Consider the following 225,653-nt stretch of genomic DNA (forward strand, 5'->3'; position numbering starts at 1 on the left):
CCCCCCCCCCCCCCCCCCCCCCCCCCCCCCGGACACCCCCCCCCCCCCCCGCCCCCCCCCCCCCCCCCCCCCCCCCCCCCCCCCCCCCCCCCCCCCGGCCGCTCCGTTTCCGCGGCCGTGGGCGAAAGGCGGCTCGCGCCGGGTCACACCGGGGTCTTCGAGCCCGCTCCGCCGGGCTCCGCCGGGATCCAGGGGGCCGGCGGCGCCGCGGCCTCCTCGGGGCCGGGTTCGTCCATCTCCGCGCGCCAGCCGCCGCGTTCGGCGTTCCCGTAGCTGCTGACCGTGATCGCCTTGATCTGCCGGGTGTTGTGGAAGTACAGCACGACCAGCTGCCGCTTGGACCCCTCGTCGTAGAAGTCCGCCGTGACCCTTCCGCGGGCCCCGTCGCCGAACGCCTCGACCCAGTTCTCGGCGGTGGCCCTGGCCTGCGCCGTTCCCGCCCGGTCCCCGGCGAGGAAGGTGAGTTCGCCCGGGTCCTCGTCGGCGATCCTCCCGACCACCTCCTGGACGATGTCCAGCGTCTGCGGGCTCGGGTAGCCGACGACGGCCAGCGGCCGGTAGGTCCCGTGGCCGCTCGTGCGGCCGATGGGGGTCTCGTCCACCGGCGAGCAGCCCGTCAGCAGGGCGAGGCTCACGACGGCACCGAGGTGTGGCGGAGCGGCCGCCCAGCCCTTCCTCATCGGTTCCCCCTGGTCAGCCGGTGTTCACCGGAGCGCGTTCTCATGGCGTGACGGTAGCCGCGCTGGCCTGCGGCTCCGGCGGCGGGGTCACCGGCCGGTCCGGTGGTGAGGCATGATCGGGGGATGTCTGAACGCATCATTGCCGCCTGTGACGGGGCCTCCAAGGGAAATCCCGGACCGGCCGGATGGGCCTGGGTCATCGCGGACTCCCAGGGGCACCCCCAGCGCTGGGAAGCCGGCCCGCTCGGCCGTGCCACCAACAACGTCGGCGAACTCACCGCGCTCCAGCGACTGCTGGAAGCGATCCTGCCCGGCAAGGCGGTGGAGATCCGCATGGACTCCCAGTACGCCATGAAGGCGGTGACGCAGTGGCTCCCCGGATGGAAGCGCAACGGGTGGAAGACCTCCGGCGGCAAGCCCGTCGCCAACCGCGAGCTGGTCGAGGAGATCGACCGGCTGCTGACCGACCGCGACGTGACCTTCCTCTACGTTCCCGCCCACCGCGAGGACGGCGACCACCTGAACGCGATCGCGGACCAGGCCGCCAGCGACGCCGCGGTCAGCCAGCAGCCCGCGGGCACCGCCCTGGGCGGGACGGACTTCCCCGTCCCGGCACCCGCGACCGGAGCCCCGGCCCGGGCACGGACCGCCAGGACCGGCGCACCGGCCTCCGCGGCCCGGGCCAAGAGCGGCGCGCCGCGCCCCCTCAAGGCCAAGTTCCCCGGAACCTGCCCGTGCGGACGGCCCTACGCGGCGGGCGAGATGATCGCCAAGCACGGGAAGCGCTGGGGCCACGAGGCCTGCGCCACCGCCGCACAGGACGACGGCAACACGGCCTGACCGGCGCACCGTCGGCCCCGTACCGACCGGGTCCGCACGCACCGGGCGCGCACCTGCCGGGCATCCTGTCCTGATGGACACTCAGCAGCAGACCCACGTCCCGGACACGGCGGGCCCGATGGTGGTGTGCGGAGACGACGGACTGGCCCGCAGGCTCGCGGCCGAGCTCGTCGAGGTGTACGGCGAGCGGGTGACGCTCGTGGTACCGCCCGCCGCCGACCGGCCGCTCGCCGTGGGCCGGACGGCGTGGCGGGGGCTCTTCGGACGGGTCCCGCCCGCGAGAGCGCCCCGGGGACCGGCCGGCGACCGGCCGCCGGAGGCACCGCGGATCGTGCGGGCGGCCGAACCCGACGAGGACGTGCTGGCCGCCGCGGGCACCGCGGGTGCCGCCGCCCTCGCGCTGGTCTACGAGGACGACGACAGGAACGTACGGGCCGCCCTGGTGGCCAGGCGCCTCAACCCCAGGCTGCGGCTGGTGATCCGGCTCTACAACCGCAAGCTCGGCCAGCACCTGGAGGAACTCCTGGACCAGGCGGCGATCATCGCCGGGCCGGACGCCGGCCCCCGCGCGACGGATTCCGCCACCACCGTGCTGTCCGACGCGGACACCGCCGCCCCCGCCCTCGCCGCCAGCGCCGTCGCGGGCACCAGCAAGGTGATCCAGGCGGACGGCCTGTTGCTGCGCGCGGTCGAACGCACGCCGCCGGGCCCGGGGGAGGTGGCCGACCCGGGCCTGTGCACCCTGGCCCTGCTGTCCGCGACCACCAACGACCCGGCCGGCAGCGAGAGCTCCGTCCTGGGCGGCGAACGCGGACTGCGGCTCCTGCCCGACGACCGCGCGGTGGCCGCCGCCACGGGACGCGCCACCGTGGCCCTGGAAGCCGTCTCGTACACCGGCCGCGGCCGGACGGCGCCCCGGCTGAGCGCCGCCTCCCTCCCGGTCGCCTCCCTCTTCTCCCGCAGGCTGCGCTGGTCCCTCGCCGGCATCACGGCGGCCGTCGCCGCGCTCGCCGTCGGCTCCTGGATCACCACGGGGGACCACCCGCTGCACGCCGCCTACATCACCCTGCTCGACATCTTCGCGATCAACGACCCGGCGGTGGGCGACCCGACGGTCCGCCAGGTCTTCCAGATCCTCTCCGGCTTCGTCGGCCTGCTCCTGCTGCCCGTCCTGGTCGCGGCGGCGATGGAGGCCCTCGGAGCCTTCCGCACGGCCACCGCCCTGCGCCGCCCCCCGCGCGGCCTGTCCGGGCACGTGGTGCTCCTCGGACTCGGCAAGATCGGGACCCGGGTGCTGGCGCGGCTGCGGGAACTGGGCATCCCCGTCGTGTGCGTGGAATCCGACCCGCAGGCCCGCGGCCTCGCCCTGGCCCGCCGGCTGCGCGTCCCCGTCGTCCTCGGAGACGTCACCGACGAGGGCGTCCTGGAAGCCGCCCGCGTCCACCGGGCCCACGCCCTGCTGGCCCTGACCAGCTCCGACACCACCAACCTCGAAGCCGCCCTCTACGCCCGCGGGGTCAAACCCGACCTGCGGGCCGTGCTGCGCCTGTACGAGGACGACTTCGCCACCGCCGTGTACCGCACGCTGCGCACCGCCCACCCGTCCGCGCTCACCCGCAGCCGCAGCGTCACCCACCTCGCCGCGCCCGCCTTCGCCGGGGCGATGATGGGCCGGCAGATCCTCGGTGCGATACCGGTCGAGCGGCGGGTGCTCCTCTTCGCCGCCCTCGACGTGGCGGGCCACCCCCGGCTCGAAGGCCTGACGGTCACCGAGTCCTTCCGCCCCGGCGCCTGGCGGGTCATCGCCCTCGACACCACCTCCCCGGGAGAGCGCCGCCCCGACCTCGGCTCCGCCCCGCGCGACGGCTCGGCCCCCGGACCGGGCCTGGTGTGGGACCTCCACCCCGGCTACGTACTCAGGCCCGAGGACCGCGTCGTGCTGGCCGCCACCCGCCGGGGCCTGGCCGAACTCCTCGGCCGTACCGGCGCGCCCGCCCCGGGGCCCTGACCCGCGGCCGCGGACGGGCAGGGGCGCCGCGTCCCCGACGCGGCGCCCCCTCACACGGTGCCCGCGGCGGCGGGCCCGGGTGTCAGCAGGTCATGTAGCCGATCCCGAAGTCGCTGACGTTCCCGTTCGCGTAGAAGTTGAAGTCGATCCGCTTGCCCTTGGGTCCGACGCGCGGGCCGGTCGTCTCGCCGCCGCCGTGGTGGTAGGCGATCACGTAGGGACAGCGGCCGTCGGCCTTGTCGTCCTGGATCCAGCCGGAGACGTTGCGCCCGTCGCAGGTCTGGGCCCAGCCGTGCCCCTCGCTGCGGCTGACGCTGCGGCTGATGCAGTTCTGGGTCCCGGTCCCCCCGGTGGTGTCCGTCGTACCGGCGGAGGCCGGCAGCGCGGTGCCGAGCGCGATGGCGGCGGAAGCCAGGGCCGTGGCGACCAAACGCTTCTTCATGGTTCGGGTTCTCCCTTGTTTCCGGTCACGTACGAGTGCGGTCACAGGTACGCAGGTCCGTACCTGCCGGGGAGATGTCTACGGCAGCGGGAGGCCCCGCGGGGCTGTCAACCGGGCCCCTGAGCTGGGAGTGTCCCGTTCCGCCCGGGTCAACGGCGCGGGCGGAGTTCTTGTGCGGGCGGCGGTCCGCACGCAATGACCTGATTGGCACCGGACACGTGCACCGTGCATCAGTACCGTTCTCCCGTGCCCTCCCTCAACGTCACGTTCACCGAGCACGAGCTCGCCCTCCTGCGGCTGGCCGCCGCCGACCGCGGCCAGTCACTCGCCCGGTTCGTCCGCGGCTCCGCACTCGCCGAGGCCTGGGAACACCAGCTGAGATCCGCCTACCGGGACATGCACGAGAACCTGTCCGGCCAGCGTGCGGCGCCCGCCGAACACGCCGCCTGCTTCGCGGTGATCGCCCAGGAGGGAACGCTGTGACGGAACTCCGCCGCGGTGACGTCATCGCCATCGGGGAGGAGGGCCGCGGCGGCCTGTGGGTCGTCGTGTCGAACGACACCCGCAACGCCCTGCTGGACACCGTCGTCGTCGCCCAGATCGGGACCGGCTCCGACACGTGGCCCACCGCGGTCCCCTTCGAAGCGGCCGACGACGGGATCCTCCCCGGGCACCTCCCCGACGGGGTCGGGGGCCACGTCCTGACGGACTTCCTCACCACCGTCCGGCCCGCCGCCCACTACGTGGAGACGGTGCAGCTGCGACTGAGCCCCGACGCACTCGAAGCGGTCAGTGCCGCCGTACGCCTGGCCGTGCCCTGACGCGGGCCGGTGCGGCCGCCGCGACCGTGGGGGCCGCGGCGGCCGGGGATCAGCGCGCGTTGCGCTCCGGCAGGTCCACCTCGGCCGGGGCGGCCGTCACGGCGGAGGCCGCGGGGGCGGAGGAGAAGCCGCGAGCGGTGGGCTGCGCGGGCTTCTTCCCGCAGAACGCGGCCTCCAGCGTGCCGCCGAGCTCGGTGTTCGCCACACCCCGGTTCGAGGTGTTGGCCATCGCGGTCAGGCTGCGCTTGCCGTCACGGGTGGCGAACGCGTACGTGTAGAAGCCCTGCACGGTACCGGTGTGCCCGTACACGGAGGTGCCGCAGGACAGGTCGTAGCGGCGCAGGCCGAGCCCGTAGAAGCGGGTGTTGGTCGCGTCCGTGGGGGTCATCGTCAGCATCGCGTCCAACTGCTGCGGCGCCAGGAGCTTGCCCGTCACCAGCGCGGACACGAACGTGTTGAGGTCCGCGGCGTTCGAGATCATCGCACCGGCCGACTGCGCCCAGGACACGGTCTGTTCGGTGGAGTCGACCAGCGGCGCGCCCGCCTCGTCGGGGGTGAGGTAGCCGTGGGCGTGCAGCCCCTTGATCTTCGTGCTCGGGTGGACGTACGAGGTGTTCTCCAGCTTGAGCGGCTTGATGATCCGGCGCTCGTACTCCTTCGCGACCGGACGCCCCGTGGCCTTCTCGATCAGCATGCCGACGACGACGAAGTTGGCGTTCGAGTACTTGTACGCCACCCCGGGCTCGGTGGTCCGCGGCTCGCTCAGCGAGAGCGTCACCAGGTCCTGGTAGCTGAACTCCTTGTTCCGGACGGCCTCGAAGCCGGGAACGGTCTTGTCGAACATGGCGTTCGTGTAGTCGGCCAGCCCGCTGCGGTGGGTCAGCAGGTGACGCACCGTGATCCGGTCGTCCGGCAGCAGCCCGGGCAGGTAGCGGTTGACCGGCGCGTCCAGCTCGATCTTCTTCTCGGCCACCAGCTGGAGCAGCACGACGGACGAGAAGGTCTTGGTGACGCTGCCGATCCGGAACCGGGCCCGGGTGTCCATCGGCGCGCCGGTGACGGTGTCGCGCACGCCCACCGTCTTGGTCTGGACGCCGCCGGCCCCGCCGATGCGGGCCATCGCGCCGGGCGCTCCGGCCGCGGTCGTCTTCTGCAACGCCTGGACCAGCGCCTCCAGATCGGGCGCGGGAAGCGCCGACGCGGCCCCCTGGGCCTCGGCCGAAACGGCCGGTGCGGCGTGGGCCGTGGTGGCCGGAGCCACACCGGCCACCACGGCCAGCAGGGCGGCGCTGATGGCCAGACGTCGGTTCATGGGCAGGTGCACGTTGTTCCCCAACTCGGTCGCTACCTCTTTCCGGGGTATCCCGGAGGCCGCCTGAGCGCGTGCGGGAGGGCACGGTCGGCGGCCTGGTCGACCAAGAGCTTACGGAAGATCATCAGTGCTCGGTGACGGCCCCCCGGCCCACCCCGCCGCCCGGCACCGCAGCCCTACTTCGGGTTGGTGACCTCGACCCAGGACTCCCACTTCCCGCTGACCGTGTGGTGCACCACGTACGGCCCGCCGGAGACGGCCGTGGCCTTGGCCAGTTCGCCGAGCACGTGCACGTCGACGGACACGCCGTTGATGTGACCGATCTCGTCGGCGAGCACCTCCCGCACGTATGCCTCGGGGTCGGTGCGCATCGCCTCCAGCCCCGCCTCGTCCGGGACGAGTTCGAAGACTTCCACCTCGCGCGTCTCGACGTCGACGATGCGCCGCACGTTCGCCATGGGCCAGGTCCTTTCGTGGGTGGCCACCAGCTTGCAGCGGCCGGGGGCCCCGGCCGCCCAACCAGGTCGTCCGCCCGGCCGAGGAGCCCTCGTTCGGCGCACGTCCCGCCGATCCCGCCCACGGGGCCGGCCGCTACGCTGTCGCCGTGGTGAACGACGAGGACCGCATACTCGCGGACGCGCTGGGGTCGGTGGGCGCCGTCGGCGGCGGCTCGGGAGGCCGTTTCGGTGCCAGGCTGGCCGCGCGGTACCTGCGCAAGGACGTCCACGAGGACGTTCTGACGCTGGACCTGCCCCTGGCCGAAGCCGAGCGGCACGTCGCCGCGACCCTGGCCCGCATCGGCCGCCTCCTGGACCCTCCGCCCCCGACCGGCCAGGCCGCCGGACCCGTGGTCAGGGCGCTCGTCGGCGGCGGGTTCGCGCAGATGAACCCGGTCCTGATCACCGTGACCCTGGCCGGGGCCGGCCCCCGCACCACCACGGCGTCCCTGCGCGGAGCGGCGAAGGAAGGCCTGATCAAGCAGCGCGCGGGGCAGAAGACCACCCGGTTCGTGGCCGGACTCCTGGCCCCGCGCGACCGCTGACCCCGCCCCGCGCGCCCGGACTCCGGGGCGGCGCACGCCGCGTGGGGCCTGTCAGGACGCGGCGCGCAGCCGGGCCGCCGCGGATTCAGCCTCCCGCACGACCCGGTCGGGATCCGCCCCGACGAGCCGGCCGCCGCTCTTGAGCACCCTGCCGTCCACGTACACCGAGTCGACGTTCTCGGGGCGGCCGTTGAACACGATCTGGTTCACCCAGTCGAAGCGCGGCGCGAAGTTGAGCGCGGCGGGTTCGATCACGACGACGTCGGCCCGTTTCCCGGGGGTCAGCGAACCGATCTCCCCGGCCATGCCGATCGCCTCGGCACCCCCGAGCGTGGCCATCCGCAGCACGTCGTGGACCTGGGGGAACACGGAAGCGCGCAGGGCCCGCGCCCGCTGGAGGCCGAGGGCCGTCTTCATCAGGGCGAAGAAGTCCGAGGTGTCGTTGGTGCCGCCGTCCTGGCCGAGCCCGGTCTTCACGCCGCGCCGCGCGAGCTCCGGCAGCCGCATGATGCCAGAGGCCAGGCGCATGTTGCTGAGCGGGCAGTGCGCCACCCGCACGTCGTGGGCGGCGAGCGCGTCCAGCTCCCCGTCGTCGAGGTGGATCGCGTGGTTCATCAGCAGCCGCGGACCGAGTGCCCCGATGTCGGAGAGGGTGCGCACGGGGTCGTCCGCCCGCTGCTCGTCGCGTTCCAGGACATGCGAGTTGAGCATCACGCCGAGGTCCTGGGCGATCTCCCAGTGGAGCCGGTTCAGTCCCTGGATGGCCCGCGCCGCGTGCGTGGCGACCTGTGCCGAGGCGAGCGGCAGCGGATCGATGAGCTCCCGCTTCGTCCGGGTGATCAGCGCCGCGTCCCGATCGGCCTGGAACATCGCGTAGGTGAAGCGCACCCCGGTGTCCGCGAGGGCCCGTACGTACTGCACCGTCGTGTCGTACGGGAGGGCGTCCACCCAGTCCACCAGCGTGGTGACACCCGACTGCACGGAGTCGAGCGCCCCGAGGCGGACGAAGCGGTACATGTCCTCCGGGGTGATCCGCGAGAAGGTCCCCCGGTTGCAGTCGGCCAGCCACCCGAAGAGGTCGCGGTCCGCGCAGCCGCCGCGCATGGACGACTGCCACAGGTGGGTGTGGACGTCGACGAACCCCGGCAGCACCAGCTTCCCCGAGGCGTCCACGGTCCGGGTGCCCGGCGGGGCCGGTAACCGCCGCCCCACGGCGGTGATGACGCCGTCCCGCATGAGGACGTCCGCGTGCCCGAGGCTCCCCAGGGGGCCGTCGCCGAGGGCGGGGTCCATGGTGAGGACGAGCGTGGCGTTCCGGAGCAACGTGCTCCGTGCCGAGGGCTCCGCGGGCCCGGGCCGCGGCCGCTCGGCACCGAGGAGGAACGGGGCGGCCGCGGCCGCGCCCAGGCCGGTCAGCACGCCCCGGCGGCCGAGCGCTCCGGGCCGGCGCGCGGTCAGTTCGGTCAGGTCGGTCGAGGCGGCGTCGGGACACTCGCTGTTGCGGTCCATGTCGTATTGCCTCCCAACGAACACGGGTGGGTTCGCATCCCGCGCGCCGGCGGAGCGCCGCACGGACGGCGGACGGGGGGCGCGGAGGATATGCGAATCGTCCGTCAGGAGAAGGCGCTTTCGATAGAGCCGCGTCAACACTTTGTGGAATTCCGGTCTTTCCGCGCCCCAGGCCCGCGCACGGCCGCTGTTAGCGTACGGACATGCGCGCTCCCATCGGACCCTTCGACCACGCCCGGCCCGCCCCCGACTGCCTCGACGAGCTGATCCTCCCGGTCGCCGAAGCCGTCCGCGAACTGGCCGGGGACCTCCCCGTCGAGGAGATCGTCTACGTCGACACCGACCCGGCGATCGCCGACACCGCGGCCTTCGTCACCCACTACGGGCAGGACCTGCTCGGCACGTCGGCGAACTGCGTCGTCGTCGCGGCCAAGCGGGGCGGGGAAACCACCCTGGCCGCCTGCCTGGTCCCCTCCGCCGCCCGGGTCGACGTGAACGGCGCCGTCCGCCGCCACCTCGGGGCCCGCAAGGTGTCCTTCGCCCCCATGGCGACCGCGGTGGAGCGCACGGGCATGGAGTACGGCGGGATCACCCCGCTCGGCCTGCCGGCGGACTGGCCGCTCCTGGTGGACCCGGCCGTCGCGGACCTGCCGTACGTCCTCGTCGGCAGCGGCCGCCGCCGCGGCAAGCTCATCGTCCCCGGCCCGCTCCTCGCGAGGCTCCCCGGCGCCGAACCCGTCGAAGGACTCGCCCTCGGTTAGGGGGTGCGCCAGGTCGGCATCCCGGCCGAGGGACGGCGGGCCATCACCTGGGCCAGGGCCCGGTGGATCTCCTCGGCATCCCGCCGGACCTGGCCCGGTACATCGCCCCGCTCCCGTATGAGCTGGTCGTAGATTGGCGCGTCGCTGCTGGTGCTGCTCACTTAGGACTTCGCTCCCCTGAAGCCGGCACCTTCGGCCGGGCGGCACAAGTGTAGGGGTGCGCCCTCCCGGCGGCGGAACGAAGACCGGCCTATCCGCGCAGCGGAGGGGTCGGCAGGGCCCTGCCGTCGAGGGCGAGCAGGGACAGCGCCACCAGGGAACCGGTCCACCCCAGCGGAGCCACCGCCGACGGCCGGCCGGAGCCGTTGACCGTTTCGGGCAGTTCACCGAGGGTGTTCCGCTTGGACAGCACCCAGCCGAGGAAGCCGTCCGCCTTCGCGCTCCGGCCGAGGCCCGACCAGGCGAGCGCGAAGAAGCTGGTGCTGGCCGTCCAGGCGTAGGCGCCCCAGCTGTGCCCGGGGCCGTTGCCCGGGGTGAGGCCCCCGTTGGGCAGCTTCAGGGCGCGCTCCGTCGAGTCGAGGGCGGCGGGAAGGCCGGCGGGCGCCGCGTTGAACGGGGGCGCCATGAAGGCCGCGGCGCTGTCACGGCCCTGCGGCGCGTCGAGGGTGCGCGGGTAGCCGAGCGGCGCGAAGTGCGCGGCGATCCCGGCCGACAGCCGCTTGGCGGCGGCGTTCCACCGGGCCGCGTCCTCCGTCTCGCCGAGCCGCCCGGCGAGGTCGGCGGAGGCGTTGAGCCCGGCCAGCAGCGGCGCCGCCGTACCGATGTTGACCGTGCCGGTGGGCAGCTCCCAGTAGTCCGGGGAGGCGGGCGGCAGGCCCCGCCCGTCGAGGGAGGCCGCCGAACGGTCTGCCGCCCTGCGGATCATCGGGTAGAGCTCCTGGAGCCGCGCGGCGCGGGTGTCCTGCGGGGCCTTCTGGTACCACTGCCAGACCGCCCACGGCACCCAGCCGTTGGCGTCGAGCTGCCACGTGCGGGCGTCGGGCGGTCCGGAGCCGTCGAGCTTCGTACGGGCCTCCCAGGTCCCGTCCGTACGCTGCGTCCTGGCGCTGTAGCGCAGGATCGCGAGGGCCTCGGCTTCGTGCCCGGTGTGCGCGAAGGCCGCCGCGGCGAAGCTGGAGTCGCGGGGCCACGCGTACTGCCAGGCGGGCGCCCAGGCCGCCGCGTACGCGCCGTTCGGCCGCAGCAGGGCGCGCATCGACAGCAGCGCACGCCGTCCCCGGGACAGGAAGTCATACTTTTCGTTCGGTGCGCCGCCCCGGCGCACCTGGGGGAGAGCCACGCCACGGCTCACCTCGTCGGCCCATCTCCCCGCGCACCCGCCCGGCTTAGGCTCCTCCCATGAGCACGCGCAACCTCGTACGCACCTGGGAGATCCTCCCCGACCGCGGACACGCCACCACCTGGGTCCGCCTCACCGAAGGGGGCCTCACGGCGCGGGGGCGGGCCGTCGGCCTGGACCCGGAGCCGTACTGGGTGACGTACGCACTGGAAACCGTCGACGACTACGTGACCTCGCGCCTGTCCGTCACCGTCGAGACGGCGGACGCCGTCCGGTCGCTGGACCTGCGCCACGACGCCGGCCGCTGGACGGCCGACGGCGTCCACCGCCCCGACCTCGACGGCGCGCTCGACTGCGACCTCGGCCTGTGCCCGCTGACCAACACCATGCCCGTCCTGCGCCACGCGCTGCACCGCCGCCCGGCCGGCCCGCCGCACACCTTCCTGATGGCCTGGGTGTCCGTCCCCGCCCTGGAGGTCGTCGCGAACCGGCAGACCTACACCCCGCTGGAATCCACCGGCCCCGGCGCGGTCGTCCGCTACGAGTCCGGTGACTTCCGCAGCGACATCACCTTCGACGACGACGGCCTGGTACTGCACTACCCGCGGCTCGCGACCGCCCTCACCCGCTGACGACGGCCCGGCGGCCCTCAGCGCCGCAGCGCCCCGCGCAGGGTGAGGCGGTGGTAGCGGTGCAGCCGGTACGTCTCCCAGACGGACAGGACCGTCACCGTGACCGGCGCCCCCATGACGAAGACCATCCGGACGCCGGGCGGCACCTGGTCGTAGGCGCCGGTGGTCAGGTCCAGGAGCGCCATCTCCCACACCAGTACGGTGGCGAGGACGGGCGGTACCAGCTCGTGGATGTCGGCGGTGCGGAAGACGTGGACGAGCGACAGCCCGATGCCGTACACGGCGAACCCGAGCGCCCACACGCACATCACCCCCAGCGCGATCTTGCCCGGGAGGCCGACGAAGTCGCGCATCGCCTGCGTCTCCGGCACCACCGAGAGCACGAACGTGAACATGGCGGCCATCAGCGCCAGTACGGCCCCGACCGACCGCAGGGCGCGCCGCAGGTACACGCGCCGTACCGGGCCCCGGGAGGCGGCCACGAAGACACCGACCACGACCGGGAGGGTGCAGACCAGTACGAGCACGCTGTGCCAGCTCTGCTCGAGGCGGTCACTGGCGAGGTTCCCGACGTCCGAGGCGCTGCTGACCGCCTTGTACGTGAGGGTCAGCACGACCCACGCGGCGGCGCCCAGCAGGGTCCGCCACAGCTGGAGCTTGCGCACCAGGGGGTCGGGGACGAGGTCGGGGCGGGAGGGCCGGAACACCCGCTGGGCGGCGTAGAAGGGGTTGAAGACGAACCGGACCAGCTTCTGGCGCCGCGTCAGCACCCGGGGCCGCTGCACGGGCGGGTACCCGTAGGGGTGGCCACCGGGCCCGTACGGGTATCCCTGCGGAGGCACCGGCCCGTACGGGTACCCCTGTGGCGGGGCGGACGCGTACGGGTACCCCTGGGGCGGGACGGGCGGGTACGGATACCCCTGGGGAGGCGGCGGCACCGGTGCGCGGCCGGGCCACGGCGCGCGGCCCCCGGGTCCCTCCGGGGGGCCGTGATGTTCGCCGCCCGTGTACATGCTCATGCTGCCCCACCCTTGTCGTACCGTCCTGCCGAGCCTCCGCATGCTACTCGTGACCGTGCCCGCCCTCCGGCCGAGGACGGCCGGAGGGCGGGCACAGGGGCGGTACTACCAGTAGATGACGACGAAGCCGTCGCCGCCGGGACGGCCGTCGGTCCCGGCCACTCCGGCCGGTCCGCCGGCCCCGCCGCCCCCGCCGACCGCGGCACCCGGGGGAAGTTCGACGATGCCGTCGGCGGTCCCGCCGCCGGCGCCGACGGTGGTACCCGGGCCGCCGGTGCGGTTCACGCCGCCCGTGGAGCACGAGCCGGTGCCGCCGGCGCCGGTCGTACCCGGAGCGCCGTCGACGGCCGAGCCGCCGACACCGCCGCCGCCCGCGCCGCCACCCGTGGAGGTGAGGAGCACGGTGTTGTCGCCGGACCGGGTCAGCGTCGTGGACGTACCGGCGCTGCCGGCCGTGCCGTTGACGCCGGGGCCGGCCGGGGCACCGGCGGCGCCTCCGCCACCGTTGGTGCCGCCCTCGCCGACGTCAACGCCGTAGTCGGTCAGCGGCTTGACCTGGACGACGCACCAGGTGAAGCCGCCGCCACCGCCGCCGCCACCGGTCCCGCCGCTGCCCGTGAGCGGGGCGCCGGCCCCGCCGCCACCGCCGCCGCCACCGCCGCCCGCACCCCAGGCCTGGACGAACACCGAAGTGACGCCGGCCGGCGGGGTGAAGGTGTTGTCGGACGTGAACTGCCGCAGCCCGTGCGGGACCGCGAGCTTCTTCTTGTCCTTGTCCTGCCGCTGGTCCTTGTCCTTGGGCGGGTTCTGCTTGCCCGGGGCGGACGGTCCCGCGTTCTGGCCCGACGGTTCGGGACCGTCGGCCGACGCGGCCGGCGCGAACGCGACCAGCTGGCCGGTGAGCGCCGCTGCCGCGGCCAGGGAGGCGAGCAGGACCCGGGAACGCACTCGGGGCCGAGCCGTCGTCGCCTTCAGATGGTTCAGGTTCATGACTTCCTTCCCCACAGCGGCCGGGGGCCGCCACGGGTGTGCGAGGGACGGGTACGTGGACTGCGCGCCTCCCGTGAACCGGGTGCCGCTCCACGCGCCGCTCATCCGACCGCCCCGCACACCGTCGCGGACGGCGGCGGGGCCGGTGCGCTGGACCGGTCAGGTGAGAAGTTCAGCTGACCGGCTCATCCGGAACGGGTGGTTTGCCGTGACGGGCCGGGATCGTCAGGCGTTGTGACGCCATGGACGATTTCATGGTGAAGATCCCGGCCGACTGGCTCTCCCGGGTGTTCCTCTCGCTGCGCCGCGGTACCTCCGACGACGCCCAGGCCTTGGCCGCCGAGCTCCAGCCGTTCACCGAGAAGCCGGGGCAGCGCGTGCCGGTTCCCCGGAGCACGGTGCTGCGCACCGAGCTGGCCCTCCAGGGGGAACTGCGGCTGGTGGAGGAGGACGCGCGGCGCAAGGAGCTGTCCGAACAGGCCAGGTACCTGGTCAACACCCGCCTGAACCCCTAGGGCCTGTCGTTAAACTCCCGTCTGCCCCGCGACGCCTGGCACGCGCTCTCGCCGCACCGGGCGAAAGCCAAGTACGTCCAGTACGCGGGCTTCCGCCCGGCGCACCGAGAGCACGCACCAGACGCCGCAGGGCCGCCCTCCGGGCGACGACGGGAGTTTGACGACAGGCCCTAGGCCGGCCCGACCCGCCCGGCTTCAGGCCAGGCGGGCCACCAGGCGGGAGCGCATCTCTCCCGCCGCTCTGCGGACCTCCTCGGTCTGCCGGTCGTCGTCCAGCATGCCGAGGAGGACCATCAGGGCCCGGGCCTCGTCCCCGCTGATCAGCTTCAGGCGCGGCTCGGTCACACCGTCGAGCAGCACGTCCAGCAGTTCGTCCATGCCCGGAACAACGGCGTACGGCCCCGCACGTCACACCGGAACCATCGGCCCCGCTACTCGGCGCGCGTGCGCAGGGTCACCGCCAGCCGGGCGGGCCGGCCGGGCGTGCTCACGAGCGGGCGGGCGAGGCGCGCCGTCTCCACGCACACGAACTGCCGGTAGCCGTCGTCCGTGAGGTCCTCCATCGAGTGCGAGAGCTCCGGGCCGGGATTCCAGACCACCACGTCGCTCTGGTGGCGGTGGTGCACCTCGATGGTGCGCCGCAGCCCCTCGTCGTGGACCAGGGACAGGTCGTCCGGCCGGGTGTAGACCCGCTCCACGCGGCCGACGGGCCGCAGCTCCTTCTCCGCCGTGCCCTCCGCGTGGACGAGGTTGTCGGTGTACCGCTGTCCCAGGTCGCGGAGGCCCACCGCGTCGATGTCACCGACGTGGAGGTAGGTGTGCAGGGCCGCGGTGGTCTCGTAGTCGCCGTGCGCCTCCAGCTCGATGTCACAGGTCTCGCCGAGCACGATCCGGGCGAGGAGCGTGAACTCGTGCGGCCACAGCGCCCGGGTCTCCTCGGACGCCACGAGCTTGAGCGTCAGCCGTACCTCCTGCGCGGACTCCTCGTACGCGTCGAGCTCCCACTCGGTGGTCCGCGCGAACCCGTGGGAGGGGCTGCCGGCCGGCCCGAACCACGGCCAGCAGATCGGTACTCCGCCGCGGACCGCCTTTCCCACGGTCCACGCGGTGTTCTCGCTGAGCCACAGCCCCGGCTCCGCCCCGGTGGGCTGCCAGCCGACGACCTGCGCGCCCTGGAGGGTGACGGCGGCGCGCACGCGGGGGTGGTCGACGACGACCAGGCGGAGCTCTCCGATCCGGCGCAGGCTGACGGAGGGCGCCAGCTGTTCGGCGACGGGGAGGGCGAGGAGGTTCTCGTTCATACCGTGACTCTTCAGAACGGAAGCCCGATCAGTCAAACCGGCGCCTCCCCGCCCCCGCGGGGGTGGCGGTCCGGCCGGACCGCCACCCTCCGCCCCTTCAGCGCCGCCGGCGTTCGGGAGCGGGCCCCACGGCCCTGAGCTCCTCGTCCACCGCGTCGAGTTCGTCCCGGCGGTCCGTCAGCGCCAGCTGCTCCCGGTAGTCGGTCAACGCCCTCGCGAGCAGTTCCTCCCGTCCGGCCTCCAGCGCGCACATGCGGCGCGCGGCGGACACGGCCTCGCCCCTGAGGGCCAGCGCTATGCCGGGCCGGTCCGCGAACTCCTGCCGGCTGTACTCGTACAACGCCTCCACCAGCCGGGGCAGATACGCGAGCGGGCTCACCTGGACGAGCACGCGATAGGCGGCGACCTCCTGACGTACGGGCAGTGCCCCCGATCCGAGGAGGGCCACCCGGGCCCGGAGTACCGCGTCGTGGTTGATGTGCGCCGTGTGATTCATGAGGGAGATTCTGAAAGCCGCACAGGTACCCAAACAAGGGCAATCGCCTGTGCCGTTCGTCCTACGAAAATGCCGTCTGACCTGTCATGATGGAAACGTCTTCACCCCTGTGCCCCTTTCGGACGACCTGTCAGAGCCCTTCCGTCCGGCGGCCGGTGCGCCCGCGATGTGACGAGATGCCATTGGGGGCGTTCGGGTGGAAGGGGATCCCCCGCGCAACCGCGTGCGGAGAGTGATGAGTCATGACGTTCAGTGACGACCTTCGGGAGGTTCCATGAACACCGCACCGACGTACGCACTCTCGTCCCGGACGCCCGAGTGGGCGCTCGACCCCTACCGCTTCCCCGGCCTGCCCGACCTGGACACCGACGAAGCCACCGACGAGGACCCCGGCCGCCCCGCCGACCGCGCCGCCCCGGCCCGCCCCCACGCACCGCACGGGCCCGCGCGCTGAGCCAACTCCCGCGCACGCACCCCGAACGCCGAACCGCCCGCCCGCGCCACCGTGGGAAACGGCGGGCGCGGTGCGGGCGGTTCGGTGGCGGTGCAGGGGGTCGGAAGGGCCGGCTAGACCTCGACCGCCGTCTTGTCCTTCTTCTCCTCAGCCGCCGGTTCGACGGCCGGCTGGGCCGCCGGGGGCTTGAGCGCGGTGTACATCACCGAACCCTGCTTGTGCTCCTTCTCGACGAGCCCCTTCTTGGCGAGGCCCTCCAGGGTGTTGCGCACCACCTGGGTGGAGGTGGTCCGGCCGCCCGCGGCGAGCTCGGCGGACACCTCGCTCACCATGCGGGGCTCCGCGGCGCCGGTCAGGAAGGCCAGGACGAGCTCGCGCAGCGGCGGCTCGGCGGGCTTGACCGGCTTGGCGGGCGCCGGTTCGGCAGCCTTCTCGACCGCCGGGGCTGCGGCCTTCTCCGCCGCTGCCGGAGCGGCCTTGGCGGCGGTGGCCGGGGCGGCCTTCGTCGCGGCGGCCTTGGGCTTCGTCACCGGGGTGGCCTTGGCCGGGGCCGCGGCGGCCTTCGGCTTCGTAGCGGTGGCCGTGGCGCCGGAGGCCTTCCTGGCCGCGGGCGCCGCCTTCTTGGCGCGGGTCGCCGTACCCGGCGCCTTCTTCGCCTGGCGGGGCTTGGGGACGGCCCGGGACAGCGGGGCCTCCTCGGGGAGGGGAAGCGGTGCCCGGCCCCCGACCGCCGGAGCGCCGCCCGCGACCCCGCCCGGAGGCACGGCGCCCTGCACTCCGGTGAGCCAGTCCTCGTCGGCCTTCAGTTGCTTCAGCCGTGCGTCGAGCTCCGCGATCCGGGCGGAGACGTCCTCCTGCTCCTTGCGGTTGGTCTCGAGATCAGCGGCGAAACGCTCCGCGTACAGGCTGTGGATGGGCGTGGTGTCGGACTCGTCTGCCATGTCGGCTCGCTCTCCTGTGAGACCTGGTGTGTTGCTGCCGGATGGTACTCACCTCAGGGCGGCCGTAGTTGGCTCACGACGAGATCCGCACCGATCGGGCTGCGGCAACGCGACTTCCGGGCAGGGAAAGACACCGACCGGCCGCTTCGGCCCAGATCGGGCAGGGGGGTGAAGGCCACGGGGGAGATGGTGCCCCCATGGCCTTCACCTGTCGCGCACGCCGCGGGGGGTTTGCGGGGTGTACACCTGGCGCGACATGAAGAGAAACGATCCGCCACGCCTGTGGTCACGGGGTCACCCCGACCAGTTCCACCCGTGTCCGCGCGCCGGGGGCACTCGGCGCACGGCGCGGCGTACCGGGATCCCGGGGGCCGGTGGTTCTAACCTCGGCGCATGGCTGAGACGTTCGACCACACTCCGCAGGTATGGACCGCAGGACGCCTGCGCGAAGCCCTCGCAGACCTGCCCGACGAAACGCCGATCCACATCGGGGTCGCGGACGGGCCCGGAGATTTCGAAGGATACGGCGAGTACGTCCTGGTGGACGCCGAGCCGGTCGAGATGGACATCAACGGCGTGGAGGGGGTGCCCCAGGTGCAGTTCACCCTCTTCGCCGACGCGAGGGCCGGCGCCTACTACCTCGACGTCGACTGAACCCACCACCGCCGGGGCCCGCCCCGGCGGCAACCACCCCCGCCCGCCCGGCGCCCGTTCGCGGCACCGGGTCGGGCAAGATGCACGTGTGGACACGACGCACCCGGAACCGATGCCGCCGACCGAGCTGACGGAGCTGACGGACCGGGCACGGGCGCTCGCCGCCCGCGGCGGCCGCCGGATCCTGGGGATCGCCGGACCCCCGGGCGCCGGAAAGTCCACCCTCGCCGAGCGGCTGGCCACCGCCCTCGGACCGGCACTCGCCACGGTCGTGCCGATGGACGGCTTCCACCTCGCCGGCGCCGAACTGGCCCGCCTGGGCCTGGCCGACCGCAAGGGAGCACCCGACACCTTCGACGCGTCCGGGTACGTCGCCCTGCTGCGCCGCCTGCGCGAAGCCGACGGCACCACGGTCTACGCCCCCGCCTTCGACCGCACCATCGAGGAACCGGTCGCCGGGAGCATCCCCGTCGCCCCGGCCGTCCCCCTGGTGATCACCGAGGGGAACTACCTGCTGCACGACGCGGGGCAGTGGGCCCGGATCCGGCCCCTCCTCGACGAGGCGTGGTACCTCGCCCCCGACGACGCCCTGCGCGTCGACCGGCTGGTCGACCGGCACGTGCGCCACGGCAAGACCCCCGCCCGCGCCCGGGACTGGGTGGCCCGCTCGGACGAGGCCAACGCCCGGCTCGTCGCCGCCGGCCGGGAGCGGGCCGACCTCGTCCTCGACCTGGGCTGACCGCCGTACGGCCGCGGGTGCGACCATGGACGGGATCCTCCTCGGACGACGAACGAACGGGACGGCCGACACCGTGAACGACAACGCGGGATCCTCCCCGCCCCCGCACGGCCGGCCGCCCGCGCGGCGGGTCGCCCTCGCCACCGACCGGTCGGGCAGCGCCCACGACACCGAACTGCCCGTGCTGGTCGCGGCCCTGCGGGCGCGGGGGATCGACGCGACGGCCGCCGGCTGGGACGACACCGGCTTCGACTGGGCCGCCCAGGACGCCGTGATCATCCGTTCCACCTGGGAGTACACCGAGAGGCTGCCGGAGTTCCTGGCCTGGGCCGACCGCGTGGACGCGGTGACCTCCCTGCACAACCCCGCCCGGGTGGTGCGCTGGAACAGCGACAAGAGGTACCTCAGGGAACTCGCCGCCCTCGGGGTGCCGACCGTACCGACCCGCTTCATCGCGCCCGGCGACGAAGTCGACCTGCCCGGGCACGGTGACGTCGTCGTCAAACCCTCGGTGTCGGCGGGCGCCCGCAACAGCGCCCGCTACACCCCCGGGCAGCGCGACGCCGCCAGGGCGCACGTACGCGCCCTCCAGGCGGCCGGCGAAACGGCCATGGTCCAGCCGTACATGGACCGGATCGCCGACGGCGAACGCGCCCTGGTGTTCCTGGACGGGCGGTTCAGCCACGCCCTGCGCAAGGGGCCGGTACTCACGGACACCGGCCGGGTCGACAACACCCGCACACCGCACCCGGACCTGACCGCGCACGAACCCGACGCGGCCGAACGGGACGTGGCCGAGGCCGCCCTCGCCGCGGCGGCCGCCGCGGCGGGCGTTCCCCGCGTCTACGCCCGGGTCGACCTCGTGCGGGCCGCCGACGGCAACCCGGTGGTGATGGAACTGGAACTGATCGAACCCGACCTCTTCCTCACCTCCGCCCCGGGTGGAGTGGAACGCTTCGCGGACGCCGTCGCCCGGCTGGTGGGAGCACCCGGCGCGCCCTGACGGCCGGTGCGCGCCCCGACGCCGCTACACCCCCTTACGGCCGGTACACCCTCAGCTGGGAGACCTCGTACGACATCTCCGTGGCCGAGGGGTCCGGAGCCGGGTGGTACCTCCCCGCGCAGACCGACAGGTTGACGATGAGGTAGGCCCGCCAACTGCGCCCCACCCCCCTGCCGTCGCCGAAGACGCGGGCGCCGTTGACCCACCAGACGACCGAGTTCCGCCCGAACTCGACCTTCAGGTCCACCCACCCGCCGGGCCGCACCGACGGGTCGCGGTGGTAGCGGTGCCCCTCCCGGACGTGGTTGGACAGCTCCAGCAGGTCCGGGTTGTCGGGGTGGTACTCGAAGACGTCGATCTCCTGGCCGCCGTCCCGCCAGGTCCAGATCGCGGGCCAGGCCCCCCGTTCCACGGGCAGTTTCACCCGGGCTTCCAGCACGTCGCCGGTGCGCACCATGAAGCCCTCGTCGCTGCCCTCGGTGGTGAGCAGTCCGCTGTCCCAGTTGCCGTCGGGGCGCAGCGTCGCCCTGAAGACGCCGCTGCGGCTGTAGGCGGGGTCGGCCGTGAGGTGGTCGAGCTTGTTGTCGCGCGGGTTGACGGGGCCTCCGTCGGGATACGCCCACGAGCGTCCGGCGACCCACTGGGCGGGAGAGGCGAAGTCGGCGGTGAAGACGGGGGCGCGGCGCGGTGTGAAGACCGACGCTCCGCCGCCGCCCGCCGTGGGAACGAGGCGGCGCATCAGGCGCCGCAGCCATCCGGGCATGTCCGAGTCCATGGGTCATATCTGCCCACCGGGCACCAAATCACCCGCGGTTCTCACGGAAAGTGATGGGGTGAATGCGTTCGGGTACCTGGGCGGGTCCGGTGAGAAGTCCTGCCGGACGGGGCGTTGCCGGTGTGCGGGGGAGTGGGCGAAGATCGGTGCGAGGCTTTTCATCCGTGGGAGGGGTACCCGTGTCCGTGTCCGACGTGAAGACCGAACTCGACGCGCTGATGCGGACGTTCCTCGGCGCGTTCACCACCGTCGGCGGCGTCCGGCCGCGGCTCGACGCGGTCCGGGAGGTGTTCATCCCGCAGGGGATGATCATCAAGAACGTGGACGCGGGGGACGGGCCCGTGGTCTACGACCTCGACGGGTTCATCGGGCCGCGGGAGAAGATCCTCACCGACGGAACGCTCACGGAGTTCCGGGAATGGGAGGTCGCCGAGCGGACCGAAATCTTCCAGTCGATCGCGCACCGGTTCAGCGAGTACCGCAAGTCCGGCTTCCTCGACGGGGAATGGTTCGAGGGCTCCGGCCGCAAGACCACCCAGTTCGTCCGCACGCCCGCCGGCTGGAGGATGAGCTCGATGGCCTGGGACGACGTCTGACCCGGCCGTGGCCATGGGCGGCCGCGCGCAGTCAGGCTCCGGGGCTTTGGTGACGGACGGTGGGGTGGGTCATGGGACTGGTCGAGGGGCTCTGGAAAGCCGGGGAAATGCCGCTGTGCGACGGCCTGTACCGGCCGGACGACACGGGCTTGGAGTTGCACGTCGACGGCCCGGGGGCGTACCACCCGGATGCCGGGCAGCTGATTCCCTTTCGTATCGGAGGGCCGTTCGACGTGGCCCAGGCCCTTGAGGAGCACAACACCGATGAGGTGAACACCAACTTCGAGGGCCGCCCGCTGCCGGACGGATCAGGATGGATGTCCGGCGGGGGTGGCGGGATGGGCAACATCGGTTACCTCGCCCGTCTCAACGCCGACGCGTCGTTGCGGTGGGTCGCCGTCATGTTCGTTTCCAACCCGTTCGTCAGCGTGCGCTACGAGGGCATGCGTGCCACCTTCACCAACGACTGGGGGAACCTGCTGATCCTCGACCTCGCGACCCCCGCTCTCGGCTGACCACCCGCGCCCGCCAGGGCAGGTCGCCCTTTCACGGCCATCGGCCGGGCGTCGCGACCCGGTGGACCTTTCCGGTCACGGCACTAGCGTCCGTTGAGCCAGCCGCAGACCCAGTAGTTCTGCTCGGCGTCGCGCTCGATGATCCACTGGTAGAGGACGTCGCCCGCCGGCTGCCCGGTTTCCAGGTCGCGCCGGGTGACCTTCGCCTCCACGCTGAGCTGGTCCACGAACGGCGGGATCTCGTACGGCAGGAGCGTCCAGCGGTCCACGAAGTGGTCGTTGAGGACGAACCCGAGCAGCGTGGACCGCAGCCGCGGGCAGGTGCCCCGGCGCAGCTCGGTCATGTTCTGGTCCTGCAGCCCGTTCATGTAGACCTCGAAGACCCGGTCGATGGCGGCGCGGTCCATGGGGGTGCGCAGGGACGGGGCCGGGCGCGACGGGGTGCGGGTCGGGGTGGGCGGCGGGGGTGAGGACGCGGGGGTTTCGGGTGTGCGCACCGGAGCCGGGGAGGACGGGCCGGTCGAGGGGGTGGGGCTCGCGGGCGCCGAAGCGCCCTTCCCGCGGGCGTCCGTGCCGGTGGCACCTGAGCCGGTGCCGCCGGAGGAGTCCGGCCACAGGATCCACGCGGGGACGGCGATGACGGCGGCGGTCACGAGCGACGTCAGCGCGCCGAGGCGGTACGTCCGCCCGCGGTCGGGCTGCCGGGCGTCGGGCGCGTGGGCGTCGGGCCGGCGCCCGCCCGCCCACGGCTCCCGCGCGGGTTCCCCGTACGCGGGGTCGTCGTGGCCGGCGCCGTCCGTCAGCCGCTCCGTGGGCGGTACGGGAGGACCGGGCGGCGGCGCGGAGAGCGGTGTGAGCGGCTGCGCGTCGCGGGCGAGTCCGGCGAGCAGTCCGTGGGCGGCCTCGGCGGACAGCCGCCGCGCGGGGTCCTTGTGGAGGAGGCCGGCCAGGAGCGGGGCCAGCGGCCCGGCGTGTACGGCGGGGGCGGGTTCCTCGGTGGCGACGGCGACGAGGACGGCCCCGGCCGTGCTGCCGGGGAACGGAGGGCTGCCCTCCACGGCGTTGAACAGCGTCGCGCCCAGCGACCACAGGTCGGACTCGGCGGTCGCCGGGAGTCCGCGCACCTGCTCGGGGGCCATGAAAGCCGGGGTCCCCATGAGCGCGCCCGACCGGGTCAGGGTCGCGTCGCCCTCGACCACGGCGATCCCGAAGTCGGTCAGGACCACCCGCTCGCCTTCGAGCAGCACGTTGGAGGGCTTGATGTCGCGGTGGGTGATGCCGACGCGGTGCGCGGCGCGTACGGCGGCCAGGACCTGGAGGCCCACGTGGGCGACCTGGTCCGGCGGCAACGGTCCCCGTGCGGCGATCAGATCGCCCAGGGAGGGGCCGTGGACCAGTTCCATGACGATCCACGGACGTCCGTCGTCGCTGGTGATCCGGTCGTGGACGGTGATGACGCCGTGGTGCTTGAGCCGCGCGGCGGCGCGCGCCTCGCGGTCGAGCCGGGCTATCCAGGAGTCCCGGGCGTCGCCGTCGAGGTCCTCGGGGAGGCGGAGTTCCTTGACGGCCACTTCCCGGTCGAGCTGTACGTCGTGGGCGCGCCAGACCGTACCCATGCCGCCCCGGCCGAGTAACCCGGAAAGCCGGTACCGCCCGGCCAGCACCCGCCCCAGATCCTCCGTCACGACACGGAACCTAGCCCATCGGCCCGGCGTACGAAACGGCGGGCGCCCCCGGCGGGCCGTTCTTCCCGTCGGGGGCGGCCCGGCCCGGCGCGCGGCCGGGGGCGGGTCAGGTGCCGGATCAGGCGGCGGCGGAGCGGGACCGGCTGGAGTCGCTGCACAGGGCCCAGATGACGAAGCAGGCGAGGGCGATGGAGATGATCGCCCAGACCGGGGTGTAGGGCAGCCACATGAAGTTGATGATGATGCTGATGGCCGCCAGCACCACGCCCGTCGCGCGGGCCCAGAGCGCGTGCTTGAGCAGTCCGGCGCCGACCACCACGAGGACGATGCCGAGGATCAGGTGGATCCAGCCCCAGGCCGTGACGTTGAACTTGAAGACGTAGTCGCCCAGTCTCGTGTAGACGTCGTCCTCGGCGATGCCGGCGATGCCCTTGATGATGCCGAGGACGCCGTCCACCAGGAGGAGGACGCCGGCGAACATGGTGCCGCCCGACGCCCATGCGCTCCGGCTGTCGTACACGTCCCGGCCGCGCGGAGCGCCGACGGGAGGGGTGGAAGGCGATTGCTGTGCCACGAGAAGCTCCTTCATGCGGCGGAGCGCCCGAACGGGACGCACCACCAGCCTCCAAGGCGCAGCGGACTCCTGACACCCGGCCGCGTCCGTTCGGGTGACGCGGCCCGTGACCGGTTGTGGGTGGCCGTCTCACTCTCTGAGTACGGCAGGGGGAACTTCAACATTTTGTTTAAGCTGAGCGCCGCTCTTCATCGCGTCCCCAGGAGTCCTTGCATGTCCACGCCCCAGCAGCCGGGTTACGGCCACTCCCAGCAGCCCTACGGCCAGCAGTTCCCGCCCCCGCCGAAGCCGGGCATGAGCACCGGGAAGAAGGTCGCCCTCGGCTGCGGCATCCCCACCGTCCTCGGTCTCCTCCTGCTCGGCGGGTGCGCCGTGCTGGTGGGCGAGGCGGCCGAGGAGGTCGGCAAGGAGCTGGACAAGAGCTACGACTCCGCCTCGGTCGCCCCCGACGCCCAGGGCAAGCCCGGCGACACCTCCACGGCCGGCAAGGACCCGGACATCACCCAGGACGTGAAGGTCACCAGCTGCAAGGTGCAGACGGGCGAGTACGACATCAAGGAACTGGACGTCGCGGTCGACTACGTCAACAGCGGTGACCGCCGGTACACCTACCTCGTCGAGGGCGAGATCCTCGTCAACGGCCAGAAGAAGGCCGACCTGACCTCGCTGGGCCAGAACCTCGCGCCGGGCCAGAAGTACACCGACGACACGGCCGGCGTGCTCGGCTACGAGGTCGCCCGGTCCGCGAAGGCGTCCGACAAGATCGAGTGCAAGATCCTCAAGGTGTCCCGCAACTCCTACTGAGTTTCCCCGCCTTCCCCCTTCGAGGCCCCCGCCGGCAGCCGGCGGGGGCCTTCGTCGTCGTGAGCCGCGTCTCACCCGGGCAGTGCCGCTTGTATGTGCAACGAGTTGCATAGAAAGATTCGGGGCATGGCCCTTGAGCACGCGATCCTCGTCTCCCTGCTGGAGCAGCCGGGCTCCGGCTACGAGCTGGCCCGTCGCTTCGACCGGTCCATCGGCTACTTCTGGACCGCGACCCACCAGCAGATCTACCGCGTGCTCAAGCGCATGGAGGGCGACGGCTGGCTCGACGTCCGCGAGGTGCCCCAGCAGGGCAGGCCGGACAAGAAGGAGTACTCCGTGGCCGACGCCGGCCGGAGCGCCCTCTCCGCCTGGCTGTGCGAGCCGATCCAGCCCGACACCGTCCGCCACGAGCTCGCGGTGAAGATCCGCGGCGCGGCCTTCGACGACCCGGCCGCCCTGATCCGCGAGGTGGAACGGCACCACCGGGCGCACGCCGACCGGCTCACGCACTACCTCGCCGGCGAGCGGCGCGACTTCACCGGCCCGGAAGCCCCCGAGGGCACCGACCCCGGCCGCGAGCTCCAGCACGTCGTGCTCCGCGGCGGCATCGCCTACGAGCGGATGCAGCTCGCCTGGCTGGAGGACGTACTGGCCACGCTCCACCGGCTCGCCGAGCACTGAGCCGCCCGCGCGTCCCCACCCCGACCCCCGACCCGAAAGGCGCACACCGATGACCGACCCGCTGCTGTTCAACCCGCACACCTACGACCCCGCGCACTTCGACCCCGAGACCCGCCGGCTGCTGCGCGCCACCGTGGACTGGTTCGAGGACCGCGGCAAGCGCCGGCTGATCGAGGACTACCGCTCCCGTGCCTGGCTCGCCGACTTCCTCGCCTTCTCCGCGAAGGAGGGCCTCTTCGCGGCCTTCCTGACCCCGGCGTCCGCCGCGGGACCGCAGGAGACGGACAAGCGCTGGGACACCGCGCGGATCGCCGCCCTCAACGAGATCTTCGGCTTCTACGGCCTGGACTACTGGTACGCCTGGCAGGTGACCATCCTCGGTCTCGGCCCGGTCTGGCAGAGCGACAACGCCGCCGCCCGCGGCCGCGCCGCCGAACTCCTCGCCGAGGGCGAGGTGTTCGCCTTCGGCCTGTCCGAGAAGACCCACGGCGCCGACATCTACTCCACCGACATGCTGCTGACCCCGGACGGCGACGGAGGCTTCCGCGCCACCGGCTCCAAGTACTACATCGGCAACGGCAACGCCGCCGGACTCGTCTCCGTCTTCGGCCGCCGCACCGACGTGGAGGGCGCCGACGGCTACGTGTTCTTCGCCGCCGACAGCCGCCACCCGGCGTACCGGCTCGTGAAGAACGTCGTCGACTCCTCCAAGTACGTCAGCGAGTTCCGCCTGGAGGACTACCCGGTCGGCGCCGATGACGTCCTGCACACCGGCCGCGCGGCCTTCGACGCCGCCCTCAACACCGTCAACGTCGGCAAGTTCAACCTCTGCACGGCCTCGATCGGCATCTGCGAGCACGCGATGTACGAGGCCGTCACCCACGCGCAGAACCGCGTCCTGTACGGCCGTCCCGTCACCGCCTTCCCGCACGTGCGCCGGGAGCTGGCCGACGCCTACGTCCGCCTCGTCGGGATGAAGCTGTTCAGCGACCGGGCCGTCGACTACTTCCGCTCCGCCGGCCCCGACGACCGCCGCTACCTGCTGTTCAACCCGATGACCAAGATGAAGGTGACCACCGAGGGCGAGAAGGTCATCGACCTCATGTGGGACGTCATCGCGGCCAAGGGCTTCGAGAAGGACACCTACTTCGCCCAGGCGGCCGTCGAGATCCGCGGCCTGCCGAAGCTGGAGGGCACGGTCCACGTCAACCTCGCCCTGATCCTCAAGTTCATGCGCAACCACCTGCTGGAGCCGGCCGAGTACGCGCCCGTCCCGACCCGCCTCGACGCGGCCGACGACGACTTCCTCTTCCGCCAGGGCCCCGCCCGCGGCCTCGGCTCCGTACGCTTCCACGACTGGCGCCCCGCCTTCGACGCGTACGCCGCGCTGCCCAACGTCGCCCGATTCCGCGAGCAGGCCGACGCGCTGTGCGAGTTCGTCACGACCGCCGCCCCCGGCGAGGAGCAGAGCCGTGACCTCGACCTCCTCCTGGCCGTCGGCCAGCTCTTCGCGCTGGTCGTCCACGGCCAGCTGATCCTGGAGCAGGCCCGCCTGACGGACCTGGACGAGGACGTCCTCGACGAGCTTTTCGCCGTGCTCGTACGGGACTTCTCCGCGCACGCGGTCGAACTGCACGGCAAGGACTCCGCCACCGGGGAGCAGCAGACCTGGGCGCTCGGAGCGGTCCGCCGTCCGGTCGTCGACGCCGACCGCTCGGCCCGCGTCTGGGCGCGCGTCGAGGCGCTGTCCGGCGCCTACGAGATGAAGCCGTAGCACGGAACGGGCCCGGCTCCGTCGCGGGACGCGACGGGGCCGGGCCCTCCCGCACGCGTCAGGCCTGTTCGCCCTCCAGCCCCTCCAGGCTGTCCATGAACGAGCTGACGGAGAACACCGCGCGGCCGGGACCGGCCGGGCCGTAGCCGGGGGGCGAGCTCAGGCCGAACTCCTCCAGCGTCGCCCGGTACGTCTCCAGCAGCCGGATGTGGTACTCGAGCGGCGCGCCCAGCGGGTTGGCCTTGCCGAGCGGCGTCGTCGGTTCCGGGCACCAGGTGGTGAACCGCGGTACGACTCCGTGCGACATGAAGAACCGCAGCCCCTCGGCGGTCGAATCGATCGCCTCGCTCACCTTGGTGAAGCCGAAGGGTTCCGCCATCTCGATGCCCGCCACGAAGTTGGGGATCACGTTGCGGGCGCCGAACACCTCCGCGGAGTCCAGGATCCGGCGGTGCCACTCGTCGCGGCCGACGTAGCGCTCCTTGCCCGGGCAGTGCAGCTCGAAGAGCCGGCGGTCCCACACCTCGAAGTTCGGGTGGTAGATCCGGATGCCGTAGTCGTGGAAGCGCTGCACGTCGTCACGGGGCAGTGCCTGGGCGACGACCTTGCCGGTCCAGCGGCCGGGGAAGCGCTCCTCGATGGCCTTGGCGTAGTGGCCGTAGAAATCGGCCTCGTCGCGGCCGGCGACCTGGGAGGTGATCGAGCCGCCCGTGAGGGTGTAGGCCTTGGAGGCGCCCGCCGTGTCGTACCGGTCGATGATCTCCAGGGCCTCCAGCACCTCCTCGACCGGCTTGACGCCCGTGTAGGGGCGGCCGGCCGCCTTGTGCTGGCGCCAGTTGTGGTTGATGTCGCAGAACTGGCACTCCTCCTTGGCGCCGAAGTACTGGCACACCCGGAACACCGTCAGGTAGATGAGGTAGCCCCACTGGATGGTCGGCGCGACCTCCATCACCGACTTGCCGTTCGACAGCTTGTGCCGGTAGTACTCCGGCATCGGCGGCAGGCCGACGTCCGCGATCCGCGCGCCGTCCAGGTACAGGCCGAGCGTGCCGTCCTCGCCGCCCCGCACCACGTACGGGGAGTCCGGGTTGACCCGTACCGACACGACCGTGCGGCGCAGGTCGTACGGGCCGCCGGTGAGCACGACCTCCTCGGGTGGCCGGTTGAGCGCGGCCGCCCCGAGCTCCGGCAGGGTGCGGTGGTCGAAGGAGAAGATGAAGTACGACTTCGGCTTGACGTCGCCGCTGCCGCCGTCGGCGGTGCCGCTGAGCGCTGACTCGTCGAAAGCCATGCCGCCCCGCAGGAGGTCTTCCTTGATCACGGCTTCCCGGGGCACGTGGGGGAAACGGCCCATCAGGTCCTCGATCAGTGCGGTGCGGCTCGTGCCGTCCGCGTCGTGCGCGCCGTTCGCGTTTCGCTTCATTTCCGACTCCTTCGAGGTCGCGCGCCGGGGCGCGCGGAACTGACCGCGTGCTGTGTCCGTGCCGGTACGGGTCACTTCGTCCGGGCGTCCAGTGCCGGTGCCATCATCGCGAAGGCCCGTTCGGCCAGTGCGGCCGGGTCCTCGTCCCCGTCGCCGGAGCTCCACCGGTGCAGCACGGCGTCGAAGGCGGTCAGCGCCATTCCGGCGGCCAGCCGCGGGTAGAGATCGGCCTCGGGATCGAGCTCCAGGCGGCGCGCCAGTTCCACCGTCAGGCCGTCGCGCCATTCGGCCTGGCGCTCCAGGAAGCGGGCGAGCAGGGCCGGGGTGCGCAGGATCAGCCGCACCACCGGAAGCGCCCGGTCGGAGTGGTCGCCGCAGGCGCCGAGGGGGACCGAGACGGCGTGCCGCAGCGCCACCGACGGCAGCTCCCGCGGCGGACGCGCCGCGAGTTCCGCGGTGATGCCCGCGCCCATGTCGGCCAGGAACTGGACGACCACGTCCTCCTTGGACGCGAAATAGCGGAAGAACGTCCGCTTGGAGACGCCGGCCGTGGTGGCGATCTCGTCGATCGTGACCACGTCGAAACCCTTCAGGGCCAGCAACTGCAGTGCCGCTTCGGTCAGCTCGTTCGAGACGAGCAGGCGTTTGCGCTGGGCCATGGAGAGGTCGGGGCGGGAGGTCACCGGCTCATCGTACCCCCATGCCTCAGATGGCGTTCAGCAGCATTCTTGACACCAAGTGCCACATTCGACAATCTGTGCCGCATGACACCGCATCAGAGCTGGAGCGCCGAACGGATACCGGACCAGAGCGGCCGGGTCGCCGTCGTCACCGGAGCCAACAGCGGCCTGGGGCTGGCCACGGCACGGGCGCTCGCGAGCAGGGGCGGCCGCGTGATCCTCGCGGTCCGCGACCTGGAGAAGGGCCGCCGGGCCGCCGCCGAGATCACCGCCGGGCAGCCGGACGCCCGCCTGGAGGTCCTCCGCCTCGACCTCGCCGACCTGGAGTCGGTCCGCTCCTTCGCCCGCGAGGTACGCGCGGGCCGTCCCCGGCTGGACCTCCTCGTCAACAACGCCGGAGTGATGGCACCGCCCCGCACGCTCAGCGCCCAGGGCCACGAGATCCAGTTCGCCGCCAACCACCTGGGCCACTTCGCGCTCACCGGACTGCTGCTCGACCTGCTGTCCGCGGGCGACCGGCCCCGGGTGGTGACGGTCAGTTCGGCCAACCACCGGCGGGGCCGCCTGCACTTCGACGACCTCTCCGGCGAACGCGCCTACGCACCCATGAGGTTCTACAACCAGTCCAAATTCGCCAACGCCGTCTTCGGGCAGGAGCTCCACCGACGGCTCTCCGCCTCCGGCAGCCCGGTGCGCAGCGTGCTCGCACACCCCGGCTACGCCGCCACCAACCTGCAGACGAACGGCCCGGTCGGCCTGGTGAAGCTGCTGTTCGGCCGCGTCCTCGCCCCGCTCGCCCAGTCCCCGGACCGGGGCGCGCTGCCCCAGCTGTACGCGGCGACGGCCCCGGACGTGGAGGGCGGGCAGTTCATCGGGCCCGACGGCACGGCCGAGCTGCGCGGAGGCCCGACGCGGGTGGAGACGGCTCCGGCGGCGGCCGACGGGGAAACCGGCCGCAGGCTGTGGGAGCTGTCGGAACGGCTCACGGACGTGCGGTTCGCGTTCGCGACGCCCGGGTGATCCACCGGTTCACCCGGCCCGGTCCGGCCGCCTTGCCGGTGTCGATGGCGGTGCCGGTGCGGGGTGCGGTTCCGGCGGTGACCGGCGGGGCGGCTTCCGCCGGGGCGGGCTCCTCCGGAGTGGGGTGCGGCCGGCGGTGCCACCAGTGGTGGCGCCTCGGGTGGACCGCGCGGCCCATGCGGCGGCCGAGGATGAGGTAACCCAGCAGCGCTCCGCTGGTGTTGAGGATGACGTCGTCCACGTCGAACGCCCGGCCCGTGACCAGTGCCCCCTGGATGAGCTCGACGAGCGTCATCACGACGGAGGTCGCCAGCGCCACCCGGAGCAGCCCCCGGGCCTGCGGCAGCAGCACGGGCAGCAGCACCCCGAACGGGACGCCCAGCAGGAGGTTGCCGCCGAGCTGCTTGGCGGCGTCCTTGACGGACGCGCCGTCGAGGTAGGCGCGGATCGACGCGCCCGGGTGGACGTTGCTGTGCACGAGGTCGGCGGAGGCCGCCGACGGCTCCAGGGTGACGCGGGCCAGGGCGAGGCTGAACAGGACCGTTCCCGCGAAGGCGGCCAGCACCGCCAGGGCGCGCAGCACCGGGTGGACGGGCGGACGCGGCGGGGCCGGCGGAACCGACGGCCGCCGGCGCGGCCACGGCCGACTGCGGGGCTCGGCGGGGACCGCCGGGCGGGGCTCGGCGGGGGTCTTGGGATCGTCCATGGTCACTCCCTCGGGAACCGCTCGGATGCTGGCGGGCCGTGTACCCCGCCGCGGGGCGTCCACGCCCGCCCCGCGCCGACCGCTGCCGACGTACACGGGATGACCATGAACTGACGGGGCATCCGCTCCGCATGGAGACCCACGCGAACGACACCGCGCCGTCCCCCGGACCGGACGTACGGCGAAAGAAGCGCAGACGCCGGGCGGTACGGGCCGCCGTCGCCCTGGCGGCCGTCGCCGTCCTGCTCCTGGTCGCCGGCCGGCTCCTCCAACTCCCCGGCCTCGGCGACCTCTTCGGCACCCGCACCCACGACCGGACCGGCCCGGCCGTGCTCACCTCCCTGCGCGACATGAGCCGGCTGGAGGGCGCCGCGGGCGACTACCAGGTCGTGGTGGACCTGGAACACGACGCCCCCTTCCTCCCGGACGCGGTCCGCGGGACCCGCACCCTGTACGTCGGCGCCGGAACCGTCTCCGCCTACGTGGAACTGGGCGGACTCGACGAACGGGCCGTGACCGTCGACAAGGACCGGACCGGGGTCGTCCTGCGGCTGCCCCACGCCGCGCTCGGGACCCCGGCGCTGGATCCGGAGCGCTCGTACGCCGTCTCCAAACAGCGCGGCCTGCTGGACCGGCTGGGCGACCTGTTCTCGGACAACCCGGCGGGCGAACAGGCCGTGCAGAAGCTCGCCGTCCAGCGGATCGACGGGGCGGCCCGCGCGAGCGGGCTCACCCAGCGCGCCGAACGGAACACCACGGCGGTCCTGGAGGGCCTGCTGCGGTCGCTCGGCTTCGAACGGATCTCCGTCTCCTACGCGTGACCGCCGGGCGGCCGGGGGCTCAGCGCGCCCGGCCGGGCCCGCGCGGATCGACGGGGGTGAGGACCCCGAGCCGGTCCTCGACCGCCTGCGCCGCGTCCAGGCACAGGTCCTCCCGGAAGGCCCGCCCCACGATCTGCACCCCGCAGGGCAGCCCGTCCGTGATCCCGGTCGGCACGGCCACGGCGGGCACCCCCACGAAGCTGGTCACCGTGCACAGCCGCATCCCCGCCCCCACCCGGTCCCGGCCCGCCCCGTCGCGCGACTCCAGACCCGGCGCGACGGGCGGCTCGGTGAAGGACGGCCCGAGCAGCAGCGGGTGGGCGTCGAGGAACTCGGCCCAGGAGCGGCGGATGCTCATCCAGGTGCCCATCAGCCGCACGAGCTCCTCCGCGCTCGCGGGCGGCGTCCGCTCCATGGCCATCGCGATGTACCGGTCCCCGCCCGGGCCGAGCAGCGTGCGCACCGCGGGCCAGGACGGGGCGAACTCCGTCATGGTGATCCGGCCGTACGCCTCCAGCGCCTCTTCGAGCCGCGGTACGTCGGCCACCTCGCGCACGTCGTACCCGGCGTCCCGGAGCGCCCCGGCGGCGGCCCCGACGGCCGCGCGCACCGCCGGGTGCACGCCGAGCCCGCCGGGATCCGGCACCACGGCCACCTTGACCGGCCCCGGGAGGGGCTCCCCGTACGCCGGTACCGGCACGGCCCGCGGGTCGCGCGGATCGGTACCGGCCAGCACCTCGTAGGCCAGGCGCAGGTCGGCCACCCGGCGGGCCAGCGGGCCGTCGGTGACCAGCATCTGGGAGGCCGGCCCGGGGTCGTCGGGGCCGAGGACGCGGTGGTCCGCCGGGAAGCGCCCCGTGGTCGGCTTCAGCCCCGCCACGCCGCAGAACTGTGCCGGGACGCGGATCGAGCCGCCGGAGTCGTTGCCGAGGCCGAGCGCCGCCATGCCGGTGGCGACGGCCACGGCGTCACCCCCGCTGCTGCCGCCCGGGGTCAGGGCGGGGTCCCACGGGTTGACCGTGTCGCCGAACAGCTCGCTGCGGGTGTGCATCCCGGCCAGGATCAGCGTGGGTACGTTGGCGTGCCCGATCGGGACCGCCCCGGCGGCCCGCAGCCGGGCCACGGGCGGGGCGTCGGCCCGCGCCACCAGGTCGCGGAAGCGCGGGACCCCGAAGGTCGTCGGCACCCCTTCGACCGGGGTGCTCTCCTTCACCGTGAACGGCACCCCGGCGAGCGGCCCGAGCGCCTCGCCGGCGGCCCGGCGGCGGTCGGTGTCCGCCGCGGCCTCGCGGGCCCGGCCGGCCATGAGCTGGGTGACCGCGTTCACCGCGGGGTTCACCTCGGCGATGCGTTCCAGGTGGCTCTCGACCAGCTCCGCCGCCGAGACCTCCCCGCTCCGCACGGCCGCCGCCTGCCGGCCGGCCGGCATCCTCCACAGGGCGTCGGGCATGACCCGTACCGCCTTTCCCGTCTTCGTTCCGATGCGCTTGCATCGGTACTGTAGCGCGTCATCCGATGCGGGCGCATCGGATAAAGTGCGGGGAGACGGAAGCACACGCGCGCCACGACGGGGAGGGCGGCCGGCATGCCCAGGCAGGTGGACCACGAGGGCCGGCGCCGGCTCATCGCCGAAGCGGTCTGCCGCCTCGCCGACGAACGCGGCCTGGAAGGGGTGACCCTGCGTGATGTCGCCGCCCGCGCGCAGGTGTCGATGGGCGCCGTCCAACGGTGCTTCCGCACCAAGGACGAGATGCTCGTCTTCGCGCTCGGACACGTCGGCGAGCAGATCACCGGACGGGTGCGGGTTCGGCTGCTGCGGAGCCCCGCGCAATCGGCGGCCACCGCCCTGGGCGGAGCGGTCACCGAACTGTCCCTGCTGGGCGAGGAACACCGCGCGGAGGCCCGGGTCTGGCTCGCCTTCGTCGCGCAGGCGGCCGTCAGTCCGTCGCTGGCCGAGACGCTGAAGGCCAACTACGCCGCCCTCCAGGAGGCGTTCACCGGACTCGTCGCGGAAGTGGCCGGGGGGACCGGGGCGGCCGGGGCGCTCGACGCCCGCCGCGAGGCCCGCACGCTCCTGGCCCTCGCCGACGGGCTCACCACGCACGTCCTCGTCGGACACCTCACCCCGCAGGACGCCCAGGACGTCCTCCACGCCCACCTGTCCGCGCTGTGGGAACGCTGACGCCGACCCGTTCGGATGAATCCAGGGCTCACGGCCGTCACCGTGGGTAGTTCACCCGGCGAGGCATCCGTGCACCATGCACGGGCCGATCGTCCTGGCCGCCCCTGGAGGGCTCATGTCCGTTTCGCACCGCACCCACCGGCTCCTCACCACCGCAGCCGTCGCCCTGCTGCTCGGCGCGGGGCTCGTCGCCCCCGCGACGGCCCACGCGGCCACCACGGCCGCCCCGTCCGCGTCGGCGTCCCTCCGGGCGCCCGGGTTCAACGCCGGCGGTGTCTGGGACATCTACCAGACCAACGCGACGGTACGGGTCAACCTGTCGCAGGACGGCGGCGGAAACCTCTACGGAACCGTCTCCTCGGGGAACACGGTCGGGACGCTCGACGGCGGAGCCGTGAACGGCAACGACATCCACTTCACCGTGCGCTGGTCGCACGGCCCCGTCGGCCGCTACACGGGGACCCGGGGCGCGGACGGCCGTCTCTCCGGTCTCACCGTCGACCTGACCAACCCCAACAGCCAGGCCACCTGGTACACCCGCCGCACCTTCTGACGGCACCCCCGACCCGGTGCCACGCACCGGCGCGAACGCCGGTCCGGCCCCGCGCACTTCCCGTGCGCGGGGCCTCCCGCACGTCCGGCCGCCCCGCCGGGCGGCGCGACCTCACCCGGAGGGCCCACCCTGATGGTCCCTCGGGGCGGCACGCCCCAGGGTGGAGGCGGGACGCCTCCCGCCGCTGCCGGGCCGGGCGGCCTCCACAGCCGAGGGAGACCGCCGATGCGCCGCTACCCGCCGATCGCCGAGCACGGCCTGATCGGAGACCTCCAGACCTGCGCGCTCGTGTCCTCCGACGGCGTCCTGGACTGGTTCTGCTCGCCGCGCTTCGACTCGCCCAGCATCTTCGCCGGCCTCCTCGACCACGAGAGGGGCGGCCACTTCGCGATCACCGCCGACGCCCCCGACGTCACCACCCGCCAGCTCTACCTCGCCGACACCGCCGTCCTCATCACCCGCTTCCTCACCACGGACGGAGTCGGCGAGGTCATCGACTACATGCCCGTCGTGCGCGAACCCGTCGCCACCGACCGCCACCGGGTGGTGCGCGTCCTGCGCGCCGTACGCGGAACCGTGCGCTTCGCCCTGGAGTGCCGCCCGCGCTTCGACTACGGCCGCGCCCCCCACACCCTGGCCCTGGACGGCGCCACCGCCCGCTTCGAGGGCCCGGACGTCACCGCGTACCTCCAGAGCGTCGGCCCCGTACCGCTGGAGGCCGAGGGGAACGACGTACGCGCGGGCGTCACCCTGGCGGCCGGCGAGCGCGCCGCCGTCGTCCTCACGGTCCGCGACGCCCGCGGCCCCGCCCCGGACCCCCCGACCGAGGCCGCCATGATCGAGGAGTTCACCGGCGTGCGCCTCTTCTGGCACGGCTGGATCGGCCGGTGCACCTACCGAGGCCGCTGGCAGGAGATCGTCAACCGCTCCGCCATCACCCTCAAGCTCCTCACCTACGCGCCCACCGGCGCCCCCATCGCCGCCGCCACCCTCGGCCTGCCCGAGCAGGAGGGCGGCGAACGCAACTGGGACTACCGCTACACCTGGGTCCGGGACGCCTCCCTGTCCGTACGGGCCATGCGCGACCTCGGCTTCACGGAAGAGGCCGACGCCTTCCGCGCCTGGCTCGGCCAACGCCTCTACGACGGCGGCGCCCCCAACGGCGAACCCCTGCAGATCATGTACCGCGTCGACGGCGACCCGTACCTGCCCGAGGAGGTCCTCGGCCACCTGGAGGGCTGGCGCGGCTCCGCCCCGGTGCGCGTCGGCAACGGCGCCGCCTCCCAGCTGCAACTGGACATCTACGGCGAGGCCGTCTACGCCCTCGCCCAGGTCGACCACGCCACCCACGTGATCGGCTACGACGGCTGGAAGCTCTTCGCGGGCCTGCTGGACTGGCTCTGCGAGAACTGGGACCGCGCCGACGAGGGCATCTGGGAAACCCGGGGCGGCCGGCAGCACTTCACGTACAGCCGTCTCATGTGCTGGGTGGCCTTCGACCGCGGCATCCGCCAGGCCACGGCCAACGCCCGGCCGGCGGACCTGCCCCGCTGGACCGCCGCACGGGACGCGGTCCTGGAACAGATCATGACCCGCGGCTGGAGCGAGGAACGCGGGGCGTTCGTCCAGCACCACGACACCACCGTCCTGGACGCCTCCCTGCTGCTGATGCCCCTCGTCGGATTCGTCTCGCCGAAGGATCCCCGCTGGCTGTCCACGCTGGAGGCCATGGACGCCGAACTCGTCGCCGACAGCCTCGTCTACCGCTACGACCCGCGAGCCTCCCCCGACGGCCTGCGGGGCACCGAGGGCACCTTCTCCCTGTGCAGCTTCCTGTACGTCTACGCCCTCGCCCGCGCCGGACGGGCGGAACAGGCCCGCTACGCCTTCGACAAGATGCTCACCTACGGCAACCACGTCGGGCTGTTCGCCGAGGAGATCGGCCCCACGGGCGAGCAGCTCGGCAACTTCCCCCAGGCCTTCACCCACCTCGCCCTCATCACCGCCGCCCTCACCCTCGACGCCGAACTCGACGCGGCACCGGGCGCCGGCTGACCGGGCACCGCCCGGCGGTGCGCCGCCGGGCTCAGCCGGCCCGGTGGCCCCAGGCCGTGATCAGCCCGGGCGACAGGTCAGCGCAGCCGGGGGAGTCGAGGTAGCGGACCGCCGCGTCGATCCCCGCGTCGTCCACCAGCCCCGTCGCGGTCATGGCCGCCCGGGCCCGGTCCCAGGTGTCGGCCCAGAACCGGCTGATCGGGCTGCCGGGCACCAGCGGCGGGACCCGGACCTCCGCGGCCACGTCGGCCAGCCCGGCGGCGCGCAGCAGGTGCGGGTAGTGCGGGGTCCAGGACACGTCGGTGCCGATCGTCTCGCGCAGCCCCTGCCACATGGCCCGCATCGCCAGCGCGTACGGGGTCGTGGGCGCGGCCCCGCCCGTCACGTCGACGGCGTCCCCGAGGACCAGGACCCCACCGGGGACGAGCAGTCCGGCGAGGCGGGAGATCAGGCGCTCCCGCCCGGGCAGGTGCATCAGGACGAACCGGGCGTGGACCAGCCGGAACCGGCCGGGGTCGAACCCCGGGTCGAGGACGTCCGCCTCCAGGACACCGAGCCCGGGCTCGGGGCGGGCCGCCAGGAAACGGACGTCCCGGTCGACGGCCAGCACGCTCGAAACACGGGCCTCCCGCAGCAGCCGCCGCGCCACGCTGCCGGTGCCCGCCCCGAGTTCGAGGCACTCCCAGCCGGGCCCGGCCCCCAGCTCCCGCAGCCGGGCGAGGGTGACGTCGTCGTACGCGAGGGCGCCGAGGTCGATGCGTCCCTCCTCCCCGGCCCGCCCGGGCTGGAAGACCTCGCTGCCGTAGCGGCCGGGCGCGGCGGGCCCCGCAACCGCTGCGTCGTCGGCCGGGCCGGTTTCCGGCATGGCGCTCACCCCTCCTGGAGGTAGGCGGCGATCATGGCGACGTCGTTGGCGACGCTCAGGATCCCCTCCGGGTCGGTCGTGGGCGTGGCGGCCCCGGTGACGCCCGCGTAGAACACGTCGAAGCGGCCGTCGCCCCGCTCCAGGTACCCGGCGATCGTCATCGCGCCCACGCCCAGCCGGTTGTTGAGGGCGTCGAAGCCGACGGCGGCCCCGGTCTTGGCGAACACCTTGCCGCGGGCCGGGCAGTCCCGGCAGTTGGTCGCGAGCAGTCCGTCGACGCCGAGGACCGGCAGCGCCTCCCGGAAGCGGCGCGCCTGCGGTGTGCGCGTCCAGTAGGTCAGCATCTGGATGTCCGCCTGCGGTGTCGCCCGGTCGACGGGGTTCCCGCCCCGGCCGTCCAGGAGCTGCACCTGCTTCCGGTCCACGCCCGCCCCGTCGAGGAACCGGGCCAGGACCGGGAAGCCGTCCATGCACGCGTGACTGCCGGCGTCGACCGCCATCAGGCAGATCCCGAGGTTGGCGCCCAGGTTGTGGCTGACCTTGAGGATGAGCTCGGCGTAGTCCGCGTACGGCGGGGAGGTGTACAGGGCCACCCGCGGGCGTCCCTCGTACGTCCGGGGCAGCACGGCCACCGGGTTGGGGCCCGCCGGGTCGGCGGTGACCTCCACCCCGGCCCGCCCGAGCGCCTCGATCAGCGCGGTGCGCCCGAACGCCGCCGGGTCGGCGACGGGGGACACCCGCAGCACCGGGGCGGCGCCCACCGCGATCGTGCCGGACAGCTCGATCCGGGTGCCGTTCTCGGAGGCCGTCACGTTGACGGAGCCCGTCTGCCCCGCCGCCACCGTCTTGACCGTCGAGGTCACCCGGTACGGGGCGACCTTGGGCCGCCAGTCGAGCCGGGCGGGGGCGTCGGGCCGGTCCCCGGGGGTGGTCAGCAGGTCGATGAGGTTGTCGTTGACGATCATCGGGGTCGGCGTGGGATCGAGGACCGGGTCCGGCGCGAAGAGCCGGCTGTCGACGACCACGTCCCCGTCGACCCGGGTGATGCCCGAGCGCCGCACCTGCCGCGCGAGCTGGTCGATCCCGGCGAGGGGGTCCTCGGGGGTGAGCGTCGCGCCGGGGACGTCGTTGGCGTAGGTGTGGTCGAGGTCGGTGAACGCCACCGTGCCGTCGGGGCGGGTCCGGCCGCCCATCGTCAGATCGCCCTGGGCGACCAGGGCCAGGTTCCCGTCCAGGGTGGCGCCGTCGCGCTCGCCGACCGCGTAGACCGGCGTCTCGAAGCGGTGCCCGGCGCCGAGGGTGTGCCACGGCCCGGACACGCTGAACAGCTTCGCGGTGGACCCCGGGATGAACACCTGCCCCGGGAACGCGGAACGCACCACCCGGCCGTCCGGATCGACCTGGAGGAGACCCCACTGGGCGTGGCGGTACTCGGGCTTGCGCATGATCTCCGTGATGCGCGGGTCGAGCGGCGCCGCGTCCCCGGCCGGGGACGGCGAGGGTGAGGGGGTCGGGCCGTACGCGGCGCCCGAGGTCAGGGCGACGAGCAGCAGGGCCCCGAACGCGGCGGACACGCGCCGCCGCAGGGGACCGGAGCATCTTCCTCGCACCACAGCACACCCCGCTCGTCTCGACGGGATCCGGCCGCACCACCCGGCCGGCGTGGCCCGGGGTTCAGACCAGCGTGGCACGCCCGCCCCGCGGGCGCACGTCGCCGGGGGAGCGCCCGGCCGGGGGCCTGCTCAGCCCGCGCTCCGGCCCGTCAGCTGATCGCCGAGCGGGCTGCGGCGGTAGAGGACGTGACGTCCGTCGCGCGCCCGCGTGACGAGGCCGGTGGCGTACAGCACGCGCAGGTGCTGCGACACGGCACTCGGGGTGACCCCGAGGCGGCGGGCGGCCTCGACGGTCGGGAGCGGTTCTTCGAGGAGGCCGAGCAGCCGCGCCCGGGGTGCCCCCAGCAGGGAGGCGAGGGCGGGTGCGGCGACCACCGGCGCGGGCCCCCACAGCGTGGCCACCCCACGGCTGGGGTATGCCAGCGTCGGCGGTTCGTCCGGGCCGACCGGCGGCGCCGGCTTGTGGGCGAACACGGACGGTACGAGCAGCAGTCCGCGCCCCGCGGCCTTGACGTGGTGCCGGCTGATCATCTTGTCGACGTGCAGGACCCCGCCCTGCCAGCGCAGGTTCGGATGCATGTCGGCGAACAGCAACCGGGCACCTCCCAAGGCCAGTTGACGGGCCCGGTAGGTCATGTCGGCCTCCAGGACCAGCCGCATCTGCGGCCAGGCGGGCCTGACGGCGGCCTCCCAGTAACGGCGCAGCAGTGCGCAGAGCGCGTCGCGCAGTCCCACCACCGGGGCGTCCCGCGCGGCGAGGGCGGCGTGCAGCGGCGCGGGGAGCGGGTCGGGGGCGTGCGCGGCCAGCAGGTCGCGGCGCACCACGGCGGGGGAGGTGCGCCGGACGACGGCCAGTTCCTCCTCGAAGGACGCGTCGAAGCGCGTCGGCCGCGGCGTGAGGAAGTCGGGCAGGGTGCGCCGCACCGGCATCAGCGACATCAACAGCTCGGTGTCGGCCGCGCGGAGCCCGGCGGGTCCGCCCCCGTGCCCGCCGGCACCGCCGAGGACCGACCTGCGCCACGGCAGGTGCAGCGCGGACAGCCCCGGCTCGCGCAGCACCCGCAGGCTGAGCACGGTCTCGTACAGGGGAGAGAGGGCGAACCGGGTGTCCGCCAGATCCTCCACACCGAGTTCGAAAGTGATCATTAAGCTCCACGCTACATCCGTTGGCCGCCGGACACCGATGCCGTGGACTCTCCGCATGACACCCACGCCCCCCATGCGGAGCCCCCACGCCGGTCACGGGGCGGTGCACTGACGTGAACCGCCGGATGCTCCTGCTCCTGTCCCTCACCTGTGCCGTCGGCGTGGGCAACGTCTACTTCCCCCAGGCGATCGGCCCCCTCGTCGCCACCGGACTGGGAGCCCCGCCCGGCTCCGCGGCCCTGATCGTGACGGCCACGCAGATCGGCTACACCGCCGGGATCTTCCTCCTGGTGCCCCTCGGCGACCGGCTGCCGTACCGCCCCCTCCTCGTCACCCTGCTCGGACTCACCGGAGCGGGCCTCCTCGCCGCCGGCTGCGCCCCGGCCCTGCCGCCGCTCGTCGCCGCGAGCGCGCTCGTCGGCCTCACCACCGTCGCCGCCCAGCTCGTCGCCCCGCTGGCGGCCGGGCTGGTGGGCGACGACCACCGCGGAGCGGTCATGGGCACCCTGCTCAGCGGCTCGCTGGGCGGGATGCTGCTCGCCCGCACCTTCAGCGGGACCCTCGGCGAACGGCTGGGCTGGCGTGCCCCCTACCTGGCCGCCGCCGCCGTCGTCCTGCTCCTCGCCGCCGTCCTCGCCCGCGCCCTGCCGGTGACCGCCCCGCCCTCGCGCCGCCCCTACCCGGCGCTCCTGGCGGAGCCGCTGCGCCTGCTGCGCACCGAGCCGGAACTGCGCCGCTCCTGCCTCTACCAGGCCACCGTGTTCGGCGGCTTCTCGGCCGTCTGGACCTGCGTGGCCCTCCTGCTGACCGGCCCCGCCCACGGCCTGGACGCCCGGGCCGTGGGGCTGCTCGCCCTCGTCAACGCGGCCACGATGCTCTGCACCCCGTACGCCGGCCGGCTGGTCGACCGCAGGGGCTCCGACGCGGTGAACCTCGCCTGCCTGCTCGCCGTACTCGCCTCCGCCGCGGTCCTCGCCGCCGGTTCCCGGGGCGGAGCACCGGGCCTGGCCGCGCTGGTCACCGGCACGCTGCTGCTCGACGTCGCGATGCAGTCCGGCATGATCGCCAATCAGGCCCGCGTCTTCGCCCTGCGCCCCGACGCCCGCGGCAGGCTCAACACCGCCTACATGACCTGCGCCTACCTGGGCGGCAGCGCCGGCTCCTGGCTCGGCGTACGGGCCTACGGCCTGGCCGGGTGGGGTGCGGTGTGCGCGCTCGTCGCGGCCCTGGCCGCCCTCGCCCTCGTCCGGCACCTCACGCCGCCCCGCCGGCGCGGGACCCCGGCCGGGCCGTGCGGAACGCCGCAGGGAGCTCCCGCCCCCGGGTACGACGCCGGCGGACGGCCGGACGCGCCGGGCTCGCCCGCCCGGCCGGGACACGGCGGCGCGTAACCTGCCCGGGTGAAACGGATCCTCGTCACGGGCATCAGCGGAGCCGGGAAGACCACGATGGCGCGGGCGCTCGCCGCCCGGCTGGGGCTGCCCTTCCACGAGATGGACACCCTGAGGTACGCCGGCCCCGGCTGGGCACCCAACCCCGGCCTGCACGAGGAACTGGCCGCCATCGCGGCCGGCCCGCGGTGGGTCCTCGACTCCGTCGGCCCCGCGGGCGGACGCGATCCGCTGTGGACGCGCGCCGACACGGTGGTCTGGCTCGACTACCCGAGGTCCGTCGTCATGCCCCGCGTGCTGCGGAGGTCGGTGCGCCGGACCCTCACGCGCGAGCGGATCTTCGGCGGCAACGTGGAATCCCTGGCGGACTGGTTCACGGCCGACCATCCGGTGCGGTGGGCGTGGTCCCGGCACGCCGCGCGCCGCGCGGAGATCGACGGGCTCACCCGGGATCCGCGCTTCGCACCCCTGCGAACCCTCCGCTTCCGGGCGCCCCGGCATGCGGACCGGTGGCTGCGCACCCTCTGACGGGGGCTCACCCCCGCGAAGGCGGGCGGCGCCCACCGCCGACGGACAGCGGTGGGCGCCGCACGCGCGGACGTCAGTCGCCGCCCCCGCCACCCCCGCAGCCTCCGCCGCCCCCACAGGAGGAACCGCAGCCACCGCCACCGCCGCCGTCGCCCCAGGAGCGGGAACGCCGCCTGCGCGACGACCCCCCACCGCCCCCGCCACTGCGCTTCACCGCGATGAGCACCACGATGAGACCGATCACCACGAACAGCAGGATCTCCATCACGACCACCCCCCATGCCTGGGCCATCCGGCCCGTACCAGCGGCATCCCCCGTCCGGCCGGCCCCCAAATCCGACTTGAGGAACTCCAGAGCTTGGGAGGGCGGCCGGGGGCTCACTTCGCGCAGAGGGCGGTGTCGACGACCGCGTCCGCGTTCTTGAAGCCCGCTTCGGTGGGCGGCCAGTCGGCGGTGACGGCGATCGTCGCGGCGCGCCCGTCATCGGTGGCACCGGGGAACGTGTGGTAGCCCGGGGTGTCGCCGCCGTGCCCCCACATCAGGCCGCCGCAGCTCAGCGGGGTGCTCGTCACCCCCAGCCCGAACCGGACGCCGGTCCCCGCGGCGGAGGCGTCCGGCACCGGCACGGTGGTCCGCATCTGCGCGAGCTCCTCGGCGCGCAGGAGCTCGCCGCCGATCAGCGCGGAGAAGAACCGGTTCAGGTCGCCCGGCGTCGAGACCAGCTGGCCGGCCGCCCAGCCCCACGAGGGGTCCAGCTCGGTGATGTCCGCCAACGGAGCCCCGGGCTCCGCGGCGTGGTAGCCCCGCGGATGGGCTTCCCGTATGCCCCGCTCGCCGACGGCGGGGAAGTAGGTGTGGCGCAGCCCGATCCGGTCGATGACCCGGTCGGTGATCTGCTCGGCGAGCGGGCGGCCGGTGACCTTCTCGATGAGGAGGCCCGCGAGGACGTAGTTGGTGTTGCTGTACGACCAGCCGTCGCCCGGCGCGAACAGGGCCTTCCGGGCCAGCGCCACGTCGAGCAGGGCGCGGGGCTGGTAGTAGGTGTGCCGGCCCTTCCCGAAGACGTCGTCCAGCAGGGCGTCGGTGTAGTTGGGCAGCCCGCTGGTGTGCTGGAGGAGCTGCCGCACGGTGATGCCGCGGCCGTCGATCCCCTCGCCGCGCACCAGGCCCGGCAGGTACTCCTCGATGGGCGCGTCGAGCCGGACCTTGCCCTCGCCGACCAGTTGCAGGACGACCGTGGCCGTGAACGCCTTGGTGTTGCTGCCCGCCCGCACCTGCCCGTCCACCGGAACCTTCCCGCCCGTCCTCAGATCCCGGACGCCGGCGGTGTGGTTCCGGGTGCGTCCGTCCTTCCCGGTGACGGCGACCAGGGCGGCGGGGAACCGGTCATCGGCCACCACGCGTTCCATTGCCCCGCGCACCGCGTCGCGCGGCCCCCGCGGCTCCGTCGCGGTCGCGGGCAGCGCCCCGGTCAAGGTCAGGACGGCGGCCGTCACCGCCAGCGCGGCGACGGTGCGCCGCGGCCCTGAAGGGGATGCGGTGCGGGCGGTGCGGGGCTGCCGCGAGCGAGCGGACATGGGTGAACTCCTCATGTGCGTGGGCTGGTTGGACCGGCGGACCGGATGTGTCCAGCCTGCCCGGGCAAGATCGTCCGGACGAACCGGCCGGCCCGCCCATCCGGCGTGGGGGCAGCCCCCGGGCCCCTGGTCCCGTACCGGGGGCCCCGTAGGACCGTGGTCCCGGGCCGAAGGGCGCGCGCCGTACCGAGAGCCCCGTCCGGTGTGCCTACGCGTGTCGTGAGTAGGCGTACTCACGACCCGGGCGGCCCGGGTGCCGATGATGGGGACAGCCCACCGTCCGCACCGCCGCACCAGCGAGGCCACCGTGCTCAGCCGTATCGCCGACGCCCTCTTCCCCGCCTTCGGCAACCTCTCCGTGACCGCCGACCCCGACGGCATGCCGTCGCGGGGCGGCTGCGTCCTCGTCGCGAACCACACGTCCCTCAGCGACCCCGTCGTCGTCGCGGCCGCCCTGCGGCGGCTCGGGGCCGAGCCCGTGATCATGGCCGCCGCCGGCCTCTGGCGGATCCCCGTCCTCGGCGCCGCCCTCGCCCGCGAAGGGCACATCCCCGTCCATCGGGGCACCGCCCGCGCCGCGGAGGCGCTCGACCGGGCCGCGGAGGCGCTCGCCGAAGGACGTCACGTCCTGCTGTACGGAGAGGGCCGCCTGCCCGCCCGCCGCGACCCGGGCGAAGCCGCGCCGGGCCCGTTCCGCAGCGGCGCGGCCCGCCTCGCGCTGACCGCGGGCGTGCCCCTCGTCCCCGTCGGTCAGGCCGGCGCGCGCAGGCTCTGCTCCGGTGGCCCCGTCAAACAGCTCGCGGGCGCGCTCACCGCCCCCGCCCGCCGCCCGCGCCTCCACGTCCACGTGGGCGCGGCCGTCCGCCTGCCCGGCCAGGTCCCCGCGGCGAGCGCCGACGCCCACCGGGCCGTGACGCGGGCCTGGCGCACCGCCGTCGACGCCCTCGCCGTACCCGCCGCCCGCTGACGCGCACCGGGCCGGAGGGCGCCGCGCGGACCGCCCGTAGACGCCGGAGGGCGAGGCAGGGGCCCTCGTCCGGGGTTCCGGAGGGGGCCCGTACCTCGCCTGCGGGCGGTGGGGGTAGGGGGGAGGTGAGGGCTAGGTGATGTCGGCGGAGACGGACCGGGCCGCGTGTTCCTGGACCGCCGTCCGGAAGGCTTCCATGCAGGGGGTGCAGTAGCGTTCGCCGGCGGTCTCCGCCGTCGTGCTCCGGGTGGAGGCCGAGGGGGGTGCGTGGCGGCCGCACAGGGTCCCTGAAGGGGACTCCTTGGACAGGACGTGCCACAGGAGTTCACCGCGGCCGTCCGTGGAGTCCGCGCGCATTTCGTACATGAGGATGCCCTTCGCGCTCGCTGGGCGGGCGAGAGGTCGCCCGTCGTCCATGAGAGCCCGGTTCCGCCGCAAGGGCCACTCGGCCTCGGCCGCCCGGGGGAATCCGGGGCGGAGCAGGTTTGAACCCGGCCGGCCCGCTCCCGCGGCGTGACCGTGGGGGCGGCCCGGGGCCGATCCCGCATTCGGATGAAACGCGGGCAGCGGGACGGCCCGAGGTGGCCGTCGCGGGCGGGGCGTGGGCGAGGATGAGGGGCGGGCTGCCGAACGGGGCCGTTGCCCTGGCCCACCCCGAGGACGGGCAGCGTCCCGTCGCGGCAGCCCGTTCCCCGGGCGGGCCGCACCCGCACCCTCGCCCCCTCACCGTCCCCCATGTGTGCGGGTTGTGACGGCACGTCAAAGCAGTCCCGCCGGCCCGTCCGGCCGCGGGCCTCACTTCCCCTTCCCCGACCGGCCGTCCGGGTGTGTGGGGGCGGGCGCGGGAGTGGCGGCGATGCGTTCCAGGTCCGTCATCAGCGAGTCCAGCCACGAGGCGGCCGCGTAGTACAGACGGGGTGCGCCGGGCGGTTCCGCCGCGAAGCCCTCGAAGGCCGGGTCGCGCAGCGGGATCGGCGCGTACGGGGTGTCGCCGCCCGGGTCCAGGCGCGCCGAGACCAGCAGCATCCGCCCCGCCACCCGGTCGCCGAGCCCGGTGACCGCCGTCGCCGGCTCCCGGTCCAGCGGCGGGGCGACGACCCGTACGGGCGGTACGAGCAGCCGGTCGGCGCCCCACAAGGTGTGGTGGCCGGCCATCAGGGTCGCCTGCCAGTCCCGGCCGCCGGCCGCCGCCCCCAGCCCCTTCGGCTCGCTCAGGTACTGCGCGTACGCCGACTCCGCCAGGGCCAGCGCGTGGCGCAGCGACCGGTGCCCCGGCGCGGTGAGCACCGGCTCCCGCACCCCGCCCGCGGCGATCTGCGCGGTGGTGGCCACCACGATCTCCGCCGCGCCCCGCAGCAGCACCGCCACCGACCGCCGCAGCTCGTCCTGCGCGCCCCGGGGCCAGGCGAGCAGTCCGAACACGGCGCCGATGGCGCTGCCGGTCAGTACGTCCAGCAGCCGGAACTCGGCGAGCTGCCAGGTCGCGGGCGCCAGCTGGGCGAACACCAGGGCGACCACCAGTGTGAACATCGCCTGCGCCCAGCCCACGCCCTTGACGGGGCCCAGGGTGAACGCGACCAGCATCAGCGGCGGCAGCGCCCCCGCGTACACGGCGATGTCCGTCCCCACCAGCGCCAGCAGCCCGGCCGCGACGAGGGCGCCCGCCAGGGTCCCGATGAGCGCCGTCCGTACGGTCGACCGGGTCTCGGCCACCGTCGTCCGGGTCAGGGTCAGGGTCGCCAGCAGCACCCAGAATCCGTGCGGCAGCGTGTCGATCCCGGCGATCACCCGCGCCGCGGCCAGGGCCAGGCTGAGCCGTACCGCGTTCTGGAAGAGCACCGACCGCCGGCCGGCGTGCCCCGCCAGCCGGAACCACCACAGCTGCGGCGCCCGCATCCGCGCGTACCAGAACCGGCCCGGCGCGGCCCGCGAGGCGCCCGCCCGCCCGTCCACCGCGATCCCGGCGCCCGTCGACATCGCCAGGGCGGCGTCCGCGACCTCGATCACCGCCGCGTGCCGGCGCAGCAGCGCCGGGGAGGCGTCCTCGGCCGCGCCCGCGGCCAGTGCCGTACGGGCCCGCAGCAGGTCGGCGTGCGCGTCCCCGGCGGGCTCCCGGCCGCGGAGGCGGCCGGCCGTTTCCGCGGCCGCGTCCCGTACGGCCCGCAGCACGTCCAGCCCGGCGCTGCCCGGATGCGGGCCGCCGGGGGCAGGGGGGAGCAGCGTCAGACGGCTCAGGAGGGTACGGGTGGCCAGGCCGGTCTGGGCCAGGGCCCGGTCCCGTACGCCCGGCCCGGCGGGCCGCTCGGCCTCCGGCACCTGGGACGGCCGCAGCCGCGTCCCGGCCTCCTCCGCCGTCCGCGCCGCCGCGCCGGAGACCGCGTACGGCGGCCCGGCCAGTTCGTCGGCGCACCGCCGTACGGCGTCGGCGGCCCGTGCGGCCAGTTCCCGGTAGGGCACGGTCGGGGGATCGGGCAGCAGGAACGCCTCGGCCAGGACGAGCAGGGCGATGCCCACCGTCGCGCCCACCAGCCGTTCGCCGAGCGAGCCGGGATCGTAGGGCGGGAACGACGGCAGGATGTACATCAGTTGCAGTCCCGGCGCGGCACCCGCCGGCCGGGGGCCGCCCACGGCGGTGAAGGCCAGCGCGAAGCCGACCACCAGCATCCCGAGGGCCGCGCTCCAGGTCCGTACGGACAGGTAGGTGCCGATCGTGATCAGCACCCAGCAGGCGGGCAGGGTCCGCATCAGCACCGCGGCGCGCTGCCGCCCGGTTCCGGGGATGTGGGACAGACCGGCCAGCGCCACGGCGGCGAACAGCGCGTAGGTCGCGCCGGTGGCCGAGCCGAACCCGTAGAGGAGCAGGTAGAACCCGGCGCTCCCGGCGAGGGTCACCCGTACCGACCGCCGGGCCGCCGCCGCGTAGTCGGGGGGCAACCGTGCCCCGCGAAGGCCACCAGCCATGCCACCAGCATCGCCCCGCACCGGCGGACCGGCACGCGGGTGTGCCGGAGCCCGCTCCGTGCGCTATAGTGATCTTGTTCTCGCGGCCGCGATCGTCGGTGGTGGGACCGGCGTTGGTGGTCCAAGGAAAGACGTCCCACTTCCCGTGGGGAAATGCAGGTGCAAGGCCTGCCCAGCGCTCGATCACGAAGGCCCCGGCCTCCTCAGGGAGGCCGGGGCCTTCTGTCTGCCCGCGGCCGGTGCGCCGGCCGCCCCGGAGGGGGTTACGGGCGGGTGGCGGTGACCAGGTAGTAGTCCAGGACGCGTTCCTCCCAGGCGGCCAGGAAGTTCCGCGGCCAGGTGCCGGGCTTCCAGAGCCGGGACAGCCAGCGGTCCCAGCCGGGCCAGACGTGCGGGCCGATCGAGCGGGTCCGGACGTCGACGAGGCCGGAGCCGGTCAGGGCGTCGGCCAGCTGCGAGACGGGCCGGGCGATGTCCAGTCCGCTGGCGAACGAGTCCAGGAGGCCGGCGAGCCGGTCGGCCTGGGCGGGGGTGCCGTCGACGCTGAAGAAGCTGGCGACCGCCACCCGTCCGCCGGGGCGCAGGACGCGCGCCGTTTCGCGGGCGAAAGCGGACAGGTCCGGGAAGTGCTGGGCGGCCTCGACGCTGTACAGGCAGTCGAACTCCCCGTCGCCGAACGGCAGGTCCTCGGCGGCCCCGAGGGCGAAGCGCAGCCGGTCCGGCTCGGACGCCAGCAGCCGGGCGTTGGCGTCCCGGGCCCGCTGGAGCTGCTGGGGGTGGATGTCCACCCCGGTGATGCCCGCCGGCCGGTACTCCTCCAGGGCGAGCGCGCAGCCGAGGCCGAGTCCGCAGCCGATCTCCACGGCCCGGCCGTTCGCGGGGGCGGCGGCGTCCAGGACGTGCCGGTACAGGTCCTGTTCGCTGCGGATCCGGTCCCCCTCCGACAGGGGGCTTTCGAGGTCGACGGACTCCCAGTAGCCGAAGTTGATGAACCCTCCGGCGAACACGGGCACGGCACTGAGGTCGGCCGGCCCGTACGTCTCCCACACGGGGGGCCGTACGGCCGGACCGGACTGCTGCCGGGACTCACCTGTCAACGCCCCACCACCTCCGCGGACTCGGGGGACGGTCCGGTCCCCGGGGTGCCCAGTGTGGCCCGAGGAAGGCCCGCCGCGACAGACCGCCCCGACGGCGCGGCGTGTGCCGGGTCATGGTGGATCGCTCCTCGTGCCGACGGCCAAGCTCTGGAGTTGCTCAAGTGCGCTGGCGCGCGGGCCGTGCAGGGCATTTCCTTGGCGCAGGAAAGACCTGAGGCACCAAAGAACGGGGGTGGCGGTCGTGGGGCTCGTAGTGGTTCTGGTGGTCGTGGGCATCGTGATCGTCGTCGTCGCGGTGGGGGAGTCCAAGACGGGCGGCAAGGCGAGGCGCGACGGCTCCTCGGACGGTGGCGGCGGGTACGGCTGCGGCGGCGGCTCGTCCTGCGGCAGCGGCTCCTCCTGCGGTGGCGGTGGCGGCGACTGACCCGGCCCCGGGGAGAGCGAGATCGCGCCGTTCGTCCCCGGTGCCGCGCGCAGCCCCGGTGGGGTCGTGCGGAGCCCGGTGCCGGGTGGCCCTCTACCGCAGGGGCGGCCCGGCCCGGCCCCCTCGCTCCGCCGCGTGCGCATGATCGTCACAAGATCTTCATCCCCCGGGTCATCGCCGACGGGGGACGGGGTGCCGGAGCGGTGTGGGCGGTGGCCGGATCGAGTGGCGCTCTCCATACACCGTCGAGGGGCACGCCGTAGGGTGCCCACGTGAGTTTTTACGTGGTCATAGGATTCGGGGCCGCCGGAGCGGCCACTGCCCGACTGCTCGCGGAGCAGGGGCATTCGGTACGGGTCGTGACGAAGTCGGGCGGCCGCGATCCGGAGCCCGGCATTGAGCACGTCGTCTTCGACGCGACGGACAGCGCTCGGCTGACCGAGGCCGTGCGGGGCGCGGCGGCCCTCTTCAACTGTGCGGCTCCGCCCTACCACCGCTGGGTGGCGGAGCTGCCGGCGCTCGCGTCGTCGGCCTGTGCGGCGGCGGAGGCGACCGGGGCGGTCCTGGTGATGCTGGGCAACCTCTACGGCTACGGCCCGGTGGACGTCCCGATGACGGAGGCGCTGCCGCTCGCGGCGAGCGGTCCCAAGGGAGCGGTGCGCGCGGCCGCCTGGGAGGAAGCGCGGAAGCTCCACGCACAGGGCCGCATCCGCGCCGTCGAGGTACGGGCCTCGGACTTCTTCGGCCCCGGCGTCACCGACGGCGGCCACCTCGCCGCACGCGTCCTGCCGCCCCTGCTGCGCGGCAAGCCCGTCTCCACGCTCGGGGACCCCGACGCCCCGCACAGCTGGACCTACCTCCCCGACGTGGCCCGGGCCCTGGCCGAAGTGGCCGGCCAGGAGCGCGCCTGGGGCCGGGCCTGGCACGTCCCCACCGAACCCGCCCGGTCCGTACGGCAGATGACCGACCGCCTCGCCGCCGAAGCGGGCACCGCACCGGTCGCGGTGCGCACGGTCCCCGCTCCCGTACTCGCCCTCGGCTCCCTCTTCTCCCCGCTGCTGCGCGAACTGAAGGAGATCCGCTACCAGTTCACCCGGCCCTTCGTCGTCGACGCGAGCGCCTACGAAGCCGGGTTCACCGTCCGCGCCACCCCGCTCGACCAGCAGGTCAAGGCCACCGTGGACTGGTGGCGGGAGCGGTTGAACACCGCGGGACGGCGGCTGTGACCGCACCGGACTCTCCAGTGGCCCCGGCGGGAACGCGCCGCGACGACGTCGCGATCGTGGGGATGGCCTGCCGGTTCCCCGGGGCCCGCGACCTGAACCAGTACTGGCGGCTCCTGACGGCCCCGCAGGCACAGTTCTCCACCGTCCCGGACGCGCGGTGGCGCAGCGCCGCCTTCCTCAGCGACGACTTCCGCGACTCCTCCGCGACCTACGCGGACACCATGGCGCTGCTGCCGGACGTGGGCCACTTCGACGCGGCGCACTACGGCATCCCGCCCCGGCGGGCCAAGTCGATGGACCCCCAGCACCGGCTGCTGATCGACCTCGCGCGCGAGGCGGTCCAGGACGCCGGCTGGGAGGCCGACGGCTTCGACCGGGAGGAGACCTCGGTCATCACCTCGCTCACCGAGAGCGGATACCGCGAACTCAGCACCATGCAGATCCGGATGCGCCAGCTCGCCGGAGGCGAGTTCGGCGCGCGGGTGGACGACGCCCGGTGGGCGGACGCGGTCCGCGCGGTCGACGGACTGCACGGCACGTCCGTGGCCGGACTCCTGCTCAACATGGGCCCCAACACGATCAGTTCGGTCTTCGACCTGCACGGCGAGAGCTACGCCCTGGACGCCGCCTGCTCCGGCGGACTCATGGCGGTGGCCAACGCCGTGCACGCCCTGCGCGCCGGCCGCACCCGCATCGCGCTGGCGGGCGGCGCCCAACTCGTCCTCGCCCCCGACCTGCTGATCGGACTGAGCCGGATCGGGGCCATCTCGCGCACCGGCAGGTGCCTGCCCTTCGGTGCGGAGGCCGACGGCTTCGTCCTGGGAGAGGGCGCCGGGATCCTCGTACTGCGCCCCCTGTCCGACGCGCTGGCGGCCGGCGACCGGGTCTACGCCGTCATCCGCGGCGTGGGATCGGCCAACGACGGCACCGTGCAGGGCGGCATGCACCCCCAGGCCGCCGGCCAGCTGCGCGCACTGCGCCGCGCCTACCGCGACGCGGACCTGGCCCCGGGCTCGGTGGACTACCTGGAGGCGCACGGCACGGGAACCCGGGTCGGCGATCCGGTCGAGATCGGCGTCCTGCGCGAACTGCGCGGGGAACACGGCGCCCCCGCCTTCCTCGGCGCGGTGAAGGCGGTCGTCGGGCACTCCCTCAACGCCGCGGGGATGGCCGGCCTCATCAAGACGGTACTGGCGGTCCACCGGGGCGCGATACCTCCGCAGCCGGAGTTCGAGAGGGCCGACACCTCCGCGCTCGAAGCCGCCCGGCTGACGATCCCGACGGCGGTGACCCCGTGGCCGGAATCCGGTCAGCCCCGCCGGGCAGGTGTGAGCGCCTTCGGCTTCGGCGGTACCGGCGTCCACGTGGTGGTGGAGGAGTGCGCCGCGGGTCCCGCCCACCCCGCGGCGGACGGGGAGCCGCAGCTGCTGGTGCTCAGCGCCCGCGACCGGGCCGGGCTGGCCCGCTACGCACGCGACCTGGCGCAGACCATCGACCGCGACCGGCCGCCGCTGGCCGCGGTGGCCGGCACACTGGCCCGCCGGGCGCCGTTCGCGGAACGCCTGGCCCTGGTGGCGGACGACGCCGAGGACGCCGTCACCCGGCTCACCGAGGCGGCCGGGGCCGTCGAAGCGGGCCGCACCGGCGAACTCGGTCCGGGCAGCGCGGTCGGGACCGTACCGCCCGGCCGGCCCGCGGAGGCGGCCGTACCGGCACCGGGTTCGCAGCCGGCCGCCGCGCGGCGGACCGAGCTGGCCCGGCTCGCGGTACGCGCGGTCACCGGCGGCGGAATCCGTCCCGTGACGGAGCGGACGCCCCCGTGCACCCTGCCGCCGAGCCCGCTCGCCCCGCGCCGCCACTGGGTGGTCGACGAGTCGGCCCGCGAGGCGGAGCACCCGTCCGGAGGGACGCGGGCGTTCGTGGCCGCGCCGGGAGCAACGGCAGTGCCCGGCGCGCCGGAAGCCCACGACGAACCGGCACCGGCACCGGCGCCGCCGGCACCGGCGCCATCCGCACGATCGACGGCATCGGCCGCCTCCGCGGTGTTCGAAGCGGTCTCGCGGACAGGTGTCTTCCCGCTCTCCGACCTGCACGGGCGGATGGCGCTGACGACCGATCTCGGCTTCGACTCCCTCATGCTCCAGGAGCTGGAGGTCGTCCTCGGCAAGTGGGCGCCGGGCTTCGCCGGCGAGGAGGTGTTCTCGCCGGGACTCACCATCGACGGGCTGACCGCCCTGATCGCCCCCCACCTGACGCGGTTCCCCGATCCCGGCGCGGCCGTGCCCGACGGGCCGCGGGACGACTGGGGTCCGGCGACCGCGCGCGTGGACGACTTCCCGGAGGTGCGCCGCTTCGAGGAGCGCCTGAGCGCGATCACCGGCAGCGGCGCGGACTTCCCGTACTTCCGCGTCCACGAGGGCACCATCCGCGACACCACGGTGATCGGCGGCCGGCCGTACCTGTCCTTCGGCAGCTACAACTACCTGGGCCTCTCCGGCCACCCCGCGGTCAGCGGGGCCGCGCACCGGGCCGTGGACCGCTACGGGACCTCGGTCTCCGCGAGCCGGCCGCTCTCCGGCGAACGGGAGCTGACCGTACGGCTGGAGGGGGCGCTCGCCGCGTTCCTCGGCGTCGAGGACTGCCTGGCGCTGGTGAGCGGTCACGCCACCAACGTCACCGCCGTCGGGCACCTGGTGGGCGCGGGGGACCTGGTCATCCACGATGCGCTCGCCCACGACAGCATCCTCCAGGGCTGCGCGCTGTCGGGTGCGGCGAGGCGCCCGTTCGCCCACAACGACACGGCGCAGCTGGAACACATGCTGCGGGTCAACCGTTCCCGGTTCAGGCGGGTGCTGATCGCCGTCGAGGGCGCCTACAGCATGGACGGCGACCTCGTCGACCTGCCCGCCGTGATCGAGTTGAAGAAACGATACGGCGCTCTGCTGATGGTCGACGAGGCCCACAGCATCGGCACCGTCGGCGACCACGGCCGTGGCGTGGGCGAGTTCTTCGGCGTGGCCCGGACCGGCGTGGACCTCTGGATGGGCACCCTGTCGAAGGCCTTCGCGAGCTGCGGCGGATACCTCGGCGGCTCGGCCCGGATGGTGCGCTGGCTACGCCACACCCTGCCCGGCTTCGTCTACAGCGTCGGTCTGACCCCGGCCAACGCGGCGGCCGCACTGGCGGCGACCGAGCTGATCACCGCCGAACCGGAGCGGGTGCGTACGCTGCGGCGGAACGCGGAGCTCTTCCTCGGCCTGGCCGCCTCGGCCGGTCTGGACACGGGCTCCAGTGCCCACACCCCGATCGTGCCCGTCGTCCTCGGCGACTCGGCGCGCACCCTGCGCGTCTCGGACCGGCTGTACGAGCGGGGCGTCATCGCCGACCCGATCTTCCACCCGGCGGTGGAGGAGGACCTCGCACGCCTGCGGTTCTTCGTCACCAGCGACCACCGTGAGGACGACATCCGGCGGGCCGTCGCGATGCTGGCCGAGGAGGTGGCGGCCGCCGGGGGATGAGCGGGCCGCCTCAGAACAGGGTGCGCTCGATCCGGCTGAGCATCTCGGTCTTCCCGGACCCGCCGCCGTCGGCTGCCGGGCCCTGCCCTTCTCCGGTGCTGCCCATGCGCTGGGACAGCAGGTAGGCGATGACCTCGGCCTCCTGTTCCTGGACGTCGTCGTACGTCGCGCGCAGGAGCATGTCGCGGACCAGATCGGGGTCGAGGTTGGGGAAGAGGAGGCGGGAGCTCGCCTCGTCCAGCCAGCCGGCTCCGCGGTGGCAGCAGATGATGTGGCCCAGCTCGTGCAAGATGATGTGCTCCTGATGCGCGCTGGTCGTGTTGGCGTCGTAGAAGATGAGGTCTTCGTCGCGTGCGGCGACCCACATCCCGCACGGCTGCGACGCGGGCATCTGCATCGGGATCAGCGTGATGGGGCGGTCGCGGACCTCTCCGAGGTAGCGGCAGAGCTCGGCCACGTCGGCGCCGTCCGGCAGGCCGAGCTCGGCTATCCGCCGTGCGCCGTCCTTGCGGAGCTTCTTGAGCCGGCTGCGGCGGTCCTGGTCGGCCGGCCGGCCCTTCCCCGGCACCCTCACTCCGCTTCCGCGGGGCCCGAGGGTTCGGACGGATCGGTGACGGGCGGAAGGCCCTGCATCTGCCGGTACTGGTCCATGATGGCCGTGATGGCCTGGAGGTTCTCCTTCTTCATCCCCGCCGCCCGCATGGCCACGGAGCGGACGCCCGCCTGCCGCAGCGCCTCGATGGCGGCGACCTCGCTCAGCACCGACTCGGCGACCTCGTCGTCGAAGAAGTAGGCGACCGACACCCCGAAGAACCGGGCGAGGGCGGCCAGCAGGTCCGGCGAGGGGTTGGAGCGCTTGCCCGTCCGCAGCTGCGACAGGTACACGCCGCCGGCCTTGAGGTCGGGGTTGGCCCGCTTCAGCTCGTCGGCCACCTCGGCGTTGGTCCAGTGCTTGCCCTTGGGACGAACCGTCTTGAAGAGGTTGTCCAGACGCACTGCCAGCACGGGCCGGTCGTCAGTCTCGGACACTGCCCATCTCCCTTCCGTCACCTCCTCGGCATTGCTCTCAGCTATCTGTCAGTTTTGCAGATTAGCGGTCAGTTGACAATCTGGCCGCAGTCCGCCACCGTGGACCTCGCCGATAGCTGCCAGCTAACTTTGCTCACGGGGGTAGCCGAGTTGGTCGCCGGCACGTTCGGTCCGCTTCGGGCCGGCCCTCGGGGGATGGGGGCCGGCCCGGGCGGGTCACGTCACGGGGGGTTTCCACGGGGGAAGGGCCCGCCCGGGCCCGACGACGTCAGGCCCGGGCGGGACTCTCAGCTCGCCTTGCCCAGCTTGCGGTACACCGACGCGACCTGGGTGAGCCACGCGACCTCCGCGGAGAAGTTGTCCGTGTCCCGTGCGTCGAAGTCCCCGGCGTCCTGGTTGTCGACGGGGACGGTGCCCGAACGCTTGGCCTGTAGGGCGCGCTTGATCTGCGCCGCCTCCGTGAACGCCTGCCGGTGCTCCTCGCTCGCCCCGGCCCCCACGCCCTCGCCGCCGTCCCCGGCGGTGCGGTCGATGTAGGGCCGCAGGTCCCGCCACCCGTCGCGGATCTCGATGACGCGCCGGTGGAGGCGGTAGTTCAGGTCCGAGACCGAGGCCGAACCCGCGGGCTCCAGGACGATGTCCGGGGAGGACTCGTACAGGTCGCGCCAGAGCGGGTAGAGCGCCCGGTACGAACGGTAGCTGCGGGCCCACTCGACGAGCTTGGCCGTCGAGGCCTCCCAGGAGGAGATGGTCAGGCTCAGCGAGAGCGTGAAGATGCCCAGCGCGCTGAACACGTTGGACGCCAGCTGCCACGCGCCGATGTCGATCCCCGACGCGCCCGTGAGGATGTTGACCGTCCGGCACACGCAGTAGAGGAAGAGGATGACCGCGGCGACGGAGAGCATGCGCAGCGCCTGCCGCAGCGAGGCCTTCCCCGTCATGCGGGCGTAGGGCCCGCACTGGCGGAAGATGGTGACGCACGGAACCGCCTGGGAGACGATGAAGACCAGGAGGTAGGTGAGCACCAGCGGCTGTCCGCTGCCCGAGTTGAAGTCCTCCGCCGACCTGCCCGGGCCGTCGGCGACGAAGAAGAGCACGATCAGGAGCACGCTGAGGGCGACGCCGGTGATCAGCCAGTAGCGGGCCTTGCGCGCCGCCTCCTCGGTCTCGGTCGCCCAGCGCAGCAGGATGATCTGCGCGCTGACGCAGAACGCGACGGCGAACACGTGCATCAGCAGGATGGCGAGGTTGCCGACGCCCAGGAAGCTGCCGCCCCCCATGGCGACGGCGCCCATCGTGAAGGTGAGGCACTGCAGCAGCAGTGTGATCACCAGGGTGCGGTAGGCGCTGTCGCGCCAGCTGCGCCGCACCTGGCAGAGCCGGTAGAGGAGGGCGGCGTACGACGAGAGCGCCGCTATGACGAAACAGAGGGTTCTGGTGGTGTTCACGGCCTGATTCCCCGCCCGTGCCGCGCGTGCGGCTGACGGTCTATTCGGTGTCGGTGGTCTCGTCCAGGGGAACGGTCAGGCCGATTCCTTCGGCGGTCACGGCGATGGCGAAGTCGAAGTACGCGGACTCGTTCCGGACGCTGTCGTGGGTACGGCTGAAGACCTGGAACACCAGCAGCCCGACCAGCCCGCTCCACAGCACGATGCCGCGCTCGACGAGGTCGGAGAACGGCGCCTCCGGGACGCCGCCGAACAGTTCGACGGCCTCCGGCAGGAGCAGCGGGGGCCCGGGCACCGCGCGGCGCGGCGGGGTGAGCTCCCCGGCCTCCAGCGCCGCACGTACGATGCCGGCCAGCACCGCGGGGGTGCGCGACGCGGGCGGGACGGTGTCCTGCGGGGCGTGGTAGCCGGGTACGGGGGAGCCGTAGATCAGCGTGAACTCGGCCGAGTTGGCGAAGGACCAGGCGCGCAGGGCCCGCGTCACCGCGAGCAGCCGCGCGCCCGCCGGGGCGCCGGCGGCGCGGGCGGCCTCGTCGGCCGCCTCCATCGCGGCGGCGGAGTCGTCGTAGGCGTCGATGACCAGTGCGGTCAGCAGGTCGTCCCGGTGGGGGAAGACGGCTTCCACGTCGGCGAGGGCGAGACCGCTGTCACCGGCGACGGCGTCCAGTGACAGTCCTCCGGCGCCCAGTTTCACGAGGAGTTGGCGCGCGGTGGCCTTGATGGCGGCCGACGGCGTGGTGTTCTCAGCGGTAGCGCTTGTTCCGGAAACATCCATGGCCAAACCGTACCTGTCGGCTACCGCGCCCCCGGGTGCATTGGCCCGAGCGTTCCCGGAACCCGCTGTGATCCCGGCCATACCCCGATCGTTTCCGGAACAGGCCGAAAACCACCCGCAGTTGCGGTCCGCGGCGCCCGGACTCCCGGCCCCGCCGTCCCCGCTCCGGACCCGGGCGGCGGTGTTCGGCTTGCGTGCCGCCCGACCGCCTTCTATACCTGGACAAGCCCGTACCAAGCGGGCGCGAGCACCTGCGCGGGCCCCGCTCCCGGAGCCCGTCCGAGGGATGGGACATCCCGTGGCCCGAGCCGTGAACCCCACAGGCCCCGCCGCGGAACGCCGCCCCGGATCCGGGCGCTGGCTGATGCTCGCCGTGCTGTGCTCCAGCCTCCTCGTGGTGGCGATGGACGCCACCATCCTCAACGTCGCACTGCCGTCCCTCATCGACGACATGCACCCCACCGCCCTGCAACAACTGTGGATCATCGACATCTACGGCCTGGTCCTCGGCGGCCTGCTCGTGACGACCGGCGCGGTCGGCGACCGGTACGGGCGCAAACGCCTGTTCCTCATCGGCTTCGTCCTGTTCGGCCTGGCCTCGGTGATCGCCGCGACCGCCACCACCCCCGCCGTGCTCATCGCCGGACGCGTCCTGCTCGGCGTCGGCGGCGCGATGGTCATGCCCTCGACCCTGTCGCTGATCCGGAACATCTTCACCGACCCCCACGAGCGGACCCGCGCCATCGGCATCTGGGCCGCCGTCGCGGGCGCGGGCGCCGCCATCGGCCCGCTGGTCGGCGGGCTGCTCGTCGAGCGGTACGGCTGGTCCGCGGCCTTCTGGGTCAACGTCCCCGTCGTCGTGGCGACGGTCCTGGCCGGCATCCGGCTGCTGCCCGAGTACAAGGCACCCGGCACGCACGCCCTCGACCTGCCCAGCGCCCTGCTGTCCGTCGTCGGCATCGTCGCCCTCGCCTGGGGCGTCAAACACGTGGCCAAGGGCAGCCCCACCGTCACCGACCTGGCCGTCCTCGCCGCCGGACTGCTGGTGCTCGCCGCGTTCGCCCACCGCCAGCTGAGGCTGCCCGACCCGCTGCTCGACGTCCGGCTCTTCCGGAACCGGCCGTTCACCGCGGCGGCGCTCGTCACCCTCATGGCGATGCTCGCGGCCGGCGCCGCCCTGTTCCTCGTCTCCCTCTGGTTCCAGTACGTGCACGGCTACTCGCCCTTCCAGGCCGGCCTGCGCACCCTGCCCGTGGCCGTCGCCATGCTCGTCGGCTCCCTGCTCGCCCCGCGCCTCATGCAGCGCCTCGGCGTCCGGGCGGTGATGGGCGCCGGCCTGCTGGGTCTGCTGGCGGGCTTCCTCCTGCTGGCCCTGGCCCCCGTACCGACCCCGTACGGGTACGTCGCCGTCTTCCTGGCCGCTCTCGGCCTCGGCGACGGCCTCGCCGTCACCGTCGCCGCCGCCGTCCTGGTCTCCGCGGTCCCGGCCGACCGGGCCGGCCAGGCCGGGGCCGTCTCCGAGACCTCGTACGAACTCGGCGTCGGCCTCGGCGTGGCGCTCCTCGGCTCCCTCCACGCCGCCCGCTACGCCGCACACATGCCGGACACCGCCTCCCACCTGGCGCGCGAGTCGATCGGCGGGGCGAAGGAGGTCGCCGAGACGCTGCCGGGACCGGCCGGCGAACGGCTCCTCGCCGAGGCCCGTGCCGCCTTCGACAGCGCCCTCACCACGACCTCGTACGTGTCCGTCGGCATCGTGGCCGCCGTGACCGTACTGGTCCTGTGGATGGTGCCGCGCGGGTTCCGGGCCGGGGGGAGCGGACACTGACGGCGCCGACGGCCGTACCCGGGCCGCCGCCCGGCGTGCCGGTCAACCTCCGCCGGCCGCCGGAGCGTTCACCAGGGGCCGGCCAGGTGCCGGCGGGCGGCGTGCACGGCCTCGTAGGCGGTGCGACGGCCCATGAGGACGCACAGCGTGTACACCGCGTCGTCCATGGACCGCAGCGCGCCCGGATCGCCGGGCGCGGCGCTCAGGCGGGCCCGGCAGCCCTCCAGACGGGACAGGACCTCCTCCGCACGGGCCCGGCTCGGCGCGGGCCCCACCCGTACGCGGCCCCCCACGGGCCGTACGGTGCGCGCGGCCTCCATCGCGCGGCGCAGTGCCCGCTCCGCCGAGGCGGGCACCGGCTCCCCGTCCGCGCCCGCGACCAGGGCCGCGGCGACCTCCGCCACCGTGGCCCGGGCGAGTTCGGCGGCCACGAGCAGCACCTGCCGGGCGTCCCGGGCCGAACACGGGGTCGCTGCCATCACCATGCCCACGGCCCGCACCGCCGCCCCGGGCGGGGCGGGTGCGAGACCCGGCGCGCCGCCCGGGGCCGGGGAGGAACCCGGCGGATGGCCCTGGTCGCCAGGTGGTGTCATTGCGGGTTCCTTCATCTCACGAGCTGACGGCGGAGAGGTGCGGACGCCGTGAGTATGCAAGGCGGACCCGCCGCCCACGGGCACGGCACGCGGTGCGGGACCGGCGCGCTGCGCCCGGAGTGCCGGGCTCAGTGGCCGAGGGCGCGCTTGAGTTGGGCCTTGTCCATGGACGAGCGGCCCTTGATGTTGCGCTGTCTGGCCTCGTTGTAGAGCTGTTCCTTCGTCGGCCCCTGCGCGCCGCTGTGGGAGCGCAGTCCGCCGCGGCGGCCGGAGGAGATGTCCTGCGTCGAGGACCGGCTGGCGGTCTTGGACTCGCCCGCGCGGGCCCGTTCCTTGTTGACGGTGCGTGCGGCGATCTCCTTGGCGCGCTTCGGGCTCTCGCCGCGCTCCTCGGCGCTCTCCTTGATGTGCTCGTACTGGCGTTCACGCTTGGGGCTGGAACCGCGCGGCATGGTGCCTCCTCGGCTCGTGTGCGGTCTCGGATGCGTGGTGCGCCTACCCGGGCCCGTCCGGGCGCATGCGCGGACGGGCCCGGGGGAGCGGGCCTCAGGAGCCTCCGGAGCCTTCGTCGTAGGTTCCCGCCTGGACCTCCAGGGCGAGTTGCTGAAGCACCTCGATGGAGGAGACGTCCGTACGGCCCTCGTCGTGCGCCATCGCGAGGCTGGTGAAGGCCAGGCTGAAGCCGGACACCATCGTGTGCAGCGCCGGACCGAGCGCCTCGGCCACGATCGTGGCCACCTGCTGCGGGGTCGCGTCGGCCGGGACGCTGATCGAGGGGAGCATCTCGTTCAGGAGCTGGGTGGCGACCCCGGCCGTCGCGCCGGGAAGGTCGTCGGGCTCGCCGGCTTCGGCCGCCCGGCGGATGTCCTGGGCCTCGGTCAGGATGCCGATCACTCGCTTGAGCACTTCAGCGCGTTCCATCCCTGGAGGGTAGCCCCGGGAGGCCCGGGTAGGCGTGGAAGATGAACTACGTGAACACGGGCGCGGAGTACACCCGCGACGGCCGCTACCTGGCCGACCGGATCACGGCGGACGGCCGCGACGGCTTCCCGGTGGAAGCGGGCCGCTACCGGCTGGTGGTCAGCCGTGCCTGCCCGTGGGCGAGCCGGGCGGTGATCGTACGCAGGCTCCTCGGGCTGGAGCGGGTGCTCGGCATGGCCGTCGCCGGGCCCGTGCACGACGAGCGGAGCTGGGCCTTCGACCTCGACCCCGGCGGCCGGGACCCGGTGCTCGGCATCGAGCGCCTCCAGCAGGCCTTCCTCGCCCGCGACCCCGCCTACGACCGCGGGATCACGGTCCCGGCGATCGTGGACGTCACCACCGGCAAGGTGGTGACCAACGACTTCCCGCGGATCACGCTCGACCTGTCGCTGGAGTGGACGCCGTACCACCGCGACGGCGCCCCCGACCTCTATCCGGCCGCGCTGCGCCGGCGCATCGACGCGATCGACGAGGCGGTCTACGCCGACGTCAACAACGGGGTCTACCGGGCCGGGTTCGCGGGGACGCAGGCCTCGTACGTCCGCGCGTACGAGCGGCTCTTCGCCCGGCTCGACGCCCTCTCGCGGCTGCTGTCGGAGTCCCGCTACCTGGTCGGCGACACGATCACCGAGGCCGACGTCCGGCTGTTCACCACGCTCGTGCGCTTCGACGCCGTCTACCACGGGCACTTCAAGTGCAACCGGCGCAAGCTGAGCGAGATGCCGGTCCTGTGGGCGTACGCCCGTGACCTCTTCCAGACGCCCGGCTTCGGCGACACGGTCGACTTCGACCACATCAAACGGCACTACTACACCGTGCACGCCGACATCAATCCCACCGGCATCGTGCCCGCCGGCCCCGACCTGGCGGGCTGGCTGGTACCGCACGGCCGCGAGGCGCTCGGCGGCCGGCCGTTCGGCCGGGGCACACCGCCCGGGCCGGTGGCACCCGGGGAGGAGGTGCCGCCCGGCCACACGCCGTGGGCGGACGCCCCGGCGTAGCGGGGGCCGGCGAGCCGCTACATGTGGGGCTGGCCGTGGTAGCGGGCGAACCGCTCCAGGTAGTTGGGGTCCCCGCGGTACTTCTCCTCGTCGTACTCGGGCGCGTCCTTGATCTGCTCCTTGGTCCGGTCGACGTACACCTTCTCCTCGGCGGTGTCGATCCGGTGGATGGTGCCCGCCGGGAGCAGGACGTGCTTGGCGAAGATCCAGCCCCCGGTGTCGACGACGAGGTACGAGGCCCCGACGTCCTCGGAGTGCTTGTCGATCTTCCCGATGGAGCCGTCCGTGGCCTCGACCTTGTAGCCGGTCAGGTCGAGGCCCTTCTCGTGGCCGGCGTCCCGGCTGTAGCCCCAGATGCCTTGCTCGGTCATGGCGCTCGCCTCACTTCCCCTTCGTGTCCGGGGTGCCCTTCTCGTCCTGCGGGCCCACCCAGCGCTTGCGGCCCGAACCGGCGTCCGCCGTGGGGGACGGCCGGTCGAGGCGGCTCGCCTCGTCCGTGTCGGCGGCGGGGGTCCGCCCGTCCGGCCGCTCCTCGTCGCGGCGGCGGCCGCGCGGTGTGCCGTGGGAGTGGTGCCCGTCGTGGGGTGGGACGCCTCCGGCGCCGCCCTGGTCGTCCATGGCTGCTCCCTCCGGTTTCTCCCCCCGGATGTGCCCCGGCGTGCGGGCCTGCCTGTGGGGCGGCTGCCCCGGCCGCGGCCGGGCGAAACCCGGCGGTCCTCCGTTAGCGGATGCGACCCGCGGGTAGGCGCCCGCCACGGGGTGCGGCTCGGCCACCCAGGCTGCGACGGGGCCGCACCCCGGCTCGGGCGCCCGGCCGCACGCCGGGCCGGGCCTGGCGCGGCCTACGCGCGGACCGGGTAGTCCGTGTAGCCGCGGGCGTCGCCTCCGAAGAAGGTGGCCGGGTCCGGAGTGTTGTACGGGCCCTCGGTGCGCAGGCGGTCCGGGAGGTCGGGGTTCGCGAGGAAGAGGGCGCCGAAGGCGAGCACGTCCGCGGTGCCGTCCTCGATCAGGGTGAGCGCGCGGTGGTCGGTGGGGCCCTCGGTCGCGGGGTTCAGCACGAGCGGACCGGAGAACTGCTTGCGCAGGGCGAGCGTGATGTCGCGTGCCTCGGGGCCGTTCTCCAGTACGTGCAGGTAGGCCAGACCCAGCCCGTCGATCTCCTTGACCAGCGCCTCGTAGACGGGCTGCGGGTCGGGCTCCGCGATGTCGTTGTACGTGTTCCCGGGCGAGACGCGCAGTCCGGTGCGCTCGGCTCCGATCGCCGCGGCGACCGCCTTGACGACCTCGACGGCGAAGCGGACGCGGTTCTCGGGAGTGCCGCCCCACTCGTCGGTGCGCCGGTTCGAGCCCGGGGCCAGGAACTGGTGGATCAGGTAGCCGTTGGCACCGTGCAGCTCGACCCCGTCGAAGCCGGCTTCGACGGCGTTGCGGGCGGCCGCGGCGAAGTCGGCGATGGTCGCCCGGACCTCGGCGCCCGTCAGCTCGTGGGGCGTCTCGAAGTCCTTCATGCCGTCACCGGTGAACAACTGCCCCTGCGGCGTGACGGCGGAGGGGGCGACGGGGATCAGGCCGTCGGGCAGCAGTGACGGGTGCCCGATCCGGCCCGCGTGCATGAGCTGGGCGAAGATCCGGCCGCCGGCCGCGTGGACCGAGTCGGTGACCTCGCGCCAGGCGGCCACCTGCTCGGCGCTGTGCAGACCGGGGGTGAAGGGGTAGCCCTGCCCGACCACGGAGGGCTGGATCCCCTCCGAGATGAGCAGTCCGGCCGAGGCCCGCTGGGTGTAGTACTCGGCGACGAGGGGCGTGGGGAGCCCGCCCTCCGCGGCGCGGCTGCGGGTCATGGGTGCCAGGGCGATCCGGTTGGGGAGCGTGCCGCCGGCGATGCGTACCGAGTCGAAAGCGCTGGTCATATCCGCCTCACAGAGTTAATTGGTCGGCCAATGATTGGCTCTGTGAAGCAGCGTACCCCATTACTTGGCCGACCAAGGTAAAATTTCGGAGGCAGGTAAGGTTCACGGTGTAGGCCACGGACCGGACCCACCGGACCCGACCGAGGAGGAGCGCCGCCATGACCGCGGAAGCCGCTCAGGAACCGCGCGCCACCCCGGACTGTCCGGTACCCAGCGCCGTTCTGGAGGGACCGGTGAGCCACGCGATCAGCCGGGTGGCCCGTCTCCACCGGATAGCGGCCGGCCGGGCCCTGCGCGATCTGGGACTGCATCCGGGGCAGGAGTTCCTGATGATGCACCTGTGGGACAACGGGGCCGTGCGCCAGTCCGAGCTGATCAAGGCGGTCGGCCTGGACCCCTCCACGGTGACCAAGATGCTCCAGCGCCTGGAACACTCCGGGCACGTGCGCCGCCGCCCCGACCCCTCCGACCGGCGGGCCTCCCTGGTCGAGGCGACGGACGGCAGCTGCGGGCTCCTCGCCGAGGTCCGACGCGCCTGGGGCGAGCTGGAAGACCAGACCCTGGACGGCCTCGACGGGGCCGAACGCACCGAACTGGCCCGTCTGCTGGGCAAGGTGGAGGCCGCCCTCTGGACGGAGGTCACCCGGGACGCGGGCGCCGCGTGCGAGGCCGCGTACAAGGAACCCGACATCTGCTGACGCCGCGGGGCCCGTGCACCGGCCCGAAGTGCCGGACGGCAGCGGCTCGTTCAGCTGACGTTCACACCGTGGCCGCACCGCCTCACTACGCTCCCCGCGTCCGTCACTCGCAGGGGAAGGAAACCCGGTGCCGCTCACCGTTTCTGTCCGTAGGGCCGTTCTGCCCGCCGCCGTCCTGGCGGCCGTGGTCATGCCGGCCGCGCCCGCGCACGCGGCTCCCGTCTCCATCACCGCGACCGTCGAGACCGCCCCGGTCTCGCACAGCGGGGACGCGGCCGACGACCCGGCCATCTGGGTCCACCCGACGGACCCCGCCAAGTCCGTGGTCGTCGCCACGGACAAGAAGGGCGCGCTGGAGGTCTACGACCTGTCCGGGGCCCGGATCCAGCGGATCTCCGGCGACCACGGCAACAACGTCGACCTGCGCGGCGACATCGTCGTCTCCGCCGACGACGAGGCCGCCGGCGGCGACGGGGCCATGCACGTCTACCGCATCGACCCCGCGACCCGGCAGCTGAAGCACCTCAAGGACGTCCCCACCGAGGTCACCGCCCACGGCATCTGCCTCTACACCTCCCCGGCCTCCGGGAAGCTGTACGCGTTCCCGAACTCCACCTCCGGCCGCGTCGAGCAGTGGGAACTGGCCGTCGACGGCACCTCGGTGACCGCCACCTCCGTCCGGCTGTGGGACGCGGGCTCCGCCGTCGAGGGCTGCTACGCCGACGAGAGCACCGGCAAGCTCTACCTCGGCGAGGAGGACGTCGGCGTCTGGGTGTACGGCGCCGAACCCACGGCGGGCACCGCGCGCACCAAGCTCGACTCCACCGGATCCGGCGGCCACCTCACCGCCGACGCCGAGGGCATCGCCGCCGCCGGCAACCGGCTCTACGTCTCCTCCCAGGGCAGCGACGACTTCACCGTCTACGACCGCACCACCCGCGCCTACCTCGGCCGCTTCGCCGTCTCCAACGGGACCGCGGCCGACGACTGCGAGGACACCGACGGCATCGACGCCACCGCCGCGAACCTGGGCCCGGCCTTCCCGCAGGGCATCTTCATCTGCCAGGACGGCTCCAACGGAACCCCCGGCACCAGCGGCAACCAGAACTTCAAGTTCGTCCCGCTCCAGCGCGTCACCGCGCACTTCGGCTGACGGCCGCCCCCGTGCGCGGCGGGCCCTACCGGTCGTGTCCGGTCAGGCCCGCCTCGTACGCGGCGATCGCCGCCTCCACCCGGTTGCGGACGCCGAGCTTGCCGAGGACCGCACTGACGTGGGCCTTCACCGTGCCCTCGACCAGCGCCAGCCGGCCGGCGATCTCCGCGTTGGACAGCCCGGCCCCGACCAGCGCCAGGACCTCGTGCTCCCGCTCCGTGAGCCGCTCCACCGCACGCCGCGGCGGCAGCCCGCTCCGCGACCGGCCGTCACGCAGCCCGGCGACCACCCGCGCGGCGATCCGCGGCGACAGGTACGCGCCGCCCGCCGCGACCGCGTGCACCCCGGCCAGCAGCTCCCGGGGGTCGTCCGCCTTCAGCAGGAAACCGCTCGCGCCCTCCCGCAGCGCCCGGTCGATGAACTCGTCCTCACCGAAGGTGGTCAGCATGACCACCGCCGTGCCGGGCAGCTCGCGGTGGATCCGCGCACACGCCGAGATCCCGTCGAGCCCGGGCATCTGGATGTCGAGCAGCGCGACGGCCGGCCGGTGCGCGCGCACCGCCTCGACGGCCTCGAACCCGTCGGCCGCCTCGGCGACGACCTCGACCGCGGGGTCCCGCGCCAGGATCGCGCGCACACCTGCACGGACCATCGCCTCGTCGTCCGCGATCAGCACCTGAACCATCGGCGCAGTCTAACGACGCCCCGCTGAAGGGCCTTTCGACGGGGGACCCCCGACGAAAGTAGGGGCACCGGTCGCCGCCCCGAGGCTGACGCGCGCCACCCGCCCCGGTTCCTACGGTCGTTCCCGTACCGGAAACACCGAAGGGACTGCCGTGATCACCCTGAGAAGGCTCACCAAACGCTACGGCGACACCGTCGCCGTCGACGGCCTCACGCTGGACATCGAGGAAGGACGGGTGACCGGCTTCCTCGGCCCCAACGGGGCCGGGAAATCGACCACGATGAGGATGATCCTCGGTCTCGACCACCCCACGGAGGGCGAAGCGCTCATCGGCGGCAGGCCGTACGCCGCGATCCGCCACCCCCTGCGCGAAGTGGGTGCGCTCCTCGACGCGAAGGCCCTGCACCCCGCCCGCTCCGCGCGCGGCCACCTGATGGCGCAGGCCCGCAGCAACGGCATCCCCGCCCGCAGGGTGGACGAGGTACTGGAGACGGTGGGCCTCGCCAAGGTGGCCCGGCGCCGCGCGGGGGCGTTCTCCCTGGGCATGCACCAGCGCCTCGGGATCGCCGGGGCCCTCCTCGGAGACCCCGGGGTCCTCGTCTTCGACGAGCCCGTCAACGGCCTGGACCCCGACGGCGTCCGCTGGGTGCGCGAACTCGTGCGCGCCCAGGCCGCGGAGGGCAAGACCGTCCTCCTCTCCAGCCACCTCATGAGCGAGATGCAGCTGACGGCCGACCAGCTCGTCGTCATCGGCAGGGGCAGGCTGCTCGCGAACACCGGGATGGCCGAGTTCCTCGCCCGCAGCGCGTCGGCCTCGGTCCGGGTGCGCGTGCCGGACCCCGGCGACCGGCGCACCCTGACCGGCCACCTGACCGCGCGGGCCGACGTGACGGTGGAGCCGGCCGGCGCTGCGGAGGCGGACGAGCTCGCCGTAAGGGGCCGCACCGCGGAGGAGGTCGGGGACCTGGCCCACCGGCTCGGCGTCCGGCTGCACCGGCTGGACGGCGTCCCCGCCTCCCTGGAACAGGCGTACATGGAACTGACCGCGCGCAGCGTGGAGTACGGAGCCCCGGGCACCACCGCCGCGGCCCCGAACCCGACCCGGAAGACCGAGGTGTGACCCGCATGCCGTCCGTCCGGAACATCCAGAACGTCCCGCCGGCCCAGAAGGTCTCACCGGCCCGGAACGTCCCGCCAGCCCGGAACGTCCCGGCCGGCGGGGGCCTCGCCGGCGCCGTCGCGGCCGAGTGGGCCAAACTGTGGTCCCTGCGCACCCCGTACGTCTGCCTCCTCGCCGGAACCCTGCTGACCGGGGTGTTCACCTTCTACTACGGCTCCATCGCCCGGATCAACGACAAGCCGGTCCAGCCGCTCGGCAACGCCCCGGTCTCGTCCGTCATGCTGGTCCAGTTCGTGATCGTCGTCCTGGCCATGCTCATGGTCACGAGCGAGTACGGCACGGGCAGCATCCGCACCTCGCTGCTCTGGGTGCCCGTCAGGCACCGCGTGCAGCTGGCCAAATCGCTCGTCGCCGCCGGGGTGTCGTTCGCCGCCGGAGTCCTGTACACCGTCCTCGGCATGGCCGTCGCCTGGATCCCCTTCCGGGGACACGCCTCCTTCGACGCCTCCGAGGCGGCCGCGCAGACCCTGGCGGTCGGCGTCTACTGCGCCCTGACCGCCGTCCTGACCGTCGGAGCGGCGTTCGCGCTGCGGACGGCCGCCGGAACCCTGTCGGCGGTCTTCGTCGTGCTCTCCGTGCTGCCGAGCATGTGCACGGCCCTGGGCGGACCGTTCCTGCTGGCCGTGAACGAGTACCTGCCGCAGACCTCCGGCGGCCACTTCATGCTCGGGTCGGGCAGCGGCCCCCACCCGCCTTCCGTCGGGCTGCTGATCGTGGTGGCCTGGACGGCGGCCGCCCATCTGGCCGGCCGTTTCGTCCTGCGCCGCCGCGACGCGTAGACCGGCGGGCGGCGCGGGTAGCCTCGTCGGCCGGGGCGGGGGACACGAGAACGACCAAGGGGGGTGCGGCGGGTGAAGACGCCGGGAATCGCCACGGCGGCCGGGCCGCTACGGGGGAGGGCCGCGCGGGACCTGGCCCTGTGGGCGGCGCTGTCGGCCGCCGGTGTCCACGCCTACCGGCAGCAGGCGCAACCCTCGCTCCTGCTCACGGTGGTGCTGCCGCTGCTGGTCCTCGCGGTGGCGGTGCCCGGCAGCCGCGCCCGGCCCGGCACGGCCGTGTTCCTCGCCAACGCCCTCTGCGCGCTGGGCCTGGCCCACCCCGTGCCGGCCGCCAGCCCCTACCTGCTGGCCCTCGCCGTGATGACGTACCTCCTCGGCAGCAGATCGGCGGCCACCCGGGAGGCGCTCCTGCTCTTCGGCGCCTGCACGGCCGTCCACCTCGCGGTGTGCGCCGTGCTGCGAGTCGACGCCGTGTACTGGTTCTACACGCTCTCGCTGGTGCCCCTCGCCCTGGTCCTGCCCTGGCTCGCCGGCCGTTACCGGCGGGCCCGCCGGGCCCTGGTGCGCGGCGGCTGGCAGCGGGCGCGCGCCCTGGAGCAGCGGCAGCGGTACGTCGCCGAGCGGGCCGGGCTCAGGGAGCGGGCCCGGATCGCGGCCGACATGCACGACTCGCTCGGCCACGAACTCAGCCTCATCGCCCTGCGCGCGGGGGCCCTGGAGCTGTCGCCGACGCTCACCGGCCAGGACCGGGCGGACCTCGCCGAGCTCCGCGCCGCCGTCGCGGACGCGGTCGGCCACCTGCGCGACACCATCGGCGTCCTGCGGGCCGGCGGCGGCGCCGGCCCCGAACCGTCGCCGTCACCCTCCCCGGCCGAGTCGGTGGAGGACCTCGTCCGCCGGGTCCGGGGGTCCGGGGTCACGGCGGAACTGCTGCGCGAGGGCGAGGCACCCCGGCACTCCCCGCTGGTGGACCGCACGCTGTACCGGGTGGTCCAGGAGTCGGTGACCAACGCCGTCAAGCACGCCCCCGGATCCGCGATCCGGATACGCCTCACCCACCGGGACGGCCGGACCGTCGTACGGGTCACCAACGCGGCCCCCGCCCCGCCGGTGCGGGTCCCTGCGGGCGGCGGCCACGGGCTGCCCGGGCTGCGCGAACGGGTCCGGCTGATCGGCGGCACCCTGCGCGCCGCACCCCGCGCGGGCGGCTACGAACTCCTCGCGACGCTCCCGGACCGGGTCGCGCCGCACCGCCCGGCCGCTCCGGCGCAGCCGCGGCCGGACCCGGCCCCCGCGACCGACGCGGACGCGGATCCGTACGGGGACCTCGACGCGGACCCGGCCGGGGCCCCGTACCCCGATCCTGACGGGCCGTCGCCGACCGGGCGCCGGCTCGCCGAGGTCCGGCGCCGGGCCCGGCGCCGGTTCGCCCTCGCGGCCGCCGTACCGGCCGGGTTCGGGATCCTGACCCTGGTCTGCGCGGCGTACCTCGCCCAGCAGCTCACCAGCTGCGTCCTGAACCCGGCGGACTTCGCCTCCCTGCGGCCGGGCCAGGACCGCACGGAGGTCGCCCGCGTCCTGCCGGCCCAGGAGTTCCGCTACCTGCCGGACGCGGTGAGGGCCCGGCCCGTACCCCCGGGCGCGGTGTGCGCGTACTACCGCTCCAACGGGAACCTCCTGGAGCCGGTGGACGTGTACCGGCTCTGCTACGACGGCCCGCGCCTGCTGACCGCGGAGGCCCTGCCGGGACGGCCCGGGTAAGAGCGGGCCGTGACGGTCCGAGGCCGGACCCCGGCACTGCGTACCGGGCAGTAATATGGTCGTCCGTGGCAGTTTCTCTGATTTCTCCGTGCTTGCTCGCATTGTCGGGGTGAGGCGCGGACGCGTACGCATCCGCTGCCACCGAACCGACCTGCCGGTCCGACCAACCGGTGAGGCGGGGGAACGACGAGCACGACCGGTGCGGGGGACCCCTGATCGGCGGGACGGAAGGGGGGCGGCGTGTCCGTGCGCGAAGCCGTCGGGGAAGACGGCTCGGAACGCCTGGCGTTCGCGGTACTGGGACCGGTGCGCGTCTGGAGCGAAGGGCGGGCCGTCAAGCCCGGTTCGCCCCAACAGCAGGCCGTGCTCACGCAGTTGCTGCTGCGTCCCGGCTTCGGCGTCTCGATGCACGACCTGATGTGGGGCGTGTGGGGGGACGGGTCGCCGGACGGCGCCGTCTCCCACGTCCGTACCTACGCGTGGCGGCTGCGGCGGCTCCTGGAGCCCGACCCCGCCGCCCCCCGCGTCCTGGTGTCCGTCGGCGACGGCTACCGGCTCGACGTACCGGAAGGAGCGGTGGACGCTCCGCGTGCCGCGGGCCTGGCCGACGCGGCGGCCGGGGCGCGGGCGGCGGGCGACCTGACCGGTGCGCACCGGCTCGTCACGTCGGCGCTCGAACTGTGGCACGGCGAGCCGCTGTCGAAGGTGCCCGGGCCCTTCGCCGAGCGCGAGCGGGACCGGTGGAACGAGCTGCGGACCGCCCTCCTGGAGGAGAAGTACGAGGTGGCGCTGGCCCTCGGCCAGTACCAGGCGGCCATACCCGAGCTGACCGTACTGGCCGCCGAGCACCCCGGGCGCGAACGGCTGCACGGACTGCTCATGCGCGCGCTGCACGGCACCGGACGCACGCCCGAAGCGCTCGCGCTGTTCCAGCAGGTGCGCCGCAGGCTCGTCGAAGAGCAAGGGGTCGAGCCGGGCGCCGAGCTGACGTCCCTCCACCGCCGGCTGTACACGTCCCCGCAGGCGCCCGCGGACGACCTCGGCCCCCGCGAGAGCGTGACCGCCGGGAGCCCGCCCGCCCCGGCCGGTACCGCCACGGGCGGGGAAGCCGGGCCCGCCGGGACGTTCCGGCCCACCGTTCCCGCACAGCTGCCGCGCGCCGTGTCCGACTTCGTCGGGCGCGCCGCCGAGATCGACACGCTGCGCGCCCTCCTCGTCGGTACGGACCGCGACAGCCTTCCCCTCGCCGCCGTCTCCGGAATGGGCGGCATCGGCAAGACGTCCCTGGTCCTGCACGTCGCCCACCAGGTCCGCGACCACTACCCGGACGGCCAGCTCTACGCCGACCTGCGGGGGATGGAACGGGACCCGGAGGCTCCGGGCATCGTCCTCGGTGCCTTCCTCGAAGGGCTCGGCTATCCGCTGAAACTGCTTCCGGACACGGTCGAGGGCCGGTCGAGGCTCCTGCGCACGGTGCTCGACGGGCGGCGCGTGCTGATGGTGCTGGACAACGCGGCCGACGCGGCCCAGGTCCGCCACCTGATACCGGGGGCCGCCACCTGCGCCGTGCTGGTCACCAGCCGCGGCCAGCTCGCCAGCCTCGAAGGCGCGGTGCAGCTCTGCCTCGGGCGCCTGCTCCCGGGGGAATCCATCAGCCTGGTCGGCAGCATCATCGGGCGCGACCGGCTGGGCGCCGAACGGGAAGCGGCCCGCGCCCTCGTCGGGGCCTGCGGTCAGCTGCCCCTCGCGACCCGGATCGTGGCCGCCCGCCTGGCGGCCCGGCCCGGCTGGCCGCTCGCGGTCCTCACCGCCCGGCTCACGGACGAGGCCCGCAAGGTGTCCGAGCTGAAGGTCGGCGACCTGGCCGTCGAAGCGGCCTTCGACCTCAGCTACCGCCACCTCACCCCGGACCAGGCGCGGGCCTTCCGCCTGATCGCGGTGGCCACGGCCGCCGAGCTGGGACTGGACGCGGCCGGTGCGATCCTGGGTACCGCCGAGTTCGACACCGAAGACCTGCTGGAGGAGCTCGTCAGCGCCTCCATGCTGGAATCGCCGGCCCCCGGACGCTACCGGCTGCACGATCTGCTGCGCCTGTTCGGACGGGGCCGGGCCCTCGTCCACGACCGGGCCGAAGCGGACCTCGCCTATGAGAACCTGCTCGGCTACCTGCTCGCCACCGCGTGCAACGCCTTCGAACGGCTCGTACCCGGCGACCCGGTGGCCGGTACGCTCGCCTCGCTCGGCACCCGGGGCACCGAGCTCGCGGACGCGGCCGAGGCCCGGGCGTGGGCGGCCGCACACTTCGAACTCGCCGTACTCGCCCTGCAGTCGTGCGCCGGCCCCGGCGCCGGGGCCCCGGCCCAGGGGCTGCTGCCCGCGGCCACCGATCTGCTGGTGGCACTGAGCCCCTTCGTCGGCGACCTGCGCCACGAGCAGCTGGCCCCCGCGGCGCTGACGGTCGCCGCTGCCGCCAAGGGGCGGGGCGACCTGCGTTCGTACGGCCGGGCCGAATGGCTGAGCTGCTCCTTCGCCCTGCGCGCGGGCCGGCCGTCCGCGGCGTACGCCCATGCCCGGCAGGCCGTGGAAGCCTGCCGCCTCGCGGGGGACCTCGTGATCCTGCGCCAGGCGCTCAACGACCTGGGACTGATCGCCGTCTCGCTGGGCGACTTCGCGGAGGCGATCGTCCGGTACGAGGAGGCGATCGTGCTGGCGCGCGAACTCGGCCACCGCTCGGGGGAGATCGCCACCAGCCTGAACTGCGCCCTGGCGCAGGCGCGTTCAGGGGGCACGGAGGCGGCGATGCGGACGGCGGAGGCGATGCTGGAGGCCGGGCGCGCCCTCGACGACGCGGCCGCGGTGGCGTACGCGCTGTACGTGCAGGGCATCGCGCTCAGCGAGGCCGGCCGCCACGAGGAGGCCGCGCGCCGGCAGACCGAGGCCCTGGACGCCTGCCTGCGCGCCGGGGACGGGGGCCGGGAGGTCCACGTCCGCTACCGGCTCGCCGACACGCTGCGGTTGCTCGGCCGTCATCCCGCCGCCGAGTCCGAGGCGCGGCGGGCGATCGCCCTGGCCCGACGGCGCGGCGACGAGCAGGCCGAATGCCACGCCCTGCTGGTGTGCGGGAAGGTGTTCCTGGACCGCGCGGAGCCGGAAGGGGCGCGGGCGTTCCTGGAACAGGCGCTGCACATCCACGACCGCCTTCCCCTGGCCGGCCGGGAGGAGACCGTCGAGCTGCTGAGCAGGCTGGGCCCTCCCGCGTAGAGCGGATTCCGGCCGGCGCCGACAACACCGTAGGGACCACCGACCTGGTGGTCCCTACGGCGTTTCCGAACGGGCAGGGCGACGGACCGGTACCGTCCGCCGGGGTCAGTTCCCGGTGTTGTTCCAGTTCGGGTCGATGACGGACGGGTTGACGACCGACTGATCGATGACGGACGGGTCGATGACGGACGGGTCGATGACGGACGGGTCGATGACGGTCCCGTTCGGGGCGGAGCCGGAGGCGCTCGTGACGCTCCCGTTCCCGGCGTGGGCCGCCGGCCACAGCCCGGCGTCCGAGACCAGGGCGCCCGACACCACCGCGGCCGCCGCGCAGAGCGACAGCAGTGCGGAAACCATCTGGGGCCGGCGAGCGGAAACGGTGCGGCGGTGGTTCATGAGAGGCCTTTTCCATCCAGGTGAAGGGGCGAACGACAACGACTCTTCCACCGGTCGCCGCAGGGCCGATCTACAACCGATCGACGACCCGGCCGAATCCGTAGATCGCGCCGTCGATCGGGCGTCCATCGCCGCCCTCCTAGAGTCGGCGGTGTTCCCGGGAAGCGCCCCCGAACGCGTCCGACACACCCGTGGCCGTCCTTCAACTGCCCTGTGCAGAAGCTCTGTTGAAGGAGAGCGGGGTGTCCTGCGCGGTGCGCGCCCGGCCCCCGACGAGAGAAGGCCCCATGCACCACGACCGCGCGCCCGGCACCGGGAGAGCCCCCCTCAGCGTCCTGCTGGTGACCCCCGACGGCTACCGGCTGCCCGGGCTGGCGGAGCGCCTGGACCGGGCCGTCGAGGCACACGGCCTGCGCGTGGTGAACCGCTGCCCGCACGTTCTCGGCGCCGACGACATCGCGGACGTGTGGCCCTGCCTCGTCGACGGCTCCCACCCCGTGGCCCACCAGCTGACCCTGCACCGCATGGGCGAGGGGGCCTGCGAGGTGCTCGTCGTGACGGGCCCGGACGTGGTGCCGCGGTGCGCCGCCGTACAGGCCGACGTCAGACGCGACTTCGGCGACACCCCCCTCGCCCCCCGCGTGCACACCCCCGCCGACCCGGACGAGGCCGCCCACTGGGTCGCCGCGTTCCTGCACGGCCCGCCGCCGGGCGCCCCGGGCCGGCGCCGTCGCACCCCCGCGCCCGTCCCCGGAGCCTTCGGCCGGCTCGCCGCGCTGCCGGCCGAGGAGATCCGGTGTGCGGTACGGGACACCTGGGAGGAGTCGCGGAGCGGGCGGCGGCCCCCGCTGGGACCGGAGGCGGTGCCCGGCGAGTACGCCACCTACCTGCTGCCGGGCGACCCGCACTCCCTCGACTACGGCCTGTCCGTACTCGCCGACGCCCTCCCGTACACGGCGCTCCGCCACCTCGTCCGCGCCTACGTGGAGCGGGACGCCCGGGGCGAGAGCCGGCTGTACACGGGCACGGCCGGGGCGACCGGGCTCCTGGCCGACCGCATCACGGCCGCCGGGCTCTTCGCCCAGGCCCGTGCCGTACGCCACCCCACCGGATGACCCCGGGGGATCCGTCCCCGCCCCCGTCCCACCACCCGACACCGAAGATCGCAGGCAGACACGTGCTCACTTCGTCCCCGACCTCCCTCGGCTCCCACACCGTCCTGCTCTCCCGCGCCCAGGCGGGGGACCGGCAGGCCATGAACGACCTGCTGCTCCACATCACCCCCTTCGTCCGCCAGGTGTGCTCCTCGATCGCACAGCGCCACAGCTCCGACGCCTTCCAGGAAGCGATGATCGCGATCTACCGGAGCATCCGGGACCTCCGCGAGCCGGCCGCCTTCTACGGCTGGGTCCGCGCCGTCGCCAGCAGGGAGGCGGTGCGGACCTCGAAGCGGCTGAGCAAGGGCAGCACCGAGGGCCTCGCCGAGGCCGAGCACACGGCGGACCCGCTGATGCGGGTGCACATCTCCGACGTCATGAACCGGCTGCCCGAGCGGCACCAGCAAGTGCTCACCCTGCGCGCGCTGTACGGCCTGAGCGAGGAGGAGGCGGCGACGGTGCTCGCCGTACCGATCGGGACCGTCCGCTCCCGCCTGCACCGGGCCCGGCGCAATTTCCGCGAAGCCTGGTGAGCCCCCGGCCCACCGCACGGACGGCGGCCCCGCGGCGGGGACACCCGCCGCCCCGCACCCGCGGCGGTCCCGGAACACCGCGCCGACGCGGCCCCGTCCGGGCCCCGCCCCGGCCCCGCACCTTCCCCCATCCCCTTTCTCCCTTCTCGTGAGGACCATCGGCATGACTTCTCCCACCCGCCCCCCTCGCCCCCTCTCGGGCGCGCAGGAAGGCATCTGGTTCGCCCAGCAGCTCGACCCCGTCGGCGCGACCTTCAACACCGGCGAGGGCCTGGAGATCCACGGCCCCGTCGACGAGGCGCTGTTCGAGGCCGCCGCGCGCAGGACCGTGGAGGACGCCCAGACCCTGCGGCTGACCTTCACCGACACCAGCGGGGCCGGCCCGTGCTCCCGGCCGGCCGACACGGCGGACCCCCGGCTGACCGTGGTCGACCTCAGCGGCGCGGACGACCCCCGCGCGGCCTGCGAGAAGTGGATCCACGAGGACCTGCTGACCCCCGTCGACCTCGTCGCCGGCCCCCTCTTCTCCCAGGCGCTCCTCAAGCTCGCCGAGGACCGCTACTTCTGGTTCCTGAGGGCCCACCACATCCTGCTCGACGGCTACGGGTACCTCCTCGTCGCCTCCCGGCTGGCCGAGGTCTACACCGCGCTCGCCGCCGGCACCGAGGTGCCGCCGGGCACCCTCGCCCCGCTGTCCGCGCTGCTGGACGAGGAAGCCGCCTACCGCGCCTCCGACCGGTACGCCCGCGACCGCGACCACTGGGCGCGACGCCTCGACGGCATGGAAAGTGCGGAAGGACTCGTCGAGGGCACGGCCCCGGCGTCGGCGCCGTTCCTGCGCCGCACCACCGAGATCGGTCCGGGCGAAGGCGCACGGCTCACCGAGGCCGCCCGCCGGATGGGCGTGGCCCAGTCCGACCTGCTGCTCGCCGCCACCGCCGCCTACGTCCACCGGGCCACCGGCGCCACCGAGGTGGTCCTGGGCACCACCACGCTGAGCCGCCTCGGCTCGGCGGCGCTGCGCACCCCGGGCACCGCCTCGAACATCCTGCCGCTCCGGGTGGAGACCGGCCCCGGCACCACCGTCCTCGACCTCGTGCGCTCCGTGGCGCGGGAGGTCCGCGACGTCCGCGCCCACCAGCTCTACCGGGCCGAGGACCTGCGCCGCGACCTGAAGATGCTGGGCGGCAGCCGCCGCCTGTACGGGCCGGTCGTCAACCTGGTGCCCTTCACCCACGAGCTGACCTTCGGCGAGCACGCCACCACGCCGCACTACTACTCCGGAGGCCGGGTCGAGGACCTGTCGATCGGGGTGCGCCCCGGAACGGCGGGCGGGCGGGGACTGCTGCTGACCTTCGACGCCAACCCCGCCCTGTACACCGAGGAACTGCTCGCCGACCACCAGGGCCGCTTCCTGCAGGTACTGGACCAGCTGGCCGGCGCCGACGGCTCCACGCCGCTCACCGCCCTCTCCCTCCTGCACCCGGACGAATGGCCCGAGCTCTACCCGGCACACGCCCCCGTCCCGGCCCCGGTGCGGCCCGCGCCCGACGCCACCCTCCCCGCCCGGTTCGAAGCCCAGGCGGCCCGGACCCCGGACGCGCCGGCGGTCACGTACCGCGGTACGTCGCTCAGCTACGCCGCCCTCAACGCCCGGGCGAACCGGCTGGCCCGGCTGCTCGTGGACCGCGGAGCCGGCCCGGGCCGGACGGTCGCCCTCGCGCTGCCCCGCTCGGCGGAACTCCTCGTCGGCGTCCTCGCCGTCCTGAAGACCGGCGCCGCCTACCTGCCGCTGGACCGCGACTACCCGGCCGAACGCCTGCGCGTCGTCCTGGAGGACGGGGCACCCCGCTCCCTCGTGACGGACGCCGACAGCGCCGCCCTGTTCCCGGAGGTCGCGGACACCGTCGTGCTGGGCGACCCGGCCGTGGAGGAGGAACTCGCCACGCGCGCGCCCCGCGACCTCACGGACGCGGACCGCACCGCCCCGCTCACCCCCGACGACCTCGCCTACGTCATCCACACCTCGGGCTCCACCGGCCGCCCCAAGGGCGTGGAGATCTCGCACTTCAACGTGGTGCGCCTCATCGAATCCGCCTCCGCGCACATGACGTTCGGCGCCGACGACGTCTGGTCCCTCTTCCACTCCTACTCCTTCGACGTCTCGGTGTGGGAGATGTGGGGCGCCCTCCTGCACGGCGGACGGCTGGTCGTCGTCCCGCAGGAGACCACCCGCGCACCCGAGGACCTCCTCGCGCTGCTCCGCGACGAAGCAGTCACCGTCCTCAGCCAGACGCCCTCGGCCTTCCAGCAGCTCGTACGGGCCGACCAGGAGTCCCCCCACCCGGCGCGGCCCTTCGCCCTGCGCTACGTCGTCTTCGGCGGCGAAGCCCTCGAACCGGCCCGGCTCCGCCCCTGGGTGAGGCGGTACGGCGACAGCGCGCCCCGGCTCGTCAACATGTACGGGATCACCGAAACGACCGTGCACACCACCTACTTCCGGGTCACGCGCGAACTGATCGAGGAGGAGAACCCCCGCAGCATCATCGGGATCCCCCTCCGCGACCTGCGCGTCCACGTCCTCGACCACTGCATGCGACCGACGCCGCCCGGCTGGCTCGGCGAGATCCACGTCTCCGGACCGGGCGTGGCCCGCGGCTACCTGGGCCGCCCCGACCTGACCGCGGAGCGCTTCGTCGACGACCCCTTCGGCGCGCCCGGCGAGCGCATGTACCGCTCCGGCGACCTCGCGCGCCGGGCGGCCGACGGCACCCTGGAGTACGTCGGCCGCGCCGACCACCAGGTCAAGATCCGCGGCTTCCGCATCGAGCCGGGCGAGATCGAGACGGCGCTCCTGCGCCACCCGGACGTGTCCGACGCCGCGGTCGTCCCGCGCCGCAACACCGGCACCGACGACGTCCTGCTCGCCGCCTATGTCGTACCGCGCCCCGGAGCCGGCCGCGACCCGGCCGCCTACCGCGAGCACCTCACGGGACTGCTGCCCCCCTACATGCTCCCCGGCGCCTTCGTCCTCCTCGACGCCCTGCCGCTCACCGCGAGCGGCAAGCTCGACGCCCGCGCCCTGCCCGACCCCGACTTCGTGGCCGCGGCGTCGGGCCGCGCCCCGTCCGACGGGACCGAGGCCCTGCTGTGCCGCCTCTACGACGAGGTCCTCGGGCTGCCCGCGGGCACGGTCGGCGCCGACGACGACTTCTTCGCCCTGGGCGGCCACTCCCTGCTCGCCACCCGCGTGGTCACCCTGCTGCGCGGCCGCGCCGGCGCCGAACTCGCCCTGTCCGCGATCTTCGAGACCCCCACCCCCGCCGCCCTCGCCGCCCGGCTAGCCGAGGCCGGCCGGAGCGCGGCGTCCCGCCCGCCCGTCGTCCCCGCCGAGCGGCCCGGCCCGCTCCCGCTGTCCGCCGCGCAGCAGAGCATGTGGTTCCTCAACCAGCTCGACGTCACCGCCGCCACCTACAACATCCCGCTGGTGGTGCGCCTGGAACACGAGCCCGACCCGGCCGCGCTGCGCGCCGGCCTCGCCGACGTCACCGACCGCTTCGAGATCCTGCGCACGCTCCTGCCGCAGGAGGACGGCGCCCCGCACCAGCGGATCCTCCCCGCCGGGTCCGTACGGCCCGACCTGCACGTCGTCGACTGCCCCGCCACCGAGGTCGACGCGTACGTGAGCGCCGCCTGCCGGCACCCCTTCGACCTCGTACACGACCTGCCGCTGTGGGCAGGGCTCTATGGCGACGCCGCCTCCGGCCGGACCCTGGTGCTGGTCCTGCACCACGCCGCGGCGGACGGCTGGTCCCTGCGCCCGCTGGCCGAGGCCCTGTCCACCGCCTACGAGGCCCGCGCCGCCGGCCGCGCCCCCGCGTTCGAGGCGCTGCCGGTGCAGTACGCCGACTTCGCGGTGTGGCAGCGGGACCTGCTGGCCGGGGAACCGGATCCCGACGGGGTGATGGGCCGTCAGCTCGCCTACTGGCGCCACGCCCTGGCAGGGCTGCCGGCCGAGACCCCGCTGCCCTTCGACCGGCCGAGGCCGGCGGTACCGTCCCACCGGGGCGGAAGTCTGCGGCTGACGCTGGACCCGGAAGTCCACCGCGACCTCCTGGAACTGGCCGAAGACCGCGGAACCAGCCTGTTCATGGTCCTCCAGGCAGGACTCACCGCCCTGCTGACCCGGGCCGGAGGCGGCACCGACATCGCGATCGGCACGCCCGTCGCGGGCCGCGCCGACGAATCGCTGGACGGCCTGGTCGGATACTTCAGCAACACCCTGGTCCTGCGCACCGACAGCTCGGGCGACCCCGCCTTCACCGAACTGCTGGCCCGCGTCCGGGCCGCCGACCTGGCCGCTTTCGACCACCAGGACCTGCCCTTCGAACGGCTCGTCGACAGCCTGAACCCGCCGCGCCACGCGGCCCGGCACCCGCTCTTCCAGGTGATGCTCGCCCTCCAGAACAACACCGAGGCCGTCCTGCGCCTCGGCGGCGACACCGCCGCCCTCACCCCCACGCCCACCGGAACCGCCAAGTTCGACCTGTTCCTCGACGTCGTCGAGCGGCGCGACGCGCAGGGCCGGCCCGACGGACTGGCCTGGCACGTCGACTACAACGCGGACGTGTTCGACCACGGCACCGCCGCCGCGCTGGCGGAGCACCTCCACACCCTGCTCACCGCCGTCGCGGCCGACCCCGCACGCCCCCTCAGCGCCCTCGCCGGGCCGCCCCGGGCCGGCGGGCGCACCACCGCGCCCGCGGCCGGGCAGCCGTACGACACCGCCGCCGTGGAGCGGGCGCTGCTCGCCGCGGGCGGGCTGCGGGAGGTGGCCGTCCTCCCGCCGGGCACCCTCGACCCGGACCGCCCGGTCGCCTTCGCCGTCCCCACCCGCGCCCACGCGGTGGAGCAGGCCGCCCGGCAGCTGTCCGCACTGGACCCCGCCCCGCGCGTCACGGCGGTGACCGCCCTTCCCCGGCACCCGGACGGCGCCCTCGACCGGGACGCGCTGAAGGACATGGCACCGCTGGACCAGGAGAGCGCCACCGCCTGGCAGCGTGCCCTGGCCGCCGTCCCCGGAGTCCGTACGGCGGCCGCGGCGCTGGAGGAGGCACCGCGCGAGCTCGGCCGCCGCTACCTCCCCGCCACCACGACCCGGACCCGCGCCGAGGACCCGGCGGCCGGACCCGGCGCGCACGCGGCGCCCGCCCTCAGCGAGGGACCGCCCCTGCCCGACCCGGGCGTGTCGACCTGGGCCGAGGCACTCGTCCGCGCCGCCGGCCGCGGCCCGCACGCGGAAATCGTCCACGTCCGCGCCGACGGCACCGAGACCCGCCGCAGCTACACCTCCGTGATCGCGGAAGCGTCCCGGGTACTGGGCGGCCTGCGCGCCCTCGGGATCCGCCCCGGCGACACGGTGGTCCTGCAGTGCGAGGACACGGAGGACTTCGTCGCCGCCCTGTGGGGATGCGTCCTCGGCGGGTTCGTCGCCGTCCCCCTGACCGTACCGCCGTCGTACACGACGCCCTCGGCGGCACTGAACAAGCTGGAAGGCATCTGGCGCAACCTGGACGGCCCCTGGGTCGTCACATCCCACACCCACGAACCGCACCTGCGCGGGCTCGCCGAGCGCCGGAACTGGCCGGACCCCCGCATCGCCACGGTCGACGAACTGCGCGAGGCGCCCTCGGACGAGGACTGGTACCGGGCGAGCCCCGGGGACACCCTCCTCATGCTCCAGACCTCCGGCAGCACCGGCCTGCCGAAGGGGGTCCTCCTCGACCACCGCAACGTGCTCACCCGGGCCGCCGCCTGCGCCGCCGTCAACTCCCTCACCGAGCACGACGTCTCCCTCAACTGGATCCCGCTGGACCACGTGACCGGCGTCGTGATGTTCCACCTGAGAGACGTGTTCCTCGGCGCCCGCCAGGTCCACGCGCCCACCTCCTGGGTGCTCCAGGACCCGCTGCGCTGGATGGAACTCGCGGACCGGCACCGAGCCACCGTCACCTGGGCCCCCAACTTCGCCTTCGGCCTCGTCGGAGAACACGCGCAGCGGCTCGCCGACCGCACGTGGGACCTCTCCGCGATGCGGCTCGTCACCAACGCCGGTGAGGTCGTGGTCGCGAGCAGCGTCCGCCGCTTCCTCGACGTCCTCGCCCCCTTCGGACTCGCCGGTGACGTCGTGCACCCCGGCTGGGGCATGTCCGAGACCTCCTCGGTCGTCACCGACACCGTCCTCGCCCACCACCCCGCACCGGACGAGGGACCGTTCGTCAGCTGCGGTCTGCCCTACCCCGGATTCGCGATGCGGATCGTCGACGAGGCCGGCCTCCTCGTCACCGAGGGCACCGCCGGCCGCCTCCAGGTCCGCGGCACCTCCGTCACCTCCGGCTACCACGACAACCCCACGGCCAACGCCGAGGCCTTCGACCCCGACGGCTGGTTCGAAACCGGCGACCTGGCGTTCCTGCGCGCCGGCGAGCTGTACATCACGGGCCGGGCCAAGGACGTCATCATCGTCAACGGCGTCAACCACTACAGCCACGAGATCGAGTCCTGCGTGGAGGAACTGGACTGCGTCGTCCGCAGCTTCACGGCCGCCTGCGCCGTCCGCGCCGACGCCGCGTCGGTCACCGACGAACTCGCCCTCTTCTTCCAGCTCGCCCCCGGCCAGGACCCCGCCCGCGCCCTGCGCGCCGTACGCGGCAAGGTCACCCGGGAGATCGGCGTCAGCCCCGCCTACCTCGTTCCGGTCGGGCCGGACACCATCCCGAAGACGGAGATCGGCAAGATCCAGCGCACCCAGCTGCGCAAGCGCTTCGAAGCCGGCGAGTTCGACGGGGCCGTCCAGGACGCCGAGAAGCTCCTCGGAACGGCCGCCACCGTGCCCGACTGGTTCCTCAGGCCCGTCTGGCAGCCCGCCAGGCGCCCCCGCCCGGCCGGCCCCGCCCCCCGGCACACCCTGCTGTTCGCCGGCCGCGGCAGCACCGCCCTGGAGACCGCCCGGACCCTGGCCGGACGGCTGCGCACCGAAGGCTCCCTGTGCACCCTGGTCACCGAAGGGGAGGGCTTCGTACGCGAGGACGCCGCCCACTACCGGCTGCGCCCCGATGCCGACGCCGACCACACGCTCCTCCTGGAAGCCCTCGCCACCGACCACCGTCCCCTGGACGCCGTCGTCCACCTGGCGACGCTCGACACCACCAGCGCCGACCCGGACACAGCCGCGGAACTGCTCGCCGCCCAACGCGACGGTACGGAAAGCCTGCTGTGCCTCACCCGGGCCCTCGCCGCCCGGCACACCGACGACACGCCCGTCTCGCTCGTCCTCGCCACCGCGGGCGCGCGCGCCGTCCTCCCCGGCGAGACCCCCTCCTACGTCCACGCGACCGCACCGGGACTCCTCAAGAGCCTGCGCGAGGAACTCCCCTGGCTGCGCACCGGCATGATCGACCTGCCGCCCGCCCCCGCCACGGAGATGGCCGGGCTGCTGCTGGCCGAGCTGTCCGCCGGAGCGCACGAGGAGGTCGCCCTGCGCGACGGGCGCCGCTGGGTGCGACGCCTCGCCCCGCTGCCCGACCGGCCGGCCACGGCCGGACCGGACACCGACCCGGCCGGCCCCCGGCCCGGCGGCTACCTCGTCGTCACCGGGGGGCTCGGCGGGGTGGGCGCCGCCCTGGCCGAACACCTGCTGCACACCCCCGGGACCCGCCTCCTGCTACTGGGGCGCACCGTCCTGCCGCCCGAGGAGACCTGGGACCGGACCACCTCCGGCAGCGACACCGCCGACCGCGCGGTGGCCACGCTGAGGCAGCTCGGCAAGCTGGGCGAGGTCCGCTACGAGGCCGTCGACGTCACCGACGTCGACGCCCTGCGCACGGCACTGTCACGGACGTCCGCCGCCTGGCCGGCCGGGCCCACCGGATTCCTGCACCTGGCAGGACGCTTCGACCAGGGCCCCGCCACCGGGTACACCCGGGACGCGTGGCGGGACGCCGTCGCCGCCAAGGTCCTGGGCGGGTGGGCACTGCACCGTGTCGCGCGGGAACACCCCCGTGCCCCGCTCACGGTGTTCTCCTCCGTCAACGGCCACTTCGGCGGCTCGCTCAGCAGCGCCTACGCGGCCGCCAACTCCTTCCTCGACGAACTCGCCCAGCACCGGCACGCCGTGGGCCTGCCCGGCACCAGCCTCGCCTGGAGCATGTGGGACGAGACCGGAGTCAGCGAGGGCTACCCCCTCAAGGCCCTGACCGAGGCACGCGGCTACCGGACCCTCGACGTACGGACCGCGCTGCGCGCCTTCGACTTCGCCCGGTCCCTCGACGAACCCCACGTCCTCGTCGGAGCCGACCGCACCACCCTGTGGATCGGCTCCCAGACCACCGGCCCGGCCCGCCCCCTCCACCGCCTCGCGGGACGCGTCGCCCTGGACGACGGCACGGACCTCGGAGCCCTGCACGCCGCCGCCGCGGAGGCGGCGCGCCGCTGCGGCGCCCCCGAGGACTGGGTCCTGCGCTCCGCCGGAACCCCGTCCGGGGACACGGACGGCTCAGGGCCCCGGGAAGCGGCCGGGGCCGACGCGCTGACGCGCCGTACGGAGGAGGCCGTCGCCGCGATCTGGCGGCGCCTCCTGCGCCGGGACCACGTCGCACCCGAGGAGAACTTCTTCGACCTGGGCGGCCACTCGCTGCTCCTGGTGAGCGCCCAGACCGCCGTCAACGACGAGCTCGGCTGCGCACTGAGCGTCGTCGACCTGTTCGCCCACCCCACCGTCCGGACCCTGGCCCGCCACCTCGTGGGCACCGGAGCCGTCACCGGCGGAGCGGCCGGGAACGGAACCCGTCCGGCCGCGCCCGCCGCCGGAGCCCCGGAAGCCGCCGGCGCCTCCGCCCTCGACCGCGCCCGGCAGCAGGTGCTGAAGCAGCGGTCCGCACGAGCGGGCCGGCACACCGCGAACAAGAGGACCCGCAACGATGGATGAGCCCGTGGAACACGACTACGACGCCGACCCGCCCATCGCGGTCATCGGCATGGCCGCCCGCTTCCCGGGCGCCGACACCGTCGAGGAGTTCTGGGAGAACCTCGACGCCGGCCGGGAGGCCGTCCGGCCCGTCACGGACGAGGAGTTCCTCGCCGCCGGAGGCGATCCGGCGGACCTCGCCGACCCCCTGCTCGTACGGATGGCCTCGACCGTCCGGGACATCGACCGGTTCGACTCGGCCTTCTTCGGCTACAGCCCGGCCGAGGCCGAAACCGTCGACCCGCAGCAACGCCTCCTGCTGGAGTGCGCCTACCACGCGCTGGAGGACTCCGGATACGCCGCCGGCCAGGGAGACAGCCTGGTCGGGGTCTACGCGGGAGCCACCGACAGCCGTTACTACGCCTCCCACGTCCACCCCAAGTACGCCGGACGCGGCGGATCCCTGCCGCTCGTCCACGCCGCCACCAACAACTCGCTGGGCACGCTCGCGACCCGGATCTCCTACGAACTGGGGCTGACCGGCCCCAGCCTGTCCCTCCAGACCGCCTGCTCGACCGCCCTGGTGGCGCTGCACCAGGCCTGCCAGGACCTCATCGACCACAAGTGCGACATGGCACTGTCCGGTGCCGTCTCCCTCAACCCGTCGGCGCTGCTCGGCTACCAGCACGTCCCCGACGGGCCCTTCTCGCCCGACGGCCGCTGCCGGGCCTTCGCCGCCGGCGCCGCGGGCACCTCCTCGGGCGACGGCGTCGGCGTGGTCGTCCTGAAGCGGCTGGACGACGCCCTGGCCGACGGGGACCGGATCAGGGCGGTGATCAGGGGCTCCGCCATCAACAACGACGGCCGCCGCAAGGTCGGCTTCACCGCCCCCAGCACCGAGGGCCAGACGGAGGTGATCCTGGCCGCCCACGCGGCGGCCGGGGTCCCGGCCGACTCCATCACGTACGTCGAGGCGCACGGGACCGCCACGCGCATCGGCGACCCACTGGAGGTCCACGCCCTCACGGAGGCGTTCCGGCAGAGCACCGACCGCCGCGGCTACTGCGCCCTCGGCTCGGTGAAGACCAACATCGGCCACCTCGGGGCCGCCGCCGGCATCGCCGGCTTCATCAAGACGGTGCTCGCGCTGGAGCACCGGCGGATCCCGCCGAACCTCCACTTCGACGCCCCCAACCCCCTGATCGACTTCGACTCCAGCCCCTTCCGGGTCCCCACCGAGGCTCAGGACTGGCCCGCGGATACGACACCCCGCCGCGCGGGGATCAGCGCCTTCGGCGTCGGCGGCACCAACGCCCACGTGATCCTGGAAGAGGCCCCCGCCCCCCTCGCCCCCGCCGCCCCCGCAGCGGCGCCGCCCGCGCACGCGGCGCCGCACCCGGTGCTGACCCTGTCCGCCCGCACCCCGGCCGCTCTGCGGGGGCAGCGCGAGGCGCTCGCCCGGCACCTCGACGCCCGGCCCGGAGCACCACTCGCCGACACCGCGCACGCGCTGCGCGCGCACCGGCCCGCCATGCCTTACCGGACCACGGTGTCCGCCCTCACCCCCGCCGAAGCCGTGCGGGCGCTGCGCGCACCGGCCCCCGACGCGGTGGCCGTACCGGCCGGGGGAGCCCCCGAGGTGGCGTTCCTGCTGCCCGGGGGCGGAACCCAGTACGTCGGCATGGGCGCCGGCCTGTACCGCGACCACGCAACCTTCCGCGACGTGGTCGACCGGTGCGCCGACATCCTCCGCCCCGTCATCGGGGGCGACATCCGCACCGCGCTGTACCGGCACACGGATCCGGGGAGCGTGGAAGCCTTCCTCTCGCTGGTCGTGACGGAGTACGCCCTCGCCGAGACGCTGATCCGGCACGGCGTGCGCCCCGCGGCCCTCACCGGACACTCCCTCGGCGAGTACACGGCCGCCTGCCTGGCCGGCGTCCTCACCCTGGAGGAGATGCTGCCGCTCGTCGCCCTGCGGCTGCGGCTGATCACCTCCGTGGGCGGCGCGACCGTCAGCGTGGCGCTCGGCGAGGAGGCCCTGCGCCCCCACCTCGGCGACGGCCTCTCGCTCGCCGCCGTCAACGGCCCCGAGGCGTGCACCGTCGCCGGGACCGGGGAACAGGTCGCCGCGTTCGAGGCGCGTCTGGAGGCCGCCGGCGTCTTCCACCGGCGGGTGCGGATGCCCGCCGCCGCGCACTCCCACGTCCTCGACCCGGTCCTGGACACCTACGCGGAGGCCCTGCACCGGGTCGAACTGCGGGCGCCGAGGATCCCGTACGTCACCAACGTGACCGGAACCTGGGTGACCGACGCGCAGGCGACGAGCGTGCGCCACTGGATCGACCACACCCGCCGCACCGTGCGCTTCGCCGACGGCGTCCGCACCCTGACGGAGCACGGCGTCCGCGTGTACGCGGAGATCGGACCGGGCGACGTCCTCTCCAAGCTCGTCCGCGCCGGAGCCGGGCCGCGGACACCGCTGACCGTGCCCACGCTGCGCCACGCCAAGGCGGCGACCGCCGACGGGCAGGTGCTCGCGGACGCCCTCGGGACGCTGTGGAGCGCCGGAGCCGAGGTGGACTTCACCCCCGGTACCGTCCACGCCCCGTCGCACCGGGTGTCGCTGCCGGGCTACGCCTTCGAACGCACCCGGCATTGGATCGACGCGCCCGGAGCGGTACCCCGGGCCGACGACGCGCCGGGGGAGTCCCCGGCGCCCGCCGACCGGGCCCGCGCACCGCGCCCGTACCTCGCGACGCCCCACGTCGCGCCGCGCACGGAGCGGGAGCGGCGGGTGGCGCGGCACTGGGAGGCCGCCCTGGGCATCGAGGGGGTCGGGATCCACGACAACTACTTCGACCTCGGCGGCGATTCGCTGGCCGGTGTCGTCCTGACCGCTCGGATGCGGGCCGCGGGAGTCCTCGACGTACCCGCCGCCGCACTGATGACCGCGCCGACCATCGCCGGGCTCCTCGCGGCGGCGGGGGCGGAGGACCCCGCCGCTCCCGGCGCCGGGACGGACGCCTTCGCCCCCGTCCTCGCGCTGCGCCCGGACGGGGACCAGCGGCCGCTGTTCTGCGTGCACCCGGGGGCCGGGGTCGCCTGGCGCTACTCGGGCCTGCTCACCCACCTCGGGGCCCGGCAGCCGGTGTACGGCATCCAGGCCCACGGCCTGGCCCCCGGCACCGAACCGGCGGCGGACGCGGCCGAGATGGTCGCTTCCTACGTCGGACACCTGCGCGAGATCCAGCCCCACGGCCCCTACCGGCTGCTCGGCTGGTCCTACGGAGGCGTCGTCGCCCACGCGATGGCCACGGCGCTCCAGCGACAGGGGGAACAGGTCGAACTGCTCGCCCTGATGGACCCGCCCCTGCCCCAGGGCATGGCGCTGTCCGCCGAGGACGGCGAACGGCAGGTGGCAGGGCTGCTGCTGCGGGTCGCCGGACTCACCCCGCCCGAGGACGGGGCACCGGACCTGGCCGGGGCGCTGCGCCTGCTGCGGGAGCACGAGGAAACCGGCGGCGGCACGCTGCCGGTGACCGCCCACCAGGCGGCCACCATCGCCCGGGTGATGCTCAACAGTCTCCGGATCGCACCGGGGTTCGCCCCCGGCGCGTTCCGCGGCGACGTCCTGTTCTTCACCGCCGCGGGTGACCCGGCAGGGCCCGGCGGACCGGGCGACGCCATGGGGCGGACCGACGAGTGGGCGCGGTACGTCGACGGAGCCCTCGTCGAGCATCCGGTGCCCGCCGGCCACTACGAGATGACCGAACCGCGGCCGCTCGCCGTCGTCGGCGCCGCCCTCGCGGAGGCCCTGAGGCCCTCGGCACCGGACCCTGCGACCTTGTCCCGGACCCCGTAGGAACGGGTGGCGGACCACGGTCCGCCACCCTCCCTCCCCTTCCACCTACCCTGGCCCGCCGGGCCGCGGACCTCCGTCCGCGGCCCGGCGGGCTCCGTCGCGTCGCGAACGCCCGCACCTCCCACGCGGGGACCCCTCCCCGCGGAACCTCACACGGAACGCGAAACGGCGCCGGTACCCCGCTCCTGCGGGGTACCGGCGCCGTTCGCCGTCCGTGCGGGCGGGCTCAGGGCACTTCGACGGCCGCCCAGCTGAACACGCCGCCCGGGCCGACGGAGCGCAGCCGCACGAACAGCGCCGGGCCCGCCGGCAGGTGTTCCGCGACGGCCCGGAACCCGCCCCGCACCGGACGGACCCCGATGTTCCGCACCAGGGTGGGCGCGTCCGCCCCGAGCACGGCGTGGAACGCCTTGAAGGCCGCCTCCTTGACCGAGAACAGGGCGAGGAGGCGGCCTTCGGCCGGGCCCGGACCGGGGGCGAGGTCCAGCCAGTCCCGCTCCGCGGGCCCCAGGACCAGCCGGGCCGTCTCCAGCGGCAGCGGCCGCAGTTCCAGGTCGCAGCCCAGGGCGCGGTAGCGCCGCGCGTCCGCCACGACGGCGACGGCGAGGCCGCCGGAGTGGGAGAGCGAGCCGACGCTGCCCTCGGGGAACGCGGGCCTGCGCCCGCCCGCGAGGTAGCGGATCCCGGTGACGGGCAGCCCCGCGTGCCGCAGGGCGCGCCGGGCCGCGCAGCGCCCGGCGAGGAAGGTGCCGCGTCGCAGGGGGTGCATCGCGTCGGCGAGCCGGCGTTCGTCCGGACCATGCGTCAGGGCCTCCGTCTCGCCATCACGGGCGATGGCGAGACGGAGGCCCTCGGACGCCAGGACCGGAGCGAGCCGGCGCAGTGCACGTTCCACCCGCACCGGATCCGCCTCGGTCCGCGGCCTCATGTACGGAGCAGTTTCTTCAGGATCTTCCCCGCCGGGTTGCGGGGCACAGCGGCGACGAACTCGATGCGCCGGGGGCGTTTGTACGGGGCCAGCCGCTCCGCGAGGTGCCGCACCAGCTCCGACTCCGCCACCGGACCGTCGGTCACCACGTAGGCGACGGGCACCTCGCCGTAGTCCTCGTCCGGGACGCCGACGACGGCCTCGTCGAGCACGGCGGGGTGGGTGTGCAGCGCCCGTTCCACCTCCATGGGGTAGACGTTCATCCCGGCCCTGATGATCAGGTCCTTCGCCCGGTCCACCAGGTGGATCCGGCCCTCCCCGTCGAGGAAACCGAGGTCTCCGGTCCGGGTCCAGCCGTCCACCGTGATGGCCCGGGTGGCCTCCTCGTCGTCCCAGTAGCCGCGCATGACGCCCGGGCCCCGTACGTGGATCTCGCCGACGCCGCCGGGGGAGAGCTCGTCCCCCTCCGGCCCGAGGACGCGCACCGACATGCCGGGGATGACCCGGCCGCTCGGCAGGACCTCCGGCATGGCGTCGGGGGCCGGGTGCTCCTCCGGGCCGAGGGTGACGAACGGGCCGCCCACCTCGGTCATCCCGTACACCTGACGAAAACCGCAGCCGAGGCGGTCCGCCGCCTCCGCGTACACGTCCGCGGGCATCGGGGCGGCGCCGTACAGGACCTCCCGCAGGCTCGACAGGTCGGTGGACCCGAGGGACCTGGCCCGCAGCAGGAAGCGCAGCATCTGCGGGACGAGCCACACGTGGGTGGCCCGGTTGTCCGCGATCGCGGCGAGCGCCGTCTGCGGCGTGAAGCCGGGCACCAGCACCAGGGTGGCCCCGGCCGCCATGTACGTCAGGGAGACCACCATGCTGCCGTGGTAGAGCGGGCAGCAGTTGACCAGCACCATGTCGTCCGCCGGCCGCGCGGACGCGAGCCAGCCGAGCGCGATGGCCCGGAAGGAGGCGTGGTCGACGGTGACGCCCTTGGCCCGGCCGGTGGTCGCCGAGGTGTGCAGGACGGCCGCCGGGGCGTCATCGGGCACCGGCGGCAGACCGGGACCGTCCAGCCCTTCGCCGAGCGCCGCGAACTCGGGCCCGTCCAGGGCGACGCGCCAGCGCACGGGCAGCTCCGGGTGGCGTTCCAGCAGGGCGGACTCCCCGAGGACGGCCACCGCACCGGTGCGCTCCACGATGCCCGTCACCTCGGTGGGGGTCAGGCTGTGGTTGAGCGGGACGAACAGGGCGCCGAGCCGGGCCAGGGCGAAATAGCTCTCGATGACCTCGACCCGGTCCTGGGACAGGACCGCGACCCGGTCACCGCGCCGGACGCCGAGCGCGGCCAGGCCGCGGGCGAGCGATCCGGTGCGCTCGCGGAGGGCGGACCAGGTGACGGACCGGTCCCGGTCCACCACGGCCGCGCGGTCGGGGAAGCACTGGACGTTGCGGTCCAGCAGCTGGGTCAGCCACATCAGGCGCGCCCGGCCTCGGCGCCCGCGAACGCCGCTCCCGCACCTTCGGCTCCCGCTCCTTCGGCTCCCGCACCCTCGCGGCCGGCCACGAAACGCTCGTAGTCGGCGAGGGTGACCAGCCGCTCCATCTCCTCCGCCGTGACCTCGGCGCCCGTGCGCTGCTCGATGAGCAGGACCAGGCGGACCAGGTCGCCCGAGTCGATGCCGCTGGCACCGAGGTCGACGTCGTCGCCGATGCTCTCCGCGAACTCGGGGGTACCGGTCAGCTCCACCAACATCCCTCGTACGACGCTCATGTGTGGTTCTCCTCGTTCTGGCTGATGACGCGCCGTTCGCCGGCGCTCTCGTCGGGTCCGCCCGCGGTCCGTCAACACGGACCGGTCAGGGGCACCTCGTACGGGAAGAGGCACCGCGGCGCCCCGACCTTCCCCGCACACCGTGTGGGCTACGTCACTCCCGCAATCGTGGTCCCGGAGGGATTGTCACGGGCCCGCCGGGGCTCTTTTCCGGGTGACAGCACCCCACTGGGGGCGACGCCCGGGGACGAACGTCCCCGTCGCCGGATCCCCTCCGAGCGGGAAGGAAACAGCCATCACCGTGACCACGCCACCGGAGCAGGACGGCGACGCACCGCGGTTCGAAGAACTGATCGCCGCCGGCGAGAGCATCGAACCGGACGACGACATGCCCGACGGCTACCGGCGCATGTTGATCCGTCAGATCGCCCAGCACGCCCACTCCGAGATCATCGGCATGCAGCCGGAGGGGAGCTGGCTCACCCGCGCCCCCTCCCTGCGGCGCAAGGCGAGCCTGCTCGCCAAGGTGCAGGACGAGGCGGGTCACGGCCTGTACCTGTACGCGGCCGCCGAGACCCTCGGGACCCGGCGCGAGGACCTCCTCGACGCCCTGCACCGGGGACAGCAGCACCACTCCGCGACGTTCAACGTCACGGCCGCGACCTGGGCCGACACCGGGGCCATCGCCTGGCTCACCGACGGCGCCGCCGTCATCAACCAGGCGCCGCTGTGCCGGACTTCCTACGGCCCCTACGCCCGCGCCATGCGCCGGGTCTGCCTGGAGGAGACCTTCCACGTCCGCCAGGGCTACGACGTGCTCTGGTCGCTGGCCCGCGGCACCGCGAGCCAGCGGCGGATGGCGCAGGAGGCGGTGGACCGCTGGTGGCTGCCCGCCGTGGCCCTCATGTTCGGCCCGCCCGACACCACCGCGGGCTCGGGCCCGGACGCCCGTACGGCGGCCATGGGCGCCGCCGTCACCCGCCGCTCCATGGCCTGGGGCATCAAACAGCACACCAACGACGAGCTGCGCCAACGGTTCGTCGACAGCTGCGTCCCCCAGGCCGAACGGCTCGGCCTGTCCCTCCCCGATCCGCTGATCCGGTGGAACGCGGAACGCGGCCACTACGACTTCACCCCCGTCGACTGGAGCACGTACCGCGACGCCGTCGCCGCCGGCACCGAGTGCGCCGCACACCGGGTGGCGCGCCGGGTCGCCGCCCACGAGGACGGCGCCTGGGTCCGCGAGGCGGCCGACGCCCACGCCGCCCGGGGCACGGCCGGCAGCGAGAGGAACGCGGCATGAGCCCGGCCGGCCCGACCGCGCACACGACCTGGGAGGTGTTCGTCCGGATGCGCCGCGGCATGGCCCACCAGCACGTCGGCTCGGTCCGCGGCACCGACTCCGACACCGCGCTCGCCCACGCCCGCGACCTCTTCACCCGCCGGGACGACCCCGCCTCGCTGTGGGTGGTGCCCGCCGACGCGATCCGGGCCGCCACCCCCGCCGAGAAGCCCATGCTCTTCAGCAACGCCGGGGACAGGCCCTTCCGCTACGCGGACGACTACGTACCGCTGCACGGCGACGACCGCGCCGCGCCCGACGACGGGACCACCCATGACTGACACCGACACCCGCCGGCCGGCCCGCCACGACACCGGCCCGGGCCGCGACCTCGCCGCCTACACCCTGCGCCTCGGCGACGACGCGCTGGTCCTCGCCCAGCGCCTGTGCGAGTGGATCACCCGCGCGCCGACCGTGGAGGAGGACCTCGCGCTCTCCAACATCGCCCTCGACCTGCTCGGCCAGGCCCGCACACTGTTCTCGCAGAGCGGCCGCCACGACGGCACCGGACGCGACGAGGACGAACTCGCCTACGGACGCGAGCCCTCGGAGTTCCGCAACGTCCTGCTCGCCGAACTGCCGAACGGCGACTTCGCCGACCTCGTCGCGCGCCAGCTCGTCTGGACGCACCACGCCCTGCTCCGGTACGAGGCCCTGCGCGACGCGGGCGATCCGGAGCTGGCCGGCCTCGCCCGGCGGGCCGCCGAGGAGACCCGCTACCACCGTGCCCACGCCGACCGGTGGGTCGCCTGCCTCGCCCACGGCACCCCCGAGAGCAAACGGCGCCTCCAGGACGCCCTGGACCGGGTCTGGCCCTACACCGACGAACTCTTCGAGGCCGACGGCCCCGTCCGGCGCCTGGCCCGGAACGGGACGGTCACCTCCCCCACGGCCCTGCGAGAAGCCTGGGAGCAGGACATGACCACCGTGCTGGCGGAGGCCGGTCTGCGCCGGCCCACCGTGACCGAACACCGCTGCGGCGGACGCCGCGGCGCCCACACCCCGGGCTTCCCCGACCTGATCGCCGAGCTCCGGGAAGTACGCCGGGCCCACCCGGGAGGCACCTGGTGAACCCGCCCGCCCCCCGGCTCTCACCGGCCGCCGTCAAGGTCCGCGTCGAGGCCGTCCCCGACCCGGAACTCCCCATGGTCTCCCTGGGCGACCTGGGCGTCGTACGCTCCGTCGCACCGGCACCGGACGGCGTCGTCGAAGTGGAGATCACCCCCACCTTCCTCGGCTGCCCGGCCATGCCGGAGATCGAATCCGACATCCGCGACGTCCTGACCGCCTGCGGCCACCCCGACGGCCGGGTCCGCCAGGTCCTCTCCCCGGCCTGGTCCTCCGAATGGATCAGCACCGCGGGCCGGAACAAGCTCGCCGAGCACGGCATCGCACCCCCCGCGCCCGTCGGCGCACCGACACCGCTGCGCCTGGGCACCGGCGCCCCCTGCCCCAACTGCGGCTCCGCCGCGACCCGCCCGCAGAGCCTCTTCGGCGCCACCCGCTGCCAGGTCATGGTGACCTGCACCGGCTGCCAGGAGTCCTTCCCCCGCTTCAGGACCGTGTGATGGACGCGACCGCACGGACCGCCCCGCCCACTGCCGGCGGCTCCGCGGCGCCCACCGCGGCCCACAACACCTGGCACCGGCTCCGGGTGACCCGGCTGGAGCGGCCGGCCCCGGACGCGGTGGCCGTCACCCTCGCCCTCCCCGAGGACCTGGCCCCCGCCTTCGCCTTCCGGGCCGGCCAGCACGTCACCGTGCGCCACCGCGCCGACGGCCGGGAACTGCGCCGCACCTACTCCGCCTGCCCGCCACCCGGCGAGCCGGCCGCACTGCGCCTCGTCGTCAAACGGCTCGGCCCCGGCGGCTTCGCCGACCACGCCCAGCACGTCCTGGCCGAGGGGGACACCCTCGACGTCGCCCCGCCCACCGGAACGTTCCGCCTGGCGGACCACCCCGGCGCCCACCACGTCATGGTCGCGGGAGGCAGCGGCATCACCCCGCTGTCCGCCATGGCCGCCGCCGCCCTCCGCGACGACCCGGCCTGCCGGGTCTCCGTCCTGCACGCGGCGCGCGACGCCCGCTCCGCGCTGCTCGCGGACGAACTGTCCGACCTCAAGGACGCCCACCTGGACCGGTTCTGCGCCCTGCACGTCCTGTCGCGCGAGGCCCAGGCCGCCGGCCTGCTCTCCGGACGGGCCGACGCCGCCCGGCTCCGGTCCCTGCTCGCCCTGCTGGAGGCCGACCCCGCGGACGAGGACACCCACTTCTACCTGTGCGGCCCCCAAGGGCTCGTCACCACGGCCCGCGAAACCCTCCTCGGGGCGGGGGCCGGCCGGGACCGGGTGCGCCAGGAACTCTTCGCCGCCGACGGCACCTTCGCGCCCCCGCCCGCGGACCCGGCGGCCCCCGGCCGACGGATCACCGTGCGCCTCGCCGGCCGTACGACGACCACCACGACCGACCCCGCGGACCGTTCGCTCCTCGACACCGTCGTCAGGGCGCGCCCCGAGGCCCCCTACTCGTGCCGCGCGGGCCTGTGCGGCACCTGCCGGGCCAAGGTCGTCCGCGGATCCGTCACCACCCCGCCGCGGACCGCGCCCGGCACCGCGGAGCAGACCGACGGCTACGTCCTGACCTGCCGGACCGCGCCGGACTCCGCAGCGCTGGAACTCGACTTCGACGCCTGAGCCCCCGGCCCCGCCGAGGCACCCCGACACCCCTTCACCAGGAGACCCATGCCCACCGCCACCGCCACCGCCACCGCACCGCAGTGCCCGTACGCAGCGCAGGAGGGCGATCCCGACCTCAGGTACGCCGGCCCTCCGCCCTACGAGGCGTACATCCACGCCTCCCTGCTGGGATCCCTCCAGAAACCCCTCTCCGACGCGCCCGGCGAGATGTCCTTCATCGTGACCACCCAGGTCATGGAGCTGTGGTTCACCCTCATCGCCCACGAATGGCGCACGGCCCGTCAGGCCCTGGACGAGGACCGGCTTCCCGCCGCCCTCGACGCGCTGCGCCGCAGCCTCGACGCGCACCGGGCCCTGAACGAGGCCTGGCGCCCCCTCGCCAGGATGACGCCCGCGCAGTTCAACGGCTTCCGCGCGGTGCTGGGCACCGCATCCGGCTTCCAGTCCGCGACCTACCGCCACCTGGAGTTCCTGCTCGGCGACAAGTCCCGCTCGCTCATCCAGGCCCACCGCAACCACCCCGAGGTCTACCGGGAACTGGAGAACGCCCTCGCCGAGCCCTCGCTCTACGACGCGGTACTGGCCCACCTCCACCGCCGCGGCCTGCCCGTCCCCGCAGCCGTACTGGGACGGGACCTCACCGAGCCGTACCCCTTCGACGAGGGCGTGGAAGAGGCCTGGCGGCAGGTGTACGCCGGCCCCCAGGACGACCCCCTGGTGGCCCTCGGCGAACTCCTGACGGACCTCGCCGAGTCGGTCCAGCGCTGGCGCGGCGACCACCTGTTCGCCACCCGGCGCGCGATGGGCGCGAAGACGGGCAGCGGCGGCTCGCCCGGCGTGGCCTGGCTGGAGAAGCGCACGCAGCGCCCCGTCTTCCCCGAGATCTGGAGTGCCCGCAGCCATGTCTGACACCCTTTCGGCGGCCACCGCTCCCGCCCCCCGGACCCCGTCCGCGTTCGCGCTGGCGGAGGAACGCCGCGTCCTCGGCCAGAAACCGGTCATGGCCCCCGTCCACGGCTCGTACGGGCCCCACCCCCACCAGGTGTACGACATGTGGCCGGCGGACGATCCCGACGCGCCCCTGGTGATGCTGCTGCACGGCGGGTACTGGCGCTACGACCGCATGCACCTGACCCCCTTCGCCGCCCACCTGGCGCGCCAGGGCGTCGGCGTGGTCCTGCCCGGCTTCCGCCGCTCGGGCGGCGCCGGCGGCTACCCGGCCACCTTCGACGACGTCGCGCTCGCCGTCGACACCCTCACCGGGGGCCGGCCCTTCGTCCTGGCCGGGCACTGCTCGGGCGGCCACCTCGCGCTGTGGGCCGCGGCCCGGGGCCTGCTGCCCGCCGGCTCCCCGTGGCACACCACGAAGCTGCCCGCGGCCGTGGTCGGCTTCGGCCCCATCACCGACCTCGCCGCGGCGATCCGCGACGACCTCAGCGACGGCGCGGCCCTCCAGCTCCTCGGCGGCGCGCGGGCCGTGAGCGAACGGCTGCCGCTGGTGGACCCGCTGACCCTGCTCACACCCCACGGCACCACCGGAGTCCCCACCGTCATCCTGCACGGCGCCGCCGACGAGGAGGTCCCGCACGACCAGTTCCACGGTTACGCGGCGGTCCACCACGACGCCCGGCTGATCAGCCTGCCCGGCACCGGCCACTACACCTTCATCGAACCGGGCTCCGAGCCCGCCCGGATCCTCGTCGACCTGCTGCGCCGGCTCCACGCCGAGCACGCCCGACCCGGGACCCCCTGATCGCGCCGCCCCCGCCGGCCTGCCCGGCCCGCCCCCGCCACCCCACCGGAGGACTTCCGTGACCGCCCCCGCTTCCCCCGCCGCCGGGATCCTCGCGGCACGCGCGGCCGCACTCGACGCGGCCGACCCGCTCGCCCCGCTCCGGAGCCGCTTCCTGCTCCCCGAAGGCTGCGTCTACCTCGACGGCAACTCGCTGGGTGCGCTGCCCGCCGCCGTCCCGCCCGCCCTCCTCGACGTCGTACACCGCCAGTGGGGCACCGACCTCATCCGCTCGTGGGACACCAACGGCTGGTGGCAGGCCCCGCAGCGGGTCGGCGACGCCGTCGGCCGGCTGATCGGCGCGGCGCCCGGCCGCACGCTCGCGGGCGACTCCACCAGCGTCCAGCTCCACAACGCGCTCACCGCGGCCGTCCGGCTGCGGCCGGGCCGGAGCCTGCTCGTCACCGACCCCGACCACTTCCCCACCGACCTGTACGCCGCCGACACCGTGGCCCGCGTCCACGGCCTCCAGGTGCGCCGGGTGGCGGCCGGGGCCCTGCCCGCCTTCCTCGCCGAGCACGGCGAGCAGGTCGCCGTCTGCTCGTACGGCCCCGTCGACTACCGCACCGGCGAACTCCACGACATGGCCGTCCTCACCCGCGCCGCCCACGCGGTGGGCGCGCTCGCCCTGTGGGACCTGTGCCACGCGGCCGGGGCGATGCCCGTCGCCCTGGACGACCTCGGCGTCGACCTCGCCGTGGGCTGCGGCTACAAGTACCTGTCGGGCGGTCCGGGCGCCCCCGCCTTCCTGTACGTAGCCGAACGCCACCAGTCCGCCTACGACCCCGCGCTGACCGGCTGGAACGGACACGCCAGGCCCTTCGACATGGGCACCACCCACACCCCGGCCGCCGGCCTGGGCCGGGCCCGCATCGGCACTCCAGCGATCCTGTCCCTGCTGGCGCTGGAGGCGGCCCTGACCGCCTTCGACGGAGTCGACCTGCACGCGGTCCGGACCAAGAACCAGTCACTGACCGGGTTCTTCATCGACTGCGCCGACGAACTGCTGGCCGGGCGCGGGTTCGACTGCGTCACCCCGCGCGACCCCGGGCGCCGCGGCGCCCAGGTCGCCCTGCGCCGCTCCGACGCACCCGCGCTGATCGACGCGCTGGCCGGGCGCGGCATCCTCGCCGACACGCGGCCCCCGGACCTGCTGCGGTTCGGCTTCAACTCCCTCTACGTCTCGCACCGCGACGTGCTCAGCGCCGTCCGGGCGTTGCGCGACGTCACCGCGCCCGCCTGACGGACGCACCGCCCCACCCGTCCCGCGCCCACGCGCACGCCCACCCCCTCCGAGAGGAACTCCCATGTCCGACCTGCTCCAGGCCGTCGTCGCCGGTGCCACCCCCGAGGAACTGCGAGCCACCGCCCTCCCGTCCAGCTACCGCGCCGCCTACCTGCGCAAGGAGGATGTGGGGATGTTCGAGGGCGAGACCGACAAGGACGTCCGCCGGTCCCTGCACGTGGGGGAGGTGCCCATGCCCGAACTGGCCCCCAACGAGTGCGTCGTCGCCGTCATGTCCGCCGCGATCAACTTCAACACCGTCTGGTCGGCGATCTTCGAACCGGTGCCGACGTTCGCGTTCCTGGAGAAGTTCGGCCGGCAGGGCTGGTACGGCCGCCGCCACGACCTCCCGTACCAGCAGGTGGGTTCGGACGGGTCGGGCGTCGTGGTGCGCGTCGGTTCCGCCGTGAAGAGTTGGAAGGTCGGCGACAAGGTCGTCATCTCCCCCTCGTACGTGGACGAGGAGGACCACGCCTCCTACGACGACGGCATGATGACCGAGACCCAGCTGGCCTGGGGCTTCGAGACGAACTTCGGCTCGCTCGGGGAGTTCTGCGTGGTCAAGGCCAACCAGCTCGTCAAGAAGCCCGCCCACCTGTCCTGGGAGGAGGCCGCCTCCAACACCCTCTGCGCCGCCACCGCGTACCGCATGCTGGTCGGCAACCACGGTGCCCGCATGAAGCAGGGCGACGTCGTGCTGGTGTGGGGCGCCACCGGCGGCCTCGGCTCCTACGCCACCCAGATGGTGAAGAACGGCGGCGGCATTCCCGTCGCGGTCGTCGGATCCGCGGAGAAGGCGGCGCTGGTGCGGGCGCAGGGCTGCGAGCACGTGGTCAACCGCTCGGAACTCGGTCTGGACGAGAGCGGGTTCCGCCACCCGAAGGCCGGGCGGATCCTCGGCGAGGCCATCCGCTCCCTGGTCGGGGAGGACCCGCAGATCGTCTTCGAGTACCTGGGCGCCGAGACCTTCGGCACCTCCGTGTACGTCGCCAAGCGCGGCGGCAAGATCGTCACCTGCGGTTCGTCGACGGGTTACAAGCACGAGTACGACAACCGGTACCTGTGGATGCGGCTGAAGCAGATCATCGGCTCGCACGCCTTCAACTACCACGAGGCCGTCGAGACGAACCGCCTGATCAGCCGCGGCATGATCCACCCGACCCTGTCGAAGGTGTACTCCCTGGACGCCGCCGGCGAGGCCACCCGGGCCGTACAGACCAACCAGCACATCGGCAAGGTCGCCGTCCTGTGCGCGGCGCCGTCCGAGAACCTCGGCATCGACGACCCCGAACTCCGCGCCCGCATCGGAGAGGACAAGATCAACCTCTACCGCCAGTAGGCCGCCGGAGGCGCCCCCCTACACCAGGTGCGGGCCCGGTGCATCCGGAGCGCGGGGCGGTTTCCGGTGGTGGGGGCGGGTAGGCGCCGGTCGGAGACCGCTGATCCCGCCCCCGAGGTGCGGGTTCCCGCGCGCGCCCTCCGACGGCGCCCCGGGGCGGTCCCCTTCCCGGCCCTTCCCCTGATCGGAGGCCCGCCATGACCCGTACGCCGTCCGCGCCCGCGCCCCATCGGACCGATCATCCGACCGGAATCCGGTGAGGCCGCCATGTCACCGCGTCTCTTCCTGTGCGCCGGCGCCGCCTGCACCGCCCTGCTGGCCCCCGTCGGAGCGCCGGCGGCGACCGCCGACCACGCCGTCGCGCGCGCTGCCCAGGCCGCCGTGATCTCCATACCGGCCATCGGTCTCTCCAACCTGCCGGTCGTCCCGTACCAGGGCAGTCCCGACGACGCCCCCGGCACCCGGATCCAGGACCGGGGCGTGGCCGCGAGCCCGCACGGCCCCGGGGGCGGGGCGGGCCCGGGTGAGGTGGGCAACTACATCGTCACCGGCCACCGGATCGTGGCGGGCGGACCGCTGCGGAACCTGCCGTCGCTGCCCACGGGCGCCTCCGTGATCGTCACCGCGGGGGGAGTCACGTACCAGTACACGATCACCGGAACCCGGACGACTTCCTTCCGCTCGCCGGCCTCGATGGCGGCGCAGCGCGCGGCGGTCCCCGGCTCGCCCGGTGCCGTGCCCATGCGGGCCATGATCACCGTCACCACCTGCCTCACTCCGGAGGACGAGGCGGCGGGCAACTTCTGGCGCGACGCCCAGAACAACCCCGAACACCGCCTCGACAAGATCGGCGTCCTGACCGCCACCAAGTCCTGAGGCCGGCCCCGCCCCACGGCCCCGCCCCACGGCGGGCACACCTCCTGCGCCGTCCCCGGCGGCGGTCGGTCGCCGGGGCGGCCGCGGAGGTGGTTCCGCGTCAGGCGGGGCGTTCCGGGGGCGGGTCGTGCTCGGGGAGGAGGCCGAGGACGTCGAGGAGAGTCTGCAGGTCGGCGCGGTCGGTGGCGTGGGCGGCGACGGCCCGGCGGGCCGCCGCCCGGTCACCCGTGGCGCAGGGTGCGAGCACGGCGGGGTCGTCACAGGCGAAGGGGTCTTTCATTCCGCCGATGCGACCAGGCTCCCGGCCGTCGCGCAGCCCGGCTTGCTCCAGTTGGCCTCAGGCCCCGCCGCCCCGGCCCCGCGGCCGGCGGGTCAGTACTCCTCGTCCGGGTACCCCCACCGGACCTCGGGCTTTGCGCCCGCGGCGACCTCGGAGACCGTCGCCGCGAAGGCCCCCTCGAACTGCGGCTGCCACAGGTAGAACCGCGAGATGCCGAGGGGGAAGTCGGATTCCCCGGAGACGAAGAACGCGCCGTCGTCGTCCTTCGCGACGCCGAGGCTGACCTGGTTCTCGATGTTCTCGTCGCGGAGCAGGCCCTGGAGGGCTCGGACGATCTCCCAGGCCTGCGGCTCGTCCGCGATGCCCGTGACGGTGAAGGCAAGATCGATGTTGACTGACATGGCCACAGGATAGGCGTGCCCTCCGACAGTCCCGCCCCGCCGTGTCCCGCGGTGTCATGCGGGCGCGGGGGAGGGCCCGTTGACGGTGAAGATGCGGTCCAGGTGGTGGCGCAGTACGGCGATCGCCGACTCGGGGTCGCGCTGTCCCACGAGGATGCTCGTGCCCATGGTCGCGGCCATCGCGAGCAGGCTGACCGCTTCCGTGCGGGCGTCGGCGCGCGGGTCGGCCAGCCCCGCTTCCTGTGCCTGGCGCAGGAGGCCGGCCAGGGCGTTCTCGGCGGCGTCGGGGTTGTCGATGAAGGGCTGCGCGGCGAGCGCCTCGTCGGTCACGGAGAGGATCGCGTAGGAGCTGTAGAGGAGGTGGAACGTGCGGCTCTCCTCGTCGGTCGGGAGGGAGGCCAGCAGCAGTGCCTCCACGGTGGCGCGGGGGCCCGGGTCGGGGCCGGCGGCGGCGAGGCGGGCCCCCACCCGTGCGGTGAAGCGTGCCGTCAGGTGCTGGAGCCCGTAGAAGAGCAGCTTCTCCTTGGTCTGGAAGTAGTACTGGACGAGCCGCAGTGAGACGCCGGCTTCGGCGGCCACGTCGCGCATGCCGACGGCGTGCAGCCCCTGGCGCCCGGCGACGCGGATGAGTGCCTCGGCCAGCTGGGTGCGCCGTTCCTCATGGTCCACGCGCTTCGGCATGTGCTCCGTCTCCGCTCGTCGGGGTGATCCGCTGCCCGGCCGGCCCGGACACCCCTTCATGGTACCGCCGTACCATGAAGAACGCCCCTGAACCGCCTCAGATGATGTGGATGCGCTCCAGGGCGCCTTCGGTGTCACGGATCATCAGGTCGTTGCCCTTGGCGCGCTCCCGCTCGATGAAGCCGAGGAGCAGCACCGCCCGGTTGATCACGTCGGACTTGCTGACGCCGCTCTCCGCGACGAGCTCGGAGACGATCGTCACCGCCGGCGGGCAGAGGGTCACCGAATAGCGTTCGCTGTCGGGGTGGGAGGGGAGCTGGTCCATTGCCGTGCCTTCCTGTCGGCTGGGTTGCACCGATATCGCACCGGTACCGCACCAGTAGTACACCGGCACTGCGCGCATCCGCATCACATTTACATCGGATCCGCGCACTCCGGGGGCGCCGGGCGCCGGTTCAGCTCTCCTCGGCGGGCGGGAGCGGGCGCTTGTAGTAGCGCCAGGGGAACCAGCCCGCGCCGACGGGGATCCAGCCCTCCGCCTCCATCCGCCGGTTGCGCCCGCCGGCGGCGAGGGTGACCCGGCAGTGCTCCCACGGGTGGTCCGAGGCCTCGACCTCGTGGAAGAAGGAGCCGTAGCCGACCAGGTGCCAGCCCTCCAGCCCGGCGGCCGTGAGGGCCGCCATTTCGTTGAACGCGGACAGGGGGCTGAGCACCCGGCGCTCCGGGCCGTCGGGTCCGCCCGTGGCCGCCCCGGAGGGGACGGCGCCCTTCGCCTTGTCCCCGAAGCGCTGCTGCGCGGCCTGGCGGCTCACTCCCAGGATCCGTCCGACGGTGTCCCAGCTGTGCCCGGCGGCCCGGGCGCCCTGCACGGCCTCGCGCAGGATCCGGCCGGCTTCCTCGGCGCCGACGCGTGAGGCGTCGACCAGGCGCAGGTAACCGGCGGCGTCGTGTTCGAGGGAATCGGCCAGTCCGTCGGACGCGCCGAGGACGGCGGCGGCGATGCCCTCCCGGATCCGTACGGTCTCCTCCGGGCCCAGCAGCTGCTCGTCCGTCATCGCCGTGCACCGGCGAGCGGGTCGAGGGCGTCGAGTACGTCCTGGTCGCGGCGGTCGCGGGCGGCGGTGTTCCGGGCCGCGGACCGCCCGAGGAGCCCCGCGACGCCGGCAATCAGGACCAGGGACGCGACGGCCAGGGCCGCCGACCCCGCCGTGCCGAGCCGGTCGGCGAACACCGACGCCAGGGCGGGCAGGCCGATGGCGATCGGCAGCAGGGCGGTCGCCGTCGTGGCGGCGGAAGAGGGCTGGTCGGACGGGCTGTTCGGATTCAAGATCGGCATGTGTCAATCAAACCTTGACGGACCGGTCGTGTCAAGAATTTCTTGACACGACCGGCCCGGGGTCGCCGGAACCGGTCGTTTCGGCCCTGTGCGCCGCCGGGCTGGCAGGGTTACCCCTGACGGTGCGCACGAAAGGAATCCCGTGAACCCCCGACACCCCTTCTTCGACGCCCACTTCCACGTGATCGACAGCCGGTTCCCGCTGTTCGAGAACGACGGGTTCACTCCCGAGGAGTTCACCGTCGGCCAGTACCGGACCCGTACCGCCGCCCTGGACGTCAGCGGCGGCGCCGTCGTCTCCGGATCGTTCCAGCGCTTCGACCAGGGCTACCTGCTCGATGCCCTCTCCCGGCTCGGCCCGCGATTCGTCGGGGTCACCCAGATCCCGCACGACCTCCCCGACGCGGAGCTCCTCCGCCTCGCCGACCGGGGCGTGCGCGGCGTGCGCTTCAACCTGCGCCGGGGCGGATCCGCGAGCCTGGAGCACCTCGACGCGCTGGCCCGCCGCGCCCACGCGGTGGCCGGCCTGCACACCGAGCTCTACGTCGACTCCCGCGACCTGCCCGAACTCGCGGAGACCCTGGCCGCGCTCCCCGCGGTGAGCATCGACCACCTGGGCCTGCACGCCGACGGCCTCCCGCACCTCCTCGCGCTGGTCGAGCGCGGGGTCCGGGTGAAGGCGACCGGCTTCGGCAGGGTCGAACTCGACGTCCCGGAAGCGGTCCGCGCCGTGCTGAAGGCCGACCCCACCGCCCTGATGGCCGGCTCCGACCTCCCCTCGACACGGGCCCGCCGCCCCTTCGCCGACACCGATCTCGACCTCCTCGCGGACGCGGCCGGAGAACACCTGGACGCCGTACTCCACGACAACGCGGCGGCCTTCTACCGCGTGTGAGCGGCAGGGCCGCGAGGCCGGTGCCCGCCGCGGTGCGCCCGCACCCGACCCGATCGGGCACAGGATGTCGGGTCGGCCGGTACGCGCGCTGCCTAGCGTGGGGATCGCAAGGAAGGAAGGTGACCGGGAGTGCTGGAGCGACTCAACCAGGTCATGGAACACATCGAGGGTCACCTCGACCGGCCCGTCGACGTGGCCGAGCTGGCGCGCGGCGCGGCGACCTCGGAGTACCACCTGCGCCGGATGTTCTCGGCGCTGGCGGGCATGCCGCTGTCGGAATACGTACGGCGGCGGCGCCTGACCGTCGCGGGCGCCGAGGTCCTCACCGGCCGCGAGCCGCTGCTGGACATCGCGGTGCGGTACGGCTACGGCTCGGGCGAGGCGTTCGCACGGGCGTTCCGCGCGATGCACGGCGTCGGCCCGGGCGAGGCCCGGCGCACCGGCACCGCGCTCGTGTCCCAGGCCCGGCTCACCTTCCGCCTCACCGTCGAAGGGAGCAACAGCATGCGATATCGCGTAGTGGACCGGCCCGACTTCACCGTCGTCGGCTACAAGGCCCGGGTGCCACTGGTGCACGCGGGGCCGAACCAGGCGATCATCGACTTCGTCCGCGGGATCGGAACGCAGCGGCTGGGACTGCTGGAACCGCTGTCGGACCAGCAGCCGCAGGGCATCGTGGCGGTCTGTGACGATCTCGATCCGAGCCGTGCGGAGGGCACGGAGCTCGACTACTACCAAGGCGTGATCACGTCGGCACCCGCCCCCGACGGCACCACCACCCTGACCGTCCCGGCCGGGACCTGGGCGGTGTTCACCACCTCCGGCCCGGCCCCGCAGGCCATCCAGTACCTGTGGCGGGACGTGTACGCCCAGTGGTTCCCGTCCAACCCGTACCGCAGCCGCCCCGGCCCCGAGATCCTGCGCACGGACTTCTCCGCCGCGACGTCCGAGGTGGACGCCGAACTGTGGCTCCCGGTGGAGCGGGAACAGGCCTGACCCCGGACAAGGCGGCGCGCCGCCGGCCCGGGGCGGACCAGGAAGTGATAGTCCGCTGATCTGCGGGTAGTCGCCTTCCAGACGGATACGTTCGCCCCGGGACGGGACGGCCCGGCGTCGGTCAGGGGGTTCACCGGATGTCACAGAGCAAGGTTCCCGACTACGTGACCGGCAGGCACGGACCCCACTGGACCCATTCCCTGCGCGCGGCCCAGCGGGCGGGCGCCGTCATCGTCGCCGACGACTCCGGCGAACCGGTCCGCTACGCGCGCGAGGACGGCGGACCGGGCCGATTCCGCCCCTGGATCGACGGCAACGGCACCCGCTACGACAGCTACGACGTCCACCCCGAATGGTGACCCACCCCGTCAGCGGCCCTGGGAGCGGTACGCGCGCATCGCCAACGGCATGAACACCGCCGCGATGCCCGCCGCCCAGACCAGCGACCACATGATCGGGCGGCCCGCGGGGGTGCCGAGCAGGAGGCCCCGGAAGGCATCCGACAGCTGCGTGACGGGGTTGACCTCCACCCACGCCTGGAGCCAGCCGGGCATCGTGTCGACCCGGGCGAACGCGCTGCTGGTGAACGTGATCGGGAAGATGAAGGTGAAGGCGTACACCTGCACCTTCTCGGCGTCGCCCGCGACCATCCCGATGAGCACCGCCACCCACGAGACGGCGGCGGCGAAGATCAGCAGCAACAGCGCCCCGCCGAGGAAGCCCGCCACGCCTCCGGTGACGTGGAATCCCAGCAGCACCCCCAGCGCGATCATCAGGACCATGGCCCACAACTGTTTGGCCAGGTCGGCCGTGATGCGTCCGAACAGCGGCGCCGACCGGGCGATGGGCAGACTGCGCAGCCGGTCGAAGACGCCCTTCGTCAGGTCGGTGTTCAACGACATGGCGGTGTACATGCTCATGAAGAGGGTGTTCTGGACGATGATCCCCGCGAGCGCGTACTGGAGGTACTCCTGCGGGGAGCCCGCCATCTGTCCGCCGAAGACGAAGGTGAACAGGAACACGAACATGATCGGCGTGATGCTGTAGTCGACGAGTTCCAGCGGGTTGTGCTTCACGGAGACCAGGCTGCGCCACGCCATGGTGGCGGTCTGCCGCACGGCGGCCAGGGGCCGCACCGTGCCGCCGCGGCCAGGGTCCCGGGCGATCGTCGTGCTCGTCATGACGGGCTCACCGCCTTCGTGCGCCGCCCGTCGGCGTCCGTGCCGGCCGGCGGACCGCCCGGTTCCGCACGGTGTCCGGTCAGCACCATGAACACCTCGTCGAGGGACGAGCGCCGCAGGGTGAGTTCGCCGACCTCGATGCCCGCCTGGTCCAGCCGGCGTACGACGCGCGGCATGAGCGACGGGTCACCGACGGGCGCCGTGACCTCGTCGCCCTCGATCCCGGCCTGGGGCCCGGCCTCCTGCGTGATCAGGGCGTGCGCCGCACCCAGATCGGCCGCGCGGGCGGGCCGCAGCTGCAGCACCTGCCCGCCCACCTGCGACTTGAGCTCGTCCGGGGTGCCGTCGGCGATCACCGCGCCCTTGTCGACGACCACGATGTTGTCGGCGAGCCGGTCGGCCTCGTCCAGGTACTGCGTGGTCAGCAGGGTGGTCATGCCCTCGGCGACCAGGACGCGCAGCATGTTCCACACCTCGCCGCGGCTGTGCGGATCGAGGCCGGTGGTCGGCTCGTCGAGGAAGAGGATCTGCGGTCTCCCGACCAGGCTGGCCGCGAGGTCGAGACGCCGCCTCATGCCTCCCGAGTAGGCCTTGGCGGCCCGGCCCGCCGCGTCCGACAGGTGGAACCGGTCGAGCAGCTCGGCCGCCCGGGCCCGGGCGTCCCCGCGCGGCATGCCGAGCAGCCGGCCGATCATCAGCAGGTTCTCCGTACCCGTCAGGTTCTCGTCGACGGCGGCGTACTGCCCGGTGAGCCCGATCAGCGACCTGACCCGGCCCGCCTCCCGCACCACGTCGTACCCGCCGACCTCGGCCCGCCCCGAGTCCGGCACGAGGAGGGTCGCGAAGATGCGGACCGCCGTCGTCTTCCCGGCACCGTTGGGACCCAGCAGCCCGCACACCGTCCCGGCCGGAACCTGAAGGTCCACACCGGCCAGCGCACGCGTCTCCTTGAAGCGTTTGGCCAGACCCTCGGCCCGGATCGCGTGGCTCATGGGATCACCTCGTCTCCGCGCGGGAAGCGCCAGCAGTCCTACAACTGTGACCCACGCCACTGACAGTCCGCTTCCCGGTGGCCCGTGACCCGGTCCGGCCCCTTCCTCCCGCCCCTCGCCCCGCCCCGGCTCAGCCGGCCCACGGCACCGTCCGCGGCCGGGCCACGGAGCGGACACGCCCGTGCGGGGTTTCAGCCGCGGTGGAACACGACTTCCGGGTCGGCCGCCGTCGGCCCGTCCAGGCGCGGCGCGGGCATCCCGCGCAGGTGGAGGTCGAAGAAGGCACCGACGTACGACCGGGTGATCTGCTGCGAGCGGGTCCCCGACAGCGGGGTCTCCGGATGGGGGCAGCCCGCCCCGTCGCCGAGCACGGGCCAGTCGGTGAAGGCGGGATGCCCCGCCCCCGTCACGGTCAGCCAGCGCTTCCAGCCGTCCAGCCGGGGCCAGTTGTCCTCCCAGGAGGTGTCCGGGAAGTCGGGCGGCAGCAGGGCCGGATCCCCGGCCAGCATCAGGAACGGGCGCCCTCCCAGGCCCCCTTCGGGTATCGGCGTGAAGAAGGTCCCGTCCATGTTCACGCCCGCGTGCACGCGCGGATCGGAGGCCATGGTGGCCGAGGCCGCGGCGCCGCCGATGGAGTGGCCGGCCATGCCGACGTGCCGGGGGTCGATCAGCCGGGAGTGGCGCCACGCGGAGTGCGGCCCGGTGAGCCGGTCCAGGACGAACGCCATGTCGCGGGCCCGCCCGTCGGAGACCCGGTGCAGGGACCCGTCGGGGAACACCTGCTCGCAGGCCTTGCAGTCGAGCACCCTCCCGCCGGGGAAGACGGTGCCGTCCGATTCGTACGCGTGGTCCACCGAAGCCACGACGTAGCCCCGGCTGGCGAGGTCCTCGGCCAGGGTGGTCAGCGAGGCGCGCGGCAGGGTGAAGCCGGGGGACAGGAGGACCAGCGGGTAACGGTGGGCCGAGGGTCGGGGCAGCGCGCCGGACCGGGCGTGCGTACGGGTGGCCGCCACGCGCTCGGGCGTGGCGTACTCGCCGAGCTGCCCCCGGTCGGTGAGCAGCGCCCTGGCCTCCGGAACGGCCATGTAGGGGGCGGGAGTTCCGGTGTGGGGGAGTGCCGGGTAGTGGAGCGACAGCAGCAACTCCCGGTCGGCGGCCGGCACCCAGGGGTCCTTGCGCTCGCGGTCCACGAGGTGGAGGGTGTCGCGCCCCACGGCGAAGGCGCCCGTGGGGCGCGGCAGTTCGATCCGGGTGGCGTCCCCGGCCGGGGCGGTCGCGGCGACGGCGGGGGACGCGAGGGCGGTGGGTACGGCAAGGGCTAAGCCGGCGGCCACTGCCGTCAGCGTACGGATGATCTTCTTCATGCCCGCATCCTAGAGGAGGATGTTAGGCAAGGCTTACCTGATTAACGGGGGCGGGGGTTGACCGGGCTGCGGGCCCGGAACCCCCGCCGCAATCCGGTGTGGACCAGCCAGCCCGCCGTCGCGCCGACCGCGTACCAGAAGAGGTCGGGCGCGTTGAAGGTGGAACCGAGCACGAGGCGGGCCACCGCGCTGCGCCGGGAGAGCTCCGCCGGTACCCCGGTGAGCTGGAAGAACTCGACCGCCCAACTCGCCCCCAAGGCGACCCCGGCCGCCCTCAGGGGCGACACCCGCGGCGCCGCCGCGACGACGAGGGTGAGCAGCAGGACGGTGTACAGCGCGTCCCCGCCGTACTTGGCCGCGTCCCCCTGTGACACGGCCCTGAGTCCCAGCCCCGCCCCGACGGTCACCACCGCGCCGAGGGCCGCCGCCGTACGGGTGGGCATCGCGTCGGCGGCGGGGGCGCGGTCACGGGTTCCGGACATGAAGATCACCGGGCCATCCTGCCGGACACCGGGGCCACGTCACCCGCTCCGTGCGCCGGTCGTGCGCCGGGCGAGCTCTCGCACGCCCCCGCACGAGGGCTGACCGGAACCGACCACCGGGCGAGCATGAAGGGCCGGAACCGGCGTCGGCGGAGCCGGCGGCGCCGACCGCATCGACCGCACCGACGCCACAGGGGGACCGATGGTACGACGCTGGCTGGTCACGGGCTGTTCCTCGGGTCTGGGGCACGCGCTGGCCTCCGCGGCCGCCCGGGCGGGGCACCGGGTGGCGGTCACCGCGCGCAAGACCGCCGCCCTGGAGGACCTGACCGCCGCCTGGCCCGGCCGGATCACCCCGATCGCCCTGGAACTGCGCGACCCCGCCCAGTGCGCGGCGGCGGTGCGCACCGCCGCCGACCGGCTCGGCGGCATCGACGTCCTCGTCAACAACGCGGGCGGCGGTCTGTTCGGCGCGGTCGAGGAGGTGTCCGACGCCGAACTCCGCGACCAGCTGGAGACCCTGGTCGTCGGCCCGTGGCGGCTCGCCCGCCTGGTCCTGCCGCTGATGCGGGCCCAGGGACACGGCCACATCGTCAACGTCTCCTCCCTGGCCGGCCGGATGGCCTTTCCCGGGCTGGGCGCGTACGTGGCCGGAAAGCACGCCCTGGAGGGCATGAGCCAGGCGCTGGCCGCCGAGGCCGGCCCGCAGGGCGTCCGTGTCACCGTCGTCGAACCGGGCGTCTTCGCCACCCGCTACGGGACGGCCCTCACCGAGGCGGGCCGCCGGATGCCCGAGTACGCGGACGCCACCGCGATGATGCTCGACGCCTTCCGCGGCCTGGCGGACGACGCCGCCTCCGGCCGACCCGAGGACTTCGCCGCCCGGGTCCTCGACGTCGTCGGCGCGGACGGCCCCGTACCCCTGCGGGTGCCCATCGGCGACGACGCGTACGCCTACCTGGACGGGGCGGAACAGGCCTCCCGCGAGGAGCTCGCCGCGGCCCGGGCCCTGGTCCAGGGCCCGCCCCCGCTCTGACCGGCTCAGCGGCGGGCCCTCCACCGCGCGATGAGCTCGCCGGGAGTGCGGGGCGACGGCGTGGGCTCGGCCGGCCACTCCTCCTCCGGCGTGAGCGGAACGTTCGGCATGAGGGAGCGCATGCCCCCCTTCTCCAGCTCGCACAGCGGCGCCCCGCCCGGGATGTCGGGGCGCCCGAGACGGACGGCGAAGGGTTCCGGGGCCCCGCCCGCGATCTCGCCCCGCAGGACGGTGACCGCCTTGCGGTGCGTCCTGGCCGAGGTGACGGTCTTGCCGTCGACGAGGATCTCGGCGCGCCGCCGGCCGAGGTCCCGGACGACGGTGATCGAGTGCCCGTCCTGATCCAGGTGGTAACGGTGATGGCCCGCCACGACAGCCTCCGGAGGTACCCCTGCCCCCCAGCTTAGGTCGTGTCGGACGGGGGCCCCTCCCCAGGAGCATTGAGTACGGGTACTCAGGCGCGGGTCACGCCACCCCGCGACGATGGTGATCACCGCCCGGGGCGCCGCCGCGCCCCGCACCGACACGGCCCACCAGGAGAAACATGCGCTCCCTGCGCGCCCTCGTACGCCTCACCTTCTGCAACTGGGCCTCGGGCCTCTACCTCGGACTCGGGTGCTTCCTCCTGCTCGTCGGAGCCGGCGACGAAGGCAACCAGACCGCGGGCCTGTTGGCCCTCTTGCTCGCGGTGCCGACCGGAGCCTTCCTGATGTCGGGCGTCAACTCCGCCGGCTCGTGGGCGCAGGGGGACGCGGCGATCTGGACCGTCCTGGCGGTCTCGTACCTGTTCCAGGCCTTCCTGCTGGGCCTGTTGGCCCGCGCGATCCGCAGGGCGGTCAACCGCGGCACGCGCCTCCCGGGCGCCGGGGACCTGCCCGGCGGCCACTGAACCCGGAGCGCCGGCCCCGGCCGGTCAGTAGCGCACCGCCCTCGCCGTACTGGCCACCGAGGTGCCCGTCAGCTTGTGGGTGCTGCGGGCGACGCCCTGCCCCGTCCCGTTGCCCGCGACGTCGGCGACGGTCACCACGACCGTGTCGAGGCGGTTGCCGCTCTCGTCCTTGAAGTCGACCTGCACCGCGAACGACTTCTTCGAGGCGTCGGTGTTCTTCACCGTCACGGGGACGACCGTGTACCCCTCGGCGTCGGTCGACGCCGCGCCCAGCGTCACGTCGTCCTTCGCCTGCGCGCCGTTCTTGATGTCGGCGAACTTGTCCTCCGCCACGGCCGCCGCCGACGCGGCGGCGGAAGCGGCCGCGGACGCCGCGGAGGACACCGCGGCACCGGCCGACTGCACCGCCGAGGCCGCCTTCGACGCGGCGTCCGAGGCCGAGCCCGCCCCGTCGGAACAGCCCGCCGTACCGCAGACCGCCATCACGATCACCGCACCCGTCGCCAGACCACGCCTCACCACGACCACCCAGCCTCTCCACGACTCGCTGCCTGCCGTCCATCCAACGTCGCGCCCCTGCCCGCACCGGTCCCGACCCGGCGACGCAACCGGGTGAATGCCCGCGGCAGAGCGCCGGAGCGGGGACGTGCCTAGGCTGGAAGGGGCGCTCGGATGAGGTGAGGCCATGACCGCGAAGCGGATCCCCGCACTCGCCACCGCTTCCGCCGTCGCCGCCGCGTGCCTGCTGTCCGGATACGCGCACCCCTCCGGATACGCGCACCCCGGCGACAGGGCGTCCGCCGCGACGGCCGGCGCCGGCACGCGGGACGCCTCCTGCCGGACCTCCCTCCCCGACAGTTTCTGGCGGGCGCCCGTCGACACGCTTCCCGTGCACCGCGACTCCGCCCGCTACGTCGCTTCCATCGGCTCCGCGGAACCCCTGCACCCGGACTTCGGGTCGGGGCTCGTCGACGGCAGCCCCATCGGCATCCCCATCACCGTCTCCGACACGCAGCTACCGGAAGCGAAGGTCTCCCTCGACTACGCCGAGGAGAGCGACAGGTCCGGGTACCGGATCCCGCAGGACGCGAAGATCGAGAACGGTCCGGCGAGCGACGGCGACCGGCACGTCGTCGTCTGGGACCGGGCCCTGTGCAAGTCGTACGAACTCTGGGACGCCGAGCCGCAGGGCGGCAACGCCTGGCACGCCGGTTCGGGGGCGGTCTTCGACCTGCGGAGCCACGAGCTGAGGCCCGACGGGTGGACCTCGGCCGATGCCGCGGGCCTCGCCGTCCTCCCCGGGCTGGTGCGCTACGAGGAAGCGGCGGCCGGGCGGATCGACCACGCGATCCGCATCACGGTGCCCCGCTCGGACCAGAGCTACGTCTGGCCCGCACGGCACCAGGCGGGCGCCGCGGCGGACGCGTCGCTCCCGCCCATGGGACTGCGGCTGCGGCTCAAGAGCTCGGTGGACACCTCGAAGCTGGCCCCGCAGGCCAAGGCCGTGGCCGAGGCGCTCAAGAAGTACGGCGCCATCGTCGCGGACAACGGTTCGGCCTGGTTCATCACGGGCGAGGAGAACCCCGGCTGGGACAACGCCCAGCTCCGCGGGCTCAAGGCCTTCAAGGGATCGGACTTCGAGGCGGTCGACACCTCCGGCATGCAGCAGTCACCGGACTCGGGCGCCGTCGCGCCGAAGTAGCCCCGCCGGGCAGACAGGACTTTGACGGCACTGCCTAGTGCCGTGACCGGAAAGGTCCACCGGGTCGCGACGCCCGGCACGGCACCTCTCCGCGTTGTCGGACCACGGAGGTACGTCCAGTACGAGCCGCGGCCCTCCGCCTTGAGATGCACCGCACCGGACGCCGCGACCCGGCAAACCTTCCCGGCCACGGCACTAGACGCGCACCGCGCCGAGCTGCGCCGCTTTCGACGGCGCACGGCCCGGGGGTTCCCACGTCCAGGTGCGGACGTCGGTGAAGCCGGCCGCCCGGACGGTGTGCGCGAGGGCCGGCAGGGTGGTGGGGAGCCACTTCTCGTGGGCGGAGAGGAACAGGCGGCCTCCGGGGCGCAGAACGCGGTGCAGTTCGGCGAAGGCGCCGGGGAGGTCGGGCCAGAGCTGGACGTTGTTGACGGAGATCACGACGTCCACGGAGGCGTCGGGTTCACCGGTGTCGGCGGCGGTGCCGAGGGCGAGGCGCAGACGGCCCCCGTCGATCGCGGAAGCGCACCGGCGGCGGGCCGCGGCGAGCATGACGTAGGAGGGGTCGACGCCGATGACGTGGGCCGAACAACGGGCGGCGGCCACGAGCCCGACACCGGGCCCGGGACCGACGACCAGGACGACCTCCTCCTCGGACGGCGCGGCGAGCGAGACGACACGGCGCTCGGCGGCGGCGTTGCCGTGCGCCATGAGCCGGCCGCCGAGGCGGCCCAGCAGGCCGCTGGGCAGACCGAAGCCCTTCATCAGGAGGCGCTGCGCGGCGCTCCCCACGGCCCCGCCTCAGCCGCCGTCGCGCGCGGGACCACCGCTCGCGGGGCCGCCGCCGGTGCCCGGGTCGCGCCACATCGGCCACAGGACCGGCCCGCCGTCCGGCAGCCGGATCTCTCCCGTGACACGGAAGCCGAACCGTTCGTAGAACGGGACGTTGGAGGGCTTGCTGGACTCCAGGTAGGCGGGCTGCCCGAGCCGGTCGCAGTCGGCCAGCTGCTGCCGCACCAGCGCCGAACCCACGCCCGCGCCCTGCGCCTGCGGCTCGGTCCCCAGGCACGGCAGGTACCAGTGGGGCGTGTCGGGGTGGGCCTCGTGCAGGGTGTTCTGGACGTCCGCGGCACGCCGCAGTCCGCCCGGGCCGAAGGCGCGTACGTACTGCGGCATCGCCGCCAGCTCCCGCAGCGCGGAGGTTTCCCAGCGTCCGGGACCCGACCACAGCGCGGCCCCCAGCAACCGCCCGCCGGCCGTCGCGGCCACCCGGACACCGCCGGTGCGCGGCCGCTGCTGCCGCTCGATCAGCTTGAAGAAGCGGGCCATCCCGCGCTCCCGGCCGGACGCCCCGGGGAACATCCACGTCGTGACCGGGTCGTCGGCGAAGGCGCGGGCCAGGAGCGCGGCGACCGCCCCCGACTCGGCCGGCCCGGCGCACCGGATCCCGTACCCCGCGGACGGCAGCGCTGTGCGTGCGTTCATGGGGTCACGGTAGGCAGCCCGGTCGGCCCGCCCCCGCCGCGCGCCCGTGACACGCCGGTGAGCTCCCTCAGGTGAGGCGGCGCCGCGTCCACCAGAAGCAGAACAGCGCGAGGACTCCGGCTGCCGCCAGGCAGACGCCCGTCTCCATCCACTGGAGCGGCCACAAGTGGGACGCCGGATGGTACTCGGCCCACTCTCCCGTGACCCCCCGCCGGGCGAGGCACTGCTCGTAGTCCCCGGCGCTGAGGCACGCCCTCGCGTCGGGCACCCGCTGTCCGGTCGCGGACAGCAGCCCTTCGGCGCGCAACCAGGCGCCGTCCGGCACCGGGACGGCCCCGCCCCGCGCCTGCGCCACGCGTACCGGCCACAGGGCGCCGCGCACCTGCTCCAACGCGTACAGCAGCACCGCGCCGACGACCACGGTGGCACCCATCGCGGCGACCGTACGCCGGATCAGCAGGCTCGACGTCACCCCGGCCAGCAGCAACAGCAGCGACTTGGCGACCGGGGCCGGGCCGATCGCGTCGTAGGGCATCGGGCCGTACCAGGGGAAACCGCTCCCGACCGGGCCGTCGATCGTGTGCCACCACCAGGTCGCGGCGGCGGTGACCAGCCCGCCGAACAGGACCGTCAGGGCGGCGGGCACGGCGAGCTTCGCCAGGAACCAGCGCGTACGCGTCACCGACTGGGACAGGACGGTGCGGTACGTCCCGGACTCCAGCTCCTGCGCGAACAGCGGTGCGCCGAGGAACAGGCCGAACACGAAGGGGAGGAGGACCAGGACCTGCAACGGCCGCCGCAGCGGGTACTGGTGCTGCTGCTGGAAGTCCTTGAGGAGCTCCACGCACTCCCGGGACTTCTCCGCCGCCGCGCCCGCGCACTCGGACAGCCGTGGCGTGACGGCGTCGGCCGCCCCGTACCCGCCGATCAGGAAAAAGCCGGCGACCAGTACCGATCCGGTGAGGAGCGCCCACCGGACGGCCCTGTGCTGGCGCCACACGAGCCAGGTCACGCCCCGCAGGCCCACCGGGCCCCTCATGCCCGGTCCCGGGCGGGCTCGGGGCGGGCGGAGGCGGTGATCACCGTGGGCAGGGCGGGGTCGCGCAGGTAGGTCATGAGGAGGTGTTCCAGGGAAGGTGCCGGGCCGTCGCCGCCGGGGCGGTGGGCGGTACGGAGCTCGTCGATGCCGCCGGCGAGGCGGACCCGGCCGGAGCCGACGACGAGCAGGAAGTCACAGGTGTCCTCCAGTTCGGACACCACGTGCGAGGAGAGGACCACGGTGGTGCCGTGCGCGTCCGCCTCGGTCAGCAGGAGCTGCGCCATCTCGTGGCGGACCAGCGGGTCGAGGTCGGCCATCGGCTCGTCCAGCATGAGCAGACCGGGGCGTTTGCCGAAGGCCAGGGCGAGGGCGACGCGGGTGCGCTGGCCGCCGGAGAGCGAGCCGACCTTCGCACCGGGCGGGATGCCGCCGCCCGCGATGACCCGCTCGGCGACGGCCTGGTCCCAGCCGGGGTTAGTCTCCCGGCCCATGCGCAGGACCTCCTCCACCCGGAAGCCGCGGTAGAGCGGCTTGTCCTGGCTGAGCAGGGCGGTCGTGCGCCGGGCGGCCGGCGAATGCGGCGCGGCGCCGAAGACGCTGATCGAACCCTCGGTGGGCGTGAGGAGGTCGGCGGCCAGGGAGAGCAGGGTGCTCTTGCCCGCCCCGTTGGGCCCCACCAGGGCGCAGACCCGTCCGGCGGGTATCTGGAAGGTGCAGTCGCGCAGGGCCCAGCCGCGCCGGTAGCGGCGCCCGAGCCCGACCGCGTGCAGGGCGGGGACGGCGGGCGTGCCGGCGCGGTTCACCGGCCGCTCCCGGCCCGTCGGAGGGCCGCCACCCCCACGGCCGCACCGGCCGTGAGGAGCGCCAGGTCCGCGGTCCGGACCGGCAGGTAGGAGGGGAGGGGGAGGCGTGCGCACAGGGCGTGGGCGAGGGGCACCCCGCCGGCGGCGACCAGCAGCACGGCGAGGACGCCGAGCAGCAGGGTCGCGGGCTTCGGTCCGTTGTTCATGGCGCCGACGCTAGGGAAGCCGTCCGGTCCGGCACATCGGCTCAAGGTCGGCGCACGCGGCGACCTTCGGAGGGGCGGACGGCGACCTTCCGGGGGGCGGGCGAAGGCCGCGGTATCCAAAGTATGGGGTTCCCCGACCAAGGACCGGATGTACGTTTTGCCCCTGTTGCGTCGCGTACGCTCTTGGCCCATGCCCCGAATCCCACGCCAGCGGTCCATCGACCTCGCCGTCGTGGTCTTCGCCCTCGGCCTGTCGGTGGCGTTGACCATGACCAGCAGCAACCCGCTGCTGATGTTCCCGCGCATGGGCGTGGGCACCAGGCTGCTGTTCCCCGTCGAGGACTTCCTCCACGTCGGGCACGGAAGCCACGGCCCCCGCTTCTTCGGTACCGGGCTGGTCGCCGGTGCGGGCGCCGCGCTCGCCCTCTGGTGGCGCCGCCGCTTCCCGCTGGCCGTGGCCGCCGTCACCCTCGCCCTCGGTCTGACCTGCCCGGCCGTCACCGTCTCCGCGATGGTCGCCCTGTTCACCGTCGCCGCGCTCCGCCCCCTGCGCACCACCCTGTGGGTGGCGGCGGCCGCCGCGCTGCCCGTGCCCCTCGTCATGGTGCTCGGTGAGATGCCCAGCACCGCCTTCTCCACCCTGGGCATCCTCCTGATCGCCTGGGCCCTGGTCGCCCTCGCCGTCGGCTGGGGCCTGTTCGTCCGCTCCCGCCGCATGCTGGTCGACGCCCTGACCGAACGGGCCCGGCGCGCCGAGGAGGAAGCGGCCCGGCAGGCGGTCGAGGCGCAGCTGCGGGCCCGCGAGGACATCGCCCGCGAGATGCACGACGTACTGGCGCACCGGCTGTCGCTGCTCAGCGTCCACGCCGGCGCCCTGGAGTTCAACAGGTCCCCCGACCCCGCGGCCGTGGGCCGCGCGGCAGGCGTGATCCGGGACAACGCCCACCAGGCCCTCCAGGACCTGCGCATGGTCATCGGCGTGCTCCACGCGCCCGGCGACGAACCGGCGGACGCGCGGGGCGGGCCGGCCGAAGCACCCCAGCCCGTACTGGAGGACCTCGACCGCCTCGCACACGAATCCCGCGCCGCGGGCATGCGCCTCGACCTGCGGGTGGACGTCGACGACCCCGCCCGGGTCCCGGACCTGGCGGGCCGCACGGCGTACCGGATCGTCCAGGAGGCACTGACCAACGCCCGCAAGCACGCCCCCGGCGCCGCCGTCGTCGTCGAGGTGAGCGGTGGCCGCGACAGCGGGCTCGACATCATCGTCCGCAACCCCGTCCCCGCACAGCGGGTGCCCGCCGGCTCCGCCATCCCCGGATCCGGGCGGGGCCTGATCGGGCTGGGCGAGCGTGCCGCCCTGGCCGGCGGACAGCTGCGGCACGGCCCCGAACACGGCGAGTACCTCGTCCAGGGATGGCTGCCGTGGTCCGCATGATCCGCGTACTCCTGGCCGACGACGACCCGCTGGTGCGGATGGGGCTCCAGCTGATGTTCGGCGGCGTCGAGGACATCGCCGTCGTCGCGGAAGCGGCCGACGGCGAACAGGCCCTCGCCCGCGTCGCGGAACACGCCCCCGACGTGGTCCTCCTCGACATCCGGATGCCCGTGATGGACGGCCTGGCCGCCACGTTGGCCCTGCGCGCCCTGCCCGATCCCCCCGCGATCGTCATCCTGACGACCTTCAACCCGGACGAGTACGTCGTACGGGCGCTCAGTGCCGGAGCCGCCGGCTTCCTCCTGAAGGACACCCCGCCGACGGACATCGTGGCCGCCGTACGCCGGGTGGCCGCTGGCGAACCCGTCCTCTCCCCGGCGGTGACCCAGCAGCTCATCGCCCGCGTCGCCGCCCCGGCCACGGAGCCCGCCCGGGCCCGCACACAGGCCCGCGACCGGCTGGCGCGCCTCGCGGCCCGGGAACGCGACGTGGCCCTCGCCATCGGGCAGGGCCGTACCAACGCGGAGATCGCCGCCCGGCTCTACATGAGCCTGCCCACGGTCAAGGCCCACGTGTCGAGCATCCTCACCAAACTGGAAGTGACCAACCGCGTCCAGGTCGCCCTGATCGTCCACGACGCGGCACCGGAGGTAACGCCCTAGACAGGGCAGAATCCCGACCGTGACGATCACCGCGCGCGAACTCAACCGGGCCACCCTCAGCCGGCAGCTGCTGCTCGACCGTGCACCGCTGCCCGTCCCCGAAGGGGTGCGGCGGGTCGTCGCGCTCCAGGCACAGGACCCGGCATCGCCGTACCTCGCCCTGTGGAACCGGCTCACCGACTTCGAGCCGGCCGCGCTCGACGCCGCCTTCACCGGGGGATCGGTGGTCAAGGCGACCCTCATGCGGATCACCCTCCACGCCGTGCACGCCGAGGACTATCCCGCGTTCCGCACGGCGATGCAGCCCACGCTGTACGCGTCCCGGCTCGGCTCCCGCTTCGCCGTCGCGGGCCTGACCCCGGCCGACGCCGAGGAACTCGTCCCGGAGCTGCTGGCCTTCGCCCGCCGGCCGCGAACCTCGGCGGAGATGCAGGCCTGGGCCGAGGAACGGCTGGGCGCGGAGAAGAAGGACGGGGCCTGGTGGGGGCTGAAGGGGTACGCACCGCTCCACCACGCCCCGACCGGCGCCACCTGGACGTTCGGCCACCGGCCGGCGTTCGTCGCGGCCGGCACCGGCACCGTGCCCGCGGGCCGCGCCGTCGACCCCGAGGCGCTGCGGACCCTGATCCTGCGCTACCTGGCGGGGTTCGGGCCCGCGTCGGTCGCCGACGTGGCGCAGTTCGCCATGGTGCGGCGGGCCCCCGTACGCGCCGCGCTGCACGCCCTGGACGGCGCGGTCGAGCAGCTCCGAGGGCCGGACGGCGACACGCTGTTCGACCTCCCGGGCGCCTCGCGGCCACCGGCCGACACCCCCGCGCCGCCCCGCCTCATGGCCATGTGGGACAGCGTCCTGCTGGCCTACGCCGACCGCGGCCGGGTGATACCCCCGGCCTACCGGCCCCTCGTGATCCGGCGCAACGGCGACGTGCTCCCAACCCTGCTGGTGGACGGACACGTCGCCGGCGTCTGGCGCCCGGTGCCCGGCGGCATCGAGGCCACGGCCTTCCACCCCCTGTCCCCCGCCGCCTGGGAGGGCCTCGCCTCGGAGGCCCGGTCCCTGACGGCCCTCCTCGCCCCGCGCGAGCCCGCCGTCTACAGCCGCTACCACCACTGGTGGTCGAAGCTCCCCGAGGCCGGAACGCGGCTGCTGTAGGCGCCGCCCCGGGATGCGTGCCGGGTCAGGGGGTCCTGAGGATCACCAGCCGCTGGGTCGCGCGGGTCATCGCGACGTAGCGGTCCACCGCTCCCTCGACGCCCTCGCCGAACGTCTCCGGATCGACGAGCACGACCAGGTCGAACTCGAGCCCCTTCGACAGCTCCGGCGTCAACGACCGGACCCGGGACGCGTCCCGGACCGTACCGTTCTCGACGGGACCCGCGGCGATGACACAGGCGACTCCGTCGGCCTGTGCGCCCAGCCAGGTGTCGAGCACCGAGTCCAGATCCGCGACGGAACCGTGCACGACGGGAATGCCGTTGCTGCGGACGGAGGTCGGCACGTTGGCGTCCGGGAGCGCGGCACGGACGACGCGCTCGGCCTCCGCCATGACCTCCTGCGGCGTGCGGTAGTTGATGCTCAGGGAAGCCACGGTGATCCGGTCGAGCCCGACCCGCTCCAGCCGCTCCTGCCACGACTCCGTGAACCCGTGCCTGGACTGCGCGCGGTCACCGACGATCGTGAAGCTCCGGGACGGGCAGCGCTGCAGCAGCATCCGCCATTCGGCGTCGGTCAGTTCCTGGGCCTCGTCCACGATGACGTGCGCGAACGGACCGGCCAGCAGGTCCGGTTCGACACCCGGCCGCGAGGCGTCGTCGATCAGCGTGTCCTGTAGGTCCCGTCCGCGCAGCATCCCCACCGCGCCTTCGCTCTCGTCGATCTCGACGTTCTGCAACAGGCTGTCGATGGCATCGGCCCGGCGCGCGCGTTCGGCGGCGACGGAGGCGTCGTGGCGACGCCTGCGCACGGACGCCTCCGCGTCACCGAGGCGCTGCCGTGCCGCGTCCAGGAACGGCAGGTCGGACACCGTCCAGGCCCGGGCGTCCGCGCGTTGCAGTGCGCGAACCTGGTCGGGGCCCAGCGACGGGGCGCACCTGCGCAGGTAGGCGGGCATCGACCACAGGTCCCCGACGAGTTCGGCCGCGTCCAGCATCGGCCATGCCCGGTCGAGCGTCCTGATCAGGTCCCGGTCCTGGAGCAGCGACCTGCGCAGCAGTTCCGGCGCGACGTCGCTGTCGTCCTTGTCCATCAGGATCGTCAGCAGCTCCTCCCGGATCTGGTCGCGCGCCTCGTTGTGCGGAGTGCCCGGTTCGACGGCCTCGAACGCCGCCGCCCAGTCGTCGGCGCTCAGCCAGATGTCGGACCAGTGGCTGGAGACCGTCATCCCCTCGGTGGGCGGCTCCTCGTACAGGCGGACGGCCGGTTCGATCGCCTTCAGCAGCTCCGCGGACGCCTTCAGGCGCGCCACCTCCGGGTCGGTCTCGGCCCCCGCTCCGGCTCCCTCCGCGACGAGGTCGCGCAGGGTGCAGGTCTGCACGCCCTCCTCGCCGAGGCTGGGCAGGACGTCGGCGACGTAGGCCAGGTAGGGCTGGTGCGGACCGACGAACAGGACGCCGCCGCGACGGTGGCCGAGGCGCGGGTCGGAGTACAGCAGGTGGGCGGCGCGGTGCAGGGCGACGACCGTCTTGCCCGTGCCCGGACCGCCGTCGACGACGAGGGCGCCGCGGGACCCCGCCCGGATGATGGCGTCCTGGTCGGCCTGGATGGTGGCGAGCACGTCGCGCATCCGGTCCGACCGGTTGCCGCCCAGGCTGGCGATGAACGCGGACTGGTCGTCGAGCGCGGCGTGCCCTTCGAGCCCGTCGGTGGTGAACACCTCGTCCCAGTAGTCGCTGATCCGGCCTCCGGTCCAGCGGTACCGGCGGCGGCTCGCCAGACCCATCGGGCCGGCGTGGGTCGCCGCGAAGAACGGCTCGGCGGCTGGGGAGCGCCAGTCGAGCAGCAGCCGGCGCCCGGCACTGTCGGTGAGCCCGAGGCGTCCGACGTACACGGGCTCTCCGCCGTCCGCCGGGACGACGCGGCCCAGGCACAGGTCCAGGCCGAAGCGGCGCAGGGTGCGCAGACGACTGGTCAGGCGGTGGATCTCCGCGTCCCGCTCCATCGCCTCCCGGCCGATGCCACCGGGCGCCCTGCGTGCGGCCGCGAGCCGGTCGGACAGTTCGGCGATCGCCTGCTCGAGGCTCTCCGCGATGGCCCCGAAGTGCCGCTCGTCGGCGTCGATCAGCGCCGGGTCCGCCTTGGGGGAGAGGTGACCGGGAAGGTCGAACGCGCTGGTGGTGGTCAGAGCGTTCATGCGCCCACCACCGCATCGACGGCACCGCACGACCTGTGAACCGACAACAACACATGCACTGAGTGAATCTCCCATTTCCGCAGGTTCTGAGCTCGGTCCGAGATTCTGACCCACGACGGGGGCCTTGCCGCAAGCCCCCCACTGCGCTATAAATTAAGAGTGGCAAGGAGTGGGTTGTTCCTCCTTGCCTTTCTCGTCCGTTCTGGACGAACGAATTTCTCCGCGCATCGGCGCACCCCCTCATCCTTCACGGACACCATCAACTCCGGTTCCTGGTCCCGTCGTAGGCGGCGCTTTCCGGGGCCGGCTGGCGGGACCGGTCGGGGGAGGAGTCAGCACGGTCACGCAGTCCTGCCATGCCGAGGGGCTCAGCAGGGGCCGGAGCCGTGTGAACAGTGCCAGGAGGGAGGCTCCGTACGATGCCCGGAAGCCGGCGTCGACGTGGGCGACGTCCAGCTCGTTGGCGGCGGTCAGTTCCGCGAAATCGCTGCGCTGCCGGAGGGTTGGTGTGAACGTGCTGCCGGTGAACCGGTCCCGGAAGGCCGCGCCCGGCTCGGCCAGGGTGGGGTAGGACGCCTCGCGGTCGCAGCTCGCGTAGAGGTAGACGATCGCTTCGGCCTCGACGCCGATCGCTTCCACCAGTGTGGCCCGGTGTCCGAGCGGCATCGGCGCGGTGGCGAACCCGTCGGTCCCGTAGAAGGCGTGGCACAGTCCCGCGAGTTGGAGGGCTGGACGGGCTTCCCAGCGGTCGAGCCGCTGCTGTACCCGGTGCAGGTGTGCGCCGAGGGTACCGCCGGGATGTTCCGTGGACGCGGCGCCGAGCTCTTCCAGGAGGTGCCGGGCGGCACGGACACGGTCGGCAGGGAGTGGCATCTGGTCGCTCCTTCTCGGATCGGACGAGATCGGGCCGGGTCGCCTCCCCGGGCGCCGGAAAGAGCGGCACAGGGGGGCGCCACCCGGTCCATCCTGCCCCGGCCTCCCGGTCCCCGGCGCACAATGGGCAACCTGACCGAGGCAAGACGGGGACGGACGGGGACGGACGGGCCGCACCATGACCGAACGCATCTGTGACATCGAGGAACTGGCCGGGACGATCGGTGCGAGCGCCGCCGAGCAGGGCAGGCCCGTGCTGCTCGGCATCGACGGTCCGGGTGCCTCGGGCAAGAGCACCCTGGCCGCGCTGCTCGCCGATCGGCTCGGACCGGCCGCCGTCGTCCACATCGACGACTTCCACCTGCCCTCGGCCGCCCGGCCGGCCACCACCGGCCAGGCCGTCGCCGCCCACTTCGACCTCCGGCGCCTCCACGAGCAGGTACTGCGCCCCGCCACCGACGGCGCCGCCGTCCATTACCAGCGCTACGACTGGGACCAGGACCGCCTCGCCGAATGGACCACCCTCGCGCCGGCCACCCCGCTCGTCGTGGAGGGTGTCCACGCCCTCCACGCGGACCTGCGCTCCGCCTACACCTTCCGGGTGTTCTGCGACGCGCCCCGAGAGGTACGCCTGAGCCGAGGGCTGGAACGGGACGGGGAGGAAGCCCGCTCCCTGTGGGTGGACGAATGGATGCCGGCCGAGGACCGCTACCTCGCCGCCCACACGCCGCACCGGTACGCGGACGTGGTCCTCGCCGGTTCCTCCCCGGCGCGGCGGGACCGGTCCGGCACGGCCGCCCCCGTCTACACCCTGACCTCCCGCCCCTGACGGAGCGGCGGGGCCGCGCCCGTTCGCGGCGTCGTGGGCAGGACGCACCAGTCCGGTTCGAGGGGTATGAGGTGCCCGGTCGTCGACCGGAGGTCGTCCGGGAGCCCGGCGCGGGCCCTGAGGGCCGGGAAGTGCGCGGCGAGGTAGCGCTCGTGGGCGGCGTGGCCGGACCAGAGGGTGGTGACCAGGTACCGGTGCGGGTCGAGCCGGGTGACGACGCCCGCGAGCATGCCGCCGGCCGCGGCCATACCCGGTGCCCACACCTCGCGCTGGACGTCGAGGAACCGTTCGTCACGGCCCGGCAGGAGCCGGCAGTCGGCGACCCGCAGCAGTCGGGCGTCCTGCACGGCGCGGGCCAGGGAAGCCGATTCTCCGGCCATGGCGAGCACGGTCTCCCCGGCGGCCGTGTCGATCGCGGTGCAGCTCTCGCCTTGGCGGCTGCCCGCGAACACCTCGTCGTGCCGATCGCGCATGAAGCGCCCGTACGCCTCCGCGTCGCTCCACAGACCCAGGACGCGGGCCCGGCCGGTCGCGGCTTCCCAGCCGCCCACCTGGCCGACCAGACCCCGCTGGTCGCCGATGGCCGCCCAGGCGCGCTGAGCGGCGGCGAACCGCCCCCGCGCCGCCACCGGTACCGTGCAGCCGATCCACTTTCCCCACATGCTGAACCGCCCCCCTCCGGGCCGAGCCGACACCAACGATCATCACGATGATCACCCGCCGACCCGGGTAGGCGTCAATCGGTCCGAGGTAGCAGGACAGCCCCCTACCTGCGGACTAGGCCGTGTCGTCACCGGACGCCGCCGGGCCCCCGACACACCGCAGGGGCAGCCGACGCGGTCGTCGACTGCCCCTGTCCTGCCGCTTGGCGTCAGAACGCGCCGAGGTGCGCGAACTTCGCGAACTCGCTCTCGCCTTCCTTCGCACAGGTCGAGGTGTAGGCGGGGCCGAACGCCGCCGGGACCGCAGCGGCGGACGAGCAGTTGGACGCGTAGCTCTTGTGCCCACCGGCGAAGCGGTCGAGCTCGACGCCGCCGTCGGCCAGGGCGGCGCCGGCGCCACCCAGCAGGATGCCCGCGGCCAGGACGGAGGCGGTGAGGGCGGAGCGCATACGCATGGTTTCTCCCAATGATCTCTGGACGACGCGCCAGGAAAGGTGCGCGTTCTGGCGGTTCAACGTGACGGTGAGGTCACGGGAAACGGCACGTCACTCCAATGGCCCGCCACGGTCCTGACGGCCCGTCCGCAGGTCCCGTCAGTCCCGCAGCAGCAGCACCAGGACCGCCAGTACGACCGCGAGGGCGAGGGCGAGGAAGCCGTGGACCAGCCGGTGGTCACGGAGCACCGGCAGGAACCGGTCCAGGGCGTAGCGGCCCGGGCCGGTGAGGGCGAGGGTGACGGCCGCGGCGATGATCAGGGACTCGAACTCGACGCCGGCCTGGCCGATCACGTCGCCGGCCCATTTGACGGAGATGGCGTTGATCATGACGCCGACGATGGCGGCGGCGGAGAGCGGCGTGAGCAGGCCGAGGATCAGGCCGATGCCGCCGAGCGTCTCGGTCAGGCCCGCGATCGCCGCCATGGTCTCGCCCGCCGGATAGCCGGCCTTGCTGAAGAACATGCCCGTGCCCTTGATGCCCGGGCCGTCGAACCAGCGGAACAGCTTCTGGGTTCCGTGGACGGCCATGATGCAGCCGAGCACCAGGCGCAGCACGGGCAGGCCGACGTCGAAGGGGGTGGTGCTTCCGGTCGGGGTGCGGCGGGGGGCGGGGAAGGCGGTCGTGGCCATCGGGGCCCTTTCTGTGGGGGCGGAAGGAGGCGGGCGGCGTGCCCTCCGGTGGCGCCGGTCCTGCCCAGAGTGGCGAAGAACCGGGCGAAATGCCCGGCACGCGGATGTGCGAGTCGGCCGCCCGGCCCCTTCGCCGGGCCGACCGCGACGGTTTCGCCCGCCCCCGGCTCACACCGACGGAGTAGCCCCCACAGACGGCGACGGCGACGGCCACTGCCACCGGTACGGCGGGGCGCAGCCCGCTCAGCGGGTCGGGGATTCGGGCAGGAAAGGCGGATCCGGCCGGATTCGAACCGGCGTCCTCGCGGTTTTGGAGACCGCGCGCGACGACCTCTGCGCTACGGACCCGCCCTCCCGGCCATCCTAGAGACTTCCTAGCCCCGCCTGTCCACCACCGTGAGGAGCTTGCCGCTGGTCGGGCTGCGGTCCAGGGACGCCCCGTCGACCGCCTCGACCGTCAGGTCCAGCAGTCCTTCCGCCACCGCCGAGCGGAGTTCCGGATAGCCGGCCAGGAAGACCTCCCGCAGTCGTTCCGGGTCCGTCCGCCCGGTCCGCTCCACCCGTACGGTCAGCCGCTCGCGTGCCGCCGTACCGTCGAGCCGGATCTGCAACTCGCCTCCGTACCGGCCCGGTTCCTCGGCGAGGGCCAGGAAGCGGCGGTGGTTGAGGAAGTACGTCGCCACCCGCATCACGTCACCCGTGCGCCCCCTCAGTTCGAAGCGCGGCGCGTGCCGGCCGCAGGGGCAGCGGCCGGGGACCTCCCGGCCGAGGTCGCCTATCAGGTAGCGGCCCAGATGCTGGCCGCGCCGGGCGTGCGTGGTGAACACCAGCCGCCCCGTCTCGCCCGGCGCGACCGGCCGGTCCTCGGCCAGGTCCAGGATCTCCATCGTGTGGAGGTCGGCGTGCAGGTGGTGGACGCCGCCCGTGCTCTCGGTGCACTGGTAGCCCAACGGGCCGAGGTCGGTGCTGCCGTAGGTGATGGAGCGAACGGTCTCGATGCCGAACTTCGCCTTCAGCGTGCGCTGTTGCTCCGGCGTGAAGTGCTCGCCGCCGTAGAAGACCTTGCGCAGGCCGCCGTACGCGCGCAGCGCTTCCTCCTCCGCGTGCAGCAACTGCCACAGGTAGGACGGCATGCCGAAGAGGGTGTCGGCCCCGAGGTCGATGACGGCGCGGGCCGTGGCCCGGTGGTCGGGCCCCGCGGAGAGCGGCAGCTGGACCCCGCCGAGGCGCTCCAGTACCGAGAAGAAGCTGATGAAGCTGCCGTACATGGCTCCGCAGTAGAAGAGGTTGGCCGTGCGGTCCGAGGCCGGGTCGTAGCCGGCGGCGAGCAGGCCGCGCGCGGCGGCGTGCATCTGGGTGTCGTAGTCGTCGTAACTGAACACCGACAGCGCGGGCGCGCCGGTGCTGCCGCCGCTGTGGAAGTACAGCTCGGCATCCGCCCGCGCCAGCTCCCGCGCCGGCTGCTGTACGTCCTCCTTGCCGCGCAGCGGGCCCGTGGGCCGCGGCAGGACGACGGGCCGGGCCAGGTCGTCCAGGCAGGCGGTCGTGGCGAAGCGGGCCGGGTCGGCCCGGACCGCGACGCGGCGGCTGTAGCGCTGGAGGGCGTAGACGCCGTCGTGCGGCTCGCCCGCGTAGCTCTCCAGCATGGAGCCGACCGGCGTGACCCGGGTGACGCCCGCGGCCAGCGCGGTGCGGGACAGCTCGGCGATGTCCGTCCGGCTGCCCGCGATGCCCGCCGTCTGGAGGTAGCGGCGCATCGGACGCAGGGTGGCGATCATCCGCTCGCGGGGCAGCGGTTTGACCCACACGCTGCGGTGCAGCGGCGACGCCGTGAGCGGGGAGCGGGTGTCGGCCATGACCCGCCACGAGCCGTCGGCCGCCGCGAACACCCGCGTCAGACCCAGGTGTTCCTCCAGCCGGGCCATCAGCTCCGTGGTGGTCAGCTCGGCGTCCTCGGCGGGATCCGCTGCGCCCGCCGCGGCGGGGGCGACGGCCGGCGGCCTGGCCCCGAGGACCGCGGCGAACCGCTCGGCGAACGCGAACACCTCCTTCTCGTCCCCGGTGTCGAGGTACACCACCTGGGGGCTGGAACAGGCCTGCTGCTCGTGCAGGCACACGTCGGCCGCGAGGGCGTCGAGCGTGCGGGCGTCCGTCCAGGCGTCGCGCGTCAGGTACGCGAAGGAGATCCGGTGCCCCCACTCCACCAGCCGGCAGCCGGCCGGCACATGGGGGGCCACCCCCGCGACGGCTCCTTCCCCGCCCCACACGGCGACGGCGTCCGCGGGCGCGCACATGAGGCGCAGCCACTCCTGCCGGGAGGAGGGGAAGCGCAGGACGACGATCCGCGCGGCCAGCGCCCCACCGGGGTCCAGGGCCGCGAGCTCGGCCATCAGGTGCTGCGTCAGGAGCGTGTCGTCGCCGCTGGTCTTGAGCACGTTGACGTTCCCGGCGAGCAGGCCCTCGACGATGCTCAGCGGTGCGACCGTCGCGGCGTTGCCCGGGGCGACGTGTGCGACCAGGCCGACGGGCGCCCACGCCTCGTAGACCGTCTCGCGCGGATCGGCCCGGTTCAGCCGGCCCGGCGCCGCGTCGCCCAGTTCGCGGCGCAGTTTGCGGGTCAGCTCCCGCCGGCCGAGGAGCCCGCCGAGCTCGGTCAGGACGGCCGGGTCCTCCCCTTCGGGCAGGTGCGCGGCGAGCCGGGCGCGCACCGGGTGCGCCGGGTCGCGCAGGGCGGTGGCGAGGGCGTCGCAGGCGGCCAGGACGGTCTCGGTCTCCAACTCCGCCGTCAGCGCGGCCTCGACCGCGGCCGGGAGGCCGGCGAGACGACGCCCGGCCTCCTCGTCGCCGATGAAGGCGCCCTGCCAGAAGTGGTGCGCGCCGGGGGCGCCGTCGCCGGTCCGCCCGTCGGCGGCCTTGGTCTCCGTCACGGTCACGCCATGCCCTTCATCAGTTCCGCTGCGGCCACCGCGCAGCTGCGGTTGCGGCTCACCCCGGCACGGCCGTGCACGGTGAACCAGGGGGTTTCCAGCTCGCACCCGCAGGCGTCGCCCGGCTGGAGGGAGGCGAGGTCGCCCATGACGACGCTCTGCGCCGGCACGGAGGTGATGTACGGCGACACGAGGTGCAGGTAGCCCCGCTCCCCGTACGGCAGGGGTTCGAGGGTGCGGGTGGAGCGGATCGTCACCCGGGACCACACGGGTGCGTGCAGCCGGTGGTGGTCGCATTCGATGTACGGGATGCAGTGCTCCACCGACCCGAAGGTGTCGCGGATCCGCTCGCCCGGGATGCCGAGCTGCTCGGTGACGCGCGCGTACAGCTCCTCCTTGCCGATGCGCCGGTCGGCGTGCCCCTTCCAGCCGCCGCCGAGGACCACGAGGGAGCCCTCGGGCAGGCGCAGCGGTGGCAGCCCCATGGCCCGCATCCGCTCCAGGGTGAAGAACAGGAAGGCCGGGAAGCCGAGGATGCGGACCGGGGCGTCCTCCCGCTCGAAGCGCCGCAGGGCGGCGATGCAGCCGAAGGGGTCGAACTCGTGGTCGCCGCCGGTGTTGCGCAGCGCGTACGCGACGCTGCGCGCGGGGGCGAAGTCGCACAGGTAGTTGTCGGTGAAGGCGGTCCCCAGGTTCAGCGAGGGGGCCGGCTCGTAGCTGTACAGGAGGTAGTTGACCTCCTGGTCCGGGGTGATCCAGCCGTTGCGTTCGAAGATCCGGGCGACCATGCGCTGGGCGGAGCGGATCGTCCAGTGGTCGAAGAACATCTGCGACTTCTGGCCGGTGGTTCCGGAGGAGGTCAGATGCAGTTCGACGTCCTCGCGGGGGATGGAGAGCACCTCGTGCCGCTTGAAGAAGTTCGCGTGGACGAGCGGGGTGCGGTACGGCTCCGCCGGGGGAGTGGCCTCGTACAGGGAGCGGAAGAACGGGGAGCGTTCGGTGTGCCAGGCGTTGGTCTCCGCCATGGCGGCGGCGAACAGTTCGTCCGCCGCGGGACCGTGGGCGTAGGGGTCGGTCAGGTCGCACAGACGTTGTACGTGGGGCAGGAGGGCCGGGTCGGGTACGGCGACCGGCGCGAGATGGGGGTTCATGGGGCAACCTCGGATGATGTGGGCAGGTGTGCCGACGCCCAGGCCGACACGTAGCAGTCCAGATAGGGCTGGAGGGGCGGTTCGACGGCGACGCCGCGGAAGTCGATGCGCTCGCTGGAGCGGGACAGGACGGCGTAGTCGTGGAAGCCCTCGCCGTCCGCGCGCATCGCCGGGTAGAGCGCCCCGGCGACGAACCCCTGGGCCAGGAAGGAGGAGAGGGCCTCGTGGTGCGCGAGCGGTACGAGGGCCTCGACGTAGCCCGCTCCCGCGCGGGCCAGGGCCCGGGTGACGGGTTCGAGGTACCCGGCCGCGGCGGCCGGGTCCGGGTGGGCGGTCAGCAGGGAGCAGTACCCGCCGGCGCGGTTGAGGTAGGCGTAGACCTCGAACCGGCCGTCCTCGGGGGTGAGCAGCACGTTCGGGGTGTGCAGCGGGTAGAACCAGCCCTCGGCGCCGGGGAACCGCTCGCGGAAGCGGCGCCGTACGAAGGCCGGTGCCTCGATCATCTCCAGCCGTTCGGCGGCTCCGCGGGGTGCGGGCGCCGGGGGCGGCGCGGAGGTGGCGCGGACCCCGGGGTAGCGGATGCCGAGCGCGGACTCGGTGGTGCGCAGCAACGGCAGCAGCGGGGCGGGCACTTCGGTGACGGGGATGCGGCGGTCGAGCACTCCGGCGGAGTGACGCGCGTAGAGCGCGAGGCTTTCGCGGCTGCGGAGATCCACCGCGTTGGGCAGGATGCCCAGCGGGCGGAACCCGTTGCGGGCCACGACGCGCTGGGGGCCGGCGCTGACGGTGCGTACGGTCGCGTACACCGAGTCCAGCCGCCCCGTGTCCAGCATCCCGGCGCACAGCGCCTCGGTGAGGGCGGCGGCGAGGCCCGCCGAGCGGTGCCCGGGGTGTACGGCGATGCCCTCCAGGCGGCCGATGCGGCTGCCCTCCTCGCCGTGGACGGCCGCGGACGCGGTCAGCGCCCCGGTGTCAGCGCAGCGGGCGACGAGCCACAGGGAGTGCGGGTCCGCCATCAGGCGGGCCATCTCGGCCGGGTCGGTGCCGAGGGCCACGGGGTAGTGCGGTCCGTAGACGGCGTAGTAGAGCTGGCGCAGTTCGGCGATGTCCGCGCCGGTGGCCGGGGCGATCACGGGGCTCACCGCTCGCCTCCCGCTGCGGCTGCGGTGGGCGGTGGGGGCGTTCCCGGGCCGAGCAGGGCCAGCGCGCAGACGGCGGGGACCAGGCCGGCGCCCTGCACGAGGCACAGAGTCCGCGGCGAGAGGAGGTCGCCGGCCGCGCCGAACAGCAGGGACGCGACCGGCAGCGAGGCACCCAGTACGGCCTGCATGACGGCGAAGAAGCCGGGCTTGTCGGCGGCGGGCACCAGCCGCTGGAAGAGGGCCACGAACCGGACGCTGACGGCCCCGGCGCACCAGCCGGCCACGGCGAGGCAGCCCGCGACGACGGGACGGTGTGCGACCAGCCCGGGCAGCGCCAGGGCGACGGCCATCAGACCCAGGCAGCAGGCGCCCGCGACCGTGGGCCGTCCCGGTACGCGGGTTCCGGTGAAGGCGCCGATGAGCGCGCCGGCGCCGAGGGAGGCCTCCAGCAGGGCCACGGTGCCGCCACCGCCGTGGAGCACCGAGCGGGTGTAGAGGGGGATGACGACGAACACGGCGGTGGTGAAGAGGTTCGCCGCGGTGAAGCAGATCAGGATCCGCCGCACGTAGGGGAGTTCGCCGAGGATGCGGCGCAGGGTGCGCCGCTCGGGCGTGGGCGCGGTCGCCGGGTCGGGTGCGGTGCTCGCGGTGCGGAAGCGGGCGCTCGTGATGAGCAGGGCGGCGCCGAGGTAGGCGGCGGCGCAGCCGGCGGCCAGGCCGGCCACACCGGCCCGGTCGACGGTCAGGGCGCCGAGCAGCGCTCCGCCGAGGCCGGCGAGGGACTGGGTGGACAGTTCGAAGCCGGTGGCCGTCTCGATGTCGGCGTCGTCGACGAGTTCGGGCACCGAGGTGGTCAGGCAGGGGTCGAAGAACGCCTGGCAGGTGGCCAGGGCGAGGGCGGCGGCGTACACGGCCGCGAGGGGCGGGCCGCCGCCGTGCGCCCACAGCGCGAGGGCGGCGGAGGCGGCCCCGGCCAGTGCGGCGGCGGTCCGCAGCACCGAACGGTGCGCGAACCGGGCGACGGCCGCGGCCACGACGGGCGCCAGTGCCACGGCGGGCAGGGTGCACGCGGCCATGAACAGACCGGAGGCCAGTCCGGGCGCGTCGCGGACCGCGCGGGAGACGATCCACCAGGACACGCCGACCTGGAACATGCGGACGGCGGCCTGGGCCAGGACCTGGCCGAGCCACACGGCGCCGAAGGCGCGGTTGCGCAGGACCAGCGGGGCGCGCCGGACGCCGGTCGCCCCTTCGGTTCCGGGCTCGGCGTGGGCCCCGCCTTCGGGGTGGATCCCGGCTTCCGGGCGGGCCTCGGCTTCGGGCCCGGTCCCGGTCGGGTTCGCTGTCGGGGAGGGGGCGCTCACGCCGTCGGCCTCTCGTCGAGGACCCGGACGAGCTTGCCCGAGCGCGGGTTGACGGCGAGGTCGCGGTGGCGCGCCCACTCCACGGACAGCGGGTGCACGAAACCGGCGCGCACGCTGTCCGGATACAACGGGCGTGCGGTCTCCAGCTCCGTGACGACGGCCCTGGCCAGCGCCGCCCGGCCGGCCGCGGCCTCGCCCGGGGCGCTGTCGCCGGGGGCCGTCGCCAGCCGCAGGACGAGCCCGTCGCGGCCCTCCCAGCGGCGGACCACGAGCTGTACGCCGACCACGCGCCCGGCGGTGTCCGCCGTGGCCACGGCGTCCTGGGCGTCCTGGGTGTACAGGGACACGGGTCCCACCCGTACGCCTTCCTCGGCGCGGCCGAGGATCCGGAAGTGCCCGGGCCCGGTGCCGGTCCATTCGGCCCGGTCCCCGGCCGGATAGCGGATGACCGGCATGAGGCGGCGGAACAGGCTGGTGACGACCACCCGGCCGGGCCGCCCCGGTTCGGTGATCGGCTCGTCGGTGGTGTCGTCGAGGATCTCGACGACCGCGTACGGGGTGAACGCCCGGTGCACCCGGGCGTCCTCACCGGGTACGGGGCGGCCGAGGAGCCCTGCGTCGACACTGGCGTACCCGACGGAACGGGCCTCGGCCCGGGGGAACGCGGCCGCCAGCAGGCGCCGTTGGTCGTCGAAGAGGGCTTCGCCGCCGAAGAGGAGCAGTTCCACCGCGTCGAGCCGGGCCCCGGACGAGATCACCTGTTCGGCGAGCCGGCACAGGGTGGTGGGCGTACCGGTCAGCACCTGGGCGGCGAGGTCCCGCAGGGTGGGGATCGTGGACTCCAGCGGAGCGCCGCCGCCGATGGGCAGGCGCACGTTGTCCACGGGCGCGTGGGCCAGGGAGTCGAGGACGAAGAGGAAGCTGGCGTACAGCTCCCCGGCGTAGAAGAGGTCGGCGACGCGGTGGCCGGGTCGCAGACCGGTGTCGACGAGGCCCTGGCCGAAGGAGGTGACGAACGTGCGCCACTCGTCGCGGGTGTACACGGAGAACTTGGGGGACCCGGTGGTGCCGCCGGTCTTGTAGACCGTGGCCTCGCTGAGCGGGCCGGTCAGCACGCGGTTGTCGTGGAGGGTGTTGGCCGCCCAGAACTCCTTCTGGTCGACCACCGGCAGGTCGGTGAGGCGGTCGGTGAGGGGCGGGAGGGACGCGTAGAGGTCCCGGTAGAACGGTGAGTTGTGACGGGCGAAACGTATGAGGTCCGAGAGTTGCAGGGCGGACATGGGCCTTTGCCTAGGTGACGGGAGCGGGACGGGAGCCACGACGGCGCGCACGGCGGAAGTGGGAACTCGCCTGCGGGACCGGCCGGTTGAACGGGGGACCCCCCGGCGCCCCCGCCTCCTCGACGCACGTCGAGAACTGACGTGCGGTCACAATGATGAAACATCACCGCTCGTGCCACCAAATTGACCAAAGACTTCCGGCCAATGTGGCTTTAGCCGTCAGTTTCTTCTGCCCGCGCTCAGGGCAGGGGCACCGTGGCGCCGACCGTCGCGCCCTGGAGGCGGGCGGCGTCCTGGCTGGGCGGCGCGCCGAAGAGGCGCCGGTACTCGCGGCTGAACTGGGACGGACTGTCGTAGCCCACGCGGTATCCGACGCCCGCGACGTCCTTGGGGTGCGCGGCCAGCAGGAGCCGGGCCTCCTGGAGCCGGATCCGCTTCTGGAACTGGATCGGGCTCATGGCCGTGACGGCCTGGAAATTGCGGTAGAAGGCGGACGGGCTCATCCCGATGAGCTGCGCCAGCTCCTCTACCCGGAAGGACGTCGCGTGGTTCTCGCGGATCCACTTCACCGCCCGGGAGACGTGGGCCAGGTTGCTGTCGGCGAGGCCGAGCTGGCGGACGGTCGCGCCCTGGTCACCGGTGATCAGCCGCCAGAGGATCTCCCGCTTGACGAGCGGTGCGAGCACCTCCCTGTCGCGCGGCTGGTCGAGCAGGCGCAGCAGCCTCACCACCGCGTCGAGGAGCGGCGCGGAGGCGTCGCTCACGGCGATGCCGAGGGGTGCGTCGGCGTGGCGCGGGACGGCTCCCGCCGGGGCCTGCAACAGCAGCTCGGCGATCGCGGACGACCGCAACGTCAGGCCGAAGCCCAGCGCGGGCCGCTCCGGGCTCGCCTCGGTGAAGTGGCCCGTCACGGGGAGGTCCACCGAGGCGACGAGGTACTGCCCGGCACGGTACTCGTACACGCGCGGGCCCAGCGCCAGCCGTTTCGCGCCCTGCGCGATCAGCGCCATCACCGTGCCCGTCATGGACGCCGAGGGGTCCCCGGGCTCCTCGACGCGGGAGATCAGCACGTCGTCGACGGCGGTGGTCAGCTCCGGGCCGGCGTGCCGGGCCAGGAGGGAGCGGAGCTCATCCAGGGGCATGTCCCGATGGAAGCACCAGGGGGTGACCGAGTCCAGCGCAGGGTCCGGGAAAAAGTAGGATCGTGCAAGCATGCAGGAGCATCGTTCTTTCGATCGCGCAGGTCATGGTGGTTCGATGAAGGAGTCGAGATTCCCCAGTGGCGCCGCCGGCGCCACTCATGTGCAGGAGGAACATCATGCAGGTAGCGATCATCACCGGTGGCAGCTCCGGCATCGGACAGGGCGCGGCGATCCAGGTCGCGAAGCGGGGCGTGGGCGTGATCCTCACCTACAGCAGCAACCGGCAGGGCGCCCTGGACACCGTCGCGGCGATCGAGGAGGAGGGCGGCACGGCGGTCGCACTGCCGCTGGACGTCGGTCGGAGCGCCGGCTTCCCGGCCTTCCGCGAGGCGGTGGCCGGCGCGCTCCGCGACACCTGGCGGCGCGACACCTTCGACCACCTGGTCAACAACGCCGGGTTCGCGCAGATGTCGATGTTCCAGGACACGACCGAGGAACTCTTCGACGCGCTGTCACGCGTCCTGCTCAAGGGGCCGTACTTCCTCACCCAGACGCTGCTGCCCCTGATGGAGGACGGCGGGGCGATCGTGAACACGAGCAGCAACTCCGCACTCTCCTCGGGCATGACGGAGGGCTTCTCAGCGTACGCGACCATGAAGGGCGGCCTGAACGTACTGACCCGCTACATGGCCAAGGAGTTCAGCGGGCGCGGCATCCGGGTCAACGCCGTCTCGCCCGGATCCACCCGCACCCGGCTCGGCGACGACGCCTTCGAGCGGTTCCCGGAGGTGATCCCGGAGCTCGCGGCGAAGACCGCGCTCGGCCGGGTGGGCGAACCCGAGGACATCGGCATGGTCATCGCCTCCCTGCTCTCCGAGGAAGGCCGCTGGATCACCGCGCAGAACATCGAGGTGTCCGGCGGCTACAACCTCTAGGCCGGACATCGGGCCGGTGGCCGGGCCGCGCACGTACCCGTGACAGGGTGAACCAATGACGACGCGCGGCGAACACCCATCCCGTCCCCGACCGGACGCACGGACACCGTGGCCGGACACCACCGGGACCCACCCCGATCTCCTCGCGGCGAAGAAACTCGTCTACGACCCCTGCGGGTTCACGTGCTCGCAGCCGGTCCCCGAAGCCGAGAGCGCGGACTACGCGGCCCACACGTTCACCCTGGACGGCCTCGCCATCCGGTTCCGCGCGGCCAGGACGACGCCCACCAAGGTCGGTCAGTTCGTCACCGTGTGGAAGAGGACCCCGGGCGGCCCCATCCAGCCCTTCGACGCCGCGGATCCCGTCGACCTGTTCGTCATCAGCTGTCGGGACGACCACCACTTCGGCCAGTTCGTCATTCCGATGCACGCCCTCCGTCGGCACGGAGTCGTATCCGAGGGCGGTTCCGGCGGGAAACGAGCCTTCCGCGTCTACCCGCCCTGGGTGACCACCACCAACCGCCAGGCCCGGAGCGCACAGGCGTGGCAACTGGACCACTTCCTGGACCTGCGCCCGGACAGCCCCCTCGACTCCGCCCGAGCCGAAAGGCTGTACCACCCCCCGGCATGACGGTGTCTAGTGCTCTGACCACATCGGTTCGCCGGGTTCAGGCAGGTGGACACGGGCTCGCGCTGGCGACGGTCCCAGTCCACGAGTCCGGTTGATTGGATTCGTGCCAAAGGACCTCAAGCTGTCGGCGGGTGAGTTCCTCGGCCTTGTGCAGGAGGGCCGCCTGCGCGATATCTGGCTCGGAAGAGGAGGGAGGATCAGCGAGTGCGCCGTCGGCAACGCCGGCCGGTCCGGTGAAATAGACGGCGTACCGCCACCTGTCCGGGGTTCGGAACAGGACCAGGGTCGCCGGTGTCCCGAGGGTGCGCCAGAACGGCTGTCGCTTGTTTGTCATGCCGGCACGGTACTGCTCCTGGCCGCCCCATCTGATCCCCTTCTCACTGCGGATGCGGGCCCGCTCCTTCCGCTGGGCGGCGAGGACGTCGGGGTGGCGGGCGTTCTTGTTGCGCCAGCGCAGGTAGGCGTGCAGGGCCCGGGTCTGCACGGTGTGGTTGCGGTGGTGGGAGTTGGCGACGGTGAACTGTCGCAGCGGGCCGAAGTGGGCCTCGATGGGGTTGGCCCAGGACGCGTAGGTCGGGGCTTGGCGTCGCGCTCGGGGTCGGGCGACTCCTTCCACGTCTTGGTTCGCTGGAAGGTGATGCCGCGGCGGCAAGTAGGGACCGTAACGCCTCGCGGCCGATCCGGATGACGCGGCCGTGGACTTTCCGCAGGTAGGCGGCGAGTTTGCGGATGGACCAGCGGGTGAAGGGCTGGCCGAGCTTGGTCGGGCGGGTGATGGCCGTCCTGACGACGAAGTCCTCGTCGTCAGGACTGAGAAGGCGGGGACGGCCTTCCGCCCAGCGAGGGTCCAAGCAGGCCAGGCCGATCTCGTTGAACCGGTGGATCACGTCGCGGACGGTGTCCTCGTCGGCGTGCACCAGTTGGGCGATCACCGGTACCCGGTTCCCGCCGGCCAAGGCCAGCAGCATCATCGCGCGCCGGTGGCGCACCGAACTGGTGCTGCCCCGGCGCACGATCTGCTGCAGCTTCCGCCCCTCCTGGTCGGTCCACCTGCGCACACGGACAGGCTCAGCCACCACACCCCCAACGATCGGACGAACATCACCGCACATCCAACCGCCCCGACCACCAACCCCGGCCAACCTATGTGGCCACGGCACTAGCGGACCTGGTGGGTGGTGTCAGTCCGGAAGGTTCCGGGTGCTGCCGGGGAGGGGGCTCCGCTAGGTTCCGGACCGGTGGTCGGACGGATCCGTCCGACCCCGTGCCCGGCCGGTGCCGTACGCACGCCCCCGCGGGTGGGCGCGGCGGGCGACCCCGTTCGTTCGTCACGCTCCCGACCAGGAGGCCGCGTTGACCGCGCACCGCCCGATCCGCCGCGCCCTGCACGTCGTCCTCACGGCGACGGCCGCCCTGCTGCCGGCGCTGGTACTGGCGCCGGCGACGCCCGCCGCCGCCCGGCCGGCCGGCTTCCCCGGCTCGTGCCCGACGTCCGGCTCCGTGACCCAGTACCACGGTGGTGACCACGACGGCATCGACATCGCCGCCGACCACGGCACCCCCATCCACGCCGTCGGCGACGGCGAGGTGATCAACTCGGGGCCGGCCGACGGATACGGGCAGTGGATCCGCATCCTGCACGTCGACGGCACCGTGACCGAGTACGGGCACATGTACCACCGGGACGTCTCCGTGGGCGACCGCGTGGTGGCCGGACAGCGGATCGCGCTGATGGGCAGCGAGGGCCAGTCCAGCGGCCCCCACCTGCACCTGCGGGTGCGGCCCGACACGTCCATGAACCACGGCATCGACCCCGTCCCCTACCTCGAAGAACGCGGTGTGCGACTGCCCTGCACCCCCGGGACCACCCCCCAGCCGGTGCCGCTGACCTACCCGGCGGAATCGGGGCGGGTGGTGTCGGCCCGGTCGGCGGACGGTCGGTTGGAGGTGTTCGTGGCGGGTGGGGACGGGGTGTACCACGCGTGGCAGTTGGGGGTGAATGCGGGTTGGTCGGCGTGGGAGGCGTTGGGGGGTCCGGCTGGTGCGGAGTTGGGGATCGCGGCGAACGGGGACGGGCGGTTGGAGCTGTTCGCGGTGAACGGGGAGGTGTTGCAGCACCGGTATCAGCTGGCGGCTTCGGGGGGCTGGTCGGGGTGGGAGCCGTTCGGTGGGGGCGGGCGGGATCTCGCGGTGGGGGCGAACGGGGACGGCCGGCTGGAGGTGTTCGCTTCGGGGCCGGTGGGGGTGTTCCACCGGTATCAGACGGTGGTGAACGGTGGCTGGTCGGGGTGGGAGGCGACGGGCGGGGGTCCGGTGGCGGGCCGGCTGGAGATGGAGAAGTCCGCTGACGGCCGGTTGGAGGTGTTCGCGCTGAACGGCGAGGTGTTCCGGCACCAGTACCAGACGGCGGTCAATGGTGGCTGGTCGCAGTGGGAGGAGTTCGGTGGGGGCGGTCGTGATCTGACGGTGGACCACAACGCGGACGGGCGGCTGGAGGTGTTCGCCTCCGGACCGGTCGGGGTGTTCCACAAGTACCAGACGGGGCCGTCGAGTTGGTCCGGCTGGGAGGCGGCCGGCGGACCGGCGGACTCTCAACTGGCGAGTGACCGCTCTCCGGACGGGCGGGTGGAGGTGTTCGCCATCGACGGGAGCACCGCGATGCACGCTTGGCAGACCGGGGCGAACGGACCCTACGCGCAGTGGGCGCCCTTCGGAGACGGCGGTACCGAGATCGCCGCGGCGACCAATGCCGACGGCCGCATCGAGGTGTTCGGAGCCGGCGCCGCGGGTGTCTTCCACAAGTGGCAGACCGGCGCCTCCACGTGGTCGGAATGGGCGTGGGTCGGCGACACGTCCGGCCCCGCCGTCAACTGACAGCCCACCCGGGGCCGTTCCTCACACCCGGTCGCACCGGTCCGCTCCGGCTTTCTCACCGTGTGACGCCCCGGGGCGCGGGGACCCCCCGGTCCGGGGCCCTGCACTGCGGTTCGCTCCCGTCGGGCCGACGGCGCCGAGTTCCGGCCAGGCGAGGTCACAGGGGCCGTCAACGGCCCTCGCACGGCCGCCGCGTGAGCCCGTAACGGCTGCCGCACGGCCACCCTCCCCGCGAACCGAACGGACCATTCGCCCCGGATTCGACGCCTTGCCCGGCGCACCGGCGGGCCAGGAAGTGGCCGATGCCGCGCGGTGAACTTCCGTGTGCGGGCGGTAGCGTTCGGTGTGTATGACAACTGTCGACGCGCGGGACCGGGGACGGGGACAGGGGGAGCGGTGAGCGGCGTAGTCGTCCATCTGCCGCAGGGGAGCGGAGGCGTCGCCGACGGGGAGCCGTACGGCGGGGCGGTGACCCTCAGGCTCGGCCCGGGAGAACGGGCCCGCTTCGGGCGCGGCTCGTCGACGAGGCCGGTCGAGCTCCGGCTCGCCGACGCCGCGATCTCACGGCTCGCCGGTGAGATCCGGGTGACCGACGACCACTGGCAGCTGAGCAACCACAGCACCACCCACAGCTACCTGGTGGAGAACCCGGAGGGGGCCGGGGAGTACCTGCGGGTGCCGCCCCGGCGCGCCGGGGCGCCCATCCCCTTCGAGTTCTCCCGCGTGGTGCTGCCCACGCGCCGCGACACCACCGTCTCCTTCCAGGTGTTCGCGCCGGACCACGTCTACCTGGACCCGCCGGGCACCGGCGGGCCGTGGGAGAGCCGTACGGTCACGGCGTACTCCCTCGACGAGACGGCCACATACTTCCTGGTGCTGGTGGCCCTGTGCGAACCCTGGCTGCGCGACCAGTCACCGGTCGCCGTACCGACCACCCCCCAGGTGGTGGAGCGGCTCCGGGGCCACGCCGCCTACGCCAGGCTGACTCCGCGCGCGGTCAGTTCGCACATCGACTACCTCGCCGAGGAGAAGCTGCGGACCGGCGCCCCCCGGAGTGCCGGGACGGCCAGGGGGGACCGCCGGAACGGGAAGCGCGAGGCCGTGGTCGGTCTCGCGCTGCGGTTCGGCATCGTACGGGAGGAGCACCTCGCGCTGCTGCCGCCCCGGACCGAGCCGGCCGCGCGGGGACGGTAGGGGCTGTGGCACCGGTACGGGGCCCGGGCGCCTCGTGGGGAAGCGAACGGACGGAACTCCTTCCCCCGGGGCACCGGGTGGGGCAATGGGAGGTCACCGGGCCGATCGGGGCCGGAGGCTGGGCCACCGTGTACGCCGGACGGCCCGCCGCCGACGGCCCGGACGGCCCGGACGGCCGGAACCCGACGGACCGGCGGCTCGGCCGGGACGGTGACCGGCAGCCGGGCGAGGTCGCCCTCAAGGTCATGCCGACCGCCGGGCTCGCTCCCCGCCAGGCCCGGGGCGTCGCCGAAGCCGCCCGCCGGGAGGTCGACCTCGCCCGCCGCACGGGGCATCCCCGGCTCGTCCGGCTGCTGGACTCGGTGGTCCTCTGCGCACCCGACCACCCCGCCCTCGACGGGGCGATCGTCCTCGTCATGGAACGGGCCAGGTGCAGCCTGCGCGACCTGATCGACGCCGGGGTGACCGAGGTCGAGGGCGGCCGGCTGATCGCCGGCGTCTGCGAGGGACTGGCCCACCTGCACCGCGCGGGCTGGGTGCACTCCGACCTCAAACCCGAGAACGTCCTCATCGGCGCCGACGGCTCCGTCAAACTCGCGGACTTCGGCCTCGCCACCGAACTGACCGGCACGCACGGCCACGGACCCCCGATGGGCACCCTGGACTACCTCCCGCCCGAGCGCTGGCGGGCCCCGCTCGGCGAACTCGGCGTACAGGTCCGGCCGAGCGCCGACGTCTGGGCCCTCGGCATCGTCATCCACGAGGTGTTCGCCTCCGGAGCCTCACCCTTCCCCGGGGCCACTGCGGCCGCGCGCGGCGCCGCTGTGCAGGAGTACGCCGAGGGGCGGGCTCCGTTACGGATGGACACCGCGGTGCCGGAGTTCTGGCGCGCGCTGGCCGCCGACTGCCTGGCCCCCACCCACACCGCCCGCGCCGCGCACACGGCCGACAGCCTCCTGCGGCGGATCGGCGCCGAGGGGTCGGGAAGGCCGCGGACCGCGCCCCGGCGCCCCCCGGTCCGCGGATGGCGCCGCACCCGGGCCGCTCTCCTCGCCGTCACGGTGTGCGGCGCGGCGGGCGCGGCGCTCTGGTCGTACTCCGGACGGGCCGCCCCGGCCGCACCCCCGGCCGGGACCGGTGAACCACCCGGTCGGGTAAGGGTGTTCAATGCCGAGCGCGGATGCCAGGAACGGGCGGACCGGGACCCGCAGTGCAGTCTCGGCCTGGCGATCGACCCGATGCGGCCCTACGCCGCCGAGAACGTCGTACCGACCCGGGTGTGGCACGGTGACGTCCTCGACGCCGAATGCCAGATGCCGGGCGGTCAGGCCGTCATCGACGAGGAGGACCTCCAGTCCACCGGCTGGTTCCGCGTACGGCTTCCCCAGCCGGGCGCCGCCCGGGCCACGGCCTGGCTGCCGGCCGTCCGGACGAAGGACCGGCCGGAACTCCCGAGGTGCCCGCACCGCACCACGGCGGCCCGCTGACCTCCGCCGCCGCGCCCGGACGGGGCCCGCCCGCCCCCGTACCGCATGGCGGCGGCCCGTGGGAGCATGAACCCGTGTGGTCACGAATGCCGTTCGGGGACGGGCTGCGGGCCGAGCTGGGGCCACCCGGGCGCTCGCGCCGACTGGGCAGCAGCCCGCGCTCGCGGGTGTGGCGCGTGGAGCTGCCGCGGACGACGGCGGTGGTGAAACAGATCGTCGACGGCCCGGACGCCGACGGGCGCTACGCCCGGGAAGTGACCGCCCTGCGGCTCGCCGCACGGGTGCGGCCCCCCGTGGTGCCCGCGCTGCTGGCCGCCGATCCCGGCGAGCGGGTGCTCGTGCTGGAGCACCTGGACCACCGGCGCCCGGCCGGGGACTGGACCGTCGGCTACGCGGCCGCGCTGGCCCGCCTGCACGCCGCCGCAGGCCCGCAGGACGCGGGGGCACTGCCCCGGTGGAAGGGCCCGGACCGGGGCGACGTCCACTCCTTCCTCGCACTGGCCGAAGCCCTCCGGGTCCCCGTCGCGCCCGGCGTCGCCGGTGAACTCGACGACCTCGTGGAGCGGCTCGGCCAGGCATCCGGCCACGCCCTCCTCCACGGGGACCCCTGCCCCGGGAACGACCTCCACACCCCCGAGGGCATCAGGTTCGTCGACTTCGAGCAGGCGTCCCTGGGCAGCGGCGTGATGGAGCTGGCCTACCTGCGCATCGGGTTCCCCACCTGCTGGTGTGTCACGGCGGCGTCCGAGCCGCTGCTGGAACGGGCGGAGCGCGCCTACCGGACCGCGTGGCGCGACGCCACCGGGGCCGAGCTGCGGGACGGCCTCGCCGACGCGTGCACCGGCTGGCTGCTCCGGGGCGACGCGCTGGTCGAGCGGGCCCGCCGGGAAAGCACCGACCACCTGGCCCGGATCCCGCACCGGGACTGGAAGTGGGGTACGGCGACGGCGCGGCAGCGGCTCCTCCACCGCCTCGGGGTCGTCAGCCGGATCACCGCCGGTCACACCCCTCTCGCCGGAGTGAGCGGCCTGACCGCCGGCATGCGGCGGCAGGTACTCGTCCGGTGGCCCGCACTTCGGTCAGTACCGACAAAACGGCCGTAGTGACCGCCTGGCACGACGATCATGATCCCCGACTGGTCCCCGACGGATCTCGGTCAAGATCCCCGAGTTCGGAATCAGTGTTCGTTGCTCTCTGGTGATAGGCGGTTCCGGCGTGTAGCTTCAGCTCAGCTGTCGTGGTTCGCAGTACCTGCCCGCGCCCTGGCGTGGGCGTTTTGCTGTGCAGTGCATGCCGGACCAGGGCGATCACCTCCGGGTCCGCGCGGTGCGGATCCGACATCGACTGAGAGGCATGACCATGGCCAGCGGGACCGTGAAGTGGTTCAACTCCGAAAAGGGCTTCGGCTTCATCGCGCAGGACGGCGGCGGACCTGACGTCTTCGCCCACTACTCCAACATCAACTCCACCGGGTACCGCGAGCTCCAGGAAGGCCAGGCCGTGACCTTCGACATCACGCAGGGCCAGAAGGGCCCGCAGGCGGAGAACATCACCGCCGCCTGACCCGTGCAGCCGTAGCCACCCGCCCCGGAGCCCCACGGCCCCGGGGCGGGTGACGTCTCCGACTCCCTAGGCGGAGAACCGGCCGCAGAGCCAGTTGCCCGGTTCCGCGGGATCGTCACTGGTCCAGAACTGGTGCCACAGCAGCGCGAATTCCTCGCGGCTGAGGTGGCCGTCGCCGTTCAGGTCGAGCAGTTCGAAGACGCCCGTCATGTCCACGGGCCGGCCGTTCCAGGTCTCGACGAGCCTGCGGTGTTCCTCGGGGGAGATCCGGCCGTCACCGTTGGAGTCCACGGCGTCGAAGACGGTGTCCGCGGTCGCGGTCACCTCCGCGGCCATGGCGGGCAGCCTGTCGACGAGGGAGAGCAGTTCGCCCATGTCGACCGCACCGTCACCGTTGGCGTCACCGGCCTCCAGCAGGGCGGCCCACCAGCTCATCAGCAGTACCTCCACCCGCGCGCGGAGCTCGGTCCCGGGGCCCACCCCCGGCAGGCGGCTCCAGCGGGCCACGAGCGCCGTGAAGTCCTCCTCGCGCAGGTAGCCGTCGCCGTCCGCGTCGAACGCGGCGAACATCCCCGTGAGCTTGCGCTCCTGAAACACGCTGGCCATGAGCGGCCTCCCTCGACGCCGAACCGAACCGTGAACCGCCGTCGGCCGCCCCGCGAGGTGGCGGACAGCGCGTAACTATAGGTCGGAGCGCGCTCACCGCCCCACGGGCACATGCGCGCGAAGCGTCACCCGCAGCCCGGCGTTCGCCGGCGCCCGACGGCCGTTCGCGCGGGTTCCACGACGGGGACGTGCTCACGAAGACGACCGCAGGCCGCAGTTGACGTCACCCGCCCCGGCCCGTTCCACGTGGGGGAAGCGGTGACCCTCGTCGAGGGCGAGGACGTGCTTGAGGGCTTGCCCGCCCAAACCCCGCCCCCGTCATGGGCGTTGGATCCGCCGTTCGTCGGGGAAGAGCCCCGGATCGCGCGCCGACCGGCGCCGCACGGCGTCGGTACCCTCTGGGCATGGAGGCATTGGCCGAACGGTTGTCGCACCTGGACCCGCACGTCGAAGGCGCGATCCGCGTCGTCGCGTTCTACGACACGCTGATGCGCCGGCGGGTGGACGTGCCGGCGCTGGCCCGGTCCTCGGCGGGGCTGGCCGAATGCGTGGCCGGCATCCGGCTGCACGGCACGGGCCGGGTGATCCGCGTGTCGCCCGACGGCGGGGAAACCGCCGGCCCGCAGCCACCCGCGTCCAGCACCACACCGGTCACCCTCGACGAGGAAGAGATCGGCACGGTGTGGCTGGAGCGCGCCGGGCCGCCCCATCCGCTCGACGAAGTGCTGCTGGAGCGGCTCGCCCTCGCCACCGCGGCCGTCGTCGAGCGGTACGGTCCGACCCGTACCACCATGGCCGACCCCGCCCTCGTCGAGCTGGCGGTCAGCTCCGACGGCGACGAGGCGTCCAGAGCCCGGGCGCTGCGGCTCCTGGGGTTTCCCGCCGGGCAGCCGGTCCGCGTCGTCGCCGTACGGTCGCGGCTTCCGCTCGACCGGATCGGCGGTCTGCTCTGCCCGGCCCGCCCGGTGAAGGCGGCCTCCCTCACCGACGTGGGCGTCATCCTGGCCACCACCGTCGACCGGGACCGGTTCCCGGCGGGCGTCAGGGCGGGCATCGGCGTCGCCGACGCCCCCGACCGGTCGTGGCGGGAAGCCCGCACGGCCCTGCGCTTCACCACCTCACGCCGGCCGGTCGTCCGCTACGACGACCTGGGAGCGCTGGCGCTGCTGGCCGTGGTCCCCCCGGACGCCGTGCGGGAGAACACCGACGTGGCCGCGATCGGCCGGATCGCCGACAGCCCGGAGGACCTGGAGACCCTGGACGCCTACTGCGCCACCGGCTCCCTCCGCCGGGCCGCCGCCCGGCTCCACCTGCACCACAGCAGCGTCGCCCGCCGGCTGGAACAGATCGGAAGGACCCTGGGCATCGAACTCACCGATCCCACCGGCCTGATGCGGGTCAGGCTCGCCCTCACCGCGTGGCGGCTCCTCGACGACACACCGGTGCCGTGACCCGGGCGGACCTCTCCGGTCACGGAACCGGGTTTGTATCGGTCGGGTATCAGGGAGCGCTTCGTTGGCCATCGGTGGTTCCGGGCGCCACGGCCCGGAGCACCCGGAACCGGCGGCCGTACGAGCCCTGTCGTACGGGCTGACCTGGGCTCGAACGGGCGGACGGGGCCGTGCGGGGCCTCGGGCGGGCCCGCCGCGAGGTGGCCGACGTGCCCGGAGTCTGTCATATCGTTCCTTTCGGGCCCCGCCGCGCGTGACCGTACGGGACCCCCGCCCGGCCGCCGCCCGAACCACCGACCAGGAGTCATCCGCCCGTGTCCTCGTCCGCCCCCGCTCCGGCCCCTCCGCGCCCCGTTCGCGTGCTGCTGGTGGAGGACGACGCCCTGATGCGCCGGTCTTTCACCGTCGCCCTGGAGCGCTACGGCTACCGGATGGAGACCGCCGCCGACGGGCTGACGGGGCTCGAACTCTTCCGCGACGAGAGCTTCGACCTGCTGATCCTCGACGTGATGCTGCCCGGCCTCGACGGGATCGGCCTCTGCCGCAGGGTCCGGGAGACCAGCCTGGTGCCCGTGCTGATGATGTCCGCCCGCGGCGACGGGCTCGACGTCGTCGCGGGGCTGGAGGCCGGGGCGGACGACTACGTGGTCAAGCCCGTGGACACGTACGTGCTCGTGGCCCGCATCCGTTCGCTCCTGCGGCGGGCGACCTACGCCCCCGCACCCGAGCCCGTCCCCGGAGCTCCGGGGGACGGCGTGCCGTCGCGGCCCGAGGGGGAACCGCTGGTCTTCGGGGACCTGACCATCGACACCGGCGGCCTGGAAGTACGCGTCGCCGGCAGCCCGGTGGCACTGACCCCGACCGAGCTGAAGCTCCTGCTGGAGTTCGCCGCCCACCCGGGCATCGTGCTGGAGCGGCACACCCTCCTGCGCAACGTGTGGGACTACGGCTGGGACGGCGACAGCCGGGTCGTGGACCTGTGCGTGCAGCGGCTGCGCGGCAAGCTCGGCCGCGACCGGATCGAGACGGTCCGCGGCTTCGGCTACAAGCTCAGGCGCTGAGGCCGGTGCGCCGTCTCCGCCGGCCGAGGCCGGACCGCGTGCCCCTGCGCTGGAAGATCGCCGCACTGGCCGCGGCCACGGCCTGCCTGGTCGCGGCGGCCGTGGGCGTACTGGTCCACCTGTGGACCGCCCAGGACATCCACAGCCGGGCCGAAGCACGCGCCGTCAACACGCTGTACTCGGCCATGGACGTCTACCGGCGCACCGGAACCCTCGCCGACGGTGCCGAACTCGATCCGCCCGGCCTGCCCGCCGCCCTGGACCGCCCGTCCGACGGCGACCGGCACACGGCCCGCGACGCCCGCGTCGACGGGAACGTGGGCCCGAGCGTCTGGGCCGCCCAGCGGATCGACGGCCCGGGCAGCCGGGTGCTGGCCGTCCAGATCAACATGAGCTCCGAGCTCTACGACCTGCGACGCCTCGACGTGATCATGGCGGTCGCCTCGCTCGTCGCCCTCGCCGCCGCCACGCCCCTCGCGGTCTACGGAGCCGGGCTGCTCGCCCGCCGCCTGCGGCAGGTCTCCGAGACCGCGGACCGGATCTCCGCCGGTGACCTGGACGCCCGGACCGGTCCGACCAAGGGCCGCGACGAGGTGGCCGACATCGCCGCCACCGTCGACCTCATGGCCGACAGCCTCAGCCGCAGGCTCCGCACCGAACGCCAGTTCACCGCGGACGTGGCCCACGAGCTGCGCACCCCCGTCGGCGGCCTGCTGATCGCCGCCGACCTGCTGCCGCCCGGAGAGACGGAGGACCTGCTCCGGGCCCGGGTGCGGGACCTGCGCGCCCTCGTCGAGGACCTGCTGGAGATCTCCCGGCTGGACGCCGGCGCCGAACAGCCCGTACGCGCCCGCGTCCCGCTCGGCGCGGTCGTCGCCGAGGCCGTGGCCCGCACCGGCCTCGACACCGAGACCACCGTCACTGTCACCGACGCCGTCACCGACGCCGTCGCCGACCCCGACGCCCGGCGCGCCGGAACCGGGCCCGCAGGGACCGGGGAGACCGTGGAGACCGATCCGCGCCGCCTCGAACGCATCGTCGGCAACCTCGTCGTCAACGCCCACCGGCACGGGCACACCCCGGTGGTGGTCACCGTCGACGGCCGTACGGTCGTCGTCCGCGACCACGGCCCCGGCTTCCCCCGGGAACTGCTGCTCGACGGCCCCCGCCGCTTCCACACGGGCGCGAAGGAACGCGGTACGGGCCACGGCCTGGGCCTGACCATCGCCCTGGGCCAGGCCAGGGTCCTCGGCGCCGAGCTGCGCCTGGACAACGCCCCGGACGGGGGAGCGGTGGCCACCCTGCGCCTGCCCGCGACCTGACCCGGGAGCCCGCCCCTACAGAACCGCTACACGGCGGAGCGGCGGCCGATACACGGTGGCCCCGGTCCCGATACGTCCCCCGGACACCCTTCGAAGTGCACCCCCACGCGTCTCCACGCGCCGTCCGCACCCGAAGAGGAGTCCCTCCGTGACCGCCGACCCCCTTGCCCCGCACACGCCGTACGCGCCGACCGGGGCCGCGGCCGCCACCACCGACCTGTCGAAGGTCTACGGCAGCGGTGACACCCGCGTGGTCGCCCTGGACCGCGTCAGCATCTCCTTCCGGGAGGGCGAGTTCACCGCGATCATGGGCCCCTCCGGCTGCGGCAAGTCCACGCTGATGCACTGCGCCGCCGGCCTCGACTCGATCAGTTCCGGCTCCGTCCGCATCGGCACCACCGAACTGAGCACGCTGAACGACCGGCAGCTCACCCAGCTGCGCCGCGACCGCATCGGCTTCGTCTTCCAGGCGTTCAACCTGCTGCCGACGCTGACCGCGCTGGAGAACATCACCCTGCCGCTGACCATCGCCGGGCGACGGCCCGACCGGGCGTGGCTGGACCGCGTCGTGTCCATGGTCGGTCTCTCACAGCGCCTGGGCCACCGGCCCGGACAGCTGTCGGGCGGGCAGCAGCAGCGCGTGGCGGTGGCCCGCGCCCTGGTGTCCCGCCCCGCGATCGTCTTCGGTGACGAGCCGACCGGGAACCTCGACTCCCGCGCCGGCGCGGAGGTCCTCGGCTTCCTGCGCGACTCGGTGCGCGAGCTCGGCCAGACCGTCGTCATGGTCACCCACGACCCCGTGGCCGCCGGCTACGCGGACCGCGTGGTCTTCCTCTCCGACGGCCGGCTGGTCGACGAGATGGACCGGCCCACCCCGGACCGGGTCCTGGACCGGATGAAGGCGTTCGACACCCGCTCCCGCACGAGCTGACCGCCGCTCAGCCCTTCCGGCGACGCCCCCGCCCCTTCCCGGGACGCCCCGGCTCCTCCCGCGGCGCCCCTTCCCTTCCCGCGACGCACCCGTTCCCTCCCCGCGAGGCCCCGGTCCGCACCAGCCGTCCGCTCGCATCCGCCGAGCCCGCCAGCCAGGATCCCCACCCATGTTCCGTACCGCCCTGCGCAACGTGTCCGCGCACAAGGCCCGCCTCCTGATGACCGCGTTCGCGGTCATGCTCGGAGTCACCTTCATCTCCGGCAGCCTCGTCTACGGCGACAGCCTGGGCCGCGCCGCCGCCGCCCGGGCGGCCGACGGCTACGAGCGCATCGCCGTCAGCGTCTTCCCCGAGGATTCCCGGGGCGCGGGCGCGGGCGGCGGCCCCGCCGGACTCGACGCCGGCCTCCTGCCCACCCTGACCGGGGTGCCCGGCGTCGCCGCCGCCACGGGCCGGGTCGACGGCTTCGCCGCCGTCGCCGGCCGCGACGGGCGGCTCCTCGGGCACGGCCCGTCCCACCGGGGCGGCAACTTCGCCCCGGGAAGCAACGGGACGGACCCCGCCTACCGCTTCACCCACGGGTCCGGCCCGACCGGCGACCACACGATCGCCCTCGACGAGACCACCGCCGCGGCGGGCGGATACCGCGTCGGGGACGGCGTCCGCGTCGGAACGAACCAGGGCGCCGCCACGTACACCCTCAGCGGAACCTTCCGTACCGACGGGACCAAGCTCCCCGCCGGCGGCAGCCTGACGCTGTTCACCGACGCCACCGCCCAGCGGCTCTTCCTCCAGCCCGGCCGCTACCAGAACGCCGAGGTCACCGCAGCCCCCGGCACCGAAGCGCAGCAGCTCCTGGCCCGCGTCGAACCGGTACTGCCCCAGGGCGCCGGCGCGGCCACCGGCGCCCAGCTCGCCCGGATCCAGGTCAACCTCGCCACCGGCGACAGCGACACCATGAGCCAGATCCTGCTGGGCTTCGCCGCCGTCGCCCTGTTCGTCGCCACCTTCCTCATCTCCAACACCTTCACCATGCTCGTCGCCCGGCGCACGAGGGAGCTGGCCCTGATGCGCGCCGTCGGCGCCTCGCGCACACAGGTGCGCCGCATCCTCCTGACCGAGTCCCTCCTCGTCGGCGCGGTCGCCTCCGCGGCCGGTCTCGCCCTCGGAACCGGGGTCGCCGCCCTGCTCCGTACGCTGTTCACCTCTGCCGACAGCCCGGCCGGTCCGCTGGTCCTCACCCCGGGCACCGTGATCACGGCCCTGCTGGCCGGCACCGCGCTGCCCATGATCGCCGCGTGGCTCCCGATCCGCCGGGCCATGGCCATCCCGCCCGTCGCGGCCCTCGGCGCCGCCGAGCCCACGGAGCCCGCCCGCGCCGGCTCCGCGCGCACCGTCCTCGGGGCCGCGCTGCTGCTGACCGGCGTCGCCGCCGCCGCGTACGGGGCCCTCACCACGGGGAAGGACGCCCGCACCGTCATCGGCGTCGGCGCGGCCCTCACCGTGACCGGGACCATCGTCCTCATCCCGCTGCTGGCCCGGCCGTTCGTCGCCCTGGTCCGGCCGCCGCTGACCCGCCTCCACCCGGTGTACGGCAACCTCGCCGCCCGCAACACCGTGCGCGACCCGCGCCGTACGGGCGCCACCGCGGCCGCGCTCGCCATCGCCCTCACCCTCGCCTCGGGCCTGTCCGTGCTCGGGGCCTCCGCCGCCCGGTACCTCGACCGCGCCACCACCCACGACTTCACCGCCGACTACCTGGTCAAGCCCGCCGAGGGCGCCATGCGGATGACCCCCGCCACCGCGGAACCCCTCCGGAAGCTGCCCGGTACCGCCTTCAGCCCGCTCAACCAGTCCACCGAATACCGCCTGGCCGGCGTTCCCTCAGTCCTGACCGGAGTCGACCCGGCCACCATCGGCCGGCTGCTGAGGTACGACGTCGTCGAGGGCTCCCTCGACAGCCTGGCCAGGGGACAGATCGCCGTGGCCGACTTCAAGGCCAGGGCGGCCGGCTGGCGCGTCGGCCAGACCCTCCCCCTGGAACGCCAGGAGGGGCAGCGCGGCGCCGTCACCATCGGCGCCGTCTACCGGGCCGACGAACAGAGCAACCTGCTGCCCAGCATCACCGCCCCCGACTCCCTCGTCGCCCGCTACGACCCGAACCCGAACACCGCGGGGATCCTCGTCGCCACCGACGGCGGACCCGGCCGGGCCGCGCTCGCCGGCCTCACCCACGCCCTCGGCGACAACCCGGCGTTGGCCGTCCGCGACGAAGCGGCGATCCGGGCCGAGGACAGCGGCTCCATCGGCGACCAGCTGAACGTCTTTTACGCGCTGCTGAGCATGGCCCTCGTGATCGCCGGGCTGGGCATCGCCAACACCCTCGCCATGTCCGTCCTCGAACGCCGCAAGGAGATCGGCACCCTGCGCGCCCTCGGCGTGGACCGCGCCGGCGTGACCCGGATGATCCGGCTGGAAGCCCTGCTCCTCGGCGGGCTCGGCGCGACGCTGGGCACGGCCCTGGGCGTCTTCCTCGGCTGGGCGCTCGGCCGCACCCTCCAGGAGAACGTCGCGGGCTACACGCTGGTCCTGCCCTGGGGCCGCCTCGCCCTCGGCGTGCTCATCGCGCTCGCGGGGGCGCTGCTCGCCTCGCTCTGGCCGGCCCGCAGGGCCGCCCGCGTCGACATCCCCGCCGCCACGACGGCCCAGTGACGCGGTCCCCCTCCGGGCCGTGGTGGGGTGCGTCGCCGTGAGCCGGCCGCCCGGCTCGCCGCGCCTCCCCCGGACGGGCGAGCGGGAGGAGCCGTGTCCGGCCGGCCGGCCGGGCCCCGCGGGCCCGAGTCCGCGCGGTTCGCCGGGCCTGGGGGCGCGTCTCATTTGGCCGGGACCCTCGGGGCGGTCCCGGCCGGCCGTCCCGTCGGACCGGCCCGGAGGCCGGGGGGTCCGCCGGGCGAGGTTCCGGATGACGGTGCGCTGCCACCGGCGGAGCTCCCGCTCGCGTTCCTCCTTGTGCAGGAGGTGACGCAGCCTGGGCCAGACCCGGGCGCGGGTCCATTCGGTGAACCGCCGGTGCGCGGTCGGGCCGGACGGTCCGAAGGAGGGCGGGAGCTGGCGCCACGTGCAGCCCGAGGTGGTCACGAACACGATCGCGGCCAGGACTTCACGGTCCCCGTAGCGGCGCCGCCCACCGCCCTGGCGGCGTTGGGGCGGGCGGGGCACGACCCGCTGGAACAGGTTCCACATCTCATCGGGCACCAGCCGCTCCACGAGCTCCACACCGCGCGAGTCTAGTTCCGGTCAGGGCACCGGGGCCGAAATGAGACGGCCCCGCGGCCACCGGAGCGGTCGGCGCCCGGGGTTGCGAGGGGTGACGCTGGCTCCATCCGGGCCCGGCAGGCCGCCGGGCCGACTCCGAGGAAGGAGCTGGTGCGCGATGAGCGTCGACGAGGCAACCGCGACCGGCAGTGCGCCGTACGGGACGGGACCCGCGGCGATCCACGAGGTGACGCCCCGTGAGGGGAGCAGCGGCGACTTCAGCACCGTCGCACCGCAGGTCGTCCTGCAGGGCGCCGGCCCGTACTGGGAACGGAACACCGCGGGCGCCCCGGCCCGCATACCCCGGCTCGCGGTGCTGGTCTGCCGCGACATCGACCCCCGTACCGTGCCCGGCCGTCGGGCCGCCGGTACCGCACCCCGGCGCATGCTCGAAATGGGCTGGCACACCTTCACCGAGGTCATTGCGCCCCCGCACCGACTGCCGTCGCTCGTCGAACCGGCCGCCGCCGCCGGCCTCCAGGACCGGCCCGGGGATCCGTACCCGCCGGCAGCCGGCCTCGTGCGCGTCCGGGCCCACCGCATGCCCCGCACGCCCGGCGACTACGTCGCCCACCTCGTCTCGCTCGAGGACTGCGCCCCGTACCTGACCTCCCCCCACGGCCCGCGCGAGCGGACGGTGCGTCTGGAGTCCCTCCACTCCTGGTCCTTCCACCACGTGGCGACACCGACGGAGACCGGCGAGCACCCGTAGACGGGGAGGGGGGCGGTGCGGCCGGAGCCGCCTCCCGGACACGTGGCCGGGCGGCTGGCCTGTTCAACCGAGGACGAAGGGGAGTCCGTCGGCGAGCCCGCCCAGTTCGGCCGTCTCCGCGTCCGTCGGGGCGCGCCGGCCGGTGCCTACGAGGAGGGCGTCCGTGTCGGAGAACGACGCGGGGAACGCGGTCCCGGCGATCCCTTCGAGCAACGCGCGCGCCCCGGCCAGGCCCTCCGCGGGCGGTCCAGCCGCGTCCGGCAGGTGCGCGACCAGGTCGAGGTGGTGCAGCGTCCACTCCAGGACGTACGCGTGGAGGTAGTCGCCCGCGAGGAGGACCATGTCCTGCGTACCGACCGGGAGGGCGGGGTCGGCGAGCCGGGCGGCGCGGCCGGCGGCCGAGCCGACGTCGTCCAGGTGGAACCGGAGCAGCCCCGGGTCCTCGTACGCGGCCGCCAGCCGGACGACGAGCGCGTCGAGCGGGTCGTCACCGCTCGGCGGGGTCCGGGAGACCTGCCAGTAGGTCACCGCGTCACGGGTCGGGGCCGTTTCGGCGGGGGTCACGAGGGTGATCAGCACGTCCTGGGCGTCGATGACGAGATGGCACACCAGGTCCCGGACGAGCCAGCCGGTGCAGCCGGACGGCCGTGCGAAGTCCTCGTCCCGGAGTGCGGCGACCGTCGTGCGCAGCGCTGTCCAGCAGCGTGAGAAGAGGTCCACGGCGGGCACGGTAGCAGCGTGCCCGCACCAGGGGGCCCGTCCCGGTTCTCCCGGAGGGCGGGGAATCGCGGTCGTCGGCAATGAGAAAGGGATATCCGTTCGCGGGACCCGCCGGGGCGGATCTCGGGGCCGCCGTCCCGTCCGTCTCGCGTGGTACCGCCACTCGTTTTTCCACGGTTTCCTCCCGGCTGCCCCGATGAAACAAAGAGGCAATCTTCATTTCACAATCGAGCGGCCCGGCAAGGGATCGACGGCGGGCGGCGACCCCCGGAGCGGGCGGCGGGGGCTTGCGCCCGCGAAGGCCCTCCAGCGATCTTCGAGCGGTGCTCCGCCACGCCGTGGGACGGGCCGGAGGGGCGGTTCACCCCCCTCAAGGTTTTGACCAGCCGTTTACCCGAATGTGGTCGAACCCATTCCGTTACCAGCCTGCGACCCCCGGTACGTGCAGTGATGCCGGGGGTCCGGTGCAAACGGTGAACGCTCCGCTTCGGGCCCCTCCCGGGGGCGCCCCGGCGGCGACCCGGCGTCGCTTCCCGGGGGAAGGTGACGACCCGCGAAACTCGCCTTGACAGATCCGTCGGCCGGTTGGCAGGGTCTGGAACGAAGATCGATGGTGGCTGAAACAATCCTCTGGGTTGCCAATCTCACCGCCATCGACAACGGGGGAGAGGGTTCGGTGAAGTTAGCGCAGTTATTGGTATTGGACGTTGCCACGTGGATTCCCGACGACCGGGAATACGTGAGCGAGATGATTGCCGCCGGCCGGTTGACGGCCGGTGATGCCGAGGGCCTGGCACTCACGGAGGTGCCGGTCTCGAAGGACCTCGCGGCGCCCGAGATGGCCGTCCGGGCCGCGGGCCGGGTCCTCGCCGACACCGGGTGGGATCCCGCCCGCATCGGCCTGGTCGCCCATGGCTGGACGTACCACCAGGGGCACGACTTCTGGTCGCCCGCCCACTACGTGGCCCACCAGATCGGCGCGGGCTCGGCCCTGCCGGTCGGGGTGCAGCAGATGTCCAACTCCGGGGCGGCCGCCCTCGGGATCGCGGCGGAGAAGCTGATCGCGGACCCCGGCGCCGAATCGGCCCTCGTCACCACCGCGGACCGGTTCTGCCTACCCGGATTCGACCGCTGGTCCGCCGACTACGGAGTGGTGTACGGCGACGCGGGTACGGCGGCGCTGCTGCGCCGCCGGCAGCCGGACGAGCGCCCGGGGGCCCTGCTCCTGCGCTCGCTGGCCTTCGCCACGGACGCCTCCTTCGAGGAGATGTACCGGGGGCGCGACCCCTTCGGCGCCGTCCCCCTCGCCCACGGCGGCGGCCGCATCGACGTCAAGCGCCCCAAGAAGGCCTACCTCGAAATCCACGGCGGCATGGAGGAGTTCCGGCGCGCGGCCGCGCGGTGCGTGGAGCGGGCCCTCGGGCTCGCCCTGTCCGACGCCGGCGTAGAGGCGGGCGACCCCCGCATCGTGCGCGTGGCGCTGCCCAGGCTGAGCGACAGCGTCCTCGACCTCATGTACCGCCCCGTGCTGGACGGCGCCGTGCGGGCGGAGGTGCTCGCCCTGCGCGAATCCAGCGGCCACCTCGGCGCCGGCGACCTGCTGGCCAACGTCGAGCACATCGCCGCGTCCGGCGCGCTGAAGTCCGGCGACCTCGCCCTGGTGCTCGGCGGAGGCGGCGGCTTCACCTGGTCGTGCGCCGTCCTCGAAGCCCTGTAGCCGCAAGGCCGGGCCACGCCGGAGCAGTTCCGCCGGCGTCTCCATCTCTCCTTCCCGGCGGGCGCGTGCGCCCCGAGCCGGATCGAAAGGAAATTCGAAGCAGTGAGCAGCAACGCATACGACGTGATCATCAACGGAGCCAGCGTCGCCGGATGCACCGCGGCCATCCTCTACGCACGGCAAGGGGCCCGGGTGGCCCTGCTGGAACGCCGCTCCGACATGGACGCCCACAAGGTGCTGTGCACCCACTACATCCAGGCGTCCGCGTACCCCGTCATGGTCGCGACCGGCCTGGACAAGGCGCTGGAGGAGGCCGGAGCCATCCCCAACACCGCGCACTACTGGACCCGTTGGGGCTGGATCAAGCCGCCGCACGAGGCGGACGGCGCGCACGGCTACAGCGTGCGCCGGCAGACCCTCGACCCGCTGCTGCGGCGCCTGGCCGCCGGCACCGAGGGCGTCGACCTGATGCTGGGCCACACGGTGAACGAACTCCTCGTCGAGGACGGCCGTGTCGTCGGCGCCGCGGGCACCACCGGGGACGGGACCTTCTCGCTGCGCGCCCGGATCGTCGTCGGCGCGGACGGCAAGGAGTCGACGGTCGCCCGCCTCGCCGGAGCCCGGACCGAGACGACCGAGAACGGCCGCTTCAGCTACTTCGCCTACTTCAAGGGCCTCGCCCGGCAGGCCGGCGACGCCGCCCGCGTCTACTACCTCGAACCGGACAACGCGTACGTCATGCCGATGGAGGACGACGTCACCGTCATCGCGGCCGTGGTCTCCAAGCCGCGCCTGGACGAGTTCAAGGCGGACCTGGAAGGCGCGTACCTGAACTTCGTGCGCTCCCTGCCCGAAGCCCCGGACATCGACGGCGCCGAACGCATCTCCAAGATCATCGGAACGGTGAACTACCCCCTCGTCTCCCGCGAGCCGGCCGGCGCCGGATACGCGCTGATCGGCGACGCGGCCCTGGCGAGCGACCCCCTGGCGGCCGTGGGCTGCGCCTGGGCCATGCAGTCCGCCCACTGGCTGGTGTCGCGCAGCGCCCCCGCCCTGGTGGGTACCGACGCCGCCGTCGACACGGCCCTGGCGGAGTACGCCGCCCACCACGCCGCCGAGACCGGGCCGCACCACCACCTGATCGCCGACTTCGCGACGGCCCGCCCGTTCAACGAGATCGAGGAGTTCTCCTTCTCGGCCGCCGCCCGCGACCTCGCGATGGCCGCCCACTTCCACACCTTCGGCTCCCGCCTCATGACGGTCGAGGAGTTCCTGTCACCCGAGATCGTGGAGCAGATGGAAAAGGTCAACGGGCACGGCCTCTCCGAGGCGGTGCTCCGGCAACTGGCGGGCGAGGACCAGCCGGACCACGGCAACGGAACCGCCGGGAACCAGCTCGAAGGAGCCGCGCGATGAGCCGCACGACCGCCACGCACCACTCGCCCCAGGAACTCTGGGACGCCTGGAACCGGCTCTGGAACGGCGACTACGCCATCGCCGACGACTACGTCTCCCGGACCATGCGGGTCAACATCCCCGAGTTCGGCATGCCCGATCCCGCGACGCTGGGCGACGGCCCGCAGATCGCCGCCTGGATAGCGGCCTTCCGGTCCGGCTACGACGAGGACGCCGCCATCACCGGCGAGCTCGGCCCCTTCTTCGTGGGCGACTACGCCATCGGCCGCTGGGTCTTCCGCGGTACGTGGACCGGTGGCCGGCCCGCGACCGCGACGGCCGACCCGGGCACCGAGGTCACCTTCCGCGGAGTGGACATCCTCCGCTTCGAGGACGGCCGGATCGCCGAGTACTGGCTCAGCGACGACCAGCTCGACCTCTACGCCCAGCTCGGCGCGGTGGCCGGCACCGGCGCCGGTACCGCGCAGTCGGCCGCGGCGCTGCCCGCCCGCCTGGCGGACCTCGGCCCGGAAGCGGCCCGCACCGTACTGCTGGAGCGGGTCCTGGAACTGGTGGCCGAACTCGTGGAGGACGCGGAAGTGGGTGACGCCGCCGGTACCGAGACCTTCCTCTCCCTCGGTCTCGGATCCCTCGGCGCCGTCGCACTGCGCAACTCCCTGGAGGAGGAGACCGGCCTGAGGCTGTCCTCCACGTTGACCTTCGACTTCCCGACCCCCCTGGCCCTGGCCGGCCGGCTGTGGTCACAGCTGGACGGGACCACGCCCGCCACCGGCTCCGCGGACCCGTTCGACGCCCTCGCCCGGCTGGAAGAGCTCGCGCCCGCCCTCGCCGGGCCCGGCCGCGAAGCCCTCCGCGCCGAGCTGGCCGACCGCCTCGGCAGCCTGGCCAAACGCCTCGCCCCGGCGCCGGCCCCGGCCCAGGAACAGCTCGAAGAGGCCTCCGCCGCGGAACTGTTCGCCTACCTCGACAGCAGGCTCGGCCCGGCCGAGCACACCGGATGACCCGTCACCGCCCGACGCGTCAGCCCGCCCCCACGCCGAGCAGAGAGATGAAGAGCATGTCCGACGAAGCCAAGTTGCTCCAGTACCTCAAACGCACCACCGCCGAACTGAACCAGGCCGAAGCCCGCCTGCGCGAGGTCGAGGACCGCGCCCGCGAACCCCTCGCGATCGTGGGCATGAGCTGCCGCTTCCCCGGCGACGTGAACACGCCCGACGAACTGTGGAAGCTGGTCGACGAAGGCCGGGACGCGATCACCGGCTTCCCCACCGACCGCGGCTGGGACCTCGACAACGTCTACGACCCCGACCCGGCACGCGTGGGCAAGACCTACGTCCGGGCCGGCGGGTTCCTGCACGACGCGTCCGAGTTCGACCCGGCCTTCTTCGGGATCTCGCCCCGCGAGGCCCTCACGATCGACCCGCAGCAGCGCCTCCTCCTGGAGACCACGTGGGAGGCGTTCGAGGACGCCGGGATCGTCGCCGACGACATGCGCGGCAGCGACACCGGCGTGTTCGTGGGCATCATGTGCGACGAGTACGGCCTGCGCTTCCTCAAGACGCCGATCGAGGGCATCGACGGCTACCTCGGCGTGGGCAGCGCCGGCAGCGTCGCCTCCGGCCGCATCTCCTACACCTACGGCTTCGACGGCCCGGCCGTCACCGTCAACACCGCCTGCTCCTCCTCGCTCGTGGCCCTCCACCTCGCGGGGCAGTCGCTGCACCGCGACGAGTGCTCGCTCGCCGTCGTCAGCGGCGTGATGCTGATGGCGACGTCGTTCTCCTTCACCGAGTTCAGCCGCCAGCGCGGACTCGCCCCCGACGGACGGGCCAAGTCGTACGCGGAGGGCGCCGACGGCACCGCGTGGGCCGAAGGCGCCGGAACGCTGATCGTCGAGCGACTCTCCGACGCCCGCCGCAACGGCCACCGCGTCCTCGCCGTCATCCGCGGCTCCGCCGTCAACCAGGACGGCGCCAGCAACGGCCTCACCGCCCCGCACGGCCCCTCCCAGGAGAAGCTGATCCGCGAGGCCCTGAGCTCCGCCGGCCTCACCTCCGCCGACGTGGACGCCGTCGAGGGACACGGCACGGGCACCAAGCTCGGCGACCCGATCGAGGCCCAGGCGCTGCTGGCGACGTACGGACAGGGACGCGGGGGAACCCCCCTGTGGCTGGGTTCCCTGAAGTCGAACGTCGGGCACACGCAGTCCGCGGCGGGCATCGGCGGCATCATCAAGATGATCAAGGCGATGGAGCACGGGCGGCTGCCCAAGACCCTCCACGTCGACGCGCCGAGCTCGCACGTGGACTGGGAGAGCGGCGACGTACGGCTGCTGACCGAACCGGTGCCGTGGCCCCGGGCGGACCGCCCGCGCCGAGCCGGCGTCTCCTCGTTCGGCATCAGCGGCACGAACGCCCACGTCATCATCGAGGAACCGGCGACGCACGAGGCCGCCCCCGCGCCCGAGCCCGTCGACGGCGCGCTGGTGCCGTGGATCCTCTCGGCCCGCAGCGCCGACGCCCTGCGCGGCCAGGCGGCCAAGCTGCACACGGCGCTCACGGCCCAGCACACCGCGGACGCCGCGCTCACCCTCGCCACGGCCCGCACGCCGATGGAGCACCGCGCGGTCGTCATCGGCAGCGACCCCGCCGAACTCTCGCGCGGCGTGGAAGCCGTCGCGGCCGGGGCATCCGCCGCCCACGTCGTCCGCGGCACCACCCGCAACACCGGCCGCACCGCCTTCCTGTTCACCGGCCAGGGGAGCCAGCGACTGCGGATGGGCCTGGAGCTCCACGCCGCCCACCCCGTGTTCGCCAAGGCCTTCGACGCCGTGTGCGACGCCCTCGACCCGCACCTCGACGTACCGCTGACCAAGGTCCTCTTCGCCGACGAGGATCCCGAACGGCTCCTGAACCGGACCGAGTTCACCCAGCCGGCACTCTTCGCCGTCGAGGTCGCGCTGTACCGGCTCGCCGAGTCCTGGGGCATCCGCCCCGACTACGTCACCGGACACTCCATCGGCGAGATCGCCGCCGCCCACGTCGCCGGGGTCCTGTCGCTGACGGACGCGGCCGAGCTGGTCGCCGCCCGTGGCCGCCTCATGCAGGCACTGCCCGGCGGGGGCGCGATGACCGCCGTCCAGGCGACCGAGGAGGAGGCGCTGGCCGCCCTCGCCGGCCGTGAGGAGCAGGTGTCGATCGCCGCGCTCAACGGCCCGCGGTCCGTCGTCCTGTCCGGCGACGCGGACGCCGTCGCGGAGATCGCGGCGCGGTTCCGCGAGCAGGGCCGCAGGACCAAGGACCTCCCGGTCAGCCATGCCTTCCACTCCCCCCACATGGACGGCATGCTGGACGAGTTCGCCGCGCTCGTGGCCGGACTCTCCTTCTCCGCTCCCCGGATCCCGCTGGTCTCCGACGTGACCGGCGAACTCGCCACCGCCGAAGAGCTGTGCCGCCCCGGCTACTGGGCCGAGCACGTGCGCCGCCCCGTCCGCTTCGGCGACGCCGTCGAGACCCTCTACGCGGAGCGCGTGCGCACCTTCGTCGAGATCGGCCCGGACGGAACCCTGTCCGGCCTGGTCAAGGCCTGCCTCGGCGACGAGCGCCAGGCACTGGTCGTACCGCTCCTGCGGCGCGGCCGCACCGAGCCCGCGGCAGCCCTGACCGCCCTCGCCGAGCTCTTCGTCCACGGCTTCGCCCCCGACTGGGAGGCGGTCCTCGACGGTCTCGGAGGGCGCCGCGTCGACCTGCCGACGTACGCCTTCCAGCGCGAGCGGTACTGGCTTGACGAACCCACCACCGCGGGCGACATCGCCTCCGTCGGCCTCAGCTCCGCCGAACACCCGCTGCTCGGAGCCGTCACGCACCTCGCCGCCGACGACAGCGTGGTGTTCACCGGCAGGCTGTCCCGGCAGTCCCACCCGTGGCTCGCCGACCACGTCGTCCACGACACGGTCCTGGTGCCCGGCACCGCACTGCTGGAACTGGCCACCCGGGCCGCCGCCCACGTCGGCTGCGACCTCGTGGAGGAACTGACCCTCCAGGAGCCGCTGGTGCTCCCCGCACAGGGCGCCGTCCGTCTCCAGCTCACCGTCGGCGCGCCCGAGGAGGACGGCCGCCGCCCGGTCGTACTCCACTCCCTGCCCGACGACGGGCCGGACGACAACGGCTGGACCCGGCACGCCGCCGGCTGGCTGGCCCCCTCCCACGCCGCGGGCACCCCCGAGGGACTGGCGGACTGGCCCCCGCACGACGCCACCGAGGTGGAGCTGGACGGTCTGTACGACCGGCTGGCCGACACCGGCTTCGCGTACGGACCGGCCTTCCAGGCCCTGCGCGCCGTGTGGGAGCGCGGCGACGAGCTGTTCGCCGAAGTCGCCCTGTCCGCGGAACAGCAGGCCGAGGCGGGCGCCTTCGGCCTGCACCCCGCCCTCCTCGACGCGGCCCTGCACGCCCTGGCCTGGGACGCGGTCCGCAGCGGCGCGGCCGAGGGACGGCTCCCGTTCTCCTGGAACGGCGTACGCCTGCACGCCGTCGGCGCCGACTCGCTGCGCGTGCGGTTCTCCCGCGAGAACCCCGACGCGATCGCCCTCACCGTCGCCGACCAGGAGGGCAACGCCGTCGCCTCGGTGGACTCCTTCGTCTCCCGGCAGGTCGCCGGGGACCGGATCGGCGGGGACCGCCGCACCTTCAACGACGCACTGTTCCAGGTCGACTGGACGGCCGTACCCGCCGCCGCGGCCCCCGCGGGCGAGGAGGGCGTCCAGTACTTCGCCTCCCCGGCGGAGCTGCTCGACGCGCTCGCCGGCGACACCGTCGGCGCCACGACCGCGGTCGTCGACTGTGTCTCCACCGCCGCGGACGACCTCGCCGCCGCGGTCCGGACCACCACCGGCGGGGTACTGGCCCTGCTGCAGCAGTGGCTCGACCGGGGGCCGGAAACCCCCGCCCGGCTCGCCCTCGTCACCCGCCGGGCCGTCGCGGCCGGCCCCGAGGAGGACGTCACCGACCTGGCCGCCGCTCCCGTGTGGGGGCTGGTCCGCTCGGCGCAGTCCGAGGCTCCCGGACGCTTCGTCCTGATCGACCACGACCAGCCCGGCCCCGCCGGCCCCGACGACCCCGCCCTGTCTGCGGCCCTCGCCACCGGTGAGGCCCAGCTCGCCGTGCGCGACGGCGGGCTGCTGACACCCCGGCTGAAGACCAAGACCGTACGGGCCGCCGACACCGGCCCCGCCGCCTGGCAGGGCACCGTCCTGATGACCGGCGGCACGGGCGGGCTCGGCGCGCTGCTCGCCCGCCACCTGGTGACGGAGCACGGAGCACGACGTCTCCTGCTCGTCAGCCGCCGCGGCCCGCAGGCCGCGGGAGCCGAGGACCTCGTCGCCGAACTGGCCGGACTCGGCGCCACCGCGACCGTGGTCTCCTGCGACGTCACCGACCGCGCGGCCGTGGCCGGACTGCTCGCCACGGTCCCCGCGGAACACCCGCTGACCGCCGTCATCCACACGGCGGGCGTCCTCGACGACGGGATCCTGACCTCGCTGACCCCCGAGCGCCTCGACAAGGTGCTCGCCCCCAAGGTCGACGCGGCCCTGCACCTGCACGAGCTCACCCAGGACATGGACCTGGGAGCCTTCGTGCTGTTCTCCTCGGTCGCCGGCACCCTCGGCAGCCCGGGCCAGGGCAGCTACGCCGCGGGCAACGCCTTCCTCGACGCCCTCGCACAGCACCGCGCCCGGCGCGGCCTGGCGGCGACCGCGCTGGCCTGGGGCGTGTGGGAGCCCACCGGAGGCATGGCCGACACCCTGCAGGACGCGGACCTCAAGCGGATGGAGCGCTACGGCGTCCTGCCCGTCTCCGCCGAACTGGGCATGGCGCTCTTCGACGCGGCGTGCGGTGACCCCGCCGCCGCCCTGGTTCCCGTACGGCTCGACCGCAAGGCCCTGCGCACCTCGGGGCAGCCCCTGCCGCCGCTGCTGCGGGGACTCGTCAGGACCGCCGCACGGCGCGCCGGCAACGGGGCACAGACCTCCCCGTCGGCCTCCGCCGGATCGGCGGCCTCGGCCGAGTCGCTCCGCGAGAAGCTGGCGGCGCTGCCCGAGGACCGGCGTCTCAAGGCGGTCGCCGACACGGTGCAGGACATCGTCGCCGCCGTCCTCGGCCACAGCAACGTCGACGCCATCGACTCCGAAACCCCCTTCCGGGACCTCGGTTTCGACTCGCTGACCTCGCTGGAACTGCGCAACGCCCTGAACCAGGCGACCGGCCTGCGGCTGCCGGCGACCGTCGTCTTCGACCGCCCCAGCGTCGGCGACCTGTCGGAGCACGTCTTCGGCCAGCTGGGCACCCTCACACCGGGCGCCCCCGCCCCGGCCGCCGCGGCCGGAGGCACCCTGGTCTCGCTCTTCCGCGCGGCGCACGAGGGCGGGCACCTCGACCGCGCCATCGACCTGCTCGTCTCGGCGGCGGGGATCCGTCCGCGCTTCGAGGACGCGGAGCAGTTGCCGTCGTTCCCGCAGGCCTCGGGCCCGGCCGGGGAACCGGTCGTCGTCTGCTTCCCGTCGATGATCGCCATCTCGGGTCCCCAGGAGTACGACCAGTTCACCGCGCACGTAGGCGGCCGGGCCGTCTCGGTCCCGCCGCTCCCCGGGTTCTCCCCGGACCAGCCCCTGCCGGCCTCGCTGCCGGCCCTGGTCGACGCACTCGCCGACGGCGCGGCCCGGCTCGCCGACGGCAGGCCGCTGGTGCTGCTGGGCCGCTCCACCGGCGGCTGGATCGCCCACGCCGTCGCCCAGCGGCTGGCCGAGCGGGGAACGGCCCCGCGGTCCGTCGTACTGATCGACACCCTCGCGGCGCCGCTGGACATCAGCGACCTGTCCATGGTCGCCGACCAGATGCTGGACGCGCACAGCAGCCAGTGGCTCGACGACGACCGGCTCATCGCGATGGGCGGGTACATCCAGCTCTTCGACGGGTGGACGCCGCAGCCGCTGCCCGTCCCCACCCTCCTCGTACGGGCGGCGGAGCGCACCGCCACGCACGACCGGCCGCGCTGGCCGCTCGCGGACACCACGGTGGACGTGCCCGGCGACCACTTCACCATGCTGGCGGAGCACGCGGGGACGACCGCGCAGGCCGTCACCGGCTGGCTGGACCCGCTCCTCGCCGACGGCGCGGCCCGGGACGGGGCCCGGTCATGACCGCTCCGATCGCCACCCTGGAGCGGGTGGAGAGCCACCTGCCGGACCGCCGGGTCGCCATCGAGGCCCTGTCGGAGCAACTCGGCCTGAGCCGGGCGAAGCTGGCGCTGTTCCGCAAGGTCCACGGCCTGCACACCCTGCACCAGGACCCCGCGGCTTCGCTGTTCGACCTGCTCCTGCCGGCCGCCCGGCAGGCCGTGGCGGGCCTCGACGACCCGCTCCGGATCCGGTTCGTGGTCTACGCGCACGCCATCCACGAGGTCGCCCCCGCCGGGTTCGACACGGCCGCCGCACTGCGCGACGCACTCGGGCTCCGGCACGCGGAGGCGTTCGCCCTGAGCCAGCAGAACTGCGCCGGCGGCCTCGGCGCCGTCGAGGTCGCCGCCCGGCTCCTCGCCGGCGGCGACCCGGGCGACCGGACCCTGCTCGTGATCGGTGACAAGCCGTACTCGCCGCTGATCCAGAAGGTGCCGAACACGGCGCTGATGGGCGAGGGCGCCGCGGCCTGCCTCATCGCCGCGGCGGGGCCCGGAGACCCCGTCCTCTCCCACGCCAGCCGCACCCTGGGGGAGTTCGCGCAGCTGATCTCCCTGCCGCCGGAGGAGGCCGCGCTGTACGGAAAGGCGTACGCGCCCGTCCTCGCCGACGTCATGCGCGCGGCGGTGCGGGAGGCCGGACTCGTCCTCGACGACATCGACCTGGTCATCCCGCACAACGTCAACATGATGGCCTGGCGCAACACCATCGCCGAACTGGGCATCCCCGCGGACCGGGTGTTCCTGGACAACATCGCCCGCTACAGCCACTGCTTCGCCGCCGACCCGTTCGTCAACTACACGACCCTGCGGGACGCGGGACGCCTCGTCCCCGGCCGCCACTACCTGATGGCCGGGGTCGGCGCCGGCGCGACGTTCACGGCCCTGGCACTGACCCACCGGGGAGGTGCGGCATGACGGCCACCGCGCGGACCCGGACCAGCCCGACCGCCTGCCCGACGAACCTGGAGTGTGTGCGATGACCGCGCCCGTCACGACCCTGGAGGCCGTGGAGTCCTTCACACCGGAGCGGATCGTACCGATCGCTCAGCTCGCCGACAGGCTCGGCCTGCGCCGGACCAAACTCCGCCTCTTCGAGCGCGTCCACGGGCTCAAGGAGATCCGCTTCGACCAGGAACTCGACCTCTTCGACGTGGTCCTGCCGGCGGCCCGCCGCATCACCGCCGACCCGCGGGTCCGCGAACGCATCAGGTACGTGGTGTACGCGCACACCACGCAGGCGGTCGCGCCGGCCCACGTCAGCCCCGCCCAGGAGATCAAGGACCGCCTCGGGCTGGCCGGTGCCGAGGCCTTCGCCCTCAGCCAGCAGAACTGCGCCGGCGGCATGGCCGCGATCGACACCGCCGCGGAACTGCTCAGGGCCGAGGGCGGCCCGGGCGACTGCGCCCTGGTCGTCACCGGCGAGCAGGCCTTCTCACCGAAGATCCAGCTCATCCCCGACGTCGCCATCATGGGCGACGCGGGCGCGGCCTGCCTGGTGACGCTCGACGGACGCGGCCCGGACCGGGTGCGCTCGTACGCCACCCGCACCCTGGGCCAGTTCTCGGCGGCCATGCTCCTCGACGAGGAGAAGTCGCTGGAGGTCAGCAAGTTCTACGCCCCGGTGCTCGCCGAGGTCGTACGGGAGGCGGTGGCACGGGCGGGGATGACCCTCCCCGACATCGACCTGATCATCCCGCACAACGTCAACCTCCAGTCGTGGCGCCAGACCATCGGCGAACTGGGCATCGACCGCTCCCAGGTCTTCCTCGACAACGTCGAGCGGTACAGCCACTGCTTCGCCTCGGACGTGTTCCTCAACTACACCACCCTGCGCGACGCCGGCCGCCTGACCGCCGGACGCAACTACCTGTTCGCCACGGTCGGCCTCGGCGCCACCTTCGCCGCCATGGTGATCACCCACCAGCCGACCGACGACACCGACCCGACAGGGGAGACGGCATGACCACCACCGGCGAATTCCAGGTGCAGGGCCTGCCCGTCTCCGCGATCGCCGCGGAATTCGGCACGCCGCTGTACGTGTACGACACGGACGTGCTGCGCGACGTCTACCAGGGACTGCGGACCCGGATGCACCCCGGCGTCGACATCTTCCTGTCCCTCAAGGCCAACCCCAACATCAGCGTCATCGGCTTCCTCGGCACCCTCGGTGCGGGAGCCGAGGTCTCCTCGCTGGCCGAACTGGAAACGGCCCGCCGCGCCGGGATCGCCCCGCAGGACACGATCTTCCTCGGGCCGGGCAAGACCCGCGCCGAACTGGAAGCGTGCGTGGCCGCCGATCTGCACGCCGTCGTCGTCGAGTCGCTGGAGGAGCTCGAAGCCCTCGACGACCTGGCCGTCGCCACCGGACGCGACCGGCTCCCCGTGATGCTCCGGGTCAACCCGGACTTCCGCACCAAGGGCTCCGGCCTCGCCATGGGCGGCAAGCCCCGCCAGTTCGGCATCGACGTGGCCGAAGTGCGCGCGGCGCAGCGGCTGCTGAAGGGACTGCGCCGGGTCCACGTCATGGGCCTGCACGCCTACATGGGCACCCGGTTCCTCAACCACGAGGACCTGGTCCACAACACCCGGGAGATCCTTGCCACGGCCGAGTCGCTGTCCCGGGAGACCGGCATCGAGCTCAGGACCGTCGACTTCGGCGGCGGCTTCGGCGTCCCGTACTTCGACAACGAGACCGGCCTCGACCTCCCCGCGCTGACCGCGGGCATCAACGACGCCGTCTCGGAGTTCCTGGAGCGGCACCCCGGATGCCGGCTCGTCAACGAACTCGGCCGCTACCTCACCGCCCCCTGCGGCACCTACGTCACCCGGGCGCTCTTCGTGAAGGAGTCGATGGGCGAACAGTTCGTCGTCGCCGACGGCGGCACCAACCACCACATGGCCGCGGTGGGCGTCGGCAGCTTCGTCAAGCGCAACTTCCCCATCCGCTCACTGACCCGGTACGCGGAGGAGCCCACCGGCACCTACACGGTCACGGGACCGCTCTGCACGCCCAACGACGTCATCGGCAAGCGGGTGGCACTGCCCCCCGTCGCCGCCGGCGACCTCATCGGGGTCGAACTGTCCGGCGCGTACGGCCCCTCCGCCTCGCCCGGGCTCTTCCTGAGCCACGGATTCCCCGCCGAGGTCATGGTCCACGACGGCACCGCCCGCCTGGTGCGCAGCCGGGACACCGTCGAGGACCTCCTCGGCAAGCAGCGGCTCATCGAGTTCTGATCATGCCCCCAGCCATACCCACAGCCATCCCCGCAACGATCCCCACAAGGAGCACGACCATGGACAACACCACCATCGTGGCGCAGGTCGAGACCGCGCTCAGCGAGGTACTGGAGCGCGAGGTCACCGGACTGACCGAGGACATCCGCCTCTTCGAGGACCTGCACCTGGACTCCACCTCCGTGATGGAGATGCTGATGGAGCTCGAGGACAGCATGAAGATCGTCATCGACCCCGAGAACCTCGACATGGACGACTTCCAGTCCATCGGCACCCTCACCGGATACCTGCGCCGGATCAGCCCCGCACCGCAGGGCGCGGGTGAGTGACGTGACGACCGTAGCCGCATCCTCCCTCGTCGTTTCACCGGACGGCGGTCCCTTCCACGAGGACCCGGCCATCCTCGGCTTCTACCGCGACCTGGTGGAGCCGTTCGGCTCCACCGTGGACGAGCAGTTGCTGCGCGACGGACGCAACGTGTTCCACAAGGACCTCGTGGACCGGCTCGTCGGCAGCGAGGACATCGACGTCGCCGCCGACCTGGTCGTCGTCACCCACGCACTGCCCGACGTACACCCCTTCACCGCCGTCGCCTCACACCTCAACATGCTGCTCGGCGGCGGTGCGCAGAGCTTCAGCATCAGCGAACAGGGCCTGGCGGCCCCGTTCACCGCACTGCGGATCATCTCCGCCTACCAGAGCGGCGGCCGGTCCGCACGCGCGGTGCTCGCCGTACTGGAACAGACCACGCTGCCGACGCCGCACCCCCTGGTGGACTCCGGGGAACTGGTGGACTCCGGCGCGCTGCTCGTACTGGAACCCGGCGAGGGCCTGCGGGTGGGCGGCGTCGAGTCCTTCGACGACGCGGACGCGACCGCCGACCGGCTGCGGGCCCTCGACGGGGACGGCAGCACCGGCACCCTGTTCGTCCTGGGCCCCTGGGTCGGCGAGCAGACGTTCGCAGCCGGGGCCCACGTTCACCGCGTCGCCCCCGGCAGCTACTGCACCAGCGTGTGGCTCGACCTGGCCCGCCACTGGCGGGACTGGCAGCGCGACCACGAGCGGGTCGTCCTGTGCGACATCGACCCGCTGTCCGGCCGCGGACACCTCGCCCTGCTCACCGCCGCCTAGATCGAGTCAAGGAAGTCCTGCCCGCCCGGAAGAAAGGAACGGACGCGCACATGCGCATCGGGGTCGACGTGCTCGCCATCGGCGAACTCGACCGGCTGCACACCCGCGGCTGGTTCCGGCAGCACACCTACGACCAGGAGGAACTGGCGCTCGCCGAGTCGCTCTCGCCCAGCCGGGCACGGGAGTTCCTCGCGGGCCGGTTCGCCGCCAAGGAAGCCGTCCTGAAGGTCCTGGGAACGGGCTTCGGCAAGGGGATCCGCCCCGCCCACGTCCGCGTACTGCGCGACGACCGCTCCGCGCCCGTCGTCCGGCTGGCCGGAGCGGCCGCGCGGCGGGCGGCCGAGCTCGGCATCGGCGCCATCGCGGTCTCCATCGCACACAAGGACGAGTCCGTGATCGCCGTGGCGATCGGCGGAGCCGCCCACGAGGACGCGGCACTCGGCCCCGACCGGGCGGCAGAGGCCACCCGGATCGCCGTACAGAAGATCGGCCGCCCACGAGCCGGCATCGGAAAAGCGAGGAACGGCAATGCCTGAGGAAGTCACCGCCACCCTTCGGGTGCGCATGAGCCAGCAGGACGCCCACTACGGCGGCAGCCTGGTCGACGGCGCCCGGCTGCTGCAGCTGTTCGGGGACCTGGTCACCGAGGTCACCATCCGCAGCGACGGCGACGAGGGCCTGCTCACCGGGTACGAGCGGGTCGAGTTCCTCGCCCCGGTGCACGCGGGGGACTTCATCGAAGCCACCGCACGGCTCGTCGGCCGCGGCCGACTGCGCAGAACCGTCGAGTTCACCGCGCACAAGACCATCGGGGCCCGGTACGACCTCGGACCCACCCGGGCCGAGGCGTCGGCGGAACCGACCCTGGTCTGCCGCGCCCTCGGCACCGCGGTCGTCCCGCCGGCCGCCGTACGACGCAAGACCCGTGAGGCCGCCCCCACGCAGGACCCGGCCCACGACACCCCGTCCCGGGTCTGACCCGGACAACCCAGCAAGACGACCGAAGGACAGTTCCCATGACCACCCCCACACCGGCCGCAGCCCTGCCGGGCCGTGTGCTGGCCGTTGCCGTGTGCAGCGCGTTCCTCGTCGGACTCGATTCGATGATCACCGTGCCGCTCATCCCGGAGATCGCGGCCGACACGAACACCGCCGCCCGCGCCGGCGGTCTGTTCGTCAGTGCCTACGCGCTGCTCTTCGCCCTGGTGGCACCGCTGTGCGGCGCCATGTCGGACCGGCTCGGCCGCCGCCGGATCCTCTGCACCGGCCTGGTGATCTTCGCCCTGGCCAACGTGCTCACGGGCCTCGGCGGCGACTTCACCCTGATCCTGGTCAGCCGCGCCGTCGCCGGCCTCGGCTCCGCCATGATCATGCCGAGCGTCTACGCCATGATCGCCGAGAGCTTCCCCTTCGAGCAGCGCGGCAAGATCATGGGCATCGTCGTCGCCGGCCTGCTCAGCTCCACCGTGCTCGGCGTCCCGCTCGGTTCCTACCTCGCCTACCTGATGAGCTGGCGCGCCGCGTTCTACGCCGTCGCGGTCGTCGCCGCGGCCGTCTACCTGATGGTCCTCCTGCGCCTCCCGGCCGTGGCCCCCAAGGCCCCGCAGGACCTGGCCCCGGGCAACCCCGTGGCGACGTACCTCGGCATGATCCGGCGGGCCGTCACCACGCCCGCCCTGCTGTGCGTGCTCGGCTCGACCCTGCTGTGGAGCGCCGCCCTCTACGGCATGTTCTCCAACATCGGCATCTTCTTCGCCGAGCGCTTCGACTTCAACGAGGCCCAGACCGGCTTCGCGATCATGGGCTCCGGAGCGGGCAGCATGACGGGCGCCCTCCTCGGCGGACGGATCGCCGACCGGCTCGGCAAGCGCCGCGTCCTCGTCGTCGCCGCACTGGTGGCGGCCGCGGGGGTGAGCGCCGTACCGCTGATCGGCCATCACCTCGTGCCCACGCTCGTCGTGTTCATCCTGTGGGGCACCGCCGTCGGCGTCGGACAGCCCGCCCTCAACGCCCTCGTCAGCGAGCTGCGCCCGGAGATGCGCGGCACCGCACTCGCCCTCAACGGCTCGGCGCAGTACGCCGGAATGATGCTGGCCACCAGCATCGCGGCGGCCCTGCTCCAGGGCAGCTTCTCCTTCACCGTCATCGGCGTGCTCTGCGGACTCTGCGCCCTGGCCGTCCTGCCCCTCCTCATCGGCGTACGCGTCACCGCGGCGGCCCCGGCCCAGCCCACGACCCGGACGGAGACCTCGGCATGAGCAACCCCGCAGCCCCTGAACCGGACCTCGGAAAGATCCTCTTCGAGCGGTTCGTCGACCTGTGGAACGGCGACGTCGACTTCGCCGACACCCCGGAGTTCATCGCCGACGAGTTCACGGTCCACAGCGCCGAACTCGCCCGCTACCTCGGCTTTCCCGACTCCAACCGCATCACCACCCGCGACGGGCTGCTCGACTGGGTCCGCGCCGTGCGTGGCCTCCTCCACGACGTGCGCTTCACGACCGACCCCGGCCCCCTGAGGGACGGTGACTACGTGGCCGGCGGCTACACCGTCACCGGTACCTACGCCGGCGGCGCCCCCACGGCGACCGTCGAGCCCGGCACACCGGTCCGGTACGCGGGCATGTCCATCGTCCGCCTTCAGGACGGCAAGCTCGCCGAGTACTGGGTGCTCTCGGACGGCCTCGGCCTCCTGTCCCAGCTCGGAGCCGTGCCCACCCCCTGACCGCCCGCACCCCAAGGACTTCGCCCCATGTCTGAGACATCACTGCTGCACGACGTGCTGGACACGGCCGCCGAACGGTGGCCGGACCGGCCCGCCGTGTCCCGCCTCGACTCCACCGCCACCTACGCCGAACTGCGGGACGCGAGCCTGCGCCTCGCCGCGTGGCTCCACTCCGAGGGCGTCTCCCGCGGCCGCCGGCTCGTCGTGTCCCTCCCGCCCGGCCCGCTCGTGCCCGCGCTCGTCTTCGCCGCCTCACGCGTCGGCGCGCTCTACACGGTCCTCCACGAACAGGTCGTCGGCACACCGCTGGAGCACGTGCTCGGAGACTGCGAGCCCACCCTGGTCGTGGCCCACGACGCGTCGGTGCTCGACACCGCCCGCGCCCGCGGGATCAAGGCGGTTCCCGCACCCCTGGCCGAAGCCGAGGCCTTCCCCGCCACGGCCGCACCCGTGCCGTCCCCGGAAGCGCTGCCCGCCCCCCTCGCCGTCGACCCGGTCTCCCTCATCTACACCTCGGGCACCACCTCGGCGCCCAAGGCCGTCGTGAGCACGCACCAGCAGGTCGTGTTCGCCGCCCGCGCCATCCAGCAGGTCCTGGACTACCGCCACGACGACGTCGTCTACTGCCCGCTGCCGCTGTCCTTCGACTACGGCCTCTACCAGCTGTTCCTCGGAGCACTGAGCGGAGCCCACGTCGTGCTGGGCAGCGCCGCCGAAGCCGGCCCCGCCCTCCTGCGCAACCTCCTCGACAGCGGTGCGACCGTACTGCCGGCCGTCCCCTCGGTCGCCGAATCACTGGCCTGGCTGCTGAAGCGGGCCTCCCGGCGTCCCGCCCTGCGCCTGGTCACCAACACCGGAGCGGCCCTGTCCACCGAGACGCTCAACGCGCTGCGCGCGGCAATACCCGAGCTCAAGGGGCAGGTGATGTTCGGGCTCACCGAGTGCAAGCGCGCCACCATCATGCCGCCGGACGGCGACCTGCTGCGCCCCGGATCCTGCGGTCTGCCGCTGCCCGGTACCGAGGTCTTCGCCGTCGACGAGGAGGGCAACCGGCTGCCCGCCGGGGAGACCGGCGAGATCACCGTCCGGGGGCCGCACGTCATGTCCGGCTACTGGCGGCGCCCCGAGCTGAACCTGGCGAGGTTCCCGCAGCGCGACGGCCTCTTCCCCGAGCTGCGGACCGGCGACTACGGATGGCTGGACGACGACGGCTACCTGTACTTCTCCGGGCGCCGCGACGACCTCTACAAGGAGCGCGGCTTCCGGGTCAGTGCCACCGAGGTGGAGGCGGCGGCCCACCGCATCCCGGAGGTGGTGTCCGCCGCCGTCCTCCCGCCGTCGGGCAAGAAGTCGGCGCTCCTGGCCGTGGTCACGGACCTGGAGCCCCACGTCGTGCTGGAGCGGATGCAGGAGCAGATCGAGGAGTTCAAGATCCCGCGCCGGTGCGTGGTGCTCGACTCCCTTCCCCTGAGCCGCAACGGGAAGGTCGACCGCAAGGAACTGGCGGCCCTCCTGGAGAACCGGACCCAGCCCTCCGCCACCGCCCGCTGAACCGCTCCCGCCCCCGGCGCCGTCCCGCGCCGCCCGGCCCGCCTCAGCCGAGGTAGTACGGGCGGTTGTGGGCGGCGACGGGGGGAGACTGGAACGTCCAGGCCCCGGCCGCGGGCACCTCGCCGACGAGACGGAGGAGGTCCTCGCCGACACCGCTCGCGGGGTCGTGCACGGTGAGCCGCGAACGATCGGCGCCCGGGCCGCTGAGGTCGTACCAGCGGTAGGGCTGGTAGACGTTCATCGGACCGGCGAGCGCGACGCCCGCGGAATCGGTGCCGTACCCGGTGATCGGGGTGTTGTTCGCGGGAACGGACGCGAGCCGCCCCAGCTGGGCGCGGAAGGAGAACAGCGCCGTGTCGCGGCGTGCGATGCCACCGTCGGCCGCGGCCTCGGCCGCGAGGCAGCGGACGTCCCAGGTGTCACCGGCCGGGCCGTTGAGGGAGGGCATCTCCACCTCGAACCAGCCGGGGTACTTGGGTTCCGCGTACAGCGTGCGCCCCGCGTCGATGGCCAGCGGGTTGTCGCACACCACGTGGATGCGGGCGATCCCGAGCAGCTTGGTCTGGTCGTACCCCTGGGCGTACTGCGGATAGCTCACCCGCGGGAGGCGGCGCGCCGCCTCCGTGGGGTGGGCGACGATGTTGACCTCGATCTCCTGCGTGATGCCCCCGCCGGACGGGTACTGCGCGAAGTACAGCTGGTAGTTGAGCGAGACCAGGCACCGGCCGTCGAACTCCGCCGCGGTCAGCGCCGGATGGTGCTTCGCCAGGACCTCCCGCACCGGCCCGGGGTCCACCAGGTAGTCCAGGCCGATGTTGTGCAGCGCCCCGTAGTGGAAGGGGAGCTGGTAGGGGGCCGCGACGGGCGGCAGGGGCAGGGCGTTCACGAGGCGGCTCCGAGGGTTCGGGAGGCGGTCAGGGTGACGGGCCGGTCGCGTTCCGCCAGATCGGCTTCGACGCGTTCGGCGCTGCGCAGGGCCAGGGCGGCCATGGTCAGGGTCGGGTTGGACGTCGCCACCGACGGCATGCTGCCGCAGCCCACCGCGTACAGGCCGGGGTGGTCCCAGCAACGCTGCCAAGGGTCGACGACCGACGTGTGCGGGCTGCCGCCCATGACGTGGGTGCCGGCGGCGTGCCCCGCGCCCCGGTAGCCGTACGTCAGGCCCCGGTGTTCGAAGCGGCCGGGCCAGGCTTCGGCGTCGAAGGCGGTGTGGTCCTCGGCGCCCAGCAACGCGAAGATCCGGTCGGACACCGCCTTCGCGGCCGCGATGCCGTCCTTCACGTGCGGGGACAGGTCGTACGTCACCACCGGGCGCGGCAGGCCGAGCGGGTCGCGGTGGCGGGGGTCGAGGGTGACCCGGTTCGCGGGGTCGGCGCCCTGCTCCATCTCGAACTGCAGCGTGAACTGCCGTCCGACGCGGTCGGCGAGCGCCTCCCGCAGCGCGGCTCCCCGCAGCCCGCGCCGGCCCGGCCCCGGCGCACGGGTCAGCTCGGCGACGTCCGTGTCGACGGGCCCCTTCGCCCACACCCAGCCCCAGTTGCCGATCTCGATCCGGAACGGCGCCCGCGCACGGCGGGCCGGACCCGCCCGGAACCCTTCGAGACCCGAGGTGGAGCCGGGGCCCCGGTACGGGCCGACGCGCTCGGGAAGGAGTCCCCAGGTCAGCAGCACCGGATGGTCCATCAGGTTGCGTCCGACCTGGTCGCTGCGGTTGCCGAGCCCGGACAGGAGAAGCAGGCGGGCGTTCTCGATCGCGTGCGCCGCCAGGACCACCACGTCCGCGTGCACGGTGACGGCCGGCCGCCCCGCCCGCCCGCCGCCGGTCTGCGAGCAGTCCAGGTAGGTGACCCCCGTGGCCCGGCCTCCCGGACCGACGAGGACGCGGCTGACGACGGCCCGGTCCCGGAGCGTGACCGAAGGCCCCCAGGCCGCCTGCGTCTTGAGGGGCGTGTACTTGGCGTGCGAGGGGCAGTGGGGGATGCAGCTGGCGCTGCCCACGCAGCGGCTGCCCGGGTCGGGCCGGCCGTGCGCGCCGAGGGGCTCGTAGCCCGCCCCGCCCCCGTAGCGGGGGTCCGGGACGCCGTTGCGGCCCTGCGGGGTGCCCACCACGCGCAGCTCCACCGGCTCCCGGCCGCCCGGCTCGCTCACCCGCCGGCCGTCCAGCCGCCCGGCCAGCACCGCGTCGACGCGGCTCGGCGGCAGTGCCCGCATCGGGTAGACGTACCCCTCGGGGAACGGCAGGCCCACCGCGGTGCGCTGCTCGTCGACGTCGGCGGACACCCCGATCGCGTGCTCGGCGGAGCGGTAGTGCGGTTCGAGGTCCGCGTACGTCAGCGGCCAGCTGCGGCCGTAGCCGAACGCCTCGGTGTCGAAGTCCTCCGGCAGCATGCGCGGGGTGAGCCCGGTCCAGACGTTCCCCGTGCCGCCGTTCACCCGTACGTAACCGCTGGCGTAGGGGAGCGGGCCGCGCTGGACGAAGTAGCCGTCGGAGCGGTAGCCGGCGCCGTCACCACCGGTGCCGGTCAGATCGGTCACCTCGGGCCACGGAGCCGTGCCGTCCATGGGGTACGGGGAGCCCGGCACCTTCGCCGAGGCCGTCAGGAACCGTTCCAGGGCCTCCCGGTGCCCCCGTTCGGCGTCGGTGGCGCGGGCACCGGCCTCCAGCACCAGGACGCGGCGGCCGCGGTCGCCCAGGTGCCGGGCGACGAGGGAGCCGGCGATGCCACCGCCGACGACGATCACGTCGTACCGTTCCGCTCCGTTCACCGGCGTCCCCCGGATTCCCGGCCGCCCGCACCCGCGGGCTCGGCCCAGCTTCCGAAGCCCGGCGCGGACGTACCCGGCGCGCGCCCGCCGACGGCCCGCCACACCAGCGCGCCGGCGTAGGCCCGCGGCGACACCACGAAGGGCCCGCCGCCGTCGACGGACCCCGGCCAACTGCCGGTGTACCAGAGGCGGATCACCGCCTCCGCCGCCGCCTCGACCTCCGCTTCGCGCGCGTCGGGCGCGCGCACGAGCCGCCGGTAGCCGTCGGGACCGAGCCGGTCCAGCACCACGGCCAGGAGAACGGACGCCAGGCCGTCCTCGCGTAATTCGTCCGGGCTGAAACCGGTCAGACCGCTGGAGAGCACGAGGAACTCCTCGATCTCACCGGCTCCGGCGTCCTCGCTCGCACTCACTGACACCCCTCCGTGACACGCCCCTGGCTTCCGCCACCGCACGGCGGTCAGCCTTGCCCCGGTGAGCACCCCGGCAAGCGCTCCGGCCGCCCGTCGGCCTGAACTCTCCTGATGTCGACCGGAATCGCGATATGTCCGATGAGCGGCGCGGTTCAGCCGGCGGGCGGCTGCGGGGGAGTGACCCGGTGCGCCGTGAGCAGGAGGTACTCCCACTCCATGACACCGTCCCGGGTGTTCTCCTCGGCCAGGGCGTCCAGTTCGCGGTCCAGTGCCGCGGTCCGGTCTTCGTCGTCGCCGATGGCGCGGTAGACCGCGACCGTCGGTCCGTAGCAGGCCTTGAAGAACGTGCGGAAGTCTCCCGGCCGGGGGAAGGCGTCCACCCGGACGGTCCGCCGGCGGGCCTCCACGTCCGTGACGTGGTCGCCCAGGAGCCCGTACACGTGCTCCTCCTCGCCCCAGAGGGGCGGCGGCTGGGCTCCGGGCGGCGGGGGCGGAGCGTACGGCTTCATCGTCGCGAACATCCGGCCGACGAACCCCTGAGGGGTCCAGTTCGCCAGGCCGACCGTCCCGCCGGGCCGGCAGACGCGGACCAGTTCGTCGGCGGCGGCCTGGTGGTGCGGGGCGAACATCACGCCGAAGCAGGACATGACGACGTCGAACTCCCCGTCCGCGAACGGCAGGTGTTCCGCGTCGGCTTCGCGCCACTCCAGACGGGCCCCGCGCACCGCGGCCTTGCTCCGCCCGACCTCCAGGAGCTCGGGGGTCAGGTCGCTCGCCACCACGTCGGCCCCGGCGAGGGCCGCGGGGATGGCGGCGTTGCCCGCGCCCGCTGCCACGTCCAGTACCCGGTCGCCCTGCTGCACGCCGCACTCCGCGACGAGTTCGGCGCCGGCTTCCGGGATGACGTGGGATGCCACGGACGGGTAGTCGCCGAGTGCCCACATGGCCCGGTGGCGGTCCTTCAGCGCGCGGTCAGCCGTCACCGGGTCGTTCGCCTCGGACATGACCCACCTCCAGGGCTCGGTCCGACCCCTTCCCCGAGCGTAGGCGCTGTCGCCCGGACCCGCAGTCCGGCCGTGGGGTCCCGCCCCGGGCACCGGATCCGGTCAATCCGCCGCCGCTTTGGCTGATATGGACCAACTGATGCGGTTTCAGGCAAATCTGACCGAAGATCATCCCACTTCTCGTGCTCCGTCCCTCCATGATTCCTTACGGGCGGCCACCGGGCCGTCACGGTCGGCACGCGGCCGCCGAAGGCAGTGTGGGAGGCCTGACGTGACACAGGTACTGGTCGAACGGGACGACGTGCTCCGGGCCGCGGCCACCGCCCTGACCAGGGCGCGCTCCGGGACCGGCAGCTGGCTGATGCTGGCCGCGCCGCCCGGCCGCGGCCGCACCGCCGTGCTCGACGCCGTCGTCCGCCGGGCGGACGCCGACGACGGGATACGGGTGCTGTCGGCACGCTGCGCACCCGAGGAGACGGGCTTCCCCTTCGCCCTCCTGCGCCAGGTCTTCCCGACCGCCGAAGGCATACCCTTCGCCGATCCCGCCGCCGAGCAGGAGCAGCGGGTCTTCCACCGGCTGCTGGACCTGCTGTCCCGGACCGCCGGGACCCGCCCGGTGCTGCTGGCCGTGGACGACCTGCACTGCGCCGATCCGGTGTCGCGCCGCTGGGCCGGGTACCTGGCGCGCCGGATCGCCGGGCTCCCGGTGCTGCTGCTGGCCACCGAATGCCGCGAGCACACCGACGCCGTCTGGCTGCCCCCGACGACCGGCGTGTGCCTCCCGCTGCCCCCGCTCGGGCCCGACACCGTCGAACGGCTCGGGCGCGAACGCGGGCTGGCCCCCGATCGACGCGCCCTGTGCCGCGAGGCGACCGGCGGCAACCCAGCCCTCGTCCAGGCCCTACTCACCGACCTCACCGAGGCCACCGGCTCTACCGGCTTCGCCGACGTCACCGGCTTCACCGACGCTGCCGAGGTCGCGGGCTTCACCGGCGATGGCGAGGGCACCTGCTCCGCCGACCGCTCCGACCGCTCCGACCGCTCCGACCGCTCCGACCGCTCCGACCGCTCCGACCGCACCGGCCTCGCAGGGTCCCAGAGCGCCGCTTTCGCCGCTCCCGCCGCCCTGCCCGACGCCCCTGCCCCGGGTCCCGGCCGACCCCCGCACCACCCCGCCCCCGGGTCCGCCCCCGGGCCCGCCGTCCCGGTTACCCGGTACCGGGACGCGCTCGCCCGGTGGATCCGTGAGCGCGCCGACGCCGGGACCCGCCATACGGCCCTCGCCCTCGCCGCCACCGCCCAGTGCTCTCCCGCCACCGGCGCCGCCCTGCTCCAGGAGGCGCGCGAGCTGTGCCCCGCCCGCCCCGCCGCCCCGCCCGGCGCGCCGGGACTGGCCCGGATGCTCTCCCACCCGCTCGCCCGGGAAGCCGTACTGGACGCCGCCGACCGCGCCGAACTGGCCGGCCTCCACACCCATGCCGCCCGCCTGCTCCACGACCGCGGCGCCCCCGCCGGGGCCGTCGCCGCCCGGCTGCTGCACCTGGATCCCCCGACCGAGGCATGGATGGCCCGCTGCCTGGAGGACGCCGCCGACGCCGCCGTACGGGCCGGGCGCACCGAAGAGGCCGCCGGGCTGCTGCGCCACGCCCTGCGCGGGCAGCCGCCCCTGGCCCCGGACCGGCATGCCGAGCTCACCCTGCGCCTGGGGTCCCTGGAGTTCCCGTACAGCGCCGAGGCCGGCATCCGCCGGCTCCGCGCGGGCCTCGACCTGCACCCCGACCGTCAGGAACGCGCCGCCGCCGCACCCGCCCTCGGCGCGGCCCTCGCCGCCAGCGGCCGTACGGACCGTGCGCTGAGCGTCCTGCACCGGGCCGGCAGCGCCACGGACGACGACGAGCTGGCGCACATCCTGCGGGCCGTCACCGCCCTCATCTCCTCGCACGACGCCGTCGCCTGGCGCAACGCCGTGGCGGACCTGCGGGTCCTCGCTCCCACGGCCCCGGCCGGCGTCGAACCCCTGGTCTGCGGTCTGATCACCGAGTACGAGACCGGTGCCGGACTCCTCTCCGCGACCGAGGTCCTGGCCCGGATCCGCCCCCGGCTCGCCGCCGCCCCGGTCCACCCGCAACTGCGCACCGCCTGGCTGGGCAGCGCCGCCACCCTGCTCCAGTGGGCGGACCGGCTGGAGGACGTCCGTACCCTCGCCGAGCAGGGGCTGCCCGTACCGCCCGCCACACCGGACCTGACGGACGTCGGCCTGCAATGCCTGCTCAGCGCCCGGGCGGAAGCCGCCCTGTGGGCCGGTGACTTCCGGCGCGTCATCGCCGAGAACACCCTCCTGGCGCACACCTGCACCGGACGCGGCATCCGCGCGCCCCACCTGGTCTCCATGGTGGCGCTCGCCCGCTACGAACTCGGCCTCCGCGACCAGGCCTGGCAGCTCCTCTCCGCCCCCGACCCGTCCACCGCGGACAGCTCCTGGGAGTGGAACGAACTGAGCTACGCGCGCGCCCTGCTCCACGGCATCGAAGGACGCTGGCAGGCCGCGCTCGACGGATACCTCGCCTGCGGCACGGGGCAGAGCGCCCGCGACTTCGTCAGCCCCGTGGCCACGCCGTGGCGCTCCGGAGCGGCCCTCGCCCTGGCCCGCCTCGGCCGGGCGGCCCGGGCCCGGGAGCTCGCGGAGGAGGAACTGCACCACGCGCGCCGCTGGGGCACCCCCCGTACGGTCGGCAGGGCGCTGCGGGCCCACGCCGCAGCCGTCGGCGGCCGGAGGGGCCTGGACTCGCTCGTCGAGGCGGCCGCCCTCCTGGAGGGGGCGCCCGCACCGGTGGAACGCATCGAGACGCTGATCGACCTCGGCCGCGCGCGCATCGAGGCCGGGTTCGGCCGCCGGGGCCGCGACGACCTGCGCGCCGCCGCCGCCGGAGCGGACCGCCTGCTGTACCCCCCGGGCGCCGGCGACGCTCCGTACGACGACCCCGGCGACGGCCCCACCGGCCACCCCCGGGGCGGCGGCGGGCCCGGCCCGGCACCACGGCCGAGGCTCCTGCAGGCGACGCGGGCGGCCCTGCGCGACGCGAACGCCCGCGCCACGACACGGGCCAGGACCGGCCCCGGCGCACTGACCGGAGCGGAACGCAGGGTCGTCGACCTCGCGGCCCGCGGGCACACGAACGCGCAGATCGGCGAGGCGCTCCACCTGACCCGCCGCACGGTGGAGTCCCACCTCACCAGCGCCTACCGGAAGCTGGAGGTGACCCGCCGCACCCAGCTCGCGGTCGGCCTGGCCGGAACCGGCACCGCCGGCAGCGGGCCGGAGGGCTGACCACGAGACCGGGCGGAGCGCCGTGTCCGTGGACTTCCACGATGTGTACGGACCCGGCCGCCGGACAGAGTGGGCACCGCGCCGGGCCCGCCCCCACGGCCCGGCGCCACCTCCATTCCACCGGCGCCGCCGCACCCGGGCGGGGCCGCGTACGAAAGGCACCGAGCATGAACTTCACGCAGCGCACGTCCGCCCGCTCGGCCCTGGTGGCCCTGATGGCCGTGGCGGGGACGACCCTCCTCCCCGCGACCGCCGCCGACGCCCTCCCCGCCCCCGTACCCGCCGCGCAGACCGCCTCGGACCTGGGGGCCACCCTGGCCCCCAACCAGCTCTGGGCGCTGCGCAAGCGCGGCAACCGCTACGAGATCGCCAACTCGCACAGCGGCCTGTGTCTGAAGGTGAAGGGCGGCTCGAACGACAACGGGGCCGCCGTGGTGCAGGCCGAATGCGGCACCGCGAGCGAGGGGTTGTGGAAGGCGGAGGCCACCGACGGCGGCACCTTCATCCAGCTCCGCAACGCCAACTCCGGCCGGTGCCTGGACATCAGCGGGGGCGTCGCGTACCAGGGCGCCAAGGTCATCCAGTACGACTGCAACGGCGGCCTGAACCAGAAGTGGTGGGACACGGACGGCATCGACGGCAACATCGGCTACTGGATCAGCGGCACCACGCCGACGGGCGCACCCACCTGGATGTGCCTGGACATGCCCGGCGCCAGCACCAGCGCCGGCACCCAGGCCGCCATGTGGAAGTGCAGCTAGGGCGTGTTCGGAAAGGTCCACCGGGTCGCGGCACCAGGTTCCTGAACACCCGCCTGCCCGGCAGGGGAGGGCAGGACCGCGGGCAGGTGGCGTGGAGAGTGCCGGCCGCCCCGTCCCCGACGGTCGGGGCGGCGAACGACGAAGGCAAGGAGGGAAACCCACTCCTTGCCACTCTCAAGTTATAGCCCGCCGGGGGGCTTGTGGCAAGGCCCGGGTCGTGCCGCAGAATCGTCCACCAAAGCCAGGACCTGCGGAAATGAGGCTCGTGTGGTGGACGTGACGGTGGTCGGCGGCGGTCCGACCGGTTTGATGCTCGCCAGTGAGCTGCGGCTGCACGGCGTACGCGTGGTCGTGCTGGAGAAGTCCGCCGAGCCGACGGAGCAGTCCCGCGGGCAGGGCCTGCACGCGCGCAGCGTCGAGGTGATGGACCAGCGGGGCCTCCTCGACCGGTTCCTCGAGGTCAGCGAGAAGTTCCAGGTCGGGGGTCTCTTCGGCGGCATCGTGAAACCGTGGCCGGACCGGCTGGACACGGCCCACGCGTACGGCCTCGCCACCCCGCAGCCCGTCACCGAGCGGCTGCTGAACGAGCGCGCCCTCGAACTCGGCACGGAGATCCGGCGCGGTCGCGAAGTGGCCGGGCTGAGCCAGGACGGGGACGGGGTCACCGTCGAGCTGACGGACGGTACGCGGCTGCGTTCGCGCTACCTCGTCGGCTGCGACGGCGGCCGCAGCACGGTGCGCAAGCTGCTCGGCGTCGGGTTCCCCGGCGAGCCCGCCAAGGTCGAGACGCTGCTGGGCGAGATGGAGGTGACGGAGGACCCGGCGACGGTCGCCGCCGCCGTCGAGGAAGTCCGCAGGACCCAGCTGCGGTTCGGGGTCGCCCCCATCGGGGACGGCGTGTACCGCGTGGTCGTGCCCGCCGACGGGGTGGCCGAGGACCGGGCGGCTGAGCCGGTCCTGGAGGATTTCCGACGGCAGCTGCGCGCCTTCGCGGGCACGGACTTCGGCGTGCACTCGCCGCGCTGGCTGTCCCGGTTCGGCGACGCCACCCGGCAGGCCGAGCGCTACCGGTCCGGCCGGGTGCTGCTGGCCGGTGACGCGGCGCACGTCCACCCGCCGACCGGCGGGCAGGGACTCAACCTCGGCGTGCAGGACGCGTTCAACCTCGGCTGGAAACTGGCGGCGGAGGTGGCCGGCTGGGCGCCGGAGGGGCTGCTGGACAGCTACCACGCCGAGCGGCACCCGGTGGGCGCCGCCGTGCTGGACAACACGCGTGCGCAGATCACGCTGCTGGGGGCCGATCCGGGCGCGGCGGCCCTGCGGGCGCTGCTGTCGAAGCTGATGGACTTCGAGGAGGTGAACCGGTACGTGACCGGGATGATCACCGCCGTCGAGGTCCGCTACGACTTCGGTGAGGGACACGAACTGCTGGGCCGGCGCATGCGGGACCTGAACCTGAAGCGGGGCCGCCTCTACGAGCTGACGCGCGGCGGGCGCGGCCTGCTCCTGGACCAGACCGGCCGGCTCTCGGTGGCGGGCTGGGCGGACCGGGTCGACCACGTGGTCGACGTCAGCGAGGAACTGGACGTCCCCGCCGTGCTGTTGCGGCCCGACGGTCATGTGGCGTGGGCGGGCGAGGACCAGCGGGACCTCCTCCGTCACCTGCCCAGGTGGTTCGGCGCCACCTCCGGCTGACCGGCGGGCCGAAGGACGCCCCCGGTACGGTGCCGTGCCGGGCCGCCCGGGCGGTGAGCGGGGGACGGGCCGGCGCCGGGCCGTTCGTCACCACAGGTCCGGGGATCGTCCCGGCCCGGCAACAACTTCCGTGATTGCACAGCCCGTTGGAGGTCACGCGCATACGATCACCGGCATGAGAGCAGTGATCGCCCCCTTACCGGGCGGCGCGCCCGCGCAGCTCGGAGGCCACCGGGTCCTGGGGGTCCTCGGGTCCGGAGGCATGGGGACGGTCTACCTCGCCCGCCGCCGCGGCCGGCCGGTCGCCCTCAAGACGATCAGGCCCGAACTCTTCCGCGACGCGGACCTGCGGGAGCGGTTCACCCGCGAGGCCGCGGCGGCGGCGGCCGTCCGCAGCCCCTTCGTCGCCACGGTGCTCGGTTCCTCGACCGACGGTCACATACCCTGGCTGGCCGCCGAGTTCGTCCCCGGAACCACCCTCGCCGACGCCGTCCTGCGCCACGGCCCGCTGCCGGAACCGGCCGTGAGCCTCCTGGCCGCCGCGCTCGGCCGCGCCCTGACGGCCCTGGCCGCGGCAGGCGTCGTACACCGCGACCTCAAGCCGTCGAACATCATCCTCGGCGCCGACCGCCCCCGCGTGGTCGACTTCGGGATCGCCCGGGTCACGGGCGACGCCACCTTGACCGCCACCGGGCAACGCCCCGGCACCCCCGGCTACATGTCACCCGAGCAAGTGGTGAAGGGCCCCCTCGGACCGGCGAGCGACGTCTTCTGCCTCGGGGCACTCCTCGTGTTCGCGGTGACCGGCCGGCACGCCTTCTACGACGGGGACCCGGCCCGCGCGGACTTCCGCATCGCCTACGAGGACCCCGACCTCACCGGTGTACCGGCCGGGCTGGAGCCCGTCGTCCGCGGCTGCCTGGCGAAACGGCCCGCCGACCGGCCCACCGCCGCGGAGGTGACGGCGGAACTCGACCCCGGGGGCTCGGTCCTGCGCCCCGCCGCCCGCTGGCTCCCGCCCGCCGTGACCGCCGACGCCGCCGAGATCGGACGGGCCGCCGCCGCACTGGGCGCCGGCCCGCGCCTGCCGTCCCGGCGCAGGCTCCTCACCGGTTCCGGCGCGGCCGTGCTCCTCGCCGCGACCGGCGCCACCGCCCTCCTGCGCCTCCAGGAGGGCGACGGCTCCGCCCGGACGCCCGCCCCCCGCTGGAGCGGCCCGCCCGGCACGGTGCCGCAACCCCTGTGGTCGTACGACGGCGCCGCCACGAAGCCCGGCTTCGGGCCCGCCGCCGCCGACGGACGGGTGTGCTTCGCGGACGGCGGCGGCGAGATCGCCCTCCACGACCCCGTCTCCGGCGAACGACGCGGACACGGCCCCGTGGTGAGGGACCTCCTCGGCGGCTCCCGGCCGGTCGCCCTGGACCGGGAGGGCACGCTCCTGTTCCTGGACGCCGCCACCGGCACGGTCCGCCACCGCGCGGCCCCGGGTGCGACCGCGCTGCTCGCCGCGGACGGGGACCAGGTGTACGTGCTCGACGACGCCGGCCGCGTGGCCGCGCTCGGGCGGTCGGACCGCGCGGTGCGCTGGCGCGTGCCCGCCCCGGTGCCGGGACCGGGGTTCTTCGGGGTCGCCGGACGAGGACTCGTACTCGTGGCCTCCGCCGCCGGCGGGGCGGCGGCCCTTTCCGCCGCCGACGGCAGCCCCCTGTGGCGGCGCCCGGCCGGAACCGACGGCGGGCGGGCGGTCCTGTCGGAGCACGCCGTCGTGGTGGGCGGCGGCAACCGGACCCTGAGCTGCCTGCGCCGGACCGACGGCGGACAGCTGTGGACCCTGCCGGCGGACGACAGCGCCGGATTCGGTGCGCCCGCGCTCGCCGGAGACACCGTGTACGTGGTGGACGGCCGGCAGCTCCGGAGCGTCGACGCGAAGACCGGAGCCCCCGCCTGGACCGTACCGGCCGCCGAGGAACTGGCCCAGGACCAGGCCCCGTTGGTGGCGGGATCCGGAGTCTTCGTGCCGCTGCGCAAGCCGGAGCTAGGCATCCTCGTGGTGCACACCGGGCGGGCGGCCGAACAGTACGTGTTCGCACCCGCCCCGGCGGGAGACGTCCCCGCGGACGTTCCCTGGCGGGGCGCGGTCGCGGGAGGCGGCGTGATCTGGCAACGCGGCAGCGCGGTCCGCGCCCTGCCGGGCATGTGACCGGCCCCGGCCGGGACGCACGAGGGGGAGGGGGACGCATGGAGGACGGACGACTGGGGGAGGGGCTGCTCCCCGGGGACCCGCGGTCGGCGGGACCGTACCGGCTGCTGGCCCGCTGGCCGGGACCACGGCCGGCCCCGCCGCTGAACGGCATGTACGCCGGCCGCGACCGGGACCACGGGCACGCCGTGGTCTGCCTGCTGCCCCCGGCCGCGTACGCGGCGGCCCAGGCGCTGCACAGGGACCCCGCGCCGGGAGTTCCGGCCGTACTGGGCCTGCGGACCGGAGCCGGACCCTCGTGGGCGGCCCTCGCCTACACCCCCGCCGTGTCCCTCTCCGACGTGGCGGGCCGGCGCCCCGGCGCGGAGTCCGGCGCCCTGTCCGCGGAGCAGTCGCTACGGCTCGCCGGGACGGTCGCCGACACCCTGGCGGCCCTGCACGCCCGGGGCATCGGCTACGGGGCGGTGGCACCCGACGGGGTCTGGCTCACCACGGGCCGGCCGCTGCTGATGGCCCTGCACGCCTGCCGCACGCTTCCCGGTTCCGAACCCGAGCCGGAACCGGCCCAGGCCCCGGAGCCGGCCCGGGACGGCCGGCCGCCGCGCCTCGGCGCACACCCCGGTCCGCAGCCGCAGAGCCGCGTGGCGACCGTGCCCGCCGCCTTCATGGCCCCGGAAGTGGCCGCCGGCCGGCCCCTCACCGCGGCCGCCGACGTGTACGCCCTGGCCGTGCTGCTGATCCACACGGCCACCGGCCGGCTCCCCTTCGGGGACGGCCCGCCACCCGTCCTGGCCTACCGGGCCGTCCACGACCGGCCCGAACTGCCCACCCTGCCCGCCGGCGTGGGGGAGGCCGTCGCGGCGGCGCTGGCTCCCGCCCCCGCCGACCGCCCCACCGCCGCCGAACTCCGCCGGACGCTGGCCCGGGACGAGGACGACCCGGACCGGCCCGCGGACCCGCTGCCCGGCCGGATCGTCGCCGCCCTGGCCGTACGCGCGCAGGAGATGGCAGACCTGGAGACGGACGGTGCGCCGGAAACCGCGTCCTCCGCGCCGGCCGGCGGAGCGGACCGGCCGGACGACGACCGGGCCCCGGAGCCGCGGCCCGCCACCGCCCAGGCCCCGCCCCCCGGCCCGGCCCCCGCCGCCCCGCCCGCGCCCCCCACCCGCCGCCGGGTCCTGACCGGCCTGCTGACCGGCGCGGCCGGCGCGGCCCTCGGGGTCTCCGGGACGCTCACCTGGTCGGCCCTGGCCCGGGACCCCGGCCGGCCCGCGGCACCGCCCGCGCCCGGAGCCGGCGGCGGTGCGGGCCCCCGCGTGCCCGGGACGCCGCCGGCCGCCCTGTGGCGCTTCGACGACAACACGGCCCGCACGCAACTCCTCCCGGTGAGCGGCGCCGACCGCTTCCTGACGGTGCGCGGCGAGATGCTGTACGGGCACGACCTGCGCACCGGCAAGGAGGTGTGGCAGCTGCCGGGCACGTCCATCGGCAGCCCGCCCGTCCAAGTACCCGGCGACCGCTTCCTGCTGAGCACCCGCGAAGGGCTGTCGCTGTGCTCGCTGCGCGACGGCCGCACCCAGTGGCTGCAGCGCTACGACGACCTCTCGGAGGTGCTCGCCGTGGAGGGCACCACCGCGTGGCTGAGCGTGGGGGACGGCACCCCGACCGGCGGACACCTGCTGGCGGCGTTCGACCTGAAGGAACGCAAGGAGAGGTGGCGGACCCCGATGCCGGACGGCTTCGACTTCTCCCTGTCCGTCGCGGTCGGCCCCGAGATCGTCGTCGTGGAGGTGCAGGTTCCGCAGCAGCGGCACCGCGACGTCCAGGCCGTCCGCACCCTGGCGATCGCGGGCTTCGACCGCAACGGCGGACGCATGCTCTGGCACCGCACCTACCCCGACGTGCACGGCGGCCCCTCCTCCGTGGTCGATCCGGCGGGCGGCGGACGGCTGTTCCTCCTCTCCGCGGGCCGCGCCCACGCCTACGAACTGGCCGGCGGCACCCGGCTGTGGGAATCGCAGGCCATCGTCGCCGGTACCAACGCCCCGCCCCTCTTCACCGGCGGCACCCTGTACCTCGTCGACGACGGCACGGGCCCCATCGTCGCCGTCGCACCCGACACCGGCCGCACGCTGTGGGACCAGACGCTCGACGAGAACCTGGAGTGGTTCATGCTCGGGCGCATGGCCGCCGGCGCCTCCGGGCGCAGCCTGTACCTCGCGACCCTGAACCGGGTCACGGCGACCGACCTGCCCTCGGGCAAACGCCTGTGGCAGACCGGGCTCGCCGGGGTCGAGGCCCGCGAACCGTTCCAACTCGCCACCGCCCCCGGCGTCCTGCTCATGGCCCGGCCGTCCGCCGTCGTCGCCCTCCCCGCGGACTGACCCGCCCCCACCCCCGCCCCGGGCCGTTCCCGTCGTACCCGCCGACACCCCGTCCAGGCCACCCCGCGCACCGCGTCCCGAAGGGTCCCACCGGTCATGTCCACGCTCCTGCCCCTCCTGCCCGACGATCCCGAACAGCTGGGGGAGTACACCCTCCTCGGCCGGCTGGGCGGTGGCGGCATGGGAACCGTCTTCCTGGCCCGCACCCCCGGCGGCCGCCTCGCGGCCGTCAAGACCGTACGGGCTGACCTGCGCGACAGGCCCGGCTACCGGGAGCGCCTGACCCTGGAGGCCGAGGCCGCGCGCTCCCTGGGCGCGGAGCACACCGCCGCGTTCCTCGGCGCGGACCCGGACACGGCGCGGCCCTGGCTGGCCACCGCGTACCTCATCGGGCCCTCGCTGGCCGAGGCGGTGGCGGCCGCGGGCCCGCTGACCGAACCGGCCGTCCGCCGGCTCGGCTCCGCCCTCGCCGCAGCCCTCGCCGCCCTGCACCGCGCCGGACTCGTCCACCGCGACCTCAAGCCGTCCAACGTGCTGATCACCGCCCGGGGCCCCCGGCTCATCGATTTCGGACTCGCCCAGGCCCCGGGCAGCCCCCGCCTCACCGAGGCCGGGGGCGTGGCCGGCACCCCGGCGTACATGTCACCCGAGCAGGCGCGCGGCGGACCGCCCGGCCCGGAGGGCGACGTGTTCGCCCTCGCCGCCGTCCTCGTCTTCGCGTCGTCCGGACACGGCCCCTACGACGCCCGCGGCCGCCAGAGCACCCTGCAACTGCTGCGCGACGGCGCGGCCCCCGACCTGACCGGCGTACCGGAGGGACTGTGCGAGGTGCTCACCGCCTGTCTGTCACCGCAGCCGGGCGAGCGCCCGTCGCCCGACCGGCTGCGGGAGCGCTGGGGGCCGTTCGACCCGGGGGAGTTCGCCGACCTGCTGCCGCAGGCGCTCCTCGCCGACCTGTCCCGCCGGATCGGGGACGTCGCCACGCTCGCTCCGGCGCCGCTCCGCGGCCCGGCCCCGCGCCGCGAGCTCTCCCGGCGCGCCGTGATCGCCGGTACGGCGGCCGCCGCGGTCACCGTGGCCGCGGGCGGCGCCTCGGCGCTGTGGTTCACCGGCAACCTTCCCGGCTCGGGTTCCGGCCCGGGCCGGGGCGGGCCGACGGCCTCTCCGGCTCCCGGCCGGACCACCCGCCCTCCGGGCACCGCACCGGCGCCGCTGTGGTCGGTCGCCACCCCCTTCACCGCCTCCCCGGTGGTGGTGGCCGACGAGGTCCTGATCCACCGGAACGACGTCCTGCGCGGGATCTCGACGGCCGACGGCCGGGTCCTGTGGGAGGCCCAGACCACCAGGGCCGACGTCACCGTGGCCGGCGACCGCCTCGCGGGCATCGTCTTCGACGAAGACGGCGACGCGAGCGCGGGTCCCGTCGACGCGCGTACCGGCCGCCTCACGGCCGAGGCCGCCGGCCCGGCCGTTCTCGGCGAACTCGCCTTCACCACCGACCTGCTGGCCGCCGACGCCGAGTGCCTCTACCTCCAGGCGTACTACCGTGCCGAGGACCAGAAGGGCCAGCCGTGGCTGTTTTCCTACGACCTCGGGGCCCGCAAGCTGCGCTGGCGCCAGCGCGTCGAGGGCTGGGTGCCCGACTCGAACGGGGCCCTGACCATGTCGGCGATCGTCTCCGGCGGCCGCCTGATCTGCTCCGATCCGGCGCGCGTCTTCGCCGTCGACCTGCGCGACGGCCGGCAGTTGTGGGCGGCGCGGGTCCGCACCGACCAGGAGGCGGCGTCACCGACGGAGTCGGGAGGCATCAACGCCCCCGTCGTCTCGGAGCGTTACGCCCTCGACTTCGAGGAGCGGATCACGGCGGTGGACCTGGCGACGGGCGCCGTGGCCTGGAGGCTGGAGCCCGAAGGGGAGAAGCTGATGAGCGCGCCCGTGTGCGCGAACGGCACGGTGTACGTCGCGGACGGATCGCTCCAGGCCCACGACGAGGCGACCGGGAAGAAGCTGTGGACCCACGACCCGGGTGCGTACGTCTCCATGCTGGCGCCTCCCGCCCCGTTCCGCGGCGAGATCCACGCCGCGGTCGGCGGTGGCGGGCAGGCGGTCGTCGCCGTGGACGTGGAAGGGCGCCGCACCGCGTGGACCCTGTCGGCGGGCTCCGTGAACATGCCGGACGGCCCGAACATGATCGGCCGGCGCGGCAACCGCCTCTACGCCCAGAGCACCGACCGCATCGCGGCGGTACCGCTCGACTGACCCGGTCAGGGCCGGTAGCGCAGGGGGTGGTCCTCCGGTACCTCCACCACGGCGATGTGCACGCCGTCCGGGTCGGCGATCCACATCTCGATCAGCCCCCACGGCTCGCGCAGCGGAGGCCGCAGGATCTCGGCTCCCCCGTCGCGGAGTTCCTCATGGGCGGCCCGCACGTCCGCGACCTGGAGCCACAGCCGCAGACCCGGCGCGGGCGGCGCGTCCGCGCGACCCGACACCTCCAGGAAGCCGCCGCCGAGGAAGTACACGGTCCCCCGCTCGGGACCGGTGCCGAACTCCCGGTAGACGGCGAGGCCCAGGGTGTCGCCGTAGAAGGAGCGCGAACGCTCGGGGTCGGTGGGACGCAGCAGAATCCGGCTGCCCAGTACGTGCACCATGCCTCCACTGTGACGCATGTGCCCTCGCGCCGGGCGCGAACACGGCCGGTTCGGTGCCGCGTCAGGACGTGTCCGCGAAGACCAGCTCGTATTCGACCTGCTGGAGGGGCAGCCCGTCACCGAAGTCGTGGGGCCGCGCCGCTCCGGTCTCGGAGAATCCGGACTTGGCGTAGAAACGGCGGGACCGGGGGGTGTCGCGCAGGGTCCACAGGTGCGCGCCGGCGGCTCCCCGCTCGCGCAGGTGGTGCAGCGTCGCCTCCATCAGCGCGGTGGCGATGCCGCTGCCCCAGCCGTCGGGGTGGCCGTAGAAGCTGTGGATCTCCATGAGGCCGGGCCGGTCCGCGGAGGGCCCGAAGAACGCGAGCGCCAGGGGGCGGCCGTCGAGTGCGGCGAGGAGCACCGTGTCGGGGCCTCCGTTGACGCGCGCGTGCCAGCGGGTGAGCCGGTCGCGGACCGCCCGGGCGGCGAATTCCGGGGCGAAGAAGGGAGCGTAGGCGGCCTGCCAGGCCGCGACGTGGATCTCACCGAGCACGTCCCCGTCCTGCGGGGCCGCACGACGCACTTCGATCATGCGGCCATGGTAGGGGGTGTCCGCGGGGCGCGGCCGTGTCCGCCGGTCAGGCCCCGTCGGTGAACGGGCCGCCGTCGCCGAAGGCGAGGCGGGCGAAGCGCGCGCCGATGCGCCGGTGGGCGGCGGGGTCCGGGTGCAGGTCGTCGGGCAGGGGCAGTTCGGCGTGGTCGTCCTCGCCGTAGAGGTCGAGGCCGTCGAGGTAGTACAGGTGGGGGTCGCTCGCGGAACGCTGCCGGACGATGCGGGCCAGTTCCTCCCGGATCACGGTGAGGGTCAGCTTTCCGGCGGCGGTCTCGGCGGGGTCACCGGTGGCCACGAACCGCAGGCGCCCCTCCCGCATCGCGCCGAGGTCCGGCGCGCTGGGCCCGGGGGTGTCCTCGTGGATCGGGCAGTGGATGGGGGAGACGACCAGCAGCGGGGTTTCGGGGTGTCCGTCCCGGACGGTGTCGAGGAAACCGTGCACGGCCGGGCCGAAGGCGCGCAGGCGCATCAGGTCGGTGTTGACGAGGTTGATGCCGACCTTGACGCTGATCAGGTCGGCGGCGGTGTCGCGGATCGCGCGGGCCGTGAACGGGTCCAGCAGGGCGCTGCCGCCGAACCCCAGGTTGATCAGCTCCGCCGCGCCGGCGGCCGCGGCCACGGCGGGCCAGGTCCCGGTCGGGGTGGCCGCGTTGGAGCCGTGGCTGATCGAACTGCCGTGGTGGAGCCAGACCTTGCGCCCGCCGGGCGGTACGGCGTGGACGGCGGCGTCGGTCCGGAGGGCGACCAGCAGGGTGGTCTCGTCGTGCGGCAGCCAGATCTCGACGTCCTTCTCGTCGCCGGACAGGCCGGTGAACCGCAGTGTCTCGACGGGGCCGGAGCGGAGCTGTGTGGTCCCGGCCGTCATGTCGACGGTGAGGGTGTCGCCGTCTGCCGCGGACGCCCGGCCCGCGAGCCGGCCGTCGACGAGGAGTTCGTACACGCCGTCCGGACGCGGCGGGGCACCGGCGTAGATCCGCTTGGTCGCCACGACGTCCAGTTCGACGGCGGTCGCGCGGGTACGGAAGACCAGCCGTACGCCGGAGGGCTGCGACTCGACCATGGCCAGCTGGGCGTCGGGGATCTGGAGCCGGGCCCGAGCGGGCAGCCGGTGGGGCAGTACACCCCGTTCGGTGTGCTCCAGGTCGAGCGCGCCGCGCAGCAGGGCGGCGGTGACGGGGGTGGTGGTCCAGGCGTGCCCGGTGTTCATGTCCTCGGCCTCTGCGATCGGGTACGGGGGGCGGTCGGGCGGGGCTGGTCAGGAGGCGGCGGCCAGGAGCGCAGCAGGGCGTCGAGCGCGTGGAGGATCTCCGACCAGCTCTCCTGCGCGTCGGGGGCGCTGTGGCTGAACCCGCCGGCGCCCTCCAGGCGGGCGTAGCCGCTGAAGACGCTGCCCAGCAGTCTCACCGCGTGCGTCTGCTGGGGCTCGGCCAGGTCGTAGCCGCGCAGGACGGCCCTCATCAGCTGCGCGTGCCGTACTCCGGCGCTCGCCGCCGCCGTTTCCGCGTCGAGCCGGAACTGCGAGGCGGCGAAGCGGCCGGGGTGTGCGAGGGCGTAGTCGCGGTAGGTGTCGGCGAAGGCGGTCAGCGCGTCCTTGCCGGCCCGGCCGGCGACGGCTTCGGAAGCCCGGTCGGCGAGTTCCTCCAGGGCGAGCAGGGCGATCCTGGTCTTGAGGTCGTGGGCGTTCTTCACGTGCGCGTACAGGCTCGCCGTCCTGACGCCGAACCGCCGGGCGAGCTCGGTGGGGGTCGCCTGCTCGAAGCCGATCTCGTCGGCGAGTTCGGCGCCCGCCCGGACCAGCCGCTCCGTCGTCAGCCCTACCCGCCCCGTCCGCTCCACGACCGTTCCCGTCCCTCCGGACCGCCCTCACCCTTACCAGAGTGGATTATTCATTCACCTAAGCTGATTAGGCAAATCGGATCGGTCTGTGGCCGACGGCCGGCGGCCGGCGCCCCCGGCTCCCGGTCGACACGTGCGAGCGGGCGGAGGACGATGGAGGGGACGGACTTCCCCGGGGTGGACCGGTACGTGCGTGGGGAGCGCACCCGTCGCGCGCGCTGTCAGGGCGCGGCTGCCCGGTCGCCCGAGTCCGTGAGTCCGCCATGCCGCGGTCCTTCCGGTCCTTCACACCTTTCCCACCATCAGGTGAGGACAACGAAGATGAACAAGCGCACTCGAATCATGCTGAGCACCCCCCTCCTGGCCTTTTCGCTCGCCCTCGGGCCCGCCGCCGCGGCGGTATGGGCCGCGGCCCCGCAAGCCCTGCCCGCCGCGGAATGTCTCGTCGAAGGCAAAGCGGGCGACGCGACCAAGGTGATCGTCACCGGCGAAGGCTTCACGAAGGGCACCAAGGTCACCGTCGACCAGACCGACGGCGTCGGCGGCGTGCTGGTCACCGTGGGCGAGGACGGCAAGTTCGCCACGGGTGACCTGCCGGCCGGCAAGTACGCCGCCGTGGGCGGCGAGCTCAAGGCCACGTGCCTGGGCGGCCAGGCGGCCCAGGACTCCGTCAACCAGAAGGCCATCACCGCGGCGCAGAAGGCCGGGGCCATCGAGGGATGGACCATCGGCAAGGAGCTGGCCCAGGCCGGCAACTGTGACGAGAAGCCGATGGCGAAGAAGGTGCCGCAGGGCCTCGTGGCCGATGCGGCAGCCCAGAAGGCGGCCCAGGAAGCGAAGCAGAAGGCCTTCGACACGGCCTTCTTCGCGGCCATCAAGAGGTACTGCACCGACTAGTCGGCGGCGCAGCCCACCCGGCGGCCACGAGCCGCGATCCGACCCGTCCACCACCCCGCGCGCGTGCCGTTGCCGTGACCACGGCAACGGCACCGTCACGTCGGGGCCGACCGGCCGGCGTCGGGGCCGGCCTCCCTTCTCCGACGCGGCGGGCGTCGGGCCCGACGCCTAGAATGGAAGCGTCTCCCTTGCTGCGTTCGCCCTGGTCGCCAGCCGCCCGCGCGCACCGCGCCGGGGACCGGCTGCGACGTCACCGAGGAGCGGCACCGGACTACGGACCGGGGCCGCCGCCAGGGTCCCGTGAGCGGGCCGCGAACGGGCAACGCCCGGGCGGGACCCGCCGGTCCGAGAGGACGACCACGATGCAGTTCAGCCGACGGCGCGCGCTCATCCCGCTCGCCCTGCTCTCCGCCCCCACGTTGCTGTTGCTGACGGTCGTTCCGGCCGCCGCCCAGTCACCGGCTGCGGTTTCCGCGGCCCCCGCCGCCGTGACCGCGCCGACCGTCTGCCACGGCCTGACGACCGGCGCCCAGGACCCCTATCACCGGGGTTGCCGCGAAGGCTACCTCCAGGGTTCCAGCTCCGGTTTCCGCGACGGCAAGCCGCCCATCTGCCGCAAGGTCCTTCCGCCGCTGACCCCGCCCAACCCGAGCGCTTTCGTCCAGGGCAAGGCCCAGGGCTACAAGTACGGTTACGACCAGGCGTACGCCAAGTCCGAGGCGGCCAACCGGGCCGCGTGCCAGGCCATGAACAAGCCGCAGGCGCCCCCGCCTCCCGCCAAGCAACCGCCCCAGCAGACCGCGAGCAGCATGGCCGCGGCCGGACAGGCGGCGGGGAAGGCCTGGGGCACCCAAGAGGGCACGGCCTGTGTCGCGGCCCGTACGAACGCCCGCCTGGTGCCGCCGAAGCCCCCGGCCGACCCCCTGATCCTCGCCTATCAGAACGGCTACGCGGTGGGCTACGACACCGCCTACGACGAGGCGTTCCGCCAGAACTGCCTGAACAAGTGACGGCCTCGTCGGGGCGCCCGCGGGTCCGCTCCTGAGCGGCCGGGCGCGGTGGCCGGTACGGTGCCGCGCGGCTGCCGTCGGGCCCGCTGCCCGGGGGCGGCGGTCCGAGCGTCGCTGCCGGGGGTCTGCCGGGCCGCCCCCGAGGGGCCGGCGGGGAAGTACTCCGGACCTCGGGGTGGCCGGCTGCCGTGCGGATCCCGGACGGCAGTCCGATGGTGCGGCGGCCCGGTCGCCGTGCCGGGGGGACGGCAGGGGCGACGCGGGGCCGGACGACGGGGACCGGTTCGCTGTCGGCGTCGATCCCCGTCGCCTACGCGTATGACCCGAAGGGCGGCGCACAAACGCGCGAGCACCGCCCGTCTGAAACACCGTCCGCCTGACCCGGTGTCAGCGCGGAGCGCTGGAGCACCCGCGCGGTGCCCCCCGCGGACACCGGCGGGGTACGGTCCGAAAACCGGTGGTCCCGGAGGATCAGGTGGATATCCTCACTTTCCATCGCGCGGGCGACGTACTCCTGGAGGCATCATGAGCGAGCGGCCGGTCCTTCTGCCCTACGCCGATCCGGCCTTCGTCGCCGACCCCTTCCCGCTGTACCGGCAGCTGCGGGAGGACGGCCCCGTGCGCCGCGCCGTCGTCGCGGGCGGCCTGGAGGCCTGGATCGTCACGCGCTACGAGGACGGACTCGCGGCCCTGTCCGACTCCCGCCTCAGCAGTGACGTGCGCGACGCCTCCGACACCCGGCTCCTGCGGCAGCTGCCCGACACCGAGCGCGAGTCGATGCTCAGCAACATGCTCCGCAGCGACCCGCCAGACCACACCCGCCTGCGCCGCCTGGTCTCCAAGGCGTTCACCGCCCGCCGGGTGGCCGGGATGCGGCCCCGGATCCAGGCCGTCACCGACCGGCTGCTGGACGCCGTCGTCCCGGCCGGCCGCGCCGACCTCGTCGCGGAGTTCGCGCTGCCGCTCCCGGTCACGGTGATCAGCGAACTGCTGGGCGTGCCGGTGGACGACCGTCATGACTTCCAGCGCTGGACCGACCGCATGATCATGCGCGGCGCGGAGCCGCCGGACGCGGCCGTGGTGAACGAGGCCTGGCAGCACATGCGCGCCTACGTGACCGAGCTCATCCAGGCCAAACGGGCACACCCCGGCGACGACCTGCTCAGCGACCTCGTCACCGCCCGGGACGAGGAACAGCAGCTGACCGAGGACGAGCTGATCGCCATGGTGTTCCTGCTGCTGGCCGCCGGGTACATCACCACGGTCAACCTGATCGGCGGCGGCATCGCCATGCTGCTCGCCCACCCCGCCGAGCTCGACCGGCTGCGCTCCGATCCCGGTCTGCTGCCCGGCGCGATCGAGGAGTTCCTCCGCTACGACGGCCCCGTCAGCCCCGGCATCGCCCGGTTCGCCCGCGAAGACGTCGAGATCGCGGGCGTCACCGTCCCGCGCGGCGCGACCGTGCTGATCGCCTCGGCCATCGCCGACCGCGATCCGGCCCGGTTCCCCGACCCCGACCGCCTCGACATCACCCGGCAGGACAACGCCCACCTCGCGTTCGGGCACGGCATCCACTACTGCCTGGGCGCGCCGCTGGCCCGGCTGGAGGGGCAGATCGCCATCGGCACCGTCCTGCGCCGGCTCCCCGGCCTCGCCCTCGCCGTGGCGCCGGACGAGATCCCCTGGCGCCCCGGCGGCCTGCGCGGCCCCCAGAGCCTGCCGGTGACCTTCACGCCCGGCGGCTGACACCGCCGGCCGGGCCGCCCGCCCGGCCGGCGTACCGCAACCACCCGCGTCACCACCCCGCCGGGGCCCCGGCCAGTGCGGCGCTCAGGCGCCGGGCCTCGGCGGCCGGCCGGGACGACCCGGGGCGGGCCGCGACCGCCGCCACCGCGGCCGGGACCGGGCCCGTGGCCCCGGACCGCTCCACGCACTCGGCGGAGACGGCCAGGACCTCGCCCGCGCCCCGCACCGAGGGCAGCAGGGCCGGCAGCACCTCGGCGAGGACGGCCCACACGGTGGCGTACGCGCCGGCCGCCGCGGCCGAACGGGCCGCGTCCGCCAGCCGGTTGGGCTTGACTGTACCCAGGGCCGTCATCGCGGCCAGCTCGCGGCCGAGCAACGGGGCGTCGAGGTCACCGCGTGCGGCCAGGACCAGCAGGGCATCCACCGCCGGGCGCCGGCTCTCCGGGTACCGCCCGCCCAGCCCCGCCGCCACGGCGGCGTGCAGGCCCGGGCCGGCGGGCCCGCCCAGCCGGGCGAGGTGCGGCAGCATCCAGGCGCCGCCGTGGTCACCGGCCGTCGCGGCCAGCGTCACGTCCGGCAGCAGCCACGCGGCCTGGCCGTCCCGGTCCTCCGGCAGCACCGCCGCCCGTACGGCGTGCCCGTCGTGCCAGTGGTAGCAGCGGGTGAACCCCTCGTGCGGGCGGCCCAGCCAGTGGAAGGCCTCCGGGAACTCCCGCCGCAGAAACGGCCGTTCAGCCGTGGCGTACACGACCTGCGGCGCGGCGGCGCCGGTCCGCGACCACGCCCGGTGCGCCTGCGGATCGGGCGCGACGACCCGGCGGAGCGCCGGGCCCGGCTCACCCTCCCCGCCGATCCAGGCGGCCAGCCGATCGCCCTCGCGGGTCCCGAGCCGGGCCGCCGCCCCGGCGGCCGCCGACGCCGCCGGACCTCGACGGCGTACGCGCAGCAGCGCCTGCCCGAAGTCGGCCGGCCCGGGCCGGACGCCCAGCCGCCCGTACTCCACGAGCCGTTCGACCAACTCGGCCGCCTCCAGCGCGCCCGTCTCCCAGGTCGGCGTCGCCAGCAGGAACGGCAGGGGGTGGCCGGACAGCAGCGCGTACCCGATCTCGCGCACCCGCGCTGCCGTGACCAGCTCCAGCCCGCCCTGCGCGCACTCCTCGTGCCCGCGGTGCCGGCGAACGTACTCGGGCTTGAGGCTGTACCCCGGTACCCGCCACAGCAGGGTGGCCACCACCACGTCCAGCGGGGCGAGCCGGTGCGCCTCCGTCTCCTCCTCCGTGTAGCGGTGCCCCAACGCCGTGGACAGGGCCTCCGCGAGCGCGTGCCGGTTCCGGTGCGCCTGCCGTACGAGCCCGTCGAGAGCCCGCTCGAAACCGTCCACGGTGTGCGGGCGGGCGTCGAAATGAGCTGCCGTCAGCCCGACGGTCTCGGCGAGCCCCGCGGGCGCGGCGGCGAGCCGACGCACGGGCGGCACGGGCGGGAGGGCGTCCTGAGCGGCGGTCCAGATCATGCGGCCACGCTAAACGCCTCCACTGACACGGCGCCCCGCCGGGGGCCGTAACGCTCCACCGCTGCCCGTCGGCCAGGAGCTGACGCAATCAAGCCCTTCTCCACGGATCCCGCCGCCCGGTGGGGGAGTGCCGCCGGATCCCGGGCAGACGGGACCGGGGCCGGCGGGCGCGCGGCTGCGGCCGCAGGACGGTCGCCGCGCGTGCCCGCAGGGCCCGCCCGTACGCGAACGTCCGATGTCCCGATGTCCGATGTCCGAAGGAGAGAACGCCCATGCTGATCACCGTGACCCGCTCGGGGGGCTTCACCGGTGTGGAGAAGACGCGGGAGGTCGACACCTCCGCCCGCCAGGACGCCGCGGAATGGGAGGGGCTCGCGCGCCGCGTGCTGGCCCCGCCGGTGGCGGACGCGTTCCACTACCGCATCACGGTCGACGACCAGGTGCTCGACGTCGACGAGACGGCCCTGACCCGGGAACAGCGGGAGCTGATCCGCGCGGTCCTCGCCGACGGATCCTGACCCCAACCCGGTCCAACCCGGTCCACCCCAGGCACTCCGGTCCGCCCCGCGGCGGAGGGCGTGCGCCGGGCGGGGCGCCGGTACGACGTCACGCCTCCGGTCTGGGAGGATGAGTCGCATGGGTGTCCGGAGCAGGAATCAGGTGAGCGTGAGCGGCCGGGCCGGGGGCCCGGTCGTGGTGCTGGCCCACGGGTTCGGTTGTGACCAGCACATGTGGCACTCGGTGGTGCCGGCCCTGGAGCGCGACCACACGGTCGTGCTCTTCGATCACGTGGGGGCCGGCCGCTCCGACCTGTCGGCGTGGAGCCGGGAGCGGTACTCGACGATGGACGGGTACGTCGAGGACGTACTGGACGTCTGCCGGGAGGTGGGGCCCGGCCCGGTGGTGTTCGTGGGCCATTCGGTGAGCGCCACCATGGGTGTACTCGCCGCGGCGCGGGAGCCGGAACTCTTCGCGGGGCTGGTGCTGCTCGCTCCCTCGCCGTGCTTCATCGACGATCCGGCCACCGGCTACCGCGGCGGGTTCAGCGCCCCGGACATCGAGGAGCTGCTGGAGTCGCTGGACGCGAACTACCTCGGCTGGTCGGGGGCGATGGCCCCGGTCATCATGGGCAACCCGGAGCGCCCCGAGCTGGGGGAGGAGCTGGCGAACAGCTTCTGCCGCACCGACCCCGAGATCGCCCGGGTCTTCGCCCGGGTGACCTTCCTCTCCGACAACCGCGCCGACTTGGAAAAGGTGACCGTTCCCACGCTCGTCGCGCAGTGCTCCCACGACGCCATCGCCCCGCCGGAGGTGGGCGCGTTCGTCCACGACCGGATCCCCGGCAGCCGTCTGGTCACGCTGACCGCGACGGGACACTGCCCCCAGCTCAGCGCTCCCGACGAGACCACGGCCGTGATCAGCGCGTTCGTGCGCTCGCTCGCCTGACGTGCCGGGCCGACCGGTGCACGGGGCCGACGCCCCGGAGCCCGAGCGCAACCCGTCCGAGCGCAGCGAGGTCCCGCCGCCGGAACCGTTCACCGCCCTCCTGGAGGACAGCGCCGAGGAGCTGTACGAGCAGGCCCCCTGCGGCTACCTCTCCACCCTGCTCGACGGACGGATCGTCAAGGTCAACGGGCGGCTGCTCGAATGGCTCGGCTACGACCGCGACGAACTGGTGGGCCGCCGCAGCTTCTCCGACCTGCTCACGGTGGGCGGCCGCATCTACCACGAGACCCACTTCGCACCCCTGCTGGCCATGCAGGGCGAGATCAGCGGGATCGCCCTCGAACTCAAGGCCGCCGACGGCAGCCGCATGCCGGTCCTGGTCACCTCGGCCGTCAAGACCGGCAGCGACGGACGGCCGATGCTGATCCGCACCACCGTCTTCGACGCCCGCGAGCGCCGCGCCTACGAGACCGAACTGCTGCGCGCCCGCCAGGAAGCAGACCGGGAGCGCGAGCGGCTGGGGCGCCTGAACGTCATCCTGCAACAGACCCTGCTGCCCCCGGCCCTCGCGAACGTGCCCGGACTGGACGTCGCCGCCCACTACCACGTGGCCTCCGCGGACGAGGTCGGAGGCGACTTCTACGACCTCTTCCCGCTCGCGTCCGACCGCTGGGGCATGTTCCTCGGCGACGTCTGCGGGAAGGGCGCGGGAGCCGCCGCCGTGACCTCCCTGACGCGCTACACCCTGCGCGCGGCGGCCGTCTACGACCCCGACCCGGCGGCGGTGCTCGGCAACCTCAACACGGTCCTCACCCACGAGTACCACCACCACGACCCGCGCTTCTGCACCGTCATCTTCGGACTCCTCACCCCCGACGGAGACCGGGGCGGCTTCCGGATCACCCTGGCGGGCGGCGGCCACCCGCCGGCTCTGCTGCTGCGCGCCGACGGCAGCGCCGCCTACCTGCCCACGCCCGGAGGACAGCTCATCGGGGTCCTGCCGGACCCGCAGATCGCCACCACCACCGTCCACCTGGCACCCGGCGACACCCTCCTCCTCTACACCGACGGCCTGACCGAGGCCCACACCGCCCTGGCGGGCGACCGCTACGGCGACGAGGCCCTCCTCGGCTTCGCCGCCGCCCTGGCCCCGGCCACCGCGGACGAAGCGGTCGGGGCGATCCGGGGCCTGCTCGACGTCTTCGGCGCCGGTGTGGACGACGACACGGCCGTCCTGGCCGTCCACGTACCCCGACCCACCAGTGAAGAGCAGCCGTGAACCAGCTGATCATCCACACGCGCACCACCCCCGCGGGGCCGGTCATCGAACTCGCCGGGGACCTCGACCACCACAGCGCCCCCCGGGTACGGGCCGTGCTGCCCGGCCTCGCACTCGAGGCCGGGCAGCAGCTGGTCATGGACCTGTCCGGCGTGACGTTCTGCGACTCCACCGGCATCACCGTCATGATCGCCGCCCGGAACCACGCCGCCGGGGCGGGCGCGGGCATCGCCCTGGCCGCCGTGCCCGACCGGGTCCACCGGATCTTCCGCATCGTCGGCCTGGACCGGGTGTTCACCACCTACCCCACCGCCCTGGCCGCGGAGGCCGCCTGGCAGCCGCCGGCTCCCTGAGGGCCGTCCGCTCAGGGAGCCGGGTACGGGGCGGCCTTGAGGCGGCGGGCGAGGTGCGCCGTGTTGGCGGCGAGGGTCGCCGTGGTGCCGGCGGTGGCTTCGGGGGTCTTGTCGAGGTCCTGGTAGTCGGTGCCCTGCATGGCCTCCCCGACCCAGTAGGTGACGGCGTTCGGCGCGAGGGAGAAGCCGACGTCGTTGAGGCCCTGGAACAGGTCGGCGCTGACCTTGTGGGCGCCGTCCTCGTTGCCGACCACGCACACCGCCGCGACCTTGCCGTAGGTCAGCATGCGGCCTTCGCCGTCGGTCTCGGAGATCTCCGCGTTCAGGCGTTCCAGGACCCGCTGGGCGATGCTGGAGGCGTGCCCCAGCCAGATCGGTGTCGACAGGAGGAGGATGTCGGCGCCCAGGATCGTGTCCCGGATCTCCGGCCAGGCGTCACCGTCACCCATGTCGGTCTCCACACCGGGCTTCACGTCGTGGTCGGCGATGCGGATGGTCTTCCCCGTCACCCCGTGCTCGGAGAGCGCGGCCATGGCCTGCTCGGCCAGCAGCTGGGAGCTCGACGGAGCGGGGGAGGGGGACAGGGTGCAGACGAGGGCGACGGCGCGCAGCGGGGTGGTTCCGGTGGTGTCCATGGGGTGCGGCTACCCGCGCGCGTCGCTTTGATGTCCCACGTGCCGGGAGGGTCAGGTGCCCGCGGAATGCCCGAGGAAGGTCAGCCGCACCTGGCGCCGCGGATTGTCCCCGTTGGTGTCGACGAGGGTGACGGACTGCCACGTCCCCAGCTGGAGCTCTCCGCCGATCACGGGGAGGGTCGCGTGGGGCGGCACGATCGCGGGCAGGACGTGGTCCCGTCCGTGTCCGGGGGAACCGTGCCGGTGCCGCCAGCGGTCGTCGGCCGGCAGCAGGGTGCGCAAGGCCTCCAGGAGGTCCTCGTCGCTCCCCGCACCGGTCTCGATGACGGCGAGGCCCGCCGTCGCGTGGGGGGTGAAGACGTTCAGGAGTCCGTCCCGGCCCCGGGCGGCCTCGCGGAGGAAGGACGCGCAGACCTCGGTCAGGTCGAGGACGGTTTCCCCGGCCCCGGTGGTCACGTCGACGGTGCGCGAAACGAAGGTGTCGGCCATGGATCCATCCTCGGGCCACGGGTCCGTACGGGTACGCAGCCGCGCCCGGTGTCGGCGGTCTACGTCGTGGTCGCCCACGGGGGCGGGGCCGCGAGATCGGTCCAGGCGGCCAGGGCGTCGCCGTCGACGCAGAGTATCCCGCACGCGGCGGCGTACTCCGCGGCGGGCGCGGTGAAGGAACTGGTGGTGACGACGACCGCGACGTCCGCCTCGTGGACGGCGAAGCAGGTCCCGCCGAACCGCTGGAGGTCCTGCGAGCCGACCCGGTTGTCCTCGGCGTAGTGCTTGCACTGGAGGACGACGCGCAGCCCGTCGGCGGTCGTCGCGACCACGTCGGCGCCCAGGTCGCCCGCGCCGCCGACGACCTCCACCGAGGAGCAGCCGTCCCGTACGCACAGCGCGGCCACCGTGTGCTCGAAGCCGTCGGCGTCGACCGCGGCGTGGTCCAGGGCCTCGGCGCCGACGTCGGGAAGGTCCGCGGGCGGTGTCCGGTACCCGTCCGGGCCGGCCGGAAGCCGGGGGCGGGAGCGGCGCCGGACGGGCGCCACGCCCCATTTCGCCAGGTAGATCCCGACCGCGAGCAGGGCCACCGTGGCGACCGGCGTCACCGGCAGCCCGGTCCCGGCCTCCGCGGCGGTCTTGACGAAGACGGCCAGGCCGCCGGCGCAGATGGCCACCAGCCCCACCGCGAGCACCATGTCGCGGCCCACGGACGCGGGCCCCCGCACGGATCCCCTCACGTTCTCCTCAGGTGTCGTCATACGACGGTCCCCCCTCTTCCGTTCCCGCGCACCAGCAGGGCGCTCTTCCTCGTCTGGCCGCGAAGCCGCGCCTCAAACTCCTTGAACGGGGGACGGAGGAACGGGCCGGGGAGGAGTCAGGGCTGGTCCGGGGGGCCGTCGGGCGTCGCCGCCGCGTCGAGCGGCATGACCACCTCGATGCGTTTGCCCCCCTGGGGCGTCGGCCGGATCGTCACGCTGCGCGTGAGCCGGCGGACCAACGGCCAGCCGAACCCGCCCGCGCGGACCGCGCCGGCGGGCCGGGGGAGCGTGACGGGGCGGTCGCTGCTGGCGTCGGTGATCGCCAGGCGGAGCCCGTCGGCGGAAACGGAGGCACTGAAACCGACGAGCCCGCCCCCGTGCCGGATCGCGTTCGTCACCAGCTCCGAGGTCACGAGCAGCGCGTCGGTCAGGACGTGGTCGGCGGCGGTGGAGCCGTCAGGCACGATCCCGGAGGTCTCGATGAGCGACCGCACACGGTCCCGCGCCTGCATCGCGTTCTGCGGGACCGGGTGCACCGGCCGGCCATGTTCGGGCGGCACCGTTCACCTCCTCGTCGGACTCGTCACGGGCGGACCGTGTCCGTCTGCCCCGCTCCGGCCGCGGCAATCGCAGAGGCAAACGTCTTCGTCGTCCTCGTCGGTCGGGACACGGCTCAGCGCCGCCGCGGCGGGAGCGCCATGACCGTGGCCTCGGTCACACCGGGAGCGGTGGCGAACGCCCGGCCCGCGCCCGTGACCTCCAGCAGCCGTGCCAGCCGGTCCGGCACCTCGCCCGCCAGTACCACCGGCCGGTTCAGGGCGGGTTGCAGCATGATGCTGAGCGCGGTCGAGTCCACGAAGGTCACGCCGGAGACGTCCAGGACGAACCGGTCGATGCCGGTGACCTCCGGATCCATCGCCGTGCGCAGTTCCCCCACGGTGTCCATGTCGAACTCGCCCGCCATCACGACGATCCGCACGCTCCCGGCGGACCGCGTCTCGACGTAGTTGCGGGCGTCGCCGCTGTGCGTGTCCATGTTCCCCACTTCCTCTCCAGTGTTGTCAGAATGCCCGGGGCAGTTTCACCACGGTGACGAAGAAGTCGTCGATCTGCTGGATCGCCCGGATGAACTGGTCGAGGTCCACCGGCTTCGTCACGTACGCGTTGGCGTGCAGCTTGTAGCTCCGCAGGATGTCCTCCTCGGCCGCCGAGGTGGTGAGGACGACCACGGGGATGTGGCTCAGATCCGGATCCGTCTTGATCTGTTCGAGCACCTGCCGGCCGTCGTACTTGGGCAGGTTCAGGTCCAGGAGGATCAGGTCGGGACGCGGCGCGGCGGTGTGTTCCCCCCGACGGTAGAGGAAGTCCAGCGCTTCCAGACCGTCCCGTACGACGTGCAGCACGTTGCCGATCTTGTTGTCCTCGAACGCCTCGCGGGTCATGAGCTCGTCACCCGCGTCGTCCTCGACGAGCAGGATCTCCGCGGGGGCGGGCCGGGTGGGCATGGTCATCGGCTGGTTCCTCCGTCGGCTGCGGGCAGGGTGAACACGATCCGGGTGCCCGGGGCGTGGTCGGTGTCGATCCGGATGCGGCCCCCGGCATTCTCGACGATCTTCTTGCAGAGCGAGAGGCCGATCCCGGTGCCCCCGTACGCCTCGCGGCCGTGCAGCCGCTGGAAGATGACGAACACCTTCTCCGCGAACTCGGCGGGAATGCCGATGCCGTTGTCCGTGACGGCGAAGGCGTGGAAGCCGGGCTCGGCCGCGTCCCCGCCCAGCTGCTCGACCTCGACGCGCGGAGTGCGTCCGGGCGAGCGGAACTTCACGGCGTTCGCGACCAGGTTCTGCCAGAGCATCGTCAGCAGTGTCGGATCGCCCAGCACCTCGGGGAGCCGCTCCGGGCGCGTGACCTCGGCCTCGCTCTCCTCCACCGCGGCGGCCAGGTTGTGCAGGGCCCGGTCCAGCGGGCCGTCCAGGGCGACCGGCTCGCGCGCGTCCTGGACGCGGCCCACCCGGGAGAAGGTCAGCAGGTCGTTGATCAGCACCTGCATCCGCTTGGCACCGTCGACGGCGAACGCGATGTACTGGGTGCCGCGCTCGTCGAGCTGGTCCCCGTACCGCTTCTCCAGCAGCTGGCAGAACGAGGCGACCTTGCGCAGCGGCTCCTGGAGGTCGTGCGAGGCCACGTACGCGAACTGCTCCAACTCGGCGTTCGAGCGGCGCAGCTCACCCGCCTGCGCGTCGAGTGCCGCGGCCGTGCGCTTCAGCTCGTCGGCGTTGCGCCGCGAAGCCGTCAGCTCCGCGACCGTCCGCCGGCGCATGGCCTCCACCGCCCGGGCGAGCGAGCGCAGGTCGGACGGCCCGCGCTCGGGTATCTCCTCGTCGAAGGCCCCGTCCGCGACCCGCTGGGACGCCGTCCGTACCGAGCCGAGCGGCCGCAGGACGCCCACGTGGAGCAGGATCCCGAGGCAGGCGCCCGCCAGCAGGAAGGCCACGACGATCGCCAGGAGGACGTGGTCGCGTTCCGAACGCGCCTGCCCGAACGTGCTGCGGGCATCGGTCTGGACGCGCTCCAGCCGCGACTGCTGCGCCTCGATCCGCCGGCGCACCTCGTCGAACTTCTCCTTGCCCGCCTGGACCGAGGGCGGGGCGCCGCCGCCGCGCACCGACGCGACGGCCGGGGTCGCGAACTCGTCCCGCCAGACGCGCGCGGCGTCCTCGACGGCCAGCAGGTCGCTCTGCACGCCCTGGTCGTCGGCGAGGACCCGCGACAGCTGCCGCACCGCGCCGACCTCGCTGACCAGGCCGCGCTCGTACGGCTCCAGGAGCGCCGGATCCCCGGCCAGCAGGTAGCCGCGCACTCCCGTCTCCTGGTCCAGCAGGGCCGCCTCCAGCCGCAGCGCGTCCCGCTGGGCCGGGAGGATCCCGTCGACGAGCCGGTCTCCCGCCTCGGTGGTGTTCGACAGCAGGGCGGCGCCCACCGCGCCGGTGCCGAGGACCATGAGGGCCAGCACGGCGAGGACCGCCGTGAGCCAGGCCCGCAGGCTCGGTCCCCGACGGCCGGACCCGGTGCGCGGGGCGGCGGGAGGGGGCGCTGTCCGGTCCGTGGTGCTCACGAGGAGGATTTCCATTCGAGGTGGAGTACGGCGACGTCGTCGGCCAGCCCGCCCCAGTCCGAGGCCAGGTCCTGCGCCGCGTGGATCAGGGTGTCGACGAACGGATCGGCGGACAGACCGGCGTGCCGGCGGGCGATGTCGAGGAGGCCCGTCTCGTCGAGGCGTTCGGAGCCTGGTCCGACCCGGCCCTCGATCAGCCCGTCGGTGAAGAGCATGACGGCGCCGTCCGGCTCCAGGGCCACCTCGGTGACGGGCCAGTCCGCGCCCCAGCCGGGCATGATGCCGAGCGCGGGTCCCCCGGGGACCTCCACCAGGTCCACCCCCGCCGCGGACCGGACGAGGAAGCCGGGGTGCCCGGCGCGCTGTACGGATATCGCGTCGCTGTCCGGGGGCCGGGTGACGGCGATGAGGGTGGCGAAGGTCTCGGGTCCGGAGCGCTCCGCGAGGAGGATCTCCTCCAGGAGCCCCAGCAGGGTCTCGCCGCGTGCGCCGGCCATGACGAAGGCCCGCCACGCCACGCGCAGGCACACCCCGAGGGCCGCCTCGCCCGGCCCGTGCCCCGACACGTCGCCCACGACGGCGTGCGTGGCCCCGTCCCGGGTCTGCACGACGTCGTAGAAGTCTCCGCCGAGGAGCGCCTGGGCGCGGCCCGGCCGGTACCGGGCGCACACCGTGACCGTCTCGTCCAGCAGGAGCGGCGTCGGCAGCAGGCCCCGCTCCAGGCGGGCGTTCTCCTCGGCGCGCAGCTTGCCCGCCTCCAGGGCGACGGCGGCGAGCTCGGTCCGCTTGCGCTGGATCGCGTAGCGGATGGCCCGCATGAAGACGTCCGCCTCCAGCCGCCCCTTGACCAGGTAGTCCTGGGCCCCCGCCGCCACGGCGGCGAGCCCCGCCTGCTCCTCCGAGAGCCCGGTGAGGACGACCACGGCGGCTTCGGCGCACGCGGCCAGCACCTTGGTCAGCCCGTCGAGCCCCTGCGCGTCGGGGAGGTGCAGGTCGAGCAGGACGCACTGGGGCGGTTCGGCGTCGAGCCGCGACAGGGCGTCCGCGAGGGAGCGGGCGCGGCCGAGACGGACGTCGACCCCGCTGTCCTCCACCAGCGCTTCGACGAGGAGCGCGTCGCCCTCGTCGTCCTCGATGAGCAGGACGTACGGCGGAAGGCCGCTCCACAGGGCGTGGGACGGGTCGCGTTCGACGGCAGAGGCCTGCCGTGGTGTGCGGCCGGCGGGGTGAGGCGGCCCCAGGCCGAGCGTGCTCCCCATGGCGTCGCGTGTCCCCTCTCACCACGGAGCGCGGACGCCCGGGGGACGCCCGGTTGCGTCGGAGGTGAGCTTAGAATGATCATTTGCCGTTAGGCAATATTTGAACCGGTCAATTATCCTGCGCGCCGTCCCCGGGCCCTTCTGCCCCGGCCCGGCCGTGCCAGTCCAGGCAGACCACCATGGCGTCGTCCGAGGCCCGGACCTCGCCCCGGTGTCCGGCGAGCTCCTCCAGGACCGCCTGGGGCACCTGCGCGGGCGGCAGCAGCCGGGTGTTCGTGATGGCCCGGGCCAGTGCGCGCCGGCTGTACGGTTCCCCGCCGGGGGAGAGGACGTCGTAGACCCCGTCGCTCAGGAAGAACAGCCGGTCGCCGGGCAGTACCCGGAAGCGCTGGCAGGCGTAGACGGTGTCCTCGAACATGCCGAGCGGGAGCTGGGCCTCCAGCTCCACGGCCTCCACCGCACCCTGCCGGAGCCGCCAGATCCGGGGCGATCCCGCGTCGATGACCTCCACCTCGCCGGTGCGCAGGCAGAAGCGGAGCAGCAGCATCGCCAGGTGCAGGCGCCCCTGGTACTGGCCGTAGACGGCCTGGTCCGCCAGCGAGGCCTGGTCGACGAGGGAGAGACCGCCCCGGCGGGCGTTGCGCAGGGCACTGACGGCGAGGCTGGTCAGCAGGGCCGCGTCGATCCCCTCGCCCATCCCGTTGTTGACGGTCAGCGTGAGGTGCTCGGCGGAGGCCGACCAGTCGAAGCTGTCCCCGTAGATGGCGTAGGCGGGCTCCAGGTGGCCGCCGAGCGCGTACTCGGGCCGGGTACAGGAACGGCCCGGCAGGAGCTCCCACTGCATCTCCGCGGCGAGCGTGAGCCGGGTGGCCCGCCGCGCCCGGAGGAACAGGTCGGTGTCCCGGTCGGCGACGAGGATCGCGTGCGCCAGGGCGTCGGCCACCTCCCGCAGCTCCCCGAGGAGCCCGGGCGCGTACGCGTCCGCCGGGAAGTCCACGCTCAGCACCGCCAGCCGGTCCCCGCGCACGCTCACCGGCAGGTGGACGGTCACCTCGGATCCCCGGGCGACCACGTGGGCCTCCTGCGAGCCGAAGGCCCGGCCCGCGGCACTGGTGCGCACCGGCACCGGCTCGGCGCCGTCCGCGGCCCCCGTGACCGGCCGGAGGCTGTCCAGGGCGTAGTCGGCCATCAGCAGTTCGGCGGCGTGCGCGCCGTACCGGCGGTACAGGACCTGCCGTACCTCGTCGAAGAGTTCGTGCGGCGCGGCATGCCGCAGAATGTGCTCCACTGCCTCGGGTCGTGCCACCGGCTCGGGTCCTGCCTCTCTCGGAACTGTTTAGATGGGGGTGCCACGAAGCCGCCGGGTCCGCCGGGGGACGGGCACCTCGTCCGTCCGGTAGGGAGTGTCACATGAGCCAGGGGCCGATCCACTCCCCCCGCGCCACGACGGCGGTCGCCGGGATGAGCGATCTCATCGAACTGCTGGAGATCGTCTGGGAGCGGGGCCGCGAGACGGTCTCCGCCCCGCCCGTCTCCTCCGCCCAGGCCAGGGTCCTCTTCCTCATCGAGCGGAACGAGGAGATGAACCTGCGGATGCTCGGAGAGCTGCTGGGGGCGGCTCCGCCGTCGGTGACCCGGCTGTGCGACCGCCTCCAGGCCGCCGGGTTCCTGGAGCGGCGCACGCGGCCCGACGACCGCCGCGAACTGCGGCTGGAGCTGACGCCGGCGGGCCGCAAGTACCTCGGACAGCTGCGGGCGCGCCGGGAAGAGGCCCTGACCGAAGCGATGGCCGCCATGCCGGCCGCGTCCCGGGCCGCCCTCGCCGTCGGACTGACCGACTTCCGCACGGCCGTCGCCGGCCCGCTGCGGCTGCCGTCCCCGGACGGCCTGGCGGCCCGGACCGCCTGAGCGGCGGTTCAGCCGGCGGTGCGCAGGCCCCGCGTGTGCTCCCGCACCTGAGCCGGTGTCAGGTAGCTGTCGGTCTGCTCGAACTCCCGCAGCGTGGGCGGCTTCGCGGACTGGAAGCCCGTGCGTACGAAGTCGTCCCCGGCGACGGCGTTGAGCAGCCAGTTCGTCATGACCCGCGTCTTGGCCACGTTCGTGCGCAGCGCCGACCAGTGGTACCCGCGGGCCACCGCCTGGGCGGGGAGGCCGCGCAGCGGGATGCCCAGCGGCTTGGACACGGCGTCGGTGCCCCCGAGGTCGACCACCAGACCGAGGTCCTTGTGCACGTACGGGCGCAGCGGCCGGTGCCGCAGCGAGGCGATCACGTTGTCGGCCAGCGTGCGGCCCTGCCGCAGGGCGTGCTGCGCCGTGGGCGGGCAGATCGCACCGCTCCCGCCCTGGGCGAGGTCCGGTACCGCCGCCGCGTCCCCGAGGGCGAAGACGCCGGGCGCGTCCGGCACCGTCATCTCCGGGGTCACCACCAGGCGCCCCCGTTCGGTCTCCGCGTCCATCGTGCCGATCAGCGGACTCGCGGCCACGCCGGCGGTCCAGATGAGGGTCCGGCTGGGCAGGACGCGCCCGTCGGTCAGCGTCACCTCCTCGGGCCCCGCCTTGGCGACGCTCACCCCCAGCGACACCTGGATGCCGCGGCGGCGCATGATGTCCAGGGCCGTGCGCCCCAGCGAGTCCCCGAGTTCGGGCATCAGCTTGGGCGCCATGTCCAGGAGGTGCCAGCTGATCTGGCGGCGGTCCAGCCTCGGGTAGCGCTTCACCGCGTGGTCGGTCAGGCGCTGGAGGCACGCCGCCGTCTCGGTGCCCGCGTACCCGCCGCCGACCACGACGAAGCACAGCCGGGCGGCCCGCTCCGCCTCGTCCTGGCTCGCGTCCGCCAGGTCGAGCTGCGCGATGACGTGGTCGCGCAGGTACGCGGCCTCGGCGAGGGTCTTCATGCCCCGGGCGTGCTCCAGCAGCCCGGGGACGTCGAAGGTGCGCGTGACGCTGCCGGGCGCCAGCACGAGGTGGTCGTACGCGTGGTCGGTCACCTCACCGGTGATCTTGCGGACGATGCAGACCTTGGCCTTGGTGTCGACGCCGATCGCCGCCCCGGGCACGATCCGGGTCCGGTGCCGGCTGCTGCGGCGCAGGGAGACGGCGATGGACTGCGGCGTCAGGACACCGGAGGCCACCTGGGGGAGCAGGGGCAGGTACAGCTGGTAGGAGTTCGGTGTGACCACGGAGATGTCGGCCTCGCCGGGGGACAGCCTGCGCTCCAGACGGCGTACGCACTCCACTCCGGCGAAGCCTGCGCCCACCACGAGGATCCTCGGTCGTGTCACGGTTTCCGTCCTTTCTCGGGGCCGCCACGTCACCTGCCCCCCTGCCCAGTCCGGCGGGTTTCAGCTGCCGGGCCGCACCACGAACGCCACGGCGTCCACCGGCCCGCTGCGGCGGAAGCGCAGGACGAACGGGACGGTGTCCCCCTCCCGCAGGCGGCCCTTCACCGTCATCAGCACGTCCACGGAGTTCGGCGTCATGGTCACGGTGCGGCCCGCCGGGACGGTCACCGACGGCACCGTGCGCGTCGTACCGGCACCCCCGCCGGCCCGCACGTGCCGGTTCAGCACGAGGTCCTCGGCGGCCGGGGAGCTGACGGAGACCAACTGGTCTTCGGCGCCGCCGGTGTTCGTGATCCGGAAGAACGCGGTGGTGCGCCCCCCGTCCGCGGCGGGGAGGAGGAGGTGCGCGACGCCGGGCTCGATCCGGGGCGGACTGCCCGCGGCCCCCGTCGTGGTCCAGGCCGTCAGGCCGACCAGAGCCGCCAGACAGGCCAGTGCGGGGACGAGCGCGGCCGTCACCCCGTCGCGCAGGCGCCCGCGGCCGGCGCGCCACCCGTCCGCGGTCGGTGACGCCGCCGTTGCCCCTGTCGTGGTGGGCGCGGGGGAACCGGTCATCGTCCGAAGTCCTTTCGTACGGGGGCGGCGAGGCGTTTCGGGGCCGGCTGCCAGGTGCGCAGGCGCAGGCTGTTGGCGACGACGAGGACCGAACTGGCGGACATCGCCGCGGCGGCGACCATCGGGTTCAGCCACCCCACGGCGGCCAGCGGGAGGGTGACCGCGTTGTAGCCGAACGCCCAGACGAGGTTGAGGCGGATCGTCGCCAGCGTGCGGCGGGCGAGGCGGACCGCGTCGGAGACCGCCTCGATGTCGCCCCGCACCAGCGTCACGTCGGCGGCCCCGATCGCCACGTCCGTACCGCTGCCCATCGCGATACCGAGGTCGGCGTCGGCCAGGGCCGCGGCGTCGTTGACCCCGTCCCCGATGACGGCGACCCGGCGGCCCCCGTCCTTCAACTCCCGTACCAGCGCCGCCTTGTCCTCGGGCGTGCAGCCCGCCCGCACCCGCGTGATGCCGAGCTCCGAGGCGACGGCCCGGGCGGTCGCCCCGCGGTCGCCGGTGGCCAGGACCGGCTCCACACCCAGTCGCCGCAGCCCGTCCACGGCCCGGTGACTGCCGGGCCGCAGGGCGTCCCCCACTGCGAGGAGGGCCGCGTCGACGCCGTCCACCCGGACCAGGACCGGTGTCAGCGCGGCGGCCTCCGCCTCGGCCAGACCCGCCGCCAGCGCGCCGGACAGACCGTTCCCCGGGGCGCCCACCTCGACCCGCCGGCCTTCGACGACACCGGTGACGCCCGCGCCCGGGGTGGCCCGGAAGCCGGTGACCCCGGGCAGCCGCGCACCGGGCGCCGCCTGCCTCGCGTACGCGACGACGGCCCGGCCCAGCGGGTGCTCGGAGCCCTGCTCCACCGCCCCGGCCAGCCGCACGGCCGCGTCCCGGCCAGTACCGCCGTCGGCCGGGGTCACCCGTACGACGGACATGCGGCCGGTGGTCAGGGTGCCGGTCTTGTCCAGGACGATCACGTCGACGTGCCGCAGGGTCTCCAGCGCCCGCGGCCCCCTGACCAGGATGCCGAGCCCGGCGCCCCGCCCGGTGGCGGCCATGAGCGCGGTGGGGGTGGCCAGGCCCAGGGCGCAGGGGCAGGCGACGACGAGGATCGCCACGGCCGCCGTGACCGCCGACTGCGGATCCGCGCCCGCGCCCAGCCAGAAGCCGAGGACCGTGACGGCCAGGGTGAGGACGACGGGTACGAAGACGCCCGCCACCTTGTCGGCCAGGCGCTGGGCGCGCGCCTTCCCCGCCTGGGCCTCGGCGACCAGGTGCGTGATCCGGGCGAGCCGGGTGTCGGCGCCGACCGCGGTGGCGCGTACGAGCAGCAGCCCTCCCGCGTTGACGGCGCCGCCGACCACCGACCGGCCCGGGCCCACCTCGACGGGATCGCTCTCCCCGGTGACCAGGGAGAGGTCGAGGGCCGAGCTGCCCGAGACCACCACGCCGTCGGTGGCGACCCGTTCACCGGGCCGGACGACGAACTCCTGCCCCGGCACCAGCCGTTCGATCGGCAGCCTGCGTTCCCGGCCGTCCTCCCGCACGGTCACGTCCTTGGCCGCCAGTCCGGCCAGGGAACGCAGCGCGGCGCCGGTGCCGCGCCGGGCCCTCGCCTCCAGGTGGCGTCCGGTCAGGACGAACAGGGGGACGCCGACCGCGGCTTCGAGGTAGACGTGCGCGACGTCGGAGCCCGCCGAGGGCAGGAGCGTGAACGGCATCCGCATGTCCGGCTCGCCCGCACCGCCCAGGAACAGCGCGTACAGGGACCAGCAGAACGACGCGAGGACCCCGAGGGAGACCAGCGTGTCCATGGTCGCCGCCGAGTGCCGCAGCCCGCGTGCCGCCCGCACGTGGAAGGGCCAGGCGCTCCAGGCCACCACGGGGGCGGCGAGTACGAGGCACAGCCACTGCCAGGAACGGAACTGGAGGGCGGGCGCCATCGACAGCACGAGGACCGGCAGGCAGAGCGCGGTGGTGATCAGCAGCCGCCGGGGGTCGGGGGCGTCGTCGTGCGGCGGCGCCGGAGCCGGCGGTGCCGCGGCCGGCTCCGGTACGGAGCCGCCGTCGGCCGGCGCGGCCGGCGGCAGCGGCCGCGCCGTACAGCCGGCGCGCTCGACGGCGGCCACCAGCTCCTCGGCGGTGACCTGCGCCGGGTGACGTACCCGGGCCCGGCCGGTGGCGAGGTTGACGGTGGCCGTCACGCCGTCGAGCCGGGCCAGCCGCTTCTCCACCCGGTTCACGCAGGCCGCACAGGTCATGCCGCCGACGGCCAGGTCGGTCGTCGTCAGGGCGGTCCGCGCCGCGTCCGCGGTGTCCGCCGTCATCGCGCACCCCCGCCCGGGCCCGCCCCGTCGGCGCCGTCCGTCCCGCCGTCCGTCCCGCCGTCCGTCCCGCCGTCCGTCCCGCCGTCCATCCCGCCGTGCGGAACGGAGTCCCCGGGGGAGCCGGTGCGATCCGGGCGCATGCCGGGAGCCACCGGACCGGCGGCCGCGCCGACCCCGTAGGACAGGGCGAACACGGCCGCCAGCAGCAGGACGAACCCGGTCAGGGCCGGTGGCGGCACCCACCGCCGGCTGCTCGTGGACGCCTGGGCTGCGGACAGTTGCTCTTCGGCCATCGACGTTCCCTGGTTCGAGGATGCGAACGCGGAACCCCCACCCGGCGGGCTCCGGGCACGTGGTCGTCGTAGGGCTGCGAAGAGTTCCCGCCGGTGTTCAGCCGGTGCGGCGGCCGCCCCGGGGCCCGGCGGCGGTGTCGACGTGGAACCAGTAGTCACCGGCGGCGAGCGGGCGGACGGCCGGGACCGGAGCGGCTTCGCGGGGCAGCGTGACGGCCCGCGTGTCGCCGGGAGGGACGACGGAGATGGCGGTGTGGTACTGGTTCTGCGGTCGTTCCGGCACGCTGCGCTCCTAGGGGAAACGGATCGGGTGCGGAGCACCCGGCTGTCACTCCGTGTGTCACCCCAGTGTGCGCTCTGTGACTTTCCGTGTCAGTTTGGAGACCTCGACCGCTGACCGCTGGAGCATCAAGGAGCACCCGATGGGCGGCACGCACGACGCGCTCACCGACGGCGCCGTCGACGACGACGCACGGCGACGCGACGACGACGACCTTCCCCTCGATCCCGAAGACGACGGCCGGGATCCCTACGACGCTTCGTGACGCACCCCGATCCGGGTGCCCGGCCGGCGCCGACCACCCGGCCGGGCATCCGCTGCGCCGGGCCGGCGGGGCGCGGAACATTCCGTAAAGGGTGACGGGAACTGTCACCTTTGACGTGCACCGTGGTGACATGCGAACCAACACGGACCCGAACACGAACACGGACGCGAGCCCGAGCACGAGCGCGAGCACGAGCGCGGACACCCAGGACGCCGGGCACGCCCACCGGCCGGGCCCGCTCGCCGGGCGGATCGCCCTCGTCGCCGGTGCGACCCGCGGTGCCGGACGCGCCCTCGCCGTCGAAATCGGCCGCGCCGGCGCCACCGTCTACGTCACCGGCCGCACCACGCGCGAGCACGTCAGCGAGGTCGGCCGGGCCACGGAGACCATCGAGGAGACCGCGGAACTGGTCACGGCGGCCGGTGGCACGGGCATCGCCGTCCCCACCGACCACCTCGACGAGGACCGCGTACGCGCCCTCGTCGAGCGGATCGACCGCGAGCAGGGCCGGCTCGACATCCTCGTCAACGACCTGTGGGGCGGCGAACACCTCCTCTCCGGTTCGGTCTTCGGAAAGAAGAGCTGGGAGACGCCGCTCGCCGACGGCCTGCGCATCCTCGAACTCGGAGTGCGTTCACACGTGATCACCGCGGCCCTCGCCCTGCCGCTCCTGATCCGCTCGGACGCGCCCCTGCACGTGGAGGTCACCGACGGCACGGCCGTCTCCAACCGCCGCTACCGCGAGAACCTCTACTACGACCTCGCCAAGAACGCCCCGATCCGGATCGCCTTCGGGCTGGGCGAGGAGCTCGCCGAGTACGGGGGCACCGCGGTCGCCGTCACGCCGGGCTTCCTGCGCTCGGAGCAGATGCTCGCCCACTTCGGTGTGACCGAGGAGAACTGGCGCGACGCCGTCGCCCAGGAGCCGAGCTTCGGCATCGCCGAGTCCCCGCACTACCTCGCCCGCGCGGTCGCCGCGCTCGCCGCCGACCCGGACCGGGCCGCCCGCTGGAACGGGAAGTCCACCTCCAGCGGGGAGCTCGCCCGGACCTACGACGTCCGGGACGTCGACGGCAGCCGGCCGGACGCCTGGGGGTACTTCGAGGAGGTCGAGTACGGCGGGAAGGACGCCTCACCCGACGACTACCGCTGATCCTCCGGCCCCGCGCCGTACAGGGCGGCCAGGGCCCGCGCGTGCTCGCGGAGGCGGGCCCGCAGGCCCTCCGGGGCCAGGACCTCCGCGTCCGCGCCCAGCCCGGTCAGCTGGCCGAAGGCGACGTCCTCGGACTCCACCGGCAGGTCGAGCGTGACGCGCCCGGCCGCGTCCGGCGCGCTCGCGGAGGCCAGCGCGTCACCGATGCCGGCCGGGTCCGCCACGGCGGGCAGGCGCCGCAGGCCCTGCCCGGTGAGCCGCAGGGTGACGGTCGTGCGCAGCAGCGCCCGGGCGAACCCGGCGGAGTGGGCCTGCCAGTGCGCGGCCAGGTCGAAGGACGGGTCACGGACGAAGGGCACGAAGGCGCCGTCCGCCCCGGGGGCGGGGGCGAGGGCCGTGACGCGGTCGACGCGGTAGGTGCGCCAGGCACCGGCGCCGGTCCCGTCCGCCCCCTCGCCCGGGACCCGGCCCACGACGTACCAGACCCCCGCCTTCAGGACGAGCCCGTACGGCTCCACCTGCCGGGTCACCGTGCGGGGCGGCGCGCCGTCGTCCCGGGCCGGCCGCGCGTACGTCAGCTCGACGGTGCGGTCCGACCACACGGCGCGGGCCAGCTCGGGCAGCAGTTCCGGCGCCGACGGCTCGCGGAACCAGGCCGGGGCGTCGAGGTGGAAACGGCGCGCCGACGACTCGGCCGCCGCGCGCAGGGACGGCAGCATGGTGGCCGCCAGCTTCAGCCGGGCCGTGCCCGCCGCGTCCGAGAGGCCGAGGTCGCGCAGGGCGCCGGGCAGCCCGGACAGGTAGAGCGTCTCCGCCTCGCTGGGGTGGAGCGTGGTCAGCCGGGTCCGGTGGCCCGGTGCCAGGTGGTAGCCGCCCGTGCGGCCGAGCTCCGACCGGATGGGGACGCCCGCCTCCTGAAGGGCCTGGGCGTCGCGGATCACGGTGCGCTCGGAGACCTCCAGCTCGCGGGCGAGCGCGGCGGCGGTCAGGCCGGGGCTCGACTGGACGAGGAGGGCCATGCGGATCAGGCGGGCGGCGCGCATGACCTCATGATCGTGGATCCGGCGCCCCTCCGGCGCCCGGGCGGAAGCCGGCGAACAGCCGGGAGCCGGCGAACTGCCGGGAGCCGGCGCCCGGGCGGAACCGCTCCGCGCCGGCGCTCAGAACGTCCACCGCGTGTGGGAGTAGACCCCGTCGTCCCGGCCGAAGCCGTACGCCGTGGCCGGGGCCACCGCGAACACCACCGCCTCCCCCCGCCGGAACGAGTCCCCCATCCCGTGGAAGGTGCCCTCGGGCGAGGTGATGTGCGCCCCGTACTTCGTCTCGTACGCCGCGATCACCTCCTCCAGCAACGCCCGGTCGGCGACCTCCTCCGCCTCGCCCTCGACCACGAGGTCGAGGCCCTCGGTGAGGGAGTTCCCGCCCGTGGTCAGCGCGCAGTGCCCGTCGTGGGCGAGGTTGCGCGCCTTCTGCTCCGTCTTGCCGGTGGAGAAGTACAGGACGCCGTCGTGCCAGGCGGCGATCACGGGAGTGACGTGCAGCCGGCCGTCGGGCCGCACCGTGGACACCCAGAAGATCTCGGCGGCGTCCAGCTGCCGCAGGGCCTCGGCCCAGTCGGTGGCGGTGACCTCCTCGGCACCCGGGCGGGGGTTGAGCGCCGAGCTGTAGCGGGCGTCGAGCTCGGCCGTGGGCTGCTGGGCGGATCCGTGCGTCTGCATGGCGGATCTCCTTCCTCTCTCCATGGTGACCGGCCCGGGGCGCCGGACTCATCGGCGAAGCGGGCACGGTTCAGCGGCGGTGGATCCGGTCGACGCCGTACCACTTCGACATGCAGGCGGCGACCCAGTCCCGGTCGTAGGTCCGCGTGAAGAACGGCTCGGCGAGCGATCCGATGTACAGGGGCCGGTAGCCCACGTCCGTGGCCCCCCGCGCGGCCTCGGCGCGGATGCGGGAGTTCTGGGCGTCCCACGCCACGGAACGGGTGACCGTCTCGGTCGTGAGCCGCTGGACGTTCGGGACGAGCGCGGCCACCGACGCCAGCGTCAGGCAGCCTGCCGCCACGGCGCAGGTCACCAGGACCGCGCCGGCGGGGCGCCGGTCCGCGAGCCATCGCCCGCCCCGCGCCCCGAGCAGCGCCCCGTAGCCGCAGAGCGCCAGCAACATCGGCACGAGGAAGCTCGTCCACGTACGCGCGTACGTCCACCCGCCCGGGCCGTATCCGCTGCGCAGGCCCACCGCCACCGCGAACGAGCCCAGCACCACCACGGGCACCGGGAGCAGCAGCAGGGCGGTCAGCGCCTTGCGCGGGACGGCCCGGCGCGGCTCCCGGTGCCCGCGCGAGGGTCCGCGGAGCCCGCACGCCAGGCCCAGCAGCACACCGACGGCGGCGGCTCCGAGGTAGGCCCACTGGCCGGTGACGGAGTCCCACATGTGCAGCCAGTCCTCGAAGGTGCCCTTGAGTTCGCCCGCGGAGAGCAGCGACTCCTTGTCCGGCTGCTGGGCCCGGCGCCACCGGGCGCCGGGGGAGCTGTACAGCACGGCCAGACCGCAGACGAGACCGGAGCACCAGAGCAGGCACCAGGTGAACGGACGCCGGTCGCGCGCCAGACCGAGGCGGGGCAGGCACAGCAGCCCGACCAGGGCGGCGAGCAGCCCGCTGACGAGCGCGAACGGCTCGCTCAGGGTGCCTAGCGCGAATGCGATCAGGAACGCCGAGACGAGGCCGGCCCGGCGGACGACGGCACGCGGATCGTTCACCGTCCGCACGGCCAGCAGCAGCGCCCACACGCCGATGACGCTCGGGACGGTGTGGGAGATCGTGGCGGGGGCCCACAGCAGTACCTGGTAGCTGCGGGTCCCCGCGAAGTAGAGCAGCGCCTGGATGACGAGGGCGCAGGCGGTCAGGACCAGCACCCGGGGCCGGCCGCCCAGGAAACGGACGAAGTGACGGCCCAGCAGGACCAGTCCGACGGTGAAGGCCACGGCGATGACCGTCGGCAGCACCTTCGTCCCGGCCGGTCCCTCGCCGTAGACGACACCGCTGAGGAAGGCGTTCGCGATCCGGCCGTTCTGGGTCAGGTAGAAATCGGAGGTGATGCCGAGGACCCCCAGGTCACGGGTCTTCCACGCGGCGCACCAGTCGTCCGACGTGGGACGTACGTAGAGGCCGAGGAAGCATCCGACGGCGACCAGGGCGCCGGCCGCCGCGACGAGCACCGCCCCGGCCGCGGGCAGGATCCCGCCCAGGAGGGGGCGGCGGACGGTTCCCCGGCCCACCGCGGAAGGAGGGGGCTGGACGTCCTCGCCCCCGTCCGCAGCAGTGCTCATTCACCACCCCTTCGCAGCGGGGCCCGGCCGGGAGGGACGGAGGGCGCGCCCCCGTCGGCCGCGGTGACCGCACGGGCCCGCGAACACCCATGATGTGCACGGCTCCCCGCCCCCGGCATCCCGGGTGGGCCAGGCCGGGTACGCGCCCTCCCGCCCCTGCGGACCGCCCGCCTCACCCGGGCGGCGGGCCTTCCGTGGCGGTCTCCGTCCGGCTCTCCCAGGATGGGGAAGCCGGGTCCGCGCCCGTACGCGCCCGGCGGAGGGAGTGCCCGCGATGCCCCGTGTCCCGCTCGGCCGCTGGGCGGTCGTCACGGCGGCCCTGGCGAGCGTCGCCGTACCCGCGTGTACGGCCGGCCACCCCGTGGGGCGGGACGGAGGCACGGCACGGCCGGTGCTCGTCCGCCCCGTGGGCCACCAGAGCCGGGGCGAGGCCGAGGGCAGTTACGCACCCCAGGCGATGGCCGCCGCCCCCTCCGTCGGCCTCCTGTCCAACACGACCGCCGTCGAAGGCGTTCCGCGGTCCGTGGCCACGGGCGCGCGGTACGTCCGGGGGAGCAACGTCCTGCTGCTGGCGTCCGGTCGGTGGATGTACCTGCCCGCCGCCGGGACGACGTCCGTGGTGGTCGCCCCCGGCCATCCGCCCGCACGGCTGCAGATCGCGCAGAGCCGCGCCTGGCTGGGCTCCGGCCGGATCCCGGGCACGACGCCCGCGCAGCGGGCCGCGGCCGAACGGGCCCTGCTGTCCCTGCGCGCCCTGCTCCGGCCGAACGGCGCCGTGGCCGCGGGATGGAGTCCGGGCTGGCAGTACTCCTGGCCGCGCGACTCCAGCTTCGTCTCCGCCGCCTTCGCCCACACCGGCCACGACGCCGAGGCCTACCGCATCCTGCTCCACACCGCCGCCACCCAGCGCGCGGACGGCACCTGGGAGGCGCGGACGAAGCTCGACGGATCCGGCCCGCCCGACCGCAGGAGATGGCAGCTCGACGCCAACGGCTGGGTCCCCTGGGCCACCTGGCAGTGGTACCGGACGGCCCCCTGGGCCACCCGCCAGGCCCGGCTGACCACGCTCTACCCGATGATCCGCAAGGCCGCCGACCACGCGGCGGGCTCCCTGCGGACGGACGGACTGCCCCCGGCCTCCCCCGACTACTGGGAGCTGATGACGACCACCACGAACATCGGCACGGCCGCGCCCCTGCTCGCCGGGCTCAACGCCGCCTCGGACCTCGCCCGCGAGACCGGCCGGCCGGACGACGCGGCCCGCTGGGGCCGGGCCGCGCGGCGGCTCTCCGCCGCGGTCTCCGCGCACTTCGCCCCCCTCGGCTACGGGCGCACCGCCGACGGCCGGCACGGGCACGACAGCGCGGTGGCGTTCCTGGCACCCCCCTTCAACGCGGCCCCCGCCGACCTGCCCCGGGCACTGGACGGCACGTACCGGGCGCTGCTCCTCCCCAACGGCGGCCTGACCCCCGGCAACGACCCCTCGGCGCCCTGGGGCGGCAACGCCTGGACGCCGAGTACGGCGTTCTTCGCGCTCGCCTGGGCCACCACGGGCAAGACCGCGAAGGCCGGACAGGTCCTGGACTGGGTCCTGTCGAAGCGGAACCCGCTCGGCGAGCTGCCGGAGAAGGCGGACGCGGCGGGCCGGCCCGCCGCGGTCGCGCCCCTCGCGTGGACGGGCTCGATCGTGCTCCTGGCCCTCACGGCACTGGACGGCACCCCGCTCCCCGCACCACCCCTCGCCCCGCTGTGGCCTTAGACCGCGGCGCCCCCAGGGCCTCAGACGGGTTCCGTACCCTCACCCGGCGGCGGCGCGGTGCGGATCGTCTCCAGCGCGGTCAGCAGGCGCAGGTAGGCGAGCCTTTCCGCCGCCATCGCCCGCACCAGGGGCAGGTCGTGCGGATCACCGGGCGGTAGCGCCCGGGCGGCGGCGAGGCGGAGCTCCCTCGCCCGGTACGCCTCGCTCCGGGCGTCGACGCAGGCCGAGTCGAGGAGCTCGTGGTCGAGGACCTCGGCGAAGGCGCGCTCCGTCAGTGCCGCGAGCCGGTCGAGGTCGGCGGCGCACTGCTCGGAGGCCGGTCCCGCACAGGACGCCTCCAGGGCCCGCGACAGCGACCCGAGGGCCGCCCCGAGCCGCGGGTACCCCCAGGCGGGCTCGGTGTCGTCCCGGCATCCGGTGGCGAGGGCCAGCAGCACGGCGGCGCAGGCCACGGCGCGGACCGCACCCGTCGCCCGTCCCGGTCCCGCGCCCCCGCGCGCGGTGGAGCAAGCGGTCATGGGAGCCCCGAACGCCGGTGGTCAGGGGACGGCCTCGTCCCGACCGCCATCCTCGCCCGCACCGGTCAGCGCTGCCACCCGGAGCCCGCGCGGCCGGCCTGCGCGTACGTCGAGGGCTGGACCGCCCGGTGCCACGGCGCGGAGGGCGGACCGCTGCCGACCGGGACGGAGCCCGCGGGGGGAGCCGTCGTGACGTGCAGTCCGGCGTCCAGCCCGAGGGCCGCGGCGACGGCCGTGCCGTCCGGCTCCGCGACGGCCGCCGGCGCGCCCGTGTAGAGCATCTGGGACTCGTACCAGGACGGCGTCGCGCCGGGGCCCGACACACCGATCGTGCCCGCGCCCGCGCGGCCCGCGAGCAGGCCGCCCGCGACGCCGACGGCGCCGTAGCCGCCCTCGCCGCCCGCCTCGGTCATCGGGGAGAACACCGGTGCGGGCCCGCCCGCCGTGGCCAGGCTCGTACCGACGGTGCCCGTACCGGGGCGGCGGAAGTAGAGGCGGACGCCGTCGCCCGAGGGGCTCGCCGAGAGCGGACCGGTGGTCGCCGGCAGCCCGGTCGGGAACGGGCCGTCGAGCGGGGCGTCCGGAGCCGGCCGGACCCAGGCCAGCACGGTCCGGGCCGTGGCCGCGTACACGTGGCGGCGTCCCGCCGCGTCGGTCGCGGTGACCGGCTGGCCCTGGAGCGCGGCGCCGCCCAGGGACTGCCACGCGCCGAAGGCGCCGTCGGGGGTCTCCTGTGCGCGGGCGCGCAGGGTGCGCGCGGAGTCGCGTACGTACACCGTCATCCGGCCCGCGCGGTCCACGTCGACGGCCGGCGCACTGATCGCCGAAGTGTCGGATATGTCCCCCGTGTCCGGGGTGCCCAGGGACTGCCACGGGCCGAACGCCCCGTCCGGCGCCGCCTGGACCGCGTACACGACGTCGCGCGCGTACTCCTGGGGCGCGGCGCCCAGGGTGGTGCGGGTACCGAACACCGCGAGCCTGCCGTCGGGCAGCCGGACCGCCGTCGCGCCGGTGTCGATCCCGGCGCCGGCGAGGAACCCGGGCCCCTCCCAGGGGGCCTTGGGGCCGCTGCGCGACCAGTACGCCATCCGGCCGTCCAGGACGGCGAACGCCCACAGCCGGCCGGACGCGCCCTCGGTCATCCAGGAGGTGCCGTCGCCCCGGCTGTAGCGGATGGTCTGGTTCCATCCGGCGCCGGTGGGCCGGGTCGCGGTCTTGCGGTCGCCGCAGCCGGCGGGACTGCCGCACCAGTCCTGGTGGTCCGTCCAGGCGTAGGTCTTGAGGTAGCCGAGCTTCTCCTCGGCCGCCTGCGGGTCGAGCGTCGGAGGCAGGCCGCTGTTGGGATAGCTCACGTAGTTCTGCACCGAGAAGTGCGGCCGGTCCGCGGACTTCGCGTAGCGCTCGGCCGCGGCCTGCACGAAGCGGGCCCCGTACATGTGGTCCTGGTGGTCGAGGAAGGCGCCGCCGCCCTGGGAGCGGCCGGGCGTCGGGTCCTGCGTCCGTATCGTCGTGGGCCGGTACCGCGCGAAGACGCCGGCGATGGCCTCGACGGCCTGCTCCTTGGTGTAGGAGAAGGGGCCCTTGACCGGGGTTCCGGAGGTCAGCTGGGAGCCCAGGGCGGAGACCTTGCCGTCCCACAGTCCGCGGAGGCTGTCCGGATTGTCGTCGGAGATGCTGCGGGCCTCGCGCAGCTGCATCCAGACCAGGCTGACCTCGGGCCGGGCGACGAGGACGTCCACCTCGGCGCTGCCACCGCCGACGGTGGGTATGGACTCCCGCTGCCAGGCGGCGGCGCGGTCTCCGGTGGCCATCTGCGCGTAGGCGGCCCGTATGCCGTTCTGCCGGGCCTCCGCGTAGGCGGCGTGGTCGGCGGGGCCGGCCGGGTCCTCCAGGTGCGGGCTGTGGGCCTCGTTCCTGCCGTCGGACTCGCCGGAGGTCAGGTAGACGGTGGCGACCTTGACGCCGGTGGACAGGGAGCGGCTCAGGTCGGGGTTCATGAAGAAGAGGTCGTCGTCGGGATGCGCGACGACCTGGAGGACCGTGCCCTCGGTCACACTCGGGCGGAAGGGTGCCTCGGGAGCGGTCGCGTCCTGGGCGTTCCCGTATCCGTGGGCCCAGGTCGTCACCCCGGCGGCGCCGACGGCGAGCACGGCGAACAGGGCCGCGAGACGGGTGCGGCTGGCCAGGGACATCTAGAACGCCTTGAGGATCGGTCCGGTGCGGAACTCTGCCGAGGGGAGGGTGGGTCGGCGCCCCGATGGCTCCACGACTTCCGGAGACGACCGGGCCAGATTATGCCTCGCGCGTTTGCGACTGACACACCCTCAAGAGGCATATGACGGGAAACCGAGTTGAATGCCGCTTATCACCGACTTGGGTGATTTGTGCCTATGTGTCATGGGGTGTCGTCGCGTGTCGGGCGACCGGAGGCCCCCGCGAAGTGATCCGCCTCACACGTTGTCACGCTGGCCGCCCGCGCGGTGCCTTGAGGCCGGACCCGCGGACGACGCCGGCCACCCGCGGCTCGGACACCTCCCGGCAACCCGGCGCGTCACGGCCGCGCACGGAGTCGCGCCCTGGCCGCCGTCAGTGCCCGCGCGCTGACGGCGGCCGTTCCCGTGGCGGGGCCGGCGCTACGGCAGGTAGGCCTGCTTCGTGGCGCAGGTCCAGATCACGGGCTTCAGCTTGCCCTTCGCGTTGACGGCGGCTCCGCCGACCCGGCCGTCGTCGGACACCGACCCGGCCGCGCTCGCCTGGTTCGCGGCGAGCCGCGGCAGCGCGAGCACCGGCCCCGTGCCGGGCCAGAGCTGGGCCTGGTCCGGCACGAGCTGCTCGTCGGGGTGGAACTTCGCGGTGCCGACCGAGACGTTGGTCGTCGGGCTGATCGCCTCGAAGGTTCCGTACGGGTGCGTGTTCAGCACGCCGGGGGAGCTGCCGGAGCCGGTGTACGGGGGCGTCCAGGTCCACGGGGTGAACTGGTAGCCGGGCCCGTACCAGTCGTAGCCGACGACGCGGCCGCTCTCGTCGAGGTCCTGGACGTAGCTGTCCTGGGTGCTGGGGGCGAGGGACCGGGCCGGCCCGCCGTCGCCCGGCCAGATCACGGGGTAGGTCCGCTCGATGTGCTGGCCGGTCTCGGGGACCTCGTGGTCCTGCTTGGCCACGCCGAGGACGTCGCCCTTGTTGTTGACGGCGGTGACCAGTTCGAGGCTGGTGCCCGGCCCGGCGTCCGCGGGCAGGGGCAGCTCGCGCACCTTCTGGCCGTCCTTCCAGACGAGGCCCGCGCCCGCCTGGTTGCGCGAGACGACGTACCCGGCGTCGTTGACGTCGGCCTCGCCGTACGCGTAGTCGCTGCCCGGCAGCGGGGTGACCGCGGGGGCGCCCGCCCGGTAGGTGAACACGTAGCCGCCGGCGCCGAGCACGCGGCCGACCATCAGGCCGCCCTTGTTCACGGCGATGAGCTCGCCCTGAAGGTCGGCCGCGGGCAGCGGGACCTTGTGGAGCGTGGTGCCGGTCCAGTACACGGGCCGCGCGCCGGAAACGCCGACGGACAGCTTGCCCGTACCGAAGGCGAGGACCCCCTCGGTCTGCCGGTTGCCCGGGTTGTAGCCGCCGGACGTGCCCAGCGAGCCCAGCACCTGGAGCTTGGGCGTGCAGGTGGTGGCGGCCGATGCCGGACCGGCGGCGGTGACGATGCCGGCCAGGACGATGGCGGCAGCGGCGGCGCGAGCGCCTCGTCTCATGGGTGTGCGGTTCATGGTTCGAATCCCCCCTGGATTGTCATATGCCCGGTGACTGCGGCGTGTTGATGTTATCCGCCGGTATTCCCGTTCGCCCGTGGTGGGTACGCCGGATTTTCCGGGAGCCGCCCTCCGTCCGCCCCGGGCGGGCGGCTGAGTACAGTGATCAGCTGCCGTCGGCCCGGCGGCCCGTCCTTTCTCCAGGGGGAACCCGTGCCAGCGCCGCTTCCGCACCACCGAGCGCACCGATCCGTCGACCGGACGAAGCGGCGGACCGCCACCGCGGTGTGCGCCGCACTCCTGCCCGCGGCCGTACTCGTCCTGCACCTCGGGCTCGGCCCCGCGGCCCAGGCGTACGGTCCCGTCGGCGCGGGGTCGCCGGGGGCGAGCGGCCCGACGGCGGCCGGCCGGGTGACGGTGACGGAGGGGCAGGTCCGCGAGGCCGCACCCGGGGGCGCGATCCTCTACCCGAGCGTGACCAGCTGTCTCACCGTCACCGTGCGGCTGAGGGACGGCGGTCTCGTCGGCGCTCACGCCAGCCTGTTCCAAGTGCCGGGCGAACTGCGGTCCGACGAGATCCTGGCCGCGCTCGGGGACCGCGTCGGCGGGCGCCCCGTGAGCGCGGTCCAGGTCCGCGGGGCCGTCGGCGCCTGGCATCCGGGCTACTTCGTGAAGGCGATCGAGGGGTACGGGGAGGGGGAAGAGGTACCGGTCGCCGCCGGCCAGGACTTCGAAGGCCTGGCCCGGGCGGTATCGCGGGGCCTCGGCCTGCCCCGCGGGCTCGTCACCGTCGAGGACGTGCCCGACGGGGACCAACTCGTCGGCTGACGGCGCTCGTCCATGACCGCCCCGGCACGGTGTGGCCCCCGCACCCCTCCACCCTGCGGACAGCCACAGGGTGGAGGTGCGGTCCTACGGGGCCGGCCGGTCCTACCGGTCCTGGGCGAGTTCGTACAGCTCGCGGAAGCGGCCCCCCTCCAGGGTCACGAGCTGCTCGAAGGGGCCCTGTTCCACGATCCGGCCGCCGTCGAGGACGACGATGCGGTCGGCCAGGCGGCAGTTCTCCATCCGGTGCGTGACGATCACCGTGATGCGGCCCTCCCGCATGTCCCGCAGGCCGGAGAAGACCATGTGCTCACCGCGGGGGTCCATCGCGCTCGTCGGCTCGTCCATGACCAGCAAACCGGGCTTGCGGTGGAAGGCGCGCCCGCAGGCCAGGCGTTGCCACTGACCGCCGGACGGCTCGTGACCGCCCCAGAACGAGCGTGCCAGGAGGGTGTCCAGGCCGTCGGGGAACTCCTCGACGGCCGTCCGCATGCCGACCGCGTCCAGCGCCTCCCACACGGCCTCCTCGCCGCGCGGGTCCGGCTGTCCGAGGGTGATGTTCTCCCGTGCGGAGAACGGCCAGTACCCGTACGACTGGGTGACCAGGCCGACGTGCCGCCAGGCGGTGCGCTGGTCGGCGTCGGAGGTCGGGACGCCGTCCCAGGAGACGGTGCCGGACGTCGGGGCGGTCAGTGAGGTCAGCAGCCGGATCAGCGTGGACTTCCCGGCGCCGTTCTCCCCGACGACGGCGACGACCTCACCCCGGGCCAGGGTCAGGGAGACCGGACCGAGCGCGGGCGCGTCCTTGCCGGGGTAGGTGTAGGCCGCTTCCTCCAGCCGGATCTTCTCCGGCGCGTTCTCCATCACCTGAGGACCGCGCGGGCCGGAGTTCTCGGCGGCCTCCTTGACGAAGGTGGCGTAGTCGCCGAGGTACAGGGCGTGCTGGAACATGGCGGCTCCGTACACGACGAGCTGTGACAGCGCCGCCGTGGAGGTCCGCATGGCGACGATCGCCGTGCCGGCGGCGGCGAGGGCCATGTACCCGCCGACGACGAGAGCCGCGAGCGCCCCGTACGTCGCGACGACGAAGACGCCCGAAGCGGTGGCGGCGATCAGGTACACGGTCAGGTAGCGGGGCGCCGAGGACACCATCTTGGCGTCGATGCGCTCGCAGACGGCCGCGTACCAGTGGTGGGCGTAGGGGCGCATGCTGTTGCCGCGCAGCTCGTCGGCGAGCTTCGGGGTCGTCAGGTGCCAGCGCATCATGTGCTTGATGTTGCGCGAGGCGATCGTCTCGTTGTGGAGGCGGTAGTCGAGGCGGGCCGCGTACACCGAGCCGAGGCCGCGGGGGACCACCGACAGGAGGAGCAGCGGCAGCAGGACGGGGTGGACCACGGCCAGGACCGAGGCGACCGCCACCATGTCGATCATTCCGCCGGTGAACCCCAGGGCGTCCTGGAGGAGCATGGCGGAGCGGGCGGAGCCGGTCTCGGCGGCCTCCGAGCGCTCGGTGAAGTCGGGGGCGTCGTAGGCGGCGAGTTCCACGTCCATGTGGGCGTCGACCATCGCGAGGTCGGCGAGGGTGGCCATGCCGGGATTGAGCCGCCGGGCGGCGCTGCCGGCGGCGATGGAGGCCAGTGCGCCGAGGGCGGTCATCGCGGCGGCGACGACCAGGGGCCAGGCGGCCGCGGACACGCGTTCCTGTACGCCGTCGCCGGCCAGCAGGGGGACCATCGCCCGGGAGACCGCCGCGAGCGCGGACGCCGTGCAGATCCCGCCGAGGAGCTGGGCGGCGACGAGTACGTGGAACGCGGTGCGGTTGACGGCGAGGGCCAGCCGGGCGGTCTGCTTGAGGGCGGCGGGAACACGGCGGGCCATCTGTCCCAGCGACAGCGCCTGCATGGTGTCGTTGTGCCGGCCCCACGTGTACCTGAACTCCGGCGGGGCGGGT

General features: G+C 74.1%; 208 protein-coding genes, 1 tRNA gene and 2 pseudogenes (1 of these 211 running past the window's edge). 105 read left to right on the forward strand and 106 right to left on the reverse strand.

Going from position 1 to position 225,653, the window contains the following annotated elements:
- Window positions 1-143 precede the first annotated feature (143 nt).
- Window positions 144-680 carry a hypothetical protein gene (locus AC07B0_RS01055; protein WP_356871775.1) on the reverse strand — a complete coding sequence of 179 codons (537 nt, stop codon included), beginning with the start codon at window positions 678-680 and terminating at the stop codon, window positions 144-146.
- 123 nt (window positions 681-803) lie between these two features.
- Here AC07B0_RS01055 and AC07B0_RS01060 point away from each other — a divergent pair, with 123 nt between their 5' ends.
- Window positions 804-1,520 carry a ribonuclease H family protein gene (locus AC07B0_RS01060; protein ID WP_356871773.1) on the forward strand — a complete coding sequence of 239 codons (717 nt, stop codon included), beginning with the start codon at window positions 804-806 and terminating at the stop codon, window positions 1,518-1,520.
- Window positions 1,521-1,593: 73 nt separating this feature from the next.
- Window positions 1,594-3,528: a potassium channel family protein gene (locus AC07B0_RS01065; protein WP_356871771.1), complete on the forward strand. Its 1,935-nt coding sequence runs from the start codon at window positions 1,594-1,596 to the stop codon at window positions 3,526-3,528.
- Window positions 3,529-3,610: 82 nt separating this feature from the next.
- Here AC07B0_RS01065 and AC07B0_RS01070 read toward each other — a convergent pair whose 3' ends face one another.
- A complete protein-coding gene (locus AC07B0_RS01070) occupies window positions 3,611-3,970 on the reverse strand; it encodes a hypothetical protein (protein ID WP_356871768.1) in 360 nt (119 codons plus the stop codon).
- A gap of 246 nt (window positions 3,971-4,216) precedes the next feature.
- Here AC07B0_RS01070 and AC07B0_RS01075 point away from each other — a divergent pair, with 246 nt between their 5' ends.
- Together AC07B0_RS01075 and AC07B0_RS01080 are read left to right on the forward strand one after the other, a co-directional pair.
- Window positions 4,217-4,453, forward strand: a complete 237-nt coding sequence (locus AC07B0_RS01075; RefSeq protein ID WP_356871766.1) for a hypothetical protein — start codon at window positions 4,217-4,219, stop codon at window positions 4,451-4,453.
- Window positions 4,450-4,791 (forward strand): type II toxin-antitoxin system PemK/MazF family toxin, encoded by a 342-nt coding sequence (locus tag AC07B0_RS01080; RefSeq protein ID WP_356871764.1) that lies wholly within the window; start codon window positions 4,450-4,452, stop codon window positions 4,789-4,791. Before AC07B0_RS01075 ends, AC07B0_RS01080 begins: the two co-directional genes overlap by 4 nt.
- Before the next feature lie 49 nt (window positions 4,792-4,840).
- Here AC07B0_RS01080 and AC07B0_RS01085 read toward each other — a convergent pair whose 3' ends face one another.
- Complete coding sequence (locus tag AC07B0_RS01085) at window positions 4,841-6,103, reverse strand: serine hydrolase domain-containing protein (RefSeq protein ID WP_356871762.1); 1,263 nt, start codon at window positions 6,101-6,103, stop codon at window positions 4,841-4,843.
- Window positions 6,104-6,279: 176 nt separating this feature from the next.
- Window positions 6,280-6,561 carry a hypothetical protein gene (locus tag AC07B0_RS01090; RefSeq protein WP_356871760.1) on the reverse strand — a complete coding sequence of 94 codons (282 nt, stop codon included), beginning with the start codon at window positions 6,559-6,561 and terminating at the stop codon, window positions 6,280-6,282.
- Between the two features lie 146 nt (window positions 6,562-6,707).
- On the opposite strand from AC07B0_RS01090, the gene AC07B0_RS01095 reads away from it, so the two are divergent.
- Window positions 6,708-7,145 carry a hypothetical protein gene (locus AC07B0_RS01095; protein ID WP_356871758.1) on the forward strand — a complete coding sequence of 146 codons (438 nt, stop codon included), beginning with the start codon at window positions 6,708-6,710 and terminating at the stop codon, window positions 7,143-7,145.
- A gap of 51 nt (window positions 7,146-7,196) precedes the next feature.
- Here AC07B0_RS01095 and AC07B0_RS01100 read toward each other — a convergent pair whose 3' ends face one another.
- Window positions 7,197-8,654 carry an amidohydrolase family protein gene (locus AC07B0_RS01100; RefSeq protein WP_478896099.1) on the reverse strand — a complete coding sequence of 486 codons (1,458 nt, stop codon included), beginning with the start codon at window positions 8,652-8,654 and terminating at the stop codon, window positions 7,197-7,199.
- Window positions 8,655-8,857: 203 nt separating this feature from the next.
- Here AC07B0_RS01100 and AC07B0_RS01105 point away from each other — a divergent pair, with 203 nt between their 5' ends.
- Window positions 8,858-9,415 carry a YbaK/EbsC family protein gene (locus AC07B0_RS01105; protein WP_478896101.1) on the forward strand — a complete coding sequence of 186 codons (558 nt, stop codon included), beginning with the start codon at window positions 8,858-8,860 and terminating at the stop codon, window positions 9,413-9,415.
- Here AC07B0_RS01105 and AC07B0_RS01110 read toward each other — a convergent pair.
- Together AC07B0_RS01110 and AC07B0_RS01115 are read right to left on the reverse strand one after the other, a co-directional pair.
- On the reverse strand, window positions 9,412-9,576 hold the full coding sequence (locus AC07B0_RS01110; RefSeq protein WP_356871752.1) for a hypothetical protein: 165 nt from the start codon (window positions 9,574-9,576) through the stop codon (window positions 9,412-9,414). The genes AC07B0_RS01105 and AC07B0_RS01110 overlap by 4 nt on opposite strands.
- 89 nt (window positions 9,577-9,665) lie before the next feature.
- Window positions 9,666-10,754: a hypothetical protein gene (locus AC07B0_RS01115; RefSeq protein ID WP_478896103.1), complete on the reverse strand. Its 1,089-nt coding sequence runs from the start codon at window positions 10,752-10,754 to the stop codon at window positions 9,666-9,668.
- Window positions 10,755-10,813: 59 nt separating this feature from the next.
- Between AC07B0_RS01115 and AC07B0_RS01120 the strand changes: the two genes are divergently transcribed.
- The gene (locus AC07B0_RS01120) at window positions 10,814-11,386 is read left to right on the forward strand and encodes a putative glycolipid-binding domain-containing protein (protein WP_356871748.1); all 573 of its coding nucleotides are present in this window, start codon (window positions 10,814-10,816) and stop codon (window positions 11,384-11,386) included.
- Window positions 11,387-11,403: 17 nt separating this feature from the next.
- Here the strand turns inward: AC07B0_RS01120 and AC07B0_RS01125 are convergent, their stop codons facing one another.
- Together AC07B0_RS01125 and AC07B0_RS01130 are read right to left on the reverse strand one after the other, a co-directional pair.
- Window positions 11,404-12,171 (reverse strand): hypothetical protein, encoded by a 768-nt coding sequence (locus AC07B0_RS01125; RefSeq protein ID WP_478896105.1) that lies wholly within the window; start codon window positions 12,169-12,171, stop codon window positions 11,404-11,406.
- Between the two features lie 339 nt (window positions 12,172-12,510).
- The gene (locus tag AC07B0_RS01130) at window positions 12,511-13,395 is read right to left on the reverse strand and encodes a hypothetical protein (protein ID WP_478896107.1); all 885 of its coding nucleotides are present in this window, start codon (window positions 13,393-13,395) and stop codon (window positions 12,511-12,513) included.
- A gap of 254 nt (window positions 13,396-13,649) precedes the next feature.
- On the opposite strand from AC07B0_RS01130, the gene AC07B0_RS01135 reads away from it, so the two are divergent.
- The gene (locus tag AC07B0_RS01135) at window positions 13,650-13,910 is read left to right on the forward strand and encodes a hypothetical protein (RefSeq protein ID WP_469379004.1); all 261 of its coding nucleotides are present in this window, start codon (window positions 13,650-13,652) and stop codon (window positions 13,908-13,910) included.
- A gap of 195 nt (window positions 13,911-14,105) precedes the next feature.
- On the opposite strand, the gene AC07B0_RS01140 is transcribed toward AC07B0_RS01135, so the two are convergent.
- The 3 genes from AC07B0_RS01140 to AC07B0_RS01150 all read right to left on the reverse strand — a co-directional run bounded on the left by AC07B0_RS01140 (window position 14,106) and on the right by AC07B0_RS01150 (window position 15,707).
- Window positions 14,106-14,288, reverse strand: a complete 183-nt coding sequence (locus AC07B0_RS01140; RefSeq protein ID WP_467292076.1) for a hypothetical protein — start codon at window positions 14,286-14,288, stop codon at window positions 14,106-14,108.
- A 53-nt stretch (window positions 14,289-14,341) separates the two neighbouring features.
- Window positions 14,342-15,211, reverse strand: coding sequence for a D-hexose-6-phosphate mutarotase (locus AC07B0_RS01145; protein ID WP_469379001.1), 870 nt, complete (start codon window positions 15,209-15,211; stop codon window positions 14,342-14,344).
- A 97-nt stretch (window positions 15,212-15,308) separates the two neighbouring features.
- Window positions 15,309-15,707 (reverse strand): hypothetical protein, encoded by a 399-nt coding sequence (locus AC07B0_RS01150; RefSeq protein WP_356871736.1) that lies wholly within the window; start codon window positions 15,705-15,707, stop codon window positions 15,309-15,311.
- A 274-nt stretch (window positions 15,708-15,981) separates the two neighbouring features.
- Here AC07B0_RS01150 and AC07B0_RS01155 point away from each other — a divergent pair, with 274 nt between their 5' ends.
- Window positions 15,982-16,161 (forward strand): hypothetical protein, encoded by a 180-nt coding sequence (locus AC07B0_RS01155; protein WP_469378999.1) that lies wholly within the window; start codon window positions 15,982-15,984, stop codon window positions 16,159-16,161.
- 113 nt (window positions 16,162-16,274) lie between these two features.
- On the opposite strand, the gene AC07B0_RS01160 is transcribed toward AC07B0_RS01155, so the two are convergent.
- Entirely contained in the window at window positions 16,275-17,102 is an 828-nt protein-coding gene (locus AC07B0_RS01160; protein ID WP_478896110.1) for a hypothetical protein, read from the reverse strand.
- 393 nt (window positions 17,103-17,495) lie between these two features.
- Between AC07B0_RS01160 and AC07B0_RS01165 the strand changes: the two genes are divergently transcribed.
- From AC07B0_RS01165 to AC07B0_RS01175, 3 genes are all read left to right on the forward strand, one after another.
- Window positions 17,496-17,756, forward strand: coding sequence for a DUF6225 family protein (locus tag AC07B0_RS01165; protein ID WP_356871730.1), 261 nt, complete (start codon window positions 17,496-17,498; stop codon window positions 17,754-17,756).
- A 112-nt stretch (window positions 17,757-17,868) separates the two neighbouring features.
- Window positions 17,869-18,495 carry a nucleoside/nucleotide kinase family protein gene (locus tag AC07B0_RS01170; protein WP_356872028.1) on the forward strand — a complete coding sequence of 209 codons (627 nt, stop codon included), beginning with the start codon at window positions 17,869-17,871 and terminating at the stop codon, window positions 18,493-18,495.
- 25 nt (window positions 18,496-18,520) lie between these two features.
- A complete protein-coding gene (locus AC07B0_RS01175; RefSeq protein WP_478896112.1) occupies window positions 18,521-19,498 on the forward strand; it encodes an ATP-grasp domain-containing protein in 978 nt (325 codons plus the stop codon).
- Window positions 19,499-19,532: 34 nt separating this feature from the next.
- On the opposite strand, the gene AC07B0_RS01180 is transcribed toward AC07B0_RS01175, so the two are convergent.
- Window positions 19,533-20,237 (reverse strand): LamG domain-containing protein, encoded by a 705-nt coding sequence (locus AC07B0_RS01180; protein ID WP_469379087.1) that lies wholly within the window; start codon window positions 20,235-20,237, stop codon window positions 19,533-19,535.
- A gap of 221 nt (window positions 20,238-20,458) precedes the next feature.
- On the opposite strand from AC07B0_RS01180, the gene AC07B0_RS01185 reads away from it, so the two are divergent.
- Window positions 20,459-20,869 carry a DUF4440 domain-containing protein gene (locus AC07B0_RS01185; protein WP_469378993.1) on the forward strand — a complete coding sequence of 137 codons (411 nt, stop codon included), beginning with the start codon at window positions 20,459-20,461 and terminating at the stop codon, window positions 20,867-20,869.
- Between the two features lie 71 nt (window positions 20,870-20,940).
- Window positions 20,941-21,384: a hypothetical protein gene (locus AC07B0_RS01190; protein WP_356871724.1), complete on the forward strand. Its 444-nt coding sequence runs from the start codon at window positions 20,941-20,943 to the stop codon at window positions 21,382-21,384.
- Between the two features lie 83 nt (window positions 21,385-21,467).
- On the opposite strand, the gene AC07B0_RS01195 is transcribed toward AC07B0_RS01190, so the two are convergent.
- Window positions 21,468-23,069: a serine/threonine-protein kinase gene (locus AC07B0_RS01195; protein WP_478896114.1), complete on the reverse strand. Its 1,602-nt coding sequence runs from the start codon at window positions 23,067-23,069 to the stop codon at window positions 21,468-21,470.
- 118 nt (window positions 23,070-23,187) lie between these two features.
- On the reverse strand, window positions 23,188-23,643 hold the full coding sequence (locus AC07B0_RS01200; protein WP_356871720.1) for a DUF7144 family membrane protein: 456 nt from the start codon (window positions 23,641-23,643) through the stop codon (window positions 23,188-23,190).
- A 213-nt stretch (window positions 23,644-23,856) separates the two neighbouring features.
- On the opposite strand from AC07B0_RS01200, the gene AC07B0_RS01205 reads away from it, so the two are divergent.
- From AC07B0_RS01205 to AC07B0_RS01215, 3 genes are all read left to right on the forward strand, one after another.
- Entirely contained in the window at window positions 23,857-24,447 is a 591-nt protein-coding gene (locus tag AC07B0_RS01205; protein WP_356871718.1) for a hypothetical protein, read from the forward strand.
- A 126-nt stretch (window positions 24,448-24,573) separates the two neighbouring features.
- Window positions 24,574-25,128, forward strand: a complete 555-nt coding sequence (locus AC07B0_RS01210) for a PadR family transcriptional regulator (RefSeq protein WP_356871716.1) — start codon at window positions 24,574-24,576, stop codon at window positions 25,126-25,128.
- A 49-nt stretch (window positions 25,129-25,177) separates the two neighbouring features.
- Complete coding sequence (locus AC07B0_RS01215) at window positions 25,178-26,902, forward strand: acyl-CoA dehydrogenase family protein (RefSeq protein WP_356871714.1); 1,725 nt, start codon at window positions 25,178-25,180, stop codon at window positions 26,900-26,902.
- Window positions 26,903-26,960: 58 nt separating this feature from the next.
- Here AC07B0_RS01215 and AC07B0_RS01220 read toward each other — a convergent pair whose 3' ends face one another.
- Complete coding sequence (locus AC07B0_RS01220; RefSeq protein ID WP_356871712.1) at window positions 26,961-28,325, reverse strand: radical SAM protein; 1,365 nt, start codon at window positions 28,323-28,325, stop codon at window positions 26,961-26,963.
- Window positions 28,326-28,396: 71 nt separating this feature from the next.
- Window positions 28,397-29,008 carry a TetR family transcriptional regulator gene (locus AC07B0_RS01225; protein ID WP_356871710.1) on the reverse strand — a complete coding sequence of 204 codons (612 nt, stop codon included), beginning with the start codon at window positions 29,006-29,008 and terminating at the stop codon, window positions 28,397-28,399.
- Between the two features lie 81 nt (window positions 29,009-29,089).
- Here AC07B0_RS01225 and AC07B0_RS01230 point away from each other — a divergent pair, with 81 nt between their 5' ends.
- Window positions 29,090-30,025, forward strand: coding sequence for an oxidoreductase (locus AC07B0_RS01230; protein ID WP_478896116.1), 936 nt, complete (start codon window positions 29,090-29,092; stop codon window positions 30,023-30,025).
- On the opposite strand, the gene AC07B0_RS01235 is transcribed toward AC07B0_RS01230, so the two are convergent.
- Window positions 29,988-30,731 (reverse strand): VanZ family protein, encoded by a 744-nt coding sequence (locus AC07B0_RS01235; RefSeq protein ID WP_478896118.1) that lies wholly within the window; start codon window positions 30,729-30,731, stop codon window positions 29,988-29,990. The two genes, AC07B0_RS01230 and AC07B0_RS01235, sit on opposite strands and share 38 nt — an antisense overlap.
- Window positions 30,732-30,862: 131 nt before the next feature.
- On the opposite strand from AC07B0_RS01235, the gene AC07B0_RS01240 reads away from it, so the two are divergent.
- Window positions 30,863-31,552 (forward strand): DUF4230 domain-containing protein, encoded by a 690-nt coding sequence (locus AC07B0_RS01240; RefSeq protein WP_467292105.1) that lies wholly within the window; start codon window positions 30,863-30,865, stop codon window positions 31,550-31,552.
- Between the two features lie 19 nt (window positions 31,553-31,571).
- Here AC07B0_RS01240 and AC07B0_RS01245 read toward each other — a convergent pair whose 3' ends face one another.
- The gene (locus AC07B0_RS01245; protein WP_356871702.1) at window positions 31,572-33,002 is read right to left on the reverse strand and encodes an amidase; all 1,431 of its coding nucleotides are present in this window, start codon (window positions 33,000-33,002) and stop codon (window positions 31,572-31,574) included.
- A 135-nt stretch (window positions 33,003-33,137) separates the two neighbouring features.
- Between AC07B0_RS01245 and AC07B0_RS01250 the strand changes: the two genes are divergently transcribed.
- From AC07B0_RS01250 to AC07B0_RS01260, 3 genes are all read left to right on the forward strand, one after another.
- Entirely contained in the window at window positions 33,138-33,734 is a 597-nt protein-coding gene (locus AC07B0_RS01250; RefSeq protein WP_478896120.1) for a TetR/AcrR family transcriptional regulator, read from the forward strand.
- 115 nt (window positions 33,735-33,849) lie between these two features.
- The gene (locus AC07B0_RS01255; protein ID WP_478896121.1) at window positions 33,850-34,287 is read left to right on the forward strand and encodes a hypothetical protein; all 438 of its coding nucleotides are present in this window, start codon (window positions 33,850-33,852) and stop codon (window positions 34,285-34,287) included.
- 225 nt (window positions 34,288-34,512) lie between these two features.
- The gene (locus AC07B0_RS01260) at window positions 34,513-36,342 is read left to right on the forward strand and encodes a glycoside hydrolase family 15 protein (RefSeq protein WP_478896123.1); all 1,830 of its coding nucleotides are present in this window, start codon (window positions 34,513-34,515) and stop codon (window positions 36,340-36,342) included.
- A gap of 31 nt (window positions 36,343-36,373) precedes the next feature.
- Here the strand turns inward: AC07B0_RS01260 and AC07B0_RS01265 are convergent, their stop codons facing one another.
- The 3 genes from AC07B0_RS01265 to AC07B0_RS01275 form a co-directional block, all read right to left on the reverse strand.
- The gene (locus AC07B0_RS01265; protein ID WP_478865327.1) at window positions 36,374-37,207 is read right to left on the reverse strand and encodes a class I SAM-dependent methyltransferase; all 834 of its coding nucleotides are present in this window, start codon (window positions 37,205-37,207) and stop codon (window positions 36,374-36,376) included.
- A 5-nt stretch (window positions 37,208-37,212) separates the two neighbouring features.
- On the reverse strand, window positions 37,213-38,781 hold the full coding sequence (locus AC07B0_RS01270; protein WP_478896125.1) for a D-alanyl-D-alanine carboxypeptidase/D-alanyl-D-alanine-endopeptidase: 1,569 nt from the start codon (window positions 38,779-38,781) through the stop codon (window positions 37,213-37,215).
- A 168-nt stretch (window positions 38,782-38,949) separates the two neighbouring features.
- Window positions 38,950-39,966, reverse strand: coding sequence for an ArsR/SmtB family transcription factor (locus AC07B0_RS01275; RefSeq protein WP_356871690.1), 1,017 nt, complete (start codon window positions 39,964-39,966; stop codon window positions 38,950-38,952).
- A 113-nt stretch (window positions 39,967-40,079) separates the two neighbouring features.
- Between AC07B0_RS01275 and AC07B0_RS01280 the strand changes: the two genes are divergently transcribed.
- Together AC07B0_RS01280 and AC07B0_RS01285 are read left to right on the forward strand one after the other, a co-directional pair.
- Window positions 40,080-41,357: an MFS transporter gene (locus tag AC07B0_RS01280; protein WP_478896127.1), complete on the forward strand. Its 1,278-nt coding sequence runs from the start codon at window positions 40,080-40,082 to the stop codon at window positions 41,355-41,357.
- A gap of 9 nt (window positions 41,358-41,366) precedes the next feature.
- Window positions 41,367-41,885, forward strand: a complete 519-nt coding sequence (locus AC07B0_RS01285) for an AAA family ATPase (RefSeq protein ID WP_469378965.1) — start codon at window positions 41,367-41,369, stop codon at window positions 41,883-41,885.
- A gap of 73 nt (window positions 41,886-41,958) precedes the next feature.
- Here AC07B0_RS01285 and AC07B0_RS01290 read toward each other — a convergent pair whose 3' ends face one another.
- Both AC07B0_RS01290 and AC07B0_RS01295 read right to left on the reverse strand, forming a co-directional pair.
- Window positions 41,959-42,177, reverse strand: a complete 219-nt coding sequence (locus AC07B0_RS01290) for a hypothetical protein (protein WP_469378963.1) — start codon at window positions 42,175-42,177, stop codon at window positions 41,959-41,961.
- An 86-nt stretch (window positions 42,178-42,263) separates the two neighbouring features.
- Entirely contained in the window at window positions 42,264-43,463 is a 1,200-nt protein-coding gene (locus AC07B0_RS01295; RefSeq protein ID WP_469378961.1) for a serine hydrolase domain-containing protein, read from the reverse strand.
- Between the two features lie 307 nt (window positions 43,464-43,770).
- On the opposite strand from AC07B0_RS01295, the gene AC07B0_RS01300 reads away from it, so the two are divergent.
- The gene (locus AC07B0_RS01300) at window positions 43,771-44,430 is read left to right on the forward strand and encodes a lysophospholipid acyltransferase family protein (protein ID WP_356872024.1); all 660 of its coding nucleotides are present in this window, start codon (window positions 43,771-43,773) and stop codon (window positions 44,428-44,430) included.
- 132 nt (window positions 44,431-44,562) lie between these two features.
- On the opposite strand, the gene AC07B0_RS01305 is transcribed toward AC07B0_RS01300, so the two are convergent.
- The 3 genes from AC07B0_RS01305 to AC07B0_RS01315 all read right to left on the reverse strand — a co-directional run bounded on the left by AC07B0_RS01305 (window position 44,563) and on the right by AC07B0_RS01315 (window position 48,488).
- Window positions 44,563-44,796, reverse strand: a complete 234-nt coding sequence (locus AC07B0_RS01305; protein WP_356871682.1) for a hypothetical protein — start codon at window positions 44,794-44,796, stop codon at window positions 44,563-44,565.
- A 429-nt stretch (window positions 44,797-45,225) separates the two neighbouring features.
- On the reverse strand, window positions 45,226-47,391 hold the full coding sequence (locus tag AC07B0_RS01310; protein WP_478896130.1) for an FUSC family protein: 2,166 nt from the start codon (window positions 47,389-47,391) through the stop codon (window positions 45,226-45,228).
- A 263-nt stretch (window positions 47,392-47,654) separates the two neighbouring features.
- Window positions 47,655-48,488, reverse strand: a complete 834-nt coding sequence (locus tag AC07B0_RS01315; protein ID WP_469378957.1) for a class I SAM-dependent methyltransferase — start codon at window positions 48,486-48,488, stop codon at window positions 47,655-47,657.
- A gap of 241 nt (window positions 48,489-48,729) precedes the next feature.
- Here AC07B0_RS01315 and AC07B0_RS01320 point away from each other — a divergent pair, with 241 nt between their 5' ends.
- The 3 genes from AC07B0_RS01320 to AC07B0_RS01330 all read left to right on the forward strand — a co-directional run bounded on the left by AC07B0_RS01320 (window position 48,730) and on the right by AC07B0_RS01330 (window position 53,656).
- On the forward strand, window positions 48,730-48,912 hold the full coding sequence (locus AC07B0_RS01320; protein ID WP_356871676.1) for a hypothetical protein: 183 nt from the start codon (window positions 48,730-48,732) through the stop codon (window positions 48,910-48,912).
- Between the two features lie 272 nt (window positions 48,913-49,184).
- Entirely contained in the window at window positions 49,185-50,138 is a 954-nt protein-coding gene (locus tag AC07B0_RS01325) for an NAD-dependent epimerase/dehydratase family protein (RefSeq protein WP_478896133.1), read from the forward strand.
- Between the two features lie 62 nt (window positions 50,139-50,200).
- A complete protein-coding gene (locus AC07B0_RS01330) occupies window positions 50,201-53,656 on the forward strand; it encodes an aminotransferase class I/II-fold pyridoxal phosphate-dependent enzyme (protein WP_478896691.1) in 3,456 nt (1,151 codons plus the stop codon).
- Window positions 53,657-53,666: 10 nt separating this feature from the next.
- Here AC07B0_RS01330 and AC07B0_RS01335 read toward each other — a convergent pair whose 3' ends face one another.
- From AC07B0_RS01335 to AC07B0_RS01350, 4 genes are all read right to left on the reverse strand, one after another.
- The gene (locus AC07B0_RS01335) at window positions 53,667-54,230 is read right to left on the reverse strand and encodes a toxin (protein ID WP_467292131.1); all 564 of its coding nucleotides are present in this window, start codon (window positions 54,228-54,230) and stop codon (window positions 53,667-53,669) included.
- The gene (locus AC07B0_RS01340) at window positions 54,227-54,685 is read right to left on the reverse strand and encodes a helix-turn-helix domain-containing protein (RefSeq protein ID WP_356871668.1); all 459 of its coding nucleotides are present in this window, start codon (window positions 54,683-54,685) and stop codon (window positions 54,227-54,229) included. Before AC07B0_RS01340 ends, AC07B0_RS01335 begins: the two co-directional genes overlap by 4 nt.
- A 287-nt stretch (window positions 54,686-54,972) precedes the next feature.
- A complete protein-coding gene (locus AC07B0_RS01345) occupies window positions 54,973-56,133 on the reverse strand; it encodes an MAB_1171c family putative transporter (protein WP_469378950.1) in 1,161 nt (386 codons plus the stop codon).
- A gap of 40 nt (window positions 56,134-56,173) precedes the next feature.
- Window positions 56,174-56,908, reverse strand: a complete 735-nt coding sequence (locus AC07B0_RS01350) for a TetR-like C-terminal domain-containing protein (protein WP_478896136.1) — start codon at window positions 56,906-56,908, stop codon at window positions 56,174-56,176.
- Window positions 56,909-57,218: 310 nt separating this feature from the next.
- On the opposite strand from AC07B0_RS01350, the gene AC07B0_RS01355 reads away from it, so the two are divergent.
- On the forward strand, window positions 57,219-58,736 hold the full coding sequence (locus tag AC07B0_RS01355; protein WP_478896138.1) for an MFS transporter: 1,518 nt from the start codon (window positions 57,219-57,221) through the stop codon (window positions 58,734-58,736).
- Between the two features lie 68 nt (window positions 58,737-58,804).
- Here AC07B0_RS01355 and AC07B0_RS01360 read toward each other — a convergent pair whose 3' ends face one another.
- The 3 genes from AC07B0_RS01360 to AC07B0_RS01370 all read right to left on the reverse strand — a co-directional run bounded on the left by AC07B0_RS01360 (window position 58,805) and on the right by AC07B0_RS01370 (window position 60,250).
- On the reverse strand, window positions 58,805-59,329 hold the full coding sequence (locus AC07B0_RS01360) for a DUF5133 domain-containing protein (protein ID WP_469378945.1): 525 nt from the start codon (window positions 59,327-59,329) through the stop codon (window positions 58,805-58,807).
- 128 nt (window positions 59,330-59,457) lie between these two features.
- Window positions 59,458-59,781 (reverse strand): plasmid stabilization protein, encoded by a 324-nt coding sequence (locus AC07B0_RS01365; protein ID WP_356871658.1) that lies wholly within the window; start codon window positions 59,779-59,781, stop codon window positions 59,458-59,460.
- A 94-nt stretch (window positions 59,782-59,875) separates the two neighbouring features.
- Complete coding sequence (locus AC07B0_RS01370; protein WP_356871656.1) at window positions 59,876-60,250, reverse strand: hypothetical protein; 375 nt, start codon at window positions 60,248-60,250, stop codon at window positions 59,876-59,878.
- Between the two features lie 41 nt (window positions 60,251-60,291).
- On the opposite strand from AC07B0_RS01370, the gene AC07B0_RS01375 reads away from it, so the two are divergent.
- On the forward strand, window positions 60,292-61,311 hold the full coding sequence (locus AC07B0_RS01375) for a glutathione S-transferase family protein (RefSeq protein WP_478896141.1): 1,020 nt from the start codon (window positions 60,292-60,294) through the stop codon (window positions 61,309-61,311).
- A gap of 17 nt (window positions 61,312-61,328) precedes the next feature.
- Here AC07B0_RS01375 and AC07B0_RS01380 read toward each other — a convergent pair whose 3' ends face one another.
- The 3 genes from AC07B0_RS01380 to AC07B0_RS01390 all read right to left on the reverse strand — a co-directional run bounded on the left by AC07B0_RS01380 (window position 61,329) and on the right by AC07B0_RS01390 (window position 63,221).
- On the reverse strand, window positions 61,329-61,682 hold the full coding sequence (locus AC07B0_RS01380) for a PRC-barrel domain-containing protein (protein ID WP_356871652.1): 354 nt from the start codon (window positions 61,680-61,682) through the stop codon (window positions 61,329-61,331).
- Window positions 61,683-61,692: 10 nt separating this feature from the next.
- Entirely contained in the window at window positions 61,693-61,929 is a 237-nt protein-coding gene (locus tag AC07B0_RS01385; protein WP_356871650.1) for a hypothetical protein, read from the reverse strand.
- 224 nt (window positions 61,930-62,153) lie between these two features.
- The gene (locus AC07B0_RS01390) at window positions 62,154-63,221 is read right to left on the reverse strand and encodes an alkene reductase (protein ID WP_356871648.1); all 1,068 of its coding nucleotides are present in this window, start codon (window positions 63,219-63,221) and stop codon (window positions 62,154-62,156) included.
- Window positions 63,222-63,379: 158 nt separating this feature from the next.
- On the opposite strand from AC07B0_RS01390, the gene AC07B0_RS01395 reads away from it, so the two are divergent.
- Together AC07B0_RS01395 and AC07B0_RS01400 are read left to right on the forward strand one after the other, a co-directional pair.
- Window positions 63,380-63,919, forward strand: coding sequence for a MarR family winged helix-turn-helix transcriptional regulator (locus AC07B0_RS01395; protein WP_356871646.1), 540 nt, complete (start codon window positions 63,380-63,382; stop codon window positions 63,917-63,919).
- 127 nt (window positions 63,920-64,046) lie between these two features.
- Complete coding sequence (locus AC07B0_RS01400; RefSeq protein ID WP_478896143.1) at window positions 64,047-65,072, forward strand: phytase; 1,026 nt, start codon at window positions 64,047-64,049, stop codon at window positions 65,070-65,072.
- Between the two features lie 25 nt (window positions 65,073-65,097).
- Here AC07B0_RS01400 and AC07B0_RS01405 read toward each other — a convergent pair whose 3' ends face one another.
- A complete protein-coding gene (locus AC07B0_RS01405) occupies window positions 65,098-65,757 on the reverse strand; it encodes a response regulator (RefSeq protein WP_478896145.1) in 660 nt (219 codons plus the stop codon).
- Window positions 65,758-65,908: 151 nt separating this feature from the next.
- Between AC07B0_RS01405 and AC07B0_RS01410 the strand changes: the two genes are divergently transcribed.
- The 4 genes from AC07B0_RS01410 (at window position 65,909) to AC07B0_RS01425 (ending at window position 72,738) form a co-directional block, all read left to right on the forward strand.
- Window positions 65,909-66,877 carry an ATP-binding cassette domain-containing protein gene (locus AC07B0_RS01410; protein WP_478896147.1) on the forward strand — a complete coding sequence of 323 codons (969 nt, stop codon included), beginning with the start codon at window positions 65,909-65,911 and terminating at the stop codon, window positions 66,875-66,877.
- A 5-nt stretch (window positions 66,878-66,882) separates the two neighbouring features.
- Window positions 66,883-67,716: an ABC transporter permease gene (locus AC07B0_RS01415; protein ID WP_478896149.1), complete on the forward strand. Its 834-nt coding sequence runs from the start codon at window positions 66,883-66,885 to the stop codon at window positions 67,714-67,716.
- A 72-nt stretch (window positions 67,717-67,788) separates the two neighbouring features.
- Complete coding sequence (locus AC07B0_RS01420; protein ID WP_478896150.1) at window positions 67,789-69,477, forward strand: sensor histidine kinase; 1,689 nt, start codon at window positions 67,789-67,791, stop codon at window positions 69,475-69,477.
- Between the two features lie 240 nt (window positions 69,478-69,717).
- On the forward strand, window positions 69,718-72,738 hold the full coding sequence (locus AC07B0_RS01425; protein WP_478896152.1) for an AfsR/SARP family transcriptional regulator: 3,021 nt from the start codon (window positions 69,718-69,720) through the stop codon (window positions 72,736-72,738).
- A gap of 105 nt (window positions 72,739-72,843) precedes the next feature.
- Here AC07B0_RS01425 and AC07B0_RS01430 read toward each other — a convergent pair whose 3' ends face one another.
- Window positions 72,844-73,134, reverse strand: coding sequence for a hypothetical protein (locus AC07B0_RS01430; RefSeq protein WP_469378927.1), 291 nt, complete (start codon window positions 73,132-73,134; stop codon window positions 72,844-72,846).
- 287 nt (window positions 73,135-73,421) lie between these two features.
- Here AC07B0_RS01430 and AC07B0_RS01435 point away from each other — a divergent pair, with 287 nt between their 5' ends.
- The 4 genes from AC07B0_RS01435 (at window position 73,422) to AC07B0_RS01450 (ending at window position 87,654) form a co-directional block, all read left to right on the forward strand.
- On the forward strand, window positions 73,422-74,249 hold the full coding sequence (locus AC07B0_RS01435) for a hypothetical protein (protein WP_469378925.1): 828 nt from the start codon (window positions 73,422-73,424) through the stop codon (window positions 74,247-74,249).
- Between the two features lie 62 nt (window positions 74,250-74,311).
- Window positions 74,312-74,824 carry an RNA polymerase sigma factor gene (locus tag AC07B0_RS01440; RefSeq protein ID WP_356871628.1) on the forward strand — a complete coding sequence of 171 codons (513 nt, stop codon included), beginning with the start codon at window positions 74,312-74,314 and terminating at the stop codon, window positions 74,822-74,824.
- 163 nt (window positions 74,825-74,987) lie between these two features.
- The gene (locus AC07B0_RS01445; RefSeq protein WP_469378923.1) at window positions 74,988-83,810 is read left to right on the forward strand and encodes an amino acid adenylation domain-containing protein; all 8,823 of its coding nucleotides are present in this window, start codon (window positions 74,988-74,990) and stop codon (window positions 83,808-83,810) included.
- On the forward strand, window positions 83,803-87,654 hold the full coding sequence (locus AC07B0_RS01450; RefSeq protein WP_478896155.1) for a type I polyketide synthase: 3,852 nt from the start codon (window positions 83,803-83,805) through the stop codon (window positions 87,652-87,654). Before AC07B0_RS01445 ends, AC07B0_RS01450 begins: the two co-directional genes overlap by 8 nt.
- 226 nt (window positions 87,655-87,880) lie before the next feature.
- Here AC07B0_RS01450 and AC07B0_RS01455 read toward each other — a convergent pair whose 3' ends face one another.
- From AC07B0_RS01455 to AC07B0_RS01465, 3 genes are read right to left on the reverse strand one after another with little or no spacing between them, the layout of a single operon-like run.
- Window positions 87,881-88,582, reverse strand: a complete 702-nt coding sequence (locus AC07B0_RS01455) for a 4'-phosphopantetheinyl transferase family protein (protein ID WP_356883566.1) — start codon at window positions 88,580-88,582, stop codon at window positions 87,881-87,883.
- A complete protein-coding gene (locus AC07B0_RS01460; RefSeq protein WP_478896158.1) occupies window positions 88,579-90,051 on the reverse strand; it encodes a class I adenylate-forming enzyme family protein in 1,473 nt (490 codons plus the stop codon). The genes AC07B0_RS01455 and AC07B0_RS01460 overlap by 4 nt, the downstream gene beginning before the upstream one ends.
- On the reverse strand, window positions 90,051-90,347 hold the full coding sequence (locus tag AC07B0_RS01465; RefSeq protein ID WP_356883562.1) for an acyl carrier protein: 297 nt from the start codon (window positions 90,345-90,347) through the stop codon (window positions 90,051-90,053). Before AC07B0_RS01465 ends, AC07B0_RS01460 begins: the two co-directional genes overlap by 1 nt.
- A 295-nt stretch (window positions 90,348-90,642) precedes the next feature.
- On the opposite strand from AC07B0_RS01465, the gene paaA reads away from it, so the two are divergent.
- From paaA to AC07B0_RS01515, 10 genes are all read left to right on the forward strand, one after another.
- Entirely contained in the window at window positions 90,643-91,650 is a 1,008-nt protein-coding gene (paaA, locus tag AC07B0_RS01470; RefSeq protein WP_469379083.1) for a 1,2-phenylacetyl-CoA epoxidase subunit PaaA, read from the forward strand.
- Window positions 91,647-91,970, forward strand: a complete 324-nt coding sequence (locus AC07B0_RS01475; RefSeq protein WP_478865305.1) for a 1,2-phenylacetyl-CoA epoxidase subunit B — start codon at window positions 91,647-91,649, stop codon at window positions 91,968-91,970. Before paaA ends, AC07B0_RS01475 begins: the two co-directional genes overlap by 4 nt.
- The gene (paaC, locus tag AC07B0_RS01480; protein ID WP_478896160.1) at window positions 91,963-92,760 is read left to right on the forward strand and encodes a 1,2-phenylacetyl-CoA epoxidase subunit PaaC; all 798 of its coding nucleotides are present in this window, start codon (window positions 91,963-91,965) and stop codon (window positions 92,758-92,760) included. Before AC07B0_RS01475 ends, paaC begins: the two co-directional genes overlap by 8 nt.
- Window positions 92,757-93,257: a 1,2-phenylacetyl-CoA epoxidase subunit PaaD gene (paaD, locus tag AC07B0_RS01485; RefSeq protein ID WP_356883552.1), complete on the forward strand. Its 501-nt coding sequence runs from the start codon at window positions 92,757-92,759 to the stop codon at window positions 93,255-93,257. The genes paaC and paaD overlap by 4 nt, the downstream gene beginning before the upstream one ends.
- Window positions 93,257-94,381, forward strand: coding sequence for a 2Fe-2S iron-sulfur cluster-binding protein (locus tag AC07B0_RS01490; RefSeq protein ID WP_478896162.1), 1,125 nt, complete (start codon window positions 93,257-93,259; stop codon window positions 94,379-94,381). Before paaD ends, AC07B0_RS01490 begins: the two co-directional genes overlap by 1 nt.
- Window positions 94,382-94,429: 48 nt before the next feature.
- Complete coding sequence (locus tag AC07B0_RS01495; RefSeq protein ID WP_356883548.1) at window positions 94,430-95,293, forward strand: tryptophan 2,3-dioxygenase; 864 nt, start codon at window positions 94,430-94,432, stop codon at window positions 95,291-95,293.
- The gene (locus AC07B0_RS01500; RefSeq protein ID WP_356883546.1) at window positions 95,286-96,137 is read left to right on the forward strand and encodes an alpha/beta hydrolase family protein; all 852 of its coding nucleotides are present in this window, start codon (window positions 95,286-95,288) and stop codon (window positions 96,135-96,137) included. The genes AC07B0_RS01495 and AC07B0_RS01500 overlap by 8 nt, the downstream gene beginning before the upstream one ends.
- Before the next feature lie 88 nt (window positions 96,138-96,225).
- Window positions 96,226-97,419 (forward strand): kynureninase, encoded by a 1,194-nt coding sequence (locus AC07B0_RS01505; RefSeq protein WP_478896692.1) that lies wholly within the window; start codon window positions 96,226-96,228, stop codon window positions 97,417-97,419.
- Window positions 97,420-97,483: 64 nt separating this feature from the next.
- Window positions 97,484-98,800 (forward strand): crotonyl-CoA carboxylase/reductase, encoded by a 1,317-nt coding sequence (gene ccrA, locus AC07B0_RS01510; RefSeq protein WP_356883544.1) that lies wholly within the window; start codon window positions 97,484-97,486, stop codon window positions 98,798-98,800.
- A 267-nt stretch (window positions 98,801-99,067) separates the two neighbouring features.
- Window positions 99,068-99,676, forward strand: coding sequence for a sortase domain-containing protein (locus AC07B0_RS01515; protein WP_356883542.1), 609 nt, complete (start codon window positions 99,068-99,070; stop codon window positions 99,674-99,676).
- Between the two features lie 100 nt (window positions 99,677-99,776).
- Here AC07B0_RS01515 and AC07B0_RS01520 read toward each other — a convergent pair whose 3' ends face one another.
- The 6 genes from AC07B0_RS01520 to AC07B0_RS01545 form a co-directional block, all read right to left on the reverse strand.
- A complete protein-coding gene (locus tag AC07B0_RS01520) occupies window positions 99,777-99,956 on the reverse strand; it encodes a hypothetical protein (RefSeq protein WP_356883540.1) in 180 nt (59 codons plus the stop codon).
- Between the two features lie 92 nt (window positions 99,957-100,048).
- Window positions 100,049-100,357 carry a hypothetical protein gene (locus tag AC07B0_RS01525; protein WP_356883538.1) on the reverse strand — a complete coding sequence of 103 codons (309 nt, stop codon included), beginning with the start codon at window positions 100,355-100,357 and terminating at the stop codon, window positions 100,049-100,051.
- A gap of 54 nt (window positions 100,358-100,411) precedes the next feature.
- Window positions 100,412-101,038: a TetR/AcrR family transcriptional regulator gene (locus AC07B0_RS01530; RefSeq protein ID WP_356883536.1), complete on the reverse strand. Its 627-nt coding sequence runs from the start codon at window positions 101,036-101,038 to the stop codon at window positions 100,412-100,414.
- A gap of 97 nt (window positions 101,039-101,135) precedes the next feature.
- Window positions 101,136-101,363: a hypothetical protein gene (locus AC07B0_RS01535; protein WP_467292184.1), complete on the reverse strand. Its 228-nt coding sequence runs from the start codon at window positions 101,361-101,363 to the stop codon at window positions 101,136-101,138.
- Window positions 101,364-101,493: 130 nt separating this feature from the next.
- A complete protein-coding gene (locus AC07B0_RS01540; RefSeq protein WP_478865300.1) occupies window positions 101,494-102,093 on the reverse strand; it encodes a hypothetical protein in 600 nt (199 codons plus the stop codon).
- Window positions 102,090-102,374, reverse strand: a complete 285-nt coding sequence (locus tag AC07B0_RS01545) for a hypothetical protein (RefSeq protein ID WP_478896165.1) — start codon at window positions 102,372-102,374, stop codon at window positions 102,090-102,092. Before AC07B0_RS01545 ends, AC07B0_RS01540 begins: the two co-directional genes overlap by 4 nt.
- A gap of 142 nt (window positions 102,375-102,516) precedes the next feature.
- Here AC07B0_RS01545 and AC07B0_RS01550 point away from each other — a divergent pair, with 142 nt between their 5' ends.
- From AC07B0_RS01550 to AC07B0_RS01560, 3 genes are all read left to right on the forward strand, one after another.
- Window positions 102,517-103,269 carry an amidohydrolase family protein gene (locus AC07B0_RS01550; protein WP_356883528.1) on the forward strand — a complete coding sequence of 251 codons (753 nt, stop codon included), beginning with the start codon at window positions 102,517-102,519 and terminating at the stop codon, window positions 103,267-103,269.
- Between the two features lie 129 nt (window positions 103,270-103,398).
- A complete protein-coding gene (locus AC07B0_RS01555) occupies window positions 103,399-104,265 on the forward strand; it encodes an AraC family transcriptional regulator (RefSeq protein ID WP_356883526.1) in 867 nt (288 codons plus the stop codon).
- A gap of 137 nt (window positions 104,266-104,402) precedes the next feature.
- Window positions 104,403-104,624 (forward strand): hypothetical protein, encoded by a 222-nt coding sequence (locus tag AC07B0_RS01560; protein WP_356883524.1) that lies wholly within the window; start codon window positions 104,403-104,405, stop codon window positions 104,622-104,624.
- A 9-nt stretch (window positions 104,625-104,633) separates the two neighbouring features.
- On the opposite strand, the gene AC07B0_RS01565 is transcribed toward AC07B0_RS01560, so the two are convergent.
- From AC07B0_RS01565 to AC07B0_RS01580, 4 genes are all read right to left on the reverse strand, one after another.
- Complete coding sequence (locus tag AC07B0_RS01565) at window positions 104,634-105,446, reverse strand: ABC transporter permease (RefSeq protein WP_356883522.1); 813 nt, start codon at window positions 105,444-105,446, stop codon at window positions 104,634-104,636.
- Window positions 105,443-106,438, reverse strand: a complete 996-nt coding sequence (locus tag AC07B0_RS01570; protein WP_356883520.1) for an ATP-binding cassette domain-containing protein — start codon at window positions 106,436-106,438, stop codon at window positions 105,443-105,445. The genes AC07B0_RS01565 and AC07B0_RS01570 overlap by 4 nt, the downstream gene beginning before the upstream one ends.
- Window positions 106,439-106,629: 191 nt before the next feature.
- On the reverse strand, window positions 106,630-107,802 hold the full coding sequence (locus tag AC07B0_RS01575; protein WP_469378889.1) for an alpha/beta hydrolase family protein: 1,173 nt from the start codon (window positions 107,800-107,802) through the stop codon (window positions 106,630-106,632).
- Between the two features lie 41 nt (window positions 107,803-107,843).
- Complete coding sequence (locus AC07B0_RS01580; RefSeq protein WP_478896168.1) at window positions 107,844-108,284, reverse strand: ribosomal maturation YjgA family protein; 441 nt, start codon at window positions 108,282-108,284, stop codon at window positions 107,844-107,846.
- Window positions 108,285-108,486: 202 nt separating this feature from the next.
- Between AC07B0_RS01580 and AC07B0_RS01585 the strand changes: the two genes are divergently transcribed.
- Window positions 108,487-109,320, forward strand: a complete 834-nt coding sequence (locus tag AC07B0_RS01585) for an SDR family oxidoreductase (RefSeq protein WP_478896170.1) — start codon at window positions 108,487-108,489, stop codon at window positions 109,318-109,320.
- Window positions 109,321-109,325: 5 nt separating this feature from the next.
- On the opposite strand, the gene AC07B0_RS01590 is transcribed toward AC07B0_RS01585, so the two are convergent.
- Entirely contained in the window at window positions 109,326-109,691 is a 366-nt protein-coding gene (locus AC07B0_RS01590) for a hypothetical protein (RefSeq protein WP_467292204.1), read from the reverse strand.
- 173 nt (window positions 109,692-109,864) lie between these two features.
- On the opposite strand from AC07B0_RS01590, the gene AC07B0_RS01595 reads away from it, so the two are divergent.
- On the forward strand, window positions 109,865-110,209 hold the full coding sequence (locus tag AC07B0_RS01595) for an SCO4225 family membrane protein (RefSeq protein ID WP_467292206.1): 345 nt from the start codon (window positions 109,865-109,867) through the stop codon (window positions 110,207-110,209).
- A 24-nt stretch (window positions 110,210-110,233) separates the two neighbouring features.
- Here the strand turns inward: AC07B0_RS01595 and AC07B0_RS01600 are convergent, their stop codons facing one another.
- On the reverse strand, window positions 110,234-110,728 hold the full coding sequence (locus tag AC07B0_RS01600) for a hypothetical protein (RefSeq protein ID WP_478896173.1): 495 nt from the start codon (window positions 110,726-110,728) through the stop codon (window positions 110,234-110,236).
- 166 nt (window positions 110,729-110,894) lie between these two features.
- Here AC07B0_RS01600 and AC07B0_RS01605 point away from each other — a divergent pair, with 166 nt between their 5' ends.
- Entirely contained in the window at window positions 110,895-111,911 is a 1,017-nt protein-coding gene (locus tag AC07B0_RS01605; RefSeq protein WP_478896175.1) for a hypothetical protein, read from the forward strand.
- A gap of 195 nt (window positions 111,912-112,106) precedes the next feature.
- Here AC07B0_RS01605 and AC07B0_RS01610 read toward each other — a convergent pair whose 3' ends face one another.
- From AC07B0_RS01610 to AC07B0_RS01630, 5 genes are all read right to left on the reverse strand, one after another.
- A complete protein-coding gene (locus AC07B0_RS01610; protein WP_469378877.1) occupies window positions 112,107-112,703 on the reverse strand; it encodes a class I SAM-dependent methyltransferase in 597 nt (198 codons plus the stop codon).
- Between the two features lie 9 nt (window positions 112,704-112,712).
- A complete protein-coding gene (locus AC07B0_RS01615; protein ID WP_469378873.1) occupies window positions 112,713-113,396 on the reverse strand; it encodes a GNAT family N-acetyltransferase in 684 nt (227 codons plus the stop codon).
- A 67-nt stretch (window positions 113,397-113,463) separates the two neighbouring features.
- Window positions 113,464-114,435 (reverse strand): ABC transporter permease, encoded by a 972-nt coding sequence (locus AC07B0_RS01620; protein ID WP_469378871.1) that lies wholly within the window; start codon window positions 114,433-114,435, stop codon window positions 113,464-113,466.
- Window positions 114,432-115,238, reverse strand: coding sequence for an ABC transporter ATP-binding protein (locus AC07B0_RS01625; RefSeq protein WP_469378870.1), 807 nt, complete (start codon window positions 115,236-115,238; stop codon window positions 114,432-114,434). The genes AC07B0_RS01620 and AC07B0_RS01625 overlap by 4 nt, the downstream gene beginning before the upstream one ends.
- Complete coding sequence (locus tag AC07B0_RS01630) at window positions 115,235-115,444, reverse strand: hypothetical protein (protein WP_469378869.1); 210 nt, start codon at window positions 115,442-115,444, stop codon at window positions 115,235-115,237. Before AC07B0_RS01630 ends, AC07B0_RS01625 begins: the two co-directional genes overlap by 4 nt.
- 190 nt (window positions 115,445-115,634) lie before the next feature.
- On the opposite strand from AC07B0_RS01630, the gene AC07B0_RS01635 reads away from it, so the two are divergent.
- From AC07B0_RS01635 to AC07B0_RS01645, 3 genes are read left to right on the forward strand one after another with little or no spacing between them, the layout of a single operon-like run.
- Entirely contained in the window at window positions 115,635-116,882 is a 1,248-nt protein-coding gene (locus AC07B0_RS01635; RefSeq protein WP_469378868.1) for a sensor histidine kinase, read from the forward strand.
- Entirely contained in the window at window positions 116,879-117,544 is a 666-nt protein-coding gene (locus tag AC07B0_RS01640; protein ID WP_469378867.1) for a response regulator, read from the forward strand. The genes AC07B0_RS01635 and AC07B0_RS01640 overlap by 4 nt, the downstream gene beginning before the upstream one ends.
- Before the next feature lie 19 nt (window positions 117,545-117,563).
- Window positions 117,564-118,697, forward strand: a complete 1,134-nt coding sequence (locus AC07B0_RS01645; protein WP_469378865.1) for a winged helix DNA-binding domain-containing protein — start codon at window positions 117,564-117,566, stop codon at window positions 118,695-118,697.
- A gap of 25 nt (window positions 118,698-118,722) precedes the next feature.
- Here AC07B0_RS01645 and helR read toward each other — a convergent pair whose 3' ends face one another.
- Window positions 118,723-120,894, reverse strand: coding sequence for an RNA polymerase recycling motor ATPase HelR (gene helR / locus AC07B0_RS01650; protein WP_469378864.1), 2,172 nt, complete (start codon window positions 120,892-120,894; stop codon window positions 118,723-118,725).
- Between the two features lie 240 nt (window positions 120,895-121,134).
- Window positions 121,135-121,767 (reverse strand): DUF6817 domain-containing protein, encoded by a 633-nt coding sequence (locus AC07B0_RS01655; RefSeq protein ID WP_469378863.1) that lies wholly within the window; start codon window positions 121,765-121,767, stop codon window positions 121,135-121,137.
- 178 nt (window positions 121,768-121,945) lie between these two features.
- On the opposite strand from AC07B0_RS01655, the gene AC07B0_RS01660 reads away from it, so the two are divergent.
- Entirely contained in the window at window positions 121,946-122,596 is a 651-nt protein-coding gene (locus AC07B0_RS01660) for a uridine kinase family protein (RefSeq protein ID WP_469378862.1), read from the forward strand.
- Here AC07B0_RS01660 and AC07B0_RS01665 read toward each other — a convergent pair.
- From AC07B0_RS01665 to AC07B0_RS01710, 10 genes are all read right to left on the reverse strand, one after another.
- On the reverse strand, window positions 122,572-123,258 hold the full coding sequence (locus AC07B0_RS01665; protein ID WP_469378859.1) for a DUF4937 domain-containing protein: 687 nt from the start codon (window positions 123,256-123,258) through the stop codon (window positions 122,572-122,574). The genes AC07B0_RS01660 and AC07B0_RS01665 overlap by 25 nt on opposite strands.
- A 209-nt stretch (window positions 123,259-123,467) precedes the next feature.
- Window positions 123,468-123,713: a hypothetical protein gene (locus tag AC07B0_RS01670; RefSeq protein ID WP_356878094.1), complete on the reverse strand. Its 246-nt coding sequence runs from the start codon at window positions 123,711-123,713 to the stop codon at window positions 123,468-123,470.
- Between the two features lie 138 nt (window positions 123,714-123,851).
- Window positions 123,852-124,385, reverse strand: coding sequence for a DoxX family protein (locus AC07B0_RS01675; RefSeq protein WP_356878095.1), 534 nt, complete (start codon window positions 124,383-124,385; stop codon window positions 123,852-123,854).
- Between the two features lie 273 nt (window positions 124,386-124,658).
- Window positions 124,659-124,733, reverse strand: a tRNA-Trp gene (locus tag AC07B0_RS01680).
- 26 nt (window positions 124,734-124,759) lie between these two features.
- Window positions 124,760-127,318 (reverse strand): acyl-CoA reductase, encoded by a 2,559-nt coding sequence (locus tag AC07B0_RS01685; RefSeq protein WP_478896181.1) that lies wholly within the window; start codon window positions 127,316-127,318, stop codon window positions 124,760-124,762.
- Window positions 127,315-128,463, reverse strand: coding sequence for a LuxE/PaaK family acyltransferase (locus tag AC07B0_RS01690; RefSeq protein WP_478896183.1), 1,149 nt, complete (start codon window positions 128,461-128,463; stop codon window positions 127,315-127,317). The genes AC07B0_RS01685 and AC07B0_RS01690 overlap by 4 nt, the downstream gene beginning before the upstream one ends.
- On the reverse strand, window positions 128,460-129,605 hold the full coding sequence (locus AC07B0_RS01695; RefSeq protein WP_478896185.1) for a GNAT family N-acetyltransferase: 1,146 nt from the start codon (window positions 129,603-129,605) through the stop codon (window positions 128,460-128,462). Before AC07B0_RS01695 ends, AC07B0_RS01690 begins: the two co-directional genes overlap by 4 nt.
- Window positions 129,602-130,969: an MFS transporter gene (locus AC07B0_RS01700; protein WP_478896187.1), complete on the reverse strand. Its 1,368-nt coding sequence runs from the start codon at window positions 130,967-130,969 to the stop codon at window positions 129,602-129,604. Before AC07B0_RS01700 ends, AC07B0_RS01695 begins: the two co-directional genes overlap by 4 nt.
- The gene (locus AC07B0_RS01705; protein WP_356878100.1) at window positions 130,966-132,249 is read right to left on the reverse strand and encodes a phenylacetate--CoA ligase family protein; all 1,284 of its coding nucleotides are present in this window, start codon (window positions 132,247-132,249) and stop codon (window positions 130,966-130,968) included. Before AC07B0_RS01705 ends, AC07B0_RS01700 begins: the two co-directional genes overlap by 4 nt.
- A gap of 239 nt (window positions 132,250-132,488) precedes the next feature.
- Window positions 132,489-133,391 carry an AraC family transcriptional regulator gene (locus AC07B0_RS01710; protein ID WP_469378847.1) on the reverse strand — a complete coding sequence of 301 codons (903 nt, stop codon included), beginning with the start codon at window positions 133,389-133,391 and terminating at the stop codon, window positions 132,489-132,491.
- A gap of 176 nt (window positions 133,392-133,567) precedes the next feature.
- Between AC07B0_RS01710 and AC07B0_RS01715 the strand changes: the two genes are divergently transcribed.
- The gene (locus tag AC07B0_RS01715; RefSeq protein ID WP_478896190.1) at window positions 133,568-134,326 is read left to right on the forward strand and encodes an SDR family NAD(P)-dependent oxidoreductase; all 759 of its coding nucleotides are present in this window, start codon (window positions 133,568-133,570) and stop codon (window positions 134,324-134,326) included.
- Between the two features lie 55 nt (window positions 134,327-134,381).
- Window positions 134,382-134,957 carry a MepB family protein gene (locus AC07B0_RS01720; protein ID WP_478896192.1) on the forward strand — a complete coding sequence of 192 codons (576 nt, stop codon included), beginning with the start codon at window positions 134,382-134,384 and terminating at the stop codon, window positions 134,955-134,957.
- 352 nt (window positions 134,958-135,309) lie between these two features.
- On the opposite strand, the pseudogene AC07B0_RS01725 reads toward AC07B0_RS01720, so the two are convergent.
- Window positions 135,310-136,033 (reverse strand): annotated as a pseudogene (locus AC07B0_RS01725) (helix-turn-helix domain-containing protein); the annotation flags it as partial.
- Between the two features lie 277 nt (window positions 136,034-136,310).
- Between AC07B0_RS01725 and AC07B0_RS01730 the strand changes: the two are divergent.
- The 5 genes from AC07B0_RS01730 to AC07B0_RS01750 all read left to right on the forward strand — a co-directional run bounded on the left by AC07B0_RS01730 (window position 136,311) and on the right by AC07B0_RS01750 (window position 142,075).
- Window positions 136,311-137,831, forward strand: a complete 1,521-nt coding sequence (locus AC07B0_RS01730) for a DUF8189 domain-containing protein (protein ID WP_469378841.1) — start codon at window positions 136,311-136,313, stop codon at window positions 137,829-137,831.
- A 396-nt stretch (window positions 137,832-138,227) separates the two neighbouring features.
- A complete protein-coding gene (locus AC07B0_RS01735) occupies window positions 138,228-139,025 on the forward strand; it encodes a serine/threonine protein kinase (RefSeq protein WP_469378839.1) in 798 nt (265 codons plus the stop codon).
- A 5-nt stretch (window positions 139,026-139,030) separates the two neighbouring features.
- Complete coding sequence (locus AC07B0_RS01740; protein WP_478896195.1) at window positions 139,031-140,512, forward strand: serine/threonine-protein kinase; 1,482 nt, start codon at window positions 139,031-139,033, stop codon at window positions 140,510-140,512.
- Between the two features lie 74 nt (window positions 140,513-140,586).
- Window positions 140,587-141,615, forward strand: a complete 1,029-nt coding sequence (locus AC07B0_RS01745; RefSeq protein WP_478896197.1) for a phosphotransferase family protein — start codon at window positions 140,587-140,589, stop codon at window positions 141,613-141,615.
- Window positions 141,616-141,871: 256 nt separating this feature from the next.
- Entirely contained in the window at window positions 141,872-142,075 is a 204-nt protein-coding gene (locus AC07B0_RS01750; RefSeq protein WP_328929665.1) for a cold-shock protein, read from the forward strand.
- 66 nt (window positions 142,076-142,141) lie between these two features.
- Here AC07B0_RS01750 and AC07B0_RS01755 read toward each other — a convergent pair whose 3' ends face one another.
- Window positions 142,142-142,681, reverse strand: coding sequence for an EF-hand domain-containing protein (locus tag AC07B0_RS01755; protein WP_478896199.1), 540 nt, complete (start codon window positions 142,679-142,681; stop codon window positions 142,142-142,144).
- 404 nt (window positions 142,682-143,085) lie between these two features.
- Between AC07B0_RS01755 and AC07B0_RS01760 the strand changes: the two genes are divergently transcribed.
- The 5 genes from AC07B0_RS01760 to AC07B0_RS01780 all read left to right on the forward strand — a co-directional run bounded on the left by AC07B0_RS01760 (window position 143,086) and on the right by AC07B0_RS01780 (window position 150,159).
- Complete coding sequence (locus AC07B0_RS01760; protein ID WP_478896201.1) at window positions 143,086-144,132, forward strand: PucR family transcriptional regulator; 1,047 nt, start codon at window positions 143,086-143,088, stop codon at window positions 144,130-144,132.
- A gap of 386 nt (window positions 144,133-144,518) precedes the next feature.
- Entirely contained in the window at window positions 144,519-145,193 is a 675-nt protein-coding gene (gene cseB / locus AC07B0_RS01765) for a two-component system response regulator CseB (protein ID WP_478896694.1), read from the forward strand.
- 38 nt (window positions 145,194-145,231) lie between these two features.
- Window positions 145,232-146,515 carry an ATP-binding protein gene (locus AC07B0_RS01770; RefSeq protein ID WP_478896203.1) on the forward strand — a complete coding sequence of 428 codons (1,284 nt, stop codon included), beginning with the start codon at window positions 145,232-145,234 and terminating at the stop codon, window positions 146,513-146,515.
- A 148-nt stretch (window positions 146,516-146,663) separates the two neighbouring features.
- Entirely contained in the window at window positions 146,664-147,446 is a 783-nt protein-coding gene (locus AC07B0_RS01775; RefSeq protein ID WP_478865271.1) for an ABC transporter ATP-binding protein, read from the forward strand.
- Window positions 147,447-147,615: 169 nt separating this feature from the next.
- Window positions 147,616-150,159, forward strand: a complete 2,544-nt coding sequence (locus tag AC07B0_RS01780) for an ABC transporter permease (protein ID WP_478896205.1) — start codon at window positions 147,616-147,618, stop codon at window positions 150,157-150,159.
- Between the two features lie 324 nt (window positions 150,160-150,483).
- On the opposite strand, the pseudogene AC07B0_RS01785 reads toward AC07B0_RS01780, so the two are convergent.
- Window positions 150,484-150,690: pseudogene (locus tag AC07B0_RS01785) on the reverse strand (transposase); the annotation flags it as partial.
- Between the two features lie 190 nt (window positions 150,691-150,880).
- Between AC07B0_RS01785 and AC07B0_RS01790 the strand changes: the two are divergent.
- On the forward strand, window positions 150,881-151,474 hold the full coding sequence (locus AC07B0_RS01790) for a hypothetical protein (protein ID WP_478865269.1): 594 nt from the start codon (window positions 150,881-150,883) through the stop codon (window positions 151,472-151,474).
- 63 nt (window positions 151,475-151,537) lie between these two features.
- Here the strand turns inward: AC07B0_RS01790 and AC07B0_RS01795 are convergent, their stop codons facing one another.
- Window positions 151,538-152,194: a maleylpyruvate isomerase N-terminal domain-containing protein gene (locus AC07B0_RS01795; protein ID WP_356878114.1), complete on the reverse strand. Its 657-nt coding sequence runs from the start codon at window positions 152,192-152,194 to the stop codon at window positions 151,538-151,540.
- 748 nt (window positions 152,195-152,942) lie between these two features.
- Here AC07B0_RS01795 and AC07B0_RS01800 point away from each other — a divergent pair.
- The 14 genes from AC07B0_RS01800 (at window position 152,943) to AC07B0_RS01865 (ending at window position 171,204) form a co-directional block, all read left to right on the forward strand.
- On the forward strand, window positions 152,943-153,911 hold the full coding sequence (locus AC07B0_RS01800; protein WP_356878171.1) for a 3-oxoacyl-[acyl-carrier-protein] synthase III C-terminal domain-containing protein: 969 nt from the start codon (window positions 152,943-152,945) through the stop codon (window positions 153,909-153,911).
- A 102-nt stretch (window positions 153,912-154,013) separates the two neighbouring features.
- On the forward strand, window positions 154,014-155,327 hold the full coding sequence (locus AC07B0_RS01805; protein ID WP_478896207.1) for an NAD(P)/FAD-dependent oxidoreductase: 1,314 nt from the start codon (window positions 154,014-154,016) through the stop codon (window positions 155,325-155,327).
- A complete protein-coding gene (locus tag AC07B0_RS01810) occupies window positions 155,324-156,328 on the forward strand; it encodes an ester cyclase (RefSeq protein WP_469378822.1) in 1,005 nt (334 codons plus the stop codon). The genes AC07B0_RS01805 and AC07B0_RS01810 overlap by 4 nt, the downstream gene beginning before the upstream one ends.
- Window positions 156,325-162,525 carry a type I polyketide synthase gene (locus AC07B0_RS01815; RefSeq protein WP_478896209.1) on the forward strand — a complete coding sequence of 2,067 codons (6,201 nt, stop codon included), beginning with the start codon at window positions 156,325-156,327 and terminating at the stop codon, window positions 162,523-162,525. Before AC07B0_RS01810 ends, AC07B0_RS01815 begins: the two co-directional genes overlap by 4 nt.
- Window positions 162,522-163,478, forward strand: a complete 957-nt coding sequence (locus AC07B0_RS01820; protein WP_467292269.1) for a 3-oxoacyl-[acyl-carrier-protein] synthase III C-terminal domain-containing protein — start codon at window positions 162,522-162,524, stop codon at window positions 163,476-163,478. The genes AC07B0_RS01815 and AC07B0_RS01820 overlap by 4 nt, the downstream gene beginning before the upstream one ends.
- A 61-nt stretch (window positions 163,479-163,539) precedes the next feature.
- Window positions 163,540-164,526: a 3-oxoacyl-ACP synthase III family protein gene (locus tag AC07B0_RS01825; RefSeq protein ID WP_356878119.1), complete on the forward strand. Its 987-nt coding sequence runs from the start codon at window positions 163,540-163,542 to the stop codon at window positions 164,524-164,526.
- Window positions 164,523-165,797, forward strand: coding sequence for a type III PLP-dependent enzyme (locus tag AC07B0_RS01830; protein ID WP_356878120.1), 1,275 nt, complete (start codon window positions 164,523-164,525; stop codon window positions 165,795-165,797). Before AC07B0_RS01825 ends, AC07B0_RS01830 begins: the two co-directional genes overlap by 4 nt.
- Before the next feature lie 59 nt (window positions 165,798-165,856).
- Window positions 165,857-166,126 (forward strand): acyl carrier protein, encoded by a 270-nt coding sequence (locus AC07B0_RS01835; protein WP_356878121.1) that lies wholly within the window; start codon window positions 165,857-165,859, stop codon window positions 166,124-166,126.
- A gap of 1 nt (window position 166,127) precedes the next feature.
- Window positions 166,128-166,928, forward strand: a complete 801-nt coding sequence (locus AC07B0_RS01840) for a hypothetical protein (RefSeq protein ID WP_469378816.1) — start codon at window positions 166,128-166,130, stop codon at window positions 166,926-166,928.
- A 50-nt stretch (window positions 166,929-166,978) separates the two neighbouring features.
- Window positions 166,979-167,464 carry a holo-ACP synthase gene (gene acpS / locus AC07B0_RS01845; RefSeq protein ID WP_356878123.1) on the forward strand — a complete coding sequence of 162 codons (486 nt, stop codon included), beginning with the start codon at window positions 166,979-166,981 and terminating at the stop codon, window positions 167,462-167,464.
- A complete protein-coding gene (locus tag AC07B0_RS01850) occupies window positions 167,457-167,906 on the forward strand; it encodes a 3-aminobutyryl-CoA ammonia lyase (RefSeq protein ID WP_467292275.1) in 450 nt (149 codons plus the stop codon). The genes acpS and AC07B0_RS01850 overlap by 8 nt, the downstream gene beginning before the upstream one ends.
- Window positions 167,907-167,944: 38 nt before the next feature.
- Complete coding sequence (locus AC07B0_RS01855) at window positions 167,945-169,186, forward strand: MFS transporter (RefSeq protein ID WP_356878125.1); 1,242 nt, start codon at window positions 167,945-167,947, stop codon at window positions 169,184-169,186.
- Window positions 169,183-169,653, forward strand: coding sequence for an ester cyclase (locus AC07B0_RS01860; RefSeq protein ID WP_356878126.1), 471 nt, complete (start codon window positions 169,183-169,185; stop codon window positions 169,651-169,653). Before AC07B0_RS01855 ends, AC07B0_RS01860 begins: the two co-directional genes overlap by 4 nt.
- A 27-nt stretch (window positions 169,654-169,680) precedes the next feature.
- Window positions 169,681-171,204, forward strand: coding sequence for a class I adenylate-forming enzyme family protein (locus AC07B0_RS01865; protein ID WP_467292279.1), 1,524 nt, complete (start codon window positions 169,681-169,683; stop codon window positions 171,202-171,204).
- A gap of 43 nt (window positions 171,205-171,247) precedes the next feature.
- Here AC07B0_RS01865 and AC07B0_RS01870 read toward each other — a convergent pair whose 3' ends face one another.
- The 4 genes from AC07B0_RS01870 to AC07B0_RS01885 all read right to left on the reverse strand — a co-directional run bounded on the left by AC07B0_RS01870 (window position 171,248) and on the right by AC07B0_RS01885 (window position 175,387).
- Entirely contained in the window at window positions 171,248-172,090 is an 843-nt protein-coding gene (locus AC07B0_RS01870) for a hypothetical protein (protein WP_356878128.1), read from the reverse strand.
- On the reverse strand, window positions 172,087-173,970 hold the full coding sequence (locus AC07B0_RS01875; RefSeq protein ID WP_469378813.1) for a GMC family oxidoreductase: 1,884 nt from the start codon (window positions 173,968-173,970) through the stop codon (window positions 172,087-172,089). Before AC07B0_RS01875 ends, AC07B0_RS01870 begins: the two co-directional genes overlap by 4 nt.
- Window positions 173,967-174,383 carry a hypothetical protein gene (locus tag AC07B0_RS01880; protein ID WP_469378811.1) on the reverse strand — a complete coding sequence of 139 codons (417 nt, stop codon included), beginning with the start codon at window positions 174,381-174,383 and terminating at the stop codon, window positions 173,967-173,969. Before AC07B0_RS01880 ends, AC07B0_RS01875 begins: the two co-directional genes overlap by 4 nt.
- Before the next feature lie 152 nt (window positions 174,384-174,535).
- The gene (locus AC07B0_RS01885; protein ID WP_469378809.1) at window positions 174,536-175,387 is read right to left on the reverse strand and encodes a class I SAM-dependent methyltransferase; all 852 of its coding nucleotides are present in this window, start codon (window positions 175,385-175,387) and stop codon (window positions 174,536-174,538) included.
- Window positions 175,388-175,658: 271 nt separating this feature from the next.
- Between AC07B0_RS01885 and AC07B0_RS01890 the strand changes: the two genes are divergently transcribed.
- The 6 genes from AC07B0_RS01890 to AC07B0_RS01915 all read left to right on the forward strand — a co-directional run bounded on the left by AC07B0_RS01890 (window position 175,659) and on the right by AC07B0_RS01915 (window position 188,014).
- Complete coding sequence (locus AC07B0_RS01890; RefSeq protein ID WP_478896213.1) at window positions 175,659-178,715, forward strand: helix-turn-helix transcriptional regulator; 3,057 nt, start codon at window positions 175,659-175,661, stop codon at window positions 178,713-178,715.
- A gap of 167 nt (window positions 178,716-178,882) precedes the next feature.
- Window positions 178,883-179,476, forward strand: coding sequence for an RICIN domain-containing protein (locus AC07B0_RS01895; protein ID WP_469378805.1), 594 nt, complete (start codon window positions 178,883-178,885; stop codon window positions 179,474-179,476).
- Between the two features lie 267 nt (window positions 179,477-179,743).
- Window positions 179,744-181,171, forward strand: coding sequence for a rifampin monooxygenase (gene rox, locus AC07B0_RS01900; protein ID WP_469378803.1), 1,428 nt, complete (start codon window positions 179,744-179,746; stop codon window positions 181,169-181,171).
- A gap of 175 nt (window positions 181,172-181,346) precedes the next feature.
- Entirely contained in the window at window positions 181,347-183,371 is a 2,025-nt protein-coding gene (locus AC07B0_RS01905) for a protein kinase domain-containing protein (protein WP_469378801.1), read from the forward strand.
- Between the two features lie 38 nt (window positions 183,372-183,409).
- Window positions 183,410-185,755, forward strand: coding sequence for an outer membrane protein assembly factor BamB family protein (locus AC07B0_RS01910; protein WP_469378799.1), 2,346 nt, complete (start codon window positions 183,410-183,412; stop codon window positions 185,753-185,755).
- A 96-nt stretch (window positions 185,756-185,851) separates the two neighbouring features.
- Window positions 185,852-188,014, forward strand: a complete 2,163-nt coding sequence (locus tag AC07B0_RS01915; RefSeq protein WP_478896216.1) for a protein kinase domain-containing protein — start codon at window positions 185,852-185,854, stop codon at window positions 188,012-188,014.
- Window positions 188,015-188,019: 5 nt separating this feature from the next.
- Here the strand turns inward: AC07B0_RS01915 and AC07B0_RS01920 are convergent, their stop codons facing one another.
- From AC07B0_RS01920 to AC07B0_RS01935, 4 genes are all read right to left on the reverse strand, one after another.
- Window positions 188,020-188,406, reverse strand: coding sequence for a VOC family protein (locus tag AC07B0_RS01920; protein ID WP_356878138.1), 387 nt, complete (start codon window positions 188,404-188,406; stop codon window positions 188,020-188,022).
- A 61-nt stretch (window positions 188,407-188,467) separates the two neighbouring features.
- Window positions 188,468-188,977 (reverse strand): GNAT family N-acetyltransferase, encoded by a 510-nt coding sequence (locus AC07B0_RS01925; RefSeq protein ID WP_356878139.1) that lies wholly within the window; start codon window positions 188,975-188,977, stop codon window positions 188,468-188,470.
- A gap of 46 nt (window positions 188,978-189,023) precedes the next feature.
- On the reverse strand, window positions 189,024-190,205 hold the full coding sequence (locus AC07B0_RS01930) for a GDSL-type esterase/lipase family protein (RefSeq protein ID WP_469378794.1): 1,182 nt from the start codon (window positions 190,203-190,205) through the stop codon (window positions 189,024-189,026).
- Complete coding sequence (locus AC07B0_RS01935) at window positions 190,202-190,834, reverse strand: TetR/AcrR family transcriptional regulator (RefSeq protein WP_469378792.1); 633 nt, start codon at window positions 190,832-190,834, stop codon at window positions 190,202-190,204. Before AC07B0_RS01935 ends, AC07B0_RS01930 begins: the two co-directional genes overlap by 4 nt.
- Window positions 190,835-191,155: 321 nt before the next feature.
- Here AC07B0_RS01935 and AC07B0_RS01940 point away from each other — a divergent pair, with 321 nt between their 5' ends.
- The 3 genes from AC07B0_RS01940 (at window position 191,156) to AC07B0_RS01950 (ending at window position 194,487) form a co-directional block, all read left to right on the forward strand.
- Window positions 191,156-191,731: a hypothetical protein gene (locus AC07B0_RS01940; protein WP_356878142.1), complete on the forward strand. Its 576-nt coding sequence runs from the start codon at window positions 191,156-191,158 to the stop codon at window positions 191,729-191,731.
- A gap of 362 nt (window positions 191,732-192,093) precedes the next feature.
- Window positions 192,094-192,741: a hypothetical protein gene (locus AC07B0_RS01945; protein ID WP_467292305.1), complete on the forward strand. Its 648-nt coding sequence runs from the start codon at window positions 192,094-192,096 to the stop codon at window positions 192,739-192,741.
- Window positions 192,742-193,266: 525 nt separating this feature from the next.
- Window positions 193,267-194,487, forward strand: a complete 1,221-nt coding sequence (locus tag AC07B0_RS01950) for a cytochrome P450 family protein (protein ID WP_356878144.1) — start codon at window positions 193,267-193,269, stop codon at window positions 194,485-194,487.
- 49 nt (window positions 194,488-194,536) lie between these two features.
- Here the strand turns inward: AC07B0_RS01950 and AC07B0_RS01955 are convergent, their stop codons facing one another.
- The gene (locus AC07B0_RS01955) at window positions 194,537-195,997 is read right to left on the reverse strand and encodes a DUF7824 domain-containing protein (protein ID WP_478896219.1); all 1,461 of its coding nucleotides are present in this window, start codon (window positions 195,995-195,997) and stop codon (window positions 194,537-194,539) included.
- A 272-nt stretch (window positions 195,998-196,269) separates the two neighbouring features.
- Between AC07B0_RS01955 and AC07B0_RS01960 the strand changes: the two genes are divergently transcribed.
- From AC07B0_RS01960 to AC07B0_RS01975, 4 genes are all read left to right on the forward strand, one after another.
- Window positions 196,270-196,515, forward strand: coding sequence for a protealysin inhibitor emfourin (locus AC07B0_RS01960; RefSeq protein WP_356878146.1), 246 nt, complete (start codon window positions 196,270-196,272; stop codon window positions 196,513-196,515).
- Window positions 196,516-196,633: 118 nt separating this feature from the next.
- Window positions 196,634-197,443, forward strand: a complete 810-nt coding sequence (locus AC07B0_RS01965) for an alpha/beta fold hydrolase (protein ID WP_478865247.1) — start codon at window positions 196,634-196,636, stop codon at window positions 197,441-197,443.
- Between the two features lies 1 nt (window position 197,444).
- Window positions 197,445-198,722: a PP2C family protein-serine/threonine phosphatase gene (locus AC07B0_RS01970; protein ID WP_469378787.1), complete on the forward strand. Its 1,278-nt coding sequence runs from the start codon at window positions 197,445-197,447 to the stop codon at window positions 198,720-198,722.
- Window positions 198,719-199,075, forward strand: coding sequence for an STAS domain-containing protein (locus AC07B0_RS01975; RefSeq protein WP_356878149.1), 357 nt, complete (start codon window positions 198,719-198,721; stop codon window positions 199,073-199,075). The genes AC07B0_RS01970 and AC07B0_RS01975 overlap by 4 nt, the downstream gene beginning before the upstream one ends.
- Window positions 199,076-199,086: 11 nt before the next feature.
- On the opposite strand, the gene AC07B0_RS01980 is transcribed toward AC07B0_RS01975, so the two are convergent.
- The 9 genes from AC07B0_RS01980 to AC07B0_RS02020 form a co-directional block, all read right to left on the reverse strand.
- Complete coding sequence (locus tag AC07B0_RS01980; protein ID WP_356878150.1) at window positions 199,087-199,710, reverse strand: flavodoxin family protein; 624 nt, start codon at window positions 199,708-199,710, stop codon at window positions 199,087-199,089.
- A gap of 51 nt (window positions 199,711-199,761) precedes the next feature.
- Window positions 199,762-200,199 carry a YjbQ family protein gene (locus AC07B0_RS01985; protein WP_356878151.1) on the reverse strand — a complete coding sequence of 146 codons (438 nt, stop codon included), beginning with the start codon at window positions 200,197-200,199 and terminating at the stop codon, window positions 199,762-199,764.
- Between the two features lie 59 nt (window positions 200,200-200,258).
- Window positions 200,259-200,960 carry a restriction endonuclease gene (locus AC07B0_RS01990; RefSeq protein WP_478896221.1) on the reverse strand — a complete coding sequence of 234 codons (702 nt, stop codon included), beginning with the start codon at window positions 200,958-200,960 and terminating at the stop codon, window positions 200,259-200,261.
- Between the two features lie 116 nt (window positions 200,961-201,076).
- Window positions 201,077-201,520: an ATP-binding protein gene (locus tag AC07B0_RS01995; RefSeq protein ID WP_478865244.1), complete on the reverse strand. Its 444-nt coding sequence runs from the start codon at window positions 201,518-201,520 to the stop codon at window positions 201,077-201,079.
- Between the two features lie 113 nt (window positions 201,521-201,633).
- Window positions 201,634-201,996, reverse strand: a complete 363-nt coding sequence (locus tag AC07B0_RS02000; protein ID WP_356878154.1) for an STAS domain-containing protein — start codon at window positions 201,994-201,996, stop codon at window positions 201,634-201,636.
- Between the two features lie 25 nt (window positions 201,997-202,021).
- Window positions 202,022-202,465 (reverse strand): response regulator, encoded by a 444-nt coding sequence (locus tag AC07B0_RS02005; protein ID WP_356878172.1) that lies wholly within the window; start codon window positions 202,463-202,465, stop codon window positions 202,022-202,024.
- A 2-nt stretch (window positions 202,466-202,467) separates the two neighbouring features.
- Complete coding sequence (locus tag AC07B0_RS02010) at window positions 202,468-204,075, reverse strand: sensor histidine kinase (RefSeq protein WP_467292322.1); 1,608 nt, start codon at window positions 204,073-204,075, stop codon at window positions 202,468-202,470.
- A complete protein-coding gene (locus AC07B0_RS02015; RefSeq protein ID WP_478896223.1) occupies window positions 204,072-205,334 on the reverse strand; it encodes a PP2C family protein-serine/threonine phosphatase in 1,263 nt (420 codons plus the stop codon). Before AC07B0_RS02015 ends, AC07B0_RS02010 begins: the two co-directional genes overlap by 4 nt.
- Window positions 205,335-205,443: 109 nt before the next feature.
- Complete coding sequence (locus AC07B0_RS02020) at window positions 205,444-206,640, reverse strand: PP2C family protein-serine/threonine phosphatase (RefSeq protein WP_478865243.1); 1,197 nt, start codon at window positions 206,638-206,640, stop codon at window positions 205,444-205,446.
- A gap of 104 nt (window positions 206,641-206,744) precedes the next feature.
- Here AC07B0_RS02020 and AC07B0_RS02025 point away from each other — a divergent pair, with 104 nt between their 5' ends.
- Window positions 206,745-207,242, forward strand: coding sequence for a MarR family winged helix-turn-helix transcriptional regulator (locus AC07B0_RS02025; protein ID WP_356878158.1), 498 nt, complete (start codon window positions 206,745-206,747; stop codon window positions 207,240-207,242).
- 8 nt (window positions 207,243-207,250) lie between these two features.
- Here AC07B0_RS02025 and AC07B0_RS02030 read toward each other — a convergent pair whose 3' ends face one another.
- The 5 genes from AC07B0_RS02030 to AC07B0_RS02050 all read right to left on the reverse strand — a co-directional run bounded on the left by AC07B0_RS02030 (window position 207,251) and on the right by AC07B0_RS02050 (window position 212,121).
- A complete protein-coding gene (locus tag AC07B0_RS02030) occupies window positions 207,251-208,615 on the reverse strand; it encodes an NAD(P)/FAD-dependent oxidoreductase (protein WP_356878159.1) in 1,365 nt (454 codons plus the stop codon).
- A 60-nt stretch (window positions 208,616-208,675) separates the two neighbouring features.
- The gene (locus tag AC07B0_RS02035) at window positions 208,676-209,230 is read right to left on the reverse strand and encodes a copper chaperone PCu(A)C (protein ID WP_478896225.1); all 555 of its coding nucleotides are present in this window, start codon (window positions 209,228-209,230) and stop codon (window positions 208,676-208,678) included.
- Window positions 209,227-211,545: a heavy metal translocating P-type ATPase gene (locus tag AC07B0_RS02040; RefSeq protein WP_478896227.1), complete on the reverse strand. Its 2,319-nt coding sequence runs from the start codon at window positions 211,543-211,545 to the stop codon at window positions 209,227-209,229. Before AC07B0_RS02040 ends, AC07B0_RS02035 begins: the two co-directional genes overlap by 4 nt.
- The gene (locus AC07B0_RS02045; RefSeq protein ID WP_478896229.1) at window positions 211,542-211,838 is read right to left on the reverse strand and encodes a hypothetical protein; all 297 of its coding nucleotides are present in this window, start codon (window positions 211,836-211,838) and stop codon (window positions 211,542-211,544) included. Before AC07B0_RS02045 ends, AC07B0_RS02040 begins: the two co-directional genes overlap by 4 nt.
- A 97-nt stretch (window positions 211,839-211,935) precedes the next feature.
- A complete protein-coding gene (locus AC07B0_RS02050) occupies window positions 211,936-212,121 on the reverse strand; it encodes a hypothetical protein (protein ID WP_356878163.1) in 186 nt (61 codons plus the stop codon).
- Window positions 212,122-212,215: 94 nt separating this feature from the next.
- On the opposite strand from AC07B0_RS02050, the gene AC07B0_RS02055 reads away from it, so the two are divergent.
- Window positions 212,216-212,383 carry a hypothetical protein gene (locus AC07B0_RS02055; protein ID WP_467292337.1) on the forward strand — a complete coding sequence of 56 codons (168 nt, stop codon included), beginning with the start codon at window positions 212,216-212,218 and terminating at the stop codon, window positions 212,381-212,383.
- A gap of 130 nt (window positions 212,384-212,513) precedes the next feature.
- Window positions 212,514-213,536 (forward strand): SDR family oxidoreductase, encoded by a 1,023-nt coding sequence (locus tag AC07B0_RS02060; protein ID WP_478896231.1) that lies wholly within the window; start codon window positions 212,514-212,516, stop codon window positions 213,534-213,536.
- On the opposite strand, the gene AC07B0_RS02065 is transcribed toward AC07B0_RS02060, so the two are convergent.
- The 3 genes from AC07B0_RS02065 to AC07B0_RS02075 all read right to left on the reverse strand — a co-directional run bounded on the left by AC07B0_RS02065 (window position 213,527) and on the right by AC07B0_RS02075 (window position 216,863).
- The gene (locus tag AC07B0_RS02065) at window positions 213,527-214,579 is read right to left on the reverse strand and encodes a helix-turn-helix transcriptional regulator (RefSeq protein WP_478896233.1); all 1,053 of its coding nucleotides are present in this window, start codon (window positions 214,577-214,579) and stop codon (window positions 213,527-213,529) included. The two genes, AC07B0_RS02060 and AC07B0_RS02065, sit on opposite strands and share 10 nt — an antisense overlap.
- A 117-nt stretch (window positions 214,580-214,696) precedes the next feature.
- Entirely contained in the window at window positions 214,697-215,254 is a 558-nt protein-coding gene (locus AC07B0_RS02070) for a pyridoxamine 5'-phosphate oxidase family protein (RefSeq protein ID WP_469378764.1), read from the reverse strand.
- Between the two features lie 70 nt (window positions 215,255-215,324).
- Window positions 215,325-216,863 carry a DUF6056 family protein gene (locus tag AC07B0_RS02075; RefSeq protein WP_478896235.1) on the reverse strand — a complete coding sequence of 513 codons (1,539 nt, stop codon included), beginning with the start codon at window positions 216,861-216,863 and terminating at the stop codon, window positions 215,325-215,327.
- A gap of 274 nt (window positions 216,864-217,137) precedes the next feature.
- On the opposite strand from AC07B0_RS02075, the gene AC07B0_RS02080 reads away from it, so the two are divergent.
- Window positions 217,138-218,622, forward strand: coding sequence for a glycoside hydrolase family 15 protein (locus AC07B0_RS02080; RefSeq protein ID WP_478896237.1), 1,485 nt, complete (start codon window positions 217,138-217,140; stop codon window positions 218,620-218,622).
- A 20-nt stretch (window positions 218,623-218,642) separates the two neighbouring features.
- On the opposite strand, the gene AC07B0_RS02085 is transcribed toward AC07B0_RS02080, so the two are convergent.
- From AC07B0_RS02085 to AC07B0_RS02095, 3 genes are all read right to left on the reverse strand, one after another.
- Entirely contained in the window at window positions 218,643-219,140 is a 498-nt protein-coding gene (locus AC07B0_RS02085) for a hypothetical protein (RefSeq protein WP_469378758.1), read from the reverse strand.
- A 65-nt stretch (window positions 219,141-219,205) separates the two neighbouring features.
- Window positions 219,206-221,332, reverse strand: coding sequence for a PIG-L family deacetylase (locus AC07B0_RS02090; protein ID WP_478896239.1), 2,127 nt, complete (start codon window positions 221,330-221,332; stop codon window positions 219,206-219,208).
- A gap of 441 nt (window positions 221,333-221,773) precedes the next feature.
- Window positions 221,774-222,880, reverse strand: coding sequence for a hypothetical protein (locus AC07B0_RS02095; RefSeq protein WP_469378754.1), 1,107 nt, complete (start codon window positions 222,878-222,880; stop codon window positions 221,774-221,776).
- A 210-nt stretch (window positions 222,881-223,090) separates the two neighbouring features.
- Here AC07B0_RS02095 and AC07B0_RS02100 point away from each other — a divergent pair, with 210 nt between their 5' ends.
- The gene (locus AC07B0_RS02100; protein ID WP_469378753.1) at window positions 223,091-223,705 is read left to right on the forward strand and encodes a hypothetical protein; all 615 of its coding nucleotides are present in this window, start codon (window positions 223,091-223,093) and stop codon (window positions 223,703-223,705) included.
- Window positions 223,706-223,807: 102 nt separating this feature from the next.
- Here AC07B0_RS02100 and AC07B0_RS02105 read toward each other — a convergent pair whose 3' ends face one another.
- Window positions 223,808-225,653, reverse strand: partial view of an ATP-binding cassette domain-containing protein gene (locus AC07B0_RS02105; protein WP_478896242.1) — the 3' portion only. Its footprint extends 44 nt past the window's final position; 1,846 of the gene's 1,890 nt are visible here — the last part of the coding sequence; its start codon lies off the right edge, out of view; its stop codon occupies window positions 223,808-223,810.

Source organism: Streptomyces sp. NPDC044704, from assembly GCF_056433525.1.

Excerpts from the sequence above, each read along its gene's own strand:
- AC07B0_RS01055 (WP_356871775.1), bottom strand. The coding sequence starts at position 680 with ATGAGGAAGGGCTGGGCGGCCGCTCCGCCACACCTCGGTGCCGTCGTG.
- AC07B0_RS01060 (WP_356871773.1), top strand. The coding sequence starts at position 804 with ATGTCTGAACGCATCATTGCCGCCTGTGACGGGGCCTCCAAGGGAAAT.
- AC07B0_RS01065 (WP_356871771.1), top strand. The coding sequence starts at position 1,594 with ATGGACACTCAGCAGCAGACCCACGTCCCGGACACGGCGGGCCCGATG.
- AC07B0_RS01070 (WP_356871768.1), bottom strand. The coding sequence starts at position 3,970 with ATGAAGAAGCGTTTGGTCGCCACGGCCCTGGCTTCCGCCGCCATCGCG.
- AC07B0_RS01085 (WP_356871762.1), bottom strand. The coding sequence starts at position 6,103 with ATGAACCGACGTCTGGCCATCAGCGCCGCCCTGCTGGCCGTGGTGGCC.
- AC07B0_RS01090 (WP_356871760.1), bottom strand. The coding sequence starts at position 6,561 with ATGGCGAACGTGCGGCGCATCGTCGACGTCGAGACGCGCGAGGTGGAA.
- AC07B0_RS01100 (WP_478896099.1), bottom strand. The coding sequence starts at position 8,654 with ATGGACCGCAACAGCGAGTGTCCCGACGCCGCCTCGACCGACCTGACC.
- AC07B0_RS01105 (WP_478896101.1), top strand. The coding sequence starts at position 8,858 with ATGCGCGCTCCCATCGGACCCTTCGACCACGCCCGGCCCGCCCCCGAC.
- AC07B0_RS01120 (WP_356871748.1), top strand. The coding sequence starts at position 10,814 with ATGAGCACGCGCAACCTCGTACGCACCTGGGAGATCCTCCCCGACCGC.
- AC07B0_RS01130 (WP_478896107.1), bottom strand. The coding sequence starts at position 13,395 with ATGAACCTGAACCATCTGAAGGCGACGACGGCTCGGCCCCGAGTGCGT.
- AC07B0_RS01135 (WP_469379004.1), top strand. The coding sequence starts at position 13,650 with ATGGTGAAGATCCCGGCCGACTGGCTCTCCCGGGTGTTCCTCTCGCTG.
- AC07B0_RS01140 (WP_467292076.1), bottom strand. The coding sequence starts at position 14,288 with ATGGACGAACTGCTGGACGTGCTGCTCGACGGTGTGACCGAGCCGCGC.
- AC07B0_RS01145 (WP_469379001.1), bottom strand. The coding sequence starts at position 15,211 with ATGAACGAGAACCTCCTCGCCCTCCCCGTCGCCGAACAGCTGGCGCCC.
- AC07B0_RS01150 (WP_356871736.1), bottom strand. The coding sequence starts at position 15,707 with ATGAATCACACGGCGCACATCAACCACGACGCGGTACTCCGGGCCCGG.
- AC07B0_RS01155 (WP_469378999.1), top strand. The coding sequence starts at position 15,982 with ATGAACACCGCACCGACGTACGCACTCTCGTCCCGGACGCCCGAGTGG.
- AC07B0_RS01160 (WP_478896110.1), bottom strand. The coding sequence starts at position 17,102 with ATGGCAGACGAGTCCGACACCACGCCCATCCACAGCCTGTACGCGGAG.
- AC07B0_RS01165 (WP_356871730.1), top strand. The coding sequence starts at position 17,496 with ATGGCTGAGACGTTCGACCACACTCCGCAGGTATGGACCGCAGGACGC.
- AC07B0_RS01170 (WP_356872028.1), top strand. The coding sequence starts at position 17,869 with ATGCCGCCGACCGAGCTGACGGAGCTGACGGACCGGGCACGGGCGCTC.
- AC07B0_RS01175 (WP_478896112.1), top strand. The coding sequence starts at position 18,521 with ATGGACGGGATCCTCCTCGGACGACGAACGAACGGGACGGCCGACACC.
- AC07B0_RS01180 (WP_469379087.1), bottom strand. The coding sequence starts at position 20,237 with ATGCGCCGCCTCGTTCCCACGGCGGGCGGCGGCGGAGCGTCGGTCTTC.
- AC07B0_RS01190 (WP_356871724.1), top strand. The coding sequence starts at position 20,941 with ATGGGACTGGTCGAGGGGCTCTGGAAAGCCGGGGAAATGCCGCTGTGC.
- AC07B0_RS01205 (WP_356871718.1), top strand. The coding sequence starts at position 23,857 with ATGTCCACGCCCCAGCAGCCGGGTTACGGCCACTCCCAGCAGCCCTAC.
- AC07B0_RS01210 (WP_356871716.1), top strand. The coding sequence starts at position 24,574 with ATGGCCCTTGAGCACGCGATCCTCGTCTCCCTGCTGGAGCAGCCGGGC.
- AC07B0_RS01215 (WP_356871714.1), top strand. The coding sequence starts at position 25,178 with ATGACCGACCCGCTGCTGTTCAACCCGCACACCTACGACCCCGCGCAC.
- AC07B0_RS01220 (WP_356871712.1), bottom strand. The coding sequence starts at position 28,325 with ATGAAGCGAAACGCGAACGGCGCGCACGACGCGGACGGCACGAGCCGC.
- AC07B0_RS01230 (WP_478896116.1), top strand. The coding sequence starts at position 29,090 with ATGACACCGCATCAGAGCTGGAGCGCCGAACGGATACCGGACCAGAGC.
- AC07B0_RS01235 (WP_478896118.1), bottom strand. The coding sequence starts at position 30,731 with ATGGACGATCCCAAGACCCCCGCCGAGCCCCGCCCGGCGGTCCCCGCC.
- AC07B0_RS01240 (WP_467292105.1), top strand. The coding sequence starts at position 30,863 with ATGGAGACCCACGCGAACGACACCGCGCCGTCCCCCGGACCGGACGTA.
- AC07B0_RS01245 (WP_356871702.1), bottom strand. The coding sequence starts at position 33,002 with ATGCCCGACGCCCTGTGGAGGATGCCGGCCGGCCGGCAGGCGGCGGCC.
- AC07B0_RS01250 (WP_478896120.1), top strand. The coding sequence starts at position 33,138 with ATGCCCAGGCAGGTGGACCACGAGGGCCGGCGCCGGCTCATCGCCGAA.
- AC07B0_RS01255 (WP_478896121.1), top strand. The coding sequence starts at position 33,850 with ATGTCCGTTTCGCACCGCACCCACCGGCTCCTCACCACCGCAGCCGTC.
- AC07B0_RS01260 (WP_478896123.1), top strand. The coding sequence starts at position 34,513 with ATGCGCCGCTACCCGCCGATCGCCGAGCACGGCCTGATCGGAGACCTC.
- AC07B0_RS01265 (WP_478865327.1), bottom strand. The coding sequence starts at position 37,207 with ATGCCGGAAACCGGCCCGGCCGACGACGCAGCGGTTGCGGGGCCCGCC.
- AC07B0_RS01275 (WP_356871690.1), bottom strand. The coding sequence starts at position 39,966 with ATGATCACTTTCGAACTCGGTGTGGAGGATCTGGCGGACACCCGGTTC.
- AC07B0_RS01290 (WP_469378963.1), bottom strand. The coding sequence starts at position 42,177 with ATGGCCCAGGCATGGGGGGTGGTCGTGATGGAGATCCTGCTGTTCGTG.
- AC07B0_RS01295 (WP_469378961.1), bottom strand. The coding sequence starts at position 43,463 with ATGTCCGCTCGCTCGCGGCAGCCCCGCACCGCCCGCACCGCATCCCCT.
- AC07B0_RS01305 (WP_356871682.1), bottom strand. The coding sequence starts at position 44,796 with ATGTACGAAATGCGCGCGGACTCCACGGACGGCCGCGGTGAACTCCTG.
- AC07B0_RS01310 (WP_478896130.1), bottom strand. The coding sequence starts at position 47,391 with ATGGCTGGTGGCCTTCGCGGGGCACGGTTGCCCCCCGACTACGCGGCG.
- AC07B0_RS01330 (WP_478896691.1), top strand. The coding sequence starts at position 50,201 with ATGGCCTGCCGGTTCCCCGGGGCCCGCGACCTGAACCAGTACTGGCGG.
- AC07B0_RS01350 (WP_478896136.1), bottom strand. The coding sequence starts at position 56,908 with ATGGATGTTTCCGGAACAAGCGCTACCGCTGAGAACACCACGCCGTCG.
- AC07B0_RS01360 (WP_469378945.1), bottom strand. The coding sequence starts at position 59,329 with ATGACACCACCTGGCGACCAGGGCCATCCGCCGGGTTCCTCCCCGGCC.
- AC07B0_RS01365 (WP_356871658.1), bottom strand. The coding sequence starts at position 59,781 with ATGCCGCGCGGTTCCAGCCCCAAGCGTGAACGCCAGTACGAGCACATC.
- AC07B0_RS01370 (WP_356871656.1), bottom strand. The coding sequence starts at position 60,250 with ATGGAACGCGCTGAAGTGCTCAAGCGAGTGATCGGCATCCTGACCGAG.
- AC07B0_RS01375 (WP_478896141.1), top strand. The coding sequence starts at position 60,292 with ATGAACTACGTGAACACGGGCGCGGAGTACACCCGCGACGGCCGCTAC.
- AC07B0_RS01380 (WP_356871652.1), bottom strand. The coding sequence starts at position 61,682 with ATGACCGAGCAAGGCATCTGGGGCTACAGCCGGGACGCCGGCCACGAG.
- AC07B0_RS01385 (WP_356871650.1), bottom strand. The coding sequence starts at position 61,929 with ATGGACGACCAGGGCGGCGCCGGAGGCGTCCCACCCCACGACGGGCAC.
- AC07B0_RS01390 (WP_356871648.1), bottom strand. The coding sequence starts at position 63,221 with ATGACCAGCGCTTTCGACTCGGTACGCATCGCCGGCGGCACGCTCCCC.
- AC07B0_RS01395 (WP_356871646.1), top strand. The coding sequence starts at position 63,380 with ATGACCGCGGAAGCCGCTCAGGAACCGCGCGCCACCCCGGACTGTCCG.
- AC07B0_RS01405 (WP_478896145.1), bottom strand. The coding sequence starts at position 65,757 with ATGGTTCAGGTGCTGATCGCGGACGACGAGGCGATGGTCCGTGCAGGT.
- AC07B0_RS01415 (WP_478896149.1), top strand. The coding sequence starts at position 66,883 with ATGCCGTCCGTCCGGAACATCCAGAACGTCCCGCCGGCCCAGAAGGTC.
- AC07B0_RS01430 (WP_469378927.1), bottom strand. The coding sequence starts at position 73,134 with ATGAACCACCGCCGCACCGTTTCCGCTCGCCGGCCCCAGATGGTTTCC.
- AC07B0_RS01435 (WP_469378925.1), top strand. The coding sequence starts at position 73,422 with ATGCACCACGACCGCGCGCCCGGCACCGGGAGAGCCCCCCTCAGCGTC.
- AC07B0_RS01445 (WP_469378923.1), top strand. The coding sequence starts at position 74,988 with ATGACTTCTCCCACCCGCCCCCCTCGCCCCCTCTCGGGCGCGCAGGAA.
- AC07B0_RS01450 (WP_478896155.1), top strand. The coding sequence starts at position 83,803 with ATGGATGAGCCCGTGGAACACGACTACGACGCCGACCCGCCCATCGCG.
- AC07B0_RS01455 (WP_356883566.1), bottom strand. The coding sequence starts at position 88,582 with ATGAGGCCGCGGACCGAGGCGGATCCGGTGCGGGTGGAACGTGCACTG.
- AC07B0_RS01460 (WP_478896158.1), bottom strand. The coding sequence starts at position 90,051 with ATGTGGCTGACCCAGCTGCTGGACCGCAACGTCCAGTGCTTCCCCGAC.
- AC07B0_RS01465 (WP_356883562.1), bottom strand. The coding sequence starts at position 90,347 with ATGAGCGTCGTACGAGGGATGTTGGTGGAGCTGACCGGTACCCCCGAG.
- AC07B0_RS01475 (WP_478865305.1), top strand. The coding sequence starts at position 91,647 with ATGAGCCCGGCCGGCCCGACCGCGCACACGACCTGGGAGGTGTTCGTC.
- paaC (WP_478896160.1), top strand. The coding sequence starts at position 91,963 with ATGACTGACACCGACACCCGCCGGCCGGCCCGCCACGACACCGGCCCG.
- AC07B0_RS01490 (WP_478896162.1), top strand. The coding sequence starts at position 93,257 with ATGGACGCGACCGCACGGACCGCCCCGCCCACTGCCGGCGGCTCCGCG.
- AC07B0_RS01495 (WP_356883548.1), top strand. The coding sequence starts at position 94,430 with ATGCCCACCGCCACCGCCACCGCCACCGCACCGCAGTGCCCGTACGCA.
- AC07B0_RS01500 (WP_356883546.1), top strand. The coding sequence starts at position 95,286 with ATGTCTGACACCCTTTCGGCGGCCACCGCTCCCGCCCCCCGGACCCCG.
- ccrA (WP_356883544.1), top strand. The coding sequence starts at position 97,484 with ATGTCCGACCTGCTCCAGGCCGTCGTCGCCGGTGCCACCCCCGAGGAA.
- AC07B0_RS01515 (WP_356883542.1), top strand. The coding sequence starts at position 99,068 with ATGTCACCGCGTCTCTTCCTGTGCGCCGGCGCCGCCTGCACCGCCCTG.
- AC07B0_RS01520 (WP_356883540.1), bottom strand. The coding sequence starts at position 99,956 with ATGAAAGACCCCTTCGCCTGTGACGACCCCGCCGTGCTCGCACCCTGC.
- AC07B0_RS01525 (WP_356883538.1), bottom strand. The coding sequence starts at position 100,357 with ATGTCAGTCAACATCGATCTTGCCTTCACCGTCACGGGCATCGCGGAC.
- AC07B0_RS01530 (WP_356883536.1), bottom strand. The coding sequence starts at position 101,038 with ATGCCGAAGCGCGTGGACCATGAGGAACGGCGCACCCAGCTGGCCGAG.
- AC07B0_RS01535 (WP_467292184.1), bottom strand. The coding sequence starts at position 101,363 with ATGGACCAGCTCCCCTCCCACCCCGACAGCGAACGCTATTCGGTGACC.
- AC07B0_RS01540 (WP_478865300.1), bottom strand. The coding sequence starts at position 102,093 with ATGACGGACGAGCAGCTGCTGGGCCCGGAGGAGACCGTACGGATCCGG.
- AC07B0_RS01545 (WP_478896165.1), bottom strand. The coding sequence starts at position 102,374 with ATGCCGATCTTGAATCCGAACAGCCCGTCCGACCAGCCCTCTTCCGCC.
- AC07B0_RS01560 (WP_356883524.1), top strand. The coding sequence starts at position 104,403 with ATGTCACAGAGCAAGGTTCCCGACTACGTGACCGGCAGGCACGGACCC.
- AC07B0_RS01565 (WP_356883522.1), bottom strand. The coding sequence starts at position 105,446 with ATGACGAGCACGACGATCGCCCGGGACCCTGGCCGCGGCGGCACGGTG.
- AC07B0_RS01570 (WP_356883520.1), bottom strand. The coding sequence starts at position 106,438 with ATGAGCCACGCGATCCGGGCCGAGGGTCTGGCCAAACGCTTCAAGGAG.
- AC07B0_RS01575 (WP_469378889.1), bottom strand. The coding sequence starts at position 107,802 with ATGAAGAAGATCATCCGTACGCTGACGGCAGTGGCCGCCGGCTTAGCC.
- AC07B0_RS01580 (WP_478896168.1), bottom strand. The coding sequence starts at position 108,284 with ATGTCCGGAACCCGTGACCGCGCCCCCGCCGCCGACGCGATGCCCACC.
- AC07B0_RS01585 (WP_478896170.1), top strand. The coding sequence starts at position 108,487 with ATGGTACGACGCTGGCTGGTCACGGGCTGTTCCTCGGGTCTGGGGCAC.
- AC07B0_RS01595 (WP_467292206.1), top strand. The coding sequence starts at position 109,865 with ATGCGCTCCCTGCGCGCCCTCGTACGCCTCACCTTCTGCAACTGGGCC.
- AC07B0_RS01605 (WP_478896175.1), top strand. The coding sequence starts at position 110,895 with ATGACCGCGAAGCGGATCCCCGCACTCGCCACCGCTTCCGCCGTCGCC.
- AC07B0_RS01615 (WP_469378873.1), bottom strand. The coding sequence starts at position 113,396 with ATGAACGCACGCACAGCGCTGCCGTCCGCGGGGTACGGGATCCGGTGC.
- AC07B0_RS01620 (WP_469378871.1), bottom strand. The coding sequence starts at position 114,435 with ATGAGGGGCCCGGTGGGCCTGCGGGGCGTGACCTGGCTCGTGTGGCGC.
- AC07B0_RS01630 (WP_469378869.1), bottom strand. The coding sequence starts at position 115,444 with ATGAACAACGGACCGAAGCCCGCGACCCTGCTGCTCGGCGTCCTCGCC.
- AC07B0_RS01635 (WP_469378868.1), top strand. The coding sequence starts at position 115,635 with ATGCCCCGAATCCCACGCCAGCGGTCCATCGACCTCGCCGTCGTGGTC.
- AC07B0_RS01640 (WP_469378867.1), top strand. The coding sequence starts at position 116,879 with ATGATCCGCGTACTCCTGGCCGACGACGACCCGCTGGTGCGGATGGGG.
- helR (WP_469378864.1), bottom strand. The coding sequence starts at position 120,894 with ATGAACGCTCTGACCACCACCAGCGCGTTCGACCTTCCCGGTCACCTC.
- AC07B0_RS01655 (WP_469378863.1), bottom strand. The coding sequence starts at position 121,767 with ATGCCACTCCCTGCCGACCGTGTCCGTGCCGCCCGGCACCTCCTGGAA.
- AC07B0_RS01660 (WP_469378862.1), top strand. The coding sequence starts at position 121,946 with ATGACCGAACGCATCTGTGACATCGAGGAACTGGCCGGGACGATCGGT.
- AC07B0_RS01665 (WP_469378859.1), bottom strand. The coding sequence starts at position 123,258 with ATGTGGGGAAAGTGGATCGGCTGCACGGTACCGGTGGCGGCGCGGGGG.
- AC07B0_RS01670 (WP_356878094.1), bottom strand. The coding sequence starts at position 123,713 with ATGCGTATGCGCTCCGCCCTCACCGCCTCCGTCCTGGCCGCGGGCATC.
- AC07B0_RS01675 (WP_356878095.1), bottom strand. The coding sequence starts at position 124,385 with ATGGCCACGACCGCCTTCCCCGCCCCCCGCCGCACCCCGACCGGAAGC.
- AC07B0_RS01690 (WP_478896183.1), bottom strand. The coding sequence starts at position 128,463 with ATGAACCCCCATCTCGCGCCGGTCGCCGTACCCGACCCGGCCCTCCTG.
- AC07B0_RS01705 (WP_356878100.1), bottom strand. The coding sequence starts at position 132,249 with ATGTCCGCCCTGCAACTCTCGGACCTCATACGTTTCGCCCGTCACAAC.
- AC07B0_RS01710 (WP_469378847.1), bottom strand. The coding sequence starts at position 133,391 with ATGCCCCTGGATGAGCTCCGCTCCCTCCTGGCCCGGCACGCCGGCCCG.
- AC07B0_RS01715 (WP_478896190.1), top strand. The coding sequence starts at position 133,568 with ATGCAGGTAGCGATCATCACCGGTGGCAGCTCCGGCATCGGACAGGGC.
- AC07B0_RS01720 (WP_478896192.1), top strand. The coding sequence starts at position 134,382 with ATGACGACGCGCGGCGAACACCCATCCCGTCCCCGACCGGACGCACGG.
- AC07B0_RS01750 (WP_328929665.1), top strand. The coding sequence starts at position 141,872 with ATGGCCAGCGGGACCGTGAAGTGGTTCAACTCCGAAAAGGGCTTCGGC.
- AC07B0_RS01755 (WP_478896199.1), bottom strand. The coding sequence starts at position 142,681 with ATGGCCAGCGTGTTTCAGGAGCGCAAGCTCACGGGGATGTTCGCCGCG.
- AC07B0_RS01760 (WP_478896201.1), top strand. The coding sequence starts at position 143,086 with ATGGAGGCATTGGCCGAACGGTTGTCGCACCTGGACCCGCACGTCGAA.
- cseB (WP_478896694.1), top strand. The coding sequence starts at position 144,519 with ATGCGCCGGTCTTTCACCGTCGCCCTGGAGCGCTACGGCTACCGGATG.
- AC07B0_RS01780 (WP_478896205.1), top strand. The coding sequence starts at position 147,616 with ATGTTCCGTACCGCCCTGCGCAACGTGTCCGCGCACAAGGCCCGCCTC.
- AC07B0_RS01790 (WP_478865269.1), top strand. The coding sequence starts at position 150,881 with ATGAGCGTCGACGAGGCAACCGCGACCGGCAGTGCGCCGTACGGGACG.
- AC07B0_RS01800 (WP_356878171.1), top strand. The coding sequence starts at position 152,943 with ATGATTGCCGCCGGCCGGTTGACGGCCGGTGATGCCGAGGGCCTGGCA.
- AC07B0_RS01810 (WP_469378822.1), top strand. The coding sequence starts at position 155,324 with ATGAGCCGCACGACCGCCACGCACCACTCGCCCCAGGAACTCTGGGAC.
- AC07B0_RS01815 (WP_478896209.1), top strand. The coding sequence starts at position 156,325 with ATGACCCGTCACCGCCCGACGCGTCAGCCCGCCCCCACGCCGAGCAGA.
- AC07B0_RS01820 (WP_467292269.1), top strand. The coding sequence starts at position 162,522 with ATGACCGCTCCGATCGCCACCCTGGAGCGGGTGGAGAGCCACCTGCCG.
- AC07B0_RS01825 (WP_356878119.1), top strand. The coding sequence starts at position 163,540 with ATGACCGCGCCCGTCACGACCCTGGAGGCCGTGGAGTCCTTCACACCG.
- AC07B0_RS01830 (WP_356878120.1), top strand. The coding sequence starts at position 164,523 with ATGACCACCACCGGCGAATTCCAGGTGCAGGGCCTGCCCGTCTCCGCG.
- AC07B0_RS01835 (WP_356878121.1), top strand. The coding sequence starts at position 165,857 with ATGGACAACACCACCATCGTGGCGCAGGTCGAGACCGCGCTCAGCGAG.
- acpS (WP_356878123.1), top strand. The coding sequence starts at position 166,979 with ATGCGCATCGGGGTCGACGTGCTCGCCATCGGCGAACTCGACCGGCTG.
- AC07B0_RS01850 (WP_467292275.1), top strand. The coding sequence starts at position 167,457 with ATGCCTGAGGAAGTCACCGCCACCCTTCGGGTGCGCATGAGCCAGCAG.
- AC07B0_RS01855 (WP_356878125.1), top strand. The coding sequence starts at position 167,945 with ATGACCACCCCCACACCGGCCGCAGCCCTGCCGGGCCGTGTGCTGGCC.
- AC07B0_RS01860 (WP_356878126.1), top strand. The coding sequence starts at position 169,183 with ATGAGCAACCCCGCAGCCCCTGAACCGGACCTCGGAAAGATCCTCTTC.
- AC07B0_RS01865 (WP_467292279.1), top strand. The coding sequence starts at position 169,681 with ATGTCTGAGACATCACTGCTGCACGACGTGCTGGACACGGCCGCCGAA.
- AC07B0_RS01885 (WP_469378809.1), bottom strand. The coding sequence starts at position 175,387 with ATGTCCGAGGCGAACGACCCGGTGACGGCTGACCGCGCGCTGAAGGAC.
- AC07B0_RS01895 (WP_469378805.1), top strand. The coding sequence starts at position 178,883 with ATGAACTTCACGCAGCGCACGTCCGCCCGCTCGGCCCTGGTGGCCCTG.
- AC07B0_RS01905 (WP_469378801.1), top strand. The coding sequence starts at position 181,347 with ATGAGAGCAGTGATCGCCCCCTTACCGGGCGGCGCGCCCGCGCAGCTC.
- AC07B0_RS01910 (WP_469378799.1), top strand. The coding sequence starts at position 183,410 with ATGGAGGACGGACGACTGGGGGAGGGGCTGCTCCCCGGGGACCCGCGG.
- AC07B0_RS01915 (WP_478896216.1), top strand. The coding sequence starts at position 185,852 with ATGTCCACGCTCCTGCCCCTCCTGCCCGACGATCCCGAACAGCTGGGG.
- AC07B0_RS01920 (WP_356878138.1), bottom strand. The coding sequence starts at position 188,406 with ATGGTGCACGTACTGGGCAGCCGGATTCTGCTGCGTCCCACCGACCCC.
- AC07B0_RS01925 (WP_356878139.1), bottom strand. The coding sequence starts at position 188,977 with ATGATCGAAGTGCGTCGTGCGGCCCCGCAGGACGGGGACGTGCTCGGT.
- AC07B0_RS01930 (WP_469378794.1), bottom strand. The coding sequence starts at position 190,205 with ATGAACACCGGGCACGCCTGGACCACCACCCCCGTCACCGCCGCCCTG.
- AC07B0_RS01940 (WP_356878142.1), top strand. The coding sequence starts at position 191,156 with ATGAACAAGCGCACTCGAATCATGCTGAGCACCCCCCTCCTGGCCTTT.
- AC07B0_RS01945 (WP_467292305.1), top strand. The coding sequence starts at position 192,094 with ATGCAGTTCAGCCGACGGCGCGCGCTCATCCCGCTCGCCCTGCTCTCC.
- AC07B0_RS01950 (WP_356878144.1), top strand. The coding sequence starts at position 193,267 with ATGAGCGAGCGGCCGGTCCTTCTGCCCTACGCCGATCCGGCCTTCGTC.
- AC07B0_RS01955 (WP_478896219.1), bottom strand. The coding sequence starts at position 195,997 with ATGATCTGGACCGCCGCTCAGGACGCCCTCCCGCCCGTGCCGCCCGTG.
- AC07B0_RS01960 (WP_356878146.1), top strand. The coding sequence starts at position 196,270 with ATGCTGATCACCGTGACCCGCTCGGGGGGCTTCACCGGTGTGGAGAAG.
- AC07B0_RS01965 (WP_478865247.1), top strand. The coding sequence starts at position 196,634 with ATGGGTGTCCGGAGCAGGAATCAGGTGAGCGTGAGCGGCCGGGCCGGG.
- AC07B0_RS01980 (WP_356878150.1), bottom strand. The coding sequence starts at position 199,710 with ATGGACACCACCGGAACCACCCCGCTGCGCGCCGTCGCCCTCGTCTGC.
- AC07B0_RS01985 (WP_356878151.1), bottom strand. The coding sequence starts at position 200,199 with ATGGCCGACACCTTCGTTTCGCGCACCGTCGACGTGACCACCGGGGCC.
- AC07B0_RS01990 (WP_478896221.1), bottom strand. The coding sequence starts at position 200,960 with ATGACGACACCTGAGGAGAACGTGAGGGGATCCGTGCGGGGGCCCGCG.
- AC07B0_RS02000 (WP_356878154.1), bottom strand. The coding sequence starts at position 201,996 with ATGGACACGCACAGCGGCGACGCCCGCAACTACGTCGAGACGCGGTCC.
- AC07B0_RS02005 (WP_356878172.1), bottom strand. The coding sequence starts at position 202,465 with ATGCCCACCCGGCCCGCCCCCGCGGAGATCCTGCTCGTCGAGGACGAC.
- AC07B0_RS02015 (WP_478896223.1), bottom strand. The coding sequence starts at position 205,334 with ATGGGGAGCACGCTCGGCCTGGGGCCGCCTCACCCCGCCGGCCGCACA.
- AC07B0_RS02025 (WP_356878158.1), top strand. The coding sequence starts at position 206,745 with ATGAGCCAGGGGCCGATCCACTCCCCCCGCGCCACGACGGCGGTCGCC.
- AC07B0_RS02035 (WP_478896225.1), bottom strand. The coding sequence starts at position 209,230 with ATGACCGGTTCCCCCGCGCCCACCACGACAGGGGCAACGGCGGCGTCA.
- AC07B0_RS02040 (WP_478896227.1), bottom strand. The coding sequence starts at position 211,545 with ATGACGGCGGACACCGCGGACGCGGCGCGGACCGCCCTGACGACGACC.
- AC07B0_RS02045 (WP_478896229.1), bottom strand. The coding sequence starts at position 211,838 with ATGGCCGAAGAGCAACTGTCCGCAGCCCAGGCGTCCACGAGCAGCCGG.
- AC07B0_RS02060 (WP_478896231.1), top strand. The coding sequence starts at position 212,514 with ATGCGAACCAACACGGACCCGAACACGAACACGGACGCGAGCCCGAGC.
- AC07B0_RS02065 (WP_478896233.1), bottom strand. The coding sequence starts at position 214,579 with ATGCGCGCCGCCCGCCTGATCCGCATGGCCCTCCTCGTCCAGTCGAGC.
- AC07B0_RS02070 (WP_469378764.1), bottom strand. The coding sequence starts at position 215,254 with ATGCAGACGCACGGATCCGCCCAGCAGCCCACGGCCGAGCTCGACGCC.
- AC07B0_RS02075 (WP_478896235.1), bottom strand. The coding sequence starts at position 216,863 with ATGAGCACTGCTGCGGACGGGGGCGAGGACGTCCAGCCCCCTCCTTCC.
- AC07B0_RS02080 (WP_478896237.1), top strand. The coding sequence starts at position 217,138 with ATGCCCCGTGTCCCGCTCGGCCGCTGGGCGGTCGTCACGGCGGCCCTG.
- AC07B0_RS02085 (WP_469378758.1), bottom strand. The coding sequence starts at position 219,140 with ATGACCGCTTGCTCCACCGCGCGCGGGGGCGCGGGACCGGGACGGGCG.
- AC07B0_RS02090 (WP_478896239.1), bottom strand. The coding sequence starts at position 221,332 with ATGTCCCTGGCCAGCCGCACCCGTCTCGCGGCCCTGTTCGCCGTGCTC.
- AC07B0_RS02095 (WP_469378754.1), bottom strand. The coding sequence starts at position 222,880 with ATGAGACGAGGCGCTCGCGCCGCCGCTGCCGCCATCGTCCTGGCCGGC.